Here is a 230686-nt window from a genome sequence, read left to right as displayed (position 1 = left end):
GCATACGAGGAGATGAGTGCCTTGACATGCTTGCGCTCCTGCGCGCTCGCTGGCAGGGCCTTCTTGCCGTCCAGCCGTATGGCGCGCTTGCCCCCACGGACATCGGTGCGCGTGTCCAGAAACGCGCTGCGTTTGCGCTCACGCAGATCGGATAACAAATGATGAATCGGGCCCGTGGCTGTCTCGCGTTCCAGCCAGTAGGACTTGCCCAGGCTGAGCGCCTCGGCATAGGCCTGCACAAAAGCCTGGCACAGCACTTGCGCCCGCTTGGACTTGAGGCCTGCGTCCATGGCGCCGATTTCAATGCTGGCCAACATGCGCACCAGATCCCAGTTGGCTGGCGCCAGTGCGGCTTCGTCGAAGTCGTTCAGGTCGAAATAGACTTGGCCGTTGCTGCCCTTGTAGCTGCCGAAGTTTTCCAGATGCAGATCGCCGCAAGCCCAGACCAGAGGCGCATCCTTCAGCCGCTCCTGCGTTGCAAGCCGCTGGTAAAACAGGTGGCAGGTAGCGCGCAAAAAAGCGAAGGTGCTGGCGCGCATCTTCTGGTACTTCATCGCCAGGCGCTGCGGGTCGCGCCCTGCGTTGAAGCTCCTGATCTGGACCACGGCGTCAGTGGCCATCTTCAAACGCAAAGAGAGTCTCCGTTCACGGTGCAACCTTGAGCGTCTCGCCCATGCTTTGCAGCGGGCCAAGGGGGTTGGTGCGCTGGTCGGAGGTTTCGATCTTGGGTTGCCCGTCCCATTGCTTGTAAACTACCTTGTCATCAATGACGACGATGAGCGCTGAAAACTTCCAGCCGGTGGTCACCGTGTTGCGTCTGAAGTTCAGAAAGTCCAGCAGAAAGCTGCCTTCGCGTTTCTGGTCAATCTTGCTGGGCTCCATCAGATAGCCCACGCATCCCTCCTGCACGCGCATGCAGTCCACAATGCCCTTGGGGATGGAAGCTGAATCCTGCAGAGGGGATGGCAGGACCGCGTTGACCACCTGCGCCTGGTTCAGCACCTTCATGTTGGCTGTCTTGTAGGGGTCGAATCCCAGCTCGCGCACCGTCTGCATGGTGGTGACAAAGGGCGTGATCTGGTCGTAGCTGCGCTTGGCACCTTCAAAATCCGACCAAGGCGTATTCACCGCCTGCTTGGCCGAGGGCAACATGCTCGAGCAGGCGCAGATCTGGAGTGACGTCAGTATCAGTAGAAGTTTCTTCATGATGGATGTCCTCTGCGGGCAGTCTACACTGCTCGCAAGGCCGGGCTCGTATTCAAAATTGCCAGAGCTGGAGCCTTTCACGTGACAAACTGATCAATCGAATGGTTAAAAATATTCAAGCCCTGAGAGGCATTGCCGTCATGCTGGTGTTGCTGTCGCATCTTACGGTGATCGAGCAGAAATACTTTTCTGGCAATCATCTGCTGCCAGAGTTCTTGTCAATCGGAATCTCAGGTGTGGACATCTTCTTTGTGATTTCTGGGTTTGTAATGGTTTCGGTCACCCGGGGGTGGCACTCAAAGGTGCGATTGTCCGCGCTCTTTTTGTACAACCGGCTTTCGCGCATATTTCCGATGTACTGGTTCTATAGCGTCATCGTGCTTGGCGTATTCTGGTTGCAGCCTACGTTGGTAAACAGTGCGCAGGGTAACCAGATCCGGATTTGGGAGTCGTTTCTGCTTCTGCCCTTGCCGCAGGGGACCTATCCATTGTTGGGCGTGGGTTGGAGCTTGATTCACGAGATGTATTTCTATCTGGTGTTTGCCGTCCTGCTTCTGTTTCCACAGCGTTTTCTGAACGTGACCCTGTGCCTTTGGGCTGTCGCAGTTCCACTGTTTTTCGCCTCGCAATGGGGAGCCCGGGTGCCCTTGGTGCAACTTGTGACACACCCATTGACTTGTGAGTTCATTGCAGGATGCTGGATCGGGCTTGCGGCGACGCGTTCTGTGCTCCGATATGCAAAATCAGCGTTGTGGCTGGCGCTAGCTTGGTGGGTGGTGGCCTATGCCATTTTTGCAACGCATATTGGCTGGGGAATGGCTCCAGTTGATTGGCGACGCCTACCTGTATTTGGTATTCCAGCGGCACTTCTGTGCTACGGTCTCGTGGCAGTGGAACGGGCTGGAAGTCTGCTTCCAGCTTGGTTGCGTTCGATTGGCGACAGCTCGTATTCAATCTATCTGTCGCACGTGCTCGTCATCTCTGCCTTGGGCAGACTCTGGGGCGTTTTGAAAGTAGGAAGCAACGAGTTGAATGGTCTGGCACTTGTGTGCGTATTCCTATGCGCTCTGATCGCGGGACATATCAGCTACCGCATGCTGGAGTTGCCACTGCACAACCGAACCCGCAGGCAATCAATAGGCCTCAATGTCAAACCAGTGACTTAGCGCTGTTCGGTAACTGCCTTCACCGCAATCCACTTGCCACCCTTGAGCTCCAGATCATATTTCTCCAGGGACTCCAGTCGATAAGACTGGCCACTGCGTACGCCGCTCTCAATGGTGACCGCTTCGATATGGAGCTTGTTGCAGCCACCCATGTCGCGCGCGCTGACTGCGGGGCGGCGGCTGCTGAACTGCTCCAGATCCGCCAACGCCTTGAACGTGCTTTCGGCCAGTTCGCTGCGATTGAAGCCCAACTCGGCCACACCACCGTCAGAGCGGCGGACGCGGGCGGTGATGGCGGCATCTTGGGCGAATTTCTGTACGAAATCATTGGCATTGCGAACCAGGATGGCACCATCCAGTTCGGCCAGCCATTGGTCAGCGATCTGCCGGGCATGGCAACCCGAGCTGTCGGTGCTGGGCGCAAGGGTTGGGGCTGGTGTATTCGCCGGTGCGGGGGCGACCGGTTTGGGTGAGGGGGCCGGAGCCGCAGTCTTGTTTACTTTGGGTACGCGGCCACTTTTGACGGCCTCATCCATGCTCTGGCGGGCCAGTGCTTCCAACTGGTCATCAAATGCGCCCGGCACATAGAAGGCGGGCACGCGATCAAGAATCTTGGGCATCAACACGGTAAGCAGGGCGCGTTCACGCAGCTTCTCAACGACGGGCGCAAAGCCGACCTTGCCGGGGTCCACCGCCACTTCGCCCACCGGGGACTGCAACACGGTGCCACCCGATACGACCTTGTCATACGTGCCTTCCGGTTGGTCCATGTCCACCGACATTTCGGTACTGATCACAAAGGGTTCATGGTCGGTCCCGCGAATACCTACGGTGGCCGACGGCGTGGTCAGCTTGTAATTTTCCTTGCTGCTGAAACTGAGCCAGCCCGAAATCATGCGCAGTGCGCCGCGCAGAATATGGATGGTCTGACCGTCCGTCGCGGAGCCCTTGGCGGCGAATTTTTCCACCACGAAGATGGCGTTGGGCCGGATCGCAATCACGCCCGCATCATCGGTCTTGAGCACGGCTTCACCGGTGCTGCTGGCCTGTACCCGCTCGCCCACGTACACGGCGTCACCCATCTTGAGCTCATGCGTGGTTGCGCTGCCCAGGCTTCTAGCCGTCACCACACCACGAACCTGGAAGACGGTGGCGAAATGCTCCTGAGCATGTGCCGGCAGGTTCAGCAACAGACAGATCAGGGCCCATAGCGGGATTGAAATTTTGCGTAAATGGTGTCGCATGACATACCTCAAGAACCAAACACCCCGCAGTCGCTGCCTTCAATGCATGCCAGTCAGATAAAAAGCTGCCCAATAGTAGGGATGGGGAAACTTTTTGCGGGTCTCCAATTGTGCGCCTCGCAGGGCCTCATCTGGCGTGTTCTTTGCCAAATTACGGTACATCTGGGCCATGAGCTGTCCGGTGGACTCGTCATCCACCTTCCATAAAGATGTCACGACCGAGCTGGCGCCGGCATAGAGCAGGCCACGCGTCAGCCCGACCACATCGTCTCCGCTGCCCACCGCACCCAGGCCGGTCTCGCAGGCCGACAGGGTGACCAGCTCGGCATCCAGGCCCAGTTCATACATGTCGGAAACGGTGAGGCGGTTGTCCTGCCCTTGGGGTGCCGACAACAGCAAGGCGGAGGCCAGCGGCTGTTGGGCGTCAAACTCGCCGTGGGATGCCACATGCACATATTTGGCAGAGGGCGCCAGACGGGTGAAAGCCTCCTTGGTGGCCCTGTCCCTGAGCAGCAGATTGGGTGTGGCCAGAAGACTGGCGACCGTCTGTGCTTCATTTTGCGCACCGGGCAAATCCATGTCGGGGTTGTGCAGGTCCGGGTTGCCCAGGACCAGGCTCTGGCCTGCGTCATTGGAGCGATGGGGTCGCAGGAACTGCAGCACGCTGGCACTGGGCAGCATGCGGATGGAATACCGGTCTACCAGGTACTGGTCACCATCCATCAGTGCGGCAAAGGGCAGGTAATGCAGCGCGCCATGGGCCACGATGGTCAGCTTGGGCGTACGGATGCGGCTGGCGACGGGCGCTATCAGCCGCTGGTACATGGCGTTCAACAGAGGTTGCACATCCAGTCGTTTGCTGATGCTGGCGCGCAACCTGCGGACGTCTTTTTCCAGGTCGGTGCTGTCAATCTTCTGGGCGGTAATACCTTCTCGTTGCACCACCAGTACGAACATGTCGCCGCCATGCGCAAAATAGGCCAGCAAGGTTTCATCCGCCGACAGCAAGGCCTGGATTTCCTCCGGCCTCAGTGCCTTGACCGATACCAGGCCACGCAACTCGGCGGGCATGCGAACCGACTGCACACCGCGTTCGGCAGATTCGACACTGCGCACACGGGACAAGGACTGTTCGCGCAGCTGCACGTCTTTTTGGTTCACCTCGGCCAGCGCCTGCGCAATGTTGGCGTCCTGCTGCCGTTCGCCGGCAGGCGCGCCAAAGCGCTGCTTGCTGGCCAGCATGTCCACCAGTGCCCGTGACTTGCTGCGTTCCACCACTTCCAGCGCTTCGGGGTAGCGGCCTTGGCTGAAGAGCAGTGCCACCAGCTTGGCATACACATCCTGCTTGTCGCCTATGAAGCCGATCTTGTTGGCCTCGGTGTTGATGCTGGCACGTTGACTCTCGATGATGGTAAGTGCCTTGCGGTAGGCTTCTATGGCCTGGTCGTGGGACTTTTCCTTTTCGAGGATGTCGCCGTAGTCGGCCAGCACCATCCAGTGGATTTCGCTATTGGCCGCGATCTGAGGAATCTTCAGCATGGATTCAAACCCGCGCCTGGCACGTTCGCGCTCGCCCAATTCGAGCAAGGCCTTGTTTTCCATGTAGGCGCGCGGCAGCTCAATCCAGACCCAGTTGTTTTCATTGCGCAGGAAGGCGCCGGTGGCCAGGTTGTCCAGAAACTTGCGCAATGGCAGGGTCTTGTCCAATGCCAACGCATCCAGTGCTTCCGGCCAGTAACCCAGGGACATGCTCACCCGGGCCTGTGCCAGGGACTTGGCACCTATGGCTTCGTCATCGCCCAGCACGCTGACTGGGACTCTGCGGATTTCTCCCAGCAGACCATCGGCCTGATAGCGCTTGTTCAGGTTCTTGAGCGCAATGGCCTGCACGGCCAATGCCTGGATGAGGATGTCCTTTTCACTTTCCCCATCCTGCTTGTACCAGTCGCGCGCGTGCTGTGCCTGCTGCACCGCGTTGTCGTACTGTCCGAGTTCAAGCGCCGTCTCGGCGCGCATCAGGAAGGCCGTAGGCGTGGCGTCGTCCAGACCGAACAAGCGGGTTCTCTTGTCCCGTGCCGTGGTGAGCGCGGCTTCGAGCGAGTCCAGGCATTTGTTGATCTGGTCGTAGCGTTTGAGTTTGAAGTAGCCATAACACAGCGCATGCCAATCCGCCACTTTCATGGGCCCGGCATTGGCCTGCGCCTGCAGACCCTTCACCAGCTCGTCAAACGCGCCCCGTCCCGCCAGCGAAACCTGCTCGTTGCCGCTGAGCGCCGCGTGGGCACCCGTGGTCCAGGTGCCCAGGACCACGAGGCCGCAGGCCAGAAGGCATGTGATGGAGCGCATACAAATACCGGCAGAAGCAGCGTGGCGTCAAACTGCCGTGCAGTCATTTCTCCAGCTCGATCAGAACCAGTAGCCGAAGTTCATCCGTGAGGCGGTGATGCCATTGTCGCCGGTGAGGTAGCTCAGGCCAGCGCGGAAATAGGTACGTGCCGTATTGGCGCCCTTGTTGGTTCCCAGCGTGATGCCGATCTCCTGGTATTGGTTGGAATACAGGGTGGAGCCGGTGTAGTTGGTAATGATGTAGGAGAACTCAAGCGCCTGCTTGGGGCCGAACAGGGATGTGGGCATGGAGAACAGCACGCCATTGCGGAACACCGTGTTGGTGACCTTGGGGTCCACCGAGTAGTCGCCCACGCTCAGTTGACTCGATTGCAGGTAACCCACCATGTTGCCGATGGCCAGGTCATAGCCGTCGAGCTTGAGGGTGTACTGGCTGGTGAGGGAGGCGGCCATCATGGCGGCCGCACTGCCCAGATCCACGCTGCCGGTCACGCCATAACCAATGGCCGGCATCAGCGACCATTCGTCGGTGATCGGTGTGCGGTAAGACACACCGAGATTCACGCCATAGGCCTTGGCACCTGCAGAGTCGCTTTGCGAGATCGGCATGTAGAAAGTCCACTGCTTGCGTGGGTCCAGATCAGAACGGATGGTGTAGGACAGCGGCAGGGCCACGGTATCGGTCTTGACGTGTCCCGTGTCCGTTGACTGCAGGGACAGCCCTACGCCGACCAGGTTGTTGCTGGAACTGCCTTGCTCGTCGGTGCTCTTGATGTTGGAGGCGAACTGCGTGAACCCGCGGTCAAAGTCATCCGCCACCATGCGACTCTGCAGGGAGCTCGGGTTGCCTGCAACCGGGCTGATGGGGGAATACTGCGTCAGCTTCTGCTGAATGCCGCTCAGAATGTCGCTGCCGTTGGCCTTGAGGTAGTCGAACAGATCACTCTTGTTGCCGTCCCGTGTGGACTGCGCGTTGAAGCTCTTGCTGATGTTCAGCCCCGGAATGTTCAGGTCCACTTGCGTCGAATTGGTGATGGTGCTGATGACGATGGGAAAGCCCAGATAGCCCGCACGAATCACGGCTGCAGAATTCGCGTTGTACTGCGAGTTGATGTTACTCAGTCCTGCTGTGGTCAGCTGATTCTTCAGATCCTCCAGTGTGGTCGCGCCAAAGGGGTTGGATACGGTGCCGCCTGTGACCGTGACGTCGTTTCCTGAGACGGTGTATCCGCTGTTCACACCTACCACTAGATCAAATGCCTTGCCCGTAAGCAGAGGGTCTGCATGGCTTGCACACCAAGGTGCTGCGCCTAGGGTCAATACCAGTCCGAGACGGGCGGAGAAAGTGAAAGCCGAGTGGTTACGGGTCATCAGAATTACCTCCAAGCAACAAAATTTATCTAGTTGGAAGTTATTCTGCACCATGTTGCTCCGTTTGGAGCAAGCCTTACTTCAAGATTACTTTACGGAAGAAAATATGAACGATCGTACTATTTCAATAGCCAGTCACGATGGCCGTAGTTTTGACGCCTATATGTCACTGCCACCCACCGGGCGCGGCCCGGGTCTGCTGATCCTGCAGGAAATCTGGGGCGTCAATGCGCACATTCGCGCAGTGGCAGATCAATACGCCATGGACGGCTATGTAGTGTTGGCACCCGATGTGTTCTGGCGCCAGCAACCCCGTGTGGACCTGGGCTATGACGAAGAGGGTTCCAAGCAGGCTCGCAACTACATGATGAATCTGGATGCGCCCAACACGGTGCTGGACCTGCAATCCGCTGCACAGGTCTTGCGGGGCTTGCCTGAGCTGGACGGTGCTGTCGGTGCGGTGGGGTATTGCATGGGTGGTCGCCTGGCCTATGCGCTGGCGGCCACCGGTGCCATCGATGCGGCGGTGTGCTACTACGGCGGACGCATCCAGGACAACCTCGGTATTGCGCCCTCCATCCAGGTGCCCATCCTGTTTCACTATGCCGAGCGCGATGCGCACATTCCTATGACTGCGGTGGAAGCGGTCAAGGCCGCCTTTGCCGGACGCAGCAATGCAGAGTTCCACGTCTACCCCGGAGTCGACCACGGTTTCAATTGCTGGGGCCGGCCCATGTACAACCAGCGCGCCTCGGCACTGGCCCATGGACGCACGCTGCAATGGCTGGCTGAAAAACTGGTTTGAGCGCAGCCCCTGAGAGCTTCCGTTCCGACCTGATGCGCTGGCGGCAATTGGTGAGCGTGCCATGGCTTGCCAAGCTGATTGCGGGGCGGCAAGTCGCTGCCGCGCCGGCGCACAGTTGGAAACTTTTCGAAGTTGCCTGTGATGGACGAGCGGCATATCGGGAGAGCCACATTCCTGCTGCGGGCTATCTCGATACGCTGCAGTTTGAAAACGCTCCGCTGTGGAACAAGGTGGCGGATGCGGAGTTGCTCCGCGTGATGGAAGAAGCGGGAATCGGCCCACACACCACCATGATCCTGTATGGACGCAACACACTGGCCGCGGCGCGCGTGGCGCATCTGTTGCTGTACGCCGGGGTGCAGGATGTGCGGCTGCTCGACGGTGGTTTTGATGCCTGGTGCGCAGCGGGGCAGCCGCTCCATCGTGGAGACGAACAGCAGTCCATTGTTTCTGTATCGCATGGGGCTTGGCCCGGCAGTTTTCCTGCGCGGCCCGAGCTCTTGTTGGACATGGATCAGACCAAGAAACTGCTGGATGATCACCAAGGTACCCTGGTCAGCATACGCAGCCGTGCCGAGTTCATGGGTGAGACTTCGGGCTACGACTACATTGCGGTGCGGGGCGAAATACCCGGCGCCCTGTGGGGGCACGCGGGCCGCGATGGCGACGTCAACCACATGGGTAGTTTTCAATTGCCCGATGGGCGCATGAAGCCTGCGGCCGACATCGCTGCGGTCTGGGCTGAAGCGGGCATTCACCCGCACATGCACATCGCTTTTTACTGCGGCACCGGCTGGCGCGCATCACTGGCCTTTTTCTATGCCTGGCTGATGGGCTGGGAGCACATTAGCGTGTACGACGGCGGTTGGCTGGAGTGGAGCAGTGACCCGGCCAATCCGGTGGTGTGCCGGTGCGATATGCCCTAGCGGCATTGGCTCCGTCATCACCGCCGCTGCTGGCCCCACGCTGGTGGAAATCTGCGTCTAAATTCGGGTCACCATGAATACCCGCGATCCACGTTTTGACATCCTCTTTGAGTCGGTCCAGATCGGTCCGGTAAAGACCAAGAACCGTTTCTACCAAGTGCCCCACTGCAACGGCATGGGACACGGCAAGCCACAGTCCCTGGCCGCCATGCGCGGCGTCAAGGCCGAAGGGGGCTGGGGTGTGGTGTGCACTGAGGAAATCGAGATCAGCCCCTACTCCGAGACCGCACCTTACATGGAGGGGCGGCTGTGGGACGAGCGCGACATCCCGGCCTTGCGCCTGATGACCGACGCCTGCCATGCGCATGGCGCGCTGGCCGGTGCCGAGCTCTTCTTCAACGGCTATGCCACGGCCAACCGCTACAGCCGCGAGATTCCCATGGCACCCTCGCATACGCCGGTCAAGGCCAACGACCCCATCCAGGCGCGCACCATGGACAAGCGCGACATTGCCAACGTGCGGCGCTGGCATCGCAATGCCGCCCTGCGCGCGCGCGACGCTGGTTTTGATCTGGTGTATGTGTACGCTGGCCATGACTTAGGGCTGCCCATGCACTTCCTCTCGCGCCGCACCAACCGGCGCACCGATGAATACGGCGGCAGCCTGGAAAACCGCGTGCGCTTTCTGCGCGAGCTCATCGAGGACACCAAGGACGCGGTGGGCGACCGCTGCGGCGTGGTGGTGCGTCTGGCGGTGGACCAGTTGCTGGGACCGCTGGGTATCACCTCCGCCAACGAAGGGCGCGATGTAATTGCGCTCTTGGCCGAGCTGCCGGACTTGTGGGACGTGAACATCGCTGACTGGTCCAACGACAGCCAGACCGCACGCTTCTCGCAGGAGGGTTACCAGGAGCAGTACATCGCCCACGTCAAGCAGCTCACCACCAAGCCGGTGGTGGGCGTAGGGCGCTACACCTCGCCGGATGCCATGGTCTCGGCCATCAAGCGTGGCGTGATGGACCTCATAGGTGCGGCCCGGCCCAGCATTGCAGACCCGTTTCTACCCGCCAAGGTGGAGCAGGGGCGCATGGACGAAATCCGCGAATGCATAGGCTGCAACATCTGCGTGACGGGCGACAACCTGTGCGTGCCCATACGCTGCACCCAGAACCCCACCATGGGCGAGGAATGGCGCAAGGGTTGGCATCCGGAACGCATTGCAACTGCGCAGTCCAAGGACTCGGTGCTGGTGGTGGGCGCCGGCCCTGCCGGTCTGGAGCTCGCGCGGGCGCTGGGTCAACGTGGCTACGAAGTGGCCCTGGCCGATGCCGGCAAGCGCGTGGGTGGCCGGCTGCTGAACGACGCCGCGTTGCCCGGCCTTTCGACCTGGATGCGCGTGGCTGACTGGCGTATGCAGCGCATACAGACCATGTCCAACGTCAACCTGTATCTGGACAGCCGTCTGACAGCGGATGACGTGCTGGTCTTTGGCTTCAACCGCGTCTTCGTGGCCACGGGTTCCACCTGGCGCAAGGACGGGCTGGGGCGACAGCACCGCGCACCGTTGATCGACACCGCCGACGCTGCGTTGGCGCCGCGCATCTTCACCCCAGATGACGTATTTTCCGGCGCCGCCATTGCGTCGCCTGTAATGGTCTATGACGATGACCACTACTACATGGGTGGAGCCATTGCCGAGCAATTGCGCAGACGAGGGCTGGAAGTGCATCTGGTCACCCCCAGCGTCAAGGTGTCCGAGTTCACCGACATGACCATGGAGCAGCACCGCATCCAGAGCGGTCTGCACAAGCTGGGCGTGCAGATCCGTACCAACGCCGAGGTGGCCGCCATCCAGACCGACGGCGCCGGGTTGGCGGTGGAACTTTGCGACGTGTATTCGGATGCGCGCACCACCCTGCGCTGTGCCAGTGTGGTGATGGTCACCATGCGCGACCCGGCGGATGCCTTGTATGTGCAATTGCAGGCGCGTGAGGCCGACTGGCCCACAGCCGGCATACGCAGCGTGCAGGTGCTGGGTGACGCTTATGCGCCGGGTACCGTTGCCGCCGCCGTGTATGCAGGGCACCGTGCCGCACGGGAGCTGGATGCGCCAGCCTTGCCGCTGGACACGGTGCCCTTCCAGCGAGAATTCATCCGGATAGGAGAGGCGACGCGCTAGCGCGCCACCGGGTTCAGGCAGTCTGCAACTGCACCTTGGACTGCTTGCGCAGGCCCAGGGTAATCAGCAACATGGTTGCCATTAGGGCCGCGACCACATAGTAGGCCTTGGCAAAGCCTTCCACGCCACCACCGCTGAAGTCGGCCAATGCGCTGATGGTGGCGGCTGCGGTCAGCGTGCCCACCGCGGTGCAGATGTTGATCAGCCCCTGGGCTGCGGCGCGCACGTCCTGCGGTGCTTCGTCGATGGCGATGGAACGTAGCGCACCGCCTACCACGATGCCCACACCCAGACCGACCGGAACGGACGCGACCAGAAACAGCCACAGTCCGAAGGAGGTGATGGCGGTCAACCCGTAGCCCAGCGACAGCATGGCAAAGCCCAGCAGAATCATGGTGCGTGCGCCCAGGCGATTGAGCAGCCTGCCGCCGCCGCCAGAGCCCAGCATGGAACACACCACCATGGGCAGCAGCACAAAGCCGGCGTGCTGCGAGGTCACGCCATAGGCATGGGTGGCAATCGAGGTCAGGAAGATCACGCTGCCCATTCCGTAGCCCGCGCCCGCGGCCAACAGATAGGTTGTCGCAAGCTGGCGGTTTTCAAAAAGGAAGATGGGAATCAGAGGTTGTGTCGCGCGCCGCTCCACCACGACCAGAAGTGCCAGCAACAGCGCCACTGCCAGCAGTAGCCAAGGCCACAGCGCTGAGCCCAATACCGGGTCCACCAACGGGTCCAGTACGCGGGTGATGCCCAGCACCAGGGCGCTCAGCAGAACAAAGGTGACGGCAATACCGGTGACATCCAGCGGTGCCTGTGCGGCTCTGCTGCGGTGCTGAGGCAGCACTTTGGCGCCCAGGTAGAGGATGACGGCGGCAATCGGCAGGTTCAGCAGAAAGATCCAGTGCCAGCTCAAAGCCACCATGAGGGCGGACGCCAGCGGGGGGCCGAGTACAAAGGCCATGCCGTAGGTGGCCCCGATCAGGCCCAGCATCTTGCCGCGCTTCTCGGGTGCAAACATGTCGCCCACCACGGCACTGGCCGTGGGCGTGATGCCCCCGGCACCCATGCCCTGCACCGCTCGGCTGGCAACCACCATCCAGAAACTGGGAGACAGGGCGATCAGCAGGGAGCCCAGGGCGAAGACCGACACACTGAAAAGGTAGATCGGGCGGCGCCCGTAGCGGTCGCTCAAATTGGCCATGAGAGCCGTGCTGCACAGTGAAAACAGCACAAATACGCTCATCACCAGGCCGACCGCGCGGTTGTCCACACCAAAGGTTTCGCGCAGCACGGGAATCGCCGGCCCCACGATGGCGGTGTCCAGCGCGGCCATGAAGACCCCGGTGAAGAGTACGGCGATCAGCCCCTTGGGCGGCGCGTTTTCATCCGGCTTAGCAGTGACTGACATGGACTCCCACTCGTGAACATCGCTCAGCGGATGCGTGGCCGATTATAGGAGCGCCCAGATGGCAGGCGCTGCCCTGCGTGCGGGGCCGCCAAGCGCAGTGTTACTTGCAGGACCATTGCTCCGACGTGACCCAGCGGCACTTGGGATCAAAGCCGGCATGGCCACCTGGGTCCAGCACGGGCGGAGGGGATTCCGTGGCGGGTTTGGGCTTTTCTACTTTGACGGATTCGATCAGGCGCCGCGTCTGCTCCTGTGTTTCCAGATCGCGCAGGGCGATCTCCAAAGCCTTGCCCCTGGAATACCCCTCCTTCACATGCTGGCGCGTACGCGACTCGACGAAGGCAATGAGGTCATCGCGGCGTCTTGCGCTTCTGGGATTGAGTTCGGGATGGTCCCGCTCTGCCTGTTGCAGGGCCTTCTGGTATTGCCGCGCCTCTTCGGATTTGGCGGTGTCAACCTTTGGGGGCGGGTTGGACGGTGGGGCACTGGCCGCCAATGCCGGTGGCGCCGGTTCCGAAGCTGGCACAAGCGGTGCCGATGCGGGCGCCTCAGATGCAAGTGCCACAGCGGGTTGCGCCATCGCCACGGGAGTGGCCGCCTTGAGTGCTTGCGTCGGGCGCATGAACCAGTAGCCACCAAAGCAGAGCAACACAAACAGCACGCTGCCAAGAACGGTCACTACGGCAATAGAGCGAGAGGCCGTCGTTGCAGATGCCGCAACCTGGGGTGCCGCAGACAAATCCTCTTGCGGCTGGGTATCCGCAAAATCAGTTCCGCCCGTTGCCTGCCGGGCAGCGAGTGGCCGAAAACGTGCTGCGGCCAACGCCTCAATGCGCGCCTGTACCTCCTGGCGCTGCGCTTCTTCTGCGGCTTTCAATTCGGCAGCAATGGCGACAGCTTCGCTGGCTTCCCGGGCCGCTTTGGCTGCATGTTCGGCCATTGCCTGCTCTTCCTTGAGCCGCCAGGCCAGCCGCCGTGCTTCTTCTGCGTCCAGATCGCGCTTGGTTGCCTGCCAGGCAACTTGCTCATCGTGCTTCTTCTTGCTCGCCGGATGGGTCAGCGTGCGATACGCCTCGTCCAGCAATTTGAGTTGTTCTGCCAGGGACCCTGCGCTGTCCACCCCTGGGTCGGATTGCAGTTTTTGCAACCGTGCCCTGTAGGCCTGCGCGATCTCCATCTCGGTGGCTGCACGCGTAAGCCCCAGGATTTCGTAATAGTTCCGGAATCGTTCCATGACGGCTTGTTTCCCCCTTCAAGCCGTCAAGATTATTCCATCAAGGCGTCAGGTTCCCGAAAGCGACTGGGCGATGGAACGCTTGAACGGCGTGACCTTGTCGCTCACGCGCAGCAGCACTTGGCGCGCCAGTTTGGCTGCCATGGATTCGCGGGTATATATCTCCACGATCAGACGCGTCATCCAGAACAGGGGCAAGGTGGCACGCTTCTGGCGGCCCTCGTAGCGCTGCAGCAGGCTGGTGCTGCCGATGTCGCCACGGGTGTGCAGTGCGGTGGCGATTTCCCGTGTCAACGCGTCCACGCTGAGCAGGCCGAAATTGAATCCGTGTGCGGTCACCGGATGCATGCCCACCGCCGCGTCCCCCACGGTGGCAAAGCGCTGTGCCACCAGCCGTTGTGGGTACACGGCTACCAGCGGGTAGTTGTGGCGGGTGCTGCACAGCTGCATGGCGCCCAGGCGGTGGTTGAAGCGCTGGGCCACGGCAGCGTTGAAAGCGTCCGGCTCCATCTGCATGAGCGCTTCAATGGCGTGACTGGGCAAGGTGATGACCACCGACGCACGGTGTGCCCCGGTTTCCGGATGCGGGTTCATGGGTAGCAGCGCCAGTGTCTGGCCGTAGCCAAACCACTCCCAAGCGGCAAAGTCGTGCGGCTTCTCGAAGATCATGGCGCAGACCAGCATGTTCTTGCCGAAGTCGTGCATATGGGCGGCAATGCCCATCATGCGCCGCGTGCTGGAGAAGCGGCTGTCGGCTGCCACCACCAGCTTGCTGCGCAACGCTTGGCCGCTGGCCAGGGTGACGGTGGCTTCGCTGGCGGAAGTGCGTACATCGCTGACCTTTGCTCCGGTGAGTAGGGTGATGTCCTTGTTGGCATTGGCAGCATGCTGCATGCCTTGCCAGGCGGCGCGCCGTATCAGGTGGTTGGACACCAGCCAGCCCAGCTCCGTTCCTTTGCCCAGCTCGTGGCCAATCGTCATGGAGAAGATATTCGGTCCGTCAATGACCTTGGCGTCCTTGAGCGGTGCGATGTCCTTGCCGTCCATCAGGTCCCACAAGCCCAGCCCTTTGAGCAACGTGGCGGAGCGCTGGGTGAGTGCGATTTCCCGCCCGTCAAAAATGGGCGCCTCCAGCGCTTCGCGGTCTTGCTGCTCGATCAGCAGAATCTTGAGTTTGCGCCCGCTGAGCGACTTGGCCAGGCACAGGCCGGCCGGGCCAGCACCCACAATGATGACGTCTGCATCCATAAAGGGAAATTGGTTTTCTGATCCGAAGCCGCGAGGCTAGCGCTTTGCCGTGACCGGTCTTTGCTTTTGGTCAAGGGATTTGCAATTGCAGGCGTTATCATCCGGCCATGTCGCGCCTGCTCATCCTGTTTCTGATCGCCTTGCTGCCCTTGCGCGGCTGGACGGCGCAGCGCATGGTGCTGGACATGAATGCGCCAGCAGTTGTTGTCAGCATGCAGCAGCAGAGCGGCATGAGCGAAGACTGTGCACTGCAGATGCAGATGGCGGCCTTGTCCCATGGCGATCAGGACCCAGGCGCCACGCAGCACGCGGGCTGCCAATCCTGCGATATCTGCATGCCCTTGGCGGCATTGGATGAGGCCCCTGAGATGGCCTTGAAACCAATTCCCCACGCAGTACCAGTACGCCAACCAGGCACCTTCGAGAGCGCCGAACCCACGCGCTACACCAAACCACCCATTTCCTGACTTCCACGCCCTAGGTGCGTCCGCAATTTGCGGCACGCGTGGTCCGGGCCGCAAAGGCCCATCAAGTCAGGAGTTTTTTCATGAATCGCTGGATAGTTTCGCTGGCGCTGCTGTGCGCCACGTCCGTATGGTCTGCACCCGAGTGGGTGCGTGGAGAAGTCACCAAGATCGCGCCCGAAAAAGCGCAGGTCACCCTCAAGCACGAAGCCATCAAGAGCATGGGCATGGAGGGCATGACCATGCCCTACAAGGTCCGTGATGCGGCGCAGCTCAAGGGCTTCAAGCCTGGAGATGCGGTGCGCTTTACCGTGCAGATGCAGGGTGACCAGATGGTCATCGAAGCGCTGGAGCACGCCAAGTGAAGCAGCCATTGCTGCGCGCGGTTGTCGCCACGGCGGCCGCGCTGGTTGTGGCGGGCGCCGCCGCGCAGTCTGATACCAACCCGCCCGGCGCCACGGTGGAATCGCTGTTGGAGATTGCGCGGCAGAACAACCCGGAGCTGGCCACCATGCGCCATGAGGCGGATGCCGCACAGGAGCGTGTGGCGCAGGCGGATGCGCTGCCCGACCCGCGCTTCAAGCTGGAGCTGCAGGACGTCACCCGCATGGGCGCGCAAAACCCCACGCTGTGGCCGTCCGACGTGGGCAGCACGCGCTACACCCTGTCGCAGGAACTGCCCTGGTTCGGCACGCGTGAGCTCAAAAGTGCACAGGCCCGGTACACGGCACAGGGTGCGCAGACTGCGGCGCAGGGCGTGTGGGTGGATCTGGCCTCGCGCATCAAGCTGGCCTACGCCCAGCTCTACTTTCTGAGCCGCAGCCAGCGCCTGAGCCAGGAGATCCTGGGGTTGATGCAGACCTTGGAGCAGATGGCCCAGGTGCGCTACGCCGCCGGCCTGGCGCCGCAACAGGACGCCATCCGCGCACAGACCGAGCAGACCGCCATGAAGAGCGAGCTGATTGGCATGCAAAGTGAATTGCGCCAGGCGCGTGCCCGCTTGAACGGCTGGCTGGCGCGCCCTGCGCAGGCCGAACTGGCCGAGCCGCAGAGCCTGCGCGCCTTGCCGCAGCCCGACCTGCTTGACGCTGAGGCGCTGGAGCAGCGTGCCCGTGCGCGCAATCCGCAGCTGGCGGCCGACGAGGCGCGTGTGAGCGCAGCGGATGCGGGGCAGGCGCTGGCCATGAAAGGCCGCTATCCCACCTTGACCGTGGGCATCGCGCCCACGCAGTTCCAGAATGATTTCAAGACCTGGGACCTGATGCTGGAGATGAACATCCCGCTCTGGCAAGGCACACGCCGCGCGCAGGAGCGCGAATCGGTCGCCATGGCGGAAGCCGCACGTGCGCGGCGCGACACCACGCGCAACCAGCTGCTGTCGGACTTGAACGAGAACCTCGCAGCACTGCAGAGCGCGCAGCAGACGGAAGGCCTGGTGGCCAGCAGCCTGCTGCCGCAAGCCGAGCTGACCCTGCAGGCTGCACTGGTGGGCTACGAGGCCGGCAAGGTGGACTTTGCCACCGTACTGGACGCGCAGCGCCAGATCCGTCAGGCCAAGCAAACCCGCATCAAAGCCCAGGCCGAAGGCCAGGCGCGTCTGGCGCAAATCGAGCGCCTTCTGGGAGAAGACCTATGAACAAGAACATCACGGTACTGGTAGCTGCCCTGGCGCTGGCCGGCATCGCCGCAGGCGGCGGAGTTTGGTGGGGAACGCACCATGCACAGGCAACGTCATCTGCTTCCGCCGAAGCCATGGCTCCGGCCGCGCCCAAGGAACGCAAGATCCGTTTCTACCGCAACCCCATGGGCTTGCCCGACACCTCGCCCACGCCCAAGAAGGACCCCATGGGCATGGACTACATCCCTGTCTATGAGGGGGAGGAAGAAAGTACACCCGCCACCGCCAACCAGCTGCAGTTCAGCGCCGACAAGGTGCAGAAGATGGGCGTCCGCACCGAAGCGGCCGCCTTGCGCGTGTTGGACAAGGCGGTGCATGCAAGCGGCCGCGTCGAGCCCGATGAGCGGCGCAGCTACACCATTGCACCGCGCTTTGAAGGCTATGTGGAAAAGCTGCATGTCAATGCCACGGGGCAGTCCGTAGCCAAGGGGCAGCCGCTGTTTGAAGTCTATGCACCGGATCTGCTGGCCGCGCAGCGCGAATACGCCATTGCCGTGCAAGGGGTGCAGAACCTGGCCCAGGCTGGGCCCGATGCGCAAAAGAGCATGCAGCAACTGGCCGACGCCAGCCTGGCACGCCTGCGCAACTGGGATGTGAGCGAGGAGCAGATCAAGGAACTCACGCGCTCAGGCGCTGCCAAGCGCACGCTGACCTTCCGCTCGCCGGTGAGCGGGTTTGTGTCGGAGAAGAAGGCCGTGCAAGGCATGCGCTTCATGCCTGGAGACGTGCTCTACCAGGTCAGTGACCTGTCGTCGGTGTGGGTCGTGGCCGATGTGTTCGAACAGGATATTGCCGCGGTGCGCACCGGCGCCCGGGCGCGGGTGACCATCGATGCCTATCCCGGCAAGACGCTGGATGCGGCGCTGACCTATGTCTACCCCACGTTGAACGCCGAAACGCGTACCGTGCCGGTGCGGCTGGAGCTGGCCAACCCGGGCGGCTTGCTCAAGCCCGGCATGTATGCGCAGGTGGAGTTGGCCGTGGGTGGCAAGGCGCGGGTGCTGACGGTGCCCCTGTCCGCGGTCATCGACAGCGGCAAGCGCCAGCTGGTTCTGGTGCAGGTGGGTGAGGGACGCTTTGAGCCGCGCGACGTCAAACTGGGCGCGCGCAGTGACAACTACCTGGAAGTGCTGGAAGGCGTGAAGGAGGGCGAGCAGGTGGTCGTCTCCGCCAACTTCCTGATCGATGCCGAGAGCAATCTGAAGGCCGCTGTGGCGGGCTTTGGTGCAGCGCAAACCAGTGCACCCGCTGCGAGTGCAACCGGTCATGAGGGCGTGGGCAAGGTGGTCGAAGTGGACACCAAGACCCAGAGCGTGACCATCAGCCACGGCGCCATTGCCAGCCTGAAGTGGCCGGCCATGACCATGGACTTCCAGCTGGCCAACGGCGCGCTGCTCAAGGACCTGAAGCCCGATGCGGCCATCCGCTTCGAGTTCGTGGAGCGTGGCAAGGGCGAGTGGGTCATCACCCGCATCACCCCGCAAAACAGGTAGCCGCCATGCTTGCAAACATCATTGACTGGTCCGGCCGCAACCGCGTGCTGGTGTTGCTGGCCACGCTGTTCGTAACGCTGGCGGGCGTGTATGCGGTGCTCAGGACTCCGCTGGACGCGCTGCCGGATTTGTCGGACGTGCAGGTCATCGTCTATACCGAGTTCCCGGGTCAGGCACCGCAGGTGGTGGAAGACCAGGTGACGTATCCGCTGACCACGGCCATGCTCTCGGTACCCAAGTCGCGCGTGGTGCGTGGCTTCTCGTTCTTCGGCGCCTCGTTTGTGTACGTGATCTTCGAGGATGGCACCGACATCTACTGGGCGCGTTCGCGGGTGCTGGAATACCTGAACTTCGCCGCCGGGCGCATGCCCCAGGGCGTGACGCCTTCACTGGGGCCGGACGCCACCGGTGTGGGCTGGGTCTACCAGTACGCTCTGGTTGCCAAGAACAAGACCTTGGCCGAGTTGCGCACCATCCAGGACTGGTATTTGCGCTACCAGTTGGCCAAGGCCCACGGCGTGGCGGAAGTGGCGTCCATTGGCGGTTTCGTGCAGACCTACCAGGTCACGGTAGACCCCATCAAGCTGCGGGCCTACGGCATCCCTTTGAACAAGGTGTCGCAGACCATACGCGACTCCAACCGCGACGTGGGTGGACGGGCCATCGAGATGGCCGAGACCGAATACATGGTGCGCGGCAAAGGCTATCTGCGTGGCGTGGGTGACATCGAGAACCTGGTGCTCAAGAGCGACAAGGGCACGCCCGTGCTGGTGCGCGATGTGGCGCGGGTGGAGTTGGTGCCGGATGAGCGGCGTGGCGTCACCGAACTCAATGGCGAGGGCGAGGTGGTCTCGGGCATTGCCATGGCGCGCTACGGCCAGAATGCGCTGGAGGTGATCTCCAACATCAAGGACAAGATTGCCGAGGTATCTGCCGGCCTGCCCGAAGGGGTGAGCATCATCCCCGTGTATGACCGCTCCGACCTGATCCACCGGGCCATCGAGACGCTCAAGCACACCCTGCTGGAAGAGAGCCTGATCGTGGCGGCGGTGTGTGTGGTCTTTCTGCTGCATGTGCGCTCGGCGCTGGTGGCCATCCTGATGCTGCCGGTGGGTGTGCTGATCGCCTTCATTGCCATGCACCTGTTGGGCATGAACTCCAACCTCATGAGCCTGGGCGGCATCGCCATCGCCATCGGCGCCATGGTGGACGCGGCCATCGTGATGATCGAGAACGCGCACAAGCACATCGAGCGGCTGCAGCCGGGCGAGTCCCGCGCCCAAGCCATTGTGGCGGCCTGCAAGGAAGTGGGGCCTGCGCTGTTCTTCTCGCTGCTGATCATCACCGTGTCGTTCCTGCCGGTGTTCACGCTGGAGTCGCAAGAGGGGCGGCTGTTCTCGCCGCTGGCCTACACCAAGACCTTTTCCATGGCGGGCGCAGCCCTGTTGTCGGTGACGTTGGTGCCGGTGCTGATGATGCTGTTCATCCGCGGCCCGGTAATGCCGGAGAACAAAAACCCGGTAAACCGTTTCCTGATCTGGATCTACCGGCCCATCATCGCCTGGGTCATGCGTTGGAAGAAGCTCACCATTGCATTGGCGCTGGTCATTCTGGGTGTTTCGCTGGTCCCGGCGTCACAGCTGGGTTCGGAATTCATGCCCACCTTGAACGAGGGCACGCTGCTGTACATGCCGTCTTCGCTGCCGGCCATGTCCATCACCAAGGCCGCGCAATTGCTGCAGACGCAGGACAAGCTCATCAAGAGCTTCCCCGAGGTGGAGTCGGTCTACGGCAAGGCCGGACGCGCCAACACGGCGACCGACCCGGCACCCACGGAGATGTTCGAGACGGTGATCAACCTCAAACCCGAATCGCAGTGGCGCGCGGGCATGACCACCGACAAGCTGATCGCCGAGCTGGACAAGGCGCTGCAGTTTCCCGGTGTGTCCAATGCCTGGACCATGCCGATCAAGGCGCGCATTGACATGCTGTCCACCGGCATCCGCACGCCCATAGGCATCAAGGTATTTGGCAAGGACCTGAACGAGATGGAGCGCCTGGCCAAGGAGATCGAGGCGGTGGTGAAGAAGGTGCCGGGCACGACCTCGGCCTTTGCCGAGCGCATTACCGGTGGCTACTACATCAACATCGAGCCGGACCGCACGCAACTGGCTCGCTACGGTCTGGCCGTGGGTGACCTGCAGGATGTGATCGGGACCGCGCTGGGCGGCGAGATGGTGACCACCACGGTGGAAGGGCGGGAGCGCTTTGGTGTGACCGTGCGCTATCCGCGCGACCTGCGCGCCAACCCGCAGCAGATTGCCAGCGAGATCCTGGTACCCACCATGGGCGGTGCCATGATTCCCCTGGGGCAGGTGGCCAAGGTGGAAATCGCCCGTGGCGCGCCCGGCATACGCACCGAGAACGCGCTGCTGTCGGCTTACATCTATGTGGACATCCGCGACCGGGACATTGGCAGCTACGTGAAGGAAGCGCGCAAGGCCGTCAACGACCAGGTGAAATTCCCCAGCGGCTACTACGCCACCTGGAGCGGGCAGTTCGAGTCCATGGAGCGGGCCACGGAAAAAATGAAGATCGTGGTGCCGGTCACCCTGCTCATCATCTTCCTGCTGCTGTACCTGAACTTCCGGCGCCTGACCGAGACGCTGATTGTCATGCTCTCGGTGCCGTTTGCGCTGGTGGGCGGGGTCTGGCTGATGTGGGCGCTGGGCTACAACCTGTCAGTGGCCGTGGCCGTGGGCTTCATTGCCCTGGCCGGGGTGGCCGCCGAAACCGGGGTGGTGATGCTGATCTACCTGGACCACGCCTGGGAGGCTGCGCAGCAGCGGCGCCAGGCGGAAGGTGCTGTCGCAGGTCCGCAGGACCTGTATGACGCCGTCATGGAGGGTGCCGTGGAACGCGTGCGGCCCAAGATGATGACGGTCGTGGCCATCATGGCTGGGCTTTTGCCCATCCTGTGGGGCACTGGCACCGGGTCCGAAGTGATGAGCCGCATTGCTGCGCCCATGGTGGGCGGCATGGTGTCTTCCACCGTGCTGACGTTGGCCGTGATTCCGGCCCTCTACGCCCTGGTCAAGCAGTGGCGCATGGCGCCACGCTGAAAGGCCGTTTTAGTGGACAGTGCGTGCTGCAGCGGCCGCTTCGATTTCGTGGCGGTCCGCAGCGGCAAACAGGTCTTGCGCGAAGTCGGGGTCCTTTTGCTGGATTTCGGCAGCGTAGGTACGCAGTTGCTCGGCTTCTTCGTAGGCCGTCAGAGGCTGGGCGGGAGCCACGGGCGCCACGGCGGTGCGGAAAACCGCAGTTGCCAAGTGCTTGAAGGCGACGCCGACTTCAGCCAATGCGCCTACGATGTTGCTGTCACCGGTACGGGACAGGGAAGAAGCGGTAATTACGGAACTGGACATGAGATCCTCCTAAGAAAAGTGATCGTGTTGCAGTGCAGTATAGGGTAAACCCTAGTGTTCTTCCTAGGGTTTACCCTAATCCCATTATCACTTAGAGGGTTTTCGGTTGCTTGTGCGCAACAGCCCAGGGTGGCTTGGGTTCAGGACAGATCGTTGTGCATGCGGTCACGCCGGGCCAGATCCGGGAAAAGCTTGAGCCAGGCTGCCGCTACCAGCATGGTGCCAATGCCACCGGACACGACGGAAAACACCGGTCCAAAGGCAGCGGCGACGGCGCCCGATTCAAATTCGCCCAACTGGTTGGAGGCTCCGATGAAGATGGAGTTCACGGCCGAGACGCGCCCGCGCATCTCATTTGGCGTCTCCAGCTGCACCAGGGTGCTGCGTGTCACCACGCTGATGTTGTCGGCCGCGCCGGTCACCAGGAGTGCAAACAAAGACAGGCCGAAACTGTGAGACAGGCCAAACACCAAGGTGGCTAGGCCGAATAGGGCAACAGCGATCAGTAGCTTCTTGCCCACTCTGTGCTGCAGGGGCCAGCGCACCAGCACCACAGAGGTCACCAGGGCGCCGACCGCCGGGGCAGAGCGCAACATACCCAGTCCCAGCGGGCCGGTCTGCAGCATATCGCGCGCAAAAATCGGCAGCAGCGCGGTCGCTCCGCCCAGGAGTACGGCAAACAGGTCCAGGCTGGTGGCACCCAAAATGACTTTGTGCCGCCAGACGAAGCCCACACCGGCCAGCACGCTGCGCCAACTGGCGGATCCCTGCGCCGGTACGTGCCGGTACCGGATCGTGAGCGCCAGTGCGGCTGCTACCAGCAGCAAGCCGGCACTGCAGGCGTAGACCGTGGCGGGCCCGGCGCCGTAAAGCAGGCCACCCAGCGCGGGCCCGCAAATGATGGCCACTTGCATGGCTCCCGAACTCAGCGTGAGGGCGCGTTGCAGCATGGCGGTGGGCACCAGTTGCGGGGTCAGCGCCTGCTGGGCCGGCATCTGGAAGGCGCGGGTCATGCCCAGCAGCACCGAAATGCCCAGGATCAGTTCCCGGTTGGCAAACTGGAAGTGAACGGCCAGAAGCAACAGCAGCGCCGCAAAGGCCAGCATCGCCATGCAGACCGAGAAGATGTGGCCCCGGTGCACGCGGTCCGCCAGATGGCCGGCGGGCAAGGTGAGCAGCAGGGCCGGCACAAACTGGAACAGCCCCACCAGACCCAGGTCCCAGGCGCTGGAGGTGATGTCGTACATGTGCCAGGCCAGCGCCACCATCAGCATTTGCAGCGAGGTGGTACCAAACAGGCGTGCCAGCCAGAAGCGCACAAAGCTGCGCTGTGCAAACAGCTCCTTAAGACTCCCGTCGGGCATGGCTTGCAAGCCCTGCCTTACAGGGGAGCGGCTTCGTCGGTTCCCTTGCCGCGCGGGCTGATGCTCAGGGTGGATTGGCGCACGGCGGCTTTTTCACCGGCGCTGGCAAACTTGCTGTGTTTGCCCAGCACGCCAACCATCTGCGCGTAGACGCGTGGATTGCCTGCCAGGCATTCCTGCTGGTCCAGGAAGTCTGCTTCGCCCGAGAAATTGCCTACCAGACCGCCTGCTTCGGTCACCAGCAGGGAGCCTGCCGCCACGTCCCAGGGTTGCAGCCCCTTCTCGAAGAAGGCATCGGTGTAGCCAGCCGCCACATAGGCCAGGTCCAGAGCGGCAGCGCCCGGGCGGCGCAGACCGGCGGTACGGCGCATGACTTCACCCATCATCACCAGATACTGGTCGAAGTCGTCACCCTGGCGATAAGGGAAACCGGTGGAAACCAGCGCTTCCTTGAGCTGGGTGCGCTTGGAGACGCGGATGCGGCGGTCGTTCAGAAAGGCGCCACGGCCCTTGGTGGCGGTGAACAGGTCATTGCGGGTCGGGTCGTACACCACGGCTTGTTCCACTTTGCCGCGCACGGCCAGGGCAATGCTCACGCAATAAGTGGGCAGGCCGTGGATGAAATTGGTGGTGCCGTCCAGCGGGTCGATGATCCAGACGAATTCGGAGTCCTGCGCGCCGTGTTCCTTGCCCGACTCCTCGGCCCAGATGCCGTGACCGGGGTAGGCGGTGAGCAGGGTTTCTATGATCGCGGCTTCTGCGGCCTGGTCCACTTCGGTGACAAAGTCATTGGCCTTTTTTTGCGACACACGCACGGACTCGATATCGAGAGCGGCGCGGTTGATGATGGAACCGGCAGTGCGGGCGGCCTTGATGGCCACATTGACCATGGGGTGCAGATTGAGCGACATAGATTGTGGGGGGAAGAACAGGTGATACCGCGGTGGCGATGCAGGCGGCGACAATAGTCGGATTTTACCGGTTTCCATGCAGACACGTTTTATCCTCATCCAGACCAGCCACGCCGGCAACGTGGGCGCAGCCGCCCGGGCCATGAAAACCATGGGTTTTGACGACCTGGTGCTGGTGGCGCCGCGCTGGGCCAATGTGCTGCGCCGGGAGGAAACCATCCAGCGTGCCAGCGGTGCCCTGGATGTGCTGGAAAAGTGCCGCATCGTGGAAACATTGGACCAAGCGCTGGAAGGCATGACACATCTGTGTGCCACCGCCATGACGCCACGCGACTTTGGCCCACCGACCACCACGCCGCGCGAGCACTTCAGCCAGCTGGCGGCGCGCATGGTGCAGGAGCGTAGCGAAACCGCTAAGCCCCAGCACGAAGGCATAGCCTTCCTGTTTGGCTCCGAGCGCTTTGGCATGCGCAACGAGGACGTGTACCGCTGCAACGTCTGCCTGAGCATTCCCAGCAACCCGAAATTTGGCTCGCTCAACATCGGAGCTGCCTTGCAGGTGATTGCCTATGAATGGCGCCTGGCACTGGGCGGATTTGCCGAAGCACCCGCCCTGCCGCAAGGCGCGGCCAAGGTGGCCGATGCGGCGCAGGTCAGCGGCATGTTGGCGCATCTGGAGCAGGCGTTGGTGGCGCTGGAGTTTCTGGACCCCGCGGCGCCCAAGAAGCTCATGCCGCGCCTCAACGCCCTGTTCAACCGCGCCGAAGTTACGCAGGAAGAAATCCACATCCTGCGCGGCATCGCCAAGTCGGTGCTGCAGCTCGCTGGCAATTCCACCCCGACGGCGTTGTCAAAAGCAGACCCGCTGCCCGAGCCCGGGCGCAGCGTTTAGACTCTTCCCATGTTTGCCCGCCTACGCTCCGACATCCAATGCATACTTGACCGTGATCCTGCTGCGCGCAGTACCTGGGAGGTGCTGACCTGCTATCCCGGATTGCATGCCGTGGTGTTGCACAGGCCGGCGCATTGGTTCTGGACGCATGGTTTTCTGTGGCTGGGTCGCTTTACCTCGCATGTGTCGCGCTTTCTCACCGGCATTGAAATCCATCCTGGCGCCAAGATCGGGGACCGCGTCTTCTTTGACCATGCCATGGGTACCGTGGTGGGTGAAACCGCAGAAATCGGCGACGGCTGCACCATCTACCAGGGCGTGACCCTGGGCGGCACCTCGCTGTACAAAGGGGCCAAACGCCATCCCACGCTGGGCAAGGACGTGGTGGTGAGCGCTGGCGCCAAGGTGCTGGGTGGTTTTGAAGTCGGTGACGGTGCCAAGATCGGCAGCAACGCCGTGGTCATCAAACCCGTACCCGCTGGTGCAACCGCCGTGGGCATTCCCGCACGCATCATCCAATCCAAAGCCGGTGAAAGTGCTGATGTGGCACCCACCGACAGCAAGTTCTCGGCCTACGGCATTACCAAGGAAAACGATCCCTTGAGCCAGGCCCTGCATGGTCTGGTCAACAGCGCCGCGTCGCAGGACCACCAGATTGCCTTGCTTTGGCAGGCGATCGAGACGCTGTCCAACCGCAAGGACGTCAGCAGTGACTGTGTTCCGGCGGACGCCGCGCGCAAGGAATGCTTTGAGGCGGAAAAGCTCAACCAGCTGATTGCCGAGTAGGCCGCTGCGCCGATTTGGGCCGGAAGGCCTTGCAGACGGCGTCGTTGGTTTCCAGATACGGCCCACCAATCAGGTCGATGCAGTAGGGCACGGCAGCAAAAATGCCCTGCACCTTGCTGTTGCCCTCGGCATCTCTCAATCCTTCCAGCGTTTCGGCAATGGACTTGGGTTGGCCGGGCAGGTTGATGATCAGGGTCTTGCCACGGATCACCGCCACCTGGCGTGACAGGATGGCCGTAGGCACAAACTCCAGGCTGACACGGCGCATCTGTTCGCCAAAGCCGGGCATTTCCTTGTCGGCAATGGCCAGCGTGGCTTCTGGAGTCACGTCGCGCAGGGCAGGGCCGGTGCCGCCGGAGGTGAGCACCAGTGCGCAGCCGGCGTCCACCAATTCCACCAACGTCTTGCTGATCTCCTGCTGCTCGTCGGGGATCAGGCGTGCTTCGAAGTCGATCGGGTTGAGCAACGCGCGCGACAGCCAGTCCTTCAGCGCGGGTAGGCCTTTGTCTTCGTAAATGCCGCTGGACGCACGGTCGCTGATGGAAACAATGCCGATCTTGACGGTGTCAGGGGGCGCAAGGGTTGGGCTCATGGGATTACTCAGTCGTCGTGGTCAGTTTCGCTGGCGTCTGCGTTGGATGCTTCAGCACCTTGGTCGTGGGCACTGGTCAATTGCTCGCGCACCAGCTGGAAAATTTCGCGGTAGGCGCGGCCGTGTCGCGGTGCCATGCCGGGTTTCTCCGGTTTGGCGTCCTTGCGGGCCTGGCGTACCAGGGCACGCAGTTGCTGGCTGTCGGTGCCCGGGCTCAAGTTGATCCACTGGCCCACGGCATCGTCATCTGCGACCAGTCGGTCGCGCCATTGCTCGGCCTGGTGCAGCAGCAGGGTTTCCTTGGCCGACGGCATGTGCTGTTCTTCCAGGGCGGCGCGGATCTCTTCGATCTTGCTTGCTTCGAGTTTGCGCATGAGCTTGCCGATGAATTGCATCTGGCGGCGCAGGCCTTCGAAGTTGCTAATGCGTTTGGCCTCTGCGACGGCTTCCACCAGCTTTTCCGGCAGGTCCAGGCGGGTCATCAGTTCTGCACGCAGGGTCAGCAAATCTTCGCCGAGTTTCTGTTGCTCGTCGCTTTCGCGTTTGAGGTCGGTACGGCTGGGCTCGTCGGAACCTTTGAGCTCGCGCTTGTACTCCAGATCGAGTGCGCTGCCCTCGGCGACGAATTGGCCTTTGACGTAATAGCCTTTTTTAAGTTTGCGTGACATAGCCAAGTATCATAGCCTTCGCCATGAAGAAACACCCCACCTCGCGCCAAGCCGCGCCCTCCAAGCCCACTTCCACCGCCCTCCGCTCGGCCAAACCTTCGGATTCTGGATTCGCCTACACGCTGCCGTTCTTTGAGTCTCTGGCTGACAAAGCGCTGGCAGAAGCCCGAAAAGCCGGCGCCACCGATGCCGGTGTGGAAGTATCCGAAGGCTGTGGCCTGAGCGTCTCCGTGCGCAATGGCGAACTGGAGAATGTGGAGCGCAACCGCGACAAGTCGCTGGGCGTCACGGTCTATGTGGGACACCGACGCGGCAACGCCAGCACCTCCGACTTTTCCGATGCGGCCATCGCGCAGACCGTGCGTGCGGCCTACGACATCGCCCGTTTTACCGCCGAAGACCCGTTTGCCAGCCTTCCCGATGAGGCAGATATTTCCCCCGTGGCGGACCGCAAGCGTGACCTGGACCTGTTCCACCCCTGGGCTGTTACCAGCGAGCAGGCGGCCCAACTGGCACTGCAATGCGAAGCTGCCGCCTTGTCCGTGGACAAGCGCATCACCAACAGCGAAGGCGCTGCCGTGTCGGCCCAGCAGTCGCAATTCTTCAGCGCCCATACCCACGGCTTTCGCGGCGGCTACGCCACCTCGCGCCATTCGCTGTCGGTTTCACCCATTGCCGGCAAGGGCGACGACATGCAGCGCGATGCCTGGTACAGCTCGCAGCGCCGCGCCGAAGAGTTGGCGTTCCCCGAGGCCGTGGGCCGTTACGCGGCGGAGCGCGCCTTGAGCCGTCTCAAGGCACGCAAGATCGCGACCGTGGAATGCCCGGTGCTGTTCGAGTCCCCTTTGGCAGCGGGTTTGTTGGGTGCCTTTGTGCAAGCGGTGAGTGGCGGTGCCTTGTACCGCAAGAGCACCTTCCTGCTCGACAGCCTGGGCAAGCAGGTGTTTCCCAAGCACATCGACATTTTTGAAGACCCCTTCATCCTGGGCGGCAAGGGCAGCTCGCCCTTCGATGACGAGGGTGTGCGGGTGCAGGCGCGCCAGGTGGTGGAAGCGGGCAAGGTGGGCGGCTATTTCCTCAGCAGCTACTCCGCCCGCAAACTGGGCATGCGCACCACCGGCAATTCCGGCGGCTCCCACAATCTCACCTTCACCTCGCGCCTGACCCAGGCCGGCGACGACCTGGACGCCATGCTGCAGCGCCTGGGCACCGGCCTGTTTGTGACCGAGCTGATGGGGCAGGGCGTGAACTACGTCACCGGCGACTACTCGCGTGGCGCCAGCGGCTTCTGGGTCGAAAAAGGCCGCATCAAGTTCCCCGTCCACGAGATCACCATTGCCGGCAACATGAAAGCCATGTTCAAGGGCGTTGAGGCGATTGGCGCGGATACCTACAACTATGGGGCCAAGACGGTGGGGTCCGTCTTGATCAACAAGATGAAGGTTGCTGGGAGCTGATTGAAACTCAGGCCAGCGCAGCCTTAACAGCCGAAGAAACAACAGCCATCTCCGCCTTCCCAGCAAGTCGCGTCTTCACCATACCCATCACCTTGCCCATATCTCCAGGCCCCTTGGCGCCCAGTTCGGCAACGATGGCTTTGACTTCGACCAGCACCTCGTCGGCGGACATGCGCTGGGGCAGGTAGACCTGCAGTACCTTGATTTCGGCGGATTCCTTGTCGGCCAGGTCCTGGCGACCTGCGCCTTCGTAGGCGGCAACCGAGTCCTTGCGTTGCTTGATCAGTTTGTCCACCAGAGCGACTACGGCGGCATCGTCCAGCACGATGCGTTCATCCACTTCACGCTGCTTGCAGGCGGCCAGCAGCAGGCGGATGGTGCCCAGGCGCTCGCTGTCCTTGGCGCGCATGGCGGTCTTCATGTCTTCGGTGATTTGGTCTTTGAGGGACATTGCGGTTCTCCAGAAGTGAGCGGCTAAAAAAGAGGTCTCAGAATGAAAAATGCCCGCCGGAGCGTCCCCAGGCGAGCATTTTGTGTCCGGCAGATCCTTGTGAACCTGCGGGCGGGAAGCTCAAAACAGCTTCTGCAGCAGAAACTCAGTAGAGTTTCTTGGGCAATTGCATGCTGCGGATGCGCTTGTAGTTGCGCTTGACGGCAGCAGCCTTCTTGCGCTTGCGCTCGGCAGTGGGCTTTTCGTAGAACTCGCGTGCGCGCAAGTCAGTCAGCAGGCCCAGCTTTTCAATGGTGCGCTTGAAGCGACGCAGAGCGACGTCAAACGGCTCGTTTTCTTTTACACGGATCGTTGTCATTACGTAATGGGTTCCAAAAATTGTGCTGATCACGATGCAAGGGGGAAGATCGGGCCCCACTCGCCAGATTCAGCGGTATTTCCCGTCTTAACTAGTATTGGCCGACGGGGAACTGCCAAAGAGCCTGCGATTATAACCTTTGTCTTAGGCTACGTCCAAGCGCTTTCAACCAGGCTGTTGCAAACGGGCTGCCAGGCCCTGCGCGCAGGCGAAGGCGCTGGCCCAGGCCCACTGGAAGTTGTAGCCGCCCAGCCAGCCGGTCACATCCACCACTTCCCCAATGAAATACAGGCCGGGCTGCCGGCTTTCCATGGTTTGGCTGGAGAGTACCTTGGTATCCACGCCGCCCGCGGTGACCTCGGCCTTGCGATAACCCTCGGTGCCCGTGGGTGTGAGCTCCCAGCGGTTGATGCGCTCTGCCAGCAGCAGAAGCGCCTTGTCGGATGCCTCGTTCACCGCGCGGTCCCAGTTCTGGCCCAGGGCCGCACCTTGCGCCACCCAGGTATCGGCCAGCCGGGAAGGGAGCAGGGCGGCGAGTTCGTTCGCAATGCGTTTGCGCGACGTGGCCTTGGCCTGCTGCAGGTAATCGGCCAGGGCGGTGTCGGGCACCAGGTTCAGGCGGATGCTGCTGCCCTCCTTCCAGTAGCTGGAGATCTGCAGCACGCCGGGGCCGCTCAAGCCCCGGTGGGTGAACAGCAGGTCTTCACGGAACTGCATGGAGTCCTTCTTGGCGCCGGTGGCGATTTCCACCGGCAAGGACAAACCGGAGAGCTGCGCGAATGGCGCCCAGGCAGCCTCGTCAAAAGTCAGTGGCACCAGCGCGGGCCGGGTCGCTACCACCGGCAAATCAAACTGTTTGGCAACACGGTAGCCCAGGTCACTGGCACCTATCTTGGGAATGGACAGGCCGCCGGTGGCAATCACCACCGCCTTGCAGCCGACCTCACCCTGGCTGGTATCCAGGGTGTAGGGAAGGTCGGCACCGGCGTGGAAGCGCACCGCCTTGAGGCTGCAGGGCTGCCAGCCTTGTACGCCGCCTTGCGCGCATTCCGCCAGCAGCAGGTTGATGATGTCTTCGGCGGAACGGTCGCAGAACAGCTGGCCCTTGTGCTTTTCGTGGAAGGCAATCTGGTGCTTCTGCAGGAGCGTTATGAAGTCGCGCGGCGTGTAGCGCGACAGGGCCGACTTGGCAAAGCGCGGGTTCTCGCTCAGGAAATTGGCCGCTGTCACATCCAAGTTGGTGAAGTTGCAGCGCCCGCCGCCCGAAATGCGGATTTTTTCCGCCACCTTCTCGCTGTGGTCCAGCACCAGCACTTTCAGGCCCAGTTGCCCGGCCACACCGGCGCAAAACAAGCCGGCAGCCCCGGCACCCACGATCACTACGTCAAACTTCTGCATGGTGGGGAGCTTACCCGCCTGCGCGCTTGGCGCTGAAGCCCTGGGCCTTGAGCAGTTCCACCACACGGTCCGCATGGTCGCCCTGGATTTCCAGCGTGCCATCTTTGACGGTGCCGCCCGAGCCACAGGCGGTGCGCAATTGCTTGCCCAGCGCCGCAAGCTCGGCGGCTGCCAGGGGCAGGCCCTTGATGACCGTTACGCCTTTGCCGGCGCGGCCCTTGGTTTCACGGCTGACACGTACATTGCCGTTGCCCAACGGCGCGGCACTGGCGGTCTTGCAGATGCATTGCGCCACAGGCTTGCCGCAACCGGTGCAGATGCGGCCGCTGTCGGTGGAATAGACCAGCGTGCTGCTGGAGGCGTTTCTTGTCATGGTGGGGCTGATTTGTCAGGCAGGGCTAGGTTTGGGTGTTTAGTATCCGACACCCGGTGGGAGCGGCGCTATATTGTGCGGGTCTTCCTGCGAATGATTGGACCCTTGTGAACAACGATATCGCCAGCTTGCAACGCATTCTTCGCCAGTACCGCACCATCGCGGTGGTGGGGCTTTCTGCGGAATGGCACCGCCCCAGCTTCTTTGCCGCCAAGTACATGCAGGAGCACGGTTACCGCATCGTGCCGGTGAACCCGCGTTACGCAGCAAGCGGCACAGCCATTCTGGGTGAGACCTGCTATGCCACGTTGGCCGATATCCCCTTTGCTGTGGACATGGTGGACGTGTTTCGCAAGACCGAAGACGTGCTGCCCATTGCGCAGCAGGCCATAGACATAGGCGCCAAATGCCTGTGGCAGCAGCTCGGTGTCAACAACCTGGAGGCCGACGCACTGGCGCGGGCGGCGGGGCTGGATTCGGTCACCAACCGCTGCGTCAAGATCGAGCATGCTCGCCTCATGGGCGGTCTGAACTGGGCCGGGGTGAACACCGGCGTCATCTCCGCCAAACGCCCGGGATAAGGGGAACCACATGGCTGATCGCATCTACCAACCTGAAACCCTGACCATCCACGCCGGCCAGATTCCCGACGCCGCTACTGGCGCCCGCGCAGTGCCCATCTACCAGACCACCAGCTTTGTGTTTGACAGCGCCGACCACGCAGCCAGCCTGTTCAATCTGCAGACCTTTGGCAATGTGTATTCGCGACTGAGCAACCCCACGGTGGCGGCACTCGAAGAGCGCGTCGCCGCGCTGGAAGGTGGGCGTGCAGGGCTGGCGTCGGCCAGCGGCATGGCGGCGGAAAGCATGGTGCTGATGACCTTGCTGCAGCAAGGCGACCACGTCGTTGCGGCGGGTGCGCTGTACGGCGGCAGCGTGTCTTTGCTGGCGGTGAACCTGGCCAAGCTGGGCATTACCACCACCTTTGTGGATGCACGCAAGCCCGAGGCCTTTGCCGCCGCCATCCAACCCAATACCCGCGCTGTGTTTGCCGAGAGCCTGGGCAACCCCAGCTTGGCGGTGCTGGACATTGCGGCAATAGCCGATGTGGCCCATGCCCATGGCCTGCCGCTGGTCATCGACAACACGGTGCCGTCGCCCTTCCTGTGCCAACCCATACGCTGGGGCGCTGACATCGTGGTGCACTCGGCTACCAAATACCTGGCTGGCCACGGCACCACGCTGGGTGGCGTGGTGGTGGAGAGCGGCAAGTTCCCCTGGGACAACGGCAAGTTCCCCGGCATGACAGAACCTTCCGCGGGCTACCACGGCGTGAAGTTCTTTGAGACCTTTGGCGACTTCGCCTTCACCATGCGTGCCCGCATGGAGACCTTGCGGGTGTATGGCGCCGCGCTGTCGCCCATGGCGGCGTGGCAAATTCTGCAGGGCACCGAGACCTTGCATGTGCGCATGGAGCGCCATTGCAGCAACGCGCGCAAGGTGGCCGAGTTCCTTCAAGCCCACAAGCAGGTGGCCTGGGTGAGCTATCCCGGTCTGCCCGACCACGCCGACCATGCGCTGGTGCAGAAACAGATGCGCGCCATAGACGGCGTGCCGGGCGCGTCGGGCTTGCTGGCGTTTGGCGTCAAGGGCGGGCTGCAAGCCGGAGTGCGCTTCATCGAGGCGGCACGCTTCATGAGCCATCTGGCCAATATCGGCGACACGCGCACACTCATCATCCATCCCGCAAGCACCACGCACCGGCAGCTGGACGAACAACAGCAGATCGCCGCCGGCGTGCTGCCCGACATGGTGCGCATGTCGGTAGGGTTGGAACACATTGACGACATTCTTTGGGACATAGACCAGGCACTGGAGAAAGCAGCACAACAATGACTTCCATATTCGACCAACACCTCGACAAGAACCCCGCCAATTTCGTGGCGCTCTCGCCCGTGAGCTTTGTGGAGCGCACGGCGGAAATCTTCGGTGACCTCACCGCCGTAATCCATGGCAAGCGTCGCTACACCTGGGCTCAGACCCGTGAGCGTTCGGCGCGGCTGGCCGCGGCCCTCAAGGCGCATGGGGTCAAACGCGGCAGCACGGTGAGTGTGATGCTGCCCAACACGCCTGAGATGGTGGAGGCGCACTACGCCGTGCCGGCCCTCAATGCCGTGCTCAACACGCTCAACACCCGGCTCGACCCCTGGCTGCTGGCCTGGCAGATGAACCACTGCGAAGCCAGTGTGCTGATCACCGACACCGAGTTCTCGCACCTGATGAAGGACGCGTTGCGCATGCTCAAGGAAGAGCATGGGCGCGAGGTGCTGGTGATTGACGTATGCGACAGCGAGTTCACCGGCACGGGCGAGCGCGTGGGTACGCAGGAGTACGAAGCCTTTCTGGCGGCTCACGAACCCTTGGCCGTGCTGCAGGGCCCGCAGGACGAGTGGGACGCCATTGCCGTGAGCTACACCTCTGGCACCACCGGCGACCCCAAGGGCGTGGTCACCCACCACCGCGGCGCCTACCTCAACGCTACCTGCAATGCCGCCACCTGGACCATGCCGCATTTCCCCACTTACCTGTGGACCCTGCCCATGTTTCACTGCAATGGCTGGTGCTTCCCCTGGACCGTGGCCATGCTGGCGGGCACCCATGTGTGCCTGCGCCGCGTGGACGCGGCCCACATCCTGCCGGCCATTGCCGAGCATGGCGTGGACCACTACTGCGCTGCTCCCATCGTGCACAACCTGCTGATTGCCGCACCGCCCGAGATGCGCGCCAACATCCGCCACAAGGTGCGCGGCATGGTGGCCGGTGCTGCGCCACCGGCCTCCATGATCGAAGGCATGGCCCAGATCGGCTTTGACATCACCCATGTGTACGGTCTGACCGAGGTCTACGGTCCAGCATCGGTGGCCGCCAAGCGCACGCAGTGGGCCAGCGAGTCCTTGTCCGAGCAGACCCGCCTGAATGGCCGCCAGGGCGTGCGTTACCCGCTGCAGGAAGGCATGACCGTGATGAACGCCGAGGAGATGACCGAAGTCCCCGCCGACGGCCAGACCATGGGCGAAATCATGTTCCGCGGCAACATCGTCATGAAGGGCTACCTCAAGAACCCCAAGGCCACAGCCGAGGCCTTTGCGGGCGGCTGGTTCCATACCGGTGACCTGGCGGTGCTAGAGGGTGACCGCTACGTCAAGATCAAGGACCGCAGCAAGGACATCATCATCTCCGGTGGCGAGAACATCAGCTCGCTGGAAGTCGAAGATGCGCTGTACCGCCACCCGGCGGTACTGTCGTGCGCGGTGGTCGCCAAGCCCGACCCCAAATGGGGTGAGACGCCGGTGGCCTATGTGGAAGTCAAGGACGGTGTGCAGGTCACGCCGCAGGACCTGATTGACCATTGCAAATCGCTGCTGGCGGGCTACAAGGTGCCGCGCGATATCCGTTTTGAATCCATTCCCAAGACGTCGACCGGCAAGATCCAGAAGTTCGAGTTGCGCAAGCGTGCCGAAAAGGCCATTGCATCGTGAGCGAGCAAGCTGAGCTCCTGCAGGTGGCGCGTGATGCGCGCGGCGTGGTCACGCTCACGCTCAACCGTCCGCAAGCCTTCAATGCATTGAGCGAGGCCATGCTGACTGCACTGCAAAAAGCTACCCAGGACATTGCCGTCGATACGTCGGTACGTGTGGTCGTGCTGGCGGCAGAGGGCAAAGCTTTTTGTGCCGGCCACGACCTCAAGGAAATGCGGGCAGCGCCTTCGCTGGCGTACTACCGCACGCTGTTTGCCCAGTGCAGTGAAGTGATGATGGGCCTGCAGCGCCTGCCGGTGCCGGTGATTGCCCGGGTGCAGGGCATTGCCACGGCAGCGGGGTGCCAACTGGTGGCCATGTGCGATCTGGCGGTGGCTGCCGACACGGCGCGCTTTGCCACCAGCGGCGTGAACTACGGCCTGTTCTGCTCCACGCCCAGCGTGGCCCTGAGCCGCAACGTGAGCCGCAAGGCCGCCTTCGAGATGCTGGTGACGGGCGAGTTCATCAGCGCGCAGGAGGCACAGGCGCAAGGCCTGATCAACCACGCTGTGCCGGCCGAACAGCTGGATGCCACCGTGCAGAAGCTGGTGGACAGCATCCTGAAGAAGCCGCGCGTGGCCATTGAAATGGGCAAGGGTCTTTTCTACCGGCAGCTGGAATCGGGCATGGAAGCGGCCTACCAGGACGCGTTGAACACCATGGCCTGTAACATGATGGACGCCGATGCTCTGGAGGGGGTGCAGGCATTCATCGACAAACGTCCACCGCAGTTTTCCTGAGCCTGAAATGAGCGCGATACGAAGCCTACTGATCTGCACGCTGCTGGCGCTTTCCGGCGCGGCGTTTGCCCAGGCGACGACGCCGTCCACCGAACAGATGATTCAGCAACTCAGGACGCCGCCGCGTCTGCGCAGCCTGCGCAATCTCACGGTGGAAGCGGTACCTGCAGACGCGGGCGGTAGCGCGGTCCAGGCGACTGGCGTCGCACAGGCGCAGGAGCGCCCCTCGCTGTCGCTGAGCATCCAGTTTGACTTTGATTCTTCCCGCATCCGTGCAGAGAGCCTCGCCGCATTGTCCAACCTGGCCTCGGCCCTGTCGTCCGACGCCCTGCTGAACTCGCGCTTTGTCATCGAAGGCCATACCGACGCCAAAGGCAACGCGGAATACAACCGCAAGCTGAGTGACCAGCGTGCTGCAGCCGTGCGGGACCTGCTGGTATCCAAGGGCATTGCGGCAGATCGTCTGGTGGCCGTGGGCAAGGGCTCCAGCGAACCCGCCAATCCGCAGGTGCCGCTGGCGGCAGAAAACCGGCGCGTGAAGATCGTCAACCTGGATTGACCGTGATCGCCTGGCTGCGACGCGCCATCGGCCATTGGGAGAAAAAGGCTGGTGCCTGGCCCGCCGCGCGGGTGATCTGGGGACTGGCCTGCATTTTTTGCGTCTGGATCATGCTCGACGTGTTCGTGCTGCGGTTCACCACGGGCATCTCGCCCGCGACGTTTGATGCCATGGTGCGTGCCCGTGTGCTGGTGGCGGCACCCGACCCGCGTGTGCTCATCATCGACATTGACGAGCCCTCGCTGCAGCGCATGGCTGGCGAGTTCGGGCGCTGGCCCTGGCCGCGGGACACGCTGGCCACGGTGCTGGACTATCTGGAGCGGCAAAAACCTGCCGCCATCGTCTGGGACATCATGTTTTCGGATGCGGACCGCATCAGCCCCGGCGGCGACGCGGCGTTCAATGCGGCAGTGTCCCGCAGCAGCCACGGCCACTTTTCTGTGGTGCGACTGTCCCCGGAAGCGGACGCAAAGAGCGCCATTTCCCGCGCAGTGCTGCCAACGCTCTGGGCCGCAGAGCCCGCGGCAAGCGCCTCGGCACCTAGTGCCACTGTGGCCGTGATTCCACCCGCCTTGCCCGCCATTGCCGCCTCACGCCTGGGCTACAACAACGGCTATGTGGATTCCGATGGCGTGCTGCGCCACAACCGCGCACTGGAAACCCTGCCGGACCACAGCCGTATCCAGTCCCTTGCCCTGGCAACCCTGGCCACGGTGGACCCAGATGCCTACCGACAACGCCTTGCCCAGGCGCCTGTGGCAAACGAGCAGGCCGGTGAGCTGATCGCCTGGCGCAGCAAGCCTTCGGCCTATCCGCGCGTAGGGTTTGCAGACGTATTCCAGGCCGCTGATACCGGCAAAGTCGTGACCGGCTTACCGGACTTCGCCGGCAAGGTGATCGTGATCGGCTCCGCTGCGGCTTCCTTGCACGATGTACACCCTACGTCCCTGGCGGCCGACCATCCGGGCGTGGATGCCCTGGCCACCGTGCTGGACAACGAGCTCCACCGGCGCCACCTGCGCGAGTTGCCGCGCTGGCTGGATGCGCTGATCGCCATGGCCCTGTGCCTGGGCACCGCGCTGTGGGTGCAACACAGAAAGTTGGCCACCTTGGCCATGCCTACCCTGGTGCTGCCGGCCGGACTGCTGTTCGTCAGTTACTTGTCGCTGAATGGTTCGCCGGTGTTCGTGGACCTCAAGCTATCGGCCGCGTTGGCGTTGCTGTTCATGGCACTGCTGCGCTACTGGAACGGGCTGCGGCGCAACTATTGGTGTTCGCCGCTGCCTGGCAGAGCCCTGGGTCTGTGGCCGTTGCAACGCAACAGCCCCTGGCTGGAAGGTCCGTTGGACCACCTGATTGATCTGCTGGAAAAGCATGCGCCGGATTGCCGCCTGATCGTCCCGGACCTGTCGGTGCATGTGTTGCAGAAGTTGCGCTGGCCGGAGTTGGGCCAGCATGCGGCCATCGTTGGGCCGCAGCATAGTTTGCAGGTATTGCAGCGCGCTCTCCAGCGGGATAGGCGTTTTTCCCGTTACGCCAGTGCGGCCATCCAGCCCTTGCCGGATGGGCTGGGGCGCGCAGCGCTGGCGCAGGCGGCCCAGCGAATCTGGTCTAAGCTCGAACCCGTAAAAAAGGAAGGAACCCCGTCATGACCTTGTTACGAAACCGCCTTGCCTTGGCTTGTTTCAGCTTCGCTCTGGGGGGCTCCGCCGCAGCGGGTGCGGCCGAGCAGGGGGTGCTGGGCCTGACCCGTGCCACGGAATTGCGCGCAGACAAGTTGGCCGATGCTGCCGTGGTGCAAAACCTGTCAGTCGCCGCCACCGTGCGCCTGCTCAGCGCCGAGGGCGGCTGGGCCTGGGTCTCGGTGGTGGAGCCGGGCAACAAGGCGGTAGCCAGCGGCTGGATTCGTGCCAGCGCGCTCAACTGGAAGACACAGGCTTCGGCCGTGAGCACGGTGGCCAGTGGCCGCGAAGTGGCAGGCAACAGCGCCATGACTCTGGGCGTGCGCATGCTGCCACCGCGCAGCAACCGCCATGCGCTCATCATCGGCATCAGCCGCTACGCCGACCCTGGCATCCCCGAGCTGCCCGGCGTCAAGTTCGACCGCCAGTCGGCCACCCAGATGGCGCAGAGCATGCAGGTTCCGGCGGAGAACATCCGCTACTTGCAGGACGATCAGGCCACCGGCGACGGCATCCGCAAGGCGCTGCAGGAACTCAACGACCGGGTGCAAGAAGGCGACCGTGTGTTCATTCACTACTCGGGCCATGGCACCCGCTATCTGGACCCGGCTGCCGGCGGTTGCGTGGAGGCGCTGCTGGCCTATGACGGCGGCACGCGCGGCCAGATTTCCAACCACGAGATGGCCAGCCTGCTCTCGGGTATCACCAACAAGACCGACAAGCTGTTCGTGATGTACGACGCCTGCCACTCTGGCGGCGTGGCCCAGGCCCAGTCCACCTTGCGCACGCGCGGCATCAGCGTGCCTGGCGACGAAGGCAATCTGCGTGGCAAGTTCGTCAGTACCAATGAGGAGTGCGGCCGACCTGTGAATGTGAAGACGCGCAACCTCATCGTCGAGGCCACCGCCAAGGGCATGCTGCCGCAGGACATCATCCACCTGAGCGCCTCGCGCGACAACGAGATCAGCTTCGACGACGAAGCCAAGGGCGGCCTGGCAACCCAGTACATGCGCGACTGCATGCTGCGCGATGCCAAGGACCTGGACAACTCGGGTTCCATCAGCATCGATGAAATACGCCAATGCGCCCAGGAAAAGATCAACCAGCGCATGGCCACCAGTACGGTCTTCAAGCCACACAACCTGGTACTCAACGGCAACACCGAGTTCGTTCCAGCCTGGTTCAGCCAGCCTGCGCTTGCGCCGGTGCTGGCCGCGCCTTCCCAGGCAACCGCACCGGCAGCCACGACTGCGGCCCAGCCGGCGCCAGTCGTAGTTGCAGCGCCGCCCTTGACCGGCGAGCAGGCACTGAAGCTCATGTATGCCCAGCGCGACGCCAAGCACGCGGTGCAAGCCAGCGTCGGCCAGAGCCGCCTGAAGATCGGCAAGGATGCCTTGGACCTGTCGGTGCAATCGGACAAGTCGGGCTATGTCTATCTGGCACTGGCAGGCTCGGACAACCAGTCGGTCTACCTGCTGTTTCCCAACGACCTGGATCAGAACAACCGCATCGAGGCAGGGCAGACGTTGCAGTTGCCGCGCCCGAACTGGCGCGTGAAGGCGGGCGGCCCTGAAGGCATGGACAATCTGCTGGTGGTGGTGGCGGATGCGCCGCGTGACATCAGCGCGCTGGCGGCTTCCAAGGCCGGGCCGTTCATGGTGTCGCTCAATGACGCCAAAGGCCGCGCCCAGTTGGGTGCCTTGCTTACCAGCGCCAAGGCCAATGCCGCCTGTGATGGGGCTATCCGGCGCAGCAATAGCGCGTTGTGTTCCGACGCCTACGGGGCAGCCCTTCTGGCCATCGAAGAAAAACAATAAGGTACACGGACGCCCCAATGCGCGGCGGAGCACTGGCAAACGCTAGTTGGTGCCCATGACGCGGTTGAGCGCCGCGGTGTAGACGTGGTAATTCTTGTTGGACGGGTTGAGCTGGCGCACCCGGTCCAGCAGCTCGCGCACTTCTCCGGCGATCTGGTGGTTGCGGCCTTCCTTGCTGAGCAAGGCAATGAGCAGGCCGCACAGGTTGATCAGGATGACTTCGTTGTTCGGCAATTTCTCTGCCGCCGTGCGCAGCCGGTTGACCCCCGCCAGCAGGTCGCCCTGTTTGGCCAGCGTCACACCTTCGTTGTTGATGCCCACCACCTCGCCACGTGATTCGGCGATCAGTGCCTGACCTTCTGCGACTAGGCCATGTTCTTCGAAGATGGCGGCAATGCTGTTGGACAGCTCCTGGTTCTCGTGGTTGTTGCGCACCACGTCCTTGAGCAGGCTGCAGGCCTTGTCTTTCTTGCCCAGCCTGAACAGGGAGTCGGCCACTTCCAGTGCCACATCGGCGCCCACTTTGCCTGCGGCCTTGTCGATCAGTTTCTCCGTTTCCAGCAGGGCGGCCTGGGCCCGGTCTGCCTGCCCCATGTCCTGGTAGATCACGCTTTCCGCCGCGGCGGTCTGCAGTGCCGCTTCGGTGTTGTAGCGGAATTCCTTCTTGCTCTGGGCCAGCGTCTTGAGTGCGTCCTGCGGTGCGCCCTGCTCAGAAAGCACCCGGGCCAGACGCGTGTAGGCCGAGGCAGACTTGTGTGGAGAGAACTCGCTGATACGGATGGTCTTCTCGAAGGCGCTGCGGGCCACATCCAGAGCGCCGTTCTTGAGTGCCGTGTCACCCAGCAGCTTTTGCCGCGTGGGCGAGTTGGGGGAGAGCCGTGCCGCATCCTGCAACACCGTTTGCGCGGTCTGGTGGTCGCCTTGCATGATGCAGGTCTTGGCCAGCCAGTCTGACGCTTCCATGAACACTTCGTTTTGCTCCAGCACGCTCTGGAACATCTCCCTGGCCTGGGCGTATTTCTTGTCGTGAAAGTACACCTTGCCCAGTCCGGTCTGGGCCCAGGGCACTTCACGCGTGACCAGCACCGACTCAAACAGGGCGGTGGCCGCCGCGTAGTCGCCCATGGCCAATAGCAGTTCGCTCTTGATGCGCAGGATTTCGTGTGGGTTGATGGCGTTGGACTTGAGCTGCTGGTCGCATTGCGCCAAGGCGTCGGCGTAGTTCAATGCCTTGACCGAGGCTTCGATGGGTGCCAGGGACTGTTTGCGCGCCAGCAGCTTTTCCAGACGGTTTTCCAGCATGGCCTGGCTGATGGGCTTGAGCAGGTAATCGTCGGGACGAATTTCGGCGGCGCCCATCACCATCTCGGGGGTTTTTTCCGCAGTCACCATGACCCACACGGTGGAGACGCCCACATGGTTCTTGAGTTTGGCCTCTTCCAGGATGTGCTGGCCGTTGGCGCCTTCGCCCAGGTTGTAGTCACAGATGACGATATCAAAGCGGTTGGCCGCCAGCAGTTGCAGTGCGTCGCGGCCGTTGCTGGCGGTGTCAATCGCCGTGACGCCCATGGAGGAGAGGAACTCGCGCAGCATGGTACGCATGCCCTGGAAGTCATCGATGATCAGTATGCTGGCTTGTCGAAGTGCGAGGGACATGGTGCAAGTATCTTCGCAGGCGCTTCTATGGCAGAGTCAGCACGAAACATCCGCCGCCCAACGTGCCCCCGTTTTCAATGCGCAGTTGTCCGCGCGCACCTGCGTTCTTGTGCAGATGGGCGACTTGCCGGGAGAAATGCAGACCCAATCCGGTGCTGCCGGTTGAGAAGTTGACCCCTTGGTCACTGCCCGCGTCGCCGCTGTGCAGCATGCTGTCGGGGTAGCCCGTGCCGTTGTCTTCCACCCGCAATTCCAGATGTTGCGGATGCTGGCGTGCGGTGATGCGGATGGCGTCGCGGGTGTGCTGGTAGGCGTTGTTCAGCGCATTGAGCAGCACGCCCTTGACCAGTTCCTTGTCCAGATACCAGAAGCACTCGGGTGCGCAGTCCGCCGACACGGCAATGCCTTTGCTGTGCATCATGAACTGGTTGTGCAGCACGGCCTCTTCGATGACATCGGATACGCGGTGCTGGGTGATGTCAAGCGGATAGCTGGCGTCGCCCAGTTTGTACAGACTGAGCAATTCCATCAGCCCCAGGCTCATGTGGTTGGTCTGGTAGATGACCTGTCCGAGCTTGTCGAAGGTGGCCGTGTCTCCCCGATCCTGGCAGTCGCGGGCAATCTGTTCCAGGGCGCTGACCTGAAGATTGAGGGCGTTCTTCATGTCGTGGATGGAAGATGCCATCAGGTCGGCAAAACGGAATTCGTCGGTCACCATGTTGTGGGTTGGTGCAGCGGGCGATGTCGCACATCGCTGCGGGCATTCTTTTTGTGCGAATGACATCCAGGTTTTATCAATGACTGATACTAAACCGGCAATGGCGTGCTGACCAGCGCCAGCGCCCGCTTGGCGCCATTTGCCGATCAAATGGCGCGTCGGCGTGGTGCCAATTGCACAGTAACATTCCCCACCCCGCAAATATTTGGCTGTGGGGACCATTTTTGAGACGACTTCCCATAACAACGAGAGCAGAGACTATGAACCCCGGTAGGCCTTTCACCCCTGGCGTCCTTCCCCTGAACCGTCGCACCTTGCTGGGAGCCGCCGCTGCAGGCGCCCTGGGTGCCGCCGGCCTGCCCGCCCGGGCTTCCGGCAAGGTTCTGCTGCGCATCTCCACCCCCGCCGTGCCCGATGACTGGCACGCCAAGATGTGGACTGTGTTCAAGGACACCCTGGAAAAAAGCGCGCCGGGTGAATTCGATGTGCAGATCAACCTGAACGCGTCCTTGTTCAAGCAGGGTGCCGAGCCTGCGGCCCTGGCGCGCGGCAACCTGGAGCTGACCACCGTATCGGCGCAGGACATTGCCAAGCTGGTGCCGGAGTTTTCCATCTTCACTGCCGGCTACATCGTGCGCGACCCGGCGCAGCAGCAGAAGATCTTCAACGGCCCCATTGGCGCCGAGATGTTCAAGCTGGTGGCCGACAAGATGGACATCACCCCCTTGTCCACCTGTTACTACGGCACGCGCCAGCTCAATCTGCGCGAAGTGCGCAATGTGCGCACGCCAGCCGACCTCAAGGGCATCAAGCTGCGCATGCCGGGCTCCAAGGAATGGCTGTTCCTGGGCGAGGCACTGGGCGCCACGCCCACGCCGCTGGCTTTTGGCGAGGTCTATCTGGGCCTCAAGAGCGGCACCATCGACGGCCAGGACAATCCCTTGCCCACGGTCAAGGCGGCCAAGTTCTATGAGGTGACCAAGCAGCTGGTGCTGACCAGCCATCTGGTGGATGCCCTGTTCATTTCCATCTCCAACAAGGCGCTGGCAGCGCTCGCGCCCGCGCAGCGACAGAAGGTGCAGGCAGCGGCCCAGGCTGCCGCGGTCTACAACAACGACAACCGGCTGAAGGAAGAGGCGGAACTGGTGGCCTTCTTCAAGAAGGAGGGGCTGCAGGTCACCACGCCCGATCTCGACGCATTCCACAAGACCGTGCAATCGGCCTACCAGAACTCGGATTACGCCAAGATCTGGCCCAAGGGCCTGCTTGAGCGCATCAACGCCACCAAGTGAAAGCGCTGCGCATGCTGCAGGCCGCAGCCAGGGTTCTGGGCGGCGGTCTGTTTCTGATGTTGTTTGTGGTCTTCATTGCCCAGGTGGTCGCGCGCTTTGCCTTCAACAAGCCGCTGCCCTGGACCGATGAGGCTGCGGTGGTGCTGTATGTGTGGGTCATTCTGTGGTCCGCCGCCACCGTGGTGCCCGAGCGCGAGCATGTGGTGTTTGACCTGGTCTGGAACATGGCGGGGCGCCGCACGCGCCTGGTCATGCGCATCCTGGGCAACCTGATGGTGGGTGGGCTGGCGGCAGCTGCCGTGCCTGCCACCTGGGACTATGTGCACTTCATGCGGCGCGAGAGCACACCGGTACTGGGCATCAGCTTCATGTGGGTGTTCATGCCCTTTGTGATCCTGATGGTGGCGCTGGTGCTGCGCAGCGCCTGGGCCATCGTGTCCGCGCTGCGCGGCCAGGGGCTGCACACGGAGTTGCACCTGTCATGAACCACGCATTGACTGCACTCGGCCTGGTGCTGGTGGGGGGCATGCTGCTGCGCATGCCGATTGGCTTTTCCATGCTGGCATCCGGCGTGGCCTATCTGCTGGTCAAGGGACAGGACCTGGGCCTGGTGGCCGAGCAGGTGGGCAACGGCCTCTACAACAGCTATGTGCTGTTGGCGGTGCCGCTATTCGTGTTTGCCGCCAACATCATGAATGCGGGCACGGTGAGCGAGCGCATCTTTGACTTCTGCCGCATTCTGGTGGGGCGTATGCGTGGCGGGTTGGCCCAGGTGGATATCCTCGTCAGCGTCATCTTCTCCGGTATGAGTGGCAGTGCCATTGCCGATGCGGCCGGCCCGGGGCTGGTCACCATCCGCCAGATGCTCAAGAAGCCGGAGTATTCACCGGGCTTCGCGGGTGCTGTGGTGGTGGCCAGTGCGACCTTGGGCCCCATCATTCCGCCCAGCATTCCGATGGTGATCTACGCGCTGGTGTCAGGTGCCTCGGTGGGCGCGCTGTTCCTGGGCGGCGTGGTGCCCGGTGCCCTGATGGCCATCCTGATGATGCTGGTGGTGCACTGGATCGCCACCAAGCGCAACATGCCGCGTGAAGACAAGATTCCGCTGCGCGAGTGGCCCGCCATTCTGTACCGCGGTGCCTTGCCGCTGTCCATGCCGGTGGTGCTGCTGGGCGGCATCTATTCCGGGGCCTTCACGCCCACCGAAGCGGCGGCCGTGGCAGCCCTGCACGCCTTGATCCTGGCCGGTGTGATCTACCGCGCCCTGAGCTGGCGAACCTTCTGGGGAGTGGTGATGGAGTCCACCCGCGGCAGCGCCGTCATCACGCTGATCTTGGCCGGCTCCTTCATGCTGAACTACGCCTTTACGTCTGAAGGCGTGCCCCAAGCCATGGCGACCTGGGTGGATGGCATGCACCTGTCCCAGCTGGGCTTCTTGCTGCTGGTCAACCTCATGTTCCTGGTGCTGGGGTGTTTTCTGGACGTGTCGGTTCTGCTGCTAGTGTTTGTGCCTATGCTGCTGCCAGCAGCCAAGTTGCTGGGGGTGGATCTGGTGCACTTTGGCGTGCTGGTGGTGCTCAACATGATGATTGGCCTGATCCATCCGCCATTTGGCATGCTTTTGTTCGTCACCAAAGCGCTTACCGGCATCCCGATTGGCGAGATGATGAAGGAAGGCTGGCCGTTCCTGGTCATGCTGCTGCTGTTGTTGCTGGCCATGACGGTATTTCCGCAGATCGTGCTGTGGCTGCCGCAGACCATGGGCTACGCCACGCACTGATGAATAGGCTGTTGGCCGACGCTGAAAGGATGGGGACGATGAAGATTCTGGTTGCCATGGTGTTGCTTGTTACGGCCCTGATGAGCCAGGTGGCGCTGGCGGCAGAAGCCGCATTGCCCAAGCGCGATCTCACGGTGGAACTGCGCCAGGTCGAGGAGGGCAACGAGGGTGGTTCCCATTATTCGGCCGGCGGTTCCGATGCCGCGGCCTGGGAGCCGCAGATGGTGCAGGTGCGCAATGGCGAGAAGGCTCAGTTGCGCATGCAGGACGCCATCCCCATGCAGTGGACGCAGTCGGTCAGCACTGCAACACTGCCCTCCGGTAACACCAACGCATCCAGCTCCAATTCGAACGGTAGCGCCAACGCCGTCAGCATCAACAACGCGCTGACCTGGTTCGATGCCGGTCAGAGCATCACCGTGCAGCCCAAATGGCCGGGTGGCAACAAGCCCGCGACGGTGGAGATCGAAGTGCAGCGCACTTCCGTTGGCCAGCGCATGGGGGCGGATCTGCCCACGCAAACCCGCAACAGCATGTCCACCACGGTCACGCTGCCCCTGGCCGAGTGGGTCACCATTGCTGCGACGGGCCGGGCGCCCAAGCCGGGCACCTACAGCAGCGAGTCGGGGCTGCAGGTGCGCCGCTTGTTGCAGGTGCGGGTGATGGCGCCGTAGGTCAGGCGGCTTTGATCGCTTCCAGCGCTGCCTGTACCGCCTGCACATCGGTGATGGGCTCGAGCGCGTCTTTCAAGCTATCGAGTGCATCCGAGCCTTGCTGCTGCAGCAGCGCAATGCTCTTGCCTGCCGTCTGCGGTGACTCCAGTCCCAGGCTTTGCAGCAGCACGTTGCCTTTTGCGTCGGTCAGCTTGAAATAGAACTTGCCGTCCTTTTCGCGGTACTGCTTGAAGCTGGCACCAGCGGTCTTGGTGGCCTTGGCCTTGGACTTCTCCACACCTGTGCTAAGCGTACGCAAGCCGACGGCATGGCGCAGGCGGGTCATGAAGGGCGTGGCGATGGCGCGGGCCTTGGCGGCACCGGCCAGCAGCATGGCTTCGACTTCGCCGGGGTTGTCCATCAGGTACTGGTAGCGCTCGCGCATGGGGGCGATTTCGCGGTCAATGCGCTCGAACAGCGTCTGCTTCGCATCGCCCCAGGAAATACCTTCGGCATAGGCCTTGCGCAGGCTTTCTGTTTCCTCGGCGCTGGCAAAGGCCTGGTAGATCTGGAACAGGGCCGAGCCCTCGGTTTCCTTGGGCTCGCCCGGTGCGCGCGAGTCGGTGACGATGCCGGCAATGAGTTTCTTGAGCTGCTCGCGGCTGGCAAACAGCGGGATGGTGTTGTCGTAGCTCTTGCTCATCTTGCGGCCGTCCAGTCCCGGCAGGGTGGCCACGGACTCTTCGATCTCGGCCTGCGGTGGCACGAAGTGCTCGCCGTAGCGGTGGTTGAAACTGTGGGCCATGTCACGCGCCATCTCGATGTGCTGGATCTGGTCGCGGCCTACCGGCACCTTATGGGCGTTGAACATCAGGATGTCCGCACCCATCAGCACCGGATACATGAACAGGCCGGCAGTCACGTCACTGTCCGGGTCCACGCCGGTGGCTGTGTTCTTATCCACGGAGGCCTTGTAGGCGTGGGCGCGGTTGAGCACGCCTTTGCCGGTGACGCAGGTCAGGAACCAGGTCAGCTCGGGAATCTCGGGAATATCGGACTGGCGGTAGAACGTCACGCGCTCCGGGTCCAGGCCCGCAGCCAGCCAGCTGGCGGCGATTTCCAGGGTGGAGCGCTGGATGCGCGCCGGCTCATCGATCTTGATCAGCGCGTGGTAGTCGGCCAGAAAGTAGAAGCTCTCCACGCCAGGCGTGAGGCTGGCCCGCACAGCCGGGCGGATGGAGCCCACGTAGTTGCCCAGGTGCGGTGTACCGCTGGTGGTGATGCCGGTGAGAAAACGGGTAATGGTCATAGCGCGCGCAAACAAGGAATCAAATCAGGAGGCCAGCATGGCAAAGGGCGTGAGCAGCACATTGAGCAGCATGCGTGTCAGTGCCGAGAGCGGGCCCATCCAGAGGGTGTCGAGTATCCGCAGGTAGATCAGAGCAATCACGATGAAGAAGCCGTAGGGCTCCAGCTTGGAGAATGCCAGTGCCTGCTTCAGGGGCAGCAGACCCACCATGATGCGGCCACCATCCATGGGGGGCAGCGGAAAGAGGTTGAACACAAACAGCCCTACGTTCATGGAGATACCTGCCTTGCACATGGCGTAGAAGAACACTTCTTCGGTGCCCAGGCCTTGCAACAGATAGAACAGAATGCCCCACAGCAGCGCCTGCACAAGATTGGCCGCAGGGCCGGCCAAGGCCACCCAGATCATGTCGCGCTTGGGGTTGCGCAGATTGCCAAAGCGCACCGGCACCGGCTTGGCATAGCCAAACAGAAAGGCGCCGGAGGTAGCGAAATACAGCAGCAAGGGCATCACGATGGTGCCCAGGGGGTCGATGTGCTTGGCCGGGTTGAGCGTGACACGTCCCATCTTCCAGGCCGTGTTGTCGCCAAAGTACCGCGCCGCGTAACCGTGCGCCGCCTCGTGCACCGTGATGGCAAACAGCACGGGTAGGGCGTAGATGGCGACGGTTTGAATGAGTTGAGCTATATCCATGCAGGGATTGTCTCAGACGGAGGCGTATCCCTTTTTCTAGAGCCCCAGCACCGAAGCGTCCCCGCGCCCCTGGCGCATGATCTCGGGCACCTCCCCGGTCAGGTCTACCACCGTGGTGGGCTCCTGCGGGCAGGCGCCGGCGTCCAGCACGCCGGCAATCAGCTTTTCAAAACGGGCACGGATTTCCTGGGCGTCGTTGAGCGGGTGCGTGTCACCGGGCGGTATCAGGGTGGTGGCCAGCAATGCGGATCCGTGCAGCGACAGCAGCTCCTGCAACACCTTGTGTTCCGGCACGCGCAGACCAATGGTCTTGCGCGATGGATGGCTGACACGGCGCGGCACTTCCTTGCTGGCTTCCAGGATGAAGGTGAAGGGGCCCGGTGTTGCTGCCTTGAGCAGGCGGTACTGGCGGTTGTCCACCCGGGCGTAGTTGGCGAGCTCGCTCAGGTCGCGGCAGAGCAGGGTGAGCTGGTGCTTGTCGTCCACGCCGCGCACGCGGCGCAACTGGTCCACGGCGCTCTTGTCGTCCAGATGGCAGACAAAGGCATAGCTGGAGTCGGTGGGGACGGCGAGGATGCCGCCTTTTTCCAGCAAGGCCACAGCTTGCTTGAGCAGTCGGGTTTGCGGGTTTTCGGGGTGGACTTCGAAGTACTGGGCCATGAAAAAAGTTACTGGATGCGGTTGCCCAGCAGTTCCCACACCGGTGTGAGTTCGCTATTCAGAAAAGGCAGCGTTCCCAATTCGGTGTGGCTCTCGCCGGGGCTGTGAAAATCGCTGCCGCGGGAGGCGGCCAGACCGAACTCCTTGGCGGTCTCGGCGTAGCTGGCGAACTCAGCCGTACTGTGGCTGCCGGTGACCACTTCCACGCCGCGGCCGCCCAGCGCCTTGAATTCGGTGAACAAGGCGTACTCTTCGTTGGGGGTGAACTTGTAGCGTGCCGGGTGGGCGATGACTGCCATGCCACCGGCCTCGGTGATCCAGGTGACTGCATTCTTGAGCGTGGCCCAGCGGTGCGGCACAAAGCCGGGCTTACCCTCGGTCAGGTATTTGCGGAACACCTCGTTGGTGTCCTTGCACACACCCGTCTCCACCAGAAAGCGGGCGAAGTGGGTGCGCGAGATCAGTTCCGGGTTGCCGGCGTAGGGCAGGGCGCCTTCGTAGGCGCCGTGGATGCCAACCTTTGCCAGGCCCTCGGACATTTCCAGGGCGCGCTGTCTGCGCCCGCCCCGGGTATCGCGTAGGCCCTGGGCCAGCGCTGCATTGCCTGCATCAAATCCCAAGCCGACGATGTGCACCGTCTGCCCGATGAAAGTGACCGAAATTTCCACCCCCGTGAGGTAGCGCATGCCCTGCGCATGCGCTGCAGCCAAGGCACGTTTCTGTCCACCGATTTCATCGTGGTCGGTCAGCGCCCACAGCTCCACGCCATGGGCCTTGGCGCGCTCTGCCAGTTCTTCGGGGGTGAGTGTGCCGTCCGATACCACGGAGTGGCAATGCAGGTCGGCGTTGAGGATGGTAGTCACGCCCCCATTCTAGGGCCAGGCTCCAAATGCATCCGGGGCATGGAAGCTTACCCATGCATGCGTCTGGGGATGTGCAAAGGCCAGTGTCGTGGCGTGCAGCAGCAGGCGTTCACTGGCGGCGGCCACTTCGGCTGGCGCATACAGTGTGTCACCCAGTATCGGATGCCCGATGGCCTGCAGATGCACCCGCAGCTGGTGGCTGCGACCGGTGACAGGCTCCAGTTCCAGACGGCTGGTGTTGTGCTGCGCGTCGTAGTGGACGCTGCGCCAGCGGGTCTGGCTGGGTTTGCCGCTTTGCAGGTCTATCTTGCGCAAAGGGCGGTTGGGCCAGTCCACGATGATGGGCAGGTCAATCAACTGCCAACCATTCTCGGCTTCTACATGCGTCGGGGTGCCGCATGGGCCCTGCACGATGGCCACGTAGCGTTTGTGCACGCGGCGCTCCGAAAAGCTCTGGTTGAGCGCGCGTTGCATGGCGATGCCACGCGCCATCACCATCAGGCCGGAAGTGGCCATGTCCAGCCGGTGCACGATGAGCGCATCGGCAAATTGCTGCTGCACCTGCAGGCTCAGGCATTCATTGGAAATCTTGCCCGGCACGGCCAGCAGGCCGGAGGGTTTGTTGAGCACCACCAGTGCGTCATCCGCGTAGACGACTTCCAGCGGTTTCAAGAGGCAGCGCCGCCCAGGATCAGGCGCTGCACGGTTTCGCACAGCTCGTTCACGTCGTTGGGTTTGTAGACCAGGGCGCTGGCACCGGCGGCAAAGGCGTCTTTTTCAAGCTCGGCTGTCACGTAGCCGGAAGCCAGCGCCACCGGCAGGTCGGGGCGTATGGCCTTGACTGCGCGCAGCAGGTCCAGGCCGCTGTAGCCGGGCATGTTGTAGTCGGTAACCAGCAGGTCAAAGTCCTGCGCCCGTTCGGCCAGCGCGGCCTGGGCTTCCTGCGGATCGTTGAAGGTGGTGACGGTAAAGCCCTTGCGTCGCAGCACGCGCTCCACCAGAAACACCAAAGCCTGGTCGTCGTCCACATACATCACGTGGCGGCCCTGGCCGTGCACCGCGACCTGGGCCGCTGCCGGCTCCGCGGTTGCAGAGGCGGCATCGCTGCAGGCCGGAAAGTACAGGTGAAACACGCTGCCATGGCCCGGTGTGCTCTGCACATCGATGCCGCCCTGGTGGGTCTGCATGATGCCGTGCACCACCGACAGTCCCAGGCCGGTGCCTTGGCCCACCTGGCGGGTGGTGAAGAAGGGCTCGAAAATACGCAGCAAGGTGGCCGCATCGATGCCGTTGCCGGTGTCGCTCACCGACAGGTCCACATACCGTCCCGGCGGTATGCCGATGCGGCTGGCCTGGGGCAAATCCAGTGTGGTGTTGCGCGACTCGATGGTCACACAACCCTTGTTGGGACCTACGGCCAGGATGGCGTTGGTGCACAGGTTGAGCAGGGCCTGCTCAACCTGCGTGGCGTCGGCCAGCACGCTGCTGCAGTCGGCGGCTTCCGCCACCTTGAGCTCCACGCCGGGCGGCAGGGTCACCCGCACCAGGCGCACGGTTTCCTGCACCACTTCGCTCAGGCGCATGGGGCTGCGTTTGGGCTGCTCGTTGCGGCTGAAGGTCAGGATCTGGCGCACCAGGTCGCGCGCGCGGCGTCCGGCCTTGTCGATCTCGTCCAGGCTGGTCAGCGATGCAGAGCCAGCCGTGGTGTCCTGCTTGGCCAGTTCCACGTTGCCCAGGATGGCGCTCAGGATGTTGTTGAAGTCGTGCGCAATGCCGCCGGCCATGGTGCCCACGGCTTGCATCTTCTGCGACTCACGCAGCTGGGTTTCCAGTGCCAGCCGCTGTGCCTCGGCCTTCTTGCGAGCGGTCAGGTCGCGCGCAAACAGGGTGGTGATGGCGGTGCCGGCACTGTGCTGCGGGCTCTGGCCGCGCTCCAGCGAGATGCTGATTTCCACAAAGATTTCGGCGCCCTTGAGCGTGACGGCACGGAACTCGCCCAGCACGGCCTGGTCGGGCAGTGCGGTTTCCTTGAGCAGCTTTTCCACATCGGGCAGGAAGCGCCCCAGCGGGCTGCCAAAGGCGGAAGGTGCCGGGCATTCAAACAGCTGCGTGGCGGCCGGGTTGAAGACCACGATGCGCTGGTTTTCGTCCAGGCACAGGATGGCATCCAGCGACGAGTTGATGATGGCCGCCATGCGGGTTTCGCTGAGCAGCAGGTCCTCATTGCGTTGCAACAGCACGGCAGCACTTTCCTGTAGCGCCAGCCGCTGGGCTAGGAGCGGCCCTTGGTCGATGATGGCGCAGATGAAGTGCGCAAGCTCGTCCTGCGGATTCTCGATGCGCGCAATGTGCAGGTCGCCGGTGAAGCTGCCATCGGTGCCGCTGCGAAACACCACTTCGCTCACCTCGCTGGCGCCACTGGCCTTGGCACTGAGGAAGGACACCGCCACTTCGTCGGTATGGTCTGGCCCCACAAAGGGCAGCAGGAAGTTCAGCGGCGGGTCGCTCTCCTGCGGTTGGAACAGGCGCAGCGCCATGGCATTGCTGGCCATGACCAAGCCTTCTTCATCCACCACCATCAGTGCCAGCGGCACGCTGGAAAACAGGGTGGCAAACCGCTCGGATGCGCCCTCGGCCTCCTGCTGGCTGTAGCGCAGGGCCTTGTTCTGTATCTCCAGTTCGGCCTGGTACTTGCGCAGGTCCGCAATCATCTGCGCCGGACGATAACCCTCGATGATGAGATCTTGCGCGGCGTCATGCGTTGACGGTGCACGCAACGCAGCGCGGCTGGGCACGCGCAGCCGGGGGCGCCTGTGCAGACTAGCCACGCACCACCACCTGCGGCGCGGCGTTGGCGCTTGGGGAACTGGGCAGTGGCTGGATGTGGGCGCTGGGCATTAAGGCACTTGGGAGCGGCGTAGCTGGTTTATATCAAACTCGCTTACGGGCGCAGCCTGGTTGCCCCAGGCGCTGCGGATGTGGCTTAGCACTGCCGCCACTTCAGAGTCACTGAGCAGCAGCATGAAAGGCGGCATGCCATAGGGCTGCGGATTGCCCGCCGTGGCAGGCGCAAAGCCGCCACCCAGCACCGCATGGATCAGGTTCTGTGTTTGCGCCATGGTGACGGCACGGTTGCCCGCCAGGGACGGATAGGCGCCAGCACGGCCTTCACCTTGCAGGCCGTGGCAGTCCGCACAATGGGTCTCATACAGCTTGGCGCCTTTGGAGGCGACTGCAGGGCTTGGTCCATTCACCTTGTCCCGTGAAGGCGCCGCGTCAGCATGCGGCAACGCGTGCAGATAGGCGGCCATGGCCTGGACGTCCGTGTCCGTGAGGTATTGCGTGCCATGCAATACCACCTCGGCCATGGGGCCGCCGGCCTGGGCAGTGGCATTGCTGCCGGTCTGCAGAAAGTGTTGGATGGCTTCCGGCGACCAGGCTGCTACCGACGCCTGTGCCGCGTCCGTCAGCGATGGCGCATACCACTGGCTGCCTGGCAGCAGATAGCCACCCTTGCCACGGGATGACAGGGCGCCCAGCGCATTGCGCGTGCCATGGCACTCCATGCAGTGGCCCAGACCGTTTACCAGGTATTCGCCGCGCGCAACCGGGGTGCTCGCAACTTCCGCTTCGCGGGCGGGCTGGAAGTACAAGGCGCGCCAGACCCGCAGCGCCAATTGGGTGTTGTAAGGCCAGCGCAGCGTGTGTGCGGTCTTGGGCACGGCTGCTGGTGTGAGCGTCTGCAGGTAGGCAAAGAGCGCATCCGAGTCCTCGCGGCTGATGCGGGTGTAGCTGGTATAGGGAAAGGCCGGGTACAGCGCGTGCCCATCCTTGGAGAGGCCCAGGTGCATGGCGCGCCAGAAGTCCTGTGCGCTCCAGTGGCCCAGCCCGTGCACCGGATCAGGTGTGAGATTGCCGGACACCACTGCACCAAAGGGTGTATCTATGGCGCGGCCCCCGGCATACGGGATGCCGCCCCGCGTGGTATGGCACAGCGCGCAGTTGCCTATGCGCGCCAGATAGCTGCCGCGGGCAACGCGTGCAGCCTGGTCTGTCGATGCCACGGAAGGCGCAGCCGTGCCCTCCGATAAGTCGGCCATGCCAGCGCCGCCCAGAAACCAGAGCGATGCCAGCACCGCCAGGGCCACAAACGCCAGCATGCCCAGCCAGCGCAAGGCAGAGTGAGCAGGCGTGCGTGCCGGTGTACGCATCTCAGGGCGCGCTTCCACAACGCAACTCCGCGCTCAACGCGGTAGGCGCGGGCTTTTGGTCGGCAGGGTGGCCATTGGCTGGCACCGGCTGTGCTGACAGCCAGCGTGCGATGGCGTTGGTATCGGTGGCGCTCAGCCGCTTGGCAATCTGGGCCATGCAGTCCGGTGCATGGGCGCGGCGCTGGCCGGTCTGCCAGCCACCCAGTTGCGCATTCAGGTAGTCACTGGGCAGACCCAGCAGGCCGGGGATATCTGGGTTCACACCGGTCAGCAAGGTGCCATGGCATTGGGTGCAGGCGGGCAGCCCTTGTGCGGCATCGCCTTCCTGCACCAGCTTGCGCCCGCGTTCCAGTTCGGCTGCAGTGGCATTGCCTTTTACCGGTGGAGGGTAGGCGACGTTCTGTGCGGCAAAGTGATTGGCTATCGCGCGCAGATAGGGTTCGTCCAGGTTGCCCAAGAGGCCCTGCATCAGCGCATAGTGGCGCCGGCCGTCACGGAAGTTCTGCAACTGGTGCAACAGATAGCCCGCGGGTTTGCCCGCCAAGCGCGGGTAGTAGCCGTCGGGGCCGGCACGTCCTTGGTCCCCGTGGCAGGCGGTACATGCCAGGGTGCGCTGTGCCATGCTGTCTTCAAAGACGCGCCCCGCCCACGCCCAGGAGTTCAGGCCCAGGACTATGCAGCACCATAGAAACAGACGGAGCAAACGCGGCATGTGCATCAGCCTAGTGGGTCTGATGCGCGTCAATGGGATGGGCCCATACCACGGGGCGCCTGTGGTCCAGCCAGCGCGTGTAGCGCACCGCGTAGGTTTCCTCGATGCGCGCGCGCTTGACCTTGAGCGTAGGCGTGACCATGCCGTTTTCGGCGGTCCAGGTATCGGCCACCACGACCAGCATGTCCAGGCGCTCATGGGCGTCCAGTTGGGCATTCACGGTCTGCAACAGGGTCAGCAGGGAGGCCTCCAGCACTTTGTGTCCGGCGTCCGACCGGCTACGCTCCATGGCGGCAGCGCTGAGCAGCAGCAGTGCAAACGGTTGCGAGAAGTTGGCGCCGGTGACCACGCAGGCTTCCACATCCGGGTGCTGCGTCAGCAGGTCTTCAATCGGTGCGGGTGCAACGTACTTGCCCTTGCTGGTCTTGAACAGGTCCTTGACTCGCCCGGTGATGCGCAGGCGGCCCGTGGCATCGATCTGCCCCTTGTCGCCGGTGCGCATCCAGCCGTCCTCGGTCATCATGGCGGCGGTGAGCTCGGGCTGCTTGAAGTAGCCGCTGGTGAGGCAGGGCGCACGCACCTGGATCTCGCCGTTGTCCGGCGCAATGCGGCATGCAAAACCGTCTGCGACCAGGCCCACGGAGCCGACTTCAAAGGCGCCCGGCATGGTGGAGTGGGAGGCGCCGCACATCTCGGTCATGCCATACACCTCGATCAAGTCCAGGCCCAGTCGGTGGTACCAGCCCAGCAACTCGGTCGGCATGGGCGCGGCGCCACCAGCCGCCAGCCTGCATTGGTCTAGTCCCAGACCCTGCAGCACCTTGCGCCGCACCAGCGAACCCAGCAGCGGCAGGTGTACCAGGACTTTGAGCAGCGGCGGAGGCAGCTTGGCATGCACGCCCTGCTGGAACTTGAGCCACAGCCGCGGCACCGAGAAGAACACCGTGGGCCGGGCACGCTGGACATCCAGAATGAAGGTGTCCTGCGATTCGGCAAAGAACAGGTGGGCACCAATGCGCAGCGCCGCCTGTTCGATCAGGATGCGCTCGGCAATATGGGCCAGCGGCAGGTAGGACAGCATGCGGTCGGTGCCGAACATGGGAACGCGCAGCAGGGCGCTGCTGACCGAAAACGCCAGGGCGCCAAAGCTGTGCATCACGCCCTTGGGTTGGCCGGTGGTGCCAGAGGTGTACATCACCGTAGCCAGTGTCTCCGCAGCGGGGCAGAAGTCGCCTTGCAGCGGCGCGGTGGCGCCCACCAGGTCGGTCCATTGCAGTGCAGGCAGTGTGGGGGCCAAGGGCAGCGTGATCAGGGGCAGGCCACTGGCCAGGCAACCTTTCAGACTGCCAATGCCGTCGAGCTTGCCGATGAAGGCGGCCTTGGCCTCGCTGTGCGCCAGGATGAAGTCCAGGGCTTCGGCATGGAAGGTTGGGTAGACCGGCACCGACACATGACCCGCCATGAAGATGGCCAGATCGGCCAGTAGCCAGTGGGCACTGTTCTTGCCGATGATGGCCACACGGCTGCCCGCGGGCCAGCCCTGCGCCTGCAGCCAGGTGGCCATGCGCCGCACTTGGTCTGCGGCTTGGCCCCAGGTGATATCCAGTATTTCGCCCTCGCCCATGGGTTGGCTCAGGTAGACCTGGTCTGCACGTTCGCGCTCCCAGCGGTACAGACAAGCCAGAGGGAGATCTTGCGGGGTGACGGTCAAGGAAGTGGTCATGGGCGGGTCAGGAGGATACACGGGAAGCGGGGGTCTGTATCGGGGCATTGGAGGGCCGTAAGGAGCCCGGGGGCATTTCCGGCGACAATTGCACTTTTGTCATTTCGCTTTCGTTTACGTAACTACATGTCCAGTACGACAACCTATAAAGTGCGTCCCGCCACCTTGCGCGATGCCAAACAAATCGCCGAACTCCACAACGCCACCGTTCGCGACGCTTTCAAGACCATCACCATTGATGCACCCATTCCCGTGGTGCCCCTGGACAAACGTCAGGCCTACTGGCGCGAAGCCATTGAATACGCTGAACCCCAGGTGCTGGTGGCCATCGACGAAGACAAAATCGTCGGCTTTGTCGGTTTTGACCGCTCGCGCGACAAGGGCACGCCGCCCACCATGGGCGAGATCTGGGCTATCTACGTGGCTGCCAGCCACTGGTCCAAAGGTGTAGGCCTGGCATTGTGGGACGCCGCCCGTGAAGGCTTGCAGGACGAGGGCTGTACCCACGTCAGCATCTGGCTGCCTATTGCCAATGACCGCGCCATGCGCTTTTTTGAATTGGCCGGCCTCAAGCGCGAGTTGCCCAGTGCCAAGACCGTCGCCATCGGCGGCGTCAAGGTCGAGGAAATCCGCCTCAAGCGCCCCCTGGCTTAGCCAACTGATCGGCCATCCACTGGTCTATCAGCAGTGGATCGGTAACGGTCCGCAGGGCCTGGTAGACCCCCTCGGCTTGCGCGTAGCGGTGGCGCAGAAAGTTCAGCCACTGCTTGAGGCGCCCGCACTGTTTCTTGCGGTCCAGCCGGGTACGCACCAGCATCCAGAAGTCCGCCATCAAAGGCAGCAGGGACGGCCAGGCAATCAGGGCCGGGTGTTCCTGCGCCAGATCGGCGTAGGGCGCCATGCCGCTGTCGTGGGCACGAATGGCCAGCGCCAGGCCGGGGTCGGTCACCATGCCTCGCCCCAGCATGAGGCGGTGGCAGCCGGATAGTTCGCGGCAGCGCAGCGCGTCCTGCACGTTCCAGATTTCTCCATTGGCAATCACCGGGACGCGGACCACGGCGCAGATATCCGCTATGCGCGCCCAGTAGGCCGGTGGCCGATAAGCGTCGGCCTTGGTGCGGGCATGCACCACCAGTTCTTCTGCACCGCCGGCTTGCAGCGCCAGGGCGCACTCTTCGGCGCGGCTGTCGTCGTGCACACCCAGGCGCATCTTGGCGGAGACCGGCATGTGCGCCGGAACGGCGTGGCGAACCGCCGCGACGATGCGGTAGAGCAGCTCCGGCTCATCCAGCAAGGCGGCACCGCCGCCATGGCGGTTGACCACCTTGGCCGGGCAGCCGAAGTTCAGGTCAATGCCGTGCGGGCCCAGCGTCGCCAGTTGTGCCGCGTTTTCGGCCAGGCACGCCGGGTCTGAGCCGAGCAACTGGGCACGTACCGGAACGCCCGCACAAGTGCGTCCGCCGTTGTGCAACTCGGGGATGATGCGCTCGAAAGTGCGGGTGGGCAGCAGGGTGTTGGTGACGCGTATGAATTCGGACACGCAACGGTCTATGCCGCCGCTGCGGGTCAGGATGTCACGCAGCACGAAGTCCAGCAGACCCTCCATGGGCGCCAGCAATAGCGTGTCGGCAGCTTGCTCCAAGACGGCGCTTCAGTGGGCTGCGCTGCGCAGGCGCTGAAAGGTCAGCTGCAGCAGACGCGCGTCCGAGCTGGCGCGATGGCGTTGCGCACCACGCTCGGAACTGACCTCGGCCTTGACCATGTGCCACTGGTCGGCCTCGGCCTCGGTCAGCAGCATGCGCAGGTTCTCCAGGCGAAAACTCGGACTCATCTCGGCCTCGTCATACAGGGCGCCCAGCCAGCTGTAGTCATTGGCCCAGCCGTCGGAATACACCGTCAGGCCACGCAAATCAGCATTCAGGCGCGCGGCCACTTCTTCTACGGGTAGCCCCCGTTCAGTGAGCAGATGGCGCGGGATGTGGTGGGTGTGCGCGGCCTGCTCATCCCAATGGGTCCAATGCGGCTGGGGGCGTATCAGGGAACAAAAGGTACGGCCGTTGGGCAGCACAAAACCGACTTCAATGGGGTAGCTGTTGCGCCCGAAGCCTGAGGCCTCGATGTCCAGCACGGTCGGTGCCTCTAGCAATTCAAATGCAGGCGTGGAAGCGGTTTGTGGCATAGGCGGTCTTTTTTTGGCCCATTGTGCTACAGGACCCACGGGGTCTGGGCGAAGCTTGTGCCATTTTCACAACCGCCCCAGGGCGCGTGGGGCCATGGGCTCACTGCCGGGATTTGCTATGCTGCCCCGTTCCACTACTTGAACGGCACCTGGTGTGCTTCCCCCTATGGCCAGCAGCCTCTTTGCCCTGATCGATGACATTGCCACCGTACTGGACGATGTGGCGCTGTTGACCAAAGTGGCCGCACGCAAGACGGCTGGTGTGCTGGGTGACGATCTGGCGCTCAATGCGCAGCAGGTCAGCGGCGTGGCCGCCGATCGGGAACTGCCGGTGGTGTGGGCCGTGGGCAAGGGTTCGCTGCTCAACAAGGCGATCCTGGTGCCCCTGGCCCTGATCCTGAGCGTGACGCTGCCCTGGCTGATCACGCCGCTGTTGATGCTGGGCGGGGCCTACCTGTGCTTTGAAGGGTTCGAGAAAATCGCCCACAGCTGGATGCACAGGGGCGACCATCCGGACGATCTGGATGAAGAGCTGATGCAGGCGCTGGCCGACCCGTCGGTGGATCTGGTGGCACTGGAGAAGGACAAGATCAAAGGGGCGATACGGACCGACTTTGTGCTGTCTGCCGAGATCATTGCCATCACTTTGGGAACGGTGCAAGGCAGTTCCTGGACCACCCAACTGGCGGTGCTGGTGGGCGTATCCATCGTGATGACGGTGGGTGTCTACGGGCTGGTGGCGGGCATCGTGAAGATCGACGACTTGGGCTTGTACCTCAGCCGCCGACCCACGGCCGTGGCGGGCACGGGCTGGAAGCACGCCGTGGGATTGTGGCTGCTCGATGCGGCGCCCTGGCTGATGAAGACCTTGTCGGTGGTGGGTACTGCCGCCATGTTCCTGGTGGGCGGCGGCATCCTGTCCCATGGATTGCCCTTGCTGCACCATGCGGCGCAGTCCGTGCAGGAGCAGGTGACAAGCGGAGTCGCCGCGGTGGATGCCATGCTGAAGCCGGCTGTCTCTCTGGGCTTTGACATGTTGGTCGGTGTGCTGGCGGGCGCCCTGGTGTTGGCGCTTGTGCTGGCTGCGCAAAAGCTGTGGCAATTGATCAAAGGGCGTTGAAGTGAACGCGCCACAACCGAGGTCGCCATCCATGGCCACCGGGCTGATACTGGCCGTGGTCGGTGCCGTCGCTTTCAGCGCCAAGGCCATCATCGTCAAGCTGGCCTATCGCCATGGGGTGGACGCCATCACGCTCATCATGCTGCGCATGCTGTTTGCGCTGCCGTTCTTTCTGCTGATTGCCTGGTGGACTGGACGGCCGCGCAATGGCGTCTCGCCCCCGGCGCTCAGCACAGCCGACAAGCTTGGTGTGCTGGGCCTGGGCGTGACGGGCTACTACCTGGCCAGCTTTCTGGACTTTGCCGGGCTGGCGTACATCAGCGCCTCTCTGGAGCGCCTGATCCTGTACCTCAACCCCACGCTGGTACTGGTGCTGGGCCGAGTGCTCTATGGCAAGCCCATACAACGCAACCAGGCACTGGGCATGGCCATCAGCTATGCCGGTGTGATGGTGGTGTTTGGCCACGAGGTGAATCTGGCCGGCACCGATGTGGCACTGGGAACCGTGCTGGTTTTTTTGAGCGCGGTGAGCTACGCCATTTACCTGTCCTACAGCGGCGAACTGGTCAAACGGCTGGGCTCGCTGCGCCTGGTCGGGCTGGCCACCAGCGTGGCCTGTGTCTGCTGCATTGCGCAGTTCGTGATCATGCGCCCCTTGGATGCGGCATTGTCAGTGGCTCCCGAGGTGATCTGGCTTTCGTTGCTCAACGCCGTGGGCTGTACCGTGATACCGGTGCTGCTGGTGATGATGGCCATTGAACGCATAGGCTCCGGGCTGGCTTCCCAGGTAGGCATGGTGGGGCCGATGTCCACCATCACCATGGGTGTGCTGCTGTTGGGCGAACCTTTTACCGGTTGGGTGGTGGTGGGAACGGTGCTGGTGTTGGCGGGCATTTATGTGTGCAGCCGGCCCCGGTTTACCGCCTAAGGAATTTTCAGGAGCGGAACATGGATTTGGGAATTGCAGGCAAATGGGCTCTGGTGTGCGGAGCCAGCAAGGGGCTGGGCTTTGGCTGCGCGCAGGCACTGGTGCGTGAAGGCGTCAACGTGTTGATCGTGGCGCGTGGCAGCGAGGCACTGCAGGCGGCAGCCGACACGCTGGTGGCAGATGCGCAGGCGAGTGGCGCAAAGGTGTTGCAATGCGCCCGGGACATCACCAGCGCAGCCGGTCGCGCCGACGTGCTGGCCCTGCGCGCGGACTTCGACATCGTGGTCACCAATGCAGGTGGACCGCCCACCGGGGACTTCCGCGATTGGGACCGCGATGCCTGGCTGCGCGCCGTGGACGCCAATATGCTCACACCGATCGAGTTGATCAAGGCCACGGTTGACGGCATGGCCAGTCGCGGTTTTGGGCGCATCGTCAACATCACCTCCAGTGCCGTGAAGGCGCCTATCGACAGCCTGGGCCTGTCCAATGGCGCGCGCAGTGGCCTCACGGGCTTTGTCGCGGGTCTGGCACGCAGTGGTGTAGCAGCGCACGGGGTGACCATCAACAACCTGTTGCCCGGTGCCTTTGATACCGATCGCTTGAAGTCCAACTACCAGGCTGCGGCGGCCAAGACGGGCGATAGCCTGGAGTCCGTCACCCAGCGCCGGATTGCCGCCATTCCAGCCAAGCGTCTGGGGCAGGCGGCCGAGTTCGGTGCAGTCTGTGCCTTCTTGTGCAGCCAGCATGCGGGGTATATCAACGGCCAGAACATCCTGGCCGATGGCGGCGCCTTTCCGGGCACGTTTTAACCGGCTGGCGTGCATCGGTCTTCGGGCCCGGCACTACGCCGAAATTGGTTTCGTGGCACCATCGTGCAGTCCTTTTCCTTCTGTCCCGCATAACCCGTTCGAATAGACCATGACGCAACACAGCTCCAGAGCCATTCACATCGCCGAACACGGCGGCCCCGAAAAACTTCAGCTGGTCCAAGTCCAGGTGGGTGACCCCGGCCCGGGTGAAATCCGCATCCGCCACAAGGCCGTGGGGCTGAATTTCATTGACGTGTACCAGCGCAGCGGCCTGTACCCCATGCCGATGCCCTTGCAGTTGGGCATGGAGGCCTCCGGTGTGATCGAAGCCGTGGGCGAGGGCGTGACGCACCTGCAGGTCGGCGACCGTGCCGCCTACGCCAGCCAGCCTCCGGGCAGCTACTGCGATCTGCGGGTGATGCCCGCCAAATGCGTGTGCAAGCTGCCGGACGGCATCGATTTCGATACCGGTGCGGCCATGATGCTCAAGGGGCTCACTGCGCAGTACCTGCTCAAGCGCACCCTGCCGCAGGGCGGCTTGAACAAGGGCGACTTTGTGCTGTTCCACGCGGCTGCGGGCGGCGTGGGCCTGATAGCCTGCCAGTGGGCCAAGGCGCTGGGCCTGCAACTGATTGGCACCGCCGGCTCTGACGCCAAATGCGCATTGGCCAAGGCCAACGGCGCGGCCCACGTCATCAATTACGCCAAGGAAGACTTTCTGGCACGTGTCAAGGAAATCACCGGAGGCAAGGGCGTCAAGGTGGTGTACGACTCGGTGGGCAAGGACACCTGGGACAAGTCCCTGGACTGCCTGGCCCCGTTTGGGCTGATGGCCAGCTTTGGCAATGCGTCAGGTCCGGTGGCACCGTTTGCACCCGGCATCCTGGGTGCGAAAGGGTCCATCTATGTGACGCGCCAGACCTTGTTCACCCATATCGCCACGCGCGAAAGCACGCAGGCCATGGCCGACGAGCTGTTTGCCGTGGTGTTGTCGGGGGATGTGAAGATTCGTATCGACCAGCGCTTTGCGCTGGAAGATGTGCAGTCCGCCCACCGCGCGCTGGAGGCACGCCAGACGACGGGTTGCACGATCCTGACGCTGTAAGCGGAGGATGGCAGGCCCTGTGGCGGGGGGCCTGCCACTGCCACCTTAGAACAGGAAGCCGGTCGACAGAACCTGCTCTGTCATGATGAGCGTCTGGTCGGCCGAGCCTTGGTACACCGGCACGCCGCGCAGTTGACCATAGGCCCACTTGGAAGTCAGTTCCAGGTAGATCGTCTTGTAGATGGTGTAGCGCAGGCCCACCTCAGCGCCGGCCGTCCATCCGTTGACTTGCCACCAGTCGCCCTTGTTGAAGCAGCAGATGTTGTCGTTCTTGGGGCCCACCTGGACGGAGTTGCCAAGGATGGTGTTCTCGGCGTGCGGCAGAAGGATGCCGGCGCCCACGCGGCTCACCAGCTGCAGGTCACCCGGTTTCTGCTCAGGTCCGGCCAGGTGCTTGAACCACACCGCATTGACCATCAGGTGGTTCAGGCCGTTGTGCAGCGCATAGTCGAACTGGCCCGGCGTGGCCAGGGTAGCCGGAGCCGGTGCATTGGCAATCGTGCCGGTCACCGGCACATTCTGGTTGTGGTCGATGTTGTATTTGCTGTGGTCCAGCGAGAACTCGATGGCAAACGTCTTCTCGGGGTTCATGAACTTGCCGATGCGGATGTTTTCCTGTGGATTGGTCAGGTCCAGTTCGGTGAGGGACTTGAGCGTATCGCTTGTGCTGGTGGGGAAGTCCGAGCCCTTCACGCCATGTACCGTGAAGTCATTGCCCAAGCCTGGCTGCGACACGTGGATGTCCGAGTCCTGGTACTGCTGGCGGCTGTAACCCCACGAGAAATACCAGTTGTTTTCCTCGCTGAGCGCGCGCTCCATGCTGGACTTGCTGCCGGCAGCCTGGGTGTTGACCGCAGGTGTGGCCGGCACCTCCGGGGCACCCTGCGCCAGCACCACAGAACAGGGCAGGAGCGACATGGCGGCGGTGCACAGCAGGTGCTTGGTGGCGGCGGGAATTTTCATGGAATGCTTCTCGGGGCAGGAGTTGAGATGGGGAGGGCGATCAGGGAAAGCCCTTATTTTATCGGGGACCGTCGGGCGGCCCCGTTGACTGTAGTCAACGTCCACGCCGCACGCGCAGCAATTCATCCAGAATCAGACAGGCCGCGCCCAACGTGATGGCACTGTCGGCCAGATTGAATGCCGGGAAATGGATGCCGCGGGCATGAAAGTCCAGAAAGTCCACCACGTAGCCGTGCAGCAGGCGGTCAATCACGTTGCCAATGGCGCCTCCCAGCACGCAGGCCAGCGCAAAACTGAACAGGCGCTGCGCCGCATGTGATTTCAGCATCCACATGATGACCCCTGCGGCAATGCAGCCCAGTGCGGTGAAGAACCAGCGCTGCCAGCCTGAGGCGTCAGCCAGGAAGGAGAACGCTGCACCCTGGTTGTGCACGCGCACCACGTTGAAGAAGCTGGTTACATAGGTGCTGTCACCCAGGCGGTAGTAGCCCAGGATCAGCACCTTGGTGAACTGGTCTGCCAGCACGATGCAGAAGGCCAAGCCGAGCCAGTGCAGCATGCCGATGCCGCCGGATGATTTGGAGCCGCGTGCCATCAGGCGTAGGTCCTGACTTCGCCGGCGCCATACAGGTTGCTGACGCAACGCGCGCACAAGGTGGGATGCTCAGCCACGCTGCCCACGTCCAGCTTGTAATGCCAGCAGCGTTCACACTTGACCGCTTCCGAGGCCCTGGGCGCAATGGCCAGGGCTTCGCCAGCAACCAGGGCGAAAGCCGAGGTGATGAACACGTACTTGAGGTCTTCGCCCAGACTGGCCAGCAACGCGTAGTCTGCCGGGTTCACCGTCAGGGTCACTTCGGCCTGCAGGGACGCGCCCACCTGACCGGCCGCACGCAGCGTCTCGATGTCCTTGTTCACCGCTTCGCGGATTTCGCGAATGCGCGCCCACTTGGTCAGCAAGGCGTTGTCGGCAGGGGCCAGGTTCAGATAGGTCTCTAGGAAAATGGATTCCTTCTTGTCGGCGGCGACCTTGCCAGCATCGCCTAGAACGGCCCATGCTTCTTCAGCCGTGAAACTCAGGAAAGGCGCCATCCAGCGCAGCATGGCCTGGGTGATCTGCCACAGGGCTGTCTGCGCCGAGCGGCGGGCCAGCGAATGGGCACCGGTGGTGTAGAGACGATCCTTGAGCACGTCCAGATAGAAGGCACCCAGGTCTTCACTGCAGTACACCTGCAGCTTGGCAACCACCGGATGGAACTCGTACTTGCTGTAGTGCTGCAGGATGTCTTCCTGCAACTGGGCCAGGCGGCTCAGGGCGTAGCGATCGATCTCCAGCAACTGGTCTGCAGGCACCGTGTCCTTGGCCGGGTCGAAGTCGCTCACATTGGCCAGCAGGAACTTCAGGGTGTTGCGTACACGGCGGTAGGTGTCCACCACACGGGCCAGGATCTTGTCATCACCCGCGATGTCGCCGGAGTAATCGCTGGCGGCAACCCACAAGCGGATGATCTCGGCGCCGAACTTCTTGTTGATGTCCTGCGGGTCGATGCCGTTGCCCAGCGACTTGCTCATCTTTCGGCCCTGGCTATCCACGGTAAAGCCATGGGTTAGCAGGTTGCGATAGGGTGCGCGGTCAAACAGTGCGCAAGCCAACAGCAGCGAGCTGTGGAACCAGCCGCGATGCTGATCGTGGCCTTCGAGGTAGAGGTCGGCTTCGGGGCCTTCACTGTGGAAACCACCCGGATGCTGGCCCCGCAGCACGTGCCAGAAGGTCGATCCTGAGTCGAACCAGACTTCCAGGATGTCACTGCTCTTGGTGTAGTGCGGCGCGTCTTCGGCGCCGAGAATTTGCTCGGCGGTGACGCGGCTCCAGGCCTCGACGCCGCCCTTCTGCACGATATCCGCTGCCTGGTCGAGAATTTCCATGGTGCGCGGATGCAGCTCACCGCTGTCCTTGTGCAGGAAGAAGGGGATAGGCACTCCCCAGGAGCGCTGGCGGCTGATGCACCAGTCGGGCCGGTTGGCGATCATGTCGTGCAATCGTGCGCGGCCGTTCTCCGGGAAGAAGCCGGTCTTGTCGATCGCGTCCAGCGCGAGCTGGCGCAGTGTGCGAGGAGCCTTGTCCTTGGTGAACACGCCTTCGCCCTCATCCATGCGGATGAACCACTGTGCCGCAGCGCGGTAGATCACCGGTGTCTTGTGGCGCCAGCAGTGCGGGTAGCTGTGGGTAATGGGCTGCGTGGCCATCAGGCGGTCGCTCTGTCCCAGCACTTCGATGATCCGGGCACAGGCCTTCCAGATGTTCATGCCACCAAACAGGGGCAGGTCTTCGGCATAGGTGCCGTTGCCCTGTACGGGGTTGAGGATGTCGTCGTACTTCAGTCCGTGCGCCACGCAGCTGTTGAAGTCATCCACGCCATATGCCGGTGCGGAGTGCACGATGCCGGTACCGTCGCTGTCGCTCACGTAGTCGGCAAGGTACAGGGGAGACAGACGCTTGTAGCTGTAGGTGCCGGTGCCGCTGTCGGTGTCATACAGCGGATGGCGGAACACCAGGCCGCGCAGGGCTTCGCCCTTGGCCTTGGCAACTACCGTGCCGTCGAGCTTGTAACGCTCCAGACACTTGTCCACCAGGGAGGCGCCCAGCAGCAACACGCCGCGCGGCGTGTCCACCAGCGCATATTCCAGTTCGGGGTGGGCGTTGAGTGCCTGGTTGGCGGGAATGGTCCATGCGGTGGTGGTCCAGATGACTGCAAAGGCTTTCTTGTTGCCGTCGCCGGGCAGCGCCTGCAGTCCGAAGGCCTTGGCCAGCGCAACCGGGTCATTGGACTCGAAGGCCACGTCCAGCGTGTCGCTCTTCTTGTCAGCGTATTCAATTTCGAACTCGGCCAGCGAGGAACCGCAGTCGAAGCACCAGTACACGGGCTTCAGGCCGCGGTACACAAAGCCACGCTCTATCACGCGCTTGAAGGCGCGGATCTCGCCCGCCTCATTGGCCGGGTCCATGGTCGCATAGCGATGTTCCCAATCACCCAATACGCCCAGGCGTTTGAAGTCAGCCATCTGCAGTGCGATCTGTTCTGTGGCGTAGGCGCGGCTCTTGGCCTGCATATCGTCACGGCTGAGCTGGCGGCCATGTTTCTTCTCAATGGCGTTTTCGATGGGTAGGCCGTGGCAATCCCAGCCGGGAACGTATTGCGCATCAAAGCCGGCGAGCTGCTTGCTCTTGACGATCATGTCCTTGAGCACCTTGTTGACGGCATGACCCATATGGATTTGTCCATTGGCATACGGTGGGCCATCGTGCAGCACGAACAGGGGCGCGCCGGCGCGGGCGTCGCGCAGCTTCTTGTAGATGCCTTTGTCGCTCCAGCCGCTGGCCCAGGCGGGTTCGCGCTTGGGCAGGTCACCGCGCATGGGGAAGGCGGTGTCGGGCAGGTTCAGGGTGCTGCGGTAATCAACTTTTTCGGTCATGGCCACTTCTCAGGTTGGGGGCGCAAAAATCGGGAAACGGGGCAGGGCGCAAAGCGCCAGGGGAGGGCTGCCGCCTGGGCGGTTCAGGACATACGCGGGGCTAGGTGCGTAAAGCGAGGCCCCGTCAAATTCGGCTGGACAGCCAGGCACGAGCGTCGTCACAGTCCTTGCGTATGCCTTGGGTCAAGGCATCCAGACCATCGTATTTGAGCTCGTCGTGCAGTTTGTGCAAAAGTTCCACGCGGATGATTTTACCGTAGGCACCCTCAGGCCCCAGTTCCGCGGGCCAATCCAGGCAATGGGTTTCCAGCAGCACGCGGCCGCCGTTCACATCGTTGGGGTCCAGTGAAGGTCGCACGCCCAGATTTGCCACGCCTTGCAAGGGCTTGTCGGACAGGCCATGCACCAGCACCACAAAGATGCCGCTGGCAGCCGGCTTCCAGTGGGCAAAGCGCAGGTTCAGGGTCTTGAAGCCCAGCGTGCGGCCCAGTTTGCGGCCATGCACCACGTGACCTGAAATGCAATAGGGGCGGCCCAGCAGCCGGGCGGCGTCGAGCATGCGACCTTCCCCCAACGCCTCGCGCACCGCAGAGCTGGACACGCGCAGGCCATGGCTGGCATCTGCGGCGCTGGTGGCGCTTACGTGGCGGTAGGAGATTTCGTAGCTGTTCATTCGCGCCACATCGAACCCCATGGCGTCACCCGCCGCGCTCAGGGTGGCGTAGTCGCCCGAGCGTTTGGCGCCGAAGCGAAAGTCGTCCCCCACCAGCACGTAGCGTGCGCCCATGCCTTGCACCAGAACGTCCTTGATGAACGCATCAGGTGTGAGAGCTGCGAGCCTCGCATCGAATGGCAAGACGATGGTCTGGTCGACGCCACACTGCGCCAGATCTTCCAGCTTGTCACGCAGGGTGCCAACGCGCGCCGGGGCCAGGTCAGGCTTGTGGTGTACCGAGGCAAAGAAATCACGCGGATGCGGCTCAAAGGTCAGCACGCAACTGGGCACGCCGCGTTGCGCGGCTTCGCCCCGCAGCAGTGACAGCATTGCCTGGTGACCTCGGTGCACGCCGTCAAAGTTGCCAATGGTCAGTGCGCAGGCCTGCGCCACGCCCGGGTGTTTGAAACCACGAAAAACCTTCATGAGCCTAGTATCTTTTTGATAGCAGACGGTGCTTGTCCGCCGTGCGTGTGAAGCAAATATGTCATCGAAACCCTGTATATTGTCACCTAGCGCGACATTCCTTCCGTTTAGGGCTTGGCGCGGCAGACATTTGCAGTCCGGGTTAGTGGTTTTTCAACCGTTGATGGAGGTCTTTTGTGAAAGTCTTGAAGTTGTCGGCCCAGGGGCTACCCCAGTCCTGGATCACGCTGGAGCAGGCGGTGATCCACTACGCAGCAGGTGAAGTGCGCTGGGAGTCCGGGGGGGAGGTGGCTGTGTTTCATGGCGGGCACAATGCGCGCACGGGCAGGCAGTCCATCATCCGTGTCAACAGCATCATCGGTACCCGTGGTGTGCCCAATATCAATCCTTTCAACCTGCGCCCCGGCCTGACCAACAGCAAATTATTCGCGCGGGACCGCAACGTGTGCGCCTACTGTGGCGGCTTGTTCCACGAAAGCGATCTGACCCGCGAGCACATCATTCCCTTTGCACAGAACGGTATCGATACCTGGATGAATGTGGTCACCGCCTGCAAGCCGTGCAACCACCGCAAGAGCAGCCGCACCCCCGAGCAGGCGCATATGCCCTTGCTGTACACCCCCTATGTGCCCAGCCTGTGGGAAGACTTCATTTTGCGCAACCGCCGCATCCTGGCGGACCAGATGGAATTCCTCATGGCCCACGTGCCGCGGTCCTCCAGACTGCTGACCTAGCCGTCTTCATGACGTGGCTGCGGTGGCATTGCACCGTTGCCACTGTTTTCCAGGGAGCCCATTGCCTTGTTGAAAGGAGTGCTCCCAACCATGCAGTTTCCCCATTCGTTCGATGACCGCCGCCGCAGTTTGCTCGTGGCGGGCATTTCCCTCCCCAGTGCGGGCCTGTTTACGACCATTCCCTTTGCGGCAAGTGCGACAGGGGTATCCGTCCAGGCCATGCTTGCCAAACCCTGGCAGGCAAACCTCGATCCTGCAGACTATCTGGTGAGCGAAAAGCTCGACGGCGTGCGGGCGCTGTGGGATGGCAAGGTACTGCGTTTTCGCAGCGGCAGGCCCATTGCTGCACCCGCCTGGTTTGTGAAGGACCTTCCCGCGATGTTTTTGGATGGGGAGTTGTGGGGCGGCCGCCACCGCTTTGACCAGGTGTCAGGCACGGTGCGCGCAAGCGAGCCCTTGGATGGGCAATGGCATGCTGTGCGCTACATGCTGTTTGACCTGCCGCAGAGTTCCGATCCATTTGCGCAGCGCGCAGCGCATATGCAGGAGCTGGTTGCGCAATCGCGCCTGCCTTGGCTTCAGGCCGTCGAACAAGGTGACGTGGCGGATTCGGCTGCGTTGCATCAGCGTCTGCGAGGCGTAGTGGCCGCCGGGGGCGAAGGTTTGGTGCTGCACAGGCGCGATGCCTTATGGGCGCCCGGTCGCAGCGACGCCTTGCGCAAGCTCAAGCCGCTACCGGACGAAGAAGGGCTGGTGCTGGCCCATCTGCCGGGAACCGGCAAGTACCAGGGAAAGATGGGCGCCTTGCTGTTGCAGACGCCCGAAGGCCAGCGCTTTGCGCTGGGCAGCGGGTTTGCCGATGCAATGCGCGCCCAGCCGCCCGCCGTGGGATCACTGGTCACCTACCGCTACCGGGATCGCACGGCCACGGGTCTGCCCAAGTTCGCCAGCTTTTTGAGGGTGCGCGATGCGGAGTAACGGTCTTCCTTCATCTGTTTGAATGACGTGTTCGGCGCCCCATGGGTGACACGTGACAAAATCCGCGGCACATGAAAAACATCGTCATCCTGATTTCCGGCGGCGGCTCCAATATGGCGGCCATTGTGCGTACGGCTGAGCGCGAGCACTGGGAGCAACGGCTGGGGGCCCGCGTGGCGGCAGTCGTCAGCAACCGTGTGGACGCCAAGGGGCTGGAGTTCGCCAAAGCGCAGGGTATTGCCACCCAGGTGCTGGACCACAAGGCATTTCCCAGCCGCGAAGCGTTTGATCAGGCACTGGGCGATGCCATCAGCCGTTATGACACACCCGAGCAGCCTGCGCTGGTGGTGTTGGCCGGTTTCATGCGCATCCTGACCCCCGCCTTTGTGGAGCGATTTGCCGGACGTTTGACCAACATCCATCCATCACTGCTGCCCGCATTCACCGGGCTGCACACGCATCAGCGGGCGATTGACGCGGGGTGCAAGTTTGCCGGGGTCACCGTGCATCTGGTCACTGCGGAGCTGGACCACGGCCCCATCCTCGATCAGGCGGTTGTACCGGTTCTGCCGGATGACACGGCAGACACCCTGGCAGCGCGTGTGCTGACCCAGGAGCACCTGATCTATCCGCGGGCCATTGCCAGGCTACTGGCCGTCTGACAGCTTGGCAAAACGGGGCTGCCTGACGCCCTGGAATTCGATCTCCTCCAGAAACATGGCTGCCGGGCGCACCCAGAGCCCGTGCTCGCCGTAGAGCGCGCGGTATAAGGTCATGGGCTCGCAGGTCTCGCTGTGCCGCACCGTGTCCAGCACTTCGTACAAATTGCCCTTGTAATGGCGGTACTTGCCGGGCGGTGTGGTGATCAGTGGGGGGAGGTTTTCGTCGCTCATGGGACAATCCTAGCCTATGCATCCAAAAGCTCTGCTGGACGCCTGCGCCGAATTGGTCAGGCTTACCCTCAAATTCGACCACCCGGCGGACGCCATCGTGGCCCGCTTCTTTCGTGACCACCGAGGCTTCGGGCCGCGCGAGCGCGCCACCATGGCGGAGACGGTCTACACCGTCTTGCGCAAGAAACAGTTGTTCGACCATCTGGCACCCTCGGGCAGTGGCCCCAAGGAGCGTCGTCTGGCCATCCTGGGCTTTTATGGCCCGGGTGACTTTCTGCGCAGCGCACTGACCGATCAGGAAAAGAACTGGCTGGACGCGTGCGAAAAGGTCAAGCCCGAGGACCTGATGGAGCGCCACCGCCACAATCTGCCGGAGTGGCTGGTGCAGCCCCTCAAGGACCAGCTTGGCGACGGCTTCTGGCCTCTGGTCGAAAGCCTCAACAAGGGCGCCGGACTGGACCTGCGCGTCAACGACTTCAAGGCCAAGCGTGCCGATGTGCAAAAGGAATTGGCTGCAGCCGGAATCAAGGCCGTGCCAACGCCATATTCCCCCTGGGGCCTGCGCATTGCCGGGCGGCCTTCGCTTAACAAGATGGACGCCTTTGTCCGTGGCGATTTCGAAGTGCAGGACGAAGGCTCGCAACTGCTGGCCATGCTGGTGGACGCCAAGCGCGGCGAGATGGTGGTTGACTTCTGTGCCGGGGCTGGCGGCAAGACACTGGCCTTGGGGGCTGCCATGCGCAGCACCGGGCGCCTGTATGCGTTCGACACCTCGGCCCACCGTCTGGATTCTTTCAAGCCGCGCATGGCCCGTAGCGGTTTGTCCAATGTGCACCCAGCTGCAATTGCCCACGAGCGTGATGATCGCGTCAAGCGCCTGGCAGGCAAGATCGACCGCGTGCTGGTGGATGCACCGTGCACTGGCATGGGAACGCTGCGCCGCAATCCGGACCTGAAATGGCGCCAGAACCTGCAGACCGTGGAAGAGATGACGGTCAAGCAGACGGCCATTCTGCAAAGTGCGGCGCGCCTGGTGAAGTCCGGTGGGCGTCTGGTGTACGCCACCTGCAGCGTGCTGCCGCAGGAGAACGAGGCCATTGCCCAGATTTTCAGTGAGGCCAATCCGGACTTTGTACCCTTGCCGGTAGGCCAGGTTCTGACCCAGCTGAAAGTTGCCGATGCCGCCAAGCTCTGCAGCGGCGGTGAGGATGGGCAGCTCTATCTGCGCCTGTGGCCGCACGTGCACGAGACAGATGGCTTCTTTGCTGCAGTGTGGCAAAGAAAATAGTGGCTGCTGAATAGCCTTGGCACGTAAAATCCAAGGCTTAATCGATAAAAGTGCACATATCAGCACTTTCCCTTCTCCAAATAACTGGTTTCTTTATGTTGTTACCTGACTGGGCTGTGCTGAACGCAGCAATTGAGTGGCTTGCGAACGGCGCGTGGGCTTTGACTTGGTGGCAGATTGTTCTGTTCACTTTGGCCCTGACGCACATCACCATGATCAGCGTCACCGTCTTCCTGCACCGCCACCAGGCGCATCGCGCGCTGGACCTGCACCCGCTGGCTTCGCACTTCTTCCGTTTCTGGCTGTGGTTGACCACCGGCCAGGTTACCAAGGAGTGGGCATCGATTCACCGCAAGCACCACGCCAAATGCGAGCAGCCTGAAGACCCGCACAGCCCGCATGTGTACGGCATCAAGAAGGTGCTGACGCAAGGGGCCGAGCTGTACCGCGCCGAATCCAAGAATCTGGAAACCCTGGCCCGTTACGGCCACGGCACGCCGAATGACTGGATTGAGCGCAACCTGTACACCCGCTATTCCTGGCAGGGTGTGGGTCTGATGATGATCATCGACCTGTTCCTGTTTGGTGCGGCAGGCTTGGCAGTCTGGGCCGTGCAGATGGCTTGGACGCCCATCATGGCGGCGGGCATCATCAATGGTGCAGCGCATTACTGGGGCTATCGCAATTTCGAGGCACCGGACGCCAGCACCAATATCTCGCCCTGGGGCATCCTCATTGCCGGGGAAGAACTGCATAACAACCACCACACCTATCCCACTTCCGCCAAACTATCGGTCAAGCCCTATGAGTTCGATATTGGTTGGATGTACATCAGCCTGATGCAGATGGTGGGGCTGGCCAAGGTCAAGAAGACGCCGCCCAAGGCTGCCTATGGCGACATCCGTCCTGTGGCCGACGAGAAGACTCTGGAAGCACTGATTGCCAATCGCTACGAGCTGATGGCAACCTATGCCAAGGGCATGCGCCAAACGGCCAAGAACGAGTTTGAAGCCATGAAGGCCCGCAGCGCCGACGCCGCGGTCATCAAGGCAGCCAGGCGCTGGCTGCACCGTGATGAAGAAAAGGTGCCCGCGTCCGCTGCGCCCGAGCTGGCCAAGGCCCGTGCGGCATCGCCTGTGCTGGACAAGATGGTCACCATGCGGGAAGAGCTGCGCCAGATGTGGTTGAACACGCATGTCTCTCGCGATCAGTTGGCTCTGGAATTGCAGGCCTGGTGCCGCCGTGCAGAGGAAAGCGGTATTGCAGTTCTGCACGAGTTCTCCATGAAGCTGCGGGCTGCGCACGTTTAAGGTGCTTATGCTCGGTTAACCAAGCCCGCTTTTGAGCGGGCTTTTTTATTGTGCGGAAGGTTGTTGAAGTCATTGCCGACGCTCCAGATCCGTCGGGCCATGCGTTTTGCTCCGTGTCCCCCGCGCCCGTTGGGCGCTCCTCCTTTACCTGCGCAAAACGCATGGCCCGACGGATCTTGCGAGAAGAGGGGCGTCAACTGCTTTGGAGATCGCTTTTTGGTGCGCCGACCACTCCAGCGCTTGGCAAGGGACAGGCCTTTTGCGCAGGTAAAGGAGGAGGGCGAAGCCCGGGGGACACGGAGCAAAAGGCCTGTCCCTTGCCAAGCGCGGGCGAGATACAAAAGACATCAAATGCAAAAGGTTCAGACGCAAAAAAGCCCGCATGAGAGCGGGCTTTTGGGATTCAAGGGAAGCCTGAATTACTTCAGCTTCATTTCCTTGTATTCCACATGCTTGCGAGCCTTGGGATCAAATTTCTTGATCAGCATCTTCTCGGGCATGGTCTTCTTGTTCTTGCTGGTGGTGTAGAAGTGACCGGTGCCAGCTGTAGATTCCAGCTTGATTTTTTCGCGTCCGCCTTTGGTTGCCATGGTGCTCTACTCCTTAAGCTTGGCCACGTGCGCGCAAATCGGCGAGCACAGAGTCGATACCGTTCTTGTCGATCAGACGAAGGCCGGCGTTGGAAATGCGCAGGCGAACCCAGCGATTTTCAGACTCCACCCAGAAACGGCGGTATTGCAGGTTCGGCAGGAACCGGCGCTTGGTTTTGTTGTTGGCGTGGGAAACGTTGTTTCCGACCATCGGGCCTTTACCCGTTACTTCGCATACGCGTGCCATGAGGACACTCCGATTGAAACGGTCTTAACTCACGATCCGCGCGTGCCATACAGGCACGCCGATCTCGCCAAGACCTCACCTCGCCAAGAAAAAGGGTGGCGGTAACCCTGTGCTGTTTCCAGCAAAGCCTCTGATTATAGCCGACTATTCCTGTTCCAGGAAGCGCTGGGCGTCCAGGGCGGCCATGCAGCCGGTTCCGGCACTGGTAATGGCCTGGCGGTATACGTGGTCGGCCACGTCACCAGCGGCAAACACACCTGGCACGCTGGTCATGGTGGCAAAGCCATTCAGACCACCTTTGGTGACCACATAGCCGCCATTCATTTCCAGTTGACCATTGAATATCTCGGAGTTCGGCGCGTGGCCGATGGCGATAAAGCAGCCCTTGAGCGTCAGGTCTTCGGTAGATCCATCCACCGTACTCTTCAGTCGGATGCCGGTGACGCCGGAAGCATCACCCAGCACTTCGTCCAGGGTGCGGAAGGTCTTGAGCTCGATCTTGCCTGCGGCGACTTTTTCCATCAGCTTGTCGATCAGGATGGCTTCGGCCTTGAACTTGTCACGGCGGTGCACCAGGTACACCTTCTGGGCGATGTTGGACAGGTAGAGCGCTTCTTCGACAGCCGTATTGCCGCCGCCGACTACGCAGCACACTTCATTGCGGTAGAAGAAGCCGTCGCAGGTGGCGCAGCCCGACACACCTTTGCCCATGAAGGCCGTCTCGGATGGCAGGCCCAGGTACTTGGCTGAGGCGCCGGTAGCGACGATCAACGAGTCGCAGGTGTATTCGCCGCTGTCACCTTTCAGGGTGAAAGGGCGCTTGCTCAGGTCGACCGCACTGATGTGGTCGAAAACGATTTCAGTCTTGAAGCGTTCTGCGTGCTCCAGGAAACGTTGCATCAGTTCGGGGCCCTGCACGCCGTTGACGTCGGCGGGCCAGTTGTCTACTTCGGTGGTGGTCATCAGTTGGCCGCCCTGGGCGATACCGGTCACCAGCATGGGGCTGAGGTTGGCACGTGCGGCGTAGATGGCAGCGGTATAGCCCGCGGGGCCGGATCCCAGGACCAGGACCTTGGCGTGTTTGGAGGAGGACATGCAATGCTTTCTGAGAGTGTGGGCCTACGCACTGGTTGCGTCTGATGGCTCGCAAGTGCCATTGTAAATAGTCGCCTGTAGGCCCCGCTGCGCTGGGGATTTGCCAAACCGAACCCATACCGGGCTGGAACGGGTTCGGGTTTACGGGCATGGGGTAAGCTTGCAGTCTCGGTTTTGCACATGACATATTCGCTACACACTCTTCAGTCTTCCGGCCCACGGCCAACACCGACTCCTACCGGTTTGGCACGTTTTGCCAACGAACTGGCCCTGGTGGCCGGATTTATCGTGATAGCCGTCTGGCTGATCGCCATGCTGAGCTATTCGCCGCAGGATGCGGCCTGGTCTACCTCGGGTACCGGTTTGGCCGTGATGAACCGCGCCGGGCGCCTGGGTGCCTGGATGGCGGATATGAGTTACTTTTTGCTGGGCTTTTCGGCCTGGTGGGGGCTGGCCGTCTGCTTGCGTCAATGGTTGGCCATGCTTGCCCAGCGGCTGCGCGGGGACGGGCTGCAGCCGGAAGGTCACACCGCTGCATCAGCCCAATCACCTGCTTTCAGCCACCGCTGGACATTCTGGCTCGGGCTGGTCCTGCTTCTTTTCAGCAGCACCACGTTGGAGTGGACACGTTTGTACCGATTCGAAAGTCTGCTGCCGGGTCACAGCGGAGGCGTGCTGGGTTATGTGCTGGGCGCGTGGAGTGTGCGCTGGCTGGGTTTTGCTGGCTCAGGCCTGGTGGCCATCGTTCTGGGCCTGGTCGGTTGCTCGCTGGTGTTCCGCTTCTCCTGGCTGCAAGTGGCGGAGCGCTTGGGTGCCTGGATCTATTCCTTTGTGGAATCCCAGCGGGAAAAGCGCGAAATGGCGCAGGACTTTGAGATCGGCCAGCAGGCCATGCGTGAGCGTGAGGAAGTGGTGATCGAGGAGCGCGAGGAAATCGTGCAGCACCATCCGCAGCCAGTCATTATTGAGCCGCCGCTGCACGTGGATGTGCCGCAAAGTACCCGCGTAGCCAAGGAACGCCAGAAACCGCTTTTCAGCGAGATGCCGGATTCCAAGCTGCCACAGGTGGCTTTGCTCGACGAAGCATTGCAACGGCAGGAAACCGTTTCGCCCGAGACGCTGGAAATGACCAGCCGCATGATCGAAAAGCGGCTGAAGGATTTTGGTGTGGAGGTGCGTGTGGTACTGGCCCAACCCGGGCCGGTGATTACCCGTTACGAGATCGAGCCGGCCACAGGGGTCAAGGGCTCGCAGATCGTGGGGCTGGCCAAGGATCTGGCGCGCTCGCTCAGTCTGGTGTCCATCCGTGTGGTGGAGACCATTCCTGGCAAGAACTACATGGCGCTGGAGTTGCCCAATGCCAAACGCCAGAGCATTCGCCTTTCCGAGATTCTGGGTTCGCAGGTCTACAACGAGGCCAAGTCCATGCTCAGCATGGGCCTGGGCAAGGACATCATCGGCAACCCCATCGTGGCCGATCTCGCCAAGATGCCGCACGTGCTGGTGGCCGGTACCACCGGCTCCGGCAAATCGGTGGGTATCAATGCCATGATTTTGAGCCTGCTCTACAAGGCCGAGGCACGCGATGTGCGGTTGCTGATGATAGACCCCAAGATGCTGGAAATGTCGGTGTATGAAGGCATTCCCCATCTGCTGTGTCCGGTCGTGACCGACATGAAGCAGGCCTCCAATGGTTTGAACTGGTGCGTGGCCGAAATGGAAAAGCGCTACAAACTCATGAGCAAGATGGGCGTTCGCAATCTGGCTGGCTTCAATGCCAAGATTGACGAAGCCAAGGCCAAGGGCGAGTTCGTCTACAACCCGTTCAGCCTGACGCCCGAAAGCCCCGAGCCACTGGAGCGTCTGCCCCACATCGTGGTGGTGATCGATGAGCTGGCTGACCTGATGATGGTGGTTGGCAAGAAGATTGAAGAGCTCATTGCACGGCTGGCGCAGAAAGCCCGCGCTGCAGGTATCCACCTGATCCTTGCCACACAGCGCCCCAGCGTGGATGTGATTACCGGCCTGATCAAGGCCAACATACCGACGCGCATCGCATTCCAGGTGAGCAGCAAGATCGACAGCCGCACCATCCTAGACCAGATGGGGGCCGAGGCCCTGCTGGGCATGGGTGACATGCTCTACATGCCCAGTGGTACGGGCTTGCCGATCCGGGTGCATGGCGCGTTTGTGAGCGACGATGAGGTTCATCGCGTGGTGAGCTACCTCAAGGAGCAAGGTGGTGAGCCCAACTACATCGAAGGTATTCTGGAGGGTGGCACCGTCGATGGCGAGGATGGTGGCATGTTGGGTGAAGCCGGAGGCGAAAAAGATCCCATGTACGACCAGGCCGTGGAAGTTGTGCTCAAGAATCGCAAGGCCAGCATTTCCCTGGTACAACGCCACCTCAAGATCGGCTACAACCGCGCGGCCCGGCTGGTGGAAGACATGGAAAAGGCTGGTCTTGTGAGCTCCATGAGCAGCAGCGGCCAGCGCGACATCCTGGTGCCCGCGCGCAACGAATAATCATGCTGAAAAAACTTTTTGCCTTCGGGCTGCTGGCCGCCACGGCCATCACTGCAAACGCGTCCGGGCTGGATAGCCTGGAGCAGTTTGTCAAAACGGCCAAGACCGGGCGTGCCGACTTCACGCAGACGGTGACCGCGCCGACCAAAGAGGGGCAACCCGTGCGCACCAAGACTTCCAGCGGCGTCTTTGAGTTTGCACGCCCCAGCCGCTTTCGCTTCAACTATCGCAAGCCGTTCGAGCAAACCATTGTTGCCGACGGACAGACGCTGTGGCTGTATGACGTAGATCTGAATCAGGTGACGTCGCGCAAGCAATCGACGGCGCTGGCTTCCAGCCCTGCGGCAGTCATTGCCTCGGCTCCCGATCTCAAGGCACTGCAGGCAGACTTTGTGCTGACGTCCGCGCCCGACAAGGACGGTCTTGAATGGGTGCTGGCGAGTCCCAAGGCCAAGGACGGCTTGCTGCAGTCCGTGCGCGTCGGTTTTCAAGGGGTGGAGCTGTCGGTGTTGGAAATTGTGGACAGTTTTGGACAGCGCTCGGTCATGCGGTTCAGCAATCTGCGCGTCAACGCACCCTTGGATGCAGGGGCATTTCAATTCAAGCCGCCTGCGGGCGCTGACGTGATCCAGCAATAGCCTCCTTATGGCCAAGCCAGCGCCGAATCACCAGCCATTGGCCGAACGCCTGCGTCCCAAGAGTCTGGGCGAGGTCATTGGTCAGCAGCATCTGCTGGGGCCGGGCATGGCTTTGCGTCTGGCTTTCGAATCCGGTCAACCGCACAGCTGCATCCTGTGGGGGCCGCCGGGCACCGGCAAGACCACCATTGCACGACTGATGGCCGACGCCTTTGATGCGCAGTTCATCACCATCAGCGCGGTATTGGGCGGTGTCAAGGACATACGCGATGCGGTGGAGCAGGCACAAACCGCACGCGACGGTTTGGAGCAGCGACGCACCATCGTGTTTGTTGATGAGGTGCATCGCTTCAACAAGAGTCAACAGGATGCCTTTCTCCCACACGTGGAAAGTGGGCTGTTCACGTTCATTGGGGCGACCACGGAGAACCCTTCTTTCGAAGTGAATTCGGCGCTGCTGTCGCGTGCTGCGGTCTACGTGCTGCAGTCGTTGGGGCCGCAGGACATGCAGCAGATCGTGGAGCGGGCCATTGCCGAGAGCACGCTGCCGGCGATTGAAGCGGCTGCAGTGGATCGCCTGATTGCATATGCTGATGGCGATGCGCGACGCCTGCTCAATACGCTGGAGACGCTGGCCATTGCCGCCATGCAGGAGAAGATTGCCGAGATCTCCGACGTCTGGCTGCTCAAGGTGCTGGGCGAACGCATGCGCCGCTATGACAAAGGGGGCGAGCAGTTTTATGACACCATCTCGGCGCTGCACAAAAGTGTGCGTGGATCGGACCCGGATGCCTCGCTGTATTGGTTTGTACGCATGCTCGATGGTGGTGCCGACCCGCGCTACATGGCGCGCCGACTGATTCGCATGGCCAGTGAAGACATCGGTCTGGCGGACCCACGCGCCCTGCGACTGGCACTGGATGCCGCCGACGTATATGAGCGCCTGGGCACCCCGGAAGGTGAGCTGGCGTTGGCCGAATGCGTGGTCTATCTGGCTGTGGCTCCCAAGTCCAACGCGGTCTACAAGGCTTACAACGCTGCCAAGTCATTCATCAAGAAGGACGGCACACGCCCGGTGCCCATGCACCTGCGCAATGCACCGACCAAGCTCATGAAGGAACTGGACTACGGCAAGGGCTACCGATACGCCCATGATGAAGAGGATGGATTCGCCGCGGGCGAGCAATACCTGCCCGATGGCTTGCAGGATCAACGTTTTTACCAGCCTGTGGAGCGCGGGCTGGAAATTCGCATTGCCGAGAAAATGCGAACCTTGCATGCGCTCAACCAAAAAAAACATAAGAGCGACTAATGGGCCATGATTCGCGACCGCGCGAGGGTAAACCCCCGCCGCGCTGCGACTGAAACACCGCCCCCTTTCGCTACAATCCCCCCCACTCAAGCGCCACCAAACCCAATGTGGCGAGTTTCTTGCTAGGAACTGGTAGAGCCCACAAGGCCGAACCGCTTGTCAACAAAATGCAAACACAGCTTGTTGGTTCAGGCGCCGGCCACAAATCGGAGATAAGTTTATGGATATATTGGTACAGCAGATCATCAACGGTCTGGTGTTAGGTAGCATGTATGCGCTCATCGCGCTGGGCTACACGATGGTGTACGGCATCATCAACCTCATCAACTTCGCCCATGGTGAGGTCATGATGGTGGGGGCATTGACCAGTTGGACCGTCATTGGCTGGCTGCAGCCCGCGATGCCCGGCATCCCAGGGTTTGTGCTCCTCTTCATTGCACTCGTCATAGCGTGCGTGGTGGCAGCCACTCTCAACTTCCTGATTGAGAAGATCGCCTACCGCCCCTTGCGCAACAGTCCCAAGCTGGCCCCCTTGATCACCGCCATCGGCATGTCCATCCTCTTGCAGACGCTGGCCATGATCATCTGGAAGCCCAACTACAAGTCCTATCCCACGCTGCTGCCCAGCACGCCCATTGATATTGCCGGGGCAGTGATCACGCCGACCCAGGTGATGATCCTGGGCGTGACTGCCGTTTCGTTGGCACTGCTGATGTGGCTGGTCAATTACACCAAGCTCGGTCGCGCCATGCGCGCCACCGCCGAGAACCCCCGTGTGGCGGGTTTGATGGGTGTCAAGCCTGATATGGTGATTTCTGCGACCTTCATCATCGGTGCCGTGCTGGCTGCCATTGCCGGTGTGATGTATGCCTCCAATTACGGTACGGCACAACATGCCATGGGCTTCCTGCCTGGCCTCAAGGCCTTCACTGCGGCTGTGTTCGGTGGCATCGGCAATCTGGCTGGCGCCGTGGTCGGCGCGATCCTGCTGGGCCTGATCGAGTCCATCGGTGCGGGCTACATCGGCGACTTGACCGGTGGTGTGCTGGGAAGCAATTACTCCGACATTTTTGCCTTCATCGTGCTGATCATTGTGTTGACCTTGCGTCCTTCGGGCTTGCTGGGTGAGCGTGTTGCTGACCGTGCGTGAGGAGAACATCAACATGACACAACAAAAGAAAATCGTCACTTTCCTTGCTGCGGGTATTGCGCTGATCGTGCTGCCGCTGTTTCTGCAAAGCTTTGGCAATGCCTGGGTGCGTATTGCCGACGTGGCCTTGCTCTATGTGCTGCTCTCGCTGGGTCTGAACATTGTGGTGGGTTACGCCGGTCTGCTGGACTTGGGCTATGTGGCTTTCTTTGCCATTGGCGCTTACATGTATGGCCTGCTGTCTTCGCCGCACTTGTCGGAATCCTTCGAGTTCATTGCGCAGACCTTTCCCAATGGACTGCACCAGCCGCTATGGGTGATCATCCCCGCCGGTGCCGGTCTGGCAGGTCTGTTTGGCGTGCTGCTGGGCGCGCCTACCTTGCGTTTGCGTGGTGACTACCTTGCCATTGTGACACTGGGCTTCGGCGAAATCATCCGCGTGTTCATGAACAACCTGGACGCGCCCATCAACATCACCAACGGCCCCAAGGGCATCAGCTCGATCGACTCGCTGCACTTCTTCGGGCTGGATCTGGGCAAGAAGGTATCGGTCGGTGGCTTTGAAATCGCCTCCGTCTCGCTGTATTACTACCTGTTCCTGGTGCTGGTGCTCTTCAGTATCGTCATCTGCCACCGCCTGGAACTCTCGCGTGTGGGACGCGCCTGGATGGCCATCCGTGAAGACGAAATTGCGGCCAAGGCCATGGGCATCAACACCCGCAACATGAAGCTGCTGGCTTTCGGCATGGGCGCCACCTTTGGTGGTGTGTCGGGTGTGATGTTCGGTGCCTTCCAGGGCTTCATTTCGCCAGAGTCTTTCACCCTGATGGAGTCGGTGATGATCGTGGCCATGGTGGTGCTTGGCGGTGTGGGGCATTTGCCCGGCGTGGTGCTGGGCGCTGTGCTGCTGTCAGCTCTGCCCGAAGTGCTGCGCTTCGTCGCAGGCCCCCTGCAAGCTGCTACCGGCGGTCGACTGGATGCGTCCATTCTCCGTCAACTGCTGATTGCATTGGCCATGATCACCATCATGCTCTCCAGGCCGCGTGGCCTGTGGCCCTCACCCGAGCACGGCAAGTCCTTGCAGACGGCCAAATCCTGAAGCAGTGGGAAATACCAACATGACAGATACCGTATTGAACGTCTCCGGTGTGTCCAAGCGCTTTGGCGGCCTGCAGGCCCTGAGCGATGTGGGCATCAATATCAAGCGTGGCCAGGTGTATGGCCTGATCGGCCCCAATGGCGCCGGCAAGACCACTTTCTTCAACGTGCTGACTGGGCTCTACACGCCCGACAGCGGCAGTTTCGAGTTGGCAGGCAAGCCCTACCAACCCACCGCAGTGCACCTGGTGGCCAAGGCCGGCATTGCACGCACCTTCCAGAACATCCGCTTGTTCTCTGAAATGACCGCCCTGGAAAATGTGATGGTAGGTCGCCACATCCGTACCCATTCCGGCCTGTTTGGCGCGGTGCTGCGCACCCCCAGCTTCAAGAAGGAGGAGGCCGAGATTGCCGCCCGTGCCCAGGAGTTGCTGAACTACGTGGGCATTGGTAAGTTCACCGACTACAAGGCACGCACCCTGAGCTATGGTGACCAGCGTCGTCTGGAGATTGCCCGTGCGCTGGCAACCGATCCGCAACTGATTGCGCTGGACGAGCCCGCAGCCGGCATGAACGCTACCGAAAAGGTCATGCTGCGCGAGCTGATTGACCAGATCCGCAAGGACAACCGCACCATCCTGCTGATCGAGCACGATGTGAAGCTGGTGATGGGACTGTGTGACCGTGTCACGGTGCTGGACTACGGCAAGCAGATTGCCGAAGGCACACCGGCTGATGTACAGAAGAACGAAAAAGTGATTGAGGCCTACCTGGGCACCAGCGGGCACTGAGGACTAGACACATGACAAAACAGACTTTACTCAAAGTGACCGGCCTCAAGGTCGCATACGGTGGCATTCAGGCAGTCAAGGGTGTGGACTTCGAAGTGCATGAAGGCGAGCTGGTGTCCCTGATCGGCTCCAACGGTGCTGGCAAGACCACCACCATGAAGGCCATTACTGGCACCCTTCCCATCAATGCTGGTGACATCGAATACCTGGGCCGCAGCATCAAGGGTCAAGGCCCTTGGGACTTGGTCAAGCAAGGCCTGGCCATGGTGCCGGAAGGCCGTGGCGTGTTCACCCGCATGACCATCATCGAAAACCTGCAGATGGGTGCCTACATCCGCAGCGACAAGGCCGATATTGCGACCGACATGGAGAAGATGTTCGCCATCTTCCCGCGTCTGAAGGAGCGCAAGGACCAATTGGCAGGCACCATGTCGGGCGGTGAGCAACAGATGCTGGCGATGGGCCGTGCGCTCATGAGCCGCCCCAAGGTGCTGCTGCTGGACGAGCCTTCCATGGGTCTGTCGCCCATCATGGTCGACAAGATCTTCGAAGTGGTGCGTGACGTGTATGCACAAGGCGTAACCATTCTGCTGGTGGAGCAAAACGCCAGCCGCGCACTGGCGCTTGCCAATCGCGGTTATGTGATGGAGTCCGGCATCGTCACCATGGGCGGTGACGCCAAGCAGATGCTGAACGACCCCAAGGTGCGCGCAGCCTATCTGGGCGAATAAGCACTACGTCTTCTTCTGCGCGAAGCCACACGGGCACTTCCCCGTGTGGCTTTCGTGTTTTTGGTTTCCCCCCATGAATGTCCACGTCATTTCCCTGTTGTTCGTCACCCTGGTATGGGGTGCCACCTTCCCCGTCTTGAAGATTGCCACGGCCCAGCTCAGCGGTATTGAAACCTCGGCTTTGCGTTTTCTGTTGGCGGCAGTCTGCATGTTGCCCTGGGCGGTGCGCGCGCCGCGCAAAGCGTGGCGCGATGGTGCGTTACTGGGGGCCTTGGTACTGTTTTCCTACGTGGCGCAGGCCTATGGTCTGCAGTTCATTTCGAGCAATCGCAGCGCCTTCCTCACCAGCCTGAATGTGCTGATGGTTCCGCTGTTCGGGGTGGTGATTGGCAATGCACTGTCCTGGCGCGTCGTGCTGGCCGCAGTCCTCGCTTGTTCGGGCATCGGCCTGATGTCCTGGGACGGTGGCGCTGACTGGGCTGCCGATGCAGCCACTGTTGCTGGCGCAGCCGGATACGCCATTTATGTGATTGTGCTGTCTGCACGTGCCGGACGGCATGAAGCGCGCATGCTGGCGGCCACGCAAATTGTCTGGATGGCGGTGCTGGGGTGTGCCTGGATGGTGCTGGATGCAAAGAACACGGATACGCTGCGGACTCTAGGCAGTCGGCTGAATGTCGAAATCCTCTGGGGGCTGGCTTATCTGGGCGTGGTGGCCACCGCAGGCATGCTGTTCCTGCAGGCACGCGCCCAGCGCCATGTGCGGGCGGACAAGGCCGCACTCATCTACGCCATGGAGCCGGTCTTTGCGGCGATGTTCGCTTGGGTTTGGCTGTCGGAAGGCTTGAGCCTGCGGGCAGCCCTGGGGGCTGCCGTTGTGGTCTTTGCGGTGGTGTTCAGCGAGTGGAAGTTAGTACAGCAATAGTTGCTGGTCAGACATGCGCCTTGTCAGCTTCCGAAGTAAAGGCATCGGCGAAGAAGTTATCTTCCGGCAGACCGGCCTGTGAGCAGAAGTCCTTGCGTGCAGAGTCCACCACGATCGGTGCACCACAGGCATAGACCTGGTGCGCTGACAGGTCGGCATAGTCTTGCAGCACGGCGCGGTGTACGAATCCTGTGCGGCCTGTCCAGCCGTCTTCGGGCAGCGCATCGGACACCACTGGAACGTAAGTGAGCCACGGGTGTGCCAAGGCAAACTCCTTGACCCAGGCATCCATGTACAGGTCCGCAGGCCTGCGACCACCCCAATACAGCGTGGCGGGGCGGTTTATGTCCTTGTGCTGCATGTGTTCCAGCAGGGCCTTGATGGGCGCAAACCCGGTACCCGACGCGAGCAGGATGATGGGCGACTCGGAATCCTCACGCAGGAAGAATGAACCAAATGGTCCTTCGATGCGCAGAATGTCTTTCTCCTTCATGGAGCCGAATACCAGATCGGTGAACTTGCCTCCGGGCATGTGGCGGATGTGTAGCTCCATAGGTGCACCTTCAGCAGGTGCACTGGCCATGGAGTAGCTGCGGCGCGATCCGTCGCGCAACATGAATTCGATGTACTGGCCCGCGCGGTACAGGAAGTTGTCGTTGGCCGGCAGTTGCAGCTTCATGACGATCACATCGGAAGAAACCTTTTGCATGCTGCTCACGCGCGTGGGCATCTTCTTGATGGGTAAGGCACCTTCCTCAGTCACCTGGCGCGACTCCAGCACCAAATCGGATTGCGGTTGCGCGCAGCAGGTCAGGATGAATCCAGCGGCGGCTTCGTCCGCGCTCAGGGCCTTTTCCTGATGGGTGCCATGCACCACCGAACCCGAGAGCATCTTGCATTTGCAGCTGCCGCAGGCGCCGTCCTTGCAGCCATAGGGCAGACCTATGCCCTGGCTGATGCCAGCGGACAAGACGGTTTCGTTGCTGCTTGCCGTGAAGGTCCTGCCACTGGGCTGTACGGTGACGGAGAAGGTGGAGGCATGGTTGCCGGTTGAACTCATCTTTTTGGGTATCCTGTCTGCTGTATCTTTTTAGCAGCCTGAATTGTGCCTTCAAACCAAAACCCTCTCGGCGCGCTGCCAGCGCGCTTTCGTCGCCAGCGTGTATTGATTGTGGGGTGTGGAGACGTGGGTATGCGTGTGGCCAGGCATCTGGAGGGCAGGGCACGCGTGCTGGCACTGAGTTCCTCGCCGCAGCGATTCGACGCACTGCGTGCCAGGGACATAGTCCCGCTGACAGGCAATCTGGATCGTGCCGCCACCTTGGCGCGTTTGGCCGGTCTTGCAGACCGTGTGGTGTATCTGGCCCCCCCGCCTACCGAAGGCTGGCAGGACCCGCGTGCCGTTGCCTTGCTGCGTGCGCTGCGTCTGCGGGGCTTGCCCGTACAACTGGTGTACGGTTCCACCAGCGGTGTCTATGGCGACTGCGCAGGCGTATGGGTGGACGAGACCCGACCCACCAGTGCTACCACCCCACGTGCCCGCAGGCGTGTGGCAGCGGAAGAGAGCGTGCGCTTCTTCGGGCGCTCCACGGGCGTGCGCACGCAGATACTGCGCATCCCCGGCATCTATGCGCCGGACCGCGAAGGCGGCACGCCCGAAGCGCGCCTGCAAAAGGGCACACCGGTGCTCTGTGCCGAGGACGATGTCTACACCAACCACATCCATGCCGATGACCTGGCACGCGCATGCCTGGCTGCGCTGTGGAAAGGCCGGCCGCAAAGGGTTTACAACGTCAGTGATGACACCGAAATGAAGATGGGTGATTACTACGACTGGGCGGCAGACCATTACCGACTGCCGCGTCCCCCGCGGGTGCCCCGCGACGGCGCCCAGCGCCAATTGCCGGTGATGTTGCTGAGTTTCATGAGCGAGTCGCGCCGTCTGGTCAACACCCGCATGAAACAGGAGCTTGGCCTGCGGCTGCGTTATCCCTCGGTACGCGAAGGCTTGCAGTAGTACCCGTAGAGAGCCTTCCAGACCAGCCAGCTGGTGAACAGCGTGATGGGAAAAGCCCAGAGCACGTCACTTAGCCAATGGGCCACGTCGGCCATGCGGGCAAAGCCGATCACCAGTCCGGCTGCAATGCCGGCCGCAGCCCACAGTCGCTGGCGGCGCCTGTGTACCAATCCGAGTGAAACCAGGAAGACGCCGCAGGCCACATGTCCGCTGACGAATGAACAGTTGTTGTCACACTGGTCGGTGATGATGGCCGCCCGGGTGAACTGCTGGCGGCCACCAAAATTCTGCACCTGATAAGGGCGGGCGCGCTGCCAGTTTTCCTTGAACACCCAGTTCACGACCATGCCCGGTCCCAGGATGCCGGCAATCACCACGAATGCCAGCGGCAGTCGCCAGGTGCGCCAGCGTGGCTTGAGCAGGGCCACAACCCAGGCCAACCAGAGTAGGCCCAGGCAAACCCGGAACAGGGCAGGGACGTAGTCGTTGATCAACTCCACCCACCACCAGTGCACCGGGTGGATCATGGCGGTGGGGCCCGTGAAGATGGCTGCAGCCCTAAGGTCCAATGCCGTCCAGATGGTGGGAATCAGTGCCACCACCACGCTGGCAATCAGCACACCGGCAAACAAGCCGGGCGTTTTGTTGCCGGGAGGATTGGACGCGAAAGGTGAACGCATGGTCGTGAAGCAGATAGTTCGAAGCGGAAGAACGGGAGGGGCTATGCTAACCTCTTGCGGAACTTCAACTGCTCTCTCCTTCCGTGCTCCCTCCCTGGCTTGTCCATTACCGGCGCGATGCTCTGAGTAGCGACTTGATGGCTGGCGTCATCGTCACCATTCTGGTCATTCCGCAAAGCCTGGCCTACGCCTTGCTGGCAGGTCTGCCACCGCAGGCAGGCCTGTACGCAAGCATTTTCCCGGTGGTCGCCTATGTGTGGCTGGGGAGCAGCTCGATCCAGGCTGTAGGTCCGGTGGCCATTACCTCCATCATGACGTTTGCGGTGCTCAGCCCGTTGGCCACACCTGGGAGCCCCCAGTACATCGCGCTGGCTGCAGGGTTGGCTCTGTGTTCCGGCGTTCTGACTTTGGTGTTTGGAATCTTCAGGCTAGGCTTTCTTTCCCAACTGCTCAGTCGCCCGGTTGTGAGCGGTTTCATTTCAGGCTCCGCGGTGCTGATCATCATCAGTCAGCTCAAGTTCATGCTGGGCATTCAGGTAAAGGGGGACAACACCTGGCAAACACTTCTGTCCGTGCTGTCGAATTTCGGACAGAGCAACCCGGTGACGCTGCTGTTTTCGGGCATTGCACTGCCGTGGTTGCTATTGTCCCGCTATGGACTGGTACGGATGGCCGTGCGCATGGGCATTGCCAAGACAAAAGCCGAGGTATGGGTGCGCGTGATGCCCTTGATCGTTTTGGGCACCGCCAGCCTGCTGGTTGTCGGACTGAATCTGGACAACGCCCATCATGTGGCAGTCGTAGGTGCAGTTCAGGAAGGGCTGGGCAACATCAACCTGTTCCTGCCCGACGTGGGTTCCCTGCAGCAATTGCTCACACCGGCTCTGATCATGGCCTTCATCGGCACTGTGCAGAACATCACCATGGGGCAGGCGCTGGCGGCCAAGCGGCGCGAGCGACTGGATCCCAACCGCGAACTGGTAGGTTTGGGCGCAGCCAATGTGGTGGCGGCGTTCTATGGCGGCATGCCGGTGGGAGGCGGCTTGTCACGTACGGCCATCAACCTGGCCGCCGGTGCACGCTCTCCGCTCGCTGGCCTAGTGTCTGCGCTCAGCATGCTGCTGATTGTGCTGGCGGGTACCCACTGGTTTGCCCGTATGCCGCTGGCTGTGTTGGCTACCAGTATCGTGGTGGCGGCCATCAGCATGATTGACCTCAAGGCCCTGCGCCAGGCCTGGTCCTATGACCGGGCCGATGCCTATGCCTTGTTGGGAACGGCCGCCGGCGTGCTGCTGCTGGGGCTGGAGATGGGTATTGCCACCGGCATCCTGTTGTCGTTGATCACGCTGCTGGTGCGTGCCAGCACACCGCATATTGCAGTGATAGGGCGCATTGTCGGCACTGAACATTTCCGTAACGTCGAGCGCCACGGCGTGGAGACCATTCCTGGTGTGCTGTTCCTGCGGATTGATGAGAGCCTGTTCTTCGGCAATCTCAACGCAGTGGAGGACCGGCTCGTCGCCGAGTTGCAGAAAGACGCGCGCATCAAAGACCTGGTGCTGATCATGAGTGCGGTGAACCGGGTGGACACCACCGCCATGGAGGTGCTTTCCGACCTGAATCAGGATCTGGCAGCACGCGGCATTCGTCTGCATCTGGCAGAGGTAAAGGGGCCCGTCCAGGATCGTCTGCTGAATACCCCGCTGTGGCAAAGCCTGTCGGGCAGGGTGCACCTTTCGGTAAATAGGGCTTTCGAAATGCTTGCTGCCGAAAAGATTGCAGATGCCGGCTTGTATGTGATTTAGCCCGCGCAGCGCGCAATTGCTGCAGGTTCGGATTTTGCAAGTCGCGGTGGATTGGCCTGAAGGCCGGCAATCAGCATGTCCACCATGCCAGGCGCGCAGGTCGCCAGGTCAAACGACTGGGGCGCAAAAAGCCACTCGCTCATCGTGCCAGCCATGAAATTGCTGATGACCTGATTGGCCAGCACTACGTCCGTGTCAGGCGGCAGGTGCCCTGCAGCGACAGCGCGTGCCAGTGCGGTTTCCACCTGTGCCAGGCACTCCTCGCGCTTGGCGCGCTTGTTTTCCAACACGGTGATCATGGGGCCAATGTGCTCGCATCGATGAAACATGATGTTGAACACGCGCTGCTGCTCGGGTGAGTGGGCCAGATTGGTCAACACCTGTACACACATGTTTCGCAGCGTTACCAGCGGATTGGCGTTGGCGGCCTGAAGCAACTCATTGAGCATGGACTCCATGGGGAACATGGCACGCGTAAACATCGCCTGAAGCAGATCGGCCTTGTCGGTGAAGTGCCAATAGATTGCGCCCCGAGTCAGACCCGCTGCAGCTGCAATGTCATTGAGTGTTGTTTTTGCAACACCATTTTCAAAAAATACCTGCTCCGCTGCATCCAGCAATGCCGTGCAGGTGAGTTGGGCATCGTCTTTCTTCTTGCGGACCATGTTGTTTCCTCGTCGTCATTGTATTTTCGCATACTCCCCGATGTAACAAACATTCACGAATGTATGTAATACTAGGTCATCGAAATTCAAATGCCTTGATCTATGACAACAGAACCACGCTCAAACTCTATGACTGACGATCGTCTCCTTCTAAACGGGCATCCTAGCTGGATAACCACCTTGGTGCTGGCAGCGCTCCCCATGGCCCTGGTTGCGTGCGGGAAGTTCTCCAGCGCACAAGCCGGTCCCGGCGGTGCCATGCCTTTGCCCGAAGTCGCGGTCATTACCGTGCAGGCCAAAGACCAGGCCGTCGACATGGAGTACACCGGACAGACCGCCGGCTCACGCGAAACCGAAGTTCGCGCCCGGGTTGGCGGCATCCTGAACAAACGCCTGTACGAAGAGGGCGCCGTGGTGCAAGCCGGCACGCCCCTGTTCCAGATTGATCCAGCCAGCTACCAGACGCAACTCGCGTCTGCGGAAGCCGCTGTCGCCATGGCCGAAGCCAAGGCTTCTCAAGCGCGTCGCGAATATGCCCGTCTGGCGCCTCTGGTTGCCGACAAGGCGGTCAGTCAGAAGGAATACGACGACAGCAAGTCCGCTCTGGAAACCGCCGAAGCCAGCCTGAAGCAGGCCCAGGCACAAGCCAACGAAGCACGCCTGAACCTGGGTTACACCCGGGTGGTGGCGCCCATTGGCGGTACAACCGGAGTCGCCAGCAAGTCCGAAGGCAATCTGTTGACCACCGCAGACAGTCTGCTCACCACCATCGTGCAGACCAATCCCATGTACGTGAACTTCAGCGTGTCCGAAGGTGACATGCTGCGCTTGACCAAACAGCTCAAGGCGGGACAACTGGCGGTGCCGGGCAAGAAGGCCAGCAATGGCAGCTTAGGCTTCACCGTGAGTGTCAAACTGTCAGACGGCAGCAGCTATCCACGTACCGGCAAGTTGAACTTTGCCAGCGAACGCATCAATGCCCAGACCGGTAGCTTTGATGTGCGGGCAGAGATCCCCAATCCCGACGGATCGCTGCGTCCCGGACAGTTCGTGCGCGTGAGTCTGGGTGGGGCCAGCCGCCCGGCGGCCCTGGCCGTGCCCCAGCGCGCCATCATCGACAGTCCCTTCGGAAAGATCGTCTTTGTTGTCAACAAGGAAGACAAGCTCGAACCCCACCCGGTGGAGCTGGACGGCTGGTCGCAAGGTCAATGGATCGTGACCAAGGGCCTGAAGGATGGTGATCGTGTGCTGGTTGATGGTTACATCAAGGCGCATGACCCCGGCATGCTGGTCAAGCCGGTTCCCTACGTGCCGACGCCTGCAGATGGCGCGGCTGTCAAGCCATCAGCCGCTGCGCCTGCCGCCGCCGCTTCTGCAACTGCTGCGGCCAAGTAGGGAGCCACGCACACATGTTTTCCAAGTTCTTTATCAATCGCCCGATCTTTGCAACGGTTTTGTCGTTGTTTCTGGTCCTGGCGGGGCTGGCCGCCATGCGCGTGCTACCCATCTCGCGCTACCCGGAAATTTCGCCACCCGTGGTGAACGTTCGGGCCATTTATCCAGGCGCTTCAGCTGAAGTGCTGGAAACCACCGTGGCCGCCCCTATCGAGCAGTCCATCAACGGCGTTGAAAAGATGCTGTACATGGACAGTACCTCGTCGGGTGACGGTGCGGTTTCCATCAACGTGACTTTCGACGTCGGTACCGATCTGGACATCGCTGCGGTGAACGTCAACAACCGCGTCAACCAAGTGCTGAGCAAGCTGCCGCAGGAAGTTCAACGCCAGGGCGTGACCGTGGCCAAGAGCTCTGCCAATTTCCTGGTGGTTGCCGCGCTGTATTCGCCGGATGACCGTTACGACGCGCTCTACATCTCCAACTACATCACGCAAAACGTGTTGGACCCTATCAAGCGGGTACCCGGAACCACCAACGTGCAAATCTTTGGTGCCAAGGACTACGCGATGCGGATCTGGTTGCGGCCTGACCGTATGGCGCAGATGGGAATCACCGTAGGGGACATCTCCAGCGCAGTGACTGAGCAGAACGCGCAGTACGCAGCGGGCAAGATCGGTGCGCCACCCAACAACACCGAAGAGCTGACGCTGACCGTGACCGCCAAAGGCCGTCTACTGGAGCCTGAGCAGTTCGAGAACATTGTTGTTCGCAGCGGCACCCATGGCTCGGTAGTGCGCCTGAAGGACGTGGCCCGTGTCGAACTGGGTTCTAAGGATTACAACTTCTACGGGCGCGTGAATGGTCATCCGGCAGTGCCTGTTGGCGTGTTCCTGCAGACCGGTGCCAATGCACTGGATACGCGTGCAGCCGTTGAATCTGCACTGGTAGCGCTCAAGGCCAAGTTCCCCGAAGGTCTGACCTATTCCACACCCTACGACACAACGCCGTTTGTGTCGGAGTCCATCCACGAAGTGGTGAAGACACTGGCAGAAGCCATGGTGCTGGTGTTTGTGGTGGTCTATCTGTTCCTGCAGAGCTGGCGCGCCACCATCATCCCCACGCTGGCCGTGCCCGTGTCGCTCATCGGCACCATGGCCGGTCTGCATCTGCTGGGCTACAGCATCAACACGCTGACCCTGTTCGGCATGGTGCTGGCCATCGGTATCGTGGTGGACGACGCCATCGTGGTGCTGGAGAACGTCGAGCGCTTGATGCACGAAGAGAACATGACGCCCAAGGCGGCCGCCATCGAGGCCATGCACGAAGTGACCGGCCCGGTGATTGCCATCGTGCTGGTGCTGTGCTCGGCCTTCATTCCGGTCGCCTTCCTGGGCGGATTGGCCGGGGAGCTGTATCGCCAGTTCTCCGTCACCATCACTATTGCGGTGGTGTTGTCCGGCATTGTGGCGCTGACGCTCACACCGGCCTTGTGCGCGGTGTTTCTCAAGCCGAACATGGAGCGCAAGAACAAGTTCTTTGACTGGTTCAACAGTGCTTTTCACCGCCTCACTGGCCGCTACATCTCGGGTGTTGCGTTCTTCCTGAAGCGTGGCGTGCTCGGTCTGGCGCTGTTCATTGGCATGGGCCTGCTGACCGGAGTGCTGTTCAAGATCGTGCCCGGTGCATTGGTGCCGGACGAAGACCAGGGTTACTTCATTGGCGCAGTCATCCTGCCGGAAGGCTCGTCGCTGGAGCGTACCAACCAGGTGGTCAAGAAGGTTGAAGCGGCCATGAGCCCCAACAAGAACATCGACACCGTTTTCAGCCTGGTGGGTCTGAACTTCCTGGGCGGCGGCGGCTTGAAGTCGTCCGCAGCCACCATGTTCTTCCCGCTCAAGCCCTGGGATGAGCGCAACCAGTCTGCCAAGGATCTGGTGATGGAAACCTACATGAAGACCGGCGGCATCAAGGAAGGCCTGCCCCTGGCGTTCTCGCCACCGGCCATCCAGGGTCTGGGTCAGACCGGCGGCTTCGAGTTCTACCTGCAAAACAAGGGTGATGGAGGCGTGCGCCGCCTGGCGCAGATGCTGCCGATCTTGCTCGCAGAAGCCAACAAGCAGCCCGAACTGCAGGGCGTCAAAACCCTGTGGCAAGCCAATTCGCCGCAGCTCTATGTCAATGTGGATACCGAAAAGGCACGCTCCATGGGCATTGCGCTGGCCGATATCTACAACACGCTGTCTGCCACTTTGGGAAGCTACTACGTCAACGACTTCAACAAGAGTGGACGTATCTACCAGGTGCTGATGCAAGCCGAAGGCAACTTCCGCTCCAAGCCGGATGACATCGGGGCCATCTACGTACGATCCAACACGGGCCAGATGGTTCAGATCCGTACGATTGCCGAAGTGAAGTTTGTCAGCGGACCGGATTCGGTTCAGCATTTCAACGCGCTGCCCTCCATCCAGATTCTGGGCGACCCCAAACCGGGCTACAGCTCGGGCCAGGCCATTGCTGCCATGGAGCGCGCGGCTGCCAAGGTGCTGCCAGCTGACATGAGCTACGACTGGGGCGGTACCGCCTTCCAGCAAAAGCGCAACAGCGGCTCCAGCACACTGGCGCTGACTGCAGGCATCTTGATGATCTTCCTGATCCTGGCGGCGCAATATGAGCGCTGGTCACTGCCGTTCTCGGTCATTCTGGCGCTGCCGTTCGGTATCTTCGGCGCTTTGTTGGCGGTGTTCTTACGCAATTACACCAACGATGTGTACTTCCAGATCGGTCTGGTCACCTTGCTGGGGCTGTCGGCCAAGAACGCGATTCTGATCGTCGAGTTCGCCATGATGAAAGTGCACGAAGGCCTCACCCCGGTTGCCGCTGCATTGGAGGCCGCTCGTCTGCGCTTCCGCCCGATTCTGATGACCTCCATGGCCTTCATTCTGGGTGTGACACCGCTGGCGTTTTCCACCGGCGCAGGTGCGGCAGCGCGCCAGTCCATCGGTACCGGCGTGCTGGGCGGAATGCTGGCTGCCACCTTCCTGGCGGTGTTTCTGGTTCCGTTGTTCTTCAAGCTGGTGAACGATTGGAACTTCCGCTCCACACCTGATGACTACAAATACCAGAACAAGCCCGCTCATGGGCCGGATGTCCACTATGTTGAATAAGCCACGTTTCACCTTTGCCGTCTCGGTATTCGCACTTGCCATGCTTACGGCATGTGCCAGCCAGACGCCCGGTACCACGCCCTACAGCCGCCCGGAGCTGACGTTGCCCGCTGGCGATGCGGCTGCCAAGGCGCAGGACCTCAAGACCTGGTGGAAAGGTTTTGCCGACCCGGTGCTGGATGCCCTGCTCGACGAGGCAACCCGCAACAACCAGGACCTGGCGCTGGCAACGGCCCGACTGGCCGAAGCGCGCGCCTCCCTGGCGCAAAGCCATGCCAACTTGTATCCCACGGTTGACCTGAACGCCAGCGCCACGCGCAGGCGCAGCAGCGAGAACGCCGCCACCTTCAGTCCGGGTGCCGATCCGGTGTCGGAAGACCGTCAGCTGGGGCTGACGGCCAGTTACGAGTTCGACTTCTGGGGCAAGTACGCCCGAGCCGACGACGCAGCCCGTGCCCGTCTGCTGGCCCAGTCGGCTAGCCAAGGCGCGGTTCTTACCACGCTGTATGCCAATGTGGCCCAGAGCTACTTTGCCTTGCGCGCCCTGGATACCCAGACTTCCCTGGCCGAGCGCACGCTTGCCACTCGGCAGGAAAATCTGCGCCTGCAAAAGCGCCGCTTTGATGCCGGTGTGGTGGGTGAGCTGGACTTGCGCCAAGCTGAGTCGGAGGCCGCCAGCGTGCTGGCTACCCTGCAACAGGTACGCCAAAGCCGCAGCAGCGCCGAGAGCGCTCTGGCCGTACTGGTGGGCCGTCAACCAGCTGACATCGTGAAGCCGGTTCTGGCGCGGGGTGCTGATCTGAGCGCGCTGTACGCGGCGCAGGCCGTACCCGCAAACCTGTCTTCGGACATCCTGTCTACGCGCCCCGACGTTGTGAGTGCGGAGCAAAACCTGATTGCCGCCCATGCGGACATCGGTCAGGCGCGCGCGGCCTACTTCCCCAAGCTGAGCCTCACGGCCAATGTGGGGCAGCAGTCCAAGGACATGTCCACACTGTTTGATCCTGCTTCCTTGTTCTGGAGCATGATTGGCAACCTCACGCAGCCTATCTTCCGCGCCGGTGCCATCGACGCCCTGGTGTCCGCTGCCAATGCACGCCAGGAGCAGGCCGTGGCGCAGTACACCCAGACGGTTCAAAACGCCTTCAAGGACGTGCACGACGCCATGAATAACGTGGATGCTGGCCGCCAGCTTGTTGAAAGCACCACCGTGCGCATCAACGCACTGCGCGAAACGCTGCGTCTGGCTGATCTTCGCTACAAGGCAGGCTACACCGGCTACCTGGAAGTGCTCAATGCCCAACGTGACCTGATGCAGGCCGAATCGGGTCTGATCGACGTGCAACGCAACCAGCTCACTGCTGTGGTCAACCTATACAAGGCATTGGGCGGGGGCTGGGATTCCACCTCGATCCAGTCCGCAGCCCGCTGAACGACAGGAAATCGCGCTATGTAAACGGCGCGTAAACCACCTAAAAAATCCCCCTAATTTGCACCGTTATGGTGCAAATTAGGGGGATTCCCCTTTTGTGCTGCATGGATTTGTGCGCCTTGCACCGACATGTGCCATAATCCGGGTTAACCCTAATACAGGGTAAACCCGTAAATTCATCATGCACTCCATCTATTCCATCTGGTTATTGGTTCGTTCCGCCGCTCGTGCGCTTGGACGTGGGTCCGACCGCATGGACCAAATCGATGCCGAGTTGTACCTCGCCGGCTCCAACTCCATTGCCGAGCTCGAACTTCGCGAACGCGACTGGCTGCTTAGCCACTAACTTTTTCTTTTGTTGTAAATATCATGTCTATCCTTTTGTTTTTGAAATCCCTGTTTGCCCAACCCACGTTCACCAGCGGTGAGCGCGTCAATCTGATCCTGGGCGGTTCTGTTGCCCGTACTGACGGTTACGTCGTCGGCCACGCCGAAGGTGGCGTGCTGGTCGAGTGGCCGAAGGGCGGCGCCAGCGTGGTCAACGCCAACAACCTGTCGTTGATCGGCTAATTGCCCACCGGTGGTTTTCTGCGTCGCCACAGTCTGACCACCATATAAGCCACCACGGCGACATTCCCAACCAATACCATCGCATTGGTTGCAGTGGTGTGCTGCATCAGGTGTTCCACCTCAAACGGTAGATACACCGTCCCTGAAAGAGCCGCCAGCCATTCGGCCCAGGCGCGATCTTTCCACAGCCCATACCCCTCGGTGAACCGGATCGCCGCATAGCCCCAGGCCAGCAATACGGCCTGGCGCAGGTCTGCGTTGCCCAATATGTCGGCATAGTTCAGCAGCATGCGCGGATAGTGCGCATCCGGATCCAGGTGAAAGTGCCCGATCAGGGCATAGGCCAGATGCCGAACGTCCCGGTGTGCCAGGCTCAACAAACCCAAGCTAGCAACCAGCGCCGCCACGCCTTTGATGGCCTCGAACAAGGCTATGGCGTGGAGGGCGGTGTTCTTCGGCTGGGAGGACGGTGCGTTCATGCTTTCATTTGAACAAAAGCCCCTGACTCTTGCGAATCAGGGGCTTTTAAGAGTGGTGCCGGAGAGATGAATCGAACACCCGACCTTCTCATTACGAATGAGCTGCTCTACCGACTGAGCTACACCGGCACGAAACCCAGCATTATACCGATGCGTAGTAGCTGGCCGCGCGCTCCACTTCGTTCTTGGAACCCAGAATCACGCTGACGCGCTGGTGCAGCTTTTCGGGCTGCACGTCCAGGATGCGCTGCTTGCCGGTGCTGGCGGCGCCACCGGCCTGTTCGACCAGCCAGCCCATGGGGTTGGCTTCGTACATCAGGCGCAGCTTGCCGGCCTTTTCGGGTTCGCGCTTGTCCCAGGGGTACATGAACACGCCGCCGCGGGTCAGGATACGGTGCACGTCGGCCACCATGCTGGCAATCCAGCGCATGTTGAAGTCCTTGCCGCGCGGGCCTTCCTTGCCTAGCAGGCACTCGTCTATGTAGCGCTTGATCGGCGTGTCCCAGTGGCGCATGTTGCTCATGTTGATGGCAAATTCCTTGGTGTCCTCGGGAATCGTCACGTCGCGCTGGGTCAGCACAAACGAGCCTTGCTCGCGGTCCAGGGTGAACATGGAAACGCCTTGGCCTACGGTCAACACCAGCGTGGTCTGTGGGCCATAGATGCAGTAGCCCGCAGCGACCTGCTTGCTGCCGGCCTGCAGGAAGTCCTGCTCCGACACGCCCACACCTTCAGGTTTCTTGAGCACGCTGAAGATGGTGCCAATGCTGACGTTTACGTCGATATTGCTGGAGCCGTCCAGAGGATCGAACAGCAGCAGGTATTCGCCCTGTGGGTAGCGGTTGGGCACCACGTGGATGCCTTCCATTTCCTCGCTGGCCATCGCTGCCAGATGGCCGCCCCATTCATTGGCCTCGATCAGCACATCGTTGGCGATGATGTCCAGCTTCTTCTGGATCTCGCCCTGGATGTTTTCGTTCTCGCCTTCGGACACGCCCAGCACGCCGCCCAAGGCGCCCTTGTTCACGGCCAGGCTGATGCTCTTGCAGGCGCGCGCCACCACTTCCAGCAGCAGACGCAGTTGCGCCGGAATGGCGCCATCTATACGTTGCTCTTCGACCAGAAAGCGGGTCAGTGAAATTTTGGGTGCCATATTCAGTCTCCTTGATTGGGGGAAAGTTTTACCGCCGGGCCGCCCCAAGGTAAAACGCGGCCCCCTTGGGGGGCAGAGAGCCACACACAGTGGGCGAACGTGGGGGCCATATCAGTCGGCGAGCGCACGTTCAACCACTTCACGCACGTCGTTGCTCAAGTCAACCTTGGCTGCAACGCGCTTGAGCGCTTCACAGGCTGCGCTACGGTAGGGTTCCGCCAGGCGTTTCCAACGGTCCATGGCGCGCGCCAGGCGGGCCGCCACTTGCGGGTTGGTGGCGTCGAGCTCCATGACGCGCTCGCTCCAGAACACATAGCCCGCCGCATCCGCACGGTGAAAGCCACCCGGGTTGCCGCTGCAGTAGCTGAAGATCACACTGCGTGCGCGGTTGGGGTTGCGCAGGTTGAAGTCGGGGTGCGTCATCAGCTGGCGCACGGCGGGCAGCACATTGCCACCGCGGTCCGGTGCGCTGGCCTGCAGGGCAAACCATTTGTCCAACACCAAGGCTTCGTCCTTGAACTGGCTGTAGAAGCGTGCAAGGGCAGGTGCTGCATGCGCATGCCCAGCGCTCACCAGAGCCTGCAGTGCGTTGAAGCGGTCGGTCATGTTGCCCGCGTCCTTGAAGCGCTGCAGCGTCTTGCCCGGCCATACGGCATCACGGGATTCGGTGGATGCCAGGCACAGGAAGGTGAGGGCCATGCCTGCCAGCGCGCGGCGTCCGCTGGACAGCGGGTCAGGGCGGTAGGCGCCGTTGTCCTGGTGCTCGGCATAGGCCCATTCCCAGTCGGCGAACAGCGCGCGTGCCAGTTGCAGACGCATGCTGTCGCGCACCGCGTGGATGCGCTGCGGGTCGACCAGATCGAGCTGCTCGGCGATGTAGGTTTCGGACGGCAGCGTCAGCACGAGTTCCTTGAAGGCCGCATCCAGTGTGGGATGGCGCAACACGGCGCGCATGGCGGCGATGTAGGCATCGTTGAGCACGCCACTGGTATTGCCCGAGGCAATGGCCGCAGTGGCGCTGCGCAGGGCCAGGCGCTGTCCGGCTTCCCAGCGGTTGAACGGGTCGTTGTCGTGCGCCAGCAGCGTGAGCAACTGCGCATCGCTGTAGTCAAAGTCCAGCACCACGGGCGCCGAGAAGCCGCGCAGGATGGAGGGCACAGGTTCTTCAGCCACGTTTTCAAAGGTGACTGATTCACTGGCTTGTGAGAGCACGAACAGATAGCTGTCGCTCGCCGTAGTTGTGCCCTGCAGCTGCAAGGGCAGGGCTGCGCCAGTTTGCGCGCCGACAAGGCCCAGGCTCACCGGAATGACAAACGGCAGCTTTTCCGGTTGACCCACCGTGGGTGCGCAGCTTTGGCTGAGATGCAGCGTGTAGGTCTTGGCTTCTGCGTTGTATTCGCCGCGGGCAGCCACGCGGGGTGTGCCCGCCTGGCTGTACCAGCGCTTGAACTGCGGCAGCAGCGCAGCCAAAGGGGAGTCCGAGTTGGCGTCGGCAATGGCCTGCGCAAAGTCATCACAGGTCACGGCCTGGCCGTCAAACCGCTCGAAGTACAGCGTCATGCCTTTGGCAAAACCGGCCCGCGAGGTGAGCGTCTGCATCATGCGCACGACTTCCGCACCTTTTTCGTAGATGGTGACGGTGTAGAAGTTGTTGATCTCGATGTAGCTGTCGGGCCGCACCGGGTGCGCCATGGGGCCTGCATCTTCCGGAAACTGGGCGGTGCGCAGCACACGCACGTCTTCGATGCGCTTGACCGCGCGGGCCGACGGATCGGCGCACAGGTCCTGCGAGAATTCCTGGTCGCGGAAGACGGTCAGGCCTTCTTTCAGCGAGAGCTGGAACCAGTCACGGCAGGTGATGCGGTTGCCGGTCCAGTTGTGGAAGTACTCATGACCCACCACGCTCTCGATGTTGCTGTAGTCCACATCGGTAGCTGTGGCCTGGTTCGCCAACACGTACTTGGTGTTGAAGATGTTCAGGCCCTTGTTCTCCATGGCACCCATATTGAAGTCGCTGGTGGCCACAACCATGAAGCGCTCCAGGTCCAGCGGCAGGCCAAAGCGGGCTTCGTCCCATGCCACTGAGGCCATCAGCGAGTTCATGGCGTGTTCGGTCTTGTCCAGGTCGCCGGGGCGCACATAGACCTGCAGCAAATGGTCCTTGCCAGCACGCGAGGTGATGCGCTGCTCGCGCGCCACCAGTTGGCCGGCCACCAGGGCAAACAGGTAGCAGGGCTTCTTGTGCGGGTCCACCCACTTGGCAAAGTGGCGTCCGTCTTCCAGCGCGCCTTGCTCCACCAGATTGCCGTTGGACAGCAGCACCGGGTACTTGGCTTTGTCGGCGCGCAGTGTGACGGTGTAGCTGGCCATCACGTCCGGGCGGTCCAGGAAGTAGGTGATGCGGCGGAAACCTTCAGCCTCGCACTGGGTGAAGAAGGAGTCGTTGCTCACGTACAGACCCATGAGCTTGGTGTTCTTGCCTGGGTTGCAGGTGGTGAATATCTCCAGCGCGAACGGCTCGTTGCCTTCGGGCAGGTTTTCCAGCACCAGCTTGTCGCCATCCATCTTGAACGAAGTGCCCTGGCCGTTGACCAGCACACGTGCCAGGTTCAGCTCTTCTCCGTCCAGCCGCAGCGCCTGGGCGGGCACGTCGGGGTTGCGGCGCAGCGTCATCTTGTTGAGGACACGGGTCTTGGCCGGGTCCAGGTCAAAGCACAGGTCTACCGTGTCAATCCAGAAGGCCGGGGCACTGTAGGCCTCGCGCAGAACAATGGCGGGCGCCTGCGCGCCACCATCGTCTTTAGAGCTTTGCAGCATGGAGGTTCTCCAAAAAGTTATTGTTCAAAAGTTCGGTGTAATCGCCTACCGCAGCGATCACGTGAGGTCCGGCCAATTCGGCGGCGCTGTGGCCGCTGCAAATGGCAACCGCGCGCATGCCGGCGCGGCGCGCGGCTTCTATGCCATGCGGTGCGTCTTCAAAGACGATGCAGTTGGCAGGGGCGGTCTGCAGTCGCTGGGCTGCGGCCAAGAAGATCGCAGGTTCGGGTTTGCCGGGAAGGCCTTCGTCGCCACGCGCTACCGCCTGGGGCGGTACTTCCAGCGCCAGATGCTCCATCACGAAGTTCAGGTTGTGAATATCCCCTGCCGTGCCCACGCCAATCTTCAGGCCGCGCTGGCGGGCCTGGGCTTCAAACTGCTTGAAGCCCTTGATCTCAGTAAAGCGTGGCCCGAACAGCTCGCGGTACAGCGACTCTTTCTCATGCAACAGAGCCAATGCCTCGTCTTCAGCCAAGTCCTGGCCCAGGAGCATGCGCACGCACTCCAAGCCGGTGGCGCCGGTCACACGGCGCATCAATTCGGCGGGTTCGATGTCGATGGAGTGTCGTTGGGCAAAGTCGATCCAGGTGCGTGCATGCCAGGGCATGGAGTCCACCATGGTGCCGTCCATGTCGAAAATCAAAGCCTGAACCATCACACGCCTTGCTTCAAGGAAGCCTCAATGAACACGTCCAGATCACCATCCAGCACCTTCTGTGTGGCCGAGACTTCGACGTTGGTGCGCAGGTCCTTGATGCGGCTGTTGTCCAGCACGTAGCTGCGGATCTGGTGGCCCCAGCCCACGTCGGTTTTGGTGTCTTCCAGCTTCTGCTGCTCGGCCTGGCGCTTGCGCAGTTCAAAGTCGTACAGGCGGCTGCGCAGGCGCTTCCAGGCGACGTCGCGGTTGCTGTGCTGGCTGCGGCCGTCCTGGCACTGCACCACGATGCCGGTGGGGATGTGGGTCAGGCGCACGGCCGAGTCGGTCTTGTTGATGTGCTGGCCGCCGGCGCCGCTGGCGCGGAAGGTGTCCACCCGCACGTCGGACGGGTTGATGTCGATCTCGATGCTGTCGTCAATTTCCGGGTAGACAAACACGCTGGCAAAGCTGGTGTGGCGTCCGCCGGAGGAATCGAACGGGCTCTTGCGCACCAGGCGGTGCACACCGGTCTCTGTGCGCAGCAGGCCAAAGGCGTATTCGCCTTCGATCTTGATGGTGGCGCTTTTGATGCCGGCGGTGTCGCCATCGGTCAGGTCTTCCACCGTGGCGGTGAAGCCCTTGCGTTCTGCATACTTGAGGTACTGGCGCAGCAGCATGCTGGCCCAATCGCAAGCCTCGGTACCACCAGCGCCAGCCTGGATGTCCAGGAAGCAGGGCAGGGGGTCTGCCGGGTTGTTGAACATGCGGCGGAATTCCAGCCCTTCGATGATGGCGGCGAGCTTGGCGGTTTCGGCTTCGATGGTCTTGAGTCCGTCCTCGTCGCCATCTTCCTTGCTCATCTCATACAGCTCGGTGTTGTCGGCCAGCTCGCGATCCAGGTCGGTGAGCGTGACGACGACACCGTCGAGCATCTTCTTTTCCTTGCCCAGTTCCTGGGCTTTCTTGGGGTCGTTCCAGACCGTAGGGTCTTCTAGCGATGCATTGACGGTGCGCAGGCGCTCGGCTTTGGCATCGTAGTCAAAGATACCCCCGTAAATCGAGCGCACGGCGGCCCAGGTCTGCGAGGGTGGTGCCGATGAGGTTGATGCGTTCTACGTCCATGATGATTCTGTCCTGATTCTGTAATGCGGGATTAACCCGGCATTTTCTCATGCCCGGGGCATGCGCCTCAGGCGATGAAGCGCTCCATCACTGCCGCCACCCGTTCCGGCTGGTCGTGGTGCAGCATGTGGCCGGCGTTTTCGATGTGCTCCGTCTCCAGCTGGGGGACGGCTTTCATGCGCTCCTGGAACTCCTGCAGGCCGTAGCTGCCTTTCCAGAACAGCTCCATGCTGTTGTCGCTGGCGATCAGGTTCAGCACGGGTGCGGTGATGTTGCGGTACAGCGCCAGCGCCTCGTCCACCCGGTACAGGTTGGCGCTGGTGATCTTGTGGGCGGCATGGCCCAGGATCTCCCAGCGGCCCTGCGCGTTGCGGCTGGACCAGTGGCTGGCCAGCCATTCGGCCTTGTCACGGGAGAGGCGCGGATTGGTCTTCATCAGCCGTTGCGCCACACCGTCCAGACTGTCGTAGCTGCGCAGTTCGCGCTGCCCCAGGTGCAGGGCCTTGAGTTCATCGATCCAGCGCGCGTAGCGCGTGGGTGCCTGCGCAGCCACAGTGGCCGGCATGCCAAAGCCTTCCAGATTGACCAGGCGGCGGATGCGCTCGGGGCGCACACCCGCATAGGCCATCACCACATTGCCGCCCATGCTGTGGCCCACCAGGTTGACGGGTTGGTTGGGCGCAAAGTGATCCAGCAAAAAGTCCAGGTCCGCCAGATAGTCGGCAAACACGAAGTGGTCCACATCGCCCGCCTGGGTGCGGCCAAAGCCGCGCCAGTCCGGCGCAATCACATAGTGGTCGGCAGACAGCGCATCCACCACGAACTGGTAGCTCGCGGCCACGTCCATCCAGCCATGCACCAGCACCAGCGGCGTCTTGCCCGCTGCGGGTTCACCCCAGACCTGGACGTGGTATTGCAGTGTCCGGATGGGGACATGGGTACTTTGGGCGATGCGTTTGACTTGGTACATTCGGGCAATCATAAGGAGAGCCACAGTGCCCAGCCGTCAACTCCGAGACAAAACCCCATCCCGTACCCCGACACCATCCGGCACCCTGCCCGAGGGCTATCGCAGGCTGCACAGCGCGTTTCGCTGGCAGGTGCCCGAGCGCTTCAATATCGCCCAGGAGTGCAGCGCGCGCTGGGCCGCCCAGCCCGCAGCAGCCCGGCGCATGGCCATCCGCACGTTTGCCAACGGCACCGTGCAGGCGTCCTACAGCTACGCCCAGTTGCAGGAACAGGCCAACCGCCTCTCCAACGTGCTGGTGGCAGCAGGCGTGCGGCGTGGTGACCGGGTTGCGATTGTCATGCCCCAGTGCTTTGAGACGGCAGTGGCCTATATCGCCGTGCTGCAAATGGGCGCGGTGGCCATGCCGCTGTCGCTGCTGTTTGGACCGGAGGCGCTCGGCTACCGGCTGGAAAACAGCGAAGCTGTAATGGCCATTGCCGATGCCTCTGCATTGGCGAGCCTGCAGCAGGTGCGCGCAGAGTGCCCGCAGCTGCGCTGCGTGATCGGCGTAGGTGCCCAGGACGTCTTGCAAGGCGGCGCGCAACTGCATTTTGCAAGCAGCTTAGCCCAGGCCTCGCCCGTATTTGAAGTGGTGGACACTGCGGCAGAAGACCCGGCCATCCTGATTTACACCAGCGGCACCACGGGGAACCCCAAGGGCGCCTTGCTGCCGCACCGTGCCCTCATCGGTAACCTGACCGGCTTCATCTGCAGCCAGAACTGGTTCGGCTTTGATGGCCAGACCAACCGCAGCTCCAAAGCCGTGTTCTGGAGCCCGGCGGACTGGGCCTGGACGGGCGGGCTGATGGATGCCTTGCTGCCCACGCTGTACTTCGGCTGCACCATCATTGCCCAGGCTGCGCGCTTCGATCCGCAGACCGCCTTGCAACTGATGGGCCACTGCGGCGTGACGCATACTTTTCTGTTTCCCACCGCCATCAAGGCCATGATGAAAACCTGCCCCGGCACCGCATCTGCCACGGTGCAGAAGCAGTACAAGCTGCGGCTTGAAGCACTCATGAGCGCGGGCGAGGCCATGGGCGACGCCGTGTTTGCCTACTGCGAGCAGCAAATGGGCGTCACGCCCAACGAAATGTTCGGCCAGACCGAGATCAACTACATCGTAGGCAATTGCGCGCGGCACTGGCCGCCGCGCGCCGGCAGCATGGGCATGGGTTATCCGGGCCACCGTGTCGCCGTGATCGACGAAGACGGCAACGAGTGTCCGGTTGGCGTGCCGGGCGATGTGGCGCTGAATCGCTTCGATGTCCACGGCCAGCCCGACCCGATCTTTTTCCTCGGCTACTGGAAGAACGAGGCCGCAACCCGCGACAAATTCACCGGCGACTGGTGCCGCACTGGCGATCTGGCGGTGCGTGATGCCGAGGGCTATCTCTGGTACCAGGGCCGCTCGGACGATGTGTTCAAGTCCTCTGGCTACCGCATTGGCCCCGGCGAAATCGAAAACTGCCTGGTTAAGCACCCGGCAGTCGTCAACGCCGCCGTGGTGCCCAAGCCGGATGCCGAACGGGGTGCGGTGGTCAAGGCCTATGTGGTGTTGTCTGCCGACGTGGCGGCATCCTGCGGCAACAGCACGTCTGCGCGTGCCGACCTGCATGCCCGCCTCACCGCCGAGCTGCAGTCCCATGTAAAGGGCCTGCTGGCACCGTACGAATACCCCAAGGAAATCGAGTTTGTTGATGCGCTGCCGATGACCACCACCGGCAAGGTGCAGCGCCGCGTCCTGCGCTTGCAGGAAGAGGCGCGTGCCAAGGGACTTGCCGGTTAGTTGAGGCGCAGGCTTTCGCGATTGGCAGGCAAGCGGGGAGCGGCGCTTTGTGCGCCTCCCAGCTTGAAGACGGACACGGTGCTCACCAGTTCACCCGCTTGCGCCTTCAGGCTGCTGGCTGCGGCGGCAATCTGCTCCACCAGTGCGGCATTCTGCTGGGTGGTGCGGTCCATCTGCGTCACGGCTTCGCCGACCTGAGCCACACCCAGTGACTGCTCGTTGCTTGCTGAGCTGATCTCGCCCATCATGTCGGTCACGCGGCGGATGGATACCACCACTTCATTCATGGTGGTGCCGGCCTCGTCAACCAGGGCAGATCCCTGTTCAACCCGTTCCACGCTGGCATTGATCAGGTTCTTGATCTCCTTGGCCGCCTCGGCGCTGCGCCCGGCCAGCGAACGCACTTCGGATGCCACCACGGCAAACCCGCGGCCCTGTTCTCCAGCGCGTGCCGCTTCCACCGCCGCATTGAGCGCCAGGATATTGGTCTGGAACGCAATGCCATCGATGACGGAGATGATGTCGGAGATCTTGCGCGAAGAGTCGTTGATCTCCTTCATGGTGTTCACCACGCGGCCCACGACGTCGCCGCCACGCGCTGCTACGCTGGATGCACTGGCTGCCAGCTGGTTGGCCTGGCGCGCGTTGTCGGCGTTGTGCTTGACCTGCGCGCTGAGCTCTTCCATGGACGCGGCAGTTTCTTCCAGGGCGCTGGCCTGCTGTTCGGTTCTGGCGCTCAGGTCATGGTTGCCCTGGGCGATTTCCGAGCTGGCAGTCTCTACGCCTTCGGAGCCCTGACGCACCCGGTCCACCACCTGGGCCAGGCTTTGTCGCATGGCCTCGAGCGACTGCAGCAGCTCGGCGATCTCGTCGCGGCCACTGGCGTTGAGTACATGGGTCATGTCACCCTTGGACATCTCCTGTGCCGCCAGCACGGCATCCGCCACGGGCTTGGTGATGGCACGTGAAATCAGGATGGCCAGCACAGCTCCTATGCCCAGTGCTGCCACCAGCGCGGTGATGATCGTGACTTTGCCGGTGGTTACCACTTTCTGGGTATCGGCCCAGACGGTTTCCGCTTCCTTGGCGTTGAAGTCCGCAATCGTCCCCATGTCTTTCATGGCGGCCTCAAAGGGCTTGCCCACCTGGTCGCGAAACATGTCCTCTGCGGCACTGGCGTTGTTCACACTGGACAATTCCAGCATCTTGGCGTCGGCGGCGGCCCACTCCGCCAGGTTCTTCTTGAAGCTGGAAAAGGCCTTGGCTTCTGTTTCCGAACCAAATACCGCCGATGCCTTGCCGTCCAATGCTTCCATTTGCTTGCGCGCGTCGGCAATGAGTTTTTCCTGCTCTTGCTTGACGTTGGGGTCGGAGGCCAGCAGGTGCATGGCTTCGGCACGGCGCACGTTACCCAGCATGCCACTCAGTGCCGCGGTGTATTGCACGCTGGGCAGGTTGTTGGTGGCAATCTGCTCGGTCTTGACGGACAGGTTGGACAGCTGGAACAGCGCCATGGCACCCAGTACCAAGGTCAGCGCCAGCACACTGGCAAATCCGAGGGTCAACTTGGTCCCGATCTTCAGGTTGGAGAGATTCATATTGGCGGCGTCTCATGTATTTTTGGAATGGCGTCAGCTATAGTTTTGACGCTGAACTAATGCTATGCGCTTTAGGCCGGCTTGTGCTCAAGGGTTATCCCTGCAATGTCGGGCGATGCGTGGGATACTGCGCGCGCTGTTACTTTTCCACTTCAACTCCACCGTACATTCCCTATGAAACTCGTGTCTCTTGGCCAAAGCGATCTGCAGGTAACACCCGTCTGTCTGGGTACCATGACTTTTGGTGAACAGGTCAGCGAGGCAGACAGCCACGCCATCCTCAGCCGCTCGCTGGAGCGCGGCATCAACTTCATCGACACGGCCGAGATGTATTCCGTGCCGCCCAAGGCCGAGACCTTCCAGGTCACTGAAAAAATCTTCGGCAACTGGTTTGAGAAAAATCCCGGCGCGCGTGACAAGCTGGTGGTGGCGACGAAGGTGGCTGGCCCCTCACGCGGCATGCCGTGGATCCGCAACGGCAGCCCCGACCTGAGCGGCGCCGACATCATCGCCGCCTGCGAAGGCAGCCTCAAGCGCCTCAAGACCGATGTGATCGACCTCTACCAGTTGCACTGGCCCACGCGCAATGTGCCCATGTTCGGCAGCCTGTATTTCGACCCCACCAAGGACAACCCGGCCGTGGCCTCCATCCACGATCAGCTGCAGGCCCTGCAGACGCTGGTGCAGGCGGGCAAGGTGCGCGCCATCGGCCTGTCCAACGAAACGCCCTATGGCGTGCACGAGTTCGTGCGCGTGGCAGAGCAGTACAACCTGCCGCGTATTGCCACCGTGCAAAACGTCTACTGCCTGATCAGCCGCGCCTTGGAAAACGGGCTGGATGAAACCATGCACCGCCTGGGCGTGTCGCTGCTGGCCTATTCGCCCCTGGGCTTTGGCCTGCTCACCGGCAAGTACGACGTGTCGGGCACCACCGGCCCGGACGCACCGGCGCAGGCCCGCATTGCCAAATACGAGTCCATGCGCAAGCAGCGCTGGGGCCGCCCCGAATCGCTGGCTGCCGCGCGCCGCTACAACGCGCTGGCCAAGGAATACGGCCTGACTCCCACGCAAATGGCACTGGCCTTCTGCTACACCAAGTGGCAGGTGCGCAGCACCATCATTGGCGTGACCTCGGTGGCCCAGCTGGACGAAGACATCAACGCCTGGGGCACCACGCTGCCCGCAGAGTTGCTCCAAAAGATCGACGCCGTGCGTTGGGAAATCCGCGATCCGGCCAACTGATATGGCAAAACACGTATCCGAAACACCGGCCACCCAGCTGCTGAAGGCGAACAAGATCGCCTTCACCGAGCATCCGTACGAATACCTGGAGCACGGCGGCGCCCAGCACAGCGCCCAGGTGCTGGGCTTTGACCCGTTCACGGTGGTCAAGACGCTCATCATGCAGGACCAGGACGCCAAGCCCCTGGTGGTGCTGATGCACGGCAACCGCAAGGTCTCCACCAAGAACCTGGCGCGCCAGATCGGCGCCAAGTCGGTGGAGCCCTGCACGCCCGAAGTGGCCAACCGCAACAGCGGTTATCTGGTGGGCGGCACGTCGCCGTTTGGCACGCGCAAGTCCATGCCGGTGTACATCGAGGAAACAATTCTGGATTTGCCCAAAATCCTCATCAACGGCGGGCGGCGCGGCTACCTGGTGGGGCTGGACCCGCAGGTCTGCGTCCAATTGCTCTCCGCAAAAAAGGTACAGTGCGCGCTGGCCGAATGATTGGCGGCAGATAACAGGAGACGGTTTTGAATTCGATAGCAGTGGTGTACCCGGCCCTGGCCGCCGTGGCGGCTTACCTTGTGGGCTCTCTTTCCTTTGCGGTGATCGTCAGCCGGGTCATGGGCCTGAACGACCCGCGCACCTACGGCAGCAAGAACCCGGGTGCCACCAATGTGCTGCGCTCTGGCAGCAAGGCCGCGGCCATCGTCACGCTGTTGCTGGACGCGCTCAAGGGCTGGGTGCCGGTGGTGCTGGTCAAGTGGTTTGGCAAGCCCTATGGGCTGGAGGAGGGCACGCTGGCGCTGGTGGGGCTGGCAGCCTTCCTAGGCCACTTGTACCCCGTGTTCTTCCGCTTTGTAGGCGGAAAGGGTGTGGCCACCGCGCTGGGCGTGATCATGGGGGTCAGCGCCTGGCTGGGGCTGGCAGTGCTGCTGTCCTGGGTGATCATTGCCTACTTCTTCCGCTACTCGTCGCTGGCGTCCCTGGTGGCGTCGGTGTTTGCGCCGGTGTATTACCTGTTCGGTGACGGCGTGGCCTGGTACGAAGACAACTGGGTGCTGCTGTCCATGGCCGTGATGTCGGGCCTGTTGATCTGGCGCCATTCTGAGAACATCAACCGCCTGCTCAAAGGCACCGAATCCAAGCTGGGCAAAAAGGCCGCCTGAGGCGCCGTATGCGCGTTCAGGCTACGGCCTGCGCGCTCAGGCACAACACCTGGTAGTGGTTCAGCTGGGCACGCACACTGGAGGCCGCCAGGGCCGAGCGTATGCGTGGCAGTGCGCGTGCCGTGGCATGCAGGCGCGGGCTGCGCAGTAACTGGCCGTCGGCCGATCCCACAATGGCCACGTCCGGCATATTCGGTTGGGCACTGCGCCGCAAGACCACGCCTAGCTCGTCGCTGTCCATGCGCACAAAGGTTCCCGGCGGGCACAGCCCCACCACACGCATCAGGGCCTGGCCGATCTCGTCCGAGCGGTCTGCGCCATTGGCCATCACGGCGCGGGCCGATTCGGTCGCACTGCGGCCCGCACGGGATAGCCGCGGGCTGATCATGGCCGCATAGCGGTCCACCGTCTTGAGCACCCGGGTCAGGCGAATGACCGGGGCTACCGTGCGGAAGTCGCCCACCTCGGGCTGGTTATCGTGGTGGTTGCCCACCACCTCCAGCCAGTTTTCGTCCTGCACGCCCATGGAGCCCAGCATCATGGCCGACTTGACCGGGTGCAGGCGGATCATCTCCTGCTGCGCCGGGTTGGGGCGCTCGGTCTGGGTGGCCAGCACGTCCTGCATCTGGGTCATGGCCAGGTTCATGGTCAGTGCGGCCCGCACCAGGCTGTCGCGCTCCTTGGCTGGCAGCTGCAGCTCATGGGCAATCAAGTGGCACAGCACGGCACACACCAGGGCGTGCGATGCGCTATAGCCCACCGGCGAATTGCTGGCCAACTGGAACAGCAGGTACAGCCCGGCATCCTGGTCGCGTTGCAGCAGGCCTTGCATCCAGCGGTCGTACTGCAGCACGCGCTGGGTAAACTGCTGGCTGCTGTCCGGATGGCTCAGGATGATGGCCAGGCCGGACTCCAGGTCCGCCCACTCGGCCAGCAGATCCTCGTATTCGTTTTCGTCCTTGACTTGCATGGCGTCTGTGCCTGCCGCCTAGTAGCGCTTGTCCAGAACCATCTGGTCGTTGGTCCGTGTCATCTGGAAGTGGGTCAGAAAGCTGTTGCCCAGCAAGACGTAGGGCATGGAGCCCGGTGACACCAGACAGTCCACGTTGTACACCTGCACGTCGCCTACCTGCACCGAAGAAAGCTTGATGCTCCAGGCCGGTATCACGCCATTGGCGGTGCTGACACGGCCCATCTCTCCATCGCGGTATTTCAGCCCCATGCGGTCGGCATCCACCGTGCTCAGGCCCACCATGCTGGCGCCGGTATCCACCATGAAGGTGACGGTGTTGCCGTTGATCTGCCCCTGGGTCATGAAGTGCCCGCCGCTGCTGGCGGTCAGCACCACACGCGAGCCCGAAACGCCCGCCGCGCCGCCCACATTGGCAGGCGCATCGCCCACACGCAGGCTGATCTGCTTGCCGCCCATATTGACAACCGCCGTATCGCCCTTGATGGACAGCACCTTGACGCCCTTGTAGGTGTCGCCGCTGGCCACGCTCTTGGGCGGTGCGCTGTCGATGATCAGCAAGGCCTTGTCGCCCATCATGCCGGCCAGCCCTACCGTTTGCGCCACCACCTGCTGCATGCACAGCAGCAGGGCAGAGGCCAGCAGGGCGGGGGTTTTCATCAGTCGCGGAAGTTATTGAAGCTCAGCGGCATGTCCGGAACTTCTTTCTTGATCAGCGCCATGGCGGCCTGCAGGTCGTCACGCTTGGCGCCGGTGACGCGCACGGCATCGCCCTGGATGGCGGCCTGCACCTTCATCTTGCTGTCCTTGATGGCGCGCTGGATCTTCTTGGCCACTTCTGACTCGATGCCGTTGCGCACCTTGATGACCTGCTTGACCTTGTCGCCGCCTATCTTCTGCACATCGCCCTTGTCCAGAAAGCGCACGTCCACATTGCGCTTGGCCAGTTTGTTGCGCAGCACATCGTCGATCTGCTGGAGCTGGAAGTCGGCATCGCCAATCAGCGTGATTTCCTTGTCCTTGAGTTCGATGCTGGCAGAGGTGCCCTTGAAGTCAAAACGCGTGCCGATTTCCTTGGCGGTGTTGTCCACACCGTTCTTTACTTCGGTCAAATCGGGTTCGCATACGGTGTCAAAAGAAGGCATTTGGGTACTTAAAAATAGCGGTGAGACAATCCTGCCATGTTAGTCGAGAAAAATGTCCCCCTGCAGGCCTTCAACACCTTCCACATCGTTGCAAAGGCCCATTCCCTGATCCGTATCAGGTCCGAAGAAGACGTGCGCGCCGTGCTGGCCGACCCGGATCTGGCAGTCAGCCCGAAGTTTGTGCTGGGCGGGGGCAGCAACATCGTGCTCACCGGCGACGTCAAGCCGGTGGTGCTCAAGGTCGAGATTGCCGGCAAGCGCCTGCTGCAGGGAACTCCACGCCACTACATCGTGGAAGCCGGCGCCGGCGAGGGCTGGCACGACCTGGTGGCCTGGACCCTGGAGCAGGGCTATCCGGGCCTGGAAAACATGGCGCTTATCCCCGGCACGGTGGGCGCGGCCCCGGTGCAGAACATTGGCGCCTACGGGCTGGAGCTGCAGGACCGCTTTGATTCGCTGGACGCTATCGACCTGCAAACCGGTCAGGTGTTCACGCTCAATGCCGCGCAATGCGCCTTTGGCTACCGGGATTCCATCTTCAAGCACAGCAGCAATGCCGAGTTGCTCCAGGCCCTGGGCCTGAAAGACCGGGTGCTGATCCTGCGGGTGCGCTTTGCCATTCCCAAAGCCTGGAAGCCCGTGCTGGGCTATGCCGACCTGGAAAAAAAGATGGCCGAGCAGCACTGCGACCAGCCCACGGCGCGCCAGATCTTTGACTGGATCTGCGACATCCGCCGCGCCAAGCTGCCTGACCCGGCCGTCATCGGCAATGCCGGCAGCTTCTTCAAGAACCCCACCGTCACGCCCGAGCAGTGCGCCGACATCATCGCGCGCGACCCCAAGGTGGTGCATTACCTGCTGGCCGATGGCTCGGTCAAGCTGGCCGCGGGCTGGCTGATCGACTCCTGCGGCTGGCGCGGCAAGACCGTGGGCCATGCCGGCGTGTACGAGAAGCAGGCCCTGGTGCTGGTCAACCGCGGCACGGGCAATGACGGCGACGGCGCCACCGGCGGCGAGGTGATGACGCTGGCCAAAGCCATACAGACCAGCGTGTACGAACGCTTCGGTATCCAGCTCGAACCCGAGCCTGTGGTGATCTGACCCTAAGCCCATGTAAAAGAGTCGGTCACTGCAGAGGACTACAGTGCACCCATGAAAAACATTCTCATCCTGGGTGGAACCGGCTTTGTCGGTGCGCATGTCTGCGAAAAACTGGCCCGGGAGGAATGGGACATTACCGTCGCCACCCGGCGAGAGAACAACGCACGCAACGTCATGCATCTGCCCGGGCTCACCGTGCAGGAATGCGATATCCACGACGAAGCGGCCCTGACGCGTCTGGCCAAAGGGCATGACGCGGTAGTCAACCTGGTGGCCATCCTGCATGGCGACAAGCAGTCCTTCCAGCGCGTGCATGTGGATCTGCCCCGCAAGATCGCCGCGGCCTGTGCAGCGTCAGGCGTAACCCGCCTGGTGCATGTGAGCGCGTTGGGCGCCAACCCGCAGCAGCCCCAATCTGCCCCTTCGATGTACCTGCGCAGCAAGAGCGAAGGCGAGGCCGTGCTGCTGGCCCAATGCAGCGCCCTGGCCCTGACCATCCTGCGCCCCAGCGTGATCTTTGGCCATGGCGACAAGTTCCTCAACCTGTTTGCCGCCATGCAGCAGGTAGCGCCCTTTGTGCCCCTGGCCTGCGCCGATGCCCAATTCCAGCCGGTGTGGGTGGAAGACGTGGCCAATGCCGTGGTCAAGGCCCTGGAGCGCACCCACCCGGGCGCGCAAACCTATGAAGCCTGCGGCCCGGAAGTCTTCACCCTCAAGCAACTGGTGGAAATCTCCGCCAAGCTGGCCGGCATCAACCAGGGCAAAGGCCGCCCCGTGTTCTCCTTGCCCCACTGGGCCGCCAGCCTGCAGGCCCGCACCATGGAAATGCTGCCCGGCAACCCCCTGATGAGCCGCGACAACCTCGACTCCATGAAACTCCCCAGCGTGGCCACCCCCGGCGCGCCCGGCCTGTCCGCCCTGGGCATAGAACCCGCCGCCTTGCAGGCGGTTGCGGGCGACTACCTGGACGAGGGCTCACCCTGGCATTCCCTGCTGGGGGTGCGCAAGCGGGCGAATTGGAAGTAGCAGGCAGATGAAGGCATGAAGTGGAGGGTGTTGGCGCTGCGGCATGCAAAGCATGTCCCATGGCTGCTGCCGGCACTGTGGCTCCTGGCCTTCCTGGGCATTCGATTGGGATGGTGGCGCGTGGGGTCCAGCATGGTGCCATTGGTGATGCTGACCTGCGCCATCGGTCTGGCAGTACCCGTGTGGGCCACCTGGCAGCGTGAACGCTGGATTCGCGAAGCACCGCTGCCCCAGTTCCTCAAGCGCAAGCTACGGCAAACCTACCCCCACCTGAGCGGCAAAGACGCGGATTTGGTGGAGCGCGGCCTGCGCCAGTTCTTTCTGGCCTGCCACCGCAGCCGTCGCCAGTTTGTTGCCATGCCATCCAAGGTGGTCGATGTGCTGTGGCACGAGTTCATCCTGCACACGCAGGCCTACCAGCGCTGGTGCGACATTGCGCTGGGCCACTTCCTGCACCACACGCCCGCCGAAGTGCTGGGCCCGCGATCCGACCGCAACGACGGCCTGCGCCGTGCCTGGTTCTGGGCCTGCAAGGAAGAGTCCATCAACCCCCGCAAACCCAGCCGCCTGCCGCTGCTGTTTGCGCTGGATGCCAAATGCGGCATAGAGGGCGGCTTTCAGTACGTGCCCGATTGCAAGGACATAGGCCGCAAGAGCGACGCCAACGGAGACGGCTCGGGCAGCTATTGCGCGACGGACTTTTCGGACGGGTCCAGCAGTGGGGACAGCGATGGGTTTGGTGGTATGGATTCCTCTGACTCTTCCCACTCTTCAGGCGGCAGCGACGGGGAATCTGGGAGCGGCGGGGATGGGTGTGGCAGCGGGTGTGGTGGGGGTGGGGATTAGGCGCTACGGCTTTTACGACATCGCAATCCCTGGCGTTCTGCATGCCATACCATTTGGCCTAGAAAAGCCCTTCATCCGCCGAAAGCAGCTGCAAATGATCAGTTTGCTGAATCCCTGGTCAGGCACAGTTGCCGCCTTGACTTAGTTTTCGGGAGCGGTCAGAACCATGAGCATTTCTGCGATCACTGCGAAGCTCTCATCGCTTTCTGGTTGCTCAATGACGAGCGGTTGAAATCCGGGCATGGTCGAGTCCGGTTTCAGCGTGATGCGGGTATGCCGCCAATCACCGTCTGCCACTGCCGTTTTTTCGCTTGAATACAGCTTAATGGTGTAACGCCCCCCGGTTTCGGGATCTGCAATAGTGCGATGCTGCACAACCACAATTTTCCCCTCACGTGTTCCTGATGGGTTGGCTCGAAAAAGACACCAAGCACCATTGGGGATCCTACGGTTCATTGATTCACCGATAACCTGGGCTACGAATAGCCCTGGTTGGGGGTTCACCCAGTCTGGCAAAGCGACCCATTCATCCGCTTCATGCACAAGCGCTTGCAGGTCTGAAAAGTTTCCGGCCGCAATGCGTAGATCCAGCAATGGTGCAGCGGCCACTCCTGCGTTTAACTCCGACTTTGAAACACGCGGCAATGGCACGACATTTGCCACTTCAGTCCGTTGACTTGAGATGCCGTCTTGTATTTCGTTACCACTCGCACGCAATTTGCTACGGATGAATTCCCTAAGTTGTGGGTCAGTGCAGTAGACATAACAGCCTTTCATACCCCGAGTCATCAGAGTACGGTAAGTGTTTTTTACGATGGCGTCAGCGAACGCAAGCGCCTTTTCGCGTTCCGTTTTGAGTAGGCTTTTGAGTCCACGCACAGACTTGTCCGAAGAGGCACGCTTACTCGCTTGATAGATGATCATTGATCAAAGCTCGTTGTATTTCTTGCTTGAGCCACGGGCTTTGTCAACTGGATATTTGAGCGCGTTGGCTTTCACTTTCGCTTGTGCCGCTGCGATTGGATCGATGCCAAGAGCAGTTGAGAGTTGGATTAAATACAGAAGTACATCCGCAATTTCCGAACCTATGGCTTCGCGTTTCTCATCGGACACCTCTTGACTTTGGGCTTCAGTGAGCCATTGAAAATGCTCTAGCAATTCGCCAGCCTCCACCACCAATGCTGAAGCAAGGTTTTTGGGTGAATGAAAGGGTTGCCACTCGCGTTCTTTTGCAAACTTTTCGAGCTGTAGGGCTAGGTCGCGTAGCGAGTCAGTCATTAGGGAATTAATTTAGTTTCTGCGATTCAACCCCACTTTAACTTGAACACACTTTCATTCCCAAAAAGTATCGGCAGACTAGCCGTACTAGTAAGTCCAAAACAACAAAGCCCGCCAGGTTTTCACCTGGCGGGCTTTGTCTTTGGCATTTCAACGAGGGCTTACTTACCCAGCTTGAGGAAGTCATCCCCCTTACCCAACTCCAACAACCCTGCATTGGAGTAAATCCCCAGCTTGGCCCGCGTATCCGAGATATCCAGATTGCGCATGGTCAGTTGGCCGATGCGGTCCAGCGGGCTGAACGGCGCGTCTTCCACCTTTTCCATGGAGAGGCGCTCGGGCGCGTAGGTCAGGTTGGGAGATTCTGTATTCAAGAGCGAATAGTCGTTGCCGCGGCGCAGTTCCAGGGTGACGGTGCCGGTGATGGCGCGGGCGACCCAGCGTTGGGCGGTTTCGCGCAGCATGATGGCCTGGCTGTCGAACCAGCGGCCCTGGTACAGCAGGCGGCCGAGCTTGCGGCCGTTGTCGCGGTATTGCTCGATGGTGTCTTCGTTGTGGATGCCGGTGACCAGGCGTTCGTAGGCGATGAACAGCAGCGCCAGGCCGGGGGCTTCGTAGATGCCGCGGCTCTTGGCTTCGATGATGCGGTTCTCGATCTGGTCGCTCATGCCCAGGCCATGGCGGCCACCGATGCGGTTGGCTTCCAGGATCAGGCTGACCAGGTCGGGGTATTCCACGCCGTTCAGTGCCACGGGGCGGCCTTCTTCAAAGCGCACCGACACTTCTTCGGCCTTGACCACGCAGTCGTCGCGCCAGAAGGGCACGCCCATGATGGGGTTGACTATTCTGATGCCGCTGTTGAGGTTTTCCAGGTCCTTGGCTTCGTGGGTGGCGCCCAGCATGTTGCTGTCGGTGGAGTAGGCCTTCTCAGCCGACATCTTGTAGCCAAAGCCGTGCTGCGTCATGAAGGCAGACATTTCTGCGCGGCCGCCCAGCTCGTCGATGAAGGCCTGGTCCAGCCAGGGCTTGTAAATCTTGAGCGCGGGGTTGGTCAGCAGGCCGTAGCGGTAGAAGCGCTCGATGTCATTGCCCTTGAAGGTGGAGCCGTCGCCCCAGATATTGACGTCGTCCTGCTTCATGGCCGACACCAGCATGGTGCCGGTCACGGCGCGGCCCAGGGGCGTGGTGTTGAAGTAGGTCACACCGGCAGTGGTGATGTGGAAGGCGCCGGCTTGCAGTGCGGCAATGCCTTCGGCGGCCAGCTGCGGGCGGCAGTCCACCAGGCGGGCCTTCTCGGCGCCGTATTCCATGGCCTTGCGCGGGATTTCGTCGTAGTCGGCCTCGTCGGGCTGGCCCAGGTTGGCGGTGTAGGCGTAGGGCAGGGCACCCTTGAGCTTCATCCAGTGCAGGGCAGCGCTGGTGTCCAGGCCGCCGGAGAAGGCGATGCCGACCTTTTGGCCGACGGGGGTGTTTTGGAGGATGGTGTTGGACATGGTGTTGCTTTATGCGTAGCGGCAGATGTAGTGGTAGGCCTGGGCCACGCGGATCTCGAATTTGGAGTTGGCCGGCACGCTGAAGGTGTCACCTTCGGACTGGCTGACCCAGGTGTCGCTGCCGGCCAGCTTGTATTCGCAGCCGCCGGCCACGCATTCCATGGTTTCTGCAGCACCGGTGCCAAAGGTCAGGGTAGAGGCCAGCACCACGCCCACCGAAGCCTTGCTGCCGTCGGGCAGGGTGAAACTGTGGCTGATGCACTTGCCATCAAAGTACACATTGGCTTTGGTGGAGAGGGATACGGAGTCGATCTGGGTGGTGATGGTCATGGAAGAAGGCGCACTGATTGGGGGAAACCGCTGATTTTAAGGGAGTCGCTCTGCAAACAGCTCCGGCTTGAATCCCACGGTGACGGTGCCGTCGGCCCAAACCACCACCGGTCGCTTGATCACGCTGCTGTGGCTGGTCATCACCGCACTGGCAGATGCATCGTCCACCACCGAGGCCTGGATGGCCGCATCCAGCTTGCGCCAGGTAGGGCCGGCGCGGTTGATGAGCTTGTCACGCCCCACGGCCTTGAGCCAGCCGGGCAGCAGGTTGGCGGGAACGCCTTCCTTTTTGAAGTCATGAAAAACCGTCTCCACAGCCTGGTCGGCGAGCCAGGTGCGGGCTTTTTTGACGGTGTCGCAGTTGGGGATGCCGTAGAGGTGAATGGTTTTCATGGCCGTCATCATGCCAGCGCGGCGGCGGGTGGGCGACAATTCCGGGCTATGACTACTTCTTTCAGCACATTGCCCGAGTGGCTGGCCTATTGCGAACAGCTGCATCCCAAGAACATCGACATGGGCCTGGAGCGCGTGCGCACCGTGGCCGAGCGCATGCAGCTGCGCTTTGACTGCCCAGTCATCACCGTGGCCGGCACCAACGGCAAGGGCTCCACCTGCGCCATGCTGGAGTCCATCCTGCGTCAGGCGGGCTACAAGACTGGCGTCTACACCTCGCCCCATCTGGTGCACTTTGAAGAGCGCCTGCGCCTCAACGGCGAGCCGGTGGCTGCCGATGTGCTGGTGGCCGGCTTTGCGGCCGTGGAGCGGGCCCGCACCCAGGGCGAAGAGGTGTCGCTCACGTACTTTGAGTTCAGCACCCTGGCCATCTTTGATGTGATGCGCCAGTCCGGGCTGGACGCCATCGTGCTGGAGGTGGGCCTGGGCGGGCGGCTGGATGCGGTCAACATCATCGATACCGACTGCGCCATCATCACCAGCATCGATCTGGACCATATGGAGCTGTTGGGCAACGACCGCGAGGCCATTGGCTACGAGAAAGCCGGCATCATGCGCACCGACCGCCCGGTGGTGGTGAGTGACCCGGTGCCACCGCAAAGCGTGCTGGACCGCGCCCTGGAGGTGGGCGCCGACCTGTGGCGCGTGGGCCATGATTTCAACGTGACCGGCGACAAGCAGCAGTGGGCCTGGGCCGGCCGTGGCAGGCGCTACAGCGGGCTGGCTTATCCAGCCCTGCGCGGCGCCAACCAGCTGGTGAACGCCGCCGGCGTGCTGGCCGCGCTCACCGCCCTGCGCGAAAAGCTGCCGGTCACCGCGCAGGCCGTGCGCAACGGCCTGGCCTTTGTGGAGCTGACCGGGCGCTTCCAGATCATTCCGGGGCAGCCCACGCTGGTGCTGGACGTGGCCCACAACCCGCATTCAGTCTCGGCTCTGGCCGCCAATCTGGACGCCATGGGCTTTTTCCCGACCACACATGCCGTGTTTGGCGCCATGGCCGACAAGGACCTGGCGCCCATGCTGGCCAAGGTCGGCCCGATTCTGGACCGCTGGTACTTTACCGACTTGCCCACCGCCCGCGCCGCCACCGGTGCTGCGCTCAAGACCGCCTGGGAAGCCCAGAACACCCGCAAGGACGCCAGCGCCCAGGCTTTTGCCTCGCCAACCCTGGCACTGGAGGCCGCCATCGCCGCCGCAGACCCCGCTGATAGAATCGTCGTCTTCGGGTCCTTCTATACGGTAGGGGGCATTCTGCAGGCAGGTTTGCCCCGTCTGCAGGCCGCTCATCTGGCCCCATAAACACTAACTTCCGCGTACGCGCATCCATGGCATTTTTCAAACTACGCAAAGCCGGTGGGGAGCAGCCGGCTCCGCCGCCCGCTCCTGAAAGCGTGGACGCCATGCGCAAGCGGGCGCGTTACCGGCTGGCCGGTGCGGCGCTGCTGGTGCTGGCGGGCGTGATTGGGTTCCCCATCCTGTTTGACAACCAGCCGCGCCCGATTGCGGTGGATATTCCGATCGACATCCCTGACAAGACCAAGGTCAAGCCGTTGGCCGCCAGCGATTCCGCGCCGGTTGTGCAGCAGAGCCAGTCGTCCAGCCCGGCTGCATCCGAGCCGGCACCGGCACCCGCCGCGGCACCTGCTCCCGTGGCAGCTCCCGTAACAGCACCTTCCCCGGCACCGGCAGCTGCGCCTGCCAAGGATTCGAAAGACGCCAAGGCCCCGGCCAAGCCAGCGGAAAAGAGCAAGGCAGCCGACAAGGAAGAGGTCATCATCGCCCCGTCCAAGGCCGATGCCGCACGTGACAGCAAAGTGACAGCCAAGCCCGTTGAAAAATCGGCAGACAAGCCCGCAGATAAGGCGTCTGACAAATCGGCCACGGGGCGCTTTGTGGTGCAGTTTGGTGCGTTCACCGATTCGGCCCGTGCGCACGAGGCACGCCTCAAGGTGGAAAAGCTGGGTCTGAAGACCTATGCGCAGATTGCCGAGACGCCCGATGGCAAGAAGTTCCGTGTGCGGGTTGGCCCGTTTGAGAAGCGCAGCGACGCCGAGAAGGCCGCCGAGAAGATCCAGAAGGCCGGTCTGTCTGTTTCCATTCTGGGGCTCTAGCGGTGCTGGAGGTATTGCCGCTGCTGGACTGGGTCTGCATAGGTATTTTGTTGGCGTCCATGGTGGTGGGCGCCTGGCGCGGTCTGGTGGTGGAAGTGCTGTCGCTGGCCAGCTGGGCCGTGGCCTTTGTGCTGGCGCAGTGGTTTGCCCCCGATGTGGCGGCCAAGCTGCCCATGGCGGGTGCGGGTGAACAGGTGCGTTATGCCGCCGGCTTTGTACTGATTTTTGTGGCCACGCTGTTTGCGGGCGCGTTGCTGGGTTTTGTGCTGTCCAAGGTGCTGTCGGCCGTGGGCATGGGCGCCATCAACCGCTTGCTGGGCGCGCTGTTTGGTGTGCTGCGCGGCGTGGTGTTGATATTGGCCATCACGGTGGTGGTGGGCATGACGCCCTGGAAGTCGTCACGTGAGTGGCAGGCTTCGACGGGCGTGCGTTGGGCAACATCAACGTTGGGGCTGTTGAAGCCGGTGTTGCCGCAAGAGTTCGGAAAATATTTACCTACTACGTGAGCGAAAAAACATGTGTGGAATAGTCGGCGTTGTCAGCAACGCACCGGTGAACCAGTTGATTTATGACGCCTTGCTGCTGTTGCAGCACCGCGGCCAGGATGCAGCGGGGATCGTGACCCAGCAAGAGCGCAAGTTCTTCATGCACAAGGCCAAGGGCATGGTGCGCGACGTGTTCCGCACCCGCAACATGCGCTCGCTGCCCGGCAACTGCGGCCTGGGCCAGGTGCGTTACCCCACCGCGGGCAATGCCTTCAGCGAAGAAGAGGCGCAGCCTTTTTATGTGAACGCACCTTTCGGTATCGTGCTGGTGCACAACGGCAACCTGACCAACGCGCACGCGCTCAAGAGCGAGCTGTTCAAGACCGACCACCGCCACATCAACACCGAGAGTGACTCCGAAGTGCTGCTCAACGTGCTGGCGCACGAAGTGGAGCGCACCACCCGCGGTGCCGATCTGCAACCGCAAGACCTGTTTGATGCCGTGCGCAAGGTGCACAAGCGCGTGAAGGGTTCATACGCCGTGATCGCCCTGATTGCCGGCCACGGTGTGCTGGCCTTCCGCGACCCGTTTGGCATCCGTCCGCTGTGCCTGGGACGCAATGACGAAGGCAATGTGGTGGTGGCCAGTGAGTCGGTGGCGCTGGAAGGCACAGGCCATGTGTTCGACCGCAACGTCAACCCCGGCGAGGCCGTGTTCATCGACCTGCAAGGCAAGGTGCATGCACAGCAGTGCGCCGAGTCTCCGGTGCTGAGCCCGTGTATTTTTGAATTTGTGTATCTGGCCCGACCCGACTCGGTGATGGATGGCATCTCGGTCTACCAGGCGCGCTTGAACCTGGGTGAGACATTGGCCAAGCGCGTGGTCTCCACTGTGCCGCCGAATGAGATCGATGTGGTCATTCCCATCCCCGAATCCAGCCGCCCCAGCGCTGCGCAACTCGCGCAACTGCTGGGCTTGCCGTACCGCGAAGGGTTTGTGAAAAACCGTTACGTCGGTCGCACCTTCATCATGCCGGGGCAGGCGGTGCGCAAGAAGTCGGTGCGCCAGAAGCTCAACGTGATTGCCAGCGAATTCAAGGGCCGCAACGTGCTGCTGGTGGATGACTCCATCGTGCGTGGTACCACTAGCCGCGAAATCGTGCAGATGGCGCGTGACGCCGGAGCCCGCAAGGTTTACATGGCCAGTGCCGCGCCACCGGTGCGCTACCCCAATGTGTACGGCATTGACATGCCCACCAGCAGTGAGCTGGTGGCCCATGGCCGCACGGTGGAAGAGATTCGCCAGATCATTGGCTGCGATGCGCTGATCTACCAGGATGTGGACGCCATGAAGCGTGCCGTCGGCTCACTGAACAAGAACCTGGCAGGCTTTGATGCATCCTGTTTTGACGGTGTGTACGTCACCGGTGACATCACCGATGCCGACATCAGCCGCCTGAACTCCAACCGCGTGGGCGGCGATGAAAACCAGGAAGACACTTCGCGCCTGGCCTTGCCCAACCACGAAGACTGAAAGCCGTTGGAAGCCATGAACGACAAGCAAACACCCAAAGACCTGCACCGCGATACCCGCGCCGTGCGCGAGGCCGTGGAGCGCAGCCAGTACGGCGAGAACTCCGAAGCCCTGTACCTGACCAGCGGCTATGTGCAACCCTCTGCCGAAGCGGCGGCCCTGCGCTTTGCTGGAGAGGAAGAGGGCTTCACCTACGGCCGCTACGGTAACCCCACGGTCGCCAGTTTCGAAAAACGCCTGGCTGCCATGGAAGGTGCCGAGGCCTGCATGTCCACTGCGTCCGGCATGTCGGCCATCCTGATGATGTGCATGGGCCTGCTCAAGGCCGGTGACCATGTGGTGTGCTCGCAATCCATGTTCGGCTCCACCATCAAGCTGATTGGTTCGGACCTGGCCAAGTTTGGCGTGGAATCCACCTTTGTGCCGCAGACCGATGTGGCCGCGTGGCGTGCTGCCGTCAAGCCCAACACCAAGCTGCTGTTTGCCGAAACGCCCACCAACCCGCTGACCGAGGTGTGCGACATCCGTGCATTGGCCGATATTGCCCACCATGCCGGCGCACTGCTGGCCGTGGACAACTGCTTTGCCACGCCGGCGCTGCAGCGCCCCATGGCGATGGGTGCCGACATCGTCATGCATTCCGGCACCAAATATCTGGACGGCCAAGGCCGTGTGATGGCCGGTGCGCTGTGCGCCAGCCAGGAAATGGTGACCAAGAATTTCCTGCCGGTGCTCAAGAGCGCGGGCATGACCTTGGCTCCGTTCAACGCCTGGGTCGTGCTCAAGGGCATGGAGACGCTGGATATCCGCATGAAAGCGCAATCCACCAACGCCATGGCGCTGGGCCGTTGGTTGGAGCAACATGCCGGTGTGCAGCGCGTGTTCTACCCAGGCCTGCCCAGCCATCCGCAGCATGCGCTGGCCATGCAGCAGCAGTCCGGTTGCGGTGGCGCAGTGCTGTCGTTTGAAGTGAAGGCGGCAGATCCCGAACAAGGTCGCGCACGCGCCTTCCACGTGCTCGACAGCATGCAATTACTCTCGCTGTCCACCAACCTGGGCGACACCAAGACACTGGTGGCGCACCCGGCCAGCACTTCGCATGGCCGCCTCACCGAGGCACAACGCCAGGCCGCTGGCGTAACCCAGGGCCTGATCCGCGTGGCGGTCGGGCTCGAACACATTGATGACATCACCGCCGATCTGGCGCGTGGTCTGGACACTTTCTGACATGACCAAAACCCGTACCCGCTTCGCCCCGTCTCCCACGGGCTTCATCCATCTGGGCAACATCCGTTCGGCACTGTACCCCTGGGCGTTTGCCCGCTCCACCGGCGGCGACTTCATCCTGCGCATTGAAGACACCGATGTGGAGCGTTCCACCCAGGCTGCGGTGGACGTGATCCTCGAAGGCATGGCCTGGCTGGGCCTGACGCATGACGAAGGCCCGTTCTACCAGATGCAGCGCATGGACCGCTACAAGGAAGTGCTCAAGCAGATGCAGGACCAAGGCTTGGTCTACCCTTGCTACATGTCGGTGGAAGAACTGGATGCCTTGCGTGAACGCCAGATGGCCGCAAAGCAAAAGCCCCGTTACGACGGCACCTGGCGCCCCGAGCCTGGCAAGACCCTGCCGCCGATCCCTGAAGGCGTGAAGCCGGTGCTGCGTTTCAAGAACCCGCAAGGCGGCGTCGTGGCCTGGGACGACAAGGTCAAGGGTCATGTGGAGTTCAGCAACGACGAGCTCGACGATCTGGTGATCGCGCGCCCGGACGGCACACCCACTTACAACTTCTGCGTGGTGGTGGACGATATCGACATGGACATCACCCACGTCATCCGCGGCGATGACCACGTCAACAACACACCGCGCCAGATCAACATCTTCCGTGCACTGGGCAAAGAGCCGCCGGTGTACGCCCATCTGCCCACCGTGCTCAATGAGCAAGGCGAGAAGATGAGCAAGCGCAACGGCGCCAAGCCGGTGACGCAATACGCAGCGGAAGGCTATCTACCTGATGCCATGGTGAACTATCTGGCCCGTTTGGGCTGGAGCCACGGCGATGACGAAATCTTTACCCGTGCGCAGTTCCTGGAATGGTTCAACCTGGACCACCTGGGCCGCAGCGCTGCGCAGTTCGATGAAGCCAAGCTGCGCTGGGTGAATGCCCAGCATCTCAAGGCCATGAGTGGCGAGGCGCTGGCACCCTTGGTGGCAGAGCAGTTGACCAAGCGCGGCATTGCAAGCGATGCGCGTCTGCCGCGTCTGTGCGATCTGCTCAAGGACCGTTGCGACACCACGGTGGCACTGGCCGATTGGGTGGCTCGCTTCTATACCGATGTGAAGCCCGAAGCCGACATGCTGGCGCAACACGTGACGGATGCCATCAAGCCGGCCCTGCATCTGCTGGCTACCAAGCTGGCAACGTGTGCGTGGGACAAGGCTTCCATTGCCGCAGCCATCAAGGAAGTGCTGGCCGAGTCGTCCCTCAAGATGCCGCAACTGGCCATGCCGGTGCGCGTGCTGGTGGTGGGTACACCGCAGACGCCATCCCTTGATGCAGTGCTTGAATTGCTCGATCGAGAAAAAGTAATTGAAAGACTTGGCTAGAGGTCAATTTTCACGCTATAATTTGAGGCTCGGAAATTGAGAATGTTCTAAAAAGCAATCTCAGGGAACCTAAGGGTTTTGGGGGTATAGCTCAGCTGGGAGAGCGCTTGCATGGCATGCAAGAGGTCAGCGGTTCGATCCCGCTTACCTCCACCAAAATTTTCGAGAAAACGGATACGTCCACAGGTTTTGACCCCATCGTCTAGAGGCCTAGGACATCACCCTTTCACGGTGAGTACCGGGGTTCGAATCCCCGTGGGGTCGCCAGGTTTTGCAGCAATGCATAGCAAGGCGCAAGTTGAAGACGGTCTTTCGCAAGAAGGGCCCTTGGCTCGAAAGAGCGAAAGTTTTCACTACCAGGAGTGGTAGTTCAGTTGGTTAGAATACCGGCCTGTCACGCCGGGGGTCGCGGGTTCGAGTCCCGTCCACTCCGCCAGTAAAGTGAAAAAAGTCCTTGTAAACCAAGGACTTTTTTTTGACATAAAAATCAAACTATCAAAACAACTATCAATTCATCGAACGCTAGCCGCTCATGGATTGGCAGGGGATGTCACTCACATTGCGGCATACGTGGCATGCAAGACCAAGCTTTTGTACCACGTACCTGCAATGTTGCGCCAATTGGCGATCACCCGTTACAAAGTAATCGCAGTAGCCCAGTGCCACCAATGCGTGCTGCAGATCGGCTGCATCAGCAGGTTCCGGTTTGAAAGAGTCACGAACACGCAATTTCGACATTGCATCTTCAACAGCCAGCGCAGGAGAGACTGACAAGAGCTTGTTGCGGTTTGCCATGAGGTAGTCGAGCTGAAGTCTGTCTGCACCTGCCGGCAGCGATAGGGCCAAATACTCCCGGTCAACAATGCTATCAAGCAACGCTTCAGCACCATCGCGATAAGCACGACGACCGATCAATATCGCCTCGGGTGTTTGCTTTGCAGAACTGTCGATAGTCTTCAAGAATTCCGGGTGGGCGCGCAGCAATGCAACTGAAGTCGTAAAAGTTTCGTCTGGCCTACCGCCTTCGCCATAGGTGCCCCACATCGCAGCAACTGTCTGGTTCAATGCTGAAAAGCTCCGATTGCGTACCGGGCCCACGTTGTCGAAGATGGGTTGCAAGAATCGATCAACCTCTTGTCTCTTTACCTTCGTGGAATCGCTGAGCCACAACGGGTTCAAGGTTTCGACGAACGCACAGCACTGGTCAATATGCTGCTGATTGTTGGAACGGGCCAGCTCATACATGTTCCAGGCAGACAGCACAAAACGATGACCAACCGCCTGCAGCTCGGTTACATACTGACGAACTTCAAGTGCATTGGCGGCTAAGGGGATGCCTGCAATGTTGGCGATCACGTTGTGATCCAGATAAATTGTGGACACTCGAACCCCTTGCGAAACGCACACACATACATACTTTACCTGCCGCTCCGCAGGGAAGCTTCAAATAGGTATACGCTTGTTTTGCGCATTCATTCTCATTAAAAAGATGTCAGCTCTATAGCCCTACGCACCGTGATCTGATCTCAATTCACTCCCCACCTTTAACCCACCCGGCCATTCAACGCCTAGTTGGATGGCCTGGGCTTTATGCCATTCAATTGAAATAGCACGCCAGCGACGTGGACATTCACGGTCACCAACGACGGTGTTGTCTCTTCGATTGGTTGACCTCGGCACGCAACACGTAGCGCTGATGCTGCTTTTTCGAGTGCTGAACCACTGGAATGTAGATTCGTACGAATTTTGAACTACATTCCACAATGGGCTTGCCACGCCCAACGACGTCCTGCTAGAATTCCTGCGCAGGTCGTTGACCTGCACCAGTTTAAGAAACTGGACCTTCTGAGCAATATTTGTGCTCGAGCTACCGGAATGCGCAAAGCTTCCGCTCGGTTTGGTTAGATATCAAACCGAATTTCGCGACCTATTGGTCAACTACGCAGACACGGATTTTTCCGATTGTCGACACGCTGCGCAATTGCGCCGGCCACTGACTTTAGATCAGTTGCCCAATGCTACGGGCTTTTTAGCCCACCCACTACTAATCGCGCGCTGCATTGTTGCGCTGCCATTTGGCGTTTTCGGAGTGATTTCTGAATCATTCTGAGCCGTCTTGGCCGCAACATTTTCCAGCGCATTCTCAATTTGTGTATTTGAAAGAATTGGTATGGAAATGAACGAAACAAACTTTACCTACGCCGACGGCGCGTTTGAGATTTTGAGAGGTCGAACAGTGACATCCGAAGAGCCGCGAACCAATCCCAGTGACCGCGGCTCCTTACTGACATTGAAGGCAGTTCAACCGTCGATTGTTGTTCGGAGATTTATCAAAAAAGATGAGGTCTGTGAACGCACGGGTATGTCGACTTCGGCGCTTTATGATCGATTGAACCCCAAAAGCAAAAGGTTCGATCCAGAATTTCCTAGACAAGTGCAAATTGGAGCTTCAACCGCTGCAAACAGATCTGCTGTGCGGTGGTGTGCAGAGGAATTGGACGCATGGATGCGCCTCCAAATTGCAAAGCGCGATGCTGAATTAGTTCGTCAGGACCGGTGTGTCCACTCGAAACAGATATTCGAAGACGCTTCAAAGAACGACCCAGCACGCAAGATTGGCCGCAATCAAAGTAGCAATGAACAGCATCGCGATGGATTCGCTGCTGGGAGCGCATCATGAGAGACTGGAGCCATCGAAAATTCACGCCTGTTGCGCCATTCCCAGGCTTGCTTGGGCAAATGGCAATGGATTTAAGCGCCAGTGGCCTCGATATGGCAATTATTCGGGCTCAAGTCATTGGATTCGTATCACTGCTCACACAAGGGTGTGCTGACGTACGATGGCCTAATGGGCAGCGAACAAAAATTGGGACAAACGTAATCTTGTTAGCGCCCTCTGGAAGTGGCAAATCGGTCGTTTTCGATCCACTGATGGAGCCAATCACGCAATTTCTAAATGAGCAAGTAAGCGGCGTAACGCAGCCTGCATTCCTTCTCGAAGATGCCACGCGTGCGGCCATTATCGAGGCTCTCTTGGAATGGCCAGTCGCCGGTTTGTTCACGGATGAGGCTGGGCAGTTGGATGCTCTCATGAGCACTTCGGCTTCCACGCTTGCCAAGTTGCTCGACGGCTCGCCTTTTCAACATGCACGTGTTGGCAAAGGCCGAGCAGCGTTGTGCGAACACCGCTTCTGCATGCTTTTGATGGAACAGCCAGCTATATTTGAACGCACAAAAGAGCGAATCGGAGCAAGAAACGGCGGGGTCGGGCTGATCAATAGGTTCATTTTGGAGTATGCGAAATCCCACCCCATTAGCGCAGCTTTGCACAATGGAGGTCTCTCCGACTCAAGTAAGCGTGAGTACGCCAACAGGGCATTTCAACTCCTTGGGGTATCCGTACAAAACGTCATGCACAAGTCTGGAAGGCCTGTACTTTGGCTGTCATCAAATGCGACGTCATATCTCATTGATCAGGGTGATGAAGTGCGTAGGAGGTTGGAATTCGACTCGCGCGCTGCAGAGCTTGCCGAGTACTTTAACCGTCACTCTGAGCGTGTTCTCAAACTGGCAGGTGCCATGCACGTTTTCGAGTACGGAGTCGACTCGGAAATTGATTTGGCGACGCTTCATGCGGCAGACGACGTGTGCAGAAGAGCAATGGAAACTTTTGCGGAATTGACTTATGTGCGACCCAAACTTTCCCAAGCTGAAATTGATGCCGCGACCGTGAATCAAGCACTGCAACGTTTGGTTACATTGTCTGGTCGCTTGCACTTTCCAATGTCGGATGTTCGTCGATTAATTGCGAACTTTGGACTCACAAAACATCGATTTGATCGAGCAGTGCCGGTACTTGCAAGTCAAGGAGTAGTCAGCGTGATTCTCCATGGGCGTGTCGATTGGCTTCAGATACACAGCCCGTACCAGCAACTCTTAAATCGGGCTTGAAATCGCTTTGCGCCACCTTCAGAAGTTCTCACGGGCTTCTGAAGGGTTTTTTGCTATTGAGTACATCTCGGATCGTTCATGCATATCGCAAAGGAATACATCAGTTTTCCATAACTATTCGCTTGAAGTTGTGGGGAAAAAGATGTATTTGTCTATAAATAATCGATTTTATTTATATTGGTTTGTTAGTATTATATATACAAATACCACTTACTAGCTATTCGATAGTATTTATACAGACAAATTCCAAAGGTATGTGAGAGATGGTAACGAGATTGATTATAGCATTCATGTAAGACTGTATTTTCATATTAATTCATCATGTCTATACCAGAAACAAAATACATCCTCACTGCTGAGGATGGAAGAAGAGTGCTGCTCGGTAATCAGCTAGAAGGTATTCGTTGTTGTCTCAGCTTTATGCGTCTGACGTTGTACGGAGACGATCTGTGTTTCAAAACACAGACAGGATCAAAACCAAAGAGATTTCCGCAACTATCGCCATTGGGAGAACATGCACAGTCCCTCAGAAACTATGCGAAGGTATTTTCGCGTTGTTATGTCTTTCATCCTCTGATCAAGTTCTTCTTTGAAGAGTACCGCTCCCACTTGATTAGCCAAGTAGACCCTGGCCACAAACCAAGTGACTGCCTCGATAGCGGTCAAGTGGTCAGTGATATCTTCGATGACTTTGTTTTGCAGATGCGCAAGGACGCATTGGAGATTGGTCTCAAGAAAAAAGTGAATGATTGGGACAGCAAGACAAAGAAAAATAGGATACGTCTGAAGAAGTTTGAGACCAAACTCTTCGCTCGATGTGGTCGTGTGTGTGCGATCAGACTAGATCTGCATCTCAAGGACGATATGTTCGCTCCCAGCGCTATAGATCAGTTCATTCTGCAGGCGGGTGAAGATAGGGCGCAGGACTGGGAGTGGTACACCACTGGCAGAGACATCGATAACCCAGAACCATTGCAGGGTGCTGTGCCGTTTGAGGACATCCAGAGAGCACGGGAGCGTCTGTTTACGAACAGGAAGGGCAAGACCAGCCTGTTCAAAGATCTGGTGGGATACGTCTGGCGCATCGAGTGTGCGCCAAAGGCGGGCTATCACCTGCACGCTGCGCTGTTCTTTAAGGGCTCCGAGGTGGAGAGCGACGTGTATCTGGCGAACGAAATCGGCAAGTATTGGAACGTGGCCATTACCAATGGACAGGGTTACTTTCAAAACGTCAACAAGGCTTGGGATAAAAATTCGCCCCATTATGGGATTGGCATGGTCGAGCACTACGACAGTGTCAAGAGAGCCAATTTGCGTGACAAAGTACTCGCCTATTTTGCGAAGGACACGCAAGTGGTACAGGTATTGCCCTACCCCGGCTGCAAGCTCTTCGGATCGGGGTTTGCGTACCGTGATCGCTCCAAGGGGCGTGGCAGGCCGCGCACCAGGGGTGTATTTTCATCCAATCAACCACAGCAACCAGTCCTGTAATTCACATCCGTAATTGTCCTTTTCCTTCTGTGACAAGGACTTAGGCGTGATGGCGATTTTCATGAGGGGCAGTGGTTTGGTTACAGCTAGATCACTGCTTCACACGTGCCTGCACAAATTTAGAGGGTCTTATGTCAATCAAAAACAATTCCGTGGCCGGTAGTGATACCGGTCTAAAGCTGGGATGCCTGATGTTGGCAGTCTTGGCGAGTTCGATCTCGGTGGCCATTTCCGTGGCCGCAGGATGGCAAAGGGGAGCAACTAACAATGAGCGTCTACTGATGGCATCTGTAGGTTTCATGGCTGTATTGGGTGCACATTTTCTTCCGGCATTTTGTCGTTATGTTCCCACTTTGATGCGAGTCATTGGGGTCATGATTTGGCTGATTTGCTGCACTTTTGTGAGCTACGGACACGCGAGCTTTTTCCTACTGGCTCAGGATCAAGCTGGTGCCCAACGTGCTGCCACACTTATCCCGGCGCAACTGATTCCATTGGCTATACCTAAGCGAACGCTCTCCACAGTCCTGGCGGACGAGGCCAAAGTGAAAGGCTTGCAGGCAGCGGATTTACGATACCGATGCACCGATGATTGTTCGGCGTGGAATGCCCGTCAATCAGTCGCAAGGACTCGCATGGCGGCGCTGGAGGCGGAAGCAGACGAGATTCAGAGGTGGCAACTTGCGCAGGACAAAGTACAAATACGGCGTGACGAGTTGCGTGACGACGCAGTCACGACTCCACTAGCGGCCAGTCTTCACGTGACGAACAAGGCGGCAAACACGGTCATGGGTGGTGTGTTCTCCCTCATTTTGGAAGGCCTTGGCTGCTTTTGTTGGTACTTGGTATTCCTGAGCAGTGGCGCAATAGCTGTGACTCAGGCAGTCACGCCAGGAGTCACGGACAGTAATGCACATGATCCGGTCATTACTGACCGTGACGCTGGTCAGCAATCTGAGCAGGATGAGTTGCTTGAAGATCTCTGGAGTGAATACGTCGCCGGGCGCATCAAATGCACGGTTGATTCCATCCGGAAACATCTGAAGTGCGGGCAAAAGAGGGCCGCAATAGTCCGACATCTTCTCAGTGAAAAAATCACTGAGATGGCATCTGTGCATGCATCCACGTAATTGTGGGAATAGCTCCTACGGTAAGCTGACGTATGACGGTATGGAATTGCAATATTGGCTAACAGATCTCTAAACTGTCATTCGAGAGCAGATAAGTAAGCGACCAGCGAAGACACCTTGTTGACTGGCGCCCGACCTTGCAACATTGTGTCCACATCAATGATCGTGAACACAATGCTCAAAGACTCAGGTACCCCGAGGTATGCGGTGCGACGTATCAAGCGCACATACGCTGCCGACACTAAGGCTGAATTGCTGGCTGCTTGCAATCCACCAGGCGCTTCCATTGCGGCGGCGGCCAGTGCACATGGCATGAACGCCAACGTGTTGCACCTGCGGCTTAAAGATTCATCCCAATCCAGGGCCAATTGGCAACGGTGCCAGCACTGGCGCCACTACGATGAATGAAGCTCGTCAGAGTTTGCCGTCATTAATTGCGTTGCCCCTTCTCATTAAGCGGATCGAGCCAGTGGAGCGTGAGATCAAGGTGGAGGTTCGCAAAGGAGGTCTGGTCATGACCGTTACCCGGCCAATGGTGGTTGCACGGGAACCAGCATCGCGTCAGTTTTCCACTGACATTTGACTTGCGTTGTCGCTTAGTTATATATATGTCGAATGGACCGACTACAACGTCGGATATTATAAAATCTATCCTGAATTAGGAAATCATTGATTTTGAACATGATGCTCATATATCAGACGTTTAGAATTTATTTCTAACCTGCCTTCCTGTGTCAGAGATAAAGGGGACTCATGAAGGACAAATATACTAAAGCGGGGAGTGAATGATGAGGCTTCAGAGATACTTGACTATCTTGCTGATGGTTTGTATGTCATCCGTTGCGGTGGCTGACCCTCAGTCACCCGGCACTCTCTCAGGCGCACTTTCGGGTATCACCGACGTCCTGGCGACCTACCTCGCCGCGTTAGCAGGCGCCAGTGGCCTTGCGGTGGCTTTTCTCGAAGCTTTCAAGAAGCTGTTTTCTGTCCGTGGCCGGTTCAACCGGGCGGCGGTAATTCTTTGGCTGTCGGAAGACGATGCTTCCGTTCCAAAGGAGCTCAGGCCTGCTACGACCGGACCACTCACTTGGGCATCTCTTGCCGTGTCGCTGGGCCGAGCACCGCACTACTCGGTGCGAAAAGACAAGAAGGCAGACTCGGAAGGCATCGCCAGGCGGGCTGAGTCCGCCCTTCGTGCTCGCTTTCCCAATGCCGATCGGGCTTTGGACCGCCACCCTTACGACCCCGCCAGAGCCTATGCGGAATTCTTTCATTTGACGTCGGGACAGCGGCTCCCGATTCCTCTCAAGCCGCGCGGCGACTGGGCCCATTGGCGCGGTATTGACCGGGCGGTCTTCGAGCTGGATGTTGCCCGCTTGATGGCCCAAGTTCAGGATGCCGCCGACGCCGTGCTCAGCAACCCTTCGGCGTACCGAAATCTCTATGCCTTCTTCACGCGCGGCTGCTCGGCTGAGGAGGCGGGAGACTGGCAAGCATTTGTGACGGGGACGAGATTTGACACCACCGATGCACCGACCAAGGCGGCGTCCGATCTGTACGGCCGTGTCCGCCTGTTGATGCGGCGTCAGTTGGATGCATTCCAATGCGTGACTGCCAGCCGCTGGGAAGAGATGAATCAGCTCTGGGCCATATTGGTCGGAGCGGTGATCTTGCTCTTAGCGCAGTTCATCATGCTTAGTCATCTGGGCGACGCCAAGGTTGCGCCTTTCCTGCCAATTCAGGACCTGTTCAACGGAGCTGCCGAGGCCCTCCGCAAACCGGATCTGTTTTTTGGTGTCGTACTCAAGGCCGCTTTAGGCGGTGCACTGGCGCCCTTTGCCAAGGACTTGCTAAGCTCCATCTCGTCACTCAAGTTCACCAAGCCCTGAGCGGGACGCAACATGGCCAAGTTCAAGGGACATGCACCAGGCTATTTCAGCCGGGTGATCCTCTCGTTGTCGATGAGGCTGGAGTTCGAAGGAGGCGGACTGCGAGATCCTGGCCTCCCACATTGGAAGAATGAACTGACCATCTCACAGCCTGACCTGGTTGTTTTGGTGCATGGGTTCAACAACAACCAAGAAGAAGCCGAGGTCGCCTACCTTGGTTTTCGGGACCGACAAGCCGAGTTGCTCCAAACCAATTCCCAGAGGTTCGAGGACACACTGACCGACGTTTTCTGGCCTGGCGATGCCGACTGGGGCTTCTTGGACCGCTTGGATGCTCTTTGCTACCCAAAGGCCGTTGGTGTAGCGAAGACTTCGGCCCCCATCCTTGCTGACTATCTAATGTCGCGCACCGATGTGCTGAACCTCTATTTCATCGGGCATTCGATGGGCTGCAGGGTCGTGCTCGAGACTATAGAAATTTTAAGGAGCAGAGGGCATCAAACCCCCATCAGGAAGGTCTGCCTCATGGCGGCGGCTGTTCCAACGCACGAGATATGCCCCGGAGGCCAGCTATCTAAGGCGTTTGAAGTGCCCGAACGCTTGCGAGTGCTCTTCTCGCCAGCTGACCTGGTATTGCAGTACGCATTTCCGCTTGGCGAAAGCGCTGGAGGGGATGGGCTTCTGCCTGTCGCTGTCGGCCGGTATGGCGATGTCCCTATGTCGCCCGGGAAGATTGATCGTGACTGGATTCCCAGCGCAGGCCATAGTGACTACTGGGGTTGGAACAATTCCAAAGAGTCAAAAATAGCTGCGCAGGAGATTGCTGATTTCCTCTCTTTCGGTGCACAGCCGAACTCACTGCGAAGTCGTCCCGTGGCGCCAGCTCGTCCGGAAGCTCCAAAGCGTAATTTGGCTTTGCGCGACATTGGATATCCATAAGAGAAGATTGCCTAATTTTTAATAATAAATTGTAAAAATAGCGAACTGCATAATGTTTTAAAAGGGGTACTAACCATGGTGGAGACAATTTTAGGCACAGTGTTAGCCATCTGCAGCCTATTTCTTGCGTTTGAAAAGCCACGAAAAATGGTAATAAGTGCTTACGAATTCTGTCGAAACAACCCAAATAAATTAATAAAATATAACGACACACTGACGAGTAAAGGATTTCTAAAATGGCAAATCAACGCTCTATTATCAATATATTCCAGCAAGGTGGTTGCATTTAATAATGGACGTCATTTCCCGGTAGCGATATTTGAATTTGACGACAGCCAAGCACTCTGTGGAGATGTAAACGATAAATTTCAATATCTTGGAAAACTTTCTGATGAAAGCATTACAAGCCACAACCCAAAAACTACAGCAACTCAGAGGGAATATTGGAATTTAATAAACCGAACGATTCATAGCAAAGATCAACTTGGCTTCTACTTAAAAAAGCTATCTTTAAATTCAGAAGGAAAAATGATTGGTTTCGACGCTGGCATATGCAAATATCAAGACACCGTTATTACCAATAACTTCCTATTGTACGAACAGTACAAAGCCTACATTTCTGGCGACACTTTAAACACCGGAAATTGGAGGTTGAAGTTGCCTCAGCTGGCAAATGTAATCGGACTCAATTCCCTTATCGGCATTTGTAAACCGTCAAATTGTTTTCCCTTGTTGAGTGTTCAAGCAATTATCGTTTACAAAGATTATATTTCTTCGGGCTGCCCTTGGAGATTTAGATTCATGGTGCGCTCCAAATCCGGAGCCGTATCGTCCTATGCTGGCTATAAGCAGATTACCCCATCTGGCGGGTTTGAATTTTTTGGCGATTCTAATAATGCGTCCTTTGAAGAGGTAAAAAAACACTTCAACATCGTAAATGCAATTTACCGTGAAACTCTCGAGGAATTATTCGGCCATGAAGAATTTCAGTATGGAAAAAATAGGATTGACAAAGATGACTTACAGAGACAAACCGAAATCCAAGACCTTCAAGCATCTTATAGCTCAGCTCAGAGTGATATCAGTAGCAATAGAAATTCCGGTCACGGCATTCATTTCCTCGGAACGGCTGTCACCTTAAGTGCAGTGAGGCATCACTTGTCATTTCTAATTATTGTTGACAGCCCCAATTATGCTAAACGAAGCGTAACCGTTGGCATTGAATCCCACAGTTTAGAGTCTGCAAATATTGCTGACCTTGATAATGAATTCCTGCTTTCTGACCTTGTAACACCGGATAGTGTGGGCCTAGTGTTACTTCTAAAGAAAAGTGGCTTGTTGGAGAAGTACGGCATACACTGATGATTTTTGCCTTTATGGCAGGAGCCGGATGCCCGAGCTGTTAAGCTCCACTGTACTGCGTCGGGGATCTCAACCAGTTTCTCGCAATCGGTTGTGTTTGAAGTCTAGCCTGCAAGCTAAAAACTTCCGCTCGAAATAATCCATGCTGCATTCCTAGCCTGACACCCGGACTCAAAAAGCGCATACCCCATTCATTATGGTCTGCGTTAACCATGGCGTGATACTCCAACACCTCTCTTTGCAATTACAGACGGGCGCACGTATAGTTTAGTAATTTTAAGGACAATTAAATCGCTTCAGCCAGCCAAACTAGAGGTTATATAGCGAGCAGCACGGTCTATCTCTGGAAACATTGTCTTTTCGTTAATCCCAAGTTTATCTAGTTGAGACAGGATGTCTGCCTTTAAATCGGAAGCGATCGTAATTCGCTCAATCTTGACATCGTGATTGTTGTCATCATCAATTTCTTCACCGAGACCAAAAGTAAAGAATGCACCCGCCTGGGCCAAGATGCGTTTATTGCTTTGTTTGGGTTTTACAAGAATGACACTATCGAGATCGGAAGGTTCAATCTCAGGCAAAAACCCATGCTTCTCTTGATTAATGAAATGAAGCAGGCGTTTGACTGACTTGCTCTCGTTGAATTCTTCAATTGGCAGACTCGTGTCTAGCCCCTCCTTGAGGTTATAGGAAAGTCTTGCTAGATTTGTGAGACAACTCACTGTATCGCTATCGAAATAGCGAATGCTTCTTTTATAGACGGTAAGGATTACGACTTGGCCATCACTCTCTACAGTTTTGGTGGAGGCCACTCCATCTTTCAGTATTCGTGTTCTCTTCTTCACGCTCTCACACGCAAAGTACAGGGCAACGAGAGGATTCATTGTCACATCAAGCAGACGTGTTGGGAGTGAATAATGTTGCATACGGACCAGCGCTTCCAATGTGCTTGTGTCACCACTGAAATCATCAGGATGCGCGGCAATCAACTCTCGAAGAAGGATATGCTCATTTTCCCTGGTGCTCTGCTTTCTAAATATCGATGGTTGGAGTCTAAAGTCTGGGCTTCCGTGTCCTCGATAAGTTGTAAGCATTCTTAGTCTTGTTGGTCTTTTGAGAATAATGTTAATGAAATCAGCAACGGATTTAACTTCTTCCATTGTCGGCTCCATAAGTTGCTTGAATCATTAGCATCACGAAACCTGGAACATCAATTCGCGCTCTGCCATTATTCATATTGCCCAGGCTCCTTTCCGGGGTAGTAGGTCTCGCCCTTCGCTTCAGGTATGGCACTAGCTTTGAAGTCAAACTCGCCATCCGAATTCGTGGCAACCAAGTACCCAGCGACTTGCACGATACCTGCTGCATCGACGACGCGAAAAACTAGTTCACCGCTCGAACGGCCATAGACGTGTTTGCCAGTCAACCAGTGCGTGCGCGTTACCTGACCGTCCTGCGTGGTGAACGCGACGGTGATTCTCGGTTTATCCTTGTATTCGCCGGCGAAGTGAGACCATGACACTGCATCGACAAATGCGTCTGGCTTGGAAGTGACACCATCTAGTAATGTTTTCATCCGGCTGACAGGGCCATCGAGCATCGCCAATGAATCTAGTGAAGCCTTGGCACTGTTCGCATCGGCAATGAAAATAGAAGTATCGGCCTTCGAATCTTTGTCTTTGGCGGTTTTGGCGTCCAAAATTGCCTTCTCTAGCTTCGCTGTTTGCAGCGCCTTTTGTGTGGTATGGGCATCGACGAATTTCGCGATCTCATTCAATTGCTGCATTTCATCGTTGATACCCTTTGCACGAATAATTGTCTCGACGTCGGCGCGTGGTACTTGCATAGGACAACTTGCCACCATGAAATATTCGAGCCAGGTTTCGCGCCGCCCGTCCGCAATCGACACGGTATAGTCGGATCTGAACATCTTCGCGATCGTCTGGATTGCGCCTGCGCCGTATTGCAGCATTGAGACCGCACTCAAGACGCCTGCGACAGCAATCTGCTGCTTAGCACCCAAGCCAACAGTGCCTTTGTTGGAATCTTGGTTCGCGAACTGGCTTAACTCTTTGAAGTCCCTCAGCACAAGGCTGCTCGCGACTATGCGGCGATCCAGGTCCGTAGGCGCGATAAATGCGTCTTTGATCTTACGAGCAGCTAGAACAGCACAGAACTTGCTAGCTAGACTTCCGGTGGCCTTGAGGCTACCGCTCTTCGACTCTAGCAGCATGCCCGTCGTCGAATCGGTAATCGCTACATTGCCGTCAGTGCCGATGCTCGGGGGAGCACCAAAAATATCCTTGATTGCTGAGAAATCTGCTACCTGCGCCCTGATCTTGGAGGCAGTGAGTGCCGCATCAGCATCGAGCTGAGACTTCTGGTTCGCCGAGTCCTGGCCATTTGCCAACGCCTTGGCATCCGCAAGAGCCTTGGCTGCGTTAAGCGCTGCGGTCTCCGCCTGGTCGCGTGCGACCTTGGCAGCGAGCGCGCCAGTGTCGGCATCTGTTGATGCGGCCTTCGCTTTAGCGAGGTCGGAAGCCGCTTTGATGCGGATCGCTTCTGCATTGTCCCGCGCGGTTTGCGCATCGAGCAACGCCTTTTCATCCGTCAGAGCCTTGACTTTGACGTCGTCCTCCGCAAGTGCGGGCGCTGAGAGCTGCAGTGCGCCGACCACCATGACAATTATGGTTGTGTTCTTCATCCGCCATACCCCCTTAGTGTGTATCTGTCTCATCGAGCAATTGTTGGACGCTCACGCGGTAGCGATCTTCGCCGGTCAAGTCCGGCCGGGACAAGCGGAAAATGGCCTCCATTTGTGCGGCTTTCCATTGTGTCCAGGCTTCATCCGCAGACGGTGTGGCAGGTGTGCCCTTCGCAGCTTCTCGCAAAGCGAGCAGCCACGCTACCCGTGGCGCAGAAAAACTGGTACCGCAGTGATCTGCGTCTATCCGCCCTGGAAACGCGAGTCCATATACGTGTAAGTTCTTGTTGGCGCTCAGTTTGCTGGTATCGCAACCCGCTGCACTCGTATTTTGCACCGCGATGAAGTCACCTGGTACAGTGCTACGTCCCGCGAAGAGCGGTAGTTGCAATTGAACATTCGCATTCGGATCGTTACCCGCCGCCGCAATCCAGAGCCCGTAAGCCGCATCGTCGCGAAAGGTGGCCGGGAGTGAGTTGCGAGGACTCGTCCACGACATCGAGATGAAATGTGGGCGTTGACTCGCTGCTGAGTAGAGAACCATGAAGTTGACGACGGCATCAACAATCGATTTGTCGGTACTAACTCGTAGGTCTGCTCCCGGGGTGTAAGCAGGAGGAACCGCCGACAGACGTACGGGGGAGAGCAAAGTGTCGACGAGTTTGTCCACACTGTCGAAATTAGGAATGCCCGGTTGCGTCGCTTTAGGGAGATTTCCTAGCGACGTCTTGAGTACGAGTTGGCTTGAAACTGAATCAGCCAGTAGCGCAACGCGCATGATCTCCCCTAGAGCGTTGCGTGCATATCGCTGCGCTACGTTGAGTGGAATGTAGAAAACACCGACACGCTCCTGCGTATCGAGTTGGCTGAAGCCATCAAGGCTGCGACGGATCATCGCGGAGTGCGACTTGAGAAGTGGGTATTCGCAATCGCTTTCACAAAAAGTAGTGCCGTAGTGGTTTTTATCCAGTTCGTCTTTCAGCGATTTGACGTCGCTCGAGTCACCACGTGAGTCCTGCAGAAAATATGCTTCGCGTACCTTCGCAGCGGCGTCAAGTATGAAGCGGACACTCCGGTGAAAGTCGTCCTGAGACGGCCAACTGTCATCGAGGATCACCACATACGGGTGAGTCTTCGCGGGCGCTTGGAGCAACTTTGTAATGAGCGCTTTCGATGGTTCGTCGACCGCCCCCACCGTAGCATCACTAACCGCCATATTTGCAACTATTTCTCCCTGGATAGGAAGAGGCTGACCAAAAGCCAACATTTGGCTGCGCGTCGAAAGGGGATCAATGTTTAGAGCCGCGTACTGGCTACGTTTCATTGAGCGGAGTTGGATCTCTGTCGCCGACAACGCAGAAACGCGGTTGAGCATCTTGGGTGCGTCGGCAAGGTAAGAATCAACACCCACCGTACCGAATGTGACTTGCGCACGTGTGGTCGTGAGACCTCCTATGACGTTCGGCGTCTCGGCGCCACGGGGCATGTCGGGCAGTAAGAGAGTCTGGCCGGCTATGAGATCTCTTTTTGGGTCACGGATGCCGTTGACCATTTGGACTTTGGATGCGAACCGCTTATAGGCAAGCGGCGTCCATGTCTCCGTCACATTGAACTGCTCTTGGAGGATACCCGAGAGCGTCTGGCCCGCCTTGACCGCGATTGGCTTGGTAAGGGAGTACGCTAACAAGCTGGACAGGTAAGTGGGATCGGTCTGATCAAGATGATAGTTGCGCGGTGCGATTCGAAGCACCAACAAATCTTCATCTGGCTCGACTTGCGCAGCAACTGAATTTGCGTTGACCAGTGCTCCCGCGATTACACATCGCAGAAATGCGACACGAAACGCACGTTCTGTGTCCATCTTCCCCCCTTTTTTCTGCGTAATGTGTAACGAAATGTTGCAACTGTCAAGGAAGTGATGCATTTGCCTGGCTTGCGGTGCTTCGTTACTGGTCAGTTGCGATCATTCCGGCCAATTTTCAGTCACTTGTCAAAGCCTGCTTCCTAGGCGCACGACTCAGTGCATAAGCGCGGCAATCTGTGGTGTTCCTTGCTTGTTGTTCACCAGTGTTAGCTTTAGGGCAGTAAGTTCAGTGATGTGGACTTCCGTTTTGGGTTGGTTGTGTGAATAGGGTGCTAATGCATGACGCCCTCAAACGGCCCGTTCCGGACGTTACCTGCGACTTTTGGTCAGATACCTTGGAACGAATCTGTCTTGAACCCAAAAAATAAGTGTCTACTGTTTGTTGCTGCCAGTGAACGGGGGCTTTATTGCACCCATTCACCAGCAACATTCAAAGGCGGCACAGTAGCATGCCCTTTCATTTGATAGCTTGGCGTGGCCACAAAAAGGTAACAGTGGCATGCCCGGCACCTAATTAATTGAGCTTACAGATTGAATCCACACTTCACAGCCGCTTCGTTGTAGGTGCCGAAATCAATGAGGGCATCTTCCCCCCGCTCTTTTCTGATCGCTTCAATTCTGGCATCGGTACATGCCTCCACTTTTGGATCTTTGATTTCAACGAACCCTTCGGAAATCGCTTTTTCGGCAGCAGCAGACAGCTTACCCGTTGGTGCTGGCGTTGGGAGTGGTGCAGGCTGGCTTGCTGCCTGTGCACCGCTTCCACTGACGTTGGCAGGAGCCTGGTCGGAAATGCTCGGATTGAAGTTAGCCGGTGCATCTGTTCTCTGCGCGTTTGGGTAGGGGACGGGGTTTTTCAGGTATGGAATCAACATTCCGCCGCATGCAGCCCCCACGACGATCAGGCCAATGACCTGCGGGCCAATGCGCCAAAAAATCTTGATCCACAGCAAGCTGAAGAATCCACCTGTCGTCCAGACTGCGGTAGGTCTCGCAAAGTTGCATAGTGCGTTGCCAATAAGCGCTCCAATAGTGCCACCAATGGTGGTGACGATGAAGCAAAGCACCGCCGAAAAAAATCCAAAGTTGTACTTCGGATTCACAAACATCGCATAGGCGGCCAGCGCCGCAAACGCCATGGCGGCAATGCCCCAAAGAACCACCGTGGCCTTTGGGTTCAGGTCTTGTTGTTGTGATACGTCTATATCTTCCATTTCGAATAGTCCTTCAAAGTAAAAAAGTTGAGTTGGTTGGTTAAAGCGAATGCGCTGCTGAGCGTTTCGGGGGGGAAGGCCACGGGATGCATACCGTTGTCCCAATGCAGGCCAGGTGATGACAGGCTCCCTCCCAAAAGCTTGCATTCGGAGATCATAAAGGGTTTCAAACACCGTGGTATCAAACACCTCTTTTGATGACGATCAGGGGGATGTCCAAAGCGGTACCCCGTCCCGACCCCTCAGCCAAGCTGTCGTTGCGCCAGGTCTTTGCCCGAAATATCCGGCTGGTGCGGGTGCACGCCGGTATGTCTCAGGAAGCCATGGCCGATGAAGCGGGGCTGGACCGTGCCTTTGTGGGAACACTGGAGCGTGGGCAGCGCAATATCTCGATAGATAACATTGAGTTGCTCTGCAAGGCCATTGGCGTGCCCGCGCACGAACTCATGGACCCGGACCTGCCCCAGCGGCGCGGCCTGGATGTCACCCGCACCCGTTCACCGCGCACAGTCCGGGTGCACGCTATCACCCGGCGCTGAATCACAGGCTCAGAACGAGCAAGCCTTGCAGGCGCACCGCAGAGGCCTTGCCGTCCAGGTGCCGGTAATGCAGCCCGTATCCTGCAGATGCAGGCACCGCACGGCCCGCCTTCCCCAGCAGTTCCAGTCGGGTGTTATGGCAGGTTCCCCAGGGTTCACAGGCTGTGGGGTCCAGCAAGAGCAGGGTGCGGATGTGGCCCGTAGTGGAATCCATCTCCACACCCGTGACCGTTACCCACACGCTGGATTTTGCGCTGCAAAACTGCACCATGCACATATGCCCATGTTGCACCGCTGCGCCCGCAGCACTGCCAATGGCAGCTGGCAGCCCCGATTCCACCAATCGCATGCGAATGGACGCCTCACCCAGATGAATCTGGGCACCGTCCATCCAGCGACCATCTTGCGTGAAACCACGACGAGATAGATGCGCAGCGGCTTCGTTAAAGGGAAGCTGGCCCAGCACCGCCACACACTGCGCCAGACAGAACGGCCCACTGTCAGCAGCTTGCACAGAGTCCGGATTACCCAGTGGCAGATTGCGGTAACGGCGTCCAGAGGCACCCGACACGGTGTACTGCACCTGCGTATCAAAACGCAGTCCTTTTGCAAAGATGTGCAGCAACTGGGTCATACATCCTCCTTGCCGGTCTGTGCTTCAGAGGGGTAGCGCATCATCATGAGGGCCCTCCAGATGCCAAAGGACCATTGCCAGCCCCACCATTCAACCCTACGGCCTTTGCATTGAGCTTCTCCTTGAGCGTCCGGTGTGTTTTGGGTGTTCTGGGGGCTGTGGTCTGCTGACCGTCCGGTGCCGGGTAAAACTCCTCTAGAACGGCGGTCGCGTCCTCATCCGTGTCCGTGAAGAACCCGTTGGCAAACCCTCGCCGTGCTGCATCGTCCAGCGCTGCCTGGTCAAACCCGGCAGACTGGCGCTGCGCATGCAAGGAGGCGGCCTGGTTCAGAGCCTCCTCGGTTGTAAGGCCAGAGCGCAGCGTGACATCCACGTAGTAGATGGGGGCACCGAAACTGGAAACTGTTGATTTGCCCCTCAGTCGCAATTCCAGCGGCAGGCAGGAGAGCTTCCCACCGGACAAAGCACTGAGGTACCTCAAACGAGCCGAGATAGTCCGTATGGAGTTGTAGCCCGTGGTGCGAAACACAAAGCTGCCCGTTGCATCGTCATCCCCCAGGGTCACGTTCAGGCGTCCATAGGGTTTGCAGGCCCCGTTGGCACCAAACGTACACACCTGCGGAGTCGGGCAAGGCAGCGTCTCCAATCCTTGGGGTGTCAGGCGCTGGCAGGTCTGCCCGTCACCGCTGCACACCTGCCTGCCAGTTCTTCGGTCAAACGCGGTGTACGCTGCCCGGAAGTTGAGGTCCGGGTCATCGAACATCACCCGCACGGGAATGGACCGAATCTTGTCGCCCTGGGCCTTGCGCAAAGTTTCATCCATCGGGTGCTGCAGCCAGATGCCGCCCCGGATCTGCACCTGAGTCGAGATCGTGAACTGGTCGTCCTTCTCGGGCAATCGCTTGCCCTCGCGCTCAACAACCTTGCCGATGGAGATGCGCCCCAGCACGGGCGGGGTAATGGCAAATCCCTTGATCATGGTAAATCCTTGGTATCAAAAGCACATGCCCGCCCCCAATGACATTGCCGGGGCGGGCACAACAACCCCGGCAACGGGGGGCTTGGGTGGTGTCAGGAAAGAAGCACTACGCCGGTGGTAATGGCCATATCGGCCATAGCGGTGGTAGCGCCAGCACGCTGTTCCCTTCACTGCACCAGAAACCGCCGTGAACCGGACTTGGCCAGGCTGTAGCGCTGCAGCAGCTCGGGATGGTCTTTGAGCAGCGCCTCGGTATCCAGCATGGAGCCATCCTTGCTGCGCTTCCATGAAACAGAACCCCCATCAAACACGGCCCTGGAAGCGTCTCCCATGCGCTCTTGAATGCGCTGCTTGAGTTGGGCTTCCAGCTCTACACAGGTTTGCAGGTGCGCCCGTATGGCCAGCAGGTCGGAGAAGGTGGCGGACATCACCATGTCATGGGTGAAGTCCAGCGTCTGACCGGAGTCCTGGGGATACAGGCAACGCAGCGCCACATCTGCCGATTCAGACCCATCGGCGGGTGGTGGTTCATCGGTTTGCACACAGCGCCAGAACTGTCGCTCCAGTTCGATCAACTGCTGGATCATGGCCTCATCGCGCTCAATGCGGTGAATCTGCAATTCCTGACCACAGATCAGCACGGCTACATCGGCGGCTTGCTTGCCGGTGACAGAGAGTTGGTGCATTACCTGCAGTTGGATGTACTCGGGGACACCGTCATTCCAGAGCTTGGCACCATTGATTCCTGTAGTCTTGCACTCAAGGATATTTACACTGGGATCGCCAAGGACCTCCCGGTCAATGTTGGCCAGCATCCAGGGTTCTTCGGGATGCTGCAATACGGCATTGACCCTGCGCACCCGGTTGCCGGTGCGCTTGACATAGAGTGATGAAACAATGGGTTCCAAGAGGTTCCCAAAAAACACTGCACTGGTGTCGTCAGTGGGGTCTGGTTTAGGCAGATCGGCATCCCGCCCCGTCTTGATCATCCACAGCTCAAGTGGGGACTGGTACGGATTGAGGCCAACGGCTGCTGCGGCATCGGAGCTGCCAATGCCACCTTTGCGAACAGAGAGCCATTCGTCGCGTTGCATGTCGTGGGTCCTGACCAGTTTGAGGGCCGGTCGGGAAGCAGCGGGTCGAGAGGCCGCAGATCGGGATGCCCCCGGTGGAGGGGCTTTCATGGGGTGTTTCATGGTGAGTTTCCAACAAAATGCCCCGCGCAGTCCGAAGACTGGGCGGGGCTTATGACGCAGGGTTGCGGGGGAGGGGGGTAATGGTGATTGGGTAGGTCGCTGCCCTCATGCCACCAGTTGCAGGGCTTGATCCAGGGCGCGCTGCTTGAGAGCAGCACCCTGGCCGAACCACGAACTATCCAGGCGTGATTCGCGGGAACGGGCCTGTTTCTGGTGGTCCACAAACTCAGTCACCGCGTTGAGCAGGCCCCAGGCAGTGCCGTTTGCGGACGACAGTTCCGAGCCTTTACCCTGTCCTTCGTAGAGCGCCTGCACGCGCTTCAGGGCACGTTCATTGGAGAGGCCCAGAGCAGGGTCCGAAAGTCCGTCTGTCTGGCACAGTACCTTCAAGAAGTAGTTCATGGACTCATGGGTCTTGACCTTGCGCTCGGAGAGCGTCTTCATGGCGTACAGAAAAACATCCCACTGTGAAACCGCAACACCCAATTGCTTCTTGACTGCCTGCGCATCAAACTTGGTGCTGTGTGGTACCTTGATGGCACCTGTTGCACCATTCAGGGCGATGGTCAGTGTGTTGTTGCACACCACCCGGATCGTGGTGGGGGTGGCCGTGGTTGCCAGGGTGCCATCGCAGGATGTGGCCAGAAGCAAATAGCCGTTGACCACATCGCCTCCCTTGAGGGCGGCGGATTTGCCGGTTTTGGCCAGGGCCCAGAACTTGCGGCCTTCCTTGAGAACCCCGGCGGTCTCCAGAGAAAAACCGGAAACTTCGGACAAGTCCCGGTAGAACTCCAGGATGTCACGGGGCTGCACGATTTCGTAGCGGTCAGAGACAACCGACAGGGGGGCTTTGGTATCGCTGCGGTAGAGGACTTTTTGGGCATCGAACGACATGATGCTGCCCAGACTACCCGCCTGTTCAGTCATGTAGCGCACAGGGCTGGAGCAGATGTTCCAGTTCATACCTGCTGCCTCGGCCCATGCAGACAGAGGCTGTTTGGGAGGGAGCGCATTGCCAATCCCATGCCAGGGTGTAGCGCCGCAAAAGGCCACGGTGTTGACGAGATGTGCCATGATGAAAGTTCCTTTGAAGGGGGTGTGACAACGCCCGCCCGAATGGGGGAAAGAAGGGCCGAGGTCAAGGGTTAAAGAGACGAATAAGAAAGACAGGAAAAACAGAAGGACTGCGCGAGGTTCAATCCGCGTTTGCCTTGAAGTGCGAGCCGCAATCCAGACAGCGGTAGTTGTACAGCACCGTGGTATCGATGGCCTGTCCAAGGGATGCACCGACGTTGCAGCCGGTGGTGCCCCCGATCAGGCCACCAAGGATGGCTCCTGCAATGGTGCCCAGCAATGCTCCGCCGGGACCCGCAGCAAGACCCAGGACACCACCGATTTCTGCGCCGCGCAGGACACTGGCAATGCCGCTGGCAGCACCTGCGACGGCTCCAATGACGCTGCCCGTCTTTTGCGCAAGGTCACGGGTCAGTACGCGATTGGAATAGCAGTAGGGGCAGGGTGGATGCATACAACTGTTCCTACACCGAGGTGAGAAATGGCAGAAGCAGAACAGTTGCCATCCCTGCCACGAATATCAGGAGAAAGCAAAAGAGGAGCTCAACCGGGGGAGAAAAATTGGGCATGTCAAAGTCCTTTGAAAAAGTGCAGCAAAAAAGAAGGCCCAAACCATCCCAGGACGAATCCGGAGAAGGCTTGGGCCCTTGGAGAAGCCAGCACGGGGGCTGGCTAGGGAGGGATTGAAAAAACTCCTACGCTGGAGGGCGCATGAGGATGTGAATTCCTTGGGGGGATTCAGTGTGGTGATATGTGGCTGAAAATCTTTAGGATCATTGAAATGTCAAGCAGTGGCCCGGGTGAGGCCGAAGCCGCACCTATGCCTACGATTTGCTGGACCGCAGACCGTTTGCGACCGACCCCACGTGTGTGAGTACTGCAATAGGCCCTACTCTTTTGCAGCTGCCTGAAACGCCCAACTTCCCAGGCAATCAATTGATTTGTCGAAAGAAGAGACTAAAATAATACTAATATTGATGCCATGGAGTACTCATGCGAGTTCATTTTGATACTAAAAAAGTACAGAAATTGGGTCGAATCGCGTTCCCAGGGCATTTGCTGCGCAATGCAGGCCTTAAAGAAGGCGACGATGTAGAGATCTACTTTGACGCAATTTCAAAGTGCATCATCATTGAGCGGGCTATGTCTATTGCGCTGCCCGACAATGCTGCCCAGCCACCAAAAGAAATCGGTAAAGGAAAAAAACATGACCACCAGTTCTAGTGAGCGCTATTCCGGACACGAATCTTTCGTGTGCCGCTACGGTTGGCTGCCGAAGGTTTATGCGGCAGTGACGCAGAACCCTCTCCTTTTGAAGGATGAAGAGCTCGCAATGAATGTGTTGGGCATTGGCCGAAATATGGTGAAGTCTGTGCAGTTTTGGGCAGAGGCTGCTGCTGTAATTGAGAGTGCTTCATCCTCAGGTCACGTGCCAGGCAAGGTCGGTGAAAGGCTCTTTGGTGTGGATGGATGGGATCCCTATCTTGAGTCGCTCGAATCCCTTTGGCTCATACATTGGCAGCTGAGTACTGCCGCACAACTTGCGGCTTGGAATGAGGTTTTTGGTGAAGGAAAGCTCATACGCTTTGACCGTCCAAGGCTGATTTCGGCCTTGGCTCAAAAAGGAGCCAACTTGGCGCGGCCATTGGCTCCCAGCACACTGGAGCAGCACGCTTCAATCTTTGTGCAAACCTATTTTCAGGCGGAAAGAGGTACTGATGACACCTCATGGTGCCCACTTCAGGACTTGAACCTCATTGGAGCAGCAAAAACCGAAGATGGTCGTCTACTCTACAACAGCAGTGCCGGAGCGCCAGTTGGACTGACATTGCGCCTATTTGGCATGGTCCTGGCTGACTATATTCGGCGACAAGGCCACGGGGGTAATTCCGCTGATTTTGTGACTGTTCTCAAAGGAGAGTTCAGCCCTGGAGTGGTTTTTCGGCTTGATGAGCATCAGCTCCGTCAACTTTTAGCCAATGCCATCGCTGGGCCCTTTAAAAAGGCTCTGAAATTCGTAGACACGGCAGATACCCAGAGTGTGATTTTGGATCTGGATGCAGTGGCACCGGAATACCGTTTGTGGGCACAAGAAGGAGAACTGCAACATGCATGACCACATCATCAATTACCTGAGCCTGCAAGGCCAACATACCCGATCTGTTTCTCTCTTGCGTGATCTTGATGAGGATCGGGCAATCAGTAACTACATGCTGACTCCCAATAGTCTTGGCGCATTGCGGCAAATCGGTGAGGGTTTAGCGTCTGGGGCCGCGCAAAGGGCATGGAAGATAGTGGGGCCGTACGGTAGCGGGAAGTCTGCTCTGGGGGTGATCCTTGCTCAATTGCTCGCAGGACCATTGCGACATGCTCCTGCCGCACAGAAGTTGGAAACTATTTCGCCAAAAATCGCCGCACTCTTTAAAAAGTCTCACCGTTTTACGATTCCGATCGTCGGAGCGAGGTTGTCGTTCGGAGTGGCTTTAGCCAAAGCGCTTGCCGACACGGCAGAGAAGCTTGGCTCCTCAAAGCCAATAGTTGCGTGGCTTAAACATCTCAATTTGGGTGCTGGAACATATAAGTCCCAACCACTCAATGCAATTGCAGGCGAGATGGCCCACGATTTCTCCAAAATTGTCACCGCTAATTTAGGGTTCAATGGCTTGACGCTATTGATCGATGAGGTAGGGAAATTCGTTGAATATGCCGCTTTGCACCCAGAGCACGGTGACCTTATCGCGCTGCAACAAGTCGCTGAAATAGCCTGTGCTCAAGGTCGTGATGAGTTGATGGTGGTCGCAATGTTGCACCAGCACTTTGCGAGTTACGCGGCTGGTGTAGGTCGGACCTTGAGTGACGAATGGCACAAGATAGCAGCCCGCTTCGAAGAAATACCGTTTGATGAACCAGTTGAGAGGTACGCGCACTTTGCGAGTCATTCCCTGGGAATGACATCCGCCCTGCGTAAGCACAAAGAATTGGTCTTAGAGAGCAACGACGTTTACTCAAAGGCCATTTCTCAGGTGATCCTTCGTGCTCCTTCTCAGGTTGACAAGGACTTATTCAAGCATTCAGAGTCGCTCTATCCACTGCACCCTTTGGCCCTTAGCGCTCTTGCAACGATATCAAAGCGCTATGGGCAGAGCGAGCGATCATTTCACGCATTTCTAAGCGGCAATGAACCAAAAGGATTACGAGAGTTTGCATCCGTAAACAGCCTTGGCACTTGGTTTCGTTTACCCGATCTGTATGACTATCTCGCAGAGGGATACGGTCTTCGGTTTCGTGATCTTTCTGCCGAGCGACGTTGGGAGTTTTCGAAGGCCGCTGTCGATCGTCACTCAGGTGATGTTCAAATTGCCGCGGTGCTTAAAGCAGTCGCCATATTCGAACTGGCGCAATCTGGATTGGTGGTCCCGGCAACAGCGGAGGCTATTGCTTATGCGCTGGGCAAAAAAGAAGTTTCATCAACTACCCAAATCCTGAACGACCTTGTTGAAAAAGGTGTACTCGTTGAGCGTCGAAAGATTGCCGAGTACGGGGTTGCGGTATCAGATACGGTCAATATTGAGGCTCTCTACGAACAAGCTGCTCAATCAAATGAGAGCGAGTTGGTGATTCGAGGAGTAAGCAAGGCACTCTCCCAACGTCTGATAGTTGCCAATAGACACTATGCGGAGACGGGGACTTTGCGTACCATGGGCGTGCTAGTTGGAACTCCTACAGCATGGCCACAAGTTCCAACGGGAAAAACAGAAGAGTCAGGCCCTGATGCCTGGCTCAAATTGGTGCTGACCCCGCATGACGCGAGTATCGAAAAAAATGTTCTCCGGTTGATCAAGGATGATGATGATGTCCGTTCCATTACTGCTCGTCTGCCAATTACCAATGAAGGGCGTGCGGCGCTAGCAGAATATGCGATATGGCAGGCTATCTCTATTGAGGTCAACAGTAAACGCCTCGACCCCTGGACGTCTCGGTATGTAGAGGGGCGACTTTCCGGAGCCGCAGAGGTGGTGGAGCGTCTGGTGACTTCAGCTCTGATGCCACTGTCTGATCGTGCAGGGCTCGCTTATTGGCATGCGGGTCGTGCGATTCCCGGCGGGGAATTTATGAATGCGAGTCAGCTTGCGTCTTGGTTGTTCAACAAGATTTATGATCAGACTCCTCGCGTTGTGAATGAATTGATCAATAAGGACAAGCCTGCGTCGGCGATTGTTCTCGCCAGACAGCGCATGTTCGATGTCATATTGAGCGGAGATCCTGAGCGGAAAATTTGCGGTGAGTCAGATTTTCCGCCGGAGAGACTGATTCACACCACTTTGCTGCGGGAAACAGGTTTGTGGCGCGAAGAGTCGGGCCGTTGGAGTTTGCAAAGCCCATCGGAGACCGCACAGGTGAATATTTCTGCAGTTTGGGACGAATTGTCCGAACAGCTGCGCAGTTCAACAGCATTGAACTTTGGGCAGATGCTCGATGCTATTGCCGCACCTCCGTTTGGGGTCCGTGCTGGACCTGCAGGAATCTGGATCGTCTTGTACTTGTTAGTGAATCGGAATCGCTGTGCAGTGTTCGAGCGTGGCACACTGGTTCTGGAGCTCACCGCCGAGCATCTTCAGCGGATGTACAAAAATCCGAGTATTTTCACTATGCGTGAACTCGATGTCGCAGAGGAAAGCAAAAGTCTCCTAAATGACTACCGATCTGCGCTGGCAGCCATCGGAAGCGAGATTGGTAGTAACCCGACCTATTTGAATGTGGCGAGAACACTTTTCAGATGGTTCACCAGGCTGCCCGAGTACACCATGCAGACTCAGCAAATCAGCAAAGATGCGGCTCTCGTACGCACGATGCTGAGCAAAGCGACTGACCCAATTGAGCTTCTAACGAATACGCTTCGAAAGGCGTATCTGGAAGCGAAATCCAAACTGTCGTACGCCGATTGGCTTGCTAATGCGCTTACAAACTTGGGCATGGCGCACAGGCGTCTTCAAGACACCGTCGCGGCCGAACTTAGCAAAGGCTTCGGAATTTCTGGCCCTCTAAACCGCGTGCGTAATCAGTTGCAGGCTGAATGTTCCAAAGACGCGTCCAAACTGGCCGATGCCAAGCTGAAAAGCTTCATCTTGAGATGCACCGATCTATTGCTTACCGATGAAAAGTGGCTGGACTCTGTTGGAAGCCTCATTGTGCAGCGTCCTCTTGATTCATGGGTAGACGACACGGTGAGCAAGTTCCAGCAGGGTTTGACCGAACTTTGCGGGCACTATCGACGCTGGATGCAGCTTGTCATGCGCAGAGGCGAAGCTCCTGCCGCAGCGAATCGGTACCTTGGACTGACCCTTACCTCCGCGGAAGGCGAAGAGACGTCTGTGTTTGTTACTACCAACGAATCGACAGCTGCTATGGCCAAAGAGCTTGTATCTGCCGTAGTATCTTCCAGTAAGGGCGACCGGGAAGTCGCTGAAGCGGTGCTCGCTCAAGCGTTGCTAGACTTGCGCTCTGAAAAGAATAAGCCAATAGAAGGAGGGGTTCGGCATGGCTGAACAAAAGAAGGTGCGCCATATTCTGAGCTTGTCAGGTGGCAAAGACAGCGCTGCGCTGGCAATTTACATGCGTGATCGCGTTCCTGAGATGGAGTACATCTTCAGTGATACGCAGAAGGAATTGCCGGAGACTTATGAGTACTTGGATCGGATCGCAAGCTACCTAGGGAAAGAGGTCGTCCGGCTCAACGCCGACATTGGATTCGACCATTGGTACGAGATGTATGGGGGCATGATCCCATCCAACCACCGGCGTTGGTGCACGCGTGCACTAAAACTGAAGCCCTTTGAGCAGTACTGTGGAGACCAAGAGGTCGTCAATTACGTTGGCTTGCGAGCTGAAGAGAATCGTGGTGGCTACATCAGTCACAAATCGAATATCACCGCTGTTTACCCTTTTAAAGAAGATGGTCTGGTGCTTCGCGACATTGAGGAAATACTGCGAACCTCTGGGGTGGGCATGCCTCCGTATACTCAATGGGGACGCACTAGGTCAGGTTGCTACTTTTGCTTTTATCAGCAGAAAATTGAATGGGTACGCCTCAAAGAGACTCATCCGGATCTGTACGACAAGGCTAAGGCGTATGAGAAGCCGTATGAAAAAACTGGCAACTTTTTCACTTGGAGTCAAGGTGAAAGTCTCTCTGAGTTGGAGCAACCAGCGCGTATGGAGCATATCAAACGTGAGCATGTGATTCGTATCGAGCGGCAGAAATCACGCAATGAGAATGTTACTCTTGCAAAGGTCTTCGCTGATGCTGAATCAGCGCAAGAACCAGACGACGACGACGAGCAAGGCTGTCTCGTCTGCCAGCTATAAGTACTATATGTCCTTCACAATCACCGCTCGAACCATTCTGCATCTTGGGTCAGATCTCATATCTTCCGATGGAGTAGCAATTTACGAGCTAGTAAAGAATGCTATAGATGCGAACTCTAAAGATGGCGTCGAGATTGAATTTGATATCGTAATACGCGAGTCAGATTTCGCCTCCTGCATGACTCTTATAGATTTGGAAGAAGATGAGACATCTTTGGAGGAGCTTAAGGAGAAGTTCAAGTCAAAGATTAATTCTGAAGCCGAGGAAACGCTGAAAGAGACATTTTTCAATGCAATCGATGGATCAAGATCCAAAGATGGCCTCAAGAGGCGCGCTCTTGAAGCATACAAAACCTGCAATCGAATAACTTTTATCGATAGCGGTACTGGGATGTCGCGCAGTGATTTGCATGATATCTATCTGACTATTGGAACAACGCATAGGGCAAAGGCTGTAAGAGAGTCGCTCCGTAATGGTGAAAAAAGACCACCTTACCTTGGTGAGAAGGGTGTTGGTCGCCTCTCAGTGATGAGACTGGGTTGGCGGGTACGTGTTGAGACGGCAACTACTGCAGACATCGAAACGAACGTTCTGGACATAGACTGGCGTAAGTTCGAAGAGGCAGACGATGCCGAGGCATCGTCGGTTCAAATTGAAACTAAGAGCGGGAAACCCAAAAGAAAGGGTGATTCCGGAACGCGAATAACGGTTTCAGATTTGCGATCAAGTTGGTCTGTATCTCGATTACGAAATATTGCGCGCGACGAAATAGCCCGCATGGCAGACCCATTTTCGTGGGAGGAGACCAGACGGTTCCGGGTTCGACTGTCAATAAATGGTGTAGCAATCAGTTCGCCCAGGTCGGTCGCGAACGATTTGCTGAAGCACGCACATGCTAAGTGCACGGGAAGCTACTTCTTTGATAAAGAGACATGTAAACCCGCCTTGACGGCCACAATTAATTCGGAACTTTACAATGGACTGCCCAGAGATTTTTCTTTTGACCTCACTGATTTGATGTCAATGTCTGGCCTGAAAGACAACGGTCAACCTTGGAGCGTACTGAAGTCACTGGGCAGTTTTAAGTTTGAGTTGTACTGGTTTAACCGGCAAAGGTTAAAAGCAATCGCCGGAATTGGAGACCGAGAGGAAGTAAGGAAGCTGGTAAAGGCGTGGACAGGAATTTGTCTATTTCGAGATGGCTATCGGGTATTGCCATATGGGGGCGAGGGTGACGATTGGCTTCATCTTGATATGGAGGCCTTATCAGCGAGTGGCTACAAGCTCAATACCAAGCAAATCATAGGGCGTGTTACTATCGGGAGGCTGGAAAATCCAAAGTTGTTGGACCAAACCAATCGCCAAGGTTTAATTGAGTCCCCCGAGAAGGAAGCACTGATATCTACGTTGCACGAGCTCGTCTCCACTTGGTGGCATGACTATTTGAACGACGTCATTCGCGTGCAGAAGAAAACGTCTGAACTTGCATTCGATACAGTAAGTGAGTCTACAGTTGTACAAACGCTCGAAGAGCGAGCAACAACTTCGATTAAAGAAATTCGCCAACACTACACCGGTGAAGCGAGATTGCTTGCTGAGGTAAAGGATGCGTTTCTGGAAATCAAGGATGCACACGAACGCGCTGTCCAGCGTATTGGGGCAATTGAGGAAGAAAAGGAACGGCTAACTCAGCTTGCTGGCATCGGATTATTAGTGGAAATGATTGCGCATGAACTTGCACGTGCTACAGAACTTACTCAGTCGACGCTAAAAGATTTGAGTCGTAAGAACATTGGAGTTGATGCATCTTCGTCGCTAAAGACCCTCAGCTCTCAAATCAAAGTTATTCAGAAGCGTTTGGTTGCGTTAGAGCCGCTTGCTATTTCTGCACGATTTCGAAGGAGTGTGCAACGTCTGGCGCCGATCATCAGCTACATATTTGATGGTCATATTGCACAATTTGGTGTCGATCGGCATAACATCTCCTTCCGAATGAACGAGGTATCCAATTTAGCCACCGTAGGCTTTATTGTTGAAGGCCATTTGGTTCAAATCATTGAAAACCTAATTGCAAATTCTGTGTATTGGATGGACGTACATAAGAAAGAGCATCCTAGCTTTAAGCCTGAGATTGTTGTGACGATATTGTCTGATCCACCTCGGGTCATTTATGCAGACAATGGCCCAGGAATACCAAAGGAACGCGCAGAATCAGTATTTGAAGCCTTTTTCTCGACAAAGAAAGGCAGTGCGGCTCGAAGGCAAGGTTTAGGTCTTTACATCGCCAGGCAAAATGCAGAGGCGATGGGCGGTTCATTGAATTTGATCGCAATCGGGATTCCCCATAAAAATAGATATAACACGTTTGAGCTGGAACTCAAGGAGGGCGCAGATGAATCTTAAAACAGTTTTTGCAGCAAGCGGTATCACATGTGTTCATATAATCGATGATGCGTTTGATAAAAGTCCGGACAAAGCACCGGAAGGGAGTGAAATTCAAGTATTTCTCGATAATTCCTCTAATGAAGATCTTGAAGCTATCGCCACATCTTTGAATATAAGAAATGATGAGGAGGACATTCGGAAAGCGCTTGGCTTAGCTGACAATTTTTCAAAACTCTATCTTGATAAGCCAAAGCTGTCAGACAACAGCAAAGAAGCCTTGTTTGGAGATTTTGAAAGATACCGTTCCGGCAAACTTAGTCTTATCCAGCCGTTGATTGACTTGTTGACCGGCGAAGGCTTGAACTGTATTCCTTTTGGTGCTGCTTATGACCCCAGCAGCCATCCTATTCCGCAATTGGTCTTTATTGACCTGAAGTTGAAAGATAGCAACCCTGTTGTTGACCATAAAGATGCGGTGCAGGTGGTCGCTACTCTTAGATCCAAGGTGCCTCAATGCAAGCCATTTGTATTCCTAATGTCTTCGCTTTCCGTCCATCTTCCACTGCAACGAGAGCCATTCAGAAAAGACGCTGAGCTGTTTCAGTCTGAGTTCGAAGCGGTAGATAAGGCTACATTCAGTGATGCAACGGCTCTCTCGGTTTTGCTTGCAAGTAACACCCGTGCGATCCCTCAAATTGGGAAATTGCGAGACAGCATAAATTTACTGGAATCATCACTTGGTACTGCATTCCAGAGCGTGATGGAGGAGTTGCGAGCTCTTGATTTGGCAGATTATTTCGTCCTGTATCACAACACGGTTGCCATCGAGAAGACCACTATCGGCAGCTACATAGTCGAACTCTTGCTTGAGTTTCTGGCGCATGAAGTTGAGGGGACGGCCGAAATCTGGGAGTTGTACAAAGGCATCGAAGACTTGAAGGTGCAAAAATTGCCGCGCGCCAGGTTTGGTTTAACAACTCCTGCTGCTAAGCTGTACTCTGCCAGTATGCTTCATTCGCAGAAGCGTTTGTTGGCAGAGGAGTCTCTTGTACGCGGGCCAGGTAATGGGTATTTTTACCTCGGAGACATTTTTTGCGAAGCTCAATCGTTGAATACAACGTCACCATCTAGAGCTTTTGTTGTAATTACGCCTGCCTGCGATATGGTCCGTCCTGAGTCCATGGCCGGTATGAATATACTACTGTGTGAAGGAGTTGTCACGGATTTCGTGCCAGGTGAAATTCCGAACGCCCGAGGGGCACTACCTGTTGTCATCATGCCAAATCCACGTGATTCTGAAAAGAGCATTCTCATTACTTGGGATCGAAAAAGAATCCACGTTTGGGATGATGAAGAACGAAACAAATTTAAAGGGGCAGACTGTCATTATGTTCGTATCGGCAGGTTGCGCCCAGTGTATGCAGTGCAACTCCAGCATGCGGTAACTTCTGATCTAAGCCGCATCGGCACTCAGCGTCCTCCAAGCATGCTTGCGCCGCGCCATGTTAGGTCTTACGTTTCCGACGGTACGCGATGGAAGCTAATATTTAAGAGCGATAGTTTGGATGCGGGTGCGCTTGCAGAACTGGTGGATGATGACGATACCTATGTCACCTACGTCCTTTCCGACCCTGCGGTCGGAAAGATTTTAGAGAATCTTTCTAGTTGGTTGGATGCAAACTCCACTGCAGATAAGGTGGATATTCTGCGTAAGGTTTCAGGTGACGCCATTGTTGATGCTCTTCAAGGATTTCGGCAAAAAGTTCCCAAGCCAAACCGCGATAAAAATGATGTGACCGCTTTTCCGCTGGAAGAGATAAACGAAATCGGAAAGGTTGTGGCGTTTGTGCCCGGGCGGCAGGCTGTAACTCCATTTCAGACCATCCGCAATGCAAGCAAAACAAAAAAGGACCGTGATACACGGCTCCTAATTGTGTTTGAGGACGATTTAACGGCGGAGGAGCCTGCGGACTTCGATCCCAACGCAGCAAAGCCGATGGCCGCGGAGACATCGGTCCAAGCTGCTGAGGGTACCTTGACTGCCATATGCCCAACATACATAGGTCCCACCGCCGACATCCAGGTTCCACCGGCCGCCACGGCAGCGTGAGCCACGTCAATAGTTACGCTGCTTCAATTGCGCCACTTGTATTCATTTTTTCTTTGCTATTTGGCGAGTCTTTTTAAGAGCATCCTGCTCACATAGCACTCCATTTCTTTCGAATTGTGTTCAAACGAGCATCGGTTGGTTTTCTGAATCAAAAGACATAGCGCAGCTGGTCTGCAACCGACCAGATAAAAGAAGACATATTTTGGGCGTTCCTGGCCATAAGCATCTGTCGTGCGGGTGAACTGGACATGCTCCAGTGAGAGTGTGTCCAGTGATAGTCCGCAGATATTACAATCTAGTTCTACTCGGCCCCTTACACCGGGCTAGGGTGGGAATTTTGGATGTGCAATAAATTACTGTGATTGCAGACCGCGCCAAACAACATAGTCTCTCACCCCGCATCAGTCTGGGTGAGAGACTATGTCGAGTTAATGTGACGGGCGAAGTACAAGACAAAGGTGACCATGGCATCCATGGGCCCGCTGCTTGGACATTTCAGGAAGTATTTGCGGCAACTTTAGCGCAAAAGATACCCCCCATTCAGTAACAGGCGCTTTTCGCTTGTCAAACTGAGTGCCCCGTTGATAGGCTCGCTCCACCGCATCCGGCAATTGGTGGGCCAAGGCGTATTCAGCAACCTCGCGTGGATAGGCGGTTTCTTCAGCGGCCTACATCCGAAACGTGGACCGTAACCCATGCACTGTGATCCCGTCTCCATTGACGGCCACCCAAATCGGTTTTTCTTCATCACTGTTCATGCGCCGCAGTACTGCAGTCAGCGACATGTCTAGCCCTTTGGAGTACCGGGCGAGCCTTGGGATTGCGGCATAAACCAGTCCAAGTTTTACGCCGCATCCCCTCTGACTCAGTTTGACGCTGGAATCAACAGCTGGCAGCTCCGTTCGGAGGAAAAACAGGTCTGACATGGCTGCAATCGTATCAAACTGGCGACTGTTAATGAATGGCTGCTATCGCGGCCAAGCCGAAAAAATGGGGCTCCGAAAATGTCTGAAATCATATGCCGGTCTTTTTAAACAGCCTCTTGTGCCCTACGGTACGCTTCAACGATTGCTGAAGCCAATTCTGCTTTCTCAGACAGCTGAACTTGCTGCTCGTGAAGTTCCAAAAGTGTATTCACAGTCTGGCTCTCTTGCTCACTAAGGCTATAGCGCCCTCCATTCAGCGCTCTTACACGACATTCGAGGATGGTATCCAAAGCCTGATTGAAATAGCTAAGCATCTCATTTCCATATCCTTGCTCTGCTAAGACGATGCCAGCATGAGCGGTAACAACGAGTTCTCTGAAGTGCTCAAACTGTCCGTCACCACTTGTAAGCGCATAAAGTGCCATCCGACCAGCAAGGCCAATACTGGTCTGGGTCGTCTGTGAAACTGGTCGCTTCGCAAATGCACGCCAGACCGGATTGGCGGTTAGCATGACCATATTGCGAGTGTCACGATTTGATTTGCTATAACTTTTCTTATTCTTTGTTTTTTTCATCGCTGCTTCTCCCTTCTTATCTAACGCCCACGCGACTCAATTACATCGCAATTATGTGCAATATTGCATGTAAGACTTAATAACAAGTTGGTAAATTGAAAGTTAATTTCTATTTCACAGCGAAACTGAGCTGCATCCGGGACCAAAAATAGCGAGTTTGAGTGTCTCGGCCTTCTGGAGATCGCAGATCTTCGGTAACTCTGCCTCCCGAATCAAAATACTCCAGAGCCTCCGGACCAACATAAGACATACCGTTTAGGAGGTACTCAAAGCGCTTCTTTATGGACTTTTTAACTGCGTTCAGCGCAACCTTTAGTCATCAAGTGCATATTCCAGTGACTACCCCAACTTGCTCCAGCCAATGCCATTCATAAATTTGTATATTTCAAACAGGTATACCGAACTCAGTCAATACATCGATCCTAAACTCTGGGATTCACTTGGCAATCACCTCCCGCCCCATCACGCCAGCACTGGTCAATAGATGCAACCGAGCCGAGCGCCATTCGGACAAACATCGAATTCGCTCCTGCTGCGCGTCCGCCAGCGTCGCCTGGGTATTCAGTATCTCCACGATACTGGCAGCCCCCTTGTCGTATCGGCGTTGCGAACTTGCCAGTGATTCCTGCGCTGCGCTCAGCAACGTCTGAGAAGACTCCAGATTGCGTACCGCCGCCAGTGCATCTGCATGCGCCTGAACAACCGCCATCAATGTGTTGTGCCTCGTGTCGAGCAAATCACCCTCCCGCTGCTCTGCCTGCGCCTGCGCCCCGCGAATCTTGTAGGTCCGCGAGAACCCGTCGAACAGTGGAACCGTGATCGCAATCCCTACGGTGCCCACGTTGGATGACACTGCCGATAATCCTTGACCAGGGTAGCCGTTTTGGTAGTAATTAGCAGAGAAATCAAGCACCGGCATACCCTCCGAGCGTGTCGCCGCGACCTTTTGAAGGGCAGCCTCCCATTGCGCGCGGGCGGCCCGTATGGCGGGGTGACTTTGCTCGGCCGTGTCCATCCAAGCTTGTAAACTCTTTTCATCAAGAGTGTCGTAGTCTTGAGGGTCGTCGGCCAATATGAGTTGTGTCTGCGGTCTGATGCCTATTGCATAGACCAGGATGGCCAGATTCTTTTGCCAGGAGCCCAAGGACCTGTTCTTGTCCAGGCTGGCCTTGGCCAGGGCAGTGATGGCCTGCAAGGTATCTGCATGCGACGCCGTGCCATGCGCTTCGCGGCGCATGGCACTCTCCAAGGTGTTGCGCGCAATCGCTTCCTCTTCCTCCTTGGCTTTCACCGTAGCGCGGGCGGTTTGCGCATCGAAGTACGCCTGAATCACTTGCCCCAATGTCTTTTGTAAGGCGGCGTCATGGTTGGCCAGGGCTGCAAGCAGCAGGTCGTTGGCCGCCTCCTGGTTGGCATGGCGTCCACCGAAATCCAGTAAACGCCAGGACAGGCTGGCATAGTTGCTTTGTCCGTCCACCACCGTGGCCGGAGAACGGGCGCCGACATACTCCGTCGTGGTTTCCTGTTTGTTCAGCGTTGCAGACAGAGTGGGTAGGTAAGTTGCCTTCGCTTCACCCAGAGCGCCCGCTTGCACCTTGATGGCCGCCCAACTGGATCGAAGCTGCGGGTTGTTGCACAGTGCCAGATCGATGGCATTGCCCAATGTCAACACACCACTTGTATCTGGGTCCGATGCACACACCACTGGCTGAGCATCGCCTGGCAGTGTCACACCTGTGGCAAGGGTGGACGGTAGCGCATTCAGTGGATCTTGAAACGGTGCAATGAGGTCCACCGCAAAAGCCCATGGGGCTACTGACAATAGGCAAATTGTTAGACAAGCCGTTACCACTTTCCGAGTACGGCTATGCGTCGCCAACCTAGCGTTCATTAAAGCTTTCCCGCTGGTGCCGGATCAGGGGGCTCAGCACATATTCAATGATGCGCCTATCCCCCGTTTTGATCTCCACATTGGTGGTCATGCCGGCCGACAGCAGCATGTTCTTGCCGTCCACATTGATGCTCGATTGATCGAGTGCGATCTTGGTGGAGTAGATCCAACCCTTCTTGTCATCCTTAATCGCATCGCGCGACACATGGACGACGTGGCCTTTAAGGGTGCCGTATTTAGTGTATTCAAACGCATCGACCTTGACTTCGGCGTTCTGCCCCTCTTGCGCAAAGCCTACATCCTTATTGTCCATGAAGGCCTCGACCTCAACCTGGGTGCTTTGCGGCACGATCTGCATCAAGGGGGTTGCTGCCGCGACCACGCCACCCACGGTATGCACTTCCAATTGCTGCACCGTGCCGTTCACAGGGGCGGTCAGTTTCAACAGCTTGCTGTGCGCGTCCGAGCGCAAGGCATCCTGCGTGGACGACGCCGCGGCCTTGCTGCCATCGGTGAGCTGGTCGTAGGCGGTGCGGCGAGTCTCTTCGATCAGGGCTGTGCGCTGGTTTCGGGCATCCGCTAACTGGCCAGCCAGATCTACGCGAGCTTGTTCCTTCTCCAGCCAAGCGTGGTAGGAGACATCGTGGTCGGCCAGCAGGCCTTTGTAGTCGGAGGCTACCTGGGTTGCCAGCGGCAGGGCCTGGCTGTAGCGCGTGATGTCGCCATCCAGGCGTTGTAGCTTGGCCTGGTAGTCGCGGTACTGGCCTTCGAGGTGCTTATTTTCTGCGCGCCACAGGTCTTGGGAAATTTGAGGCATCGCCGCCAGATGGGGTGGTCGCCCAGTGTCGATGGCTGAAATCAGGGCCTGGGCACGGGCGGCCTGCAGCAGCGCGGCCAAGGTGTCACCCTGCGCCTTGTCACGCTCCGCATCGGTGGCGCTGGTATCGAGTTCGATCAGCACATCTCCAGCCTTGACCTGCTGGCCTTCTTGAACGTACAGCGCACGCACGCTGGCGACGTCCACCGAGGCGATGGTTTTCGTATAGCCGCTGGGGATGACTTTGCCAGTGGCGGTGACGACGATATCGATTTTGCCGATAACGGACCAGGTTACAAGTGCGACCACCAGTAGCATCAAGACTCTGGCCAGCAGCCGGGAGGCCGGGGACACCGGTTTGGTTTGTAGGGACAGTGCTGCTGGTAGGAACTCAGCTTCGTGTTCGGACAAGTCCAGTGCGCTCAGCGCATGCCGATGCTGCCAGTGGTGGACAAAGATCGTTTTGTAGCGGCGCAGCAGTTCCACGTAGGCCTGACCTCGGTGCTTCAGGGTCATGTCTGAACCAACGTGGACTGAGTGGGCAAGACGCCGGCGACAGGATGCGCGGCTTTCGGCTGGGGAGCGGCAACGGCCACGCCCCCTTGGATGCCCTGCTGCAACTGATACAGATGGCGATAAATGCCATTGGGGTTGCGTAGCAGCTCGGTGTGGCTGCCTTGCTCGGCAATCTGGCCGCGATCCATAACCACAATGCGATTGGCATCTCGCACGGCTGACAAGCGGTGGGCAATGATGAGTACCGTGCGGCCCTTGCAGATCAGGCGCATATTGTCCTGGATGATTTTTTCTGACTCGTAGTCCAATGCACTGGTGGCTTCGTCGAAGATCAGGACACGTGGGTTGCTGATAAGGGCGCGGGCAATGGCGACGCGCTGGCGTTGTCCGCCGGAGAGTCCCGTGCCGTGTTCGCCGACTTGGGTGTCGTAGCCCTCGGGCAGCTCGCAGATGAATTCGTGGGCGCCAGCCAGCTTTGCGGCTTCGATGATGGCTTCGATCGATAGGGCCGGGTTGGACAGGGCGATGTTGTCGCGAATGCTGCGGGTGAAAAGGGTGTTTTCCTGTAGGACCACACCGATCTGATGGCGCAGCGATGTGGTGTCAATGATGGCGATGTCCTGGCCATCCACCAACACGCGACCGCGGTCAGGCACATACAGGCGCTGCACAAGTTTGGTGAGAGTCGACTTGCCGGAGCCCGAGCGACCAACGATGCCAATGACTTCACCAGGATTGATTTTGAGGTTGATGGCGCGGATGACATCCGGCGCATCGGGACGGTAGCGAAACGAGACCTGGTCAAATTCAATGGCGCCTGCCAGGCGCGGAATGCGCGTCTTTTGACCGGACACTTCGGTGCGGGCGTTCAGGATGTCGCCCAGGCGGCTCATGGAGATGCCTACCTGCTGGAAGTCGTTCCACAACTGGGCTAGGCGCAGGATGGGAGAAGACACCTGGCCGGAGAGCATGTTGAAGGCTACCAGTTCGCCCACGGTCATGGTGCCGTCGACGACCAGGGAGGCGCCGACCCACATGATGGTGGCGGTAACCAATTTGCTGACCAGGGTGACGCTGCCGCTGGCCAGCATGCCGGCGTTGGTGACGGACAGGCCGGAGGTGACGTAGGAGGCCAATTGCTGTTCCCACTTGTGCACCCAGCGCGGCTCCACGGCCATGGCCTTGACGGTGTCGATGCCGCTGATGGTTTCAACTAGGAAGGATTGGTTTTCTGCGCTACGGTTGAATTTGTCATTCAGACGGGCCCGGATGATGGGAGTGAAAACCAGGGAGATGGCCAGGTACACCGGGATAGAGACCACTACGATCAGGGTCAGCCAAGCGCTGTACCAGAGCATGACGGCCAGGAAGATGAAGGAGAACAGTAGATCCATCAGCAGGGTGATGGCGTTGCCGGTGAGGAAGCTGCGGATGTTTTCCAGCTCGCGGATGCGGGCCACGGAGTCGCCTACACGTCTTGCTTGGAAGTAGGCAATGGGGAGGTTGAGCAAATGGCGGAACAGCCGGGCGCCGAGTTCAACGTCGATTTTGCTGCTGGTATTGGCAAAGACCCAGGTGCGGATGGCCGTCAAGGTAGCCTCAAACATGTTTGCCATGATCAGGCCAATGGCGATCACATTAAGCGTCTTCATTGCATGGTTGACCAGCACCTTGTCCATCACGACCTGGAAGAACATAGGGGTGACTAGGCCGATGAGCTGCAGTACCAGTGAGATCAGGATCACTTCCCCCAGGAGTTTGCGGTATTTGACGACTGCGGGGATGAACCAGGTGAAATCGAATTTGGCGGTCTCCGTGGCGAAGTTGGCCTTGGAGGTGAGCAGGATCAACTGCCCGGACCAACACGCCAGGAAGCTGCCCAAGGTCAATACTGCAGGCGGCTCGCCAGGGCGTTGGATCAGTAGCTTGGGTTCGGGGCCCGCAGTCTGCGCATTGCTGTCATTGGCTGCATTGCCCGAATTCTTCCCCGCATCGTATTTGCCGAGGATGAAGAAGCGGCCTTCGTTGTCCAGTGCAATGGCCGGTAACGGGGCGCGGTCGAGTCGATCCGCCGGTTGGGCGACTTGCTGGCCTTTGATGCCCAGGTGTTTGGCGGCCAGCAGGATACGCAAGGCAGAGAAGGGCTCGTTGCCGAATTCGTGCCTCAGTGCTGCTTCGTCGGCTGCAATGCCATGCAGGCTCGCCATCATGAGCAGGCAGCCCAGACCTGAATCTATTTCTTTTTCCCTGGTTTCCATTTTTTATCCATTTTGCCAACGCATTGGTCTACAAAGGGAGGCAATCGCCTCCCTTTGTTTGCACATTCTTAGTGTGAAGCGGCCAACAGTGGTAAATGAATGGTCGGGTCATTAGCGGAGGTGGCCAACGCGGCATAGGCCGCCGCCTGCGGTGCAAAGCTGGCCATGGCTTGCACCAATTGGTCCACGCTATAGACAACATTGTTCTCACTGCCATCGACAGCCCTATCGGTCTCTCCAGCACTGCCATCTGATTTGTACCAAAGCTCTTCATAAGCCCCGCTGGTTTGCCTCAGCGTGTCTGTCCAGTAGGCCGATCCGTCGCTGTAGATATAAGTTATCTGGGATTCGGTGACGCCACTCACGCCGCCGATATTTTGGGTATTGTCGAAGGTGTAGCTGTAGCCAGCACCTGCCGTGGCATTGCTTCCGGTAACTTCCCCAGTAACGCCATTGACGTTGGTTACGCCAGTACTGCCATCCGAGTTGGACCAAGTTTGCTGTGTAGAACCATCTGCCAGCGTGATCGTGTCGGTGGTGCGTGTGGATCCATCTGCCAAGATGTATTGCACATAAGCATGCACCGAACCATCTGCATTGAAAGTGTCAGTGCCGTTCGACCATTTCTCCGAATCGGACCCGTCGTACCAAGTATCAGAAATCTTGGTTCCAGCGGGGTTGAAGAGTGTTGTGAAACTGCGATTGTTCAGATTGTCCGTCGTTTGGATAAAAGATCCCAGTAAGTTGCCATTGGCATCGTAGTCACTCTCGCGGTAGTTACCCTGATCATCACCGGCGTAGGAATGGAGAACTGTTCCACTGAAGTACGCATAGCCCCCAAGTTCGACGACGTACGCACCCGTATATGTCCCATCGGACAAAGTCACCTTTCGTTCATAGCTTCCGTCCTCACCTGTCCAAAGATTGACATCGCTTACAAGATTATTATCTGCATCGTAGTTTTTAGTATCCGTAGTGATTGAGCCGTCTTCGAATTTCGAGACGTAGCCTAAGTATGAACCGTCTGAACCATAGTTCCACGTGGTCCGGTTTCCTTGGCCATCATCGATGTAATTGCTATGGCTCCCATCTAATTGATACGTGTTCCCCGCGCTGGAACCAGCGACGGCATCAAAGGTATCGTCTCCATGAGAGCCATCGACGTTCGTCCAACTGTCGCTGAGCTGGTTGCCGATGACATCAAAATTCAGCGTGGTCTTATTTCCATTGGCATCAATGGTGTAGGTGGAGTAGCTTCCGTCGGAATTGTCGATCCGACCACTGCTGGAGCCGTCTGCATTGAAAGTGTCAGTGCCCCTCGACCCATCCGGCCCGTTGTACCAACTATCAGAAATCTTGGTTCCAGTGGGATCGAAGAGCGTTGTGAAACTGCGACTGTTTAGATTGTCCAATGTTTGAATTGCGGTTCCCAGTAGATTGCCATTGGCATCGTAGTCACTCTCACGGTAGTTATTCGGATCACCGGAGTAGCTATACTGAATTACTCCACTGAAGTACCCGTCTGCCCCTTGCGGGTCGAGGTACGTTCCTGTAAATGTCCCATCGGGAAAAACCACCTCTCGGCTATAACTTCCATCCTCACTCGTCCATAAAATGACTTCGGTGAGAAAATTGTTGTTAGCATCAAAATTCACCGTGGTCTTATAGCCATTGGTATCCGTGGTGTAGGTGGAATAGCTACCATCGGAATTGTTGATCTGGCCGCTGCTGGTTCCATCTGCATTGAATGTGTCCGATCCACTGGTGCCGTTGGCTTGCGTCCAGCTGTCGCTGAGCTTGTTGCCAATGTAATCAAAATTCAGCGTGGTCTCATTGCCATTGGTATCTGTGGTGTAGGTGGAATAGCTACCATCGGAATTGTCGATCCGACCGCTGCTGGAGCCGTCTGCATTGAACGTGTCAGAACGGATCGTCCAATCCGACCAGTTGATCGAATGGTCAGAAACTTTGATTCCAGCGGGGTTGAAGAGCGTTGTAATACTGAAACTGCTTAGATCGTCCGTTGTTCGAACTCCGGTTCCCAGTAAGTTGCCATTGGCATCGTAGTCAATCTCGCGATAGTTACCCTGATCATCACCCGTGTAGGTATAGAGAATTGTTCCACCGAAGTATCCATACGTCCCTTGCGGGTCGAAGTACGTTCCTGTATATGTCCCATCGGACAAAGTCACCCGTCGTTCATAGCCTCCATCCTCACCTGTCCAAAAATAGACATCGCTGATAAGATTGTTGTCGGCATCGTAGCTCGTAGTCTCCGTGGCGTCTGGCCCATCTTGGAGTTTCGTGACGTAACCCAAATAAGAACCGTCCGAACCATAGTTCCACGTGGTTCGAATTCCTTGGCCATCGTCGATGTAATTGCTATGGCTCCCATCTGATTGATACGTGTTCCCCGCGCTGGAACCAGCATCGGCATCAAAGGTATCGTCTCCATGAGAGCCATCGACGTTCGTCCAAGTGTCACTGAGAGCCACGCCGTTCACATCCATGCTCACAATGCGCGTATCCCCTTGCGCGTCTATGGACTGCTGCATACTCCCCAGTAGATCTCCGCTGGTGCCATATTTCATGGTTGTCATGTTGCCCAGGCCATCAAAGGATTCCTGCAGCACAAGCTGTACCTGGCCATTTTGGTCGTACTGGGTAATGGTGGCACTGTTCGTGCCGTTTACTTGGTAGACATCATGAGACCCGTTTGCAAAGCGAATACTGCCAATTTCTTCTGGGTTTTTAACCGTAATGGCATCGCCGACAATTCCATCTCGTACTACGAGATCATCGCCTTGGTGGTCGAACGCAATACTTGAGGCATTCACACTAGAGTCAAAGACAATGGAGTCCACCCTAGAGTTCACCCCCACTTTGGCCGACTCATCAATGGTGTCATTTCCGTCGCCTGCAGAAAACTGGAATACATCCGCACCAGACCCAGCGATCAGTAGATCATTTCCTTTTCCACCTATGAGTGTGTCATTCCCAGTACCGGCATAAATCCTATCGGTCACATTGGTACCGGTCAGAACTTCGTCGCCACTGGTTCCGTGAATGTCGAATCCGCGTTGCAATAGTTGATCCAACGTCAGAGCACTACCATCAGCAAATTCAAACGTGGAAACGCCACTGCTTCCCAGTGCATCTTGCGGGTTGAAGTTATCGATATGAATGGTGTCGCCTTGGTTACCCACATGCAGCTCTAGCGACCCCAATTCCAGGGTGATCTGGTCTGCCGTAATGCCTGCCCCGAAAACAATCGTGCCGTTCCCAGTACTGTCCTGGATATGGACCACTCCAGAGCCGGAATTGAAGACATAGGTGTTCAAACTGTTGGAATCTCCACCAACCAAAGTATCGTTGGAGCCCGCAATCAAGGTATTGGCATAGCCTGAGAGACCGTAAACAGTTTGATTGCCCGAGCTACCGTCCTGAATCAGGCCTTGCTGAGTCAGGTAGCTGGCATCCCACTGCGAACCATCCGCAAAACTTGCAACAAACTTGGTGTACTCCGCAGGGTTGTCGTACCAGCCCGTTAGACATACGAAGTCCGCGCTGCCGTCGGCACTCAATATCAGATCGGAGCCGTCGCGGCTAATGGCGACCTGCGAGGCACTGAGGCCGCTGAAGTCCACCTTCCTAAAGGTGTAGTCCAGGTCTTGCTCGCCATTCCCCGGTTCAAATTCGTAGCTCTGGAGTTGAGGGTCAAACGTTGGCGCAGGCGGTGCCTTGGCAATCAAGTCGGCCAAGCTGATAATACTTCCATCAGCAAAATCGAATTCCGTAATACCCGAGCCAATAGGGTCATCAAAATGAGGAATCAAGACCTGCACCATTCCGCTGCCGCCCCAGGAGATATTCAGCGTTGTGTGCAAAGATTCCCCGCCTCGCATCCCAGACATGGATGCATTGGCCGTCCCCCAGGAAAGGCTGATTTGATCTGCCGAAATTCCGGCACCAAAAACCACCCGATGCGTCGGCAAGGAACTTAAGTAAGGAGCCAATGCTTCGAAGTCATTTGCTGCGAACTGAATGACAGGCGTACCGAGTGTGGAATACAAAGCGCCGGCCTGGATATCCATACCAGGCATTTGTGCCAACACTGGAAGGGGAGCCAGGTATTTGGCGTCGCCGTTTGCAAGCACGCTCTCAATTGATGCTGGGTTGCCATGATTCCAATGCTTCAGTTCTTGCAGCAGTTGCTCACGGGTCCAAATGCCACTCTCAACGAGGCTGTACATATCGGGGTAGATGTACCGATTCTTCCAATTGTCTATTCCTTGTTCAGCATAAAAGGCATTCAGGAACGCCGTTGAGTTTCCAGCGCCACCGAGTAAATCTACGCCTGCACAGGTCGCATCGATTTTGATAGTAGCATCACCAGTGCCTGCATAAATCTGGTCATTGCCAGTCCCAGCGACCATGGTAGTGCCACCAATCATGAGTTCATTTCCAGAACCACCAACGAGGACTTCGCCGCCCACCATGGTGTCGTTACCCGCACCCCCATAGGCAATAGTTGCATTTCGGATGTCATTGTTACCTTGGCTGACCATTGCCAAGCCGGCGCCGTAAATCGTGCTGTTTCCAGTGCCGCCGACAACCATCGTATTGCTGTTGGCGGAAACCGTCTGGTCTCCAGAGGTCAGCTGGATTTCCTGGATGGGGTCAATTTCGTTTTGGTACTGCACCACCCCTTGAACAGTATCCGGCAAACCATTGGAAGCACCTTGCTGCGAAACGTTGCTGGGGTCCTGTACCGACACAATTCCTGTCACAGTTCCAAAACCGTCAGTCACCGTTGTGACCTTCGTGTTTTGTATCGTTAATAGGAAATTTTTTCCGTTGCTGTTGGTCCAAAATCCGTAGTACGAAATCCAGCTATCGGTGTTGGTGTAACCGTTGTAAGGTGTCCAGGTCACATTCATGGCCGCAGCACTTTGCGTGACGCTGGTTTCTGCCTGCGCGGCGGTGACCATCGAGTCGTCGGTTTGTGTGATGACCTCCTGCACAGATTCAGATTGTGCTGTCCAAACCGGTTTGGTGAATGAATAGTAAGTCGAGCCATTGCTCGTTTGCAGAGATGTTGTTGCCAACTGAGTATTCAACCCGTTCGCATCATAGGGAACGAGCGTGGTAGAGGTAGTAGTTGAATAGACAGAGGCTTCACCGTTGAACTGATAGGGAAGAATTTGTCTTGAATAAGAGCCATCAGACTGCAAAGTCCATCCGGCCTGTAAATAGTCTTGCCTGATTGTTTGGACTGTTTGGGCATAAAATGCATTCCAGCGCTGCGAAGCTTGGGTTGCGAAATCTTCATTCGTGATGCTCAGCACCTCCAAAGGTGTTGCAAGACTTCCCGCGCTGTCTTCTATCGTCCAAGGCTGGGCAGACGTGAAGTAGTCCTGCAAACGCATGCTACTTGCCGAACCATTTACCCGTAATAGCAAGTCATCGTCTAGCCGCGTCGCGGACAACTGATCCAAACGCAAGCCGGGTGCCAGTTGCACAATACCACCCACCCCGGCGTTTTGCACTGCCGTTGCCGCGCCCGTGTTGGTCCCCAACACGAACGTGTCTAGGCCCGCGCCACCTATCAGAGTGTCGTTGCCCATTGCACCTATCAGAGTGTCGTTGCCGGCATTGGCCGTGATCGTCTGGTCAAACCCGTCCGTAGCTGCCAGAACCAGATTGTCGGTGCCAGTACCCACCAAGTTTTGCACGTTGGCAGCAGCGGTGTAGCTCACCGAGGTCTGAATGGTGTTCATGCCACCTGCTTGGGCCTGCACTACATCACTGCTATCGTGCACAACAAAGGTTTCATTGCCTGCACCGCCCACCAACGTGCTATCTGCACCATAGGACACCAAAGTGTCGTTGCCCGCGTCCGTACCAACGAGTAAGTCGCCATCGGTTGCGCTGAAGATCAAGTCCCCATCCGGACCGGCGGTGTCGCTAGAAAAAGAATTGGTAGCTTTCAGAAAATCCTTGAACCCGTAGGTCTGCCCACTGTCGGTAAAGCTGAAGTGCTGCAACGTGCCACCCATTCCACCTTGGATGGCAACCGTGCCGCCATCGGGTAGGTCAATTTCCAGGACCGCATTGCCATCGGAGTCCAGAGTGCCAGTCACTACAAGATCCGCGACCGAGATACCAGCGCCAAACTCCAGGATATTGGAAGGCTTGGATGGCGCAATCAGCACATCCCCCACATCCGCGTCAATGTGGAAGGTTGTCTGACCGGAGCCACCTTGCAGGGTCGCATTGCCCTGGCCTCCAAACAAGGTGTCACTGCCGGATCCCGCTGTCAGCAGGTCATCCCCAGCGCCGGCGTGCATGATTTCGGTACCGCTACCGCCCGTCAGTGTGGTGTCTCCATCGCCAGCGATCAAAGTGTCGTTGCCGCTGCCGCCGGTTACCTTGAGATAACCATCACCTCCATAGACCGTGGTGTTCCCGGCGCCCACGGTAATGGTCGTTGCTGACTCTGCGGTTCCACCATCGCCGGAGTGAATTTCTTGGGTGCCATCGCCACCATGGATGACGTCAATGCCATCACCCCCGTAAATAACGTCCTGGCCATGACCCCCGTACATCGTGGTGTTGCCGTCGCCGGCGACCAAGGTGGCATTGCCCCTGCCATCACCCTGGCTGTTGCTGTAGAGTATCGAGTTGCCGTCTCCGCCTTCGATGTACTCCTTGCCCAGGCCGCCAGAAACTGTGCTGTCACCATCGCCCGCGATCAGTGTGTCATTTCCGCCCGAACCGAAAATGAGACTGTTGCCTGCTCCGCCATCTACATAGTTATTGCCATTTTGGATGTTGTACCAGTTATTGCCGTCCTCACCGGCAAAAATGGTATCGTTTCCATAACCCCCATAGATGGTGTTATCTCCTTGACCACCCGTGATGTAGTGGTTACCGCCCTCTGCATCAATATAGTCATCACCGCCACCGGCCAGCAGCACACCGTTGCCGTCACCACCAAAAATAGTGTCGTTACCGCCACCGGCCTCGACCCGGGTGTTACCTAAACCGGCATCGACATAGTTGTTGCCATTGCTGGTTTTGATAAAACTATTTCCAGAGCCTGCAAATATGATGTCGTTTCCAGTGCCGAAGGCAACTCCATTTACATCCTTCGCGTATTGCTGGTCATCCCAACCAGCAGGAACAGCGTAGGCGTTTGCGGCAGTGACATCGGCCCCAGTAATTACTATCTGATGGTCTTGAACAACGACAGTCCAGTCTGCAGACGGAAGACTCGCAACGGTTGAACCGCCGAGGAAGGTATCGTTCCCCGCACCCAAAATGATCAAATTGTTACCGCTACCGGCTGTAATAAAGTCATTACCGGTACCGCCAACCACGGTGTTGTCGCCATTGCCGACCGCGATAAGCGAGCCTTTGTCTCCCGTGGCTGGGCCGCTGGCATCGCCTGCCAGCGCCGTATCCAGATCAAGCGCCTCTTTGCCAAAAACATGGTTGTCTCCGTTGCCCACCCAGATGATGTCCTGCCCACCATGACCGCTGATGACATTGTTACCGTTTCCTGCTGTGATGGAGTCGTTGCCTATCCCGCCCACGATCGTGTCGTTACCGCCTTGGCCGCCTGCGTTGGCATTGATCAGGTTGTGCCCATCCCCAGCATCTATAGAGTCATTGCCTGCTCCTGCAGAGATGGTGTCATCGCCCGTTCCAGCAGTGACGGTGTCATTGCCACCTTGGGTCACATCGATGCTGTTGTTTCCTTCGCCTGCTTTAATTAGGTCATTACCCGTGCTGCCCTTGAGTTGGTCTGCTCGGCCGGGTGCCGCGCTGCCATCAGTGATGATGTTGCCCAGTACGTCGTACTTGTAATAGGTGTTGCCCTGCTCATCGACAAACTGCTTGGGATTGAGGTCGCCATTGATGGTATTGTTTGAAGTACTGGGCTGTGTACTAGCTGTACCGCTGCCCGCGAATGTGATGTCCAGCACGTTACTCGCGCTGGAAGCATCCGATCCGGCCAAAGTCGCCTTCAACTGCGCATCAATCGGCTTGGTACCGTCGCTGGTGTTTACCAACGCCACACTGACGCTGTCTTGCCCTGCCGGAATGGTAAGGGTGATGGGGCCATCGGAAAATGGAATGTAGCCGTCTCCCTTGTTGATACCCAGGAAATCGGCAGAAGCCGAGGCGACGTTGAGGACAAAACTTTGCGCCTTGTCAGAAATTGCCGATGCAAAAATGGTGATAGTCTGTAATGCACCCGATACCGCCTGCGAGACGTCAGAGGGCGAGTAGTTGCCCGTAACAAAGGGATTAGCGATCCGACTCGTACCGCTTTCGACGGCTAGTTTTTCTTTGCCAAGCTTGATCCCAAGGTAGCCCGCCGAAGTCTGGGCAGCATTCAAATCGAAGTCGCTAATAACAATTTGATGGGAATCCAGTAAACCGCCAGTGATAGTCAGTGCGCCAACCGAACCGGCAGAAGAGCCAGATTTCGTAGGTGCAAATGAATACTTTTCATTATTACCATCTTCCCACGTGAAATTACCCGTTGCCGTTGTGGCGCCGCTTAACGTGAGAGGATCGTCATTTGAAGTACCCAAAATCTTGACGTTGATGGTATCGGTACTTATATCAACACCACTGTCACCTTGCACGCTCAGTGTAGTGGTAGGGTCATGCAGCGCGATATCAATCTCGTGAATGTCTGAATTTTTGGTATAAATAGTAGCTGCGATACTTTCGATACCAAAGTAATGATCTGGCGTATCGATGACCTTGTCTGTAATTACAGCTCCCGACCCGCTGCCACTCAATCCCGTGTAGTTGGTGATTGTTTTAACAGTTAAATAGCTGTTTGGAGCATTGGGATTCCGAACCTGTGAATCTACTTCAACGCGCTCTGTTCCAGTTCCTCCTGGAGTGCTTATTTTCAGTACATCCCCATTGAATAGAGTCATCACTTTGACAGTGGATCCATTAATGACTTGCTCAGTCGCCGGCGCGACCAGTTGGCCATCGTTGTTGTGGCGATTGGCCGGATCTAGATCGGCTGGGCTATCGGTGAAGCTCTGATAAGTAGGAAAAATCAGGATGTCACCTTCAGAATGAACAACAACTTCTTCAGACTTAAATACTCGGTCTGGTTGCACTGCGCCAAAGTCTTTTATCCCTGAATTAATGAAGAATGCAGTGGCACCCTGCAGCGCTAACGCCGCAATTCCATGATCGTAACTGCCACCTATATCAGCGTGATTTCCGATCATGTTGATCGTCGTAACGCTGCTTGACTGAGCGTCGTAGCCGGTCGTCTCGAATGAGTATCGGTATTCATTCATCGCACGCACATCAACGATATTTGTTGCGTTAGGTGCAAAGGCTAAGTTTCCGCTATAGCCTGTTGTTACCGGATCAAATATCACGCCAGCAGAAATAGCAATCTGCCCCGGCGCGATCAATACCGTTCCGTCTGTGTCAACTAAGCCATTTTCGTATAGCAATTGGCTGAATATTGCTGCCGCTGCATCACCTCGGCTGAACGAAGTCAGCGCTGCAGTTATTGAGCTGGTCTGATGATGAGTACGATCTAAATCCAGCCATTCAATCGCTTGCTTACAAAAATCCTTGTATGCATTGTTAGCGGTTATGTTGGCTTGTGCCGTGACCTGCGTGGGATTCCAAGACGATCCGGTTAATGTGCCTTTGGTGCCCAGCCCGGCATAATATTTCCCCCCAAAATTTGCCCCAGGGGTTAAAACACTATCTTTATATTGTCGCCACAGTGCGTCCACATTGGTGGGGGTTGCATTGCCTTTATTATTCGCATCATTATTGGTACCGTCAAAGGCAGCAAAGAAGACAAACTGGTCTGGTGACAATGTGGCCTTTGCTGCAGCGGCAATTTGCTCCTCAGCTAGCGTATCCGATGCAGTAATAGATTTCGTTTGCTCAGGTGTCAACTGTATTTGGATAGTCATGATGGCGTCTTCAACAAGGCTGATAAATTAATGTTTGGACTGATCTGGATATATCGTTGTGACTATTTGTGAGCGATATATGTGCGGACCATTACTTGGCATATTCGTCGGACGGCTCTCAGGGGATACCAAATACACATATAGCTGAGAGCCCTTGATCATCAAATAGATCTCGTGGTCCTCAATATTTTTGGGTAAACGCGGGCTTAGATCGACAGTATCCTCATAGACTTTTTTGGTGTCAGTATCTCGCCATTTGACATACAGCAAGCCACCGGGAAGCATTGGTTCGGTGACACCTTCAAAGTAGATGGGTTTACCTTTTTTGACCGTATCTTCGGAAGCTTGAATCCACCAGTCAGCTCTCGACTTCCCATACCAATAATCCAGAATTACGGCATGCTGATTGTCATATCGGAGATCAAATCCGAAAGAATATCTGACTAGATCCCGCTCAGATGCACACCCCGTAAGCGACGAACCGATCGCAAAAAAGATGGGCACTTGAAGAATGAATCGAAAGAGCGTTTTGCTGAAGTTCATCTATTTTCCTTAGGGTTATTTGCAGAAAAAGTTACTGCTTATGGGTGCATTCGCAAGTCTTTTGTCGATGTTTATGCTTTTTCGTGCTTTGCTGCAATGCTCAGTATTCACAAGCCAATCCTAACCACAGCATCGAGCAGCAACTTCTTCGGCGACGCACGCGTAATACACGGCGCAGTCATATTGCCCATGCGTTGCTCAATCGAATGCGCGAAATGATCCTCCGTCCGCTTGGACAGATTGTCGGTGGCTTCGTAAAAGATCAATATTTTGGATAGCTTGGTCAAGACTTGCACACTCGCCAGTCGCCGCTTCTGTCCACCCGCTAGAGCGGCTTCCCAAAGCTTGATATCGTTCTGGTAACCCTCAGGCTGGCTTTCAATCATGCCGTTGTTCCCGGCGATCTTGCAGGCCTATACATCTTGATTGAAGGTAGCATGGGGATTGGCGTCAGCAGGTTGTCGTGGATAAATTCTGAGAACAGCACGACCTTCTGGGGAAGCGACGGCATAGTTATGGCGTGGCGCGTTGGGTAACTTGCGGCGGGCAAATGTTTGTGCGTGCCTGGCAAGCTCTTACGCACCCACCTCATTGGACGCTGCGACATGAGCGCAACTCGGTGCTTTACATGGAAAGGAACCAGGATAGAACTGGTTCTAAACATTCAGGGGAACTGAATTCTCTTCGTGACAGCATGTAAGACCTTCCTTGTAGGGTGGCGGGCGATCTTGGGACATCTTGATCAGCTTTTGCCAATAATGTTTTGGGCCATTTAAGCCGATTGTAAGGAACTCGGGTATCCCCCATTCGGGTGAATCTGAGGACTTTGTACCAAGAAGCGCCCATTGGAAACACCATGCGGTAGAGTGCAGCGCTTATGAAAATCCTCTTCGTGCACCAAAACTTCCCGGGACAGTACTTGCACCTTGCGCGCCACCTTGGAGCCAGCGGACAACACCAAGTGGTTTTCATCACCCAACGCAAAGATGCGTTGTTGCCGGGTGTCAAAAACATCGTCTACAAACCGCAGCGTGCAGTGACCAAGGGGGTGCATCACTATTTGCGCGATACAGAGGCGGGCGTGCTAAATGCGCAAAATGTGGCGCGTGTCGCACTGGACTTGAAGCAATCGGGCTTTGTACCGGATGTCATGCTCGGACACAACGGCTGGGGCGAACTTTGGTACTTGAAAGATGTATTTCCTGACACTCCGCTGATTGGCTACTTCGAGTTCTTCTATCGTCTGCACGGTGCCGATGTCGGGTTCGAGCCAGGATCGGTTCAGATTTTCGATACCGGTCCACGCATCCGAACCAAAAACCTGGGGAACCTGTTGGCGCTGGATGCGGTTGACCTCGGCCAATGCCCCACTCAGTGGCAAAAGTCCCTCTATCCAACGGTGTACCAACCCAAACTGCATGTGGTGCATGAAGGGATAGACACGCAACTGGTGACGCCCGATCTGCAAGCGCGACTCAAGATTCCCGGTGGCGAAGTGGAATTGGCGGCAGGAGATGAGGTGATCACCTACGTGGCCCGCAATCTGGAGCCTTACAGGGGTTTTCCCAACTTCATGCGTAGCCTGCCGGCCATTCTGGCAAGTCGCCCGAATGCCCAGGCACTAATTGTCGGGGGTGACGCCACGAGCTATGGGCCACCTCTTGCCCATGGCAAATCTTTCCGTGAACAGATGTTGGCAGAACTGGGGTCCGCTTTGGACCTCAAGCGTGTGCACTTTCTCGGCAAGGTGCCATATTCAATGTACCTGAAAGTTCTGCAGGTATCACGGGTGCACATTTATTTGACCTATCCTTTTGTGCTGTCCTGGTCCATGCTGGAAGCCATGGCGGCCGGGTGTGTAGTCGTGGGCTCCAATACGGCGCCCGTTCAGGAGGTGATCCGCGACGGAGTAAACGGTTTCCTGGTGGATATGTTTTCACCCGACACCATTGCCAAGCGCACCATCGAAGTGTTGCAGGATCCCCGTGCCTATGACGCCATGCGGGTTGCCGCCCGACAAAGCATTGTGCGAGGGTATGACTTGGCAAACATATGTTTGCCAGCGCAATTGAAGATGCTTCATGGCGCTCTGCACAACAGGGTGTGAGTCATTTTGTAGCTTTTTGGTGACGCCAGCGTTTGCAGAAGCCTGTTTGCGTTCTTCCAACGGGCACCACCACCCTTGAGCGTACGCCGCGGTACGTCGTACAGCTGCACCAGAGCAGCAGCCATAGAGAACCAGCATATTGCGATACACGCAAAGTCAACAGATTGCTACCACTTTGGCACAGAGGAAGCTGCCACCTTTACTGGGTGGCCAAAGCTTCAAGCCTGTACTGCGCCCGGAAAGTGCAGTTCCGCTAAAGCCTTGACCTCCTCGTTGGTTTGCAAGGATTTTGTGGCGATAGCCCAAAGGTCAAAGTGAGGCGCACGGCCACGCTCGATAGCTCCAACGCTGGCAAAGCCGTTGCGTCGCAAGGAAGCGATCAAAGTCTTGAGGGTGAAGCCGCTGCGGTGCGCCATGTAAAGATTGCCGTGTGCCAGTGATGGGCGGTAGCCATACAGGATATCGATGGGTGCAATGGGGCCAGAGGGTGATTGGTAAACCGCATCGGTTAGCTGATCTTGGACCACGAGTTGGCAAACCGACTTCAGGTCCGGACAAGTGACCACTAGATACCCGTTTGGTTTAAGTACCCTGAGAAATTCTGCGAAAGCTTGTGGCAACTCGTGCACGTAGAGGTGTTCAATATTGTGGCTGGAAAACACGGCGTCCATGCTCGCATCGGCCACGTCAGACATGTCCAACATGGTACCCACAAAGTCGGGCTGTGCTTGTGGGTCAATATCCAGGCGCACTTCCGTCCAGCGTTCGGTACTGAACTCGCGTGTTGTTCTGTCTTTGTGCTTGGCTCCGCAGCCGACATGTAAAAAGGTTTGGATTGTCATGATTTCTCCGGAACTCCGTCAATGTACGCCAGATACAGCGGCATCTTTCATGCTGTGAAGCCTCCTCGAATTCCTGATCCAGCCATAAGTAGAGGTTTGGAAATTGTTTAACACGGGACTCGACCGGTGGGATACGCCCCAGCGATTCGTGAGGCCGGTGGTGGTTGCATCTGTTCAGCTAGTCCTCGGTCACCCCAGAGTCGTCGCGTGGTACGGGCTAATAACGCAGTGTCGAGCGGGCAATGCCGCTGGCGCTGCAGGCTCGGCGCTGGCTCTTGCCGTGCTCGGTCATCCGAAATTGCACGACCATCTCGCGACGCTCCAGGGTCAGAGCTTTCAGTCAACAACATCCTTTAAGGCGCCATGCATCAAGGCCAGCTCGGCGTACATGCGCTTAAGCCGGGTGTTCTCGACTTGCAGTTCGCGCAGCTGAGACAGGTGCGAAACCGTCATGCCCGACTACTGGCTTTTCCATTTGTAATAGGCCGACTCACTCACACCGTGCTTCCTGCACGTCTCGCCGACTTTGGCGCCCAGTTCAACCTCTTTGAGGATGGCAACGATCTGGCTTTCACTGAATCTGGTTTTCTTCATGTAGAGACTCCATTTGGTGGAATTCTCTACTCCCGGCTGACTCAGATTTTGGACGGGGATTCACTATTTCCTAAATGCCACAAAGATTTCATACCCGCAAAAAAGCTCGCCACAATTTGACATGTTCATGCCAAGAACAAGTACTGACTGTTTTGGCCAGGGATTCTTTGTGAGTTTGCACAGAGCCATATATCCAGGCGCTCCCTCAGGCAGGTCAGGCATGCCATGTCCCCCGCCCCCTAAATTGATGCATGACTCGATATCTGCTTCTGAGTCAAGCAATGGCTTTAGGTTCTTGGCTTCCCAGGCCATTGGTGAAGTCGATGCAATCGCTTTGTGAGCTTTTGCATATTGCAGTGCTGATTTGGCAGCTTGAAGTGACTCTGGAGGGGAAATCTTGTCGTACCAGTCTGTTCCATCAGCACCGAAACCAACTCCGCATCCCTTCACGGTCGTGCATGTAACAGTGAATATTATTTCCGGCTGGGTTCCTCCAACCAGCTTGGGAACATTATCTTCGAATGTTCCCAAAAAATACTCAGGTATATTTATTGGCTTTGTGTCCTTGTTCCTCAATTGAGCAATTCCAATTGCCGGGAGAGTCGACAGAATCAAAAGAAGAAGCAAGCGTTTCATAGAAATTGTATGAATTGATTATTTATATTTTACAGCTATCAGACCGGCTCTCACAGCTCAATTTTCCCCGGCCCGGCGTCGCTTGAACATACCTTATTTCTTTGGGGCACTGAATGTCAGCAATTGCGGCAATCTTGGCACCGGTTGACAGCAGAGACCATCCCCCATTCGGGTGATTTCACATACCTACAGTAGTGACTTTCATGATGGTTGCTCCTGTTTGCTGAAGGGGTAGATACGCAACTCCACTTTGGCACATACCGGTGCCGCCTAAGGTGGGGGCGTTCATCCCATTGCTTTCTGGCGCCTATTGTGCTGCTGTCTATGGCCGCCATGGGCACCATGCCGAATACCACGAACAGCTTCAGTTTGGAGTTAAATTGGGCGACCCGATTGCCGACATTCGGAATGTCAACAAGCCGCTAATAAGAGACATTCCCGCCCTCGGTAAAGTGATGACCATCCACCGGAAAATTCCGAGAGTGAAAATAAGGAACCAACTTTGTTAGTGTTCACTATCCACCGATAATCCGGATATCCCATAAACGTAACCCCTCACCCAGCGCTTGTCTGGGTGAGGGGTTATGCTAAGTTGAAGTGCAAAACAAAAGGCGTGTTTCTAAGCGCGTGCTAAATAGGTATTTCAGGATGTTTTTTTCATGACCTTGCCACAAAAGATACCCCAATCACTCATTAGCGCTTTTCGCTTGTCAAACTGCGTACCACGTTGATAGGCTCGCTCTACCGCATCTGGCAATTGGTGGGCTAGGGCATGTTCAGCAACCTCCCTTGGATAGGCCGTCTTTTCCGCAGCCCACATCCTGAAAGTAGAGCGAAATCCATGCACTGTGATTCCCTCGCCATTGGCGTCCACCCAAATGGACTTTTCTTCATCACTGTTCATGCGCCGCAGGACTGCTGTCAACGACATGTCTGAAAGCTCTTGCTTCTTGGTGCCAGCAAAGACAAATCCTTTGCCCTCGGCATCAACGATGCTGTTTTCATTTGCTGTGCCTGCTGAACGCACGGTTTTCAGTACGGCAAGTGCTGCATCTGAGAGAGGTACCTGATGTTCTCTGCGTGCCTTCATGCGCTCAGCAGGTATGGTCCAGACATTGTTCTCAAAATCAAACTCGCTCCACCGAGCGCCGCGAACTTCCCCAGAGCGGCAGGCAGTCAGGATGCAGAATTCCACGGCTCGGGCGGCAACACCTTCGCGCTTCTTAATGGCGCTCATGAATTCACCAATGCGCGGCCATGGAAGGGAAGGATGGTTCTTGACTCTGGTGGTCTTGCTGATGCTGGCCAGCAGGTTCTCCAGGTGTCCTTTCCATCGTGCCGGATTCTCGCCGGAGCGGTAGCCGCTTGTTGTAGCCCACCCGAGTACCGATTCAATGCGACCACGGAGCCGGGTTGCTGTCTCTGCCTTTGCCTCCCAAATGGGAGACAGGCATTTGACAATCAGTGCTGTGTCCACCTCTGCCACCGGCAACTTGCCAAAGACCGGACTTGCATAGGCGGTCAGAGTGTTGGTCCACTGGTCGCGGTGCTTTTCATTCTTCCAGCTTGCCTTATGGGCATCAATGTAGGCTTTGGCGCATTGGTCAAATGTCATCATCCTGGCGCGCTCAAGGGCGGCGGCGGTTTTTTGCTGGTTTTTGACTACCAGAGGGTTTTGACCATCAACCAGGAGTTTGCGTGCTTCGAGCGCCTTTACGCGGGCCTCGGCAAGCGTTACCGTGTGGGTTGGCCCCAGCCCCATGCCATGGGCCTTTCCATCACGCATGTAACGAAAGAGCCAGCTCTTGGAACCAGCGCGGGTGATTTGAAGGGTAAGTCCTCCTCCATCTCCGTACAGTCCGGGCTTGGTCAACTTCGCGACCTGAAGCGCTGTGAGCTTGGCGAGTTGCCGTGCCATGGGTTCTAGAATCCTTCTTTTTGACTATCAAATTGACTATCAAAGTGTAGTCGGATTTGGTTAAATTGAATAGGACTGCGTTGGACAACGAAAAGGCATTTCTCCCTCGTACAGAGGGGAATTCAGGACTTCGTAGGATTCCTTTGGATTCCCTTTGAGCGGACGTCCACTCCGCCAAAATTGAAAAGCCATCAGTCGCAAGATTGATGGCTTTTTTCTTTGTCGGCCCGATATCACGCTACCGCTACGATAGTCAGGATGTGCAGTACATCGGAATGCGACTGCCGATGGGCTTATGTACTGGAATGAACTTTGCACTGGTTCAGAGCCCTGGGAAACAACACAAGGTTTTTTTATGACAGGTTCCGTACGCAACATCCTTTCGCATCCCACGGCGCAATCGCTCTGGTCGGACACGGCCATACCGGCACCCCCGACTCCGGCGTTGCAGGAATCGATCTCTGTGGAGGTGCTGATCGTGGGTGCGGGCTACACCGGCCTCTCTGCGGCACTGCACCTGGCCGAGCGCGGTGCCAGTGTCTGCGTGCTGGATGCGCACGAACCAGGCTGGGGCGCATCAGGGCGCAACGGCGGCCAGGTCAACCCTACGCTCAAGCACGACCCCGACGAGCTCACGCGCATATACGGTGCTGAGCACTCCGAAAAGCTCATCGAGGCTGTCTCCGGATCGGCCGACCTGGTGTTTGGTCTCATTGCACGCCATGCCATCGATTGCCAGCCTGTGCGCGCCGGGTGGCTGCAGATGGGCTATACCGAGAAGGCAGTCGCCAGCATGCACGCCCGCGCGCGCCAGTGGGAGCGACGCGGCGCGCGCGTGGAAATGCTGGACAGGACCATGCTGGCCCAACGGGTGGGCAGCAGCGCATTCGCGGGTGGCTGGCTGGATGGCAGGGCCGGCAGCATACAGCCGCTGTCCTATGCGCGGGGGCTGACGCGTGCAGCCCTGAATCTGAAGGTACAGGTCCATGGTCGATCGCCCGTCACCAACCTGGTCCGCCGAGGCGCACAGTGGACCGCGACCACGGCTGGCGGCGCCACGGTTACAGCGGCCCAGGTCGTGCTTGCCACCAACGGCTATACCGATGGGCTCTGGCCAGGGCTGGCAAAGACCGTGCTCGCTGCCAACAGTTTCATCGTGGCCACCGAGCCCTTGGGTGTGAAAGGGGATTTGTTCCTGCCGGGTGGTGAGACTGCGTCCACCTCTCAACGCCTGCTGCTGTACTTTCGCAAGGACGCACAAGGCCGTCTGCTCATGGGGGGCCGCGGTCACTTCCGGGACCCCGAAAGCAGCGTTGATTTCCGGCACCTGGAGCGCGCCGTGGCTTTGACATTCCCGCAGCTTGGCCCAGTGCGTTACCAGTACCGCTGGTCGGGGCGCGTGGCGATCACCCGTGACTTCATGCCCCACATGCATCAGCCGGCCACCGGCATCACCATGGCACTGGGCTACAACGGGCGTGGTATCGCACTTGCAACCTTGATGGGTCGACAGGTGGCCGACATGCTGAACGGGACACGAGGAACCGAAGGGGGGATTCCCGTGACGCCGCTACGGCCCATTCCTCTACACGGACTGCAGCGCGCCTATGTCGCAGCGGGTGTGGCCTGGTATAGCTTGCTCGACAAGCTATCCGGTTAGCACACCCAAACGGATGCGGGCAACAATGCCTGCACTTAGGCGCCTGATCAGGCCCGCGGCCCGAAATCCAACCGCGCGGACACGCGCTCACCCCAGCGCTCCTGCGGGTAGTAGTCCCAGATGGCATGGTGCTGCGTGGCCCAGTTGTCCCACAGCAGCAATGTGCCCGGCTCCCAGCGCACCCGGACCTGGAAGGACACCTGCTTTTCTATGTGGCGAAACAGGTGCTGCAACACGGAGTCGCTCTCGGAGCGTGTGAGCTGTACGATGTTGCGTGTGAAGGCCTCGTTCACAAACAGGAATCGGTGGCCGCTGTGTGGGTGCTTGGCAACCACCGGATGCTCAGTTGCCGGAAAGATCGTTCCCGGCTCCGGCTTGGAGCCATAGCCCGCGGTCCAAGCCTCGGAGCCATCGTGAATGGCCGTGAGCTTATCCAGCAAAGTCTTGTAGGGTTCTGACAGGGATTCATAGGCCAGCACCATGTTCGCAAACGCGGTATCACCGCCGCCGCCCTCGGGTAACTTGGTGACATGCAGAAACGACGCCCAGATCGGGTTCTCGTCGCAGGACACATCGTGGTGCCAGGCGTCGCCTGCGGTAAAGCGGGAATCCGGGCCGGTGCGCCACGCCAGGATCTCGGGGTCATCGGTGCCCCCGGCGATGGCGCGGCTTTTTGCCAGCACATGGCGGTGCAAGGTGCCAAAGCGGCGCGCAAAGCGTTTGTGTTGTTCTGAGGTCAGTGTCTGCCCTCTGAAGGCCAGCACCAGGTTCTCGCGCAGGGCGCGCTGGATTTCTTCAAACTGTTGATCCGGAACCTCCCTGGATAAATCGACGCCGTGTACATCCGCACCGATGGTGGGAGCAAGGCGCGTGACCTCAATGGTCTTGTAGGGTTCACGCGGACGGGAGGTCCAATCCTTGATGGCAGTCTTGTCGTTGAAGTCTTGGTAAAAGCTCATGGTGATGTCCAAAAAATAATAGAAACACCGGGAGCGTAAGTAGCTGCCACCTTTCGCCTGTTGATTCAAATCATCATCGTCTACGCGAAAAACGAATATCAAAAATTGGAATTTGTTGCTATCGTTGGTGCTGTGGGTTCCAGCCAAATTAATACCTATGATTGAATCGCCTTGCACCATTCATATTCCCGTTGCAGACCTCCAAATCGCTGAGCGATGGTATTCAAAGGCATTTAATGCATCGCCGTCCTACTCCAATGAAGAAGGGGTTTTTTACGACATTGGCGGGTGCGAACTGATGCTTAGGCTCAGTCATTCCAAAGAGCAGGATGGCATTGGCATATATTGGAGTGCTGAGGATATTCAAGAGGAATTCAAACGGATCAGCGAATTTGCAGAGGTCAAGTCGCATCCGACAACTCCCAATGCTTTTGAACAATCTGTCGCCGAATTTCTGGACCCCTTTGGAAACATATTTGGTATTAGAGCCAAGGATTTGAAAGGAGAAAAGAACGCTCGGATTCGTCGTGCAGCGGAGCGCGCGGCATTGAAGAATGTCCGCGCTGCTGTGGACCAATTCATGGCTGCCGAGGAAAAGCAGAAAGAAGTCAATAAAAGGGTTTTCTGGATTTTTTCAACAGTATTGCTGGTATTGATTTCGGCATTTGCGTCCAGTCATTTTTTTGGAAAACCCAAAGAAAGGCATCCAGGGGAAGTGACAAACCCGGCCGACTTTTTGGGCAAGAAACCCAAGTAAGCTCTTTCAGCTTCAAGCCCAAGTGACCAGCGCAAGGTCGACCGATTTCAGCCCGGCGCTTGGTATTCCGCCTGCAGCTGATCCCCGCGTGTTCTGTAACAATTTGAACCGGCGGATGCCCGGGGCGGCAGCCACGCGTTGCCTAGTCGTACAAAGTGTTACTTATCGCACATACGAAATCAACATTCGTGCCCTACATTCAGGGTGAGGCGATTGGTCTCGACTCTTTCACACAGTTTCATCATGGCAAATCAATCAATGTTTGACTACACCCAAGACGCTTCGGCGCCCCTGTTGTCGCAAGCGGAAATCGAAATGCTGTTGAATCCCGAGCTGATTGAACGGCGACGGCATCTGCGGCGCATTCCCTGCCCAGAGGCGATCGAGCTGGACGACGAGGCTTCCTGGTCAACCTGGAACGAATTGGCGGCACAGTAAGGCCCGCGGACTGATCTGGCCCCATTACTCGACCCCGCAGAGCCGGGCCAATGCGTGGTCAGCGCGTTGGTGACCAAGTTGTGCACATGACTTGACCTTCCTCAATATTTGCCGCACCCATCGGATTAGGCTGGAGGCCAGACTATCCGAACGGTGGGCAACATGGCTGATCTCCCTCGCTTTTTCAAGAATCCCGATCTCGGGCTGCCTCTGGCAACAGGGCAGGGTGTGTTGCGTGCAGCCGTCATGGCGTCAGCACTGGCCCTGCTTGGATGTGCTGGCGATGTGGGGGTGACCATCGAGAACACGCAGGCGGCACAGGAAGCGGCACGTCTGTCCAGGCCGCCCGGCTCCATTTACACGGGCTGGCGCGTGTTCCAGGACCGGTGTGCCAGCTGCCACGGGCCGGATGCCACGGGGACCGGCAGGGCGCCCGACCTGCTGCCCAGAGTCCAGCAGATGGGCCCGCGCCGGTTTGTGGGCCTGGTGCTCAAGCGCTATGACTGGAATCTGCCGCCGCCGTCTACCACCGGTTCCGGCCCTTCAGCGGACGCCTTGATCGATGACGTCCTGCAGCGCAAGGAACCCGTCATCACCATGCCGGCCTGGGAGGGCAACCCCAGCGTGAGCGCCCATATTGCGGATCTCTATGCCTATCTCTCGGCTCGGGCCGAGGGCACCCAAGGCAAGGGGCGTCCTATCCCCTGACCATCGGGTATCCGGAACCACCGGATCTCTGCCAGGAACAACCATGCAGCCTGCGTCCACCGCCGCCCAGCAAACCGTCTTCACCGCCAAGGGGCTGGCCAAGATGTATGACATGGGTGAGATCAAGGTCCACGCGCTGGTGGATGTGGATCTGACCATCCAAAAAGGTGAGTTCATCGTGCTGCTCGGCCCTTCGGGCAGCGGCAAGTCCACCTTGCTGAACATTCTGGGCGGATTGGACCGGCCAACCAGTGGCAGCGCCATGTTTGCCGACCACGACCTGACGCACGCCACCGATGAAGAACTCACCACGTACCGGCGTGACCATGTGGGCTTTGTGTTCCAGTTCTACAACCTGATTCCCAGCCTGACCGTGCTGGAAAACGTGGAGCTGGTCACCGACATTGTTGCCAACCCCATGCCCGCGTTGGATGCCTTGGCCTTGGTGGGTTTGGCCGAGCGGGTCGATCACTTTCCGTCGCAGCTCTCTGGTGGCGAGCAGCAACGGGTGGCGATTGCCCGTGCCATCGTCAAGCGCCCCGAGGTTCTGCTCTGCGATGAGCCCACCGGCGCGCTGGACTACGTCACTGGCAAACTGGTATTGGAGGTGATTGCGCGCATCAATCGGGAGCTGGGTACGACGGCTGTCGTGATCACGCACAACGCGGCGATTGCCGGTATGGCCGACCGCGTGCTGTACCTGGGCGGGGGACGGATTGAGCGCGTTCTGCACAACGAACACAAGCTCGCACCGTCCGAGTTGACCTGGTGAGTGACTCACCATGAAAGCACTGGACCGCAAGCTGCTGCGCGACTTGCGCCTGATGTGGAGTCAGGCACTCACCACCGCGTTGGTGGTGGCCAGTGGCGTAGGTGGTTTCATCACCAGCTTCAGTGCCTTTCAATCCCTGTCCCTGTCGCGCGACGCGTACTACAGCGAGTCACGTTTTGCCGACGTCTTCTCCACCCTCAAGAGTGCGCCCCTGGCGCTGCAGCACCAGCTGGACGCCGTGGCTGGGGCGGCACATGTGCAGACTTCGCTGGCCCAGATTGTTCCCATCAGCATTCCCGGCGTGTCCGACCCGATTGCCGGACAGCTGATTGGCCTGGACACCGAGGAGCCGCAACGGCTCAACCGGATCAGCCTGCGCAGCGGACGCATGATTGCGGCCCACCACAGCGGCGCCATGGAGGTGCTGGTCTCTGAAGCCTTTGCCGGTGCGCGCCAGCTCAAGGCAGGTGACGAGGTGGACGCGCTCATCAACGGCAAGCGCGAGCGGCTGCGTATGGTGGGCACTGCGTTGTCGCCGGAGTACATCTTTGCCGGTCTGGGCGGCTCTCCCGACCAGCGCGGCTTTGGCATATTCTGGATAGACCGCCGCGCGCTTGCCACTGCCTACAACATGGAGGGCGCCTTCAACCAGGTTGCCGTGCGCCTCGGCCCGGGCGCCAGCGAAGGCGCAGTCATTGACCAGTTGGACCGCATGTTGGCTCCCTACGGCGGGCTCAACGCGCATGGCCGGGATCTGCAGGTGTCCAACATGTTGCTCAACTCCGAAATTCGGGAGCAGCAGGTGCTGGGCACGGTTCTGCCAACCATCTTCCTGGCCGTGGCCGCCTTCCTGCTCAATGTGGTTGTGGGGCGCCAGATCGCAACGCAGCGCGAGCAGGTGGCCGCTCTCAAGGCACTGGGCTACACCAATGGCGCGATTGGCCTGCACTACCTGAAGATGGTGCTGGCTATTGTGGCGATGGGGCTGGTGATGGGTTTTGCACTGGGAACGCTGCTGGGGCACGCGTTCGTGGAGCTGTACGCCCGGACGTTCCACTTCCCGCGCATGCTTTTTCGTGTGCAGCCGGCCCTGCTCCTGATTGCCACCGCAGTGACCATGGGCGCAGCTGTGCTGGCCACCATGGGTGCCATCCGAAAGACGGTGATGCTGGCTCCGGCGGAAGCCATGCGTCCGCCGTCGCCTGGCAACTTTCAGCCCATGTTGCTGGAGCGCCTGGGACTCAAGCATTGGTTTTCACCTTCGTTGCGCATGATTCTGCGCAGCATGGAACGCCAGCGCCTGCGCACGCTGCTGACGATTCTGGGCGTGGCCATGGCCATGGCCACAGTGATTACGGGTGCCTTTATGCGCGATGCCATCGCCTTGCTGATGGAAACCCAGTTCCACCAGGTGCTGCGCGGCGACGTGTTCATCAATCTGGTGGACCCCGGGCCCGCGCGCGCACTGCAAGCCGCAGCGCACCTGCCGCACGTGACGGCAGTAGAGGGTGCACGCAATGTGGCAGTGCGGCTGGTTCATGGCAACCACCATCACCGTGGCGCCATCCAGGGCAAGACCGAAGAGCCCGACCTCTTTCGCATCGTGGACATGGACAAGCGTGCCCAGCCTGCGCCGCGCGATGGACTGCTGCTGACCGATCGACTGGCCGAAAAGCTGGAGGTGCGCCCCGGCGACTACGTGCAGGTGGAGTTGCAGGAGGGGCGGCGTGACGTCTTGAGCTTGCCGGTTATCGGCACCGTGCACGAGCTTCTAGCCATGAATGCCTACATCGAGCACAGAGCGCTCAACACCCTCTTGCACGAAGGAGACATGGTGAACCAGATCACGGTGGCGGTGGAGCGCGGTTTTGAGCCGGAGCTGCTGGAGCGGCTCAAGGAGTTGCCTCGTGTGGGCGTGGCGATCAGCAAAGGGGTGATGGCACGCAACATCACCGAAGTGACGGCGCACAACATTCTCATGTTCAGCCTGGTGCTCACGCTGTTTGCCACCACCATTGCCGTCGGCGTGGTCTACAACCACGCCCGCATTGCCCTGGCCGAGCGTGCGTGGGAACTGGCGAGCCTGCGGGTGCTGGGCTTTACGCGCGCCGAAGTCTCGGCTATTTTGCTGGGCGAACTGGGTATCGAAATTGCACTGGCACTCCCCCTGGGGATGGGTTTGGGTTATCTGACGGCGCGCGGCATCGTCAGCCTCATTCGCAGTGACGATTTTTCTTTTCCCTTTGTCATCCAGCCGGCCACCTACGCCTTTGCGGCGGTCTGCGTTCTGGCGGCGGGCATCGTCAGCGCCTTGATCGTGCGTCGCCGCGTAGACCAGCTGGACCTGGTCGGTGTCCTCAAGACGCGCGAGTGACGGTCGCCACACCTATGAATACTGTATCGGAGTCACCATGAACAACAAACTGATTTCAGGCGCCAGTGCGGCGCTGCTTCTGGTCGCGCTGACCTGGGCGTTCTGGCCCAGTCCCATGGAAGTAGAGACTGCCACCGTCACCCAGGGACGTTTTGAGCGCGCCGTGCAGGAGGACGGCAAGACCCGCGTGCGTGAGCGCTATGTGGTGTCCTCCACACTGGCGGGCAGACTGGCGCGCATACAACTCGTTGAGGGCGACAGCGTGGCGCAGGGAGCCACCGTCGCGTTGATATCGCCACTGGTTCCTGCGCTGCTGGACGCCAGGAGCCAGGCCGAGCAAGCCGCCCGCGTGGGCGCCGCGCAGGCTGGACTGGCATCGGCGCAGGCCAACCTGGAGCACGCTGCGGCGGCGCTGGCGCAGAGTCGGCAGGATGTGCGGCGCAACAATGCGCTGGAACAACAGGGATTCACTTCGCCCACGCAAAGCGAGGCACTGCGCCTTGCTGAGCAACTGCGCAGCCAGGAGTGGGAAGCCGCACGCCACGCCGAAGCGGCAGCCCGTTTTGATCTGGACCAGGCGCGCGCGCCACTACGCCAGTTCGGCGCGGAGTCCGTTGCCGGAAGTGCACCTTCAAGAAAGCAGGTGGCCGTGGTGTCACCGGTTGCCGGCAAGGTTCTGAAGGTGCTGCTGCAAAGCGAAGGTGTGGTGGCATCGGGCACCGGACTGATGGAGATCGGCAACCCCGACAAGCTCGAAGTGGTGGTGGACATCCTCACCGAAGAAGCGGTGCAGGTGGCACCCGGCACGCCGGTGCAATTGCTCAACTGGGGCGGACCGGGCGCTCTGAATGGCAAGGTGCGCTACGTGGAGCCCGCCGCGTTCACCAAGGTCTCGGCACTGGGGGTGGAGGAGCAGCGCGTCAATGTGATCGCCGACATCACTTCGCCGCCGGACACATGGAAAAGCCTGGGTGACGGCTTCAAGGTGGATGTGCGCGTGCTGGTGCAGACCGTGGACAACGCCGTCATGGTGCCGGTGAGCGCACTGTTCCCGCTGGGTTCGCGATCGGGTGTGTTTGTGCTGGACGGTGACCGTGTGCACCTCAAGGAGGTCACGGTCAAGGCGCGCAATGGAACCCTGGCCTGGGTACCGGAAGGGCTGGCGCTCAACTCCCGGGTGGTCGTGTATCCGGATACCAAACTGCAGGACGGCGCAAAGGTCAAGGCGCGCTGACCATCCGACGGGGCGGAGGTGCCTGTACGCAACAGGTACTTGAAAACCACCGAAGCAGTCCAAACTGCGAGTCTCACCACGACACGCACCATGCCCACAACCCTTCTTGATCGAATGTTGCCGACCGGCACGCTGGCGTTTGCCCTGCTGGTGCTGTGCGCCGTGGTCGCGGTGGTGTGGCTGCTGGTCGAACCCTGGTGGCGGCGCAGACAGCGCACCAGGGTGGCCGCACGGCCTTTCCCCAGGGCATGGCGCACGATTCTGCGCAGGCGTGTGCCCCTGTTCCAGAGCCTGCCCGCCGATCTGCAGTTGCAGCTCAAGCAGAGCATTCAGATCTTCATCGCGGAGAAGCCGTTCATCGGCTGTGCCGGCCAGTCCATCACCGACGAGGTGCGGGTGACCATTGCTGCGCAAGCTTGCCTGCTGCTGCTCAACCGGCCCCACCACAACTTCCCCAATCTGCGGCAGATCCTGGTCTATCCCACGCGTTTTGTGGTGCCGCGGCTGCACACCGACAGCGCAGGCGTTGCGCACCAGGGCAGCAATGTGCTGTCGGGTGAGTCGTGGTCGCAAGGTCAGGTCGTGCTGTCCTGGCAGGACGTGCTCGAAGGCGCGGCCATCCCCGATGACGGTCACAACGTCGTGTTGCACGAGTTTGCGCACCAGCTGGACCAGGAAGACGGCGCCGCCAACGGCGCGCCGCAGCTCAGGAGCCTTCAGGACGGCGGCCGCTGGGCGGGCGTGATGCAAAGGGAATTCGACCGGCTGCAACAGGATGCACTGCTGGGCGCGCCCACATTACTCAACCCCTACGGTGCAACCAACCCGGCGGAGTTCTTTGCGGTGGCCACCGAGGTCTTCTTTGAGCAACCCCGGCTCCTGGCCCAGGAGCATGCGCAGCTCTACGAAGAATTGGCCCGGTTCTACCGCACGGATCCTGTGCATTGGAGCTGATGTTGTTGCGTCTGCGATGATTGCTGTGCAGATGCACCAACGGGAATCACGTATGACGACACCATTGCCTTCGTTTGGCAAGCGCCTGAAGCGCTTGCGCCGTGTCAAAGGTCTGAAGCAGGAGACCATTGCCGCGCTGGCCAACGTGAACCAGGCGACGGTGTCGCGCTGGGAATCCGGAGCCATCGCTCCGCCGCAGGAAACCATGCAACGGCTGCTGCGTGCACTCGACCAGATACCGTTCATGGACTCGGCCCTGCAGCGTCTGGTCCATACCAGTTCACTGCCGGTGCACCTCATTACCGATGTGGACCACCGTTTGCTGGCGGCCTCCATTCCCCGCCAGCGCATGTGGGGCATTGCGGAAAATGCGATGCTGCAAACGTCGCTGTGGAAGTTCGCCACCACGGACATCGTGGCTGCGGAATCGCGTCTGGGTGCCGTCGGCTGGTGGGAGCAGGAAGCGCCTGAGCCTGTCCTGGTGCATCTGCGATCACCACAGACGGAGGGGTTGCATATCCACGCCGGCACCATGCTCTGGGAGCGCGTCTGGCTGGCAAACGGGTTACCTGCGCGCCTGTGCACCAGCCTGGAGTGCCACGCATAACTTATGCGTTGACGCCTGGCCACGTGGCCGCGAAGATCAGCCGATGTCTCTCAAGTTTGAAACCACGCGCTGGCATCTGGTATTGGTTCTGTGGCTCAGCGGTGTGCTGGCTGCCATGCAGTTTTCCAAGGTGTCATTTGCCTTCCAGGCGCTGCAGGCGCACTACGCGGCTTCGGCCTCGACCATGGGCTGGATTCTGTCCACGGTGGGCATGGTGGGGCTGGTGTTTGGCGTGGTGGCGGGGTTGTGTGCGCCAGCCATAGGCTACCGGCGCCTGCTGCTGATCGGCATGGGGCTGGGCGCCGTGCTGGCATGGGGGCAGTCCTTTACACCGGCGCTGCCCCTGCTGTGGGTCACGCGTTTGCTAGAGGGCGTGTCACAGGTGTCGGTGGTGGTTGCCGCACCCACACTCATCATCCAGTACGCCGAGCCGCGCCATCGCTCCATTGCCATGGGACTGTGGAGCACCTTTGTCGGTGTGGCATTTGCATTGACAGCAGCAGGTGGCGGTTGGGTAATGCAGCGCTTTGGTCTGGACGGCCTGCTGCTGGCGCATGGCCTGGGCATGTCGGTGATGTTCCTGCTGGTGCTGGCCCTGGTTCCTGCCGACGGCAACGGCAGACCGGCATGGCCTGCACTGTCTGCCTTGCCCCGGCTGCACCTGCAGCTTTACAGCCAGTGGGCGACCGCACTGCCAGGCTTCTGCTTCTTTTGCTACACCAGCAGTGCCATCGCGCTGTTCACCTTTTTGCCGCAGCATGCCGGAGCCGACCGCGTGTGGCTGGCGCCCCTGCTGCCCCTGGTCACCATAGGCGGGACCTTTTCGGCTGGCTGGCTGGCGCAGTCGTTGCTGGTGCCCGACCGGCTGGTGCGCTGGGCTTTTGGCGGCGTGGCGCTGGCCGGTCTGTACCTGGGTGGCGCGCTTGCATGGGGCGGCGTCATGAGCGTTGCGGCCATCCTGCTGATGTACCTGCTGGGCGTGGCCGGGGGATCGTCGTTTGCCCTGGTGCCGCATCTCAATCACATGACGGTGGCGCAGGCGCGCGCGACCGGTGCCGTGGCCCAGCTCGGCAACCTGGGCTCCACGCTGGGGCCGCCGCTGGTTGCCGTGTGCATTGCGCACATGGGTGCGCGTGCCATGGTCCTGCCTGCCGTGGTGTTTGCGGTGTTGGGTTGCGGTCTGGCGACCTGGGGCATGCGCAGCTTGCGCACGCAGCCACAGAACTGAATTTGGTACGAACGCTTGCCACGCCGGGCAGATGTCAGGTCTGTGCGCCAGCACACAGCCAGCCAGGGGCGTGCCGAACAGAATGGGGTTGCGAATCGTTGCGCGTAAATTCCCATGACCAATCCAGCAGATGCACCTACCAAGGCGACTAACGGCGCGACGGGCACGGCCACCACGTCCATGGATGAGCGCGACCAGATCAGCCAGAACATCGAAGCCGTGCTGGACTTCTACAGTCGGGACCGCGAGAAAATGACCTATTGGCAACGCGTGCTGGAGCGCGTGGGTGACTGGATCGGCCAGCCCGCGTTTCTCGGGCTGACCTTGCTGTTCGTTGCTTGCTGGACCGCCTGGGACAGCGCACTGCGCATGATGCACAAGATCGAGTTTGATCCGGCCCCCTACTTTGCGCTGCAGGGGCTGGTGGGGCTTGCGGCCCTGTTGACCACCACCGTGGTGCTGATCAAGCAGAACCGCCTGGCCCGGCTGGAAGAGCAAAGGGCGCATCTGGACCTCAAGGTCAACCTGCTCACCGAACAGAAGGCGGCCAAACTGATTGAGCTGCTGGAAGAGCTGCGGCGCGATCTGCCCAACGTATCCAATCGCCACGATCCTGAAGCCGCGTCGCTCAAGCAGTCGATGAACCCCGATCTGGTGCTGGCGGCATTGGACGAGCGCAACACCGAATGAACCCGCGTCTGGTCGTGCCGGCCAGCATGCAGGCGCTGTGGATCGTCTTGCGAAAAGTGGGGCAGTCCTGGCTGGAGGATTACGTACCCAGCATGGGTGCGGCATTGGCCTACTACACGTTGTTTTCGCTGGCGCCCTTGTTGCTGATCGTGGTGTCGGTGGCGGGCATGGTGTTTGGCGAAGATGCGGCGCGTGGCGAAATTTCCGCGCAGTTGGGTGACCTGATGGGGCAGCACAGCGCCAGCGTGGTGCAGGACCTGCTGGTCGATGTGCGCAGGCCGCAGACCGGGGCATCGGTTTCGGTGCTGGGTATGGTGCTGCTGTTCATCGGTGCCACGACGGTTTTTGGCGAACTGCAAGATGCGCTGGACCGCATATGGCGTGTGCCAGATCGCGTTGCGCACTCGGGCTGGTTGACGCTGGTGCGTACGCGGCTGCTGTCGTTCGGGATGATTCTGTCCTTGGGTTTTCTGCTGGTGGTGTCGTTGATGGCCAGCGCCGCACTGGCCCTGCTGGGGCGTTGGGGCGCCACGGTGTTTCAGGGCTGGTATGCGATCGCGGCCATGGGTAACGCGGTGGGAGGTTTTGTGCTGGTTGCGACCATGTTTGCGCTCATCTACAAGGTCATGCCGCGCGCCCGCGTGCAGTGGAAGGACGTGTGGATAGGTGCCATATTCACCGCCTTGCTGTTTTCCCTGGGCCGCACGCTGATCGGCTGGTACGTCTTGCGCAGCGGCGTTGCTTCCGGCTTTGGGGCCGCCGGTTCGCTGGTGGTCATCCTGCTGTGGATCTACTACTCGGCGCAGATCTTTCTGATCGGTGCGGAGTTCACCTGGGTGTATGCCAACACCTTTGGCTTGCGGCGTCCGCACCCCATTCAAGGAGTCCATCCCCATGAATCAACCCCCATCGCCCGAGTCGGCTGAGCCCTCCATGCTCGCCGCGGCGTCTGCAGAAATGCAGCTCCTGAAACAACTGCGCGCGCAACGCAAGCTGCGGCGCCAGAACCTCGCGGCGGACCCCAAGGCCATCAGCGATCAGCTCGATGCCGCGCCGCTGACCCGCGGCCAGTATCTGGCGGACCGGGTGGCGGCCACCATTGGTTCCTGGCGCTTTATCCTGATTCAGAGCACGGCCATCATCGTGTGGATCACGGGCAATGTGCTCAGTGGTTCACACGCCTGGGATCCGTATCCGTTCATTCTTCTCAATCTGCTGTTGTCGTTCCAGGCCGCCTACACCGCACCTGCCATCATGATGAGCCAGAACCGTCAGTCGGAACTGGATCGGAGCCACGCCCGCAACGACTACGAAATCAATGTCAAGGCCGAGCTGGAAATTGAGCTTCTGCACGACAAGATTGACCTGATGAAAGAGCGCGAACTGCAGGTGCTGACCGAGGCCATCCAGCAACTGTCAACCCAGCTGGAGCAGATCCGCCACCAGTTGCCCAAGTAGCTGGGCCCTTGGACAGGAGCGAAGGCTACAACCAATAGGCCAGGCGGCTGGACAGCCATTCCTTCAGTCGGTCCAGTGCGGGGCGCTCTTGCCACTGCTGCAGCGTCATGGGCAGGCTGAAGCGGCGATCCTCTTCAAAGGCACTCTCCATGGCTTGGCCAAAGGCTTCATCAAACACCATCACGTTGAGCTCGTGGTTGTGCAGAAAGCTGCGCGTATCCATGTTGGCCGACCCGACGGTGGACCAGACCGAATCGATGACGGCGGTCTTGGCGTGCAATACCGAGATCTGCAACTGGTACAGATGGATGCCACTCTCCAGCAGCTGCTGGTACAGCGCATGCCCTGCGTAAAACACCAGACTGCTTTCGCGCACCGCCGGCAATATCAGGGTCACGTCCACGCCGCGGCGTGACGCCTCCATCAAGGCCTGCAGAATGTTGGCGTCGGGCGCAAAGTAGGCAGTGGTGATGTGCACGGACGTCTTGGCCGAGCGTATGGCCAGCAGGTAGGCACGGTAGATTTCCTGGTCGCCCTCGGGTTCGCTGGCCAGCACGCGCAGCAGCGTGGCTCCGGCAGTCACCGGTGCGGGAAAGAAGTCGCCGTCACTCAAGGGCGCAGCCTGCTGGGAAACCCAGTGGTTCAGGAACTCCCACTGCAGGGCGGCGACGGCTGGGCCCTCGATCTGGACATGCGTGTCGCGCCAGCCGACCTTTTCCTGGCTGTGGCGATGGCTGCGAAACAGCGAGCTGTTGGCGTAGCTGCTGCTGATGTTCACGCCGCCGGTAAAGGCAATGCGTCCGTCCACCACCAGCAGCTTGCGGTGGTCACGTTGGTTGAATTCCAGGGGGCTTGTGGCGCGCAGTGGGTTGATGGGGTTGAAGGCAACCAGCTGAATGCCGGCGGAGCGCATGCGCTCAAAGAACGCCTGGGGTGTGCCATGGTGCCCACCGCGTCGTAGATGATGTGCACCTGCACGCCCGCGCGCTGGCGTTCCATCAACAGATCGGCAATGGGTGTACCCACCGTGTCCTCATCAAAGATGTAGGTTTCCAGATTGATGTGGTCTTTTGCCGCCGCTATGGCACGCCGCATGGCGGCAATGGTTTGCGGACCGTCCGACAGCAGAGTCACACGATTGCCGGCGATCAACGGTTTGCTGGTAGCCAGTTCTTCCACGGCAGCCATGGCCTGGGTGTCCGCATGGCTGTTCTTCCAGTGGCGCAGCAGCAGCGATTGCGCCGCCTGGGGACGCATGGGTCCCTGGGCATTCGTGACGGATGGAGGTGCGTTGCCGATATCGGGATCATCCATGGAAGAAACATCCTGCAGGCTCGCACATGCGGCCACGCTGAGACAGCACAAGCAGAGCGCCGTGCGCCCGATCAACTGGCGCATGGGGTACAGGATTGGCATGCTCCGACGATAGCCGCGCAGGCAGACGCCGTCCGTGTGCGCCCGCACAGACCTGCAGGGTCGGGCGGTCTAAGCTGGCTTCACATGCGTCTTGCATGCACCCCAAAGCACTTCAACACAAGGAAACCCCATGTCTACCAAGGATGTCTACATCGCCAAGATCAAGCTGCAACTCGACGAGTTGAACGACTCCATGAACCAGCTCGAAGCCAAGACCAACGAGGCCAAAGTCGAAGCACGCGAGAAATACAAGCAGGAAATGGCCAACCTGCGTCACCAGTCCGCACTGGCCGTGGCCAAGCTGGAAGAAGTGCGCAGCACCACGGAAGACAAATGGGAGTCCCTGGTGACCGAGATGGAAAAAGTCCGCGATGCGTTCAAGCATTCCTTCAGCTACTTCCGCTCGCAAGTCAAGTAGGCTGCAGGGTCCGTGGTGCAATCAGTGCCACGCAAAAAAAAAAGCCGGACGGGCTATGCACCCGTCCGGCTTTTTTGTGATGCTGGCGTTATTCGCTACGCGGCTCACCATTCTCATTGACCGTGATGACGTCACCCGGCTCGGTGCTCATCTGCACGCGGTGTTCCTGGCCGCGGAAGTTGTAGCTCACGTCCCAGAAGGCAGGCTTGGTTGAGGCCGGCTGTGTGGCACAGCGCTTGACGTCGCGTTGCGTGGCGGGTTGTCCGGAGTCGTTGCGGCCCACGTTGGCGCCCACAGCCGCACCGGCGACTGCGCCGCCTACGGTGGCGATGTCCTTGCCCACACCTCCGCCGACCTGGTGGCCCAGGATGCCGCCTATCAGACCTCCCACCAGAGCACCGCCCATATTGGGCGCTCCCTTGGTTGCCGGCACGTCTTCGCGTTCCATCCAGCAGCGTTCTTCGGGTTGGCCGACCACTGCGCGCACCGAGCTGATGCGTACTTCATACAGGCGTTCCTGGTTGCGTCGGCGGTTGTCGTAGACCGGGGCGGGTGGAGGAGCCAGGCGGCGGTCATCCACACGCGTCACCGGGTCCATGGCACGAACCGAAGACAGGCGGTCATTCATGCCCATGGCGGCCAGCGACGGATAGCGTCCGGGTTGCAGCACCATGCAGCGGCCCTTGAAGCGCACGTCATCACAGACTTCCCAACGGTCGCCCAGCACCACAACGGAAGAAGCTCTGTCGTTGAAGCCAATAGGTATGAAATCGTCGATCGAATGATCGGTGCTGTAATGGCGACCCTGGAAGTTATCGTTTTCGTAGAAGGTGATTTGCGGCAATGCGGCCGGTGGCGCGTAGCGGCGCTCGTCTACCCTGGCGCTTGCGGCAACCATGCGCACGGAGGATATCCGGTCATTCATGGCCATGGCCTGCAAGGAGGGGTAACGTCCGGGGCGCAGTATCACGCATCGCCCGTTGAAGCGCACGTCATCGCACACTTCCCAACGTCCCGTAGTTACATAGGCAGAGGATGCACTGTCACCAAAGCCGATGCGGTTGAGGTTGTTGGTCTGTTGGCTGGTCGTAAAGGAACGTCCACCAAAGTTCTCGGTCTCATAAAAGGTGATTTGCGCACTCGCGTGGGTGGCAATCAGAACGGCACTGACAACCAGGGCCTGTTTGAGATGGGTTCGCATGGTGGTTTCCTGAAGTCGGGCAAAGAGGTGTGCGGAGCGGGAAATGCTCACTTGCTGACTTCGTGACCAATGGCGCCGCCAGCAGCTGCACCGGCACCCGTACACAGAATGCCTCCGCACAACACGTTACCGACTACTCCGCCGACTACGGCGCCGGTGGCGGTTCCCTTTTCTTGGCGGGTCATGCCGGAGCAGCCGCCCAGAACAAAGATGGACGCAAGCAGCGTGGCGCAGACCACGCGGGTCAGGGGAAGGGATTGCTTCATGGTGAAACTCCAAAGTGAAGGGAAAGGGGCGTGGAACACTGGGATGACTGCCACGGGAGAAATGCCATTGTTTGCCTTGCAGACGCTTCTGTCGGTGTGCTTGCACACACAGGCCGAACAACCGCATTCGGTGCGCCCAAGCCTCCTTTACTGCACTATGTGGCCTGGCGCACCGAGCGGTGGAGTGCCATGGCATAGGCTCGGTGTCAAAGAAAAATTGAGTCGGTGCAATGGCACGTGTATAAGAGGGCATAAGGTGCATTCGCGCCATTACCGCGCAAGCCCGGCGCTTCTTCGCGCAATTACAAAGGCCTGTCCTATGACTTTCTCCCCCAGTGTCCGCAATGAGGCTGACCAGTGAAAGTGCCACTTTCAATCACGGGATGGACAGCGGCCATGGTGGCTTTTCTGCTGGCTGGCATGTTGACGGTATTCTGGACTTTCAAACAGATGGAGGAGGCCGCCCGGGGCAGGGGAGACAGCGCGGAGGTGCTTACCAATGCCAACCATTTCCTGGCCAATCTGAACAATGCCGAGTCGGGTCAGCGTGGCTATATCCTGACCGGTGAAGCCAGCTACCTGCAGTCCTACTCCAGCGCGGTTGCTGCCTTGCCGCTGGATGTCCAGGCCTTGCAAGCAGGGGTGCAGCAAGCGGCGCCCCTGGCTCACCTGTCTGCCATGGCGCCCGTTCTACAGGCCAAATTGCTGGAGCTTGCAGAATCCATCGCGGCCAGACAGCGCCACGACCTGAAAACGGCCATGTTGATCGTGGAGACCGGGCGCGGCCAGGTGTTGATGGATGCCATCCGCGCCGAAATGGGGGCGTTGATCCAGTTCGAAAACACCGCGTTTCAGCAGTTTGACGCGGCCTACCAGGTGCGGCTGCGCAATCTGTACATCTGCATCGTTCTCACCGGTGTAGTGGCTATCTTGTATGCGCTGTTCTTTGTCTACTCGCTGTTGCGCAACGAGCGGCAGCGATTGGGGGACTTGCTGCATACCGAAGCGCGTAGCCAGTTGCAGATTCAAAGTACCACCAATGCGCAATTGCTGTTGGCCAACGCGGCACTGCGTGAGAGCGAAGAGAAGCTGGCCGTCACATTGGCGTCCATCGGGGACGCGATGATCGCCACCGATGCCGCAGGCGCCATTACCCGTCTGAATCCGACGGCCCAGACGTTGACGGGTTGGACTCAGGAGGACGCTTTGGGCCACCCCATTGCCGAAGTGTTTTGCATCGTCAACAAAAATACGCGGGCCACGGTGGAGAGTCCGGTCAGCCGGGCGTTGACCCAGGGAGCAATACAGGCTCTGACCAACCACACCGTGCTGATAGCGCGCGATGGCCGCGAGTTCGATATTGCAGACAGTTGCGCTCCCATCCGTGACGCCGGCAACGCTGTCGTAGGGGCGGTACTGGTGTTTCGCAACGTGACCCAGGAGCATGCCGTGCAGCAGGCGCTGGTAGACAGCTCCGCCCTGGTGCAGGCCATCTTCAATACGGCCATGGACGGCATCCTCACCATCCATGAACAGGGCGCCATCCTGGAGTCGGTCAACCCGGCCATTGAGAGAATGTTTGGATACAGCGCGGCAGAGCTTGAAGGAAAGAGACTGGACCTGCTCGTTCCGGAACTGGAGTCGGGCGACCAGAACACGTTGTTCAACTACAAGGGGGCCGGTGGAGAAGCGGACCATCGCACCGAGTATGAAGTGCTCGGCAGGCGAAAGGACGGCAGCGTGTTTCTGCTGGAAATCGCCCTGAGCAAGATGGTCCTGCGGGGTCAGCATTTCTTTGCGGGCGTGCTGCGCGACATCAGTGCGCGCAAGCAGGCCGAAGAAGCCTTGCGGCAGAACAGCACACTGCAAAGCGCCATATTCAACAGCGCCAATTTTTCCAGCATTGCCACCGATGCCAACGGGGTGATACAGATCTTCAATGTGGGAGCCGAACGCATGCTGGGTTACAGCGCGGCGGATGTGCTGGACAAAATCACACCGGCCGAAATTTCCGATCCACAGGAAATCAAGGACCGTGCCCAGACCCTTAGTGCCGAGTTGGGTGTATCTATCCAGCCAGGCTTTGAGGCACTGGTGTTCAAGGCTTCACGCGGCATAGAGGACATTTATGAGCTCACCTACATACGCAAGGACGGAAGCCGCTTTCTCGCGCTGGTGTCGGTCACTGCGCTGCGCGACGAGGACAAGGCCATCATCGGCTACTTGCTGATCGGCACGGACAACACGGCCCGCAAAGCCGTGGACGCGGAGCGCTTGCGGCTGGACCAGGTCCTGCAGGACAAGAACGAGGAGCTGCAGCTGGCACGTGTCGAGGCCGACAAGGCCAACCAGGCCAAGTCGGATTTTCTTTCCAGCATGAGTCATGAATTGCGCTCACCGCTGAACGCCATCCTGGGCTTTGCCCAGTTGATGGAGTCCGCCGTGCCGGAGCCTTCGGCATCCCAAAGAGCCAGCATTGAACAGATATTGCGGGCGGGGTGGTATCTGCTGGAGCTGATCAACGAGGTGCTGGACCTGTCGCTCATAGAGTCGGGCAAGCTGTCCCTGTCGATCGAGCCGGTGTCGGTATCGGAAATCCTGGATGACTGCCGCACTCTGTTTGAGCCGCAGGCCGACAAGCGCAGCATTGCGATGCGCTTTCCCTTGGCCACGGGGGTACATCACGTGCTGGGGGACCGTACCCGTGTCAAGCAGGTGATCATCAACCTGCTGTCCAATGCCATCAAGTACAACCGCGAGGGTGGCAATGTGCTGGTGTCGTGCACCGAAGTGCCCGGCATGCGTTTGCGCATCGGTGTGCGTGACACTGGCGAAGGCCTTTCGGCAGACAAGGTCGTGCAGCTCTTTCAACCCTTCAATCGCCTGGGGCAGGAAGCCAGCGCTGGCGAGGGCACGGGTATTGGCCTGGTGGTGAGCAAGCGCCTGATCGAACTCATGGATGGCGAGATAGGTGTGAGCAGCCAAGTGGGGGTGGGCAGCGTCTTCTGGATTGAATTACCCCTGTGCGAAGCATTGACTTTGAATGCGGACGACGCGCTGTTGCTGGACACTCCAGCCATTCTGCCAATCGATGCAGTGCATGTGCGTACCCTGCTGTACATAGAGGACAACCGCGCCAACATGGAGCTGGTGGAGCAACTGGTTGCGCGCCGGCCCGGCATGCGGCTGCTTGGCGCTGCAGACGGCATGCGCGGTGTGCTGCTGGCGCGATTGCATCTGCCAGACCTGATCCTGATGGACATCAACCTGCCCGGCATCAGCGGGCTGCACGCGCTCAAGATCCTGCGCGATGACCCGACCACCCGCCACATTCCTGTGCTGGCTCTGAGTGCGAATGCCTTGCCGCGGGATGTCGAACGCGGCTTGAACGCGGGCTTTTACGGCTACCTGACCAAGCCCGTGAAGGTTGCAGAGTTCATGCTGGCTCTGGACGGTGGCTTGAAGCTGGTTGACGAAAACACAAATGGACTTGAACGTATTACTCCCCACATCCCATCCAACTTTGCGGAACCCATACCATGATCCATTCGGACGAAATTCTTAGCGCCAACATCCTGATCGTCGACGATCAGGAGGCCAATATTGAACTGCTGATACGGGTGCTGACCGCTGCGGGTTACACCAATCTGCATTCCTGCACTCAGCCGGCGGAAGTCAGTGCCCTGCACAAGAGCGCGGACTTTGACCTCATCCTGCTGGATCTGCAGATGCCGGTAATGGACGGCTTTGAAGTCATGCACCAGCTCAAAACGCAAACGGCGGATGACTATCTCCCCGTCATTGTGTTGACGGCCCAGCCCAACCACAAGTTGCGTGCGTTGCAGGCTGGCGCCAAGGATTTCATCAGCAAGCCCTTTGACCTGGCCGAAGTCAAGACGCGCATCCACAACATGCTGGAAGTGCGCCTGCTGTACAAGAAACTGGCCGACTTCAACCGGCTGCTGGAGCAAAAGGTGCTGGAGCGCACAGCCGAATTGCGGGAGAGTGAAGCGCGCTACCGTGGTCTGACGGAGCTGGCCTCGGACTGGTACTGGGAGCAGGACGAGCATGACCAGTTCATCCGCGTATCCGGTCCGGTGCGCGAGATGCTGGGCCTGCAGACATCGGGTGCGCAAGATAGCGATGCCGACTTGGCACAGGGCTGGAACCCGCAGGAGCGGGCGCAGTTGCGCAACAGCATAGCGGCGCGCGAGCCGTTTCTGGACTTCGTCTTTCACCGAGATCATGCGGACGGCTCTACCCAACGTTACCGTGTCAGCGGCGAGCCCATGTTCAACCTGAGCGGCCGCTTCCTGGGTTACCGCGGTATCGGCGTGGAGATCACCGATGGCACGCAGAAGCGGCCGGTACCGGGTGCCGAGGCGTCATGATGGTGGCGTCTGCAACCCGTTACAACCACATTCTGTCGGCACTGCCGCCGCCGGAATTTGAAGCGCTGTCGCAGTACCTGGAGCCCATCGCCTTGCCGCTGGGACAAATGCTGTATGAGCCGGGCACACCACAGCGCCACGCCTACTTTCCTACCACGGCCATCGTGTCTTTGCACTATGTGACGGAGACCGGCGCGTCGGCTGAAACTGCTGGCGTGGGCAACGAGGGCATGGTGGGCGTATCGATTTTCATGGGGGGCAACACCACCTCCAGCTCGGCCGTGGTGCAAACTGCCGGTCAGGCGTTTCGCGTGGAACGGAGTTGGCTCAAGCAGGAGTTCAACCGGGCAGGTGTGCTGCAAGGGCTGCTGCTGCGCTATACCCAGGCACTGATGACGCAGATGGCACAAACGGCAGCTTGCAATCGGCACCACTCGGTAGAGCAACAGCTCTGCCGTTGGCTGCTGCTGACCATGGACCGCTTGCCTGACCGCGAACTGGTCATGACCCAGGAGCTGGTGGCCAGCATGCTGGGCGTGCGCCGCGAAAGCGTGACCGAGGCGGCTGGGCATCTGCAGGCGGCGGGCTATATCCGCTATCGGCGCGGCCATATCGGTGTGCTCAACCGCGCTGGCCTGGAGCAGCGCTCCTGTGAATGCTATGGCGTGGTGAAGAAGGAACTGGACCGTCTGCAGAACGACGTGCTGTACCGGCAGGCCTGAAGTACCGCCGACACATCGCCCGGCGGCGGTTTACCGCTTGATCTGCATGTGGTTGCTCACCGTACGCACGCCCGGCACATTGCTGGCGATTTCCACGGCGCGGTTCATCTGCTCCTGGTTGTCCACAAAGCCGCTGAGTTGCACTTCGTCGATGCGCGTCACCACGGTGATATCCACGCTCTTGACGCCGGGATCGCCAAGCAGGGCGGCCCGTACCTTGCCGGTGGTGATGCCGTCATCAACCTTGTTGCCCACCGTGGCGGCAGCGCCCTTGAGCGTCACATTGTTCTGAATGGTCTTGACGCCTTCTACATCGCGTGTGGTGGAGGTTGCCAGATCCAGCTGGGCCTGGTTGTCCACAAAGCCGCTGAGCATGACCTCGCCCTTGCGCGTTTCCACCTTGAAGTCGTAGCTGTTGATCTTGGGGTTGGCCATCAACGCCGACTTGACGCGTGCGGTCACCACCGTGTCGTCAATGTCGTTGCCCACCGTAGTGGATGCTGCGGGCGCGCTGGCTGTCTCGGCTGTCTTGTTGCCGCAGGCTGATAGGGAAGTGACCAGCAGGCCTGCCAGCGCCAGATGGGTGACCCACGGGGAGGGGAGTTTGTTCATGGTGTGTGCTTCTTTGGGGGGCAAAAGGTAAAACGCCCCGCGCCTCAATCACAAGGCGCGGGGCGGTCAGGGGGCTATGGGCGATTACGGACGCACAACAATGTCGTTCTTGACGGAGTTCACACCCTTGACACCGCGCGCAATGGCTTCAGCCGTATTGCGTTCGGTGCTGCTCTTGGCGAAGCCGGAGAGTTGCACGGTGCCCTTGAGCGTTTCCACGCTGATGGCGCTGGCATCGACTTGCTTGTTTTCAATGAAGCGTGACTTCACCAGCGAGGTGATGCTGGCATCGTCGACATAGGCGCCCACGGTTTCCTGGCCGCGTTGGACGGCACAGCCAGTGGCGGTGAGCATCACGACAGCGGTGATGGCAATGGCGAGAGTGGTGCGGATTTTCATAGGGATTCTCCAGTTATGTACAAAGACAAGAAATCAAGTGCGATGGTGAAGGGCGCCACCATCAATGGGCGCTTAAGGAGCAGGTGAATCGTTCCTCATGGGCTGAGTATTTCCATTTGCGCGTGCGCCATCTGTGCGCTGGCGCACAAGGGGCAAACGTTGGCTTGCTACATGCCGTGTCAGAGCGGTGTTTGCGGGCTGTCTGCCTTCACACCGGATTGAAGCCAGCTCTGCAATACCTCCAGCCAGGATAGAGGCTGCACCAGTACAGCCAGCTTGGCGATCAAGGCGGGAAGCAGGCCCGCAGCCAGTGCCGGCACGGAAATCCAGCGCCAGGGCTTGACCAGCATGAGTGCTGCGCCCAGTGCACTTGCGCCCAATACCAGGCCCAGCGGGTTGCGCTGCGCCACGGGCATCAACAGACGCCGGATGGAGTCGCCCACCAGGACGGCCGACCTGTGCCAGGGTTGGCGCGTCCACCAAAGGGTGAGTGCATCAATCACCACACGGGCAGCCGGATCGGAGCGCAGTGCGTCCATCCAGCCAGGCTGAGCCTGCTCCCGGGTCGCGGCTTTTTGCTCGGCATGCAGGTGATGGAGTGCGACGCTCAGGCGGCTGCGCGAGAGCGCCAGCCGCACCAGCGGTCGCGGGGGAATGTCGTGAGGCGTGGTCATGGGGGGCTGACTTCCCTGAGCAGTTGCAGGTCTACCTGCAACTGTTCCTTGATGTTGGCAAAGGCGGGAGTGTTTGCGCCAAAGCGCAAGGATAGGCAACAGCCCAGCGTGGCCAGCAGGGGAACGCAGGGCGTGAGTGCCAGCACCCAGGCCGCGTTGTAGGCCATGCCGGGCAAGGCGACCCACAGCATCAGCGCCACGCCGCCCAATAGGAGGGTGACCGTGCCACACAGTGCCGCCGCCACTGCCCATATCAGGCGTTTGCGGGTGGTGCGTGTGAGGTCGGCCACTTCACTGCCCAGCAGTGCCAGGTAGCCCTGGGCGTGTTCACCTAGCAGTGCGGGCTGGCTGACCAGCAACTGAAGCAGTGGATGCATTGGCATCGCGCGCCCGTCAGCCTGTGCTTCAGCCGCGGCCGTTGGAGCGTGTGAGCAGGCTCACCAGGGCCATGAGGGCAGCGCCGGTGGCAGCAGCGATCAGCACCGATTTGATAGGGTCCTGGCGGATGTAGCTGGATGTGCCTTCGGTGGCACGCAAGGCGCCGTCGTGTACCTGGTGCGTGGCTACGCGTACGCGGTCCACGCCCTTGTCGATGGCGTTGCTCACGCCGCTGATGGCCTGGTCGGCAGCGCTTTGCGCGCTATCCAGGGCTCTGTCTGCACGTTGCACGGAGGTGTCGGTGACGGATTTTTCAAACATGGTGATTCCTTGATGGGGTTACTTGGCGAAACGGGCTTTGGCCTGGGCCAGGCAGTTGTCCTTGGCGGTACCGGCAAAGGTGTCGCATTTGTCTTTTTCAACCTTGTACTGCGCGTCGGACTTGTTGGTGCTGGCTTCGGTGCGGGCCGCAGCGGTCTTGTCATTGGCCTTGACCTGTGCGTCGGACGATGTGCTGTTGGCATCGGCTCGTGCGTCCTGGGTCTTCATGCGCAGTTTGGCATCGGCTTCGGCTGTGACTTCCTGGGCCTTGGCTTCGGAGACGCAGACGCTCTTGGGGTTGCCGGCCAAGTCATCGCATTTTTCCTTGGCCAGGGTGTAGGCGCTGTGTGCCTTGACCACTTCCGCTTCGTAGGTGTGCTTGCGCGAGGGCTCGTAGCGTGCATCGAGTTCGGCGCGTGCGGTCTTTTCCTGTCCCTTGGCGTCCACGATGCAGATGTCGCGAGCGTTGCCCGAGAGAGATGCGCAGGCTGCCTTGGCCGCCTTGTAGGTGCTGCTGATGCTGTTCTTGCCGGACTGGAATTCGGCTTTGGACATGGCCTGGGCCAAGGCATTGCCAGCGCAGGTCAGGCCGATGGCCAAGGCCAGGAGAGTGGAGGCAGGGTGGTGGTTCTTCATGGGGATCCTCGGGGGGTAAGTGCGTGACAGAAATGCCAGGACGTCTGTAGCTTAGGTACGCAGTGGCTTTACGTCGGTGCGTTGTCGCACAGACCATCAGAGGCTCTCTGCATACGCTTGGGGCATACATCAACACGAGGAATCACACCATGCTGGGAACCATACTTTTAATCATCCTGATCTTCATGCTCATCGGTGCTGTTCCGGCTTGGCCGCACAGCCGCGGCTGGGGCTACGGACCCAGCGGCGGACTGGGCCTGATCGTTCTGATCCTTCTCATCCTGCTGCTCACCGGCAGGATGTAACTGCATTGGCAACCCAAAGGACTTATATGAAAAACAAAATGCTATTTCGTGTGGCGCTGGTCGCCGCACTGTGCTTGTGCCAGGCCGGTGTCTGGGCCCAACCCGGACGCGGAAACGACAATGGCCGTGGCAACGACAACGGTCGCGGCAACGACTGCGGCAATGGCCGACAAAACTGCGATCGAGGTCCGGGCAACAGCCGGGATCGTGGTGACTACCGCCATGACAACCGGCGCCAGGATATGGGCGGGCACCATGACGATGGCGAACGTGGTGCAGGCCCGGACCGTTCCTTCTATCGGGGCGAGCGACTTCCAGCGTACTACCGCGGGCGGCAGTACGTAGTGGACGATTGGCGTGGTCACGGTTTGCATTCACCACCCCGCGGCTACCACTGGGTGCAAACCGGCGGTGACTATGTGTTGGTGGCCATCACCACCGGAATCATTCTGGAGCTTTTGCTCAACCGCTGAACCGTGCCTTCCATGCGCAGTCTTTCCGCACTTCCTTTTTCAGAGAAAACCAAAATGTTCGTATCCCCCATTCCCCTCCATTCCAAATCGATCCTGCAGGTTGCCATGCTGCTGCTCTTGCCTATTGCAGCCCTGGCGCAAGGTACCGTCAAGGAGGGCTATCTGCTCGACCGCGATGGCAACTTTGTCTACAGCGCAACACCAGGACAATGCTGGCACACAGGGGAGTGGACACCTGCCTTGGCGCAAGAGCCTTGCGACCCGGTAGCCAAGGCTGCCGTTCCCGCTCCCGTGGTGGTCGCTGCTGCCCCCATGGCAGAGCCTGAGCCTGCTCCGGTTCCCAAGGCCATAGTGGTGGCTACGCCTGTGCAAATGATGCGTTTCTCGGCAGACACGCTGTTCGCGTTTGACAAGGCAACCATCACGCCCAAGGGCAAGGCAGTGCTGGATGACGCCAGCGCGAAGATTCTGAGCATCAATGGCGAGAAGGTGCGTGTGGTGGGTCATGCCGACCGCATCGGCACCACGGCCTATAACCAGAAGCTGTCCGAAAGCCGTGCCTATGCGGTGCGCGACTATCTGGTGTTCAAGGGTGTGCCAGCCACGGGCATGGAAGCCATTGGGGTCGGTGAGACCGATCCGGTGACCAAGCCCGAAGATTGCGTTGGCCGCCGCAGTGCCAAGATCATTGCCTGCCTGCAGCCTGACCGTCGTGTGGACGTGGAAGTGCAGGGCAGCAAGGCTGCTGCCACACCGTAAGTTGTTATTGGGCTGGTCGCGCCCGCGCGATCAGCTTGCCATGCGGCAGGGTGGACAGGCGGTTGAACATGTTGCGGCAGTAGCCCTTGATGGCCAGGCATTTGTTGATCTCGTCCACGGGCAGCGGGCCGGAGACCACCACCAAGTCTTCGGCACTATCCCAGGCGCCGGCAGCGCGCAGCCGCCTGCGCGTGTTGGTGGCCCAGGAGTGGATGCGTTGCGGGCTGCCATGCTCATGCAGCGTGCCGGTGCTGCGGTCAAACGCAATGGCCACCGTATCGGTCATCAGGCGCAGCTTATGCTCACCGGTGACCTTGCTGGCCGGTGTGCTCAGGTCGTACAGGTGGTAGTTTCCTTTTTTAAGCTCGTACTGCAATTGCATGACATCTCCTCGTTGAGACGATTTTGATTTGCATCGATGGCCGCGAAAGCCGGAACAGGGGTGGAAACCCAGGCCTTATCGACGCGGACTGCCCATGCCACACTTGCACTTGGAGAGTCGCCATGAAGTTGCTGAGAACTTTCACCGCCGTTGCCTTCATCCTGGTCAGCGCCCACGCCTGGGCGCAGGCGAATGCGCCTCTGCAATCCATACCCGCCCTGGATGTTTCCCGCTACCTCGGGCGCTGGTATGAGATTGCCAAATTTCCCAACCGGTTTCAGAAGAAGTGCGTGTCCGACACCTCGGCCGAATACAGCCTGCTGCCTGAAGGCGGTCTGCGCGTTCTGAACCAATGCCGTCTGGAAAATGGCGAGATGGAGCAAGCTCTGGGCGTGGCGCGCCAGGTGGGCGGCAACACATCGGCCAAGTTGCAGGTGCGGTTTGCACCTGCATGGCTTTCGCTGCTGCCCTTTGTGTGGGGCGACTACTGGGTGGTCGACCTGGACGCCGCCTATGAACTGGTGGCAGTCAGTGAGCCTAAGCGCGAGTACCTCTGGATCCTGTCCCGCACGCCGACGGTCGATCCGTCGCGCTACGCTGCCCTGATGCAGAGATTGACGTCCATGGGACTGGACCTGAACAAGCTGGAAAAGTCGGTCCAGCACAGCCCCTGAAGTTCAGGTCAACACAGCCTGCGCCAACGCTGCGTAGACAGGTATGCCGAACAGTATGTTCAGCGGAAACGTCACGCCCAGACTCAGACCGAAGTACAGCGACGGGTTGGCCTCGGGCAGCGCGTAGCGCAATACCGCGGGTACCGCTATATAGGAGGCGCTTGCCGCCAGCACCATGAGCAGCGTGCCATCACCCACCGGCAGGTTCAGCAGGTACGCCAGACCCAGTGCCAGACTGGCGTGCACCAGTGGCCCCAGCACGGCATAGGCGATCAGCGCGGGGGACTTGCCTTTAATCTGGGGCAGATTGCGCGCAGCCATCAAACCCATGTCCAGCAAAAAGAACGACAGCATGCCCTTGAACAGGTCGCCGGAGAAGGGCTGCATGGCGGCCTTGCCGGCGTCGCCGGTGATCAGCCCCACCGCCATGGCACCCAGCAGCAGCAATTGCGCGCCGTCGGTAAAGGACTCGTGCAGGATCTTGCCCAGGGGAATGCCCGCCTTGGCCGGTTGTGTGCCCAGGGCCGCAACGCCGCCACCCAGCGCAACCACTGCGGGTGCAGCCTTGCGCCGCAACGCATTGGCAAAGACGACCGCCATGATGATGGCCGGCGACTCCATCAGGGCCATGGCCGCTGCCATGTGGCCACCATATGCCACGTGCTGGGACTCCAGGTTCTGCACCGCCGTGACAAACGTCACCGCGCTGACTGAGCCATAGGTGGCAGCCACGGCTGCCGCGTCAAAGTCGGACACAAACCGCCGCAGCACGCAATAGCCGACCACCGGGATGGTGATGGCCAGTGCCACTGCAGCAGCCAGACTCAGCCCCACATAGGCCGTGAGCCCCGAATGCGACAGGGCAAACCCGCCCTTGAGGCCCAGAGCCATCAGCAGGTACAGGGAGAGGAAGCGCGAGATGGCAGGGGGAATTTCAAGGTTGGATTTGACCGTGCCGGCCAGTACGCCAAACACGAAGAAGAGGATGGCGGGATCAAGAATGTTTTGCATGGGTTACTCCTGACCCGCATCCTAGGAATTTGGTGTTATTTTGTAAAATCGATTCTCACACCATCACGAATAGATAAAAATCTATGAATATCACCTTCCGTCAACTGCGACTGTTCCTGGCATTGGCCGATACGGGCAGCGTCAGCGCGGCTGCCAAGGCCATGCATGTGACGCAGCCCACGGCTTCCATGCAGCTCAAGGAAGTGGCGCAATCCGTCGGACTGCCGCTGTACGAGGTGGTGGGCAAGAAGATCTACCTCACCGATGTGGGCAAGGAGCTGGCCACCACGGCGCGCGCCGTGGCCCAGGCATGGGACGGGTTTGCCCAGAACGTGGATGCGATCAAGGGCCTGTCGCGCGGCAAGCTGCGTGTGGCCGTGGTCAGCACCGCCAAGTACTTCATGCCGCGTCTGATCGGCAGCTTCTGCACGCGGCATCCGGAGATTGATGTGTCTCTGCAGATTCTCAACCGCGACGGCGTGGTGCAACGCCTGCGCGAGAACCTGGATGACCTCTACATCATGTCCATGCCACCGGTGGATATGGACTTGGGCGACGAAGTGTTCATGCCCAACCCCATTGTGGTGATCGCGTCCACCACCGACCCGCTGACCAAACGCAAGCAGGTACCCTTACAGGCACTGGCCGAGCGCCGCTTCATTTTGCGCGAAAAGGGCTCCGGCACGCGCATGGCCGGTGATCAGTTCTTCCGCAAGCAGAAGTTCCGCCCCGATGTGCGCCTGGAGCTGGGCAGCAACGAAGCGGTCAAGGAGTCTGTCGCGGGTGGGTTGGGCGTGGGTTTGGTCTCCCGCCACGCGCTGCATGGTTTGCAGAAGGAGCACGGTGTGCGTGTCATCGATATCGAGGGCTTCCCTCTGACCTCGGCCTGGCACATCGTGCACCCGGCCAGCAAGAAGCTGTCGCCGCTGGCACTGGCGTTCAAGCAGCATGTGCTCAAGGAAGTGAGCTGACGCACGGCCGGGCGTGCACCCTTACCGCATGGGCACTTCATCCGCCCACACCTGAAAGCGCTGCAGCGTGTTGGCACCAAAGGTGGTGGCCAGTGCCACATCGCAGGCATCGCGGCCCCGGGCCATCAACACACGGCCAATGCGCGGCGTGTTGTTGCGCGCATCGAAGGTGTACCACTGGTCGCCCAGATAGGCTTCAAACCAGCCGGCAAAGTCCATGGGCGCGGGGATGGGAGGAATGCGGATGTCACCCAGGTAGCCGGTGCAGTAGCGTGCCGGGATGTTCATGCAGCGGCAGATGGCAATGGCCAAATGGGCATAGTCGCGGCATACGCCGCGGCGCTCGTTGTAGGCCTCCCAGGCGGTGCGGGTTCGGCGCGCGTGCTCGTAGCCGAACGCGATATGGCCGTGCACAAAGTCGCAGATCGCCTGCACCCGCTCCCAACCCATGGGGCCATGGCCAAAGCGCTGCCAGGCCATCTCGCTGAGCAAGTCCGTTTCGCAGTAGCGGCTGCCCAGCAGATACACCAGCGTGTCCTCAGGCAACTGCTCGACCGGCAGTTGCATAGCCCAGGGTGCGTAAGTATCGGGCAGGCCGCTATCGCCTATCCATGCATCGTTGTGCAATACCAGCGGGCCTGCAGGCGCCACGATGCGGCCGCAGTAATTGCCGAACATGTCGTGGTAGTAATGGATGGGCACTGGCGGATAGCTGTGCAGTTGCTCGGGCTGCAACAGGTCGGCCGCACGCGAGCTGTGCACATGCAGGGCCAGCAGCATGGGTGTGGGGGCAGGGCAGTTGAACTCGATTTCAAAGCCGACTTTCATATGGAGCATGGGATGGGTGCTTTCTGTAAAGAGTTATTCGTGGCGCAGCGCCTCGATCGGGTCCATGCGCGCAGCCCGTCGGGCCGGAAAGTAGCCAAACAGCACGCCTATGCCTGCGGAAAATACAAAGGACAGGATGTTGATCTGGATGTCGAAGCTGTAGGGTACATCCATGTAGCCCGACAGCGCAAAGGAAGCACCGGTGGCGATCAGGATGCCGATCATCCCGCCCAGTGCCGACAGCACCACCGACTCGATCAGGAACTGCAGCAGCACCTCGCGCTCCAGCGCGCCTATGGCCAGGCGCAGGCCGATCTCGCGGGTGCGCTCGGTCACGCTCACCAGCATGATGTTCATGATGCCTATGCCGCCCACCAGCAGGCTGACGGCAGCCACCGCGCCGAGCAGATTGGTCAGCACGCCCATGGTGCTGGACAGCGTCTCGGCCAGTTGCTGGGTGTCGAAGATGTTGAAGTTGTCGTCGTCGCTCTCGGCCAGCTTGCGCCGCTCGCGCAGCAGCTGGGTCAGGCTGGCCTTAAGCGGCTTGCTGTCACTGCCTTCCTCCATGGAAATCATCAGCATGCTGACCTTGCGGCTGCCGGTGACGCGGCGCTGCAGGGTGTGCAGCGGCAGCACCACGGTGTCGTCCTGGTCGCCCGCGCCGCCCTGGCCCTTGGCCACCAGAATGCCCACCACGGTGCAGGAGAACTGCTTCACCCGCAGCAGCTGGCCCAGCCCGGTCTGCCCGATGGCACCACCGAATATCTCGCGGCGCACGCTCTCGCCCACAATGCACACGGCCGAGCCGCTCAGCTGTTCTTCGTCACTGAAGATGCGCCCGCTGGCCATCACCCAGTTGCCGGTATCAAACCAGGCGTTGGTACTGCCCACCACGCTGGTAACCCAGTTGCGCCCGTTGGCTACCACCGTGGCCGAGGTACGCGCCAGCGGTGCGATGGCGCGCACGCCGCCGATTTCTCCACCTATGGTCAGGGCATCGTTCTCGGTGAACTGCGGCACACCGCCACCGCCATTGCCACCCTGGCGCTGGCCTGGCGAGACCATCAGCAGATTCGTGCCCAGGCCGGAAATCTTGGCAGCCACCGACGCAGTCGCACCATTGCCCAGCGTCACCATGGTGATCACGGCGGACACGCCAATGACGATGCCCAGAATGGTCAGGAACGAGCGCAGCATATTGCGCTGTACCGAACGCAGGGCGAGCATGAAGACGTTGAACAGCATCAGGTGGTGCTCGTTGTGTCAGACGGCGTGGCCAAGTCGGTGGGCATGACGGTGGTCGGGTGGGTATTGGCCTCGTCCTTGACGATGCGTCCGTCCAGAAAATGCACCATGCGTCGCGCGTAGGCCGCCATGTCGGGTTCGTGCGTGACCATCAGCACGGTAATGCCCTGGTCGCGGTTGAGTGCCAGCAGCAGGCCCATGATCTCGTGGCTGCGCTGCGTGTCCAGATTGCCGGTAGGCTCGTCGGCCAGTACCACGGCAGGCTCGGTCGCTATGGCGCGCGCAATGGCCACACGCTGCTGCTGGCCGCCACTGAGCTCAGCCGGTGTGTGCTTCTCCCAGCCACCCAGGCCTACCGATTCCAGGGCCTTGGCTGCCTTGGTGCGGCGCGCGACGGCATCGTCGCCGCGGTAGAGCAGGGGAAGTTCGACATTCTCTTGTGCCGAGGTGCGCGCCAGCAGGTTGAAGCCCTGGAACACAAATCCCAGGTAGCGCCGGCGCAGGCGTGCGCGCTGGTCACGCTGCAGCGATTCCACATGGGCACCCATGAACAGGTACTCGCCCGAGGTGGGTGTGTCCAGGCAGCCCAGCACATTCATCGCAGTGGACTTGCCCGATCCGCTGGGCCCCATGATGGCCACAAATTCGCCAGCGTGGATGTCGAGGTCAATGCCCTTGAGCGCCAGCAGTTCGTTCGCACCCTGGCCGTAGCGGCGCGTGACCTGGCGCAGCTGGATTAGCAGGTCGGTCATGGGAATGACTCCTTGTTGACGCTGCTGCTGAATGAAACCGGCTGCAGAGCTATGTGTATGCCGCTGGCACTGGGGCAGACGGTTCCGCGAATGTCCCCCGGCCTGCGGCCTCCTCCTTTATTTCGCTGCACCATCCGCCCCAGTGCCAGTAGCAGCGAACACGACTTGTGCGAAACGTCTGAATACCTTTTGCGTGCCAACAATGGTGGTTGACTGCGGGCGGCGTGGCGCTCTGTGCGGTGAGGTAAAGGAGGAGGCCGCAGGCCGGGGGACACGAACGGCACTGAGTGCCGCGTCGACCGCAGTCCGGACGCACACGCCCCGGAAACGACCGCGACTCTGGCAACCGCCATGTCAGGTATCTGTACCAAGCCACTCATTTGACGGCCTCGCTTTTCTGGTCGGTGATGACCAGCATCCCCACCTTCAAGTCACCGCCCGTGATCTCGGTGTAGTGGCCGTCACTGATGCCCGGCACCACCGCCACGGCGACCGCCTTGCCGCCCTGCAATACCCAGACCTCCTTGGCACTGGCCGTGCTGGCACCTTGGGCCGCAGCATGGCGGTTGCCGCCGGGTATGCGCGGACCCATGTTGGCAAAGGCACCGCCCTTGGCTGCAGCGGCGGCCAGCGTGGAAGCGGAACTGGCGGGTGAGAAACGCAGCGCCGTGTTGGGCACCAGCAGCACGTCATCGCGCCTGGTGGCGATGATGCTGGCACTGGCCGTCATGCCGGGGCGCAGGCTCAGGTCCTTGTTGTCCACGTCCAGATAGGTGAGGTAGGTCACCACGTTGTCGGTGATGGTGGAGCCAAAGCCTACGCGCGTGATGCGTGCCGGGTACTTGCGCACCGGGTAGGCGCTGACGGTGAAGCTGGCTTCCTGGCCGGTCTTGACCACGCCCACATCGGCCTCGTCCACATAGGCCCATAAACGTAACTTGGTGAGGTCTTCTGCCAGGGTGAACAGGGTGACGGCCTGCAGCGATGCGGCCACTGCATTGCCAGGGTCTACCGTGCGGGTCAGCACGATGCCGTCCGCTGGAGCGGTGATGGAGGCCTTGGCCAGGTTGATGCGGTCCAGTGCCAGTGCTGCCTGCGAGTCGCTTACCACGGCGCGTGCGCTGTCGGCGTCGGCCACGGCGCGGTCTAGCGTAGCGTGGCCGCTGTCGAGCTCGCTGCGCGCAGGCACGCGGCCATTGGATATGCGTGCCACTTCTTCCAGTCGCGCCAGTGCAGCACGCGCTTCCTTGACGGTGGCGTCGGCTTGCGCCACGCGTGCGGTGGAGCCGGTGAGCGTGGCAGTGGAGCGCAGGATCTGGTCGCTCAGTTTGGCGGTGTCCAGCACCACCATGACCTGGCCTTTCTTGACCTTGTCGTTCACGTCCACGCGCACTTCCAGCACGGTGCCCGAGAGTTCACTGCCGATGTTGATGGAGCGGGTTGGCTGGATGGTGCCGTTGGCCAGCACCGTCAGCGTCAGGCTGCCGCGTGCGGCGGCCTCAGTCACATAGTGTGGTGCAGCCTTGGCCAGTGCACGGCTGTGCAAGTACCACCACAGCCCGCCGCCCAGCACCAGTGCGGCGACCAGAGACCAGACCCAGACGCGGCGGTACCAGGGTGGCAGGGTGCCCACATCCAGCAGCACGTTGATGGGGTTGGCCGTTGCGTCAGTGGCGGGCACGGTCGGCGGGCTGGTGTGTTCTTCGGTCATGGGGAGGGTGTCGGTGTGGCGCCCACAGCGGGCTCATTGGGGTTCCAGCCGCCACCGAGCGCGCTGTAGATATGGACCTGGTCGGTGCTGACGTCGGCATAGGACTGGGCCAGGCTGGTCTGGATGCTGAGCAGGCTGCGCTGGGTTCCCAGCACGACCTGGAAGTCCACCAGGCCCGCCTCAAACTGCTGCCGTGCCAGCGTTGCGGCATTACCCGCTGCCAGCGCAAGTTGCTGCAGCAGTGCCAGTTGCTCCTGGTCGGAGCGCAAGGTGCCCATGGCATCTTCCGATTGCTGCAAGGCCAGCAACTCGGCTGCGCGGTAATTGGTCTGGGCTTGTACCAGGGCGGCTTGCTGCAGGCGCACGTTGACCTCGCCTGCGCCGCCGTCCAGTATCGGCCCCGTCAGGCTGAGCGCAAGCGCTCCCACAGCGGCTGCGCTGGTGGATAGCGCTTGCAACGTAGCAGCTCCCACACCCAGATTGGCACCCAGTGCCAGCTTGGGCAGGCGCGCGGCGCGTGCCTGCTCCACCAGGGCCAGAGATCGGTCGACTTCGAATTTGGCAGCGCGCACATCGGCTCGCATATCCAGTGCGCTGCGCGGCGTACCGGTGGGCATGTTGGGTGGTGCCTGCGGCAGTCTGCTGACGGGCAACAGTTCGGTGACCAGCGCCATGGGCGGCTTGCCCAGTTGTGCGGCCAGGCTGTGTATGGCGGTATCGCGCACATTGCGCAACGGTGCCAGCTGGGCGCGGGTCTGGCCTGCGGCGACCAGGGCCTGTTCGACTTCGACATTGCCGATCAGTCCGGCCTGATTGCGCCAGCGGGTGATTTGCAGTGTCTCGAGCTGACTGGCCAGGTTGTCGCTGGCAATGGACAGGCGCACCTGCGCACTGCGCAGGCTGATGTAGGTTAGCGCCACGTTGGCGGCTACCTGGGATTGCGCTTGCCCCAGGCGCATGCGGGTGGCTTGCAGGGCCGATGTGCTGGCGTCCAATGCGCTCCCCTGCGCACCAAAGATATCCGTGTCCAGGTTGCCGATCAGGCCGGCTTGCAACAGGTCGGTCTTGCCACCATCGCCTGTGAAGCTGCGTTGTGCGCTGGTGGAGAAGCTCAGCGTGGGGGATGTGGCAGCGGCGGCGGTGTCGCGGGCGGCCTGGGCTTGTTGTGCGGCAGCGCGTGCCAACAGGATGTCGGTATTGGTGTCCAGCGCCTGAGTGATCAGATCGGTCAGCTGCGGATCGGCAAACTGCAGCCACCATTGCGGCAGGTTGATGGGCGCGTCATTGAGGCCTATGGAGGGTGTGGACCATGTCAGTGGCACGTCCAGAGGCACGCGTTCGCGCGGGGAAGTGGGTGAGCTGGCACAGCCGGCCAGTGCCAATCCCAGCACGGCCACAAGCCACAGTCGGCTTTGCGTGCGTGCGGGACGATGGGCCATGGCAAGGAGTCCGAAGAGCCGTTCGGGCATTCAGTGCGCCGACATGCTTTGGGCCTGCAGACTGCGCAGTTGGGTTTCCAGCTGTTCGATGCGGTTCAGGTAGTCCATCACGATGACCACCACAAACAAATCCAGGTCGTAGTCCAGCCGCAATTTTCCGGCTGTGCGCAAGGGCTCCAGATAGCTGATGGCAAAGGCAGGCTCCGCCTGGGTTGCGTCCACCGGCTGCAAGGCGCCGTACTCCACCAGCTCCTGCAGTTCGGCAACACTCAGGGAGCATGCAATGGACAGCTCCGCAAAGCTGACGCTGAAGGGGGCAAGTTCATCCAGGGAAGGGGCGTTCATGTCAATTTCCGGTTGAAGTGGAGCGGGGTGCAAAGGTGGAAATGCGCGAAAGCTCTTCGAGCAAGGTCTGCTCCTGGGCGCTGAGGTGCTTGGGGACATCCACACGCACCAGCGCATACATATCGCCGCGCTTGGCAGCAGTGCCCAGCGGCAGCCCGTGTCCGCGCAGGCGCAACTTCTTGCCACTGCCGGTACCCGGTGGCACGGTCAGCAGCACTTCGCCATCCAACGTGGGCACCTTGACCTCGGCGCCCAGCATGGCTTCCCATGGGGACAGCGCCAGATCAAAGTACAGATCCTGGTGGTCCACCCGAAAGCGCGCGTGCGGGGTCAACTCGATGTGCAGATAGAAATCTCCATCGGCCCCTCCGTTGTGGCCACGCCCACCTTTGCCGCGCAGGCGCAGTTTTTGCCCGGCGCGCACACCCGCAGGAATGGTGACTTCCAGTTCACGGCGCTCACCGTTCTCGGCGAGCACCATGTTCATGGTGGCCCCGTGCAGGGCCTGCTCCAGACTGACCAGCACCGTGTCTTCCATGTCCTGGCCGCGTTGTGGTCCACGTGCGCGGCTATGGCGTTCGCCAAACATGCCACCTTTGCTCAGGCTGTCCAGAAAGTCCGAGAGGTCCATGTCCTCAAAATGCGCGCCGCGCTGTGCGTGCTGCGGCGCATCCATGTCCGCACCCTCCACCTGGGGGCCCAGCGCATCGTAGGCGGCGCGCTTTTCCGGGTTCTTCAGCGTGGCGTAGGCAGCGGCTGCATTCTTGAATTTCTCTTCCGCCTCAGGGTGTTTGGAGACGTCCGGGTGGTATTGGTGGGCCAGCGCCCGATACGCTTTCTTGATCTGAGCCAGATCGGCATCACGGGGCAACCCCAGCGCGGCGTAGTAGTCAACGTATTTCATGCAATGGCTCTGGTGAAGTAGCGCAAACGCAGGTACACACCCTGCACCGGAACAACACTGTTCCGGTGCAGGGTGTGCAGCACATCAGGTGGTTCCTGGTGGCTTAGAAGTGGTAACGCACACCCAGGGTGGTGTCGCTCACCCGTTCGCTGCCCGTGGTGGGGTATTTGACGAAATGCTCCTCGTACTGGAGTACGGCGGACCACTGCGGTGTGATCAGCAATTCGGCGCCAATGCCGTAAGACCAGTCGAAGCCACGTTCACCGCCAGCCATATTGCTGTTGGCGGCATCGGTGGAGACATCGGTGCGGCCATAGGTGGTGCCGACCTTGCCCAGCAGGTTGAAGCTGGCATTGAGCGGCATGCGACCAATCAGGCTCAGGTTGATGCCATCCACCTTGGTGCTGCCACCGTAGCGGTTGACCTTGCCGAAGTCGGTGTAGCCCAGTTCCACGCCGTAGTTGTGGTTGGCAAAGTAGTTGCCAATGGCCACGCCATAGGCCTGGCCTTGCTGGTTGCCACCGAACAGGCCGAAGGCCGTGATGGGGCGTGACAGGTCGGCAGTGCCAGCGCTCAGCGAGACATAGGTGTCACCGGGTGTGAGCATGGAGGCGGCAGGACCGGCGGGCTTGTAGGTCTGCTGTGCCAGTGCGGTGCCGGTACTTGCAAGTGCGGCAACAGCCAGTGCGGCGGCGGGCAGCATGCGTAGCGAGAAGGTGTTGAGGTGTTGGAGTTTGAGCATGGTGCTGATTCCTTGTGGGTTGTAGTTGAAGAACACCCTGCGAATGTGTTCCTGTTACAGCCTTTCATCTGTGCGTCAGCGCGCATTGGCATAGGTTGTCCACGCTAATCCGGTGGCCGGTGCGCCAGCGCACGGACGTGCATGCAGCTAACACCTACAAACGCAGGGATCCCCTGTGACTTCACCGGGGCCCATCAGATCCATGGAGAAACACGATGACTATGTATGTAGTAAGAAACTGGGCAGCCCCCGTGATGAGCGCAATGGCCATCCTGCTGGCAGTGGGCTGCACCAGCATGAAGGCGCCCGCTACGGCAGATGTGGCCGTATCCAATGCGGCAGTGACCAGTGCCAGCGGCGCCGGTGCGCTGGAATATGCACCCGCAGAAATGACGGCAGCACGCGACAAGCTGGCCTTGGCCAACAAGGCGCTTGCGGCCAAGGATTACAAGCTGGCCATGAGCCTGTCCAGCCAAGCCCAGGCCGACGCCAAGCTGGCGCAAGGTAAGGCTGACTCGGCCAAGGCACGGGCCCAGGCCGACGCGCTGCAGGACGACATCCGCGTGCTGCGCGAAGAGCTGGAACGCAATAGCAAATAGTGCTTAAACCCCAAGGAAACAACTATGAAAAACTACCACCTCACACTCAGCCTGCTGGCTGCCTCCCTGCTGGCCGCGGCCTGCAGTACCACCCCATTGACCAGCCTGTTGGACCAGGCACGCGAAGACTACCGCGTCGTCCAGTCCAGTCCGAAGGCCGCAACCTATGCACCGCTGGAACTGCAACAGGCTGGCGACGCGTTGGCCCAGGCCAACGCGTCGGCTGACCACAAGGACAGCCAGGAAAAGGTCGACAAGCTGACCTATATTGCCAAGCAGAAGATTGCACTGGCATGGGAAGTGACCAAGCAGAAGTCGGCTGAAGCGGAAAGCGCCGATGCGGGCAAGCAGCGCGACCAGATGCTGCTGAACCAGCGCACGGCCGAAGCGGACCGCGCCAAGTTGCTGGCCCAACAAGCCCAGATGGATGCCAATGGCGCGCGCCAAATCACCGAGACAGCGCAGGCCGATGCTGCGGCGGCACAGCTTGCGGCAAGGAATGCGCAGGACCGCAATGCGCAGCTGCAGGCGCAGCTCAATGAACTGGCCGCCAAGAAGACCGACCACGGCATCGTCATCACATTGGGTGACGTACTGTTTGGAACCGACCTGGCGCGCCTGAATGCCGAAGGCATGCGCAGCGCACAGAAGCTGGCCACGCTGCTGCAGCAGAACCCCAACCGCAAGGTGTTGATCGAGGGCTTTACCGACAGCACCGGCACCACGGCACACAACCAGGAATTGTCGGAACGCCGTGCCAATGCCGTGCGCACCGGTCTTCTGGAAATGGGCATCGCCAGCGACCGCATTGCTATCCGCGGCAAGGGAGAAGCCATGCCTGTGGCTGCCAACGACACAGCGGCAAACCGCCAGCTCAACCGGCGCGTGGAGATATCGCTGTCAGACGAGACCGGCGCGATCCAGGCCCGCTAGCCCCAAAAGCAAAAGCGCCCCGCTTGCAGGATATGCAAGCGGGGCGCTTTTTGCGTTGTGGGCGGCTCTAGATCATCTGGTCCTTCTTCTGGAAGTACTTGCGCGCATAGGCCACCAGCTGACCGTCGGTGGGATGGTCAATGCTTTCTACGCCAACGATCTTGTCAACCAGACCTGCGTCATGGGAATGGATGTGCTTGATGAGCTGCAGCTTGGCCTGGGCCGGGCCCACGATCAGGATTTCGGTGGCGCCTGCCAAGGCTTGCACGACGCGGTGGTAGTAGTCCTGGTCGGCTGGCGCGCGACCGTCGCCCAGAGTGCCAGCAGTGGAGTGCACCTTGTGGTGCGGATGATGGGGCTGGACGACGGACTTTTCTACATCCTCCGGGCTGATGTGCATGATGTGGGCCTGTTCATGGTCGATCCAGACGACAGCGTGATAGTGGGACATGTTGCTCTCCTTGCGAAATTGTCGTTTTCATCATGCTCCTGTAGAGGTGGTTTGTGTGTTCGCCAGCACCCGAAAGCTCGCACATACACACATTGCAATGATCCAAGTCAAGAATGCAGGGACATTTCCGGCCCGAATCGCTAAACTGCCTTGTACAGTAACGCCTCTACGGGAGAAATTTTGTCGAGCTTTCGGATCAATTTGCATGAGGCCATCTACTCCCTGTCGGATGCGTTGGACCTGGTAGGCGTGACGCATATCCATCACGGGAAACGAGTCGCTTACATCGCCGCCGAGATTGCAAAGTACGCTGGCTGGAGCCGGCGTCGTCTGGATGACCTGTTCCAGGGCGCCATTCTTCACGATTGCGGTGTTTCCAAGACCCAGATCCATGCCCGTCTGGCCCAGTTTGAGTGGGAGAACGAGGCAGAGCACTGCATTCTTGGTGCCGAGCTCATCGCGTCCTGCAATTTGCTGAACCCGCTGGGCAATATGGTGCGCTACCACCACACGCACTGGGAGGAGCTCAAGGGCATTGAACTCTCCGAAGAAGACAAGCTGGCTGCCAACTGCATCTACCTTGCTGACCGCATCGATATTGCGTGCCTGAATGCGCGCGGCACGTCCAGTAACCTGTTGCTGCTGAAGGACACGGTGCGCAACCGCATTCTGGAGAAGCGGGACGATTGGTTCCATCCCCTTCTGGTGGACTGCTTCATGGCGGTGTCCACCCAGGAAGGGTTCTGGTTCGCGCTGGAGAGCGAGCATGTCAGCGGCTATGTGGCGCGCTGGGTGTTCGAGTCGAACGATGTGGAGATCGACTTCCAGGTGCTGCGCAGTCTGGTACGTGTCTTCTCTCGCATAGTCGATGCCAAGAGCTCCTTCACACGCAAGCATTCCGAAGGTGTGGCTGCGCTAGCCCGCTATCTGGGGCAGATGTTTGCGCTGCCGGAGCGCACCTGCGAAATGCTGGAACTTGCTGGCCTGCTGCATGACCTGGGCAAGCTGCGCGTGCCTGATGAGCTGCTGGAAAAGCGGGGCAAGCTCACGCTGCTGGAGTACGCCAGCGTCAAGCGACACAGCTTCGATACCTACAACATCCTCAAGAACATCCATGGTCTGGAGGAGATTGCACTGTGGGCCGGGCAGCATCACGAACGCATCGATGGCAGCGGCTATCCGTACCACAAGTCCAACGGCGAAATATCGCTGGAGAGCCGCATCATTGCCACTTCCGATGTATTCCAGGCTCTGGCCCAACGACGCCCATACCGCGACCCGTTGCCGCCGGCAGAAATCCTGCTGATACTGAAAGAGCAGGCCGCGAACGGCAAGCTGGATGCAAGCGTTGTAGAAGCAATTGAAACCCATCTGGCTGAATGCCACGAGGTCGCGATATCCGGCGAGCGTTGACGGCTTGATCGCCCCGGGCGTACGGGCAGATCAAAAAATTTTAATGAGGGAGATACAAGATGAAGCTGCTACATAGGCTGGGCTTGGCACAGAAGTTTGCCATTCTGGGCACCATTGCAATCCTGATGGTCCTGCTGCCAACCACTCTGTATTTCAACCGTTCGTTGCAGGACACCCGTGCTGCACAGACAGAGGCCCGCGGCATACAGTCCTTGGTCCTGCTCAACCATCTGGTGCAGTTCACCCAGTCGCACCGAGGCCTTTCGGCAGCCATGCTGAGCGGTAACGAAGCGCTGGCCGCGCGCAGACCGGCCATGCGTGACAAGGTGGCGGCCGCCATGTCCGCACTGGATGGTGAGCTCAAGGGCGTGGGGGCGTCGCCGAAAGTCATGGGTCATTGGGAAGAGTTGCGCAAGGCGTGGTCCTCGGTCGAGCAAGGCGTCTCCAGCAAGGAGCTCAAGGCTCCCGAGAGCACCAAGTTGCACACCCAGTTGGTAGCAGGTGAGCTACTGCTGAGTGAGCAGCTCATTGATGAGTTTGGCCTCAGCCTGGACCCCAATGTGGATACCTACTTCCTGATCCAGGCCTCACTCGTCAACATGCCGTGGCTATCCGAAAACCTGGGCGTCATGCGGGCGCAAGGCAGCAGTTTCCTTACGCTGGGCAGCGTACCCCCGGAGGGCAAGACGACACTTACCGGCCTGCAAAATCGCGCCCGCCAGTTGCAGGGCGACATGTTCCGCAACCTGAAGAAAGCCACCGACACCAATCCCGACATGAAGAGCGCGCTGCAGTCCAGCGCGGATGCCGGCAGCGCCGCTGTGGACAAGGCACTGGACCTGGCGAGCAAGGAAGTCATAGGTGCCAGCGAAGTCAAGCTGGCCGCAACCGACTACTTCGACGAGTTCACGCGCACCATTGATGGCTTGTTCGAGTTCAATGCCTTGGCCATGAAAGCGTTGACCGAGCGGTTGGAAGCCAATGCAAGCCAATTGCAGAGTCGGACCTATCTGGTGCTGCTGGTCTTGCTGGTGTGTGGCGCTGGGGCCGTGGCACTGTCCATGGCGTTCATCCGCAGCATCACCGACCCGGTGCATGAGGCCGTAGCAGTGGCCAAGGCCGTGGCCGAGGGGGATCTGACCGTGGCCGTTCCGGTGCGCGGAACCAATGAGCTGGGACAACTGATGCTGTCATTGACCCAGATGCGGGACCACCTGGCAGGCGTGGTAGCCCGGGTGCGCCACGGTTCTGAGAGTATTGCCACTGCCAGCTCGGAAATCGCACAAGGAGACCAGGATCTTTCTGCGCGTACCGAAAGCCAGGCCAGCGCGCTGGAGGAAACTTCGGCCAGCATGGAAGAGCTGGATTCCACCATCAAGCAGAACGCGGACAGCGCGCAGCAGGCCAATCAGTTGGCCATACATGCGTCCAGCGTGGCGGTTCATGGTGGAGAGGTGGTGGGGCAGGTGGTGGACACCATGCGTGGCATCAACGAATCCAGCCGCAAGATCAGCGACATCATCGGCGTCATCGACGGCATTGCGTTCCAGACCAACATCCTGGCGCTCAACGCTGCGGTGGAGGCCGCGCGCGCAGGTGAGCAGGGCCGCGGCTTTGCGGTGGTGGCGTCCGAAGTGCGGTCACTGGCAGGGCGCAGCGCGGAGGCTGCCAAGGAAATCAAGATGCTGATCACCGCCAGTGTGGAGCGGGTGGAAAAGGGAACCGAACTGGTGGACCGGGCCGGCACCACCATGCAGGAAATCGTCCAGACCATTGCGCGTCTGGCCGCCATCATGGGCGAGATCAGCACGGCCAGCAGCGAACAAAGCACCGGCGTGTCGCAGGTGGATGAAGCGGTCAAGCAGATGGATTCGGTGACGCAGCAGAACGCGGCGCTGGTGGAGCAGATCGCCGCTGCCGCCGTCAGTCTCAAGTCTCAGGCGAAGGAACTGGTGGACGTTGTGTCCATTTTTCGGTTGCCACCTTCGGTCGGAACGACCTACCTAAGCAGCTGACTTCGGCGTGTGCTGGGGCGGCAGCAGGCGCTCGCATTCCTGCTTGACGGCCAGATAGCATTCGCACACGCGCTCTTCGAGTTGGGCGCGGTCCACCACGGTGATGCTGCCGCGGGCGCAGGAGATCAGTCCGTCATTCTGCAGCGCTGCAGCCGTCAGGCTGACGCTTTCACGCCTGACACCCAGCAGCAGCGAGATTTGTTCGTGGGTGACGGCCATCTTGTCACCCTGCAGCCGGTCTACCGTCATCAGAACCCAACGGCAAAAACGCTGCTCCACCGAATGGTGCTGGTTGCACACCGCCATTTGCGATGTCTGGACGATCAGTGCCTGCGTGTACAGCAGCGCCAGATGCTGCAGCTTGCCGCCCAGCGCGAACTCGTGCTTCATGACTTTGCGGCTCAGGCGGTAGGCCTCTCCGGCGCATTGCACCTCGGTGCTGGAAGGAAGGCTGTCACCGCCCATGTAGATGGAGATGCCGATCAGCCCTTCGTTGCCAACCAGCGCAATCTCGCTGGATGAACCATCTTCGAGTGCATAGATCAAGGAAACAATGCCGGAGGTGGGAAAGTGCAGATAGTTGACATGGTCGCCAGACTCAGACATGGTCCATCGTCGAGGCAAGGGCACGCGCTCCAGGTCAGGTAGCAGTCGCGCATAGTCTGCCGCTGGCAGTGCGGCAAGGATCTGGTTGAGGCGGGGATCGGGGGCGGTGTGGGGAAGTGCTTTGGTCAAATAGACTTTATTAGGTTTCGAGCGTCCGTTTTGCTATACGGGATGCTCCCATGGTACTCCTGACCCAAAGGCATTGCCTTCGGTAGTGCGAATAGCCAGCCGAAGTTGGCTCCCTGTCACGGAAATGCAATGACTTTCTGCAAAGCTTGTCACTCAAGCCACACGGGAATATCCATGCTCAAATCAGAATCCGGCGCCGCTGCCTGGTTCAGCGCTGCGTCTATCAAGTTGGCGCACGTTGGTCCGTTCCATGCAGGCGGTGGAAGAAATGCCTATCTGAATTCCAAATCAATGCAAGAGCCTCCGTCCGTGAGGCAGTTGCACCAGGTTCTGACACCGGTACAGGGTTCCATGCTCTGCAGCGAAGTGCTCAAGCTGTTCCTTGAAAACGAAGACCTTGCAGCGCTTCCGGTGGTCGACGACGAGGAGAGGCCCTATGCGCTGATCGAGCGCTACGCCTATATCGAGTATTTCAGTCGCCTGTATTCCAACGAGCTTTTTGGAAAGAAGCGGCTCGATCAGCTCGGGGAAGAGGTCGAGTTCATCAACATGCAACCGATTGTGGTGGATGCGGCTACCAGCATTGACGACGTGGCAGCCATCATCATCGACGCCGGCATGCGCCATATGGTCAGCGGTTTTGTGGTGACCTTAAACGACAGATACCTGGGCGTGGGAAACGGGCACGACCTGCTCAACCACATCACCCAGCGCAAACAGGCGGAGCTCTACTACCTGGCGCATTACGACCAGTTGACGCAAATCCCCAACCGCATGCTGATGAACGACCGCCTGCAGATGGCTTGCCGGGAGTGCGATCGAAACAACACGCTGGTTGCCGTCATGTTCATCGACGTGGATCGCTTCAAGCAGATCAACGACACCATGGGGCACCGCTTTGGCGACTTTCTGCTGCAGGCCGTTGCCGAGCGGCTGGGCAATTGCATACGCGGCAATGACACCGTGGCCCGTCTGGGCGGTGATGAGTTTGCAGTGCTGCTGCAGAACCTGGAGCTGGCCAGCGATGCCAACATCACCGCGCAACGGATCGTGGAATCCTTTGCGGCTCCTTTCAATATTCTGGACCGCGAGGTATTCATTACCGTCAGCCTGGGGCTCTCCGTGTACCCGACGGACGAGAAGAACAGTGACAACCTGTTGGCAAAGGCCGACGCTGCCATGTACGAGGCCAAGGTGAGTGGCCGCAATGCCTACCGCATCTACCGGCCCGGGCTGTCCATGCATTCCACCGACAACCTGTCGCTGGAGGCGGAACTCCGCCACGCGATTGAACGCAAGGAGCTGGTGCTGCACTACCAGCCGCAGGTGAGCGTGACCACGGGCGCCATTGTCGGTGTCGAAGCCCTGGTCCGCTGGCAACACCCGCGTAGAGGCCTGTTGCTGCCGTCAGCATTTATCGGAATCGCAGAGAACAGCGGAATGATTGTTGACATCGGCAAGTGGGTCCTGCAGGAAGCCTGTCAGCAGCAGAGTGCCTGGCACACCAGCCACAAGCTGCCGCTGCGCATGGCCGTCAACATCTCGGCCGTGCAGTTCCGCCGCGAGGACTTCATCGACACGGTGCGCGCCACCATTGTGGAAACGGGCGTGGACCCTGGTTGCATTGAGCTGGAGTTGACTGAGAACGTCGCGATGCACCACGCAGATGAAGTCCTGCACACCTTGCGCGAACTCAAGGGCATTGGCGTCAAGCTCGCCATCGATGACTTTGGCACCGGCTTTTCCAACCTCAGCTATCTGCAGCGCTTTCCTTTTGACCGTCTGAAAATTGACCAGTCCTTCGTGCGGGGGATTGACACCTTGCCCGCTAACCGGGCCATCGTGCATGCCATCGTGTCCCTGGCCAGAAGCCTCTCGCTGGAGGTGGTGGCCGAAGGCGTGGAAACCGCAGCCGAGTTCACGCAGATCAATGCCTGTGATGAAGTGCAAGGCTATTTCCATGCCCGGCCCATGCCATCTGCCGATTTACAAGCCCGGTTCCTTGCGGCGTACGAAGGTGCACATGGACGCGGTGTGGATTCACTGCAGATATGTTGAGTGAAATCGGTTAGCTACTGAAACTTAACGTTCGTCGGCAATGGATTCGCTCCAGGGTGAAGGACGGTTGGGAAACGCGGCAAGTCCTGCCAGTGGGCGACGATTCCAGTCCATGGCGGCGTCGGCATGCAGCTGCTTGACTACCCACAGGAAATAGACCGAAGCGGGAACGCCAATCAGGTCGAAAAACAAGGTGCTGGTTTGCTGGCCGTTGGTCAATGCCAGGATGAGGTGCATGGCCGCGCAAGAGGGAAAGACGGCAGTGAGCGCCAGGCCTGACAGTGACCAGGTGTGGGTGGAAATGAAGCGCCGTATCTGCGTGTCGCCCAGGTACCAACCTACCATCGAGTAAGTAAAGGTTACCCATAAGTTGCTGAGCATCACCAGCATGGGGCCCAGGGTGGCACCCGGGCCGCCCAGCCACAACCGTATGCCTTCCGTGGTGCATAGGAGCAGCTCAGGCGCTGGGGGCGTGGCCATGGCCCAACCTGCCAGCAGACCCACGACAACCAGCGACGCAATGGCAGCGCCCCCCATCACCGAGCCATTGACAGGCACCGCGCGGTCACCGCGGCCGCCCCGCATTGCCTCGGCGCGCAGCCAGCAAAATACGATGCCTGCGGGCAGGCCCGTCAGCGTCACCACCAGCATGGGCGTGGAGACCATGCCGCCCTGCAACACACACCAGCCGTGTACCAGATGGTGTGGTCCACAGCTTGCCGCCATGAGCGAAAAGCCGATGCCAAATCGCGACAAGCCGCGACGCCGGTACTGGCTTGCTGCCTCCCAAGTGCTGAGCAGGCCCAGCGTCACATAGGCCATGCCCACCAGAAGATTGCCGATGCCGATGATGAACGCCATCATGTCGCGTTCCCCGTCTTGACCCCCATAGGCACGCCGATCTGGTCCAGAAATTCTTCGATGAAAGTCGGGTGTGCACGGCGCGTCAGGCTGGCGGAGGCGGTCGTGCCGGATTGAACGCCCCAGCTCACGGGTGCCTGCCACAGCGGTGAATCCATCATGGGCACGATCAATGCGGCGTCCACCGGTTTGGAGAAAAGGTAGCCCTGCGCCACATGGCATCCCATGCTGCGCAGCGCAAGCGCCTGCTCAATCCGCTCAATGCCTTCGGCAATGACATGCTTGCCGGTGGCGAACGCCAGGCTGAGGATGGATGAGACCACGGCGGTGTCTCCGGGCTCGGTGGGAAGGCCGTCAATAAACGACTTGTCGATCTTCAGGACCTCGATCGGCAGATCGCGCAGCCGGGCCAGCGAGGACGACTCGGTGGCGAAGTCGTCGAATGCCACATAAATGCCCATTTCGTGCAAGCGGTGGAGCGAGGCCAGGATTTCTGCATCCTGATTGGCCAAGGCGCTTTCAGTCAGCTCCAGGCACAGCGATGAATGGTTGATGCCGGTCTGTCTGAGGATCGCCTGGACCTCGGTGATGAAGTCGGGATCGCCCAGCTGGCGCGGTGAAACATTGACGGTCAAGGACAGCGGCCGCCCGGGCAGCGCCACCGCCCACGCAGCAAGTTGCTGACACGCAGAGCGCAACACCTGCCGCCCCAGCTCACCGATGAGCCGACTGTCTTCGGCAATGGGAATGAACTCCAGCGGGGACAGCATTCCGTACTCGGGGTGATGCCAGCGCGCCAGCGCCTCCACGCCCACGAGTCGCCCGGTCACCAGACTTACCTGCGGCTGGTAGTGCACAAAGAGCTGTTTCTCGCGCAGTGCCACGCGCAGGTCCGATTCGATCTGCATCCGCCGCGATGCGCGCGCCTGCAATTCATCGTTGAAGCGCACCATGCGGTTGCGGCCACTCGCCTTTGCCGCATACAGGGCCGTGTCGGCGTTTTGCATCAGCTCCTCGGCGGTCTGCGTCCCTGGGGTACAGCTGGCCATACCAATGCTGGCCGAGGTGGCAACATCCCTGCCGGCAATCCGGACTGGCTGGGTGACCGCTTGCAGAATGCGGGCTGCCAGCTCGTCTTCCGATTCGATCGTGGCACGGGGATACAGAATGACGAATTCGTCGCCGCCAACGCGGCTCACGATGGAGCCCACTCCGGGTTTGACGCATTCATGCAGGCGCCTGGAAACCTCGCACAGCAGTTCGTCACCGCTATCGTGGCCCAGCGTGTCATTCACTTGTTTGAAATTGTCCAGGTCCACGAAGAGCAGACCGACTTGCTCGTCATCAATGGCCACCCGTGTAAGTTCATGCTCGAGCCTGCTGAGCAGCAGACTGCGCGTGGGCATACCGGTCAGGACGTCGTGCGTGGCCGCGTGTATCAGGTCCGCGATCAAGGCCAGGGTGTCTTGCTGCGATGACACCTGCGGGTCGCGCAAGGAAAGCAACATTTCCGCCGAGGCAAGCAATCGGTCCGTGTAGCGGATATTCAGGTGCCTGGTGGAGCGCGGTGTTTCGCCCGTGGAAGCGCCTGGAGCGGGGGACAGACTGTCCTGCTGCTTCGCATTGTCCATTCGGGGAACCTCCCTCAAGCTTTGCCGCGATCAATGTACCACCAGTCGAAGATGGGTCAAATGTCGCTCAGGTCTGCGCTGTGTGGCGCAAAACCCTGCTATCGGTGCAGGTTTTAGATCGCAAGGCTTTCAGCTCGTCAGGTGCTCCACACATGGAGAGCCCGACCTTGAACCGCGCAATGGCATCCACGGAAGTGAGTTCTAACGGAGTGGGCGCGAAATATTTGTCGAAATCCTATCCGATCGAACTATCTCCAACCCATTCGTTGGCCTCAAGCCGTAACAAATGTTGCTTAACGTTGATCGGGTCACAACGTATTTCTTTTACCGATATTCATCAAGGGAAAGCTGCATGAAACACACTGCTTTGAAAAGTATTGCCGCGTTGGTGTCTGGAGCCGCGTTGGTTCCGGCCAGCTTTGCGGGTGATGCCAACACCACTACGCCCATCAAACACGTGATTGTGGTTGTGGGGGAGAACAACTCCTTTGATACGGTGTTCGGTACTTACATTCCGCCACGCGGCCAGTCTGCGCTCAACCTGCTCTCGCAAGGTATCGTCAAGGCCGACGGCACGCCCGGTGCAAACTACAGCAAGGCTGTGCAAAGCCAGGCCAGCAATGGGACCGGCAGCTACACGCTGACGCCCACCCGCCAGGGCCCTTTGGCTGCGTTGCCGCAACCCACCCTGATCGGTGTGTATAACCCGACAACACTGACCCTCTATGGCACAGCACCGGACCCGCGTTTCAACGGTCTGACCGCCAACGGCCCGTTCCAGATCAGCAAGTACGTGCCCTATGGCACGGCCACTTCCGACGTGGGTGATCCCGTGCACCGGTTCTTCCAGATGTGGCAACAAACTGGTGGCACCAATGAGAAGCATGACCTGTTCCAGTGGGTGGCTACCACCGTGGGAACGGGCGGCGCGACCGGCGGAGTGACCGCCGCCTCCACCGGGCAGGGCGGCGAGCTCATGGGCTTCTACAACATGAACCAGGGCGACGCACCCCTGTTCAAGTCCCTGGCCCAGCAATACGCCATCAGCGACAACTACCACCAGGCCGTGATGGGTGGAACGGGCGCCAACTTCTTCGCACTGGCAACGGCAGGTGATGCCGCCGTCTACAACGTCAATGGTGTGCTGGCCACGCCACCGGCCAACGAAATTGAAAACCCGGACCCGCAGACGGGCACTGACAACTTCTACACCAACGATGGCTATTCCGGTGGCTCGTATGTGAATTGCTCCGACCCCTCGCAACCGGGCGTGGCCGAGATCCATGCGGTACTCGCCGCCAAGGGCAGAAGCAGCAACTGCGAAGGCGGTGCCTACTACCTGGTGAACAACTACACACCTGCGTACGACGTGTATGGCAATGCCACGGCACCTACCTCCGGCAACTTTGTGTACCCGCCACAGACAGTGCCTACCATTGGCGAACTGCTATCCAACAACGGCGTGAGCTGGAAGTGGTACACGGGTGGTCGCGAGGACGCGGACGTGACGTCTGACCCGTTCTACCAACTGGTCTATCCACAGGTGTTTGCGGGCGTCAAGGCCAAGCTTCCCGCAGGAACCCCAGACTCCGTGATTGCCACCTACGCAACGCCGGTGGCCATCAGCAAGACGCGTGAACTGATTTACAACAGCATTGGCGACCCGCTCAACGTGTCTACCAATGTGGTGAACTCTGCGCTGCGCAACAACCTGCAAGGCCTCACCACCTTGTATGCAGATATCAGCAACAACACGGTTCCGGCTGTGTCGTTTGTAGTTCCCAAAAATATCTATAGCGGACACCCCGGCTATTCGGCTCCAGGCAACTATGAACTATTCCTCAACGACCTGATCACCAAAGTCAAGGCCAATCCGGCTCTGTGGGCACAGACAGCCATCCTGATCACCACGGATGAAGGCGGTGGCTACTTTGATACCGGCGCCATCCAGAACCTGGACTTCTTTGGTGACGGCCCGCGTATTCCTCTGATTGCTGTCTCACCGTTTGCCAAGAAGGGCTATGTGGACCATGTCTATCACGACCATGTGTCCATCGCCAAGTTCATTGAAAAGAACTGGAGCCTGCCCACCTTGTCCAACCGCAGCCGCGACAACCTGCCCAACCCGGTCAAGAACGTCAACAACCCGTACCTGCCTGCCAACCAGCCAGCCATCGGCGACCTGACCAGCCTCTTCAATTTCTAAGCCCCACATCTTTTGTTCTGGAAGAAAACCATGACTCTCTTTTTCAAAATCGCAGCAGCCGGCCTGATGGCCGTCGCAGGGCTTGCCAACGCAAGCGTGGTGGAACCGTTCACGGGCGGCCAACTGTCCACCCCGGGCTGGTCGGTCGGCGTTGGCGCCGATGCCAGCAGCTTTGTGTCGCCCGCACCGGATGGCACCAGCGGCATCTACCTCACCGACTCCACCTGGTCGGTCAACACCGCCATTGATTTCCATGTGGGGGAAGTGCTCAGCGCCTGGATCAATCCCGGCCCCAGCGCCGATGCGGTCAGTG

General features: G+C 59.5%; 206 protein-coding genes and 4 tRNA genes (2 of these 210 cut by a window edge). 107 read left to right on the top strand and 103 right to left on the bottom strand.

The window, feature by feature from the left end:
- Both AAGF34_RS25545 and AAGF34_RS25540 read right to left on the bottom strand, forming a co-directional pair.
- A protein-coding gene (locus AAGF34_RS25545; protein ID WP_342618522.1) for a DUF2252 domain-containing protein crosses the window boundary here: on the bottom strand, positions 1-620 show its 5' portion. 595 nt of this gene lie to the left of the window's left edge; the window shows 620 of its 1215 coding nt (coding positions 1-620); it begins with the start codon at positions 618-620; its stop codon lies beyond the left edge, outside the window.
- 25 nt (positions 621-645) lie between these two features.
- Positions 646-1206, bottom strand: a complete 561-nt coding sequence (locus AAGF34_RS25540; RefSeq protein WP_342618521.1) for a hypothetical protein — start codon at positions 1204-1206, stop codon at positions 646-648.
- A 101-nt stretch (positions 1207-1307) separates the two neighbouring features.
- On the opposite strand from AAGF34_RS25540, the gene AAGF34_RS25535 reads away from it, so the two are divergent.
- The gene (locus AAGF34_RS25535) at positions 1308-2372 is read left to right on the top strand and encodes an acyltransferase (protein WP_342618520.1); all 1065 of its coding nucleotides are present in this window, start codon (positions 1308-1310) and stop codon (positions 2370-2372) included.
- Here AAGF34_RS25535 and AAGF34_RS25530 read toward each other — a convergent pair.
- From AAGF34_RS25530 to AAGF34_RS25520, 3 genes are read right to left on the bottom strand one after another with little or no spacing between them, the layout of a single operon-like run.
- Positions 2369-3616: a hypothetical protein gene (locus tag AAGF34_RS25530; protein WP_342618519.1), complete on the bottom strand. Its 1248-nt coding sequence runs from the start codon at positions 3614-3616 to the stop codon at positions 2369-2371. The genes AAGF34_RS25535 and AAGF34_RS25530 overlap by 4 nt on opposite strands.
- A 39-nt stretch (positions 3617-3655) precedes the next feature.
- A complete protein-coding gene (locus AAGF34_RS25525; RefSeq protein WP_342618518.1) occupies positions 3656-5962 on the bottom strand; it encodes a CHAT domain-containing protein in 2307 nt (768 codons plus the stop codon).
- Between the two features lie 60 nt (positions 5963-6022).
- The gene (locus tag AAGF34_RS25520) at positions 6023-7333 is read right to left on the bottom strand and encodes a hypothetical protein (RefSeq protein ID WP_342618517.1); all 1311 of its coding nucleotides are present in this window, start codon (positions 7331-7333) and stop codon (positions 6023-6025) included.
- Between the two features lie 106 nt (positions 7334-7439).
- Between AAGF34_RS25520 and AAGF34_RS25515 the strand changes: the two genes are divergently transcribed.
- The 3 genes from AAGF34_RS25515 to AAGF34_RS25505 all read left to right on the top strand — a co-directional run bounded on the left by AAGF34_RS25515 (position 7440) and on the right by AAGF34_RS25505 (position 11243).
- Positions 7440-8138: a dienelactone hydrolase family protein gene (locus AAGF34_RS25515; protein WP_342618516.1), complete on the top strand. Its 699-nt coding sequence runs from the start codon at positions 7440-7442 to the stop codon at positions 8136-8138.
- Entirely contained in the window at positions 8135-9064 is a 930-nt protein-coding gene (locus AAGF34_RS25510; protein WP_342618515.1) for a rhodanese-like domain-containing protein, read from the top strand. Before AAGF34_RS25515 ends, AAGF34_RS25510 begins: the two co-directional genes overlap by 4 nt.
- A 73-nt stretch (positions 9065-9137) precedes the next feature.
- Complete coding sequence (locus AAGF34_RS25505; RefSeq protein WP_342618514.1) at positions 9138-11243, top strand: FAD-dependent oxidoreductase; 2106 nt, start codon at positions 9138-9140, stop codon at positions 11241-11243.
- 13 nt (positions 11244-11256) lie between these two features.
- Here the strand turns inward: AAGF34_RS25505 and AAGF34_RS25500 are convergent, their stop codons facing one another.
- From AAGF34_RS25500 to ubiM, 3 genes are all read right to left on the bottom strand, one after another.
- Entirely contained in the window at positions 11257-12651 is a 1395-nt protein-coding gene (locus AAGF34_RS25500) for an MFS transporter (protein WP_342618513.1), read from the bottom strand.
- Between the two features lie 100 nt (positions 12652-12751).
- The gene (locus AAGF34_RS25495) at positions 12752-13885 is read right to left on the bottom strand and encodes a J domain-containing protein (protein WP_342618512.1); all 1134 of its coding nucleotides are present in this window, start codon (positions 13883-13885) and stop codon (positions 12752-12754) included.
- Between the two features lie 48 nt (positions 13886-13933).
- The gene (gene ubiM, locus AAGF34_RS25490; protein WP_342618511.1) at positions 13934-15133 is read right to left on the bottom strand and encodes a 5-demethoxyubiquinol-8 5-hydroxylase UbiM; all 1200 of its coding nucleotides are present in this window, start codon (positions 15131-15133) and stop codon (positions 13934-13936) included.
- Positions 15134-15240: 107 nt separating this feature from the next.
- Here ubiM and AAGF34_RS25485 point away from each other — a divergent pair, with 107 nt between their 5' ends.
- From AAGF34_RS25485 to AAGF34_RS25465, 5 genes are all read left to right on the top strand, one after another.
- Entirely contained in the window at positions 15241-15600 is a 360-nt protein-coding gene (locus AAGF34_RS25485) for a hypothetical protein (protein WP_342618510.1), read from the top strand.
- Between the two features lie 80 nt (positions 15601-15680).
- A complete protein-coding gene (locus AAGF34_RS25480; RefSeq protein ID WP_342618509.1) occupies positions 15681-15962 on the top strand; it encodes a copper-binding protein in 282 nt (93 codons plus the stop codon).
- The gene (locus tag AAGF34_RS25475; RefSeq protein WP_342618508.1) at positions 15959-17233 is read left to right on the top strand and encodes a TolC family protein; all 1275 of its coding nucleotides are present in this window, start codon (positions 15959-15961) and stop codon (positions 17231-17233) included. The genes AAGF34_RS25480 and AAGF34_RS25475 overlap by 4 nt, the downstream gene beginning before the upstream one ends.
- On the top strand, positions 17230-18768 hold the full coding sequence (locus tag AAGF34_RS25470; protein ID WP_342618507.1) for an efflux RND transporter periplasmic adaptor subunit: 1539 nt from the start codon (positions 17230-17232) through the stop codon (positions 18766-18768). Before AAGF34_RS25475 ends, AAGF34_RS25470 begins: the two co-directional genes overlap by 4 nt.
- A gap of 5 nt (positions 18769-18773) precedes the next feature.
- Positions 18774-21890: an efflux RND transporter permease subunit gene (locus tag AAGF34_RS25465; protein WP_342618506.1), complete on the top strand. Its 3117-nt coding sequence runs from the start codon at positions 18774-18776 to the stop codon at positions 21888-21890.
- Between the two features lie 9 nt (positions 21891-21899).
- Here AAGF34_RS25465 and AAGF34_RS25460 read toward each other — a convergent pair whose 3' ends face one another.
- The 3 genes from AAGF34_RS25460 to AAGF34_RS25450 form a co-directional block, all read right to left on the bottom strand.
- Positions 21900-22193, bottom strand: coding sequence for a hypothetical protein (locus AAGF34_RS25460; protein WP_342618505.1), 294 nt, complete (start codon positions 22191-22193; stop codon positions 21900-21902).
- Positions 22194-22333: 140 nt separating this feature from the next.
- Complete coding sequence (locus AAGF34_RS25455; RefSeq protein ID WP_342621182.1) at positions 22334-23557, bottom strand: MFS transporter; 1224 nt, start codon at positions 23555-23557, stop codon at positions 22334-22336.
- A gap of 17 nt (positions 23558-23574) precedes the next feature.
- Positions 23575-24468 (bottom strand): inositol monophosphatase family protein, encoded by an 894-nt coding sequence (locus AAGF34_RS25450; RefSeq protein WP_342618504.1) that lies wholly within the window; start codon positions 24466-24468, stop codon positions 23575-23577.
- 76 nt (positions 24469-24544) lie between these two features.
- On the opposite strand from AAGF34_RS25450, the gene AAGF34_RS25445 reads away from it, so the two are divergent.
- Both AAGF34_RS25445 and cysE read left to right on the top strand, forming a co-directional pair.
- The gene (locus AAGF34_RS25445; RefSeq protein WP_342618503.1) at positions 24545-25360 is read left to right on the top strand and encodes an RNA methyltransferase; all 816 of its coding nucleotides are present in this window, start codon (positions 24545-24547) and stop codon (positions 25358-25360) included.
- A gap of 9 nt (positions 25361-25369) precedes the next feature.
- Positions 25370-26146, top strand: a complete 777-nt coding sequence (gene cysE / locus AAGF34_RS25440) for a serine O-acetyltransferase (RefSeq protein ID WP_342618502.1) — start codon at positions 25370-25372, stop codon at positions 26144-26146.
- Here the strand turns inward: cysE and mog are convergent.
- Positions 26124-26738: a molybdopterin adenylyltransferase gene (gene mog / locus AAGF34_RS25435; RefSeq protein WP_342618501.1), complete on the bottom strand. Its 615-nt coding sequence runs from the start codon at positions 26736-26738 to the stop codon at positions 26124-26126. The genes cysE and mog overlap by 23 nt on opposite strands.
- 8 nt (positions 26739-26746) lie before the next feature.
- Positions 26747-27406, bottom strand: coding sequence for a ribosome biogenesis factor YjgA (yjgA, locus tag AAGF34_RS25430; RefSeq protein ID WP_342618500.1), 660 nt, complete (start codon positions 27404-27406; stop codon positions 26747-26749).
- Positions 27407-27429: 23 nt separating this feature from the next.
- Between yjgA and pmbA the strand changes: the two genes are divergently transcribed.
- Entirely contained in the window at positions 27430-28863 is a 1434-nt protein-coding gene (gene pmbA / locus AAGF34_RS25425; RefSeq protein ID WP_342618499.1) for a metalloprotease PmbA, read from the top strand.
- Between the two features lie 7 nt (positions 28864-28870).
- On the opposite strand, the gene AAGF34_RS25420 is transcribed toward pmbA, so the two are convergent.
- The 4 genes from AAGF34_RS25420 to AAGF34_RS25405 form a co-directional block, all read right to left on the bottom strand.
- On the bottom strand, positions 28871-29314 hold the full coding sequence (locus tag AAGF34_RS25420) for a GatB/YqeY domain-containing protein (RefSeq protein ID WP_342618498.1): 444 nt from the start codon (positions 29312-29314) through the stop codon (positions 28871-28873).
- Positions 29315-29459: 145 nt separating this feature from the next.
- Positions 29460-29672, bottom strand: coding sequence for a 30S ribosomal protein S21 (gene rpsU / locus AAGF34_RS25415; protein ID WP_006296472.1), 213 nt, complete (start codon positions 29670-29672; stop codon positions 29460-29462).
- 165 nt (positions 29673-29837) lie between these two features.
- Positions 29838-31070: an NAD(P)/FAD-dependent oxidoreductase gene (locus tag AAGF34_RS25410; RefSeq protein WP_342618497.1), complete on the bottom strand. Its 1233-nt coding sequence runs from the start codon at positions 31068-31070 to the stop codon at positions 29838-29840.
- A gap of 10 nt (positions 31071-31080) precedes the next feature.
- Complete coding sequence (locus tag AAGF34_RS25405; RefSeq protein ID WP_342618496.1) at positions 31081-31443, bottom strand: translation initiation factor Sui1; 363 nt, start codon at positions 31441-31443, stop codon at positions 31081-31083.
- A gap of 107 nt (positions 31444-31550) precedes the next feature.
- On the opposite strand from AAGF34_RS25405, the gene AAGF34_RS25400 reads away from it, so the two are divergent.
- Genes AAGF34_RS25400 through AAGF34_RS25370 form a run of 7 tightly spaced genes read left to right on the top strand, consistent with a single transcriptional unit; the run spans position 31551 to position 39819 of the window.
- Positions 31551-32024 carry a CoA-binding protein gene (locus tag AAGF34_RS25400; RefSeq protein ID WP_342618495.1) on the top strand — a complete coding sequence of 158 codons (474 nt, stop codon included), beginning with the start codon at positions 31551-31553 and terminating at the stop codon, positions 32022-32024.
- Positions 32025-32034: 10 nt separating this feature from the next.
- A complete protein-coding gene (locus AAGF34_RS25395) occupies positions 32035-33339 on the top strand; it encodes an O-acetylhomoserine aminocarboxypropyltransferase/cysteine synthase family protein (RefSeq protein ID WP_342618494.1) in 1305 nt (434 codons plus the stop codon).
- The gene (locus tag AAGF34_RS25390; RefSeq protein ID WP_342618493.1) at positions 33336-34982 is read left to right on the top strand and encodes an acyl-CoA synthetase; all 1647 of its coding nucleotides are present in this window, start codon (positions 33336-33338) and stop codon (positions 34980-34982) included. Before AAGF34_RS25395 ends, AAGF34_RS25390 begins: the two co-directional genes overlap by 4 nt.
- Complete coding sequence (locus AAGF34_RS25385; protein ID WP_342618492.1) at positions 34979-35761, top strand: enoyl-CoA hydratase; 783 nt, start codon at positions 34979-34981, stop codon at positions 35759-35761. Before AAGF34_RS25390 ends, AAGF34_RS25385 begins: the two co-directional genes overlap by 4 nt.
- A 7-nt stretch (positions 35762-35768) precedes the next feature.
- A complete protein-coding gene (locus AAGF34_RS25380; RefSeq protein ID WP_342618491.1) occupies positions 35769-36320 on the top strand; it encodes an OmpA family protein in 552 nt (183 codons plus the stop codon).
- Between the two features lie 2 nt (positions 36321-36322).
- Positions 36323-37972, top strand: coding sequence for a CHASE2 domain-containing protein (locus AAGF34_RS25375; protein ID WP_342618490.1), 1650 nt, complete (start codon positions 36323-36325; stop codon positions 37970-37972).
- Positions 37969-39819 (top strand): caspase family protein, encoded by a 1851-nt coding sequence (locus tag AAGF34_RS25370; protein ID WP_342618489.1) that lies wholly within the window; start codon positions 37969-37971, stop codon positions 39817-39819. The genes AAGF34_RS25375 and AAGF34_RS25370 overlap by 4 nt, the downstream gene beginning before the upstream one ends.
- Before the next feature lie 42 nt (positions 39820-39861).
- Here the strand turns inward: AAGF34_RS25370 and AAGF34_RS25365 are convergent, their stop codons facing one another.
- Together AAGF34_RS25365 and AAGF34_RS25360 are read right to left on the bottom strand one after the other, a co-directional pair.
- Positions 39862-41475 (bottom strand): response regulator, encoded by a 1614-nt coding sequence (locus AAGF34_RS25365; protein WP_342618488.1) that lies wholly within the window; start codon positions 41473-41475, stop codon positions 39862-39864.
- A gap of 25 nt (positions 41476-41500) precedes the next feature.
- Complete coding sequence (locus AAGF34_RS25360) at positions 41501-42193, bottom strand: HAMP domain-containing sensor histidine kinase (RefSeq protein ID WP_342618487.1); 693 nt, start codon at positions 42191-42193, stop codon at positions 41501-41503.
- Positions 42194-42453: 260 nt separating this feature from the next.
- On the opposite strand from AAGF34_RS25360, the gene AAGF34_RS25355 reads away from it, so the two are divergent.
- Genes AAGF34_RS25355 through AAGF34_RS25340 form a run of 4 tightly spaced genes read left to right on the top strand, consistent with a single transcriptional unit; the run spans position 42454 to position 45939 of the window.
- On the top strand, positions 42454-43485 hold the full coding sequence (locus AAGF34_RS25355; protein ID WP_342618486.1) for a sialic acid TRAP transporter substrate-binding protein SiaP: 1032 nt from the start codon (positions 42454-42456) through the stop codon (positions 43483-43485).
- On the top strand, positions 43482-43970 hold the full coding sequence (locus AAGF34_RS25350; RefSeq protein ID WP_342618485.1) for a TRAP transporter small permease: 489 nt from the start codon (positions 43482-43484) through the stop codon (positions 43968-43970). The genes AAGF34_RS25355 and AAGF34_RS25350 overlap by 4 nt, the downstream gene beginning before the upstream one ends.
- Complete coding sequence (locus AAGF34_RS25345) at positions 43967-45265, top strand: TRAP transporter large permease (protein WP_342618484.1); 1299 nt, start codon at positions 43967-43969, stop codon at positions 45263-45265. Before AAGF34_RS25350 ends, AAGF34_RS25345 begins: the two co-directional genes overlap by 4 nt.
- 38 nt (positions 45266-45303) lie before the next feature.
- Positions 45304-45939, top strand: a complete 636-nt coding sequence (locus tag AAGF34_RS25340) for a hypothetical protein (protein WP_342618483.1) — start codon at positions 45304-45306, stop codon at positions 45937-45939.
- Position 45940: 1 nt separating this feature from the next.
- Here AAGF34_RS25340 and AAGF34_RS25335 read toward each other — a convergent pair whose 3' ends face one another.
- The 9 genes from AAGF34_RS25335 to AAGF34_RS25295 all read right to left on the bottom strand — a co-directional run bounded on the left by AAGF34_RS25335 (position 45941) and on the right by AAGF34_RS25295 (position 56089).
- Positions 45941-47227 carry a tryptophan--tRNA ligase gene (locus AAGF34_RS25335; protein ID WP_342618482.1) on the bottom strand — a complete coding sequence of 429 codons (1287 nt, stop codon included), beginning with the start codon at positions 47225-47227 and terminating at the stop codon, positions 45941-45943.
- A 24-nt stretch (positions 47228-47251) separates the two neighbouring features.
- A complete protein-coding gene (locus AAGF34_RS25330; protein WP_342618481.1) occupies positions 47252-47920 on the bottom strand; it encodes a site-2 protease family protein in 669 nt (222 codons plus the stop codon).
- A 36-nt stretch (positions 47921-47956) separates the two neighbouring features.
- Entirely contained in the window at positions 47957-48580 is a 624-nt protein-coding gene (locus tag AAGF34_RS25325; RefSeq protein WP_342618480.1) for an L-threonylcarbamoyladenylate synthase, read from the bottom strand.
- Between the two features lie 8 nt (positions 48581-48588).
- A complete protein-coding gene (locus AAGF34_RS25320; RefSeq protein ID WP_342618479.1) occupies positions 48589-49443 on the bottom strand; it encodes a 3',5'-nucleoside bisphosphate phosphatase in 855 nt (284 codons plus the stop codon).
- A gap of 9 nt (positions 49444-49452) precedes the next feature.
- Positions 49453-50115, bottom strand: coding sequence for a pseudouridine synthase (locus AAGF34_RS25315; RefSeq protein WP_342618478.1), 663 nt, complete (start codon positions 50113-50115; stop codon positions 49453-49455).
- Positions 50112-52154, bottom strand: a complete 2043-nt coding sequence (locus tag AAGF34_RS25310) for an ATP-binding protein (RefSeq protein WP_342621181.1) — start codon at positions 52152-52154, stop codon at positions 50112-50114. Before AAGF34_RS25310 ends, AAGF34_RS25315 begins: the two co-directional genes overlap by 4 nt.
- Positions 52155-52340: 186 nt before the next feature.
- Positions 52341-53672, bottom strand: coding sequence for a c-type cytochrome (locus AAGF34_RS25305; protein ID WP_342618477.1), 1332 nt, complete (start codon positions 53670-53672; stop codon positions 52341-52343).
- Positions 53656-54366: a cytochrome C gene (locus tag AAGF34_RS25300; protein ID WP_342618476.1), complete on the bottom strand. Its 711-nt coding sequence runs from the start codon at positions 54364-54366 to the stop codon at positions 53656-53658. Before AAGF34_RS25300 ends, AAGF34_RS25305 begins: the two co-directional genes overlap by 17 nt.
- Positions 54367-54376: 10 nt before the next feature.
- Positions 54377-56089, bottom strand: coding sequence for an AMP-binding protein (locus tag AAGF34_RS25295; protein WP_342618475.1), 1713 nt, complete (start codon positions 56087-56089; stop codon positions 54377-54379).
- Positions 56090-56215: 126 nt separating this feature from the next.
- On the opposite strand from AAGF34_RS25295, the gene AAGF34_RS25290 reads away from it, so the two are divergent.
- Positions 56216-56743 (top strand): GNAT family N-acetyltransferase, encoded by a 528-nt coding sequence (locus AAGF34_RS25290; protein ID WP_342618474.1) that lies wholly within the window; start codon positions 56216-56218, stop codon positions 56741-56743.
- Here the strand turns inward: AAGF34_RS25290 and AAGF34_RS25285 are convergent.
- Positions 56724-57695, bottom strand: coding sequence for a tRNA-dihydrouridine synthase (locus tag AAGF34_RS25285; protein WP_342621180.1), 972 nt, complete (start codon positions 57693-57695; stop codon positions 56724-56726). The genes AAGF34_RS25290 and AAGF34_RS25285 overlap by 20 nt on opposite strands.
- Positions 57696-57740: 45 nt before the next feature.
- Positions 57741-58268: a hypothetical protein gene (locus tag AAGF34_RS25280; RefSeq protein ID WP_342618473.1), complete on the bottom strand. Its 528-nt coding sequence runs from the start codon at positions 58266-58268 to the stop codon at positions 57741-57743.
- 166 nt (positions 58269-58434) lie between these two features.
- On the opposite strand from AAGF34_RS25280, the gene AAGF34_RS25275 reads away from it, so the two are divergent.
- From AAGF34_RS25275 to AAGF34_RS25260, 4 genes are all read left to right on the top strand, one after another.
- Positions 58435-59388, top strand: a complete 954-nt coding sequence (locus AAGF34_RS25275; RefSeq protein ID WP_342618472.1) for a DUF808 domain-containing protein — start codon at positions 58435-58437, stop codon at positions 59386-59388.
- 31 nt (positions 59389-59419) lie between these two features.
- On the top strand, positions 59420-60316 hold the full coding sequence (locus AAGF34_RS25270; RefSeq protein WP_342618471.1) for a DMT family transporter: 897 nt from the start codon (positions 59420-59422) through the stop codon (positions 60314-60316).
- Between the two features lie 20 nt (positions 60317-60336).
- Positions 60337-61128 carry an SDR family oxidoreductase gene (locus AAGF34_RS25265; protein ID WP_342618470.1) on the top strand — a complete coding sequence of 264 codons (792 nt, stop codon included), beginning with the start codon at positions 60337-60339 and terminating at the stop codon, positions 61126-61128.
- 109 nt (positions 61129-61237) lie between these two features.
- Positions 61238-62233: a quinone oxidoreductase gene (locus tag AAGF34_RS25260; RefSeq protein WP_342618469.1), complete on the top strand. Its 996-nt coding sequence runs from the start codon at positions 61238-61240 to the stop codon at positions 62231-62233.
- Between the two features lie 45 nt (positions 62234-62278).
- On the opposite strand, the gene AAGF34_RS25255 is transcribed toward AAGF34_RS25260, so the two are convergent.
- The 4 genes from AAGF34_RS25255 to AAGF34_RS25240 all read right to left on the bottom strand — a co-directional run bounded on the left by AAGF34_RS25255 (position 62279) and on the right by AAGF34_RS25240 (position 67811).
- Positions 62279-63196, bottom strand: a complete 918-nt coding sequence (locus tag AAGF34_RS25255) for a hypothetical protein (protein WP_342618468.1) — start codon at positions 63194-63196, stop codon at positions 62279-62281.
- Positions 63197-63290: 94 nt separating this feature from the next.
- Positions 63291-63791 carry a signal peptidase II gene (lspA, locus tag AAGF34_RS25250; protein WP_342618467.1) on the bottom strand — a complete coding sequence of 167 codons (501 nt, stop codon included), beginning with the start codon at positions 63789-63791 and terminating at the stop codon, positions 63291-63293.
- Positions 63791-66670: an isoleucine--tRNA ligase gene (gene ileS, locus AAGF34_RS25245; protein WP_342618466.1), complete on the bottom strand. Its 2880-nt coding sequence runs from the start codon at positions 66668-66670 to the stop codon at positions 63791-63793. Before ileS ends, lspA begins: the two co-directional genes overlap by 1 nt.
- Positions 66671-66794: 124 nt before the next feature.
- Complete coding sequence (locus AAGF34_RS25240; RefSeq protein ID WP_342618465.1) at positions 66795-67811, bottom strand: bifunctional riboflavin kinase/FAD synthetase; 1017 nt, start codon at positions 67809-67811, stop codon at positions 66795-66797.
- Between the two features lie 176 nt (positions 67812-67987).
- On the opposite strand from AAGF34_RS25240, the gene AAGF34_RS25235 reads away from it, so the two are divergent.
- From AAGF34_RS25235 to purN, 3 genes are all read left to right on the top strand, one after another.
- Complete coding sequence (locus AAGF34_RS25235) at positions 67988-68545, top strand: HNH endonuclease (protein WP_342618464.1); 558 nt, start codon at positions 67988-67990, stop codon at positions 68543-68545.
- Between the two features lie 90 nt (positions 68546-68635).
- Positions 68636-69523 (top strand): DNA ligase, encoded by an 888-nt coding sequence (locus AAGF34_RS25230; protein WP_342618463.1) that lies wholly within the window; start codon positions 68636-68638, stop codon positions 69521-69523.
- A 71-nt stretch (positions 69524-69594) separates the two neighbouring features.
- On the top strand, positions 69595-70185 hold the full coding sequence (gene purN / locus AAGF34_RS25225) for a phosphoribosylglycinamide formyltransferase (RefSeq protein ID WP_342618462.1): 591 nt from the start codon (positions 69595-69597) through the stop codon (positions 70183-70185).
- On the opposite strand, the gene AAGF34_RS25220 is transcribed toward purN, so the two are convergent.
- Entirely contained in the window at positions 70171-70416 is a 246-nt protein-coding gene (locus tag AAGF34_RS25220) for a DUF1653 domain-containing protein (RefSeq protein ID WP_342618461.1), read from the bottom strand. The two genes, purN and AAGF34_RS25220, sit on opposite strands and share 15 nt — an antisense overlap.
- A 16-nt stretch (positions 70417-70432) precedes the next feature.
- Between AAGF34_RS25220 and AAGF34_RS25215 the strand changes: the two genes are divergently transcribed.
- The gene (locus AAGF34_RS25215; protein ID WP_342618460.1) at positions 70433-71704 is read left to right on the top strand and encodes an RsmB/NOP family class I SAM-dependent RNA methyltransferase; all 1272 of its coding nucleotides are present in this window, start codon (positions 70433-70435) and stop codon (positions 71702-71704) included.
- 95 nt (positions 71705-71799) lie between these two features.
- Positions 71800-73014, top strand: coding sequence for a fatty acid desaturase (locus tag AAGF34_RS25210; RefSeq protein WP_342618459.1), 1215 nt, complete (start codon positions 71800-71802; stop codon positions 73012-73014).
- Between the two features lie 419 nt (positions 73015-73433).
- Here the strand turns inward: AAGF34_RS25210 and rpmG are convergent, their stop codons facing one another.
- From rpmG to trxB, 3 genes are all read right to left on the bottom strand, one after another.
- Complete coding sequence (gene rpmG, locus AAGF34_RS25205) at positions 73434-73604, bottom strand: 50S ribosomal protein L33 (RefSeq protein WP_342618458.1); 171 nt, start codon at positions 73602-73604, stop codon at positions 73434-73436.
- A 13-nt stretch (positions 73605-73617) separates the two neighbouring features.
- On the bottom strand, positions 73618-73851 hold the full coding sequence (gene rpmB, locus AAGF34_RS25200) for a 50S ribosomal protein L28 (RefSeq protein WP_087496789.1): 234 nt from the start codon (positions 73849-73851) through the stop codon (positions 73618-73620).
- A 144-nt stretch (positions 73852-73995) separates the two neighbouring features.
- Positions 73996-74946 carry a thioredoxin-disulfide reductase gene (gene trxB / locus AAGF34_RS25195; protein WP_342618457.1) on the bottom strand — a complete coding sequence of 317 codons (951 nt, stop codon included), beginning with the start codon at positions 74944-74946 and terminating at the stop codon, positions 73996-73998.
- Positions 74947-75126: 180 nt separating this feature from the next.
- Between trxB and AAGF34_RS25190 the strand changes: the two genes are divergently transcribed.
- The 8 genes from AAGF34_RS25190 to AAGF34_RS25155 all read left to right on the top strand — a co-directional run bounded on the left by AAGF34_RS25190 (position 75127) and on the right by AAGF34_RS25155 (position 84117).
- On the top strand, positions 75127-77472 hold the full coding sequence (locus AAGF34_RS25190; RefSeq protein WP_342618456.1) for a DNA translocase FtsK 4TM domain-containing protein: 2346 nt from the start codon (positions 75127-75129) through the stop codon (positions 77470-77472).
- Between the two features lie 2 nt (positions 77473-77474).
- Positions 77475-78110, top strand: a complete 636-nt coding sequence (lolA, locus tag AAGF34_RS25185; protein WP_342618455.1) for an outer membrane lipoprotein chaperone LolA — start codon at positions 77475-77477, stop codon at positions 78108-78110.
- Between the two features lie 7 nt (positions 78111-78117).
- On the top strand, positions 78118-79422 hold the full coding sequence (locus AAGF34_RS25180; protein WP_342618454.1) for a replication-associated recombination protein A: 1305 nt from the start codon (positions 78118-78120) through the stop codon (positions 79420-79422).
- Between the two features lie 220 nt (positions 79423-79642).
- Complete coding sequence (locus AAGF34_RS25175) at positions 79643-80572, top strand: branched-chain amino acid ABC transporter permease (RefSeq protein WP_342618453.1); 930 nt, start codon at positions 79643-79645, stop codon at positions 80570-80572.
- 13 nt (positions 80573-80585) lie between these two features.
- Positions 80586-81671: an ABC transporter ATP-binding protein gene (locus tag AAGF34_RS25170; protein ID WP_342618452.1), complete on the top strand. Its 1086-nt coding sequence runs from the start codon at positions 80586-80588 to the stop codon at positions 81669-81671.
- 19 nt (positions 81672-81690) lie between these two features.
- Positions 81691-82461: an ABC transporter ATP-binding protein gene (locus tag AAGF34_RS25165; protein WP_342618451.1), complete on the top strand. Its 771-nt coding sequence runs from the start codon at positions 81691-81693 to the stop codon at positions 82459-82461.
- A gap of 11 nt (positions 82462-82472) precedes the next feature.
- Positions 82473-83192, top strand: coding sequence for an ABC transporter ATP-binding protein (locus AAGF34_RS25160; RefSeq protein ID WP_342618450.1), 720 nt, complete (start codon positions 82473-82475; stop codon positions 83190-83192).
- Positions 83193-83265: 73 nt separating this feature from the next.
- Positions 83266-84117, top strand: coding sequence for a DMT family transporter (locus AAGF34_RS25155; protein ID WP_342618449.1), 852 nt, complete (start codon positions 83266-83268; stop codon positions 84115-84117).
- A gap of 7 nt (positions 84118-84124) precedes the next feature.
- Here AAGF34_RS25155 and AAGF34_RS25150 read toward each other — a convergent pair whose 3' ends face one another.
- Positions 84125-85177, bottom strand: a complete 1053-nt coding sequence (locus AAGF34_RS25150; protein ID WP_342618448.1) for a CDP-6-deoxy-delta-3,4-glucoseen reductase — start codon at positions 85175-85177, stop codon at positions 84125-84127.
- Positions 85178-85222: 45 nt separating this feature from the next.
- Between AAGF34_RS25150 and AAGF34_RS25145 the strand changes: the two genes are divergently transcribed.
- Positions 85223-86134, top strand: a complete 912-nt coding sequence (locus tag AAGF34_RS25145) for an SDR family oxidoreductase (RefSeq protein ID WP_342618447.1) — start codon at positions 85223-85225, stop codon at positions 86132-86134.
- Here AAGF34_RS25145 and AAGF34_RS25140 read toward each other — a convergent pair.
- Positions 86104-86814, bottom strand: coding sequence for a phosphatase PAP2 family protein (locus tag AAGF34_RS25140; RefSeq protein ID WP_342618446.1), 711 nt, complete (start codon positions 86812-86814; stop codon positions 86104-86106). The two genes, AAGF34_RS25145 and AAGF34_RS25140, sit on opposite strands and share 31 nt — an antisense overlap.
- 137 nt (positions 86815-86951) lie before the next feature.
- Between AAGF34_RS25140 and AAGF34_RS25135 the strand changes: the two genes are divergently transcribed.
- A complete protein-coding gene (locus AAGF34_RS25135) occupies positions 86952-88619 on the top strand; it encodes a SulP family inorganic anion transporter (protein WP_342618445.1) in 1668 nt (555 codons plus the stop codon).
- Here the strand turns inward: AAGF34_RS25135 and AAGF34_RS25130 are convergent.
- Positions 88616-89284 carry a TetR family transcriptional regulator gene (locus AAGF34_RS25130; RefSeq protein ID WP_342618444.1) on the bottom strand — a complete coding sequence of 223 codons (669 nt, stop codon included), beginning with the start codon at positions 89282-89284 and terminating at the stop codon, positions 88616-88618. The genes AAGF34_RS25135 and AAGF34_RS25130 overlap by 4 nt on opposite strands.
- Before the next feature lie 201 nt (positions 89285-89485).
- Here AAGF34_RS25130 and AAGF34_RS25125 point away from each other — a divergent pair, with 201 nt between their 5' ends.
- The 4 genes from AAGF34_RS25125 to AAGF34_RS25110 all read left to right on the top strand — a co-directional run bounded on the left by AAGF34_RS25125 (position 89486) and on the right by AAGF34_RS25110 (position 95848).
- Positions 89486-90679: an efflux RND transporter periplasmic adaptor subunit gene (locus AAGF34_RS25125; RefSeq protein WP_342618443.1), complete on the top strand. Its 1194-nt coding sequence runs from the start codon at positions 89486-89488 to the stop codon at positions 90677-90679.
- A 14-nt stretch (positions 90680-90693) separates the two neighbouring features.
- On the top strand, positions 90694-93846 hold the full coding sequence (locus AAGF34_RS25120; protein ID WP_342618442.1) for a multidrug efflux RND transporter permease subunit: 3153 nt from the start codon (positions 90694-90696) through the stop codon (positions 93844-93846).
- On the top strand, positions 93836-95278 hold the full coding sequence (locus tag AAGF34_RS25115; RefSeq protein ID WP_342618441.1) for an efflux transporter outer membrane subunit: 1443 nt from the start codon (positions 93836-93838) through the stop codon (positions 95276-95278). Before AAGF34_RS25120 ends, AAGF34_RS25115 begins: the two co-directional genes overlap by 11 nt.
- Before the next feature lie 369 nt (positions 95279-95647).
- Positions 95648-95848: a hypothetical protein gene (locus AAGF34_RS25110; protein ID WP_342618440.1), complete on the top strand. Its 201-nt coding sequence runs from the start codon at positions 95648-95650 to the stop codon at positions 95846-95848.
- Here the strand turns inward: AAGF34_RS25110 and AAGF34_RS25105 are convergent.
- The 7 genes from AAGF34_RS25105 to AAGF34_RS25075 form a co-directional block, all read right to left on the bottom strand.
- Positions 95845-96327 carry a DUF2127 domain-containing protein gene (locus tag AAGF34_RS25105; RefSeq protein WP_342618439.1) on the bottom strand — a complete coding sequence of 161 codons (483 nt, stop codon included), beginning with the start codon at positions 96325-96327 and terminating at the stop codon, positions 95845-95847. The genes AAGF34_RS25110 and AAGF34_RS25105 overlap by 4 nt on opposite strands.
- Positions 96328-96380: 53 nt before the next feature.
- Positions 96381-96456, bottom strand: a tRNA-Thr gene (locus AAGF34_RS25100).
- A 13-nt stretch (positions 96457-96469) separates the two neighbouring features.
- Positions 96470-97480, bottom strand: coding sequence for a class 1 fructose-bisphosphatase (locus tag AAGF34_RS25095; protein WP_342618438.1), 1011 nt, complete (start codon positions 97478-97480; stop codon positions 96470-96472).
- Between the two features lie 111 nt (positions 97481-97591).
- Positions 97592-100297 carry an aminopeptidase N gene (gene pepN, locus AAGF34_RS25090; protein WP_342618437.1) on the bottom strand — a complete coding sequence of 902 codons (2706 nt, stop codon included), beginning with the start codon at positions 100295-100297 and terminating at the stop codon, positions 97592-97594.
- Positions 100281-100952, bottom strand: a complete 672-nt coding sequence (locus AAGF34_RS25085; protein WP_342618436.1) for an HAD family phosphatase — start codon at positions 100950-100952, stop codon at positions 100281-100283. The genes pepN and AAGF34_RS25085 overlap by 17 nt, the downstream gene beginning before the upstream one ends.
- Positions 100952-102056 (bottom strand): peptide chain release factor 2 gene (gene prfB / locus AAGF34_RS25080; RefSeq protein WP_342618435.1). Its coding sequence is split into 2 segments (ribosomal slippage): positions 100952-101974 and positions 101976-102056, totalling 1104 coding nucleotides; the frame shifts between segments, so codons are not numbered across the junction. Before prfB ends, AAGF34_RS25085 begins: the two co-directional genes overlap by 1 nt.
- Before the next feature lie 67 nt (positions 102057-102123).
- Complete coding sequence (locus tag AAGF34_RS25075; protein WP_342618434.1) at positions 102124-103026, bottom strand: alpha/beta hydrolase; 903 nt, start codon at positions 103024-103026, stop codon at positions 102124-102126.
- Between the two features lie 106 nt (positions 103027-103132).
- Here AAGF34_RS25075 and AAGF34_RS25070 point away from each other — a divergent pair, with 106 nt between their 5' ends.
- On the top strand, positions 103133-104854 hold the full coding sequence (locus tag AAGF34_RS25070) for an AMP-binding protein (RefSeq protein ID WP_342621179.1): 1722 nt from the start codon (positions 103133-103135) through the stop codon (positions 104852-104854).
- Here AAGF34_RS25070 and AAGF34_RS25065 read toward each other — a convergent pair.
- Positions 104851-106452, bottom strand: a complete 1602-nt coding sequence (locus tag AAGF34_RS25065; protein WP_342618433.1) for a methyl-accepting chemotaxis protein — start codon at positions 106450-106452, stop codon at positions 104851-104853. The genes AAGF34_RS25070 and AAGF34_RS25065 overlap by 4 nt on opposite strands.
- A 174-nt stretch (positions 106453-106626) precedes the next feature.
- On the opposite strand from AAGF34_RS25065, the gene AAGF34_RS25060 reads away from it, so the two are divergent.
- Genes AAGF34_RS25060 through plsY form a run of 3 tightly spaced genes read left to right on the top strand, consistent with a single transcriptional unit; the run spans position 106627 to position 108846 of the window.
- Positions 106627-107694, top strand: coding sequence for an aldo/keto reductase (locus tag AAGF34_RS25060; protein ID WP_342618432.1), 1068 nt, complete (start codon positions 106627-106629; stop codon positions 107692-107694).
- Position 107695: 1 nt separating this feature from the next.
- Positions 107696-108181: a Cys-tRNA(Pro) deacylase gene (ybaK, locus tag AAGF34_RS25055; RefSeq protein WP_342618431.1), complete on the top strand. Its 486-nt coding sequence runs from the start codon at positions 107696-107698 to the stop codon at positions 108179-108181.
- Positions 108182-108216: 35 nt separating this feature from the next.
- On the top strand, positions 108217-108846 hold the full coding sequence (gene plsY / locus AAGF34_RS25050; protein ID WP_342621178.1) for a glycerol-3-phosphate 1-O-acyltransferase PlsY: 630 nt from the start codon (positions 108217-108219) through the stop codon (positions 108844-108846).
- 16 nt (positions 108847-108862) lie between these two features.
- Here plsY and AAGF34_RS25045 read toward each other — a convergent pair whose 3' ends face one another.
- The 3 genes from AAGF34_RS25045 to AAGF34_RS25035 are packed head-to-tail and all read right to left on the bottom strand — an operon-like array spanning position 108863 to position 110961.
- Positions 108863-109816, bottom strand: a complete 954-nt coding sequence (locus AAGF34_RS25045) for an HD domain-containing phosphohydrolase (RefSeq protein WP_342618430.1) — start codon at positions 109814-109816, stop codon at positions 108863-108865.
- An 18-nt stretch (positions 109817-109834) separates the two neighbouring features.
- The gene (locus tag AAGF34_RS25040) at positions 109835-110476 is read right to left on the bottom strand and encodes a TIGR02281 family clan AA aspartic protease (RefSeq protein ID WP_342618429.1); all 642 of its coding nucleotides are present in this window, start codon (positions 110474-110476) and stop codon (positions 109835-109837) included.
- Positions 110476-110961, bottom strand: a complete 486-nt coding sequence (locus AAGF34_RS25035) for a YajQ family cyclic di-GMP-binding protein (protein ID WP_342618428.1) — start codon at positions 110959-110961, stop codon at positions 110476-110478. The genes AAGF34_RS25040 and AAGF34_RS25035 overlap by 1 nt, the downstream gene beginning before the upstream one ends.
- A gap of 36 nt (positions 110962-110997) precedes the next feature.
- Here AAGF34_RS25035 and murB point away from each other — a divergent pair, with 36 nt between their 5' ends.
- From murB to AAGF34_RS25020, 3 genes are read left to right on the top strand one after another with little or no spacing between them, the layout of a single operon-like run.
- Complete coding sequence (gene murB, locus AAGF34_RS25030) at positions 110998-112062, top strand: UDP-N-acetylmuramate dehydrogenase (RefSeq protein ID WP_342618427.1); 1065 nt, start codon at positions 110998-111000, stop codon at positions 112060-112062.
- A gap of 51 nt (positions 112063-112113) precedes the next feature.
- Positions 112114-113088: a complex I NDUFA9 subunit family protein gene (locus AAGF34_RS25025; RefSeq protein WP_342618426.1), complete on the top strand. Its 975-nt coding sequence runs from the start codon at positions 112114-112116 to the stop codon at positions 113086-113088.
- A gap of 15 nt (positions 113089-113103) precedes the next feature.
- On the top strand, positions 113104-113934 hold the full coding sequence (locus tag AAGF34_RS25020) for a hypothetical protein (RefSeq protein ID WP_342618425.1): 831 nt from the start codon (positions 113104-113106) through the stop codon (positions 113932-113934).
- A 141-nt stretch (positions 113935-114075) separates the two neighbouring features.
- Here AAGF34_RS25020 and AAGF34_RS25015 read toward each other — a convergent pair whose 3' ends face one another.
- The 5 genes from AAGF34_RS25015 to AAGF34_RS24995 all read right to left on the bottom strand — a co-directional run bounded on the left by AAGF34_RS25015 (position 114076) and on the right by AAGF34_RS24995 (position 117437).
- Positions 114076-114858, bottom strand: coding sequence for a DNA/RNA helicase domain-containing protein (locus AAGF34_RS25015; RefSeq protein ID WP_342618424.1), 783 nt, complete (start codon positions 114856-114858; stop codon positions 114076-114078).
- A 3-nt stretch (positions 114859-114861) separates the two neighbouring features.
- Positions 114862-115212, bottom strand: a complete 351-nt coding sequence (locus AAGF34_RS25010; RefSeq protein ID WP_342618423.1) for a nucleotide pyrophosphohydrolase — start codon at positions 115210-115212, stop codon at positions 114862-114864.
- A 161-nt stretch (positions 115213-115373) separates the two neighbouring features.
- Positions 115374-116705, bottom strand: a complete 1332-nt coding sequence (gene argG, locus AAGF34_RS25005; protein WP_342618422.1) for an argininosuccinate synthase — start codon at positions 116703-116705, stop codon at positions 115374-115376.
- A 9-nt stretch (positions 116706-116714) separates the two neighbouring features.
- A complete protein-coding gene (locus AAGF34_RS25000) occupies positions 116715-117035 on the bottom strand; it encodes a pyrimidine/purine nucleoside phosphorylase (RefSeq protein WP_342618421.1) in 321 nt (106 codons plus the stop codon).
- 36 nt (positions 117036-117071) lie between these two features.
- Positions 117072-117437, bottom strand: a complete 366-nt coding sequence (locus AAGF34_RS24995) for an arsenate reductase (protein WP_342621177.1) — start codon at positions 117435-117437, stop codon at positions 117072-117074.
- Between the two features lie 39 nt (positions 117438-117476).
- Between AAGF34_RS24995 and folC the strand changes: the two genes are divergently transcribed.
- The 9 genes from folC to AAGF34_RS24950 all read left to right on the top strand — a co-directional run bounded on the left by folC (position 117477) and on the right by AAGF34_RS24950 (position 124662).
- Positions 117477-118787, top strand: coding sequence for a bifunctional tetrahydrofolate synthase/dihydrofolate synthase (folC, locus tag AAGF34_RS24990; protein WP_342618420.1), 1311 nt, complete (start codon positions 117477-117479; stop codon positions 118785-118787).
- A gap of 26 nt (positions 118788-118813) precedes the next feature.
- Positions 118814-119599 carry an SPOR domain-containing protein gene (locus tag AAGF34_RS24985; RefSeq protein ID WP_342618419.1) on the top strand — a complete coding sequence of 262 codons (786 nt, stop codon included), beginning with the start codon at positions 118814-118816 and terminating at the stop codon, positions 119597-119599.
- 2 nt (positions 119600-119601) lie between these two features.
- The gene (locus AAGF34_RS24980; protein WP_342618418.1) at positions 119602-120105 is read left to right on the top strand and encodes a CvpA family protein; all 504 of its coding nucleotides are present in this window, start codon (positions 119602-119604) and stop codon (positions 120103-120105) included.
- 10 nt (positions 120106-120115) lie between these two features.
- Positions 120116-121618 (top strand): amidophosphoribosyltransferase, encoded by a 1503-nt coding sequence (purF, locus tag AAGF34_RS24975; RefSeq protein ID WP_342618417.1) that lies wholly within the window; start codon positions 120116-120118, stop codon positions 121616-121618.
- 15 nt (positions 121619-121633) lie between these two features.
- Positions 121634-122845 carry an O-succinylhomoserine sulfhydrylase gene (locus AAGF34_RS24970; protein WP_342618416.1) on the top strand — a complete coding sequence of 404 codons (1212 nt, stop codon included), beginning with the start codon at positions 121634-121636 and terminating at the stop codon, positions 122843-122845.
- A gap of 1 nt (position 122846) precedes the next feature.
- On the top strand, positions 122847-124226 hold the full coding sequence (gene gltX / locus AAGF34_RS24965; RefSeq protein WP_342618415.1) for a glutamate--tRNA ligase: 1380 nt from the start codon (positions 122847-122849) through the stop codon (positions 124224-124226).
- An 80-nt stretch (positions 124227-124306) separates the two neighbouring features.
- A tRNA-Ala gene (locus AAGF34_RS24960) sits at positions 124307-124382 on the top strand.
- Between the two features lie 35 nt (positions 124383-124417).
- A tRNA-Glu gene (locus tag AAGF34_RS24955) sits at positions 124418-124493 on the top strand.
- 92 nt (positions 124494-124585) lie between these two features.
- Positions 124586-124662: transfer RNA gene (locus AAGF34_RS24950), tRNA-Asp, on the top strand.
- A gap of 86 nt (positions 124663-124748) precedes the next feature.
- Here AAGF34_RS24950 and AAGF34_RS24945 read toward each other — a convergent pair.
- Complete coding sequence (locus AAGF34_RS24945) at positions 124749-125582, bottom strand: hypothetical protein (RefSeq protein ID WP_342618414.1); 834 nt, start codon at positions 125580-125582, stop codon at positions 124749-124751.
- A 760-nt stretch (positions 125583-126342) separates the two neighbouring features.
- Between AAGF34_RS24945 and AAGF34_RS24940 the strand changes: the two genes are divergently transcribed.
- The 7 genes from AAGF34_RS24940 to AAGF34_RS24910 all read left to right on the top strand — a co-directional run bounded on the left by AAGF34_RS24940 (position 126343) and on the right by AAGF34_RS24910 (position 134988).
- On the top strand, positions 126343-126906 hold the full coding sequence (locus AAGF34_RS24940; RefSeq protein WP_342618413.1) for an AlpA family phage regulatory protein: 564 nt from the start codon (positions 126343-126345) through the stop codon (positions 126904-126906).
- Positions 126903-128177 carry a DUF3987 domain-containing protein gene (locus AAGF34_RS24935; RefSeq protein ID WP_342618412.1) on the top strand — a complete coding sequence of 425 codons (1275 nt, stop codon included), beginning with the start codon at positions 126903-126905 and terminating at the stop codon, positions 128175-128177. The genes AAGF34_RS24940 and AAGF34_RS24935 overlap by 4 nt, the downstream gene beginning before the upstream one ends.
- Positions 128178-128498: 321 nt before the next feature.
- Positions 128499-129668, top strand: a complete 1170-nt coding sequence (locus tag AAGF34_RS24930; protein WP_342618411.1) for an inovirus-type Gp2 protein — start codon at positions 128499-128501, stop codon at positions 129666-129668.
- 131 nt (positions 129669-129799) lie between these two features.
- Complete coding sequence (locus AAGF34_RS24925; protein WP_342618410.1) at positions 129800-130798, top strand: hypothetical protein; 999 nt, start codon at positions 129800-129802, stop codon at positions 130796-130798.
- 806 nt (positions 130799-131604) lie between these two features.
- On the top strand, positions 131605-132687 hold the full coding sequence (locus AAGF34_RS24920) for a hypothetical protein (protein ID WP_342618409.1): 1083 nt from the start codon (positions 131605-131607) through the stop codon (positions 132685-132687).
- A gap of 12 nt (positions 132688-132699) precedes the next feature.
- The gene (locus AAGF34_RS24915) at positions 132700-133626 is read left to right on the top strand and encodes an alpha/beta hydrolase (RefSeq protein WP_342618408.1); all 927 of its coding nucleotides are present in this window, start codon (positions 132700-132702) and stop codon (positions 133624-133626) included.
- A gap of 75 nt (positions 133627-133701) precedes the next feature.
- Positions 133702-134988, top strand: coding sequence for a hypothetical protein (locus AAGF34_RS24910; protein ID WP_342618407.1), 1287 nt, complete (start codon positions 133702-133704; stop codon positions 134986-134988).
- A 296-nt stretch (positions 134989-135284) separates the two neighbouring features.
- On the opposite strand, the gene AAGF34_RS24905 is transcribed toward AAGF34_RS24910, so the two are convergent.
- From AAGF34_RS24905 to AAGF34_RS24890, 4 genes are all read right to left on the bottom strand, one after another.
- Positions 135285-136148: an FRG domain-containing protein gene (locus tag AAGF34_RS24905; protein WP_342618406.1), complete on the bottom strand. Its 864-nt coding sequence runs from the start codon at positions 136146-136148 to the stop codon at positions 135285-135287.
- A gap of 68 nt (positions 136149-136216) precedes the next feature.
- Complete coding sequence (locus AAGF34_RS24900; protein ID WP_342618405.1) at positions 136217-137692, bottom strand: hypothetical protein; 1476 nt, start codon at positions 137690-137692, stop codon at positions 136217-136219.
- 13 nt (positions 137693-137705) lie between these two features.
- Positions 137706-139553 (bottom strand): S8 family serine peptidase, encoded by a 1848-nt coding sequence (locus AAGF34_RS24895; protein WP_342618404.1) that lies wholly within the window; start codon positions 139551-139553, stop codon positions 137706-137708.
- A gap of 527 nt (positions 139554-140080) precedes the next feature.
- Positions 140081-140959, bottom strand: coding sequence for a hypothetical protein (locus AAGF34_RS24890; protein ID WP_342618403.1), 879 nt, complete (start codon positions 140957-140959; stop codon positions 140081-140083).
- A 23-nt stretch (positions 140960-140982) separates the two neighbouring features.
- Between AAGF34_RS24890 and AAGF34_RS24885 the strand changes: the two genes are divergently transcribed.
- A complete protein-coding gene (locus AAGF34_RS24885) occupies positions 140983-141309 on the top strand; it encodes a helix-turn-helix transcriptional regulator (RefSeq protein WP_342618402.1) in 327 nt (108 codons plus the stop codon).
- 1 nt (position 141310) lies between these two features.
- Here AAGF34_RS24885 and AAGF34_RS24880 read toward each other — a convergent pair whose 3' ends face one another.
- From AAGF34_RS24880 to AAGF34_RS24860, 5 genes are all read right to left on the bottom strand, one after another.
- Positions 141311-141943, bottom strand: a complete 633-nt coding sequence (locus tag AAGF34_RS24880; protein WP_342618401.1) for a hypothetical protein — start codon at positions 141941-141943, stop codon at positions 141311-141313.
- 43 nt (positions 141944-141986) lie between these two features.
- Positions 141987-142922, bottom strand: coding sequence for a phage capsid protein (locus tag AAGF34_RS24875; protein ID WP_342618400.1), 936 nt, complete (start codon positions 142920-142922; stop codon positions 141987-141989).
- A gap of 167 nt (positions 142923-143089) precedes the next feature.
- Positions 143090-144016, bottom strand: a complete 927-nt coding sequence (locus tag AAGF34_RS24870) for a lambda-exonuclease family protein (protein ID WP_342618399.1) — start codon at positions 144014-144016, stop codon at positions 143090-143092.
- Between the two features lie 207 nt (positions 144017-144223).
- Positions 144224-145192, bottom strand: coding sequence for a DUF932 domain-containing protein (locus tag AAGF34_RS24865; RefSeq protein ID WP_342618398.1), 969 nt, complete (start codon positions 145190-145192; stop codon positions 144224-144226).
- 121 nt (positions 145193-145313) lie between these two features.
- Positions 145314-145646, bottom strand: a complete 333-nt coding sequence (locus AAGF34_RS24860) for a hypothetical protein (protein ID WP_342618397.1) — start codon at positions 145644-145646, stop codon at positions 145314-145316.
- A 539-nt stretch (positions 145647-146185) separates the two neighbouring features.
- Here AAGF34_RS24860 and AAGF34_RS24855 point away from each other — a divergent pair.
- From AAGF34_RS24855 to AAGF34_RS24830, 6 genes are read left to right on the top strand one after another with little or no spacing between them, the layout of a single operon-like run.
- The gene (locus tag AAGF34_RS24855) at positions 146186-146416 is read left to right on the top strand and encodes an AbrB/MazE/SpoVT family DNA-binding domain-containing protein (RefSeq protein WP_342618396.1); all 231 of its coding nucleotides are present in this window, start codon (positions 146186-146188) and stop codon (positions 146414-146416) included.
- A complete protein-coding gene (locus AAGF34_RS24850; protein ID WP_342618395.1) occupies positions 146400-147308 on the top strand; it encodes a DUF4007 family protein in 909 nt (302 codons plus the stop codon). The genes AAGF34_RS24855 and AAGF34_RS24850 overlap by 17 nt, the downstream gene beginning before the upstream one ends.
- Entirely contained in the window at positions 147301-150738 is a 3438-nt protein-coding gene (locus AAGF34_RS24845; protein WP_342618394.1) for a hypothetical protein, read from the top strand. Before AAGF34_RS24850 ends, AAGF34_RS24845 begins: the two co-directional genes overlap by 8 nt.
- Positions 150731-151558, top strand: coding sequence for a phosphoadenosine phosphosulfate reductase family protein (locus AAGF34_RS24840; RefSeq protein WP_342618393.1), 828 nt, complete (start codon positions 150731-150733; stop codon positions 151556-151558). Before AAGF34_RS24845 ends, AAGF34_RS24840 begins: the two co-directional genes overlap by 8 nt.
- A gap of 7 nt (positions 151559-151565) precedes the next feature.
- Positions 151566-153962: an ATP-binding protein gene (locus tag AAGF34_RS24835; protein ID WP_342618392.1), complete on the top strand. Its 2397-nt coding sequence runs from the start codon at positions 151566-151568 to the stop codon at positions 153960-153962.
- Positions 153952-156054 (top strand): hypothetical protein, encoded by a 2103-nt coding sequence (locus AAGF34_RS24830; protein ID WP_342618391.1) that lies wholly within the window; start codon positions 153952-153954, stop codon positions 156052-156054. The genes AAGF34_RS24835 and AAGF34_RS24830 overlap by 11 nt, the downstream gene beginning before the upstream one ends.
- Before the next feature lie 1030 nt (positions 156055-157084).
- On the opposite strand, the gene AAGF34_RS24825 is transcribed toward AAGF34_RS24830, so the two are convergent.
- The 7 genes from AAGF34_RS24825 to AAGF34_RS24795 all read right to left on the bottom strand — a co-directional run bounded on the left by AAGF34_RS24825 (position 157085) and on the right by AAGF34_RS24795 (position 173946).
- On the bottom strand, positions 157085-157555 hold the full coding sequence (locus AAGF34_RS24825) for a hypothetical protein (RefSeq protein WP_342618390.1): 471 nt from the start codon (positions 157553-157555) through the stop codon (positions 157085-157087).
- Between the two features lie 436 nt (positions 157556-157991).
- The gene (locus tag AAGF34_RS24820) at positions 157992-159227 is read right to left on the bottom strand and encodes a TolC family protein (RefSeq protein WP_342621176.1); all 1236 of its coding nucleotides are present in this window, start codon (positions 159225-159227) and stop codon (positions 157992-157994) included.
- Positions 159228-159435: 208 nt separating this feature from the next.
- The gene (locus tag AAGF34_RS24815) at positions 159436-160779 is read right to left on the bottom strand and encodes an HlyD family type I secretion periplasmic adaptor subunit (RefSeq protein ID WP_342618389.1); all 1344 of its coding nucleotides are present in this window, start codon (positions 160777-160779) and stop codon (positions 159436-159438) included.
- A complete protein-coding gene (locus AAGF34_RS24810; RefSeq protein WP_342618388.1) occupies positions 160776-163037 on the bottom strand; it encodes a type I secretion system permease/ATPase in 2262 nt (753 codons plus the stop codon). Before AAGF34_RS24810 ends, AAGF34_RS24815 begins: the two co-directional genes overlap by 4 nt.
- 68 nt (positions 163038-163105) lie before the next feature.
- Positions 163106-173017 (bottom strand): calcium-binding protein, encoded by a 9912-nt coding sequence (locus AAGF34_RS24805; protein WP_342618387.1) that lies wholly within the window; start codon positions 173015-173017, stop codon positions 163106-163108.
- Between the two features lie 27 nt (positions 173018-173044).
- Complete coding sequence (locus AAGF34_RS24800) at positions 173045-173560, bottom strand: hypothetical protein (protein ID WP_342618386.1); 516 nt, start codon at positions 173558-173560, stop codon at positions 173045-173047.
- Positions 173561-173667: 107 nt separating this feature from the next.
- A complete protein-coding gene (locus AAGF34_RS24795) occupies positions 173668-173946 on the bottom strand; it encodes a hypothetical protein (RefSeq protein ID WP_342618385.1) in 279 nt (92 codons plus the stop codon).
- A 491-nt stretch (positions 173947-174437) separates the two neighbouring features.
- Here AAGF34_RS24795 and AAGF34_RS24790 point away from each other — a divergent pair, with 491 nt between their 5' ends.
- Positions 174438-175667, top strand: coding sequence for a glycosyltransferase family 4 protein (locus tag AAGF34_RS24790; RefSeq protein ID WP_342618384.1), 1230 nt, complete (start codon positions 174438-174440; stop codon positions 175665-175667).
- 218 nt (positions 175668-175885) lie between these two features.
- On the opposite strand, the gene AAGF34_RS24785 is transcribed toward AAGF34_RS24790, so the two are convergent.
- From AAGF34_RS24785 to AAGF34_RS24770, 4 genes are all read right to left on the bottom strand, one after another.
- The gene (locus tag AAGF34_RS24785) at positions 175886-176509 is read right to left on the bottom strand and encodes a class I SAM-dependent methyltransferase (protein WP_342618383.1); all 624 of its coding nucleotides are present in this window, start codon (positions 176507-176509) and stop codon (positions 175886-175888) included.
- 459 nt (positions 176510-176968) lie between these two features.
- Positions 176969-177103, bottom strand: a complete 135-nt coding sequence (locus AAGF34_RS24780; RefSeq protein WP_342618382.1) for a transposase — start codon at positions 177101-177103, stop codon at positions 176969-176971.
- A gap of 63 nt (positions 177104-177166) precedes the next feature.
- Positions 177167-177739: a hypothetical protein gene (locus tag AAGF34_RS24775; protein ID WP_342618381.1), complete on the bottom strand. Its 573-nt coding sequence runs from the start codon at positions 177737-177739 to the stop codon at positions 177167-177169.
- Positions 177740-178382: 643 nt separating this feature from the next.
- Complete coding sequence (locus AAGF34_RS24770) at positions 178383-179657, bottom strand: tyrosine-type recombinase/integrase (RefSeq protein WP_342618380.1); 1275 nt, start codon at positions 179655-179657, stop codon at positions 178383-178385.
- A gap of 355 nt (positions 179658-180012) precedes the next feature.
- Here AAGF34_RS24770 and AAGF34_RS24765 point away from each other — a divergent pair, with 355 nt between their 5' ends.
- Complete coding sequence (locus AAGF34_RS24765) at positions 180013-181317, top strand: FAD-binding oxidoreductase (protein ID WP_342618379.1); 1305 nt, start codon at positions 180013-180015, stop codon at positions 181315-181317.
- Between the two features lie 47 nt (positions 181318-181364).
- On the opposite strand, the gene AAGF34_RS24760 is transcribed toward AAGF34_RS24765, so the two are convergent.
- A complete protein-coding gene (locus tag AAGF34_RS24760; protein WP_342618378.1) occupies positions 181365-182276 on the bottom strand; it encodes a TauD/TfdA family dioxygenase in 912 nt (303 codons plus the stop codon).
- A gap of 157 nt (positions 182277-182433) precedes the next feature.
- Here AAGF34_RS24760 and AAGF34_RS24755 point away from each other — a divergent pair, with 157 nt between their 5' ends.
- From AAGF34_RS24755 to AAGF34_RS24700, 12 genes are all read left to right on the top strand, one after another.
- The gene (locus AAGF34_RS24755) at positions 182434-183033 is read left to right on the top strand and encodes a VOC family protein (RefSeq protein WP_342618377.1); all 600 of its coding nucleotides are present in this window, start codon (positions 182434-182436) and stop codon (positions 183031-183033) included.
- 243 nt (positions 183034-183276) lie between these two features.
- Positions 183277-183471, top strand: a complete 195-nt coding sequence (locus AAGF34_RS24750; RefSeq protein ID WP_342618376.1) for a hypothetical protein — start codon at positions 183277-183279, stop codon at positions 183469-183471.
- A gap of 162 nt (positions 183472-183633) precedes the next feature.
- A complete protein-coding gene (locus AAGF34_RS24745; RefSeq protein WP_342618375.1) occupies positions 183634-184179 on the top strand; it encodes a c-type cytochrome in 546 nt (181 codons plus the stop codon).
- Positions 184180-184222: 43 nt separating this feature from the next.
- A complete protein-coding gene (locus tag AAGF34_RS24740) occupies positions 184223-184951 on the top strand; it encodes an ABC transporter ATP-binding protein (RefSeq protein ID WP_342618374.1) in 729 nt (242 codons plus the stop codon).
- 10 nt (positions 184952-184961) lie between these two features.
- Positions 184962-187325, top strand: a complete 2364-nt coding sequence (locus tag AAGF34_RS24735; protein WP_342618373.1) for an ABC transporter permease — start codon at positions 184962-184964, stop codon at positions 187323-187325.
- 37 nt (positions 187326-187362) lie between these two features.
- Positions 187363-188559 carry an HlyD family efflux transporter periplasmic adaptor subunit gene (locus tag AAGF34_RS24730; protein ID WP_342618372.1) on the top strand — a complete coding sequence of 399 codons (1197 nt, stop codon included), beginning with the start codon at positions 187363-187365 and terminating at the stop codon, positions 188557-188559.
- 90 nt (positions 188560-188649) lie between these two features.
- On the top strand, positions 188650-189513 hold the full coding sequence (locus AAGF34_RS24725; RefSeq protein WP_342618371.1) for a M90 family metallopeptidase: 864 nt from the start codon (positions 188650-188652) through the stop codon (positions 189511-189513).
- Positions 189514-189565: 52 nt separating this feature from the next.
- A complete protein-coding gene (locus AAGF34_RS24720; protein ID WP_342618370.1) occupies positions 189566-190120 on the top strand; it encodes a helix-turn-helix transcriptional regulator in 555 nt (184 codons plus the stop codon).
- 43 nt (positions 190121-190163) lie between these two features.
- Positions 190164-191348, top strand: a complete 1185-nt coding sequence (locus AAGF34_RS24715) for an MFS transporter (protein ID WP_342618369.1) — start codon at positions 190164-190166, stop codon at positions 191346-191348.
- A gap of 114 nt (positions 191349-191462) precedes the next feature.
- A complete protein-coding gene (locus AAGF34_RS24710) occupies positions 191463-192038 on the top strand; it encodes a DUF1003 domain-containing protein (protein ID WP_342618368.1) in 576 nt (191 codons plus the stop codon).
- Positions 192035-192964 (top strand): YihY/virulence factor BrkB family protein, encoded by a 930-nt coding sequence (locus AAGF34_RS24705; protein ID WP_342618367.1) that lies wholly within the window; start codon positions 192035-192037, stop codon positions 192962-192964. The genes AAGF34_RS24710 and AAGF34_RS24705 overlap by 4 nt, the downstream gene beginning before the upstream one ends.
- Positions 192933-193496, top strand: a complete 564-nt coding sequence (locus tag AAGF34_RS24700; RefSeq protein WP_342618366.1) for a DUF1003 domain-containing protein — start codon at positions 192933-192935, stop codon at positions 193494-193496. The genes AAGF34_RS24705 and AAGF34_RS24700 overlap by 32 nt, the downstream gene beginning before the upstream one ends.
- Before the next feature lie 25 nt (positions 193497-193521).
- On the opposite strand, the gene AAGF34_RS24695 is transcribed toward AAGF34_RS24700, so the two are convergent.
- Entirely contained in the window at positions 193522-194304 is a 783-nt protein-coding gene (locus AAGF34_RS24695; RefSeq protein ID WP_342621175.1) for a phospholipase D-like domain-containing protein, read from the bottom strand.
- Complete coding sequence (locus AAGF34_RS24690) at positions 194271-194912, bottom strand: hypothetical protein (RefSeq protein WP_342618365.1); 642 nt, start codon at positions 194910-194912, stop codon at positions 194271-194273. The genes AAGF34_RS24695 and AAGF34_RS24690 overlap by 34 nt, the downstream gene beginning before the upstream one ends.
- A gap of 130 nt (positions 194913-195042) precedes the next feature.
- Here AAGF34_RS24690 and AAGF34_RS24685 point away from each other — a divergent pair, with 130 nt between their 5' ends.
- Positions 195043-195330 carry a hypothetical protein gene (locus AAGF34_RS24685; protein ID WP_342618364.1) on the top strand — a complete coding sequence of 96 codons (288 nt, stop codon included), beginning with the start codon at positions 195043-195045 and terminating at the stop codon, positions 195328-195330.
- A gap of 88 nt (positions 195331-195418) precedes the next feature.
- Here AAGF34_RS24685 and AAGF34_RS24680 read toward each other — a convergent pair whose 3' ends face one another.
- Together AAGF34_RS24680 and AAGF34_RS24675 are read right to left on the bottom strand one after the other, a co-directional pair.
- Positions 195419-196531 (bottom strand): beta/gamma crystallin-related protein, encoded by a 1113-nt coding sequence (locus AAGF34_RS24680; protein WP_342618363.1) that lies wholly within the window; start codon positions 196529-196531, stop codon positions 195419-195421.
- Positions 196532-196578: 47 nt separating this feature from the next.
- Entirely contained in the window at positions 196579-196797 is a 219-nt protein-coding gene (locus tag AAGF34_RS24675) for a glycine zipper 2TM domain-containing protein (protein WP_342618362.1), read from the bottom strand.
- A 396-nt stretch (positions 196798-197193) separates the two neighbouring features.
- On the opposite strand from AAGF34_RS24675, the gene AAGF34_RS24670 reads away from it, so the two are divergent.
- From AAGF34_RS24670 to AAGF34_RS24660, 3 genes are read left to right on the top strand one after another with little or no spacing between them, the layout of a single operon-like run.
- A complete protein-coding gene (locus tag AAGF34_RS24670) occupies positions 197194-200340 on the top strand; it encodes a PAS domain S-box protein (protein WP_342618361.1) in 3147 nt (1048 codons plus the stop codon).
- Entirely contained in the window at positions 200337-201188 is an 852-nt protein-coding gene (locus AAGF34_RS24665) for a response regulator (RefSeq protein ID WP_342618360.1), read from the top strand. Before AAGF34_RS24670 ends, AAGF34_RS24665 begins: the two co-directional genes overlap by 4 nt.
- Positions 201188-201910, top strand: coding sequence for a Crp/Fnr family transcriptional regulator (locus tag AAGF34_RS24660; RefSeq protein WP_342618359.1), 723 nt, complete (start codon positions 201188-201190; stop codon positions 201908-201910). The genes AAGF34_RS24665 and AAGF34_RS24660 overlap by 1 nt, the downstream gene beginning before the upstream one ends.
- 30 nt (positions 201911-201940) lie before the next feature.
- Here AAGF34_RS24660 and AAGF34_RS24655 read toward each other — a convergent pair whose 3' ends face one another.
- The 6 genes from AAGF34_RS24655 to AAGF34_RS24630 all read right to left on the bottom strand — a co-directional run bounded on the left by AAGF34_RS24655 (position 201941) and on the right by AAGF34_RS24630 (position 204930).
- On the bottom strand, positions 201941-202522 hold the full coding sequence (locus AAGF34_RS24655) for a BON domain-containing protein (RefSeq protein ID WP_342618358.1): 582 nt from the start codon (positions 202520-202522) through the stop codon (positions 201941-201943).
- A gap of 84 nt (positions 202523-202606) precedes the next feature.
- On the bottom strand, positions 202607-202921 hold the full coding sequence (locus AAGF34_RS24650; RefSeq protein WP_342618357.1) for a BON domain-containing protein: 315 nt from the start codon (positions 202919-202921) through the stop codon (positions 202607-202609).
- 179 nt (positions 202922-203100) lie between these two features.
- Positions 203101-203595, bottom strand: coding sequence for a hypothetical protein (locus AAGF34_RS24645; protein WP_342618356.1), 495 nt, complete (start codon positions 203593-203595; stop codon positions 203101-203103).
- Positions 203592-203972: a hypothetical protein gene (locus tag AAGF34_RS24640; RefSeq protein ID WP_342618355.1), complete on the bottom strand. Its 381-nt coding sequence runs from the start codon at positions 203970-203972 to the stop codon at positions 203592-203594. Before AAGF34_RS24640 ends, AAGF34_RS24645 begins: the two co-directional genes overlap by 4 nt.
- Positions 203973-204000: 28 nt before the next feature.
- On the bottom strand, positions 204001-204294 hold the full coding sequence (locus tag AAGF34_RS24635) for a hypothetical protein (protein ID WP_342618354.1): 294 nt from the start codon (positions 204292-204294) through the stop codon (positions 204001-204003).
- 18 nt (positions 204295-204312) lie between these two features.
- Complete coding sequence (locus AAGF34_RS24630) at positions 204313-204930, bottom strand: hypothetical protein (protein ID WP_342618353.1); 618 nt, start codon at positions 204928-204930, stop codon at positions 204313-204315.
- Between the two features lie 149 nt (positions 204931-205079).
- On the opposite strand from AAGF34_RS24630, the gene AAGF34_RS24625 reads away from it, so the two are divergent.
- From AAGF34_RS24625 to AAGF34_RS24615, 3 genes are read left to right on the top strand one after another with little or no spacing between them, the layout of a single operon-like run.
- Entirely contained in the window at positions 205080-205235 is a 156-nt protein-coding gene (locus tag AAGF34_RS24625) for a DUF3309 family protein (protein ID WP_342618352.1), read from the top strand.
- 26 nt (positions 205236-205261) lie between these two features.
- Positions 205262-205708: an RcnB family protein gene (locus AAGF34_RS24620; RefSeq protein ID WP_342618351.1), complete on the top strand. Its 447-nt coding sequence runs from the start codon at positions 205262-205264 to the stop codon at positions 205706-205708.
- 54 nt (positions 205709-205762) lie between these two features.
- On the top strand, positions 205763-206467 hold the full coding sequence (locus AAGF34_RS24615; protein WP_342618350.1) for an OmpA family protein: 705 nt from the start codon (positions 205763-205765) through the stop codon (positions 206465-206467).
- Between the two features lie 4 nt (positions 206468-206471).
- Here AAGF34_RS24615 and AAGF34_RS24610 read toward each other — a convergent pair whose 3' ends face one another.
- Positions 206472-206849: a hypothetical protein gene (locus AAGF34_RS24610; RefSeq protein ID WP_342618349.1), complete on the bottom strand. Its 378-nt coding sequence runs from the start codon at positions 206847-206849 to the stop codon at positions 206472-206474.
- Positions 206850-206971: 122 nt separating this feature from the next.
- Here AAGF34_RS24610 and AAGF34_RS24605 point away from each other — a divergent pair, with 122 nt between their 5' ends.
- Positions 206972-207523 carry a lipocalin family protein gene (locus tag AAGF34_RS24605; protein ID WP_342618348.1) on the top strand — a complete coding sequence of 184 codons (552 nt, stop codon included), beginning with the start codon at positions 206972-206974 and terminating at the stop codon, positions 207521-207523.
- A gap of 3 nt (positions 207524-207526) precedes the next feature.
- Here the strand turns inward: AAGF34_RS24605 and AAGF34_RS24600 are convergent, their stop codons facing one another.
- Complete coding sequence (locus AAGF34_RS24600) at positions 207527-208534, bottom strand: sodium-dependent bicarbonate transport family permease (RefSeq protein ID WP_342618347.1); 1008 nt, start codon at positions 208532-208534, stop codon at positions 207527-207529.
- A gap of 83 nt (positions 208535-208617) precedes the next feature.
- Here AAGF34_RS24600 and AAGF34_RS24595 point away from each other — a divergent pair, with 83 nt between their 5' ends.
- Positions 208618-209505, top strand: a complete 888-nt coding sequence (locus tag AAGF34_RS24595; RefSeq protein ID WP_342618346.1) for a LysR family transcriptional regulator — start codon at positions 208618-208620, stop codon at positions 209503-209505.
- Positions 209506-209526: 21 nt separating this feature from the next.
- Here AAGF34_RS24595 and AAGF34_RS24590 read toward each other — a convergent pair whose 3' ends face one another.
- From AAGF34_RS24590 to AAGF34_RS24555, 8 genes are all read right to left on the bottom strand, one after another.
- On the bottom strand, positions 209527-210342 hold the full coding sequence (locus AAGF34_RS24590) for a transglutaminase family protein (RefSeq protein WP_342618345.1): 816 nt from the start codon (positions 210340-210342) through the stop codon (positions 209527-209529).
- A 24-nt stretch (positions 210343-210366) separates the two neighbouring features.
- Positions 210367-211578 (bottom strand): ABC transporter permease, encoded by a 1212-nt coding sequence (locus AAGF34_RS24585; RefSeq protein WP_342618344.1) that lies wholly within the window; start codon positions 211576-211578, stop codon positions 210367-210369.
- A complete protein-coding gene (locus AAGF34_RS24580; RefSeq protein WP_342618343.1) occupies positions 211578-212330 on the bottom strand; it encodes an ABC transporter ATP-binding protein in 753 nt (250 codons plus the stop codon). The genes AAGF34_RS24585 and AAGF34_RS24580 overlap by 1 nt, the downstream gene beginning before the upstream one ends.
- A gap of 376 nt (positions 212331-212706) precedes the next feature.
- Positions 212707-214041 carry an efflux RND transporter periplasmic adaptor subunit gene (locus AAGF34_RS24575; RefSeq protein ID WP_342618342.1) on the bottom strand — a complete coding sequence of 445 codons (1335 nt, stop codon included), beginning with the start codon at positions 214039-214041 and terminating at the stop codon, positions 212707-212709.
- Positions 214038-215480, bottom strand: a complete 1443-nt coding sequence (locus AAGF34_RS24570; protein WP_342618341.1) for a TolC family protein — start codon at positions 215478-215480, stop codon at positions 214038-214040. Before AAGF34_RS24570 ends, AAGF34_RS24575 begins: the two co-directional genes overlap by 4 nt.
- A 30-nt stretch (positions 215481-215510) precedes the next feature.
- A complete protein-coding gene (locus tag AAGF34_RS24565; RefSeq protein WP_342618340.1) occupies positions 215511-215825 on the bottom strand; it encodes a chaperone modulator CbpM in 315 nt (104 codons plus the stop codon).
- Position 215826: 1 nt separating this feature from the next.
- Positions 215827-216729, bottom strand: a complete 903-nt coding sequence (locus AAGF34_RS24560; RefSeq protein WP_342618339.1) for a DnaJ C-terminal domain-containing protein — start codon at positions 216727-216729, stop codon at positions 215827-215829.
- A gap of 103 nt (positions 216730-216832) precedes the next feature.
- Entirely contained in the window at positions 216833-217471 is a 639-nt protein-coding gene (locus AAGF34_RS24555) for an outer membrane beta-barrel protein (protein WP_342618338.1), read from the bottom strand.
- Between the two features lie 215 nt (positions 217472-217686).
- Between AAGF34_RS24555 and AAGF34_RS24550 the strand changes: the two genes are divergently transcribed.
- Positions 217687-218070 carry a DUF4398 domain-containing protein gene (locus AAGF34_RS24550; RefSeq protein ID WP_342618337.1) on the top strand — a complete coding sequence of 128 codons (384 nt, stop codon included), beginning with the start codon at positions 217687-217689 and terminating at the stop codon, positions 218068-218070.
- Positions 218071-218094: 24 nt separating this feature from the next.
- Positions 218095-219003 carry an OmpA family protein gene (locus tag AAGF34_RS24545; RefSeq protein ID WP_342618336.1) on the top strand — a complete coding sequence of 303 codons (909 nt, stop codon included), beginning with the start codon at positions 218095-218097 and terminating at the stop codon, positions 219001-219003.
- 67 nt (positions 219004-219070) lie between these two features.
- Here the strand turns inward: AAGF34_RS24545 and AAGF34_RS24540 are convergent, their stop codons facing one another.
- A complete protein-coding gene (locus AAGF34_RS24540; protein ID WP_342618335.1) occupies positions 219071-219454 on the bottom strand; it encodes a translational machinery protein in 384 nt (127 codons plus the stop codon).
- A 180-nt stretch (positions 219455-219634) separates the two neighbouring features.
- Between AAGF34_RS24540 and AAGF34_RS24535 the strand changes: the two genes are divergently transcribed.
- Both AAGF34_RS24535 and AAGF34_RS24530 read left to right on the top strand, forming a co-directional pair.
- Positions 219635-220867, top strand: a complete 1233-nt coding sequence (locus AAGF34_RS24535) for an HD domain-containing phosphohydrolase (RefSeq protein WP_342618334.1) — start codon at positions 219635-219637, stop codon at positions 220865-220867.
- Between the two features lie 59 nt (positions 220868-220926).
- Positions 220927-222882 carry a methyl-accepting chemotaxis protein gene (locus AAGF34_RS24530; protein WP_342618333.1) on the top strand — a complete coding sequence of 652 codons (1956 nt, stop codon included), beginning with the start codon at positions 220927-220929 and terminating at the stop codon, positions 222880-222882.
- Here AAGF34_RS24530 and AAGF34_RS24525 read toward each other — a convergent pair.
- Positions 222871-223617 (bottom strand): Crp/Fnr family transcriptional regulator, encoded by a 747-nt coding sequence (locus AAGF34_RS24525; protein WP_342618332.1) that lies wholly within the window; start codon positions 223615-223617, stop codon positions 222871-222873. The genes AAGF34_RS24530 and AAGF34_RS24525 overlap by 12 nt on opposite strands.
- Before the next feature lie 174 nt (positions 223618-223791).
- Between AAGF34_RS24525 and AAGF34_RS24520 the strand changes: the two genes are divergently transcribed.
- A complete protein-coding gene (locus AAGF34_RS24520) occupies positions 223792-225675 on the top strand; it encodes an EAL domain-containing protein (protein WP_342618331.1) in 1884 nt (627 codons plus the stop codon).
- A gap of 24 nt (positions 225676-225699) precedes the next feature.
- On the opposite strand, the gene AAGF34_RS24515 is transcribed toward AAGF34_RS24520, so the two are convergent.
- Together AAGF34_RS24515 and AAGF34_RS24510 are read right to left on the bottom strand one after the other, a co-directional pair.
- Entirely contained in the window at positions 225700-226539 is an 840-nt protein-coding gene (locus AAGF34_RS24515; RefSeq protein WP_342618330.1) for a hypothetical protein, read from the bottom strand.
- On the bottom strand, positions 226536-228167 hold the full coding sequence (locus AAGF34_RS24510) for an EAL domain-containing protein (RefSeq protein ID WP_342618329.1): 1632 nt from the start codon (positions 228165-228167) through the stop codon (positions 226536-226538). The genes AAGF34_RS24515 and AAGF34_RS24510 overlap by 4 nt, the downstream gene beginning before the upstream one ends.
- 352 nt (positions 228168-228519) lie before the next feature.
- Between AAGF34_RS24510 and AAGF34_RS24505 the strand changes: the two genes are divergently transcribed.
- Together AAGF34_RS24505 and AAGF34_RS24500 are read left to right on the top strand one after the other, a co-directional pair.
- Positions 228520-230373, top strand: coding sequence for an alkaline phosphatase family protein (locus AAGF34_RS24505; protein WP_342618328.1), 1854 nt, complete (start codon positions 228520-228522; stop codon positions 230371-230373).
- Positions 230374-230403: 30 nt separating this feature from the next.
- On the top strand, positions 230404-230686 hold the beginning of the coding sequence (locus tag AAGF34_RS24500) for a PEP-CTERM sorting domain-containing protein (protein WP_342618327.1). Its footprint extends 437 nt past the window's final position; the window shows 283 of its 720 coding nt (coding positions 1-283); it begins with the start codon at positions 230404-230406; its stop codon lies off the right edge, out of view.

It is taken from the genome of Rhodoferax sp. GW822-FHT02A01 (genome assembly GCF_038784515.1).
Classification (GTDB): Bacteria; Pseudomonadota; Gammaproteobacteria; order Burkholderiales; family Burkholderiaceae_C; genus Allorhodoferax.
The sequence above is the reverse complement of the archived record's forward strand: the minus strand, read 5'-3'. Positions and strand labels throughout refer to the sequence as shown.

Bases quoted from the DNA above. Each gene is read 5' to 3' on its own strand.
- AAGF34_RS24970 (WP_342618416.1), top strand. From the start codon at position 121,634: ATGAACGACAAGCAAACACCCAAAGACCTGCACCGCGATACCCGCGCC.
- AAGF34_RS25230 (WP_342618463.1), top strand. From the start codon at position 68,636: ATGCAGTTTCCCCATTCGTTCGATGACCGCCGCCGCAGTTTGCTCGTG.
- AAGF34_RS25420 (WP_342618498.1), bottom strand. From the start codon at position 29,314: ATGTCCCTCAAAGACCAAATCACCGAAGACATGAAGACCGCCATGCGC.
- rpmG (WP_342618458.1), bottom strand. From the start codon at position 73,604: ATGGCAACCAAAGGCGGACGCGAAAAAATCAAGCTGGAATCTACAGCT.
- AAGF34_RS25190 (WP_342618456.1), top strand. From the start codon at position 75,127: ATGACATATTCGCTACACACTCTTCAGTCTTCCGGCCCACGGCCAACA.
- AAGF34_RS24770 (WP_342618380.1), bottom strand. From the start codon at position 179,657: ATGGCACGGCAACTCGCCAAGCTCACAGCGCTTCAGGTCGCGAAGTTG.
- pmbA (WP_342618499.1), top strand. From the start codon at position 27,430: ATGAAGAAACACCCCACCTCGCGCCAAGCCGCGCCCTCCAAGCCCACT.
- AAGF34_RS25065 (WP_342618433.1), bottom strand. From the start codon at position 106,452: ATGAATCTCTCCAACCTGAAGATCGGGACCAAGTTGACCCTCGGATTT.
- AAGF34_RS25360 (WP_342618487.1), bottom strand. From the start codon at position 42,193: ATGGTGACCGACGAATTCCGTTTTGCCGACCTGATGGCATCTTCCATC.
- yjgA (WP_342618500.1), bottom strand. From the start codon at position 27,406: ATGTCACGCAAACTTAAAAAAGGCTATTACGTCAAAGGCCAATTCGTC.
- AAGF34_RS24635 (WP_342618354.1), bottom strand. From the start codon at position 204,294: ATGTTTGAAAAATCCGTCACCGACACCTCCGTGCAACGTGCAGACAGA.
- AAGF34_RS25380 (WP_342618491.1), top strand. From the start codon at position 35,769: ATGAGCGCGATACGAAGCCTACTGATCTGCACGCTGCTGGCGCTTTCC.
- AAGF34_RS24720 (WP_342618370.1), top strand. From the start codon at position 189,566: ATGACGACACCATTGCCTTCGTTTGGCAAGCGCCTGAAGCGCTTGCGC.
- AAGF34_RS25015 (WP_342618424.1), bottom strand. From the start codon at position 114,858: ATGATCATCTATCAAGCGAGTAAGCGTGCCTCTTCGGACAAGTCTGTG.
- AAGF34_RS24605 (WP_342618348.1), top strand. From the start codon at position 206,972: ATGAAGTTGCTGAGAACTTTCACCGCCGTTGCCTTCATCCTGGTCAGC.
- AAGF34_RS24775 (WP_342618381.1), bottom strand. From the start codon at position 177,739: ATGAAACGCTTGCTTCTTCTTTTGATTCTGTCGACTCTCCCGGCAATT.
- AAGF34_RS25255 (WP_342618468.1), bottom strand. From the start codon at position 63,196: ATGAAAATTCCCGCCGCCACCAAGCACCTGCTGTGCACCGCCGCCATG.
- AAGF34_RS25470 (WP_342618507.1), top strand. From the start codon at position 17,230: ATGAACAAGAACATCACGGTACTGGTAGCTGCCCTGGCGCTGGCCGGC.
- AAGF34_RS24785 (WP_342618383.1), bottom strand. From the start codon at position 176,509: ATGACAATCCAAACCTTTTTACATGTCGGCTGCGGAGCCAAGCACAAA.
- AAGF34_RS24760 (WP_342618378.1), bottom strand. From the start codon at position 182,276: ATGAGCTTTTACCAAGACTTCAACGACAAGACTGCCATCAAGGATTGG.
- ileS (WP_342618466.1), bottom strand. From the start codon at position 66,670: ATGACCGAAAAAGTTGATTACCGCAGCACCCTGAACCTGCCCGACACC.
- AAGF34_RS25105 (WP_342618439.1), bottom strand. From the start codon at position 96,327: ATGAACGCACCGTCCTCCCAGCCGAAGAACACCGCCCTCCACGCCATA.
- AAGF34_RS24915 (WP_342618408.1), top strand. From the start codon at position 132,700: ATGGCCAAGTTCAAGGGACATGCACCAGGCTATTTCAGCCGGGTGATC.
- rpmB (WP_087496789.1), bottom strand. From the start codon at position 73,851: ATGGCACGCGTATGCGAAGTAACGGGTAAAGGCCCGATGGTCGGAAAC.
- AAGF34_RS24930 (WP_342618411.1), top strand. From the start codon at position 128,499: ATGTCTATACCAGAAACAAAATACATCCTCACTGCTGAGGATGGAAGA.
- AAGF34_RS25275 (WP_342618472.1), top strand. From the start codon at position 58,435: ATGGCCAGCAGCCTCTTTGCCCTGATCGATGACATTGCCACCGTACTG.
- AAGF34_RS24700 (WP_342618366.1), top strand. From the start codon at position 192,933: ATGAATCAACCCCCATCGCCCGAGTCGGCTGAGCCCTCCATGCTCGCC.
- AAGF34_RS25240 (WP_342618465.1), bottom strand. From the start codon at position 67,811: ATGAAGGTTTTTCGTGGTTTCAAACACCCGGGCGTGGCGCAGGCCTGC.
- AAGF34_RS24685 (WP_342618364.1), top strand. From the start codon at position 195,043: ATGTCTACCAAGGATGTCTACATCGCCAAGATCAAGCTGCAACTCGAC.
- rpsU (WP_006296472.1), bottom strand. From the start codon at position 29,672: ATGACAACGATCCGTGTAAAAGAAAACGAGCCGTTTGACGTCGCTCTG.
- lolA (WP_342618455.1), top strand. From the start codon at position 77,475: ATGCTGAAAAAACTTTTTGCCTTCGGGCTGCTGGCCGCCACGGCCATC.
- AAGF34_RS24755 (WP_342618377.1), top strand. From the start codon at position 182,434: ATGATTGAATCGCCTTGCACCATTCATATTCCCGTTGCAGACCTCCAA.
- AAGF34_RS25210 (WP_342618459.1), top strand. From the start codon at position 71,800: ATGTTGTTACCTGACTGGGCTGTGCTGAACGCAGCAATTGAGTGGCTT.
- AAGF34_RS25010 (WP_342618423.1), bottom strand. From the start codon at position 115,212: ATGACTGACTCGCTACGCGACCTAGCCCTACAGCTCGAAAAGTTTGCA.
- AAGF34_RS24795 (WP_342618385.1), bottom strand. From the start codon at position 173,946: ATGATTGAAAGCCAGCCTGAGGGTTACCAGAACGATATCAAGCTTTGG.
- AAGF34_RS24545 (WP_342618336.1), top strand. From the start codon at position 218,095: ATGAAAAACTACCACCTCACACTCAGCCTGCTGGCTGCCTCCCTGCTG.
- AAGF34_RS25335 (WP_342618482.1), bottom strand. From the start codon at position 47,227: ATGACCATTACCCGTTTTCTCACCGGCATCACCACCAGCGGTACACCG.
- AAGF34_RS24590 (WP_342618345.1), bottom strand. From the start codon at position 210,342: ATGCTCCATATGAAAGTCGGCTTTGAAATCGAGTTCAACTGCCCTGCC.
- AAGF34_RS25025 (WP_342618426.1), top strand. From the start codon at position 112,114: ATGAAAAACATTCTCATCCTGGGTGGAACCGGCTTTGTCGGTGCGCAT.
- AAGF34_RS25265 (WP_342618470.1), top strand. From the start codon at position 60,337: ATGGATTTGGGAATTGCAGGCAAATGGGCTCTGGTGTGCGGAGCCAGC.
- AAGF34_RS24610 (WP_342618349.1), bottom strand. From the start codon at position 206,849: ATGCAATTGCAGTACGAGCTTAAAAAAGGAAACTACCACCTGTACGAC.
- AAGF34_RS24570 (WP_342618341.1), bottom strand. From the start codon at position 215,480: ATGGCCCATCGTCCCGCACGCACGCAAAGCCGACTGTGGCTTGTGGCC.
- AAGF34_RS24800 (WP_342618386.1), bottom strand. From the start codon at position 173,560: ATGAACTTCAGCAAAACGCTCTTTCGATTCATTCTTCAAGTGCCCATC.
- AAGF34_RS25455 (WP_342621182.1), bottom strand. From the start codon at position 23,557: ATGCCCGACGGGAGTCTTAAGGAGCTGTTTGCACAGCGCAGCTTTGTG.
- AAGF34_RS25035 (WP_342618428.1), bottom strand. From the start codon at position 110,961: ATGCCTTCTTTTGACACCGTATGCGAACCCGATTTGACCGAAGTAAAG.
- AAGF34_RS24710 (WP_342618368.1), top strand. From the start codon at position 191,463: ATGACCAATCCAGCAGATGCACCTACCAAGGCGACTAACGGCGCGACG.
- AAGF34_RS24575 (WP_342618342.1), bottom strand. From the start codon at position 214,041: ATGACCGAAGAACACACCAGCCCGCCGACCGTGCCCGCCACTGACGCA.
- AAGF34_RS24505 (WP_342618328.1), top strand. From the start codon at position 228,520: ATGAAACACACTGCTTTGAAAAGTATTGCCGCGTTGGTGTCTGGAGCC.
- lspA (WP_342618467.1), bottom strand. From the start codon at position 63,791: ATGGCACGCGGCTCCAAATCATCCGGCGGCATCGGCATGCTGCACTGG.
- AAGF34_RS24780 (WP_342618382.1), bottom strand. From the start codon at position 177,103: ATGAAGAAAACCAGATTCAGTGAAAGCCAGATCGTTGCCATCCTCAAA.
- AAGF34_RS24585 (WP_342618344.1), bottom strand. From the start codon at position 211,578: ATGCTGTTCAACGTCTTCATGCTCGCCCTGCGTTCGGTACAGCGCAAT.
- AAGF34_RS24765 (WP_342618379.1), top strand. From the start codon at position 180,013: ATGACAGGTTCCGTACGCAACATCCTTTCGCATCCCACGGCGCAATCG.
- AAGF34_RS24810 (WP_342618388.1), bottom strand. From the start codon at position 163,037: ATGGAAACCAGGGAAAAAGAAATAGATTCAGGTCTGGGCTGCCTGCTC.
- AAGF34_RS25180 (WP_342618454.1), top strand. From the start codon at position 78,118: ATGGCCAAGCCAGCGCCGAATCACCAGCCATTGGCCGAACGCCTGCGT.
- AAGF34_RS25060 (WP_342618432.1), top strand. From the start codon at position 106,627: ATGAAACTCGTGTCTCTTGGCCAAAGCGATCTGCAGGTAACACCCGTC.
- AAGF34_RS25355 (WP_342618486.1), top strand. From the start codon at position 42,454: ATGAACCCCGGTAGGCCTTTCACCCCTGGCGTCCTTCCCCTGAACCGT.
- AAGF34_RS25340 (WP_342618483.1), top strand. From the start codon at position 45,304: ATGAAGATTCTGGTTGCCATGGTGTTGCTTGTTACGGCCCTGATGAGC.
- AAGF34_RS25310 (WP_342621181.1), bottom strand. From the start codon at position 52,154: ATGATTGCGGACCTGCGCAAGTACCAGGCCGAACTGGAGATACAGAAC.
- AAGF34_RS25260 (WP_342618469.1), top strand. From the start codon at position 61,238: ATGACGCAACACAGCTCCAGAGCCATTCACATCGCCGAACACGGCGGC.
- AAGF34_RS25160 (WP_342618450.1), top strand. From the start codon at position 82,473: ATGACAAAACAGACTTTACTCAAAGTGACCGGCCTCAAGGTCGCATAC.
- AAGF34_RS25465 (WP_342618506.1), top strand. From the start codon at position 18,774: ATGCTTGCAAACATCATTGACTGGTCCGGCCGCAACCGCGTGCTGGTG.
- AAGF34_RS25410 (WP_342618497.1), bottom strand. From the start codon at position 31,070: ATGCAGAAGTTTGACGTAGTGATCGTGGGTGCCGGGGCTGCCGGCTTG.
- AAGF34_RS24750 (WP_342618376.1), top strand. From the start codon at position 183,277: ATGGCAAATCAATCAATGTTTGACTACACCCAAGACGCTTCGGCGCCC.
- AAGF34_RS25140 (WP_342618446.1), bottom strand. From the start codon at position 86,814: ATGCGTTCACCTTTCGCGTCCAATCCTCCCGGCAACAAAACGCCCGGC.
- AAGF34_RS25125 (WP_342618443.1), top strand. From the start codon at position 89,486: ATGGCCCTGGTTGCGTGCGGGAAGTTCTCCAGCGCACAAGCCGGTCCC.
- AAGF34_RS25460 (WP_342618505.1), bottom strand. From the start codon at position 22,193: ATGTCCAGTTCCGTAATTACCGCTTCTTCCCTGTCCCGTACCGGTGAC.
- AAGF34_RS25020 (WP_342618425.1), top strand. From the start codon at position 113,104: ATGAAGTGGAGGGTGTTGGCGCTGCGGCATGCAAAGCATGTCCCATGG.
- AAGF34_RS24615 (WP_342618350.1), top strand. From the start codon at position 205,763: ATGTTCGTATCCCCCATTCCCCTCCATTCCAAATCGATCCTGCAGGTT.
- AAGF34_RS24995 (WP_342621177.1), bottom strand. From the start codon at position 117,437: ATGACGGCCATGAAAACCATTCACCTCTACGGCATCCCCAACTGCGAC.
- AAGF34_RS25530 (WP_342618519.1), bottom strand. From the start codon at position 3,616: ATGCGACACCATTTACGCAAAATTTCAATCCCGCTATGGGCCCTGATC.
- AAGF34_RS25130 (WP_342618444.1), bottom strand. From the start codon at position 89,284: ATGGTCCGCAAGAAGAAAGACGATGCCCAACTCACCTGCACGGCATTG.
- AAGF34_RS25405 (WP_342618496.1), bottom strand. From the start codon at position 31,443: ATGACAAGAAACGCCTCCAGCAGCACGCTGGTCTATTCCACCGACAGC.
- AAGF34_RS24680 (WP_342618363.1), bottom strand. From the start codon at position 196,531: ATGCGAACCCATCTCAAACAGGCCCTGGTTGTCAGTGCCGTTCTGATT.
- AAGF34_RS25045 (WP_342618430.1), bottom strand. From the start codon at position 109,816: ATGCAAGTCAAGGACGAAAACGAATACGAGGATCTGCTGGCCGAGTGG.
- AAGF34_RS24860 (WP_342618397.1), bottom strand. From the start codon at position 145,646: ATGCATCCACCCTGCCCCTACTGCTATTCCAATCGCGTACTGACCCGT.
- AAGF34_RS25175 (WP_342618453.1), top strand. From the start codon at position 79,643: ATGGATATATTGGTACAGCAGATCATCAACGGTCTGGTGTTAGGTAGC.
- murB (WP_342618427.1), top strand. From the start codon at position 110,998: ATGTTAGTCGAGAAAAATGTCCCCCTGCAGGCCTTCAACACCTTCCAC.
- AAGF34_RS24550 (WP_342618337.1), top strand. From the start codon at position 217,687: ATGACTATGTATGTAGTAAGAAACTGGGCAGCCCCCGTGATGAGCGCA.
- AAGF34_RS25040 (WP_342618429.1), bottom strand. From the start codon at position 110,476: ATGAAAACCCCCGCCCTGCTGGCCTCTGCCCTGCTGCTGTGCATGCAG.
- AAGF34_RS24790 (WP_342618384.1), top strand. From the start codon at position 174,438: ATGAAAATCCTCTTCGTGCACCAAAACTTCCCGGGACAGTACTTGCAC.
- AAGF34_RS25110 (WP_342618440.1), top strand. From the start codon at position 95,648: ATGTCTATCCTTTTGTTTTTGAAATCCCTGTTTGCCCAACCCACGTTC.
- AAGF34_RS25155 (WP_342618449.1), top strand. From the start codon at position 83,266: ATGAATGTCCACGTCATTTCCCTGTTGTTCGTCACCCTGGTATGGGGT.
- AAGF34_RS24935 (WP_342618412.1), top strand. From the start codon at position 126,903: ATGAGAGACTGGAGCCATCGAAAATTCACGCCTGTTGCGCCATTCCCA.
- gltX (WP_342618415.1), top strand. From the start codon at position 122,847: ATGACCAAAACCCGTACCCGCTTCGCCCCGTCTCCCACGGGCTTCATC.
- AAGF34_RS24565 (WP_342618340.1), bottom strand. From the start codon at position 215,825: ATGAACGCCCCTTCCCTGGATGAACTTGCCCCCTTCAGCGTCAGCTTT.
- AAGF34_RS25365 (WP_342618488.1), bottom strand. From the start codon at position 41,475: ATGTCCCTCGCACTTCGACAAGCCAGCATACTGATCATCGATGACTTC.
- AAGF34_RS24855 (WP_342618396.1), top strand. From the start codon at position 146,186: ATGCGAGTTCATTTTGATACTAAAAAAGTACAGAAATTGGGTCGAATC.
- AAGF34_RS24900 (WP_342618405.1), bottom strand. From the start codon at position 137,692: ATGAAGAACACAACCATAATTGTCATGGTGGTCGGCGCACTGCAGCTC.
- AAGF34_RS24735 (WP_342618373.1), top strand. From the start codon at position 184,962: ATGAAAGCACTGGACCGCAAGCTGCTGCGCGACTTGCGCCTGATGTGG.
- AAGF34_RS24555 (WP_342618338.1), bottom strand. From the start codon at position 217,471: ATGCTCAAACTCCAACACCTCAACACCTTCTCGCTACGCATGCTGCCC.
- AAGF34_RS25150 (WP_342618448.1), bottom strand. From the start codon at position 85,177: ATGAGTTCAACCGGCAACCATGCCTCCACCTTCTCCGTCACCGTACAG.
- AAGF34_RS25290 (WP_342618474.1), top strand. From the start codon at position 56,216: ATGTCCAGTACGACAACCTATAAAGTGCGTCCCGCCACCTTGCGCGAT.
- AAGF34_RS24690 (WP_342618365.1), bottom strand. From the start codon at position 194,912: ATGCCAATCCTGTACCCCATGCGCCAGTTGATCGGGCGCACGGCGCTC.
- AAGF34_RS24740 (WP_342618374.1), top strand. From the start codon at position 184,223: ATGCAGCCTGCGTCCACCGCCGCCCAGCAAACCGTCTTCACCGCCAAG.
- AAGF34_RS24665 (WP_342618360.1), top strand. From the start codon at position 200,337: ATGATCCATTCGGACGAAATTCTTAGCGCCAACATCCTGATCGTCGAC.
- AAGF34_RS24910 (WP_342618407.1), top strand. From the start codon at position 133,702: ATGGTGGAGACAATTTTAGGCACAGTGTTAGCCATCTGCAGCCTATTT.
- AAGF34_RS25500 (WP_342618513.1), bottom strand. From the start codon at position 12,651: ATGTCAGTCACTGCTAAGCCGGATGAAAACGCGCCGCCCAAGGGGCTG.
- AAGF34_RS25075 (WP_342618434.1), bottom strand. From the start codon at position 103,026: ATGTACCAAGTCAAACGCATCGCCCAAAGTACCCATGTCCCCATCCGG.
- AAGF34_RS25000 (WP_342618421.1), bottom strand. From the start codon at position 117,035: ATGACCATCACCACCCAGATCGACTCCGTATCCCTCTCCACCAAAGCC.
- AAGF34_RS24850 (WP_342618395.1), top strand. From the start codon at position 146,400: ATGACCACCAGTTCTAGTGAGCGCTATTCCGGACACGAATCTTTCGTG.
- AAGF34_RS25300 (WP_342618476.1), bottom strand. From the start codon at position 54,366: ATGCCGCGTTTGCTCCGTCTGTTTCTATGGTGCTGCATAGTCCTGGGC.
- AAGF34_RS24530 (WP_342618333.1), top strand. From the start codon at position 220,927: ATGAAGCTGCTACATAGGCTGGGCTTGGCACAGAAGTTTGCCATTCTG.
- AAGF34_RS25295 (WP_342618475.1), bottom strand. From the start codon at position 56,089: ATGACCACTTCCTTGACCGTCACCCCGCAAGATCTCCCTCTGGCTTGT.
- AAGF34_RS24805 (WP_342618387.1), bottom strand. From the start codon at position 173,017: ATGACTATCCAAATACAGTTGACACCTGAGCAAACGAAATCTATTACT.
- AAGF34_RS24845 (WP_342618394.1), top strand. From the start codon at position 147,301: ATGCATGACCACATCATCAATTACCTGAGCCTGCAAGGCCAACATACC.
- AAGF34_RS24715 (WP_342618369.1), top strand. From the start codon at position 190,164: ATGTCTCTCAAGTTTGAAACCACGCGCTGGCATCTGGTATTGGTTCTG.
- AAGF34_RS24870 (WP_342618399.1), bottom strand. From the start codon at position 144,016: ATGCAACGCGACGAATGGCTCTCTGTTCGCAAAGGTGGCATTGGCAGC.
- AAGF34_RS24725 (WP_342618371.1), top strand. From the start codon at position 188,650: ATGCCCACAACCCTTCTTGATCGAATGTTGCCGACCGGCACGCTGGCG.
- AAGF34_RS24905 (WP_342618406.1), bottom strand. From the start codon at position 136,148: ATGGAAGAAGTTAAATCCGTTGCTGATTTCATTAACATTATTCTCAAA.
- AAGF34_RS25525 (WP_342618518.1), bottom strand. From the start codon at position 5,962: ATGCGCTCCATCACATGCCTTCTGGCCTGCGGCCTCGTGGTCCTGGGC.
- ubiM (WP_342618511.1), bottom strand. From the start codon at position 15,133: ATGGATGCAGACGTCATCATTGTGGGTGCTGGCCCGGCCGGCCTGTGC.
- AAGF34_RS25515 (WP_342618516.1), top strand. From the start codon at position 7,440: ATGAACGATCGTACTATTTCAATAGCCAGTCACGATGGCCGTAGTTTT.
- AAGF34_RS24650 (WP_342618357.1), bottom strand. From the start codon at position 202,921: ATGAAAATCCGCACCACTCTCGCCATTGCCATCACCGCTGTCGTGATG.
- AAGF34_RS24660 (WP_342618359.1), top strand. From the start codon at position 201,188: ATGGTGGCGTCTGCAACCCGTTACAACCACATTCTGTCGGCACTGCCG.
- AAGF34_RS25085 (WP_342618436.1), bottom strand. From the start codon at position 100,952: ATGGTTCAGGCTTTGATTTTCGACATGGACGGCACCATGGTGGACTCC.
- AAGF34_RS24510 (WP_342618329.1), bottom strand. From the start codon at position 228,167: ATGGACAATGCGAAGCAGCAGGACAGTCTGTCCCCCGCTCCAGGCGCT.
- AAGF34_RS24595 (WP_342618346.1), top strand. From the start codon at position 208,618: ATGAATATCACCTTCCGTCAACTGCGACTGTTCCTGGCATTGGCCGAT.
- AAGF34_RS24825 (WP_342618390.1), bottom strand. From the start codon at position 157,555: ATGAAAAAAACAAAGAATAAGAAAAGTTATAGCAAATCAAATCGTGAC.
- AAGF34_RS24520 (WP_342618331.1), top strand. From the start codon at position 223,792: ATGCTCAAATCAGAATCCGGCGCCGCTGCCTGGTTCAGCGCTGCGTCT.
- AAGF34_RS24925 (WP_342618410.1), top strand. From the start codon at position 129,800: ATGTCAATCAAAAACAATTCCGTGGCCGGTAGTGATACCGGTCTAAAG.
- AAGF34_RS24830 (WP_342618391.1), top strand. From the start codon at position 153,952: ATGAATCTTAAAACAGTTTTTGCAGCAAGCGGTATCACATGTGTTCAT.
- AAGF34_RS24880 (WP_342618401.1), bottom strand. From the start codon at position 141,943: ATGACCCAGTTGCTGCACATCTTTGCAAAAGGACTGCGTTTTGATACG.
- AAGF34_RS24705 (WP_342618367.1), top strand. From the start codon at position 192,035: ATGAACCCGCGTCTGGTCGTGCCGGCCAGCATGCAGGCGCTGTGGATC.
- AAGF34_RS24985 (WP_342618419.1), top strand. From the start codon at position 118,814: ATGGCATTTTTCAAACTACGCAAAGCCGGTGGGGAGCAGCCGGCTCCG.
- purN (WP_342618462.1), top strand. From the start codon at position 69,595: ATGAAAAACATCGTCATCCTGATTTCCGGCGGCGGCTCCAATATGGCG.
- AAGF34_RS25370 (WP_342618489.1), top strand. From the start codon at position 37,969: ATGACCTTGTTACGAAACCGCCTTGCCTTGGCTTGTTTCAGCTTCGCT.
- AAGF34_RS24815 (WP_342618389.1), bottom strand. From the start codon at position 160,779: ATGACCCTGAAGCACCGAGGTCAGGCCTACGTGGAACTGCTGCGCCGC.
- AAGF34_RS24620 (WP_342618351.1), top strand. From the start codon at position 205,262: ATGAAAAACAAAATGCTATTTCGTGTGGCGCTGGTCGCCGCACTGTGC.
- AAGF34_RS25115 (WP_342618441.1), top strand. From the start codon at position 93,836: ATGTTGAATAAGCCACGTTTCACCTTTGCCGTCTCGGTATTCGCACTT.
- AAGF34_RS25520 (WP_342618517.1), bottom strand. From the start codon at position 7,333: ATGACCCGTAACCACTCGGCTTTCACTTTCTCCGCCCGTCTCGGACTG.
- AAGF34_RS25485 (WP_342618510.1), top strand. From the start codon at position 15,241: ATGTCGCGCCTGCTCATCCTGTTTCTGATCGCCTTGCTGCCCTTGCGC.
- mog (WP_342618501.1), bottom strand. From the start codon at position 26,738: ATGAGCCCAACCCTTGCGCCCCCTGACACCGTCAAGATCGGCATTGTT.
- AAGF34_RS24865 (WP_342618398.1), bottom strand. From the start codon at position 145,192: ATGGCACATCTCGTCAACACCGTGGCCTTTTGCGGCGCTACACCCTGG.
- AAGF34_RS25395 (WP_342618494.1), top strand. From the start codon at position 32,035: ATGGCTGATCGCATCTACCAACCTGAAACCCTGACCATCCACGCCGGC.
- AAGF34_RS24895 (WP_342618404.1), bottom strand. From the start codon at position 139,553: ATGGACACAGAACGTGCGTTTCGTGTCGCATTTCTGCGATGTGTAATC.
- AAGF34_RS24835 (WP_342618392.1), top strand. From the start codon at position 151,566: ATGTCCTTCACAATCACCGCTCGAACCATTCTGCATCTTGGGTCAGAT.
- argG (WP_342618422.1), bottom strand. From the start codon at position 116,705: ATGTCCAACACCATCCTCCAAAACACCCCCGTCGGCCAAAAGGTCGGC.
- AAGF34_RS24675 (WP_342618362.1), bottom strand. From the start codon at position 196,797: ATGAAGCAATCCCTTCCCCTGACCCGCGTGGTCTGCGCCACGCTGCTT.
- pepN (WP_342618437.1), bottom strand. From the start codon at position 100,297: ATGCTGCAAAGCTCTAAAGACGATGGTGGCGCGCAGGCGCCCGCCATT.
- AAGF34_RS25120 (WP_342618442.1), top strand. From the start codon at position 90,694: ATGTTTTCCAAGTTCTTTATCAATCGCCCGATCTTTGCAACGGTTTTG.
- AAGF34_RS24875 (WP_342618400.1), bottom strand. From the start codon at position 142,922: ATGATCAAGGGATTTGCCATTACCCCGCCCGTGCTGGGGCGCATCTCC.
- AAGF34_RS25165 (WP_342618451.1), top strand. From the start codon at position 81,691: ATGACAGATACCGTATTGAACGTCTCCGGTGTGTCCAAGCGCTTTGGC.
- trxB (WP_342618457.1), bottom strand. From the start codon at position 74,946: ATGTCCTCCTCCAAACACGCCAAGGTCCTGGTCCTGGGATCCGGCCCC.
- AAGF34_RS24745 (WP_342618375.1), top strand. From the start codon at position 183,634: ATGGCTGATCTCCCTCGCTTTTTCAAGAATCCCGATCTCGGGCTGCCT.
- AAGF34_RS25505 (WP_342618514.1), top strand. From the start codon at position 9,138: ATGAATACCCGCGATCCACGTTTTGACATCCTCTTTGAGTCGGTCCAG.
- AAGF34_RS24540 (WP_342618335.1), bottom strand. From the start codon at position 219,454: ATGTCCCACTATCACGCTGTCGTCTGGATCGACCATGAACAGGCCCAC.
- AAGF34_RS25220 (WP_342618461.1), bottom strand. From the start codon at position 70,416: ATGAGCGACGAAAACCTCCCCCCACTGATCACCACACCGCCCGGCAAG.
- AAGF34_RS25390 (WP_342618493.1), top strand. From the start codon at position 33,336: ATGACTTCCATATTCGACCAACACCTCGACAAGAACCCCGCCAATTTC.
- AAGF34_RS24625 (WP_342618352.1), top strand. From the start codon at position 205,080: ATGCTGGGAACCATACTTTTAATCATCCTGATCTTCATGCTCATCGGT.
- AAGF34_RS25445 (WP_342618503.1), top strand. From the start codon at position 24,545: ATGCAGACACGTTTTATCCTCATCCAGACCAGCCACGCCGGCAACGTG.
- AAGF34_RS25330 (WP_342618481.1), bottom strand. From the start codon at position 47,920: ATGGATATAGCTCAACTCATTCAAACCGTCGCCATCTACGCCCTACCC.
- AAGF34_RS24645 (WP_342618356.1), bottom strand. From the start codon at position 203,595: ATGACCACGCCTCACGACATTCCCCCGCGACCGCTGGTGCGGCTGGCG.
- AAGF34_RS24840 (WP_342618393.1), top strand. From the start codon at position 150,731: ATGGCTGAACAAAAGAAGGTGCGCCATATTCTGAGCTTGTCAGGTGGC.
- AAGF34_RS24515 (WP_342618330.1), bottom strand. From the start codon at position 226,539: ATGATGGCGTTCATCATCGGCATCGGCAATCTTCTGGTGGGCATGGCC.
- AAGF34_RS24640 (WP_342618355.1), bottom strand. From the start codon at position 203,972: ATGCATCCACTGCTTCAGTTGCTGGTCAGCCAGCCCGCACTGCTAGGT.
- AAGF34_RS25495 (WP_342618512.1), bottom strand. From the start codon at position 13,885: ATGGAACGATTCCGGAACTATTACGAAATCCTGGGGCTTACGCGTGCA.
- AAGF34_RS25095 (WP_342618438.1), bottom strand. From the start codon at position 97,480: ATGGCACCCAAAATTTCACTGACCCGCTTTCTGGTCGAAGAGCAACGT.
- AAGF34_RS24655 (WP_342618358.1), bottom strand. From the start codon at position 202,522: ATGAACAAACTCCCCTCCCCGTGGGTCACCCATCTGGCGCTGGCAGGC.
- AAGF34_RS24580 (WP_342618343.1), bottom strand. From the start codon at position 212,330: ATGACCGACCTGCTAATCCAGCTGCGCCAGGTCACGCGCCGCTACGGC.
- AAGF34_RS24885 (WP_342618402.1), top strand. From the start codon at position 140,983: ATGTCCAAAGCGGTACCCCGTCCCGACCCCTCAGCCAAGCTGTCGTTG.
- AAGF34_RS24600 (WP_342618347.1), bottom strand. From the start codon at position 208,534: ATGCAAAACATTCTTGATCCCGCCATCCTCTTCTTCGTGTTTGGCGTA.
- AAGF34_RS25135 (WP_342618445.1), top strand. From the start codon at position 86,952: ATGGCTGGCGTCATCGTCACCATTCTGGTCATTCCGCAAAGCCTGGCC.
- ybaK (WP_342618431.1), top strand. From the start codon at position 107,696: ATGGCAAAACACGTATCCGAAACACCGGCCACCCAGCTGCTGAAGGCG.
- AAGF34_RS25480 (WP_342618509.1), top strand. From the start codon at position 15,681: ATGAATCGCTGGATAGTTTCGCTGGCGCTGCTGTGCGCCACGTCCGTA.
- AAGF34_RS25280 (WP_342618473.1), bottom strand. From the start codon at position 58,268: ATGCCACAAACCGCTTCCACGCCTGCATTTGAATTGCTAGAGGCACCG.
- cysE (WP_342618502.1), top strand. From the start codon at position 25,370: ATGTTTGCCCGCCTACGCTCCGACATCCAATGCATACTTGACCGTGAT.
- AAGF34_RS25170 (WP_342618452.1), top strand. From the start codon at position 80,586: ATGACACAACAAAAGAAAATCGTCACTTTCCTTGCTGCGGGTATTGCG.
- AAGF34_RS24560 (WP_342618339.1), bottom strand. From the start codon at position 216,729: ATGAAATACGTTGACTACTACGCCGCGCTGGGGTTGCCCCGTGATGCC.
- AAGF34_RS24730 (WP_342618372.1), top strand. From the start codon at position 187,363: ATGAACAACAAACTGATTTCAGGCGCCAGTGCGGCGCTGCTTCTGGTC.
- AAGF34_RS25450 (WP_342618504.1), bottom strand. From the start codon at position 24,468: ATGTCGCTCAATCTGCACCCCATGGTCAATGTGGCCATCAAGGCCGCC.
- folC (WP_342618420.1), top strand. From the start codon at position 117,477: ATGACTACTTCTTTCAGCACATTGCCCGAGTGGCTGGCCTATTGCGAA.
- purF (WP_342618417.1), top strand. From the start codon at position 120,116: ATGTGTGGAATAGTCGGCGTTGTCAGCAACGCACCGGTGAACCAGTTG.
- AAGF34_RS24630 (WP_342618353.1), bottom strand. From the start codon at position 204,930: ATGAAGAACCACCACCCTGCCTCCACTCTCCTGGCCTTGGCCATCGGC.
- AAGF34_RS24670 (WP_342618361.1), top strand. From the start codon at position 197,194: ATGGTGGCTTTTCTGCTGGCTGGCATGTTGACGGTATTCTGGACTTTC.
- AAGF34_RS25215 (WP_342618460.1), top strand. From the start codon at position 70,433: ATGCATCCAAAAGCTCTGCTGGACGCCTGCGCCGAATTGGTCAGGCTT.
- AAGF34_RS25345 (WP_342618484.1), top strand. From the start codon at position 43,967: ATGAACCACGCATTGACTGCACTCGGCCTGGTGCTGGTGGGGGGCATG.
- AAGF34_RS25540 (WP_342618521.1), bottom strand. From the start codon at position 1,206: ATGAAGAAACTTCTACTGATACTGACGTCACTCCAGATCTGCGCCTGC.
- AAGF34_RS25285 (WP_342621180.1), bottom strand. From the start codon at position 57,695: ATGGAGGGTCTGCTGGACTTCGTGCTGCGTGACATCCTGACCCGCAGC.
- AAGF34_RS25535 (WP_342618520.1), top strand. From the start codon at position 1,308: ATGGTTAAAAATATTCAAGCCCTGAGAGGCATTGCCGTCATGCTGGTG.
- AAGF34_RS25270 (WP_342618471.1), top strand. From the start codon at position 59,420: ATGGCCACCGGGCTGATACTGGCCGTGGTCGGTGCCGTCGCTTTCAGC.
- AAGF34_RS25325 (WP_342618480.1), bottom strand. From the start codon at position 48,580: ATGGCCCAGTACTTCGAAGTCCACCCCGAAAACCCGCAAACCCGACTG.